This is a genomic window from Afipia sp. OHSU_II-C1, from assembly GCF_000497575.1.
Classification (GTDB): domain Bacteria; phylum Pseudomonadota; class Alphaproteobacteria; order Rhizobiales; family Xanthobacteraceae; genus Afipia.
Window position 1 is genome coordinate 57,672 of record NZ_APJI01000001.1, and the last position, 216,612, is coordinate 274,283.

Below are 216,612 nucleotides of genomic sequence, written 5' to 3' on the forward strand. Positions count from 1 at the left end.
GTCATCGATACCTCCCGTTGTATTTATCTTAGCCGCTGTTGCGTAGCCCCGCGGAAATTCCGTTGATGGTGAGCTGAATGCCGCGCAGCACCTGCTCATCCGTGCTTTGAGCCCGGTGCGCCTGAAGCAGTTCGACCTGCACATGGTTGAGCGGATCGAGGTAAGGGAAGCGATTGCGGATCGATCGTTCGAGCAAGGAATTTCCCTGCAACAGCCGGTCATGGCCCATGATGGTCAGCAGCGTTTCGATCGAGTCATGCCACTCGGAGCGGATACGGCCAAAGATGGTGGCGCGCAGCTTTTCATCCGGGACAAGGTCCGCGTAGCGCGAGGCGATGGCGATGCTGCTCTTGGACAGCACCATGTCCATGTTGGACAGCAGCGTCTGGAAGAACGGCCACTCGCGGTACAGTTCCTGGAGGAACGCGATGCCCTTGTCCGGATGCTGCTTGACCCAGGCATCGACAGCGCTGCCGAAGCCATACCAGCCCGGCAGCATCAGGCGGCATTGCGCCCAGCTGAACACCCAGGGAATAGCACGCAAGTCCTCGATTCTGCGCGTCTTTGTGCGCGAAGCCGGTCGGCTGCCTATGTTCAGCGTCGAGATTTCCGAGATCACCGTGGAAGCCCAGAAATAATCCTCGAAGCCTTCGGTTTCATAGACGAGGTTGCGATAGGCCGCATAGGCTAGGTTGGAGAGTTCCTCCATCGCCGCGATGTATTCATCGCGCGGCGCGGAATGTTTCGGCTGCAACAGGCTCGCTTCCAGCGTTGCCGCCGCGAGAATTTCGAGGTTGTGGCGGCCAACGTCGGCATTGGAGTATTTGCTGGAGATGATTTCTCCCTGCTCGGTGATGCGGATCTGCCCGTTCACCGCTCCGCCGGGCTGCGCCAGGATTGCGTCATAGCTCGGGCCGCCGCCGCGGCCGACCGAGCCGCCGCGCCCGTGAAACAGCCGCAGGCGCACGCCGTGGCGCTCGAACACTTCGACGAGACTGATCTCGGCCTTGTAGAGTTCCCAGCCCGAGGTGACGAAACCACCGTCCTTGTTGCTGTCCGAATAGCCGAGCATGACCTCCTGAAGGCCGCCCCGGCTGTCGACGAGGCGACGATATTCCGGCAACGAGAACAGGCTGTCCATGATCTGCGCGCACTGCCGCAGATCATCGATGGTCTCGAACAGCGGCACAATGTTGAGACGGCTGGTGCCGTCCGGCGAGACGAGACCCGCTTCCTTCAGCAGAACAGCGACCTCGAGCAGATCCGACACGCCCTCGGTCATCGAGATGATGCACTGGGGAATGACAGCGCCGCCAAATGTCGCATGGGCTTCCGCAGCCGCGCGCAGCACGGCGAGTTCCTTGATCGTCTCTTCGCCGTACGCGACGAACGGCGACGCCAGCGGACGCGCGGTACTCAATTCACCGGACAGCAGCGCGATACGCGCCTCTTCCGGCATCTCCTGATAATTGGTGCCCGGTGCAGCCGCTTCAAAGAGCTCAGCAATGGTCCGTTCATGCACGGAAGAGTTCTGCCGCATATCAAGCGCCGCAAGGTGGAAGCCGAAGCAGTCCACCGCACGGCGCAGATGCCGCAGCCGTCCCCGCGCGATCACCAGCGAGTTATTGGCGACCAGCGACGCATGCAGCACATCAAGATCGCGCGCAAGTTCATCCGGACCGGCATAGGCCGTCGCAGCGCCCACCGGCGGCCGGCTGGTTTCAATCTTCAGCTTCAAGGCGGTTGCCGCCAGCCGGGCGTAGATGCCGGAAACCGCAAGCCGATAGGGTTCGCCGCTGCGGTGGGGCGACGGGTCCGGGGACTGCCCTGCGAGAGCGCGCAATTCAGGCGACACGTCGGCAAGATGGGCCGCGAGTGAAAGCTCCGCGCCAAGTTCGTGCAATTCGGCAAGATAAAAACGAAGAATGCGCGTAGCGTGCAGGTTAAGAGCACCGCGCATGACCTCCGCCGTCACGAACGGGTTGCCGTCGCGGTCGCCGCCGATCCAGCTTCCCATTTTCAGGAATGTCGCAAGCTCCGGGACATCGTGTGCATCGACGGCCGTGCCGCCCTCTTCGGCCAGCCGGTCCTCAAGCGAACAGTGCAGCCGGGGCACTTCGCGCAGGAACGTATAGTCATAGAACGACAGGCCGTTGGAGACTTCGTCCAGCACCGTCAACTTGGTGCGCCTCAAAAGATTGGTCTGCCACAGCGTCACCACCGCACGGCGCAACTGCTCGTCACTCGCGGCGATCTCGTCGGCAGTCATCTGCGTGCGGTCGCGGATGTTGAGTACGGAGGCGATCTCCATCTCGCGGTCGATCGTACTCTTGCGGCGGACCTCGGTCGGATGCGCGGTGAGGACCGGGCTGACCTGCGCCTTGGCAAAGAATGCCCGCAACTCATCGGCATCGATGCCTGCTTCCTGCGCGCGCGCAAGCGCCCGCGTCAGGGTGCCAGGGCGCGCAGCGGTGCCTGCCATGTCCTGCGCGCGGCGCTGGCGGATATTGTTCTGGTCTTCCGCGATATTGGCCAGATGCGAGAAATAACTGAACGCGCGAACGATGCGGACGGTGTCGGCGATCGACATGCCATCCAGAATGGCCTCAAGCTCGCGGCGGGCCGGCTTGTCGTCATCGCGGTGGAAACGGATCGAGGTCTGCCGGATGCGTTCGACCAGATCGAAGACATCCGCTCCTTCCTGGTCACGGACGGTGTCCCCGAGAATTCGACCCAGCCGCCGGATATCGGCGCGCAACAGCGCATCGTCATCGGCAGCGGCCGGATCGGTCCCGCGAAGCTTCACGTCCCGAGTATCGGACTGTTTCGCTTCGTATGACATGACGCGATCCCGTGAGAGGTGTTCCCGTCCTCTCAAGTCGCAATTTTTGCGCACCGGCGCAAGCGCCGGATACCCGTCCTGCCTTCCGCGCAACGATCTTGCGTTCGGCTAATGATTTTTTCGTATTTTCTTCACGACAGGCGGGCCCCGGTTGAAAACGTCTAGATCCTGCGCCCGGCCCGCTCCCAGTAGGGATCGCGCAGCCGCCGTTTGAAGATCTTTCCCGAATCCTCGCGCGGCAAACCGGTCTGAATCTCGATGTGCTTGGGCACCTTGTAACCCGCCAGCGAAATCCTGAGTTGCTCACGGATCGCCGCGACGTCGAGCACGGCTCCGGGCTGCGGCTCCACCACCGCCATCAGCGCCTCGCCGAACTCGTCATCGGGAATGCCGAACACGGCGCAGTCGTGGACACCGGAAATTCCGTGCAGCACCGCTTCGATTTCCGCCGGATAGATATTGACGCCGCCCGAGATCACCATATCGCGTTTGCGATCGCAGATGAAAACGTAGCCGTCGGCATCGATGTATCCGACATCGCCGCTCGTGATGAAGCCGTCGCGGTCGATCTCAGAGCGCTTCTCGGGCCGGTTGTGATAGGTGAAGTCGGGGTTCGCGGCGATGCGCGAGTAAATCTCGCCGATCTCGCCCTGCGGCAATATCCGGCCATCCTCGCCGAGAAAGCGGAGTTCAGCTCCCGGTGAAATCTTGCCCACCGTGCCCGGTTTCTTCAACGCATCTTCCGAGCTCGCGAATGTCACCGCGCCGGATTCCGTGCTGCCGTAGAACTCAAAAATCACCGGACCGAACCATTCGATCATCGCCCGTTTCACATCCGCGGGGCACGGCGCAGCCGCGTGGATGACGTGACGCAGCGATGAGACGTCGTAGGACTTGCGGACGTGCTCCGGCAGCTTCAGCAGCCGGGTGAACATGGTCGGCACCATGAAGACGTTGTCGATCTTCTGTTGGTCGATGATGCGCAGAAACTCCTCGGCCTCGAAGCGCGGCATCAGGATCGTCACATCACCGAGCCGCCCCGCGCGCAGGCCGAATGCGTTCGGCGCAGAATGATACAGCGGGCCCGGCAGCAAGGCGCGCACGCCCGGCTTAAGTCCATAGATCAGCGCGCGCATCGCTTCCATCGACGCACTCTGCTCCGGCGTCGGTGCATAACGCTTGACGCCTTTGGGGTGCCCTGTGGTGCCGGACGTGTAAATCATGTTCTGCGGCTGCGGCAGTGCGGGTCCATTGTAGGGCGTCTGCTGCGCAAGCCATGTATCGAAATCGAGTGTTCCGCGCGCCGTCGCGCGCAACACCGCATCAATCCGGTATGTCGCAGCGATTTCTGGCGGCGGCGGCAAGCTGAGCATCGTGACGCCGACAGGAACGACGCCGTCGAGCCCGTGTAATAGATCAGCATGGCCGATCAGAACGCGCGCGCCGGAATCGCCCATGACGTAGGCGATCTCGTCCGGCCTGAAGTGCCAGTTGATCGGCACGGCGTAAGCGCCGAGCGTCATCACCGCATAGGCAGTCTCAAGAAACGCAATGTCGTTGCGCATCAGGATGCCGACGCTGTCACCTTGCCTGATGCCGAGCCGTTCGAGCCCGCCCGCGATCAGGCGTGCACGTTCATTCACCTCGTCACGGGACTTGCGGCGCTCGCCGCTGACGATGCCCGTCGCTAACCCCGACATGTCGCAGCCGTTCAATTCGAGCCGTCGGCAAACTTCGGCGCGCGCTTTTCGATATTGGCACGCACCGCCTCTGTCTGGTTGGGCGATCCCATCAGCTTCATCTGCTCGACGGATTCCGCCAGCAGCGCCGGGCCGGGATTGGCCGTGGAGAGATTGTTCAGCATCCGCTTGATGGCGCGGATGGCATCCGGACTCTTGCCGGCGATCTCGCGCGCGGTTTCCAGCGCGACCGAACGGGGATCGTCGCAAATCCGCGTGGCCAGACCGTAGCTCATCGCGTCCTGCGCGGAGAAAATCCGGCCAGTGAAAGTGAGGTCGCGCAGAATATCGTCGCGGACCAGACTGGCGAGAATCGGCGTTCCCGCCATGTCGGGCACCAGCCCCCATTTGATTTCCATGATCGACATGCGCGCGTCCGGCGCGAGAAACCGCATATCGGCGCCGAGCGCGAGCTGGAAGCCGCCGCCAAATGCAACGCCGTGCACAGCTGCAATCACTGGAACCGGCAGCTGCCGCCAGCCCCACACCGCCTGTTGCGAATGATTGGTCAGGCCGTGCGTCCGCTTGGCGAGATCCCGCAGATCGCTGGAGCCGTCGCCCATTGCGGCAAAACGCCCCATATCGAGCCCGGCGCAGAACGCCCGTCCCTCGCCGGACAGCACCACCGCGCGCAAGCCCTTCTCGGTCTTGAGCCGCGCCGCTGTATCCACCAGCGCATTGAACATCGCCGCGTCGAGCGCGTTCATCTTGTCCCCACGGACCAGACGGACGTCGGCGACCCCCTCCGACATCGAAACCGTGATGCGATCGTTTGCGGCAGTCATGGCGTTTCTCCTGTTGTTTTTGATCTCTTCTCTTTACAGGATTAGCGCATGCTGTTTTAATTAATCAACTAACTAATGAAGAAAAGCAATTCTGGGAGGATTGCACCATGTTCACAGATCGACTTCTCGCGGGCCGCAAGATTCTGGTGACCGGTGGCGGCACCGGCCTCGGTAAGGCTATGGCCGCCAGGTTCCTCAGCCTTGGCGCGGAAATCCACATTTGCGGACGCCGCAAAGGCGTTTGCGAGGAAACCGCCGCCGAACTGATGAAACTTCATGGCGGCAAGGTCACCGCTCACGGGGTGGACATTCGCGATGCCGCCGCCGTCGATGCGATGATCGAAAGCGCATTCAAGGACGGCCCGCTCACCGACCTGATCAACAATGCCGCGGGCAACTTCATTTCGCGCACCCAGGATCTGACGCCGCGCGGCTTCGACGCGGTCGCCAACATCGTGATGCACGGAACGTTCTACGTCACCCACGCTGTCGGCAAGCGCTGGATCGCCGGCGGCCATCGCGGCAATGTCGTGTCGATTACAGTGACATGGGTGCGCAACGGCAGCCCTTACGTCGTCCCCTCAGCCATGAGCAAATCCGCGATCCACGCCATGACCATGTCGCTGGCAACCGAATGGGGCCGCTACGGCATTCGCCTCAACACCATCGCACCGGGCGAAATCCCGACCGAAGGCATGAGCAAGCGCATCAAGCCCGGCGACGAAGCCGGTGCGCGAACCATCGCCATGAACCCGATGGGCCGCGTCGGAACCATGGAAGAATTGCAAAACCTCGCAACGTTCCTGATTTCCGGCGGCTGCGACTGGATCAACGGCGAGACCATCGCAATGGATGGCGCGCAGGCGCTGGCGATGGGCGGCAATTTCTACCAATTGCGCGACTGGAAGGATTCCGACTGGAGCGCAGCACGCGACGCCATCATGGCGCAGAACGAAAAGGACAAGGCGAAGCGCGCGTAGCGCCTTGCCCCGTCCACAAACAAAAAAACAAAACAGGGAGACCACTGAATGCGCTTGACGAAACCGCTATGCGCCGCCGTTGCCGCAGGATTTCTGGTTGCCGCCACCGGGAGTGCGATGGCCCAGAAAAAATACGATACCGGCGCGACCGATACCGAAATCAAGATCGGCAATATCATTCCCTACAGCGGTCCCGCCTCGGCCTATGGCGTCGTCGGCAAGGCGATGGAAGGCTACTTCAAGAAGATCAACGACGAGGGCGGCATCAACGGCCGCAAGGTCAACTTCATTTCATATGACGACGCCTACAGCCCGCCGAAAGCGGTGGAGCAGACCCGCAAGCTGGTCGAAAGCGACGAGGTGCTGCTGGTGTTCGGCGCACTCGGCACGCCGTCGAATTCTGCAATTCAGAAATACATGAATTCGAAGAAGGTGCCGCATCTGTTCCTCGCCACCGGCGCTACCAAATGGAATGATCCGAAGGCGTTTCCATGGACCATGGGCTGGCTGCCGAGCTACCAAAGCGAGGGTCGCATCTATGCGAAATTTCTCCTAAAGGAGAAGCCCGACGCCAAGATCGCCGTGCTCTACCAGAACGACGATTTCGGCAAGGACTACCTCAAGGGCATCCAGGATGGTCTCGGCGCCAAGAAGTCCATGATCGTTATCGAGGAGAGCTATGAACTGTCCGAACCGACCATCGACTCGCACATCGTCAAGATTAAATCCCTGAACCCGGACGTTCTCGTGATCTTCACCACGCCGAAGTTCGGCGCGCAGACGATCAAGAAGGTGGGCGAACTCGGCTGGAAACCGATGCAGATCATCACCAACGTCAGCGCCTCGACGGCAACCGTGATGAAGCCTGCCGGATTTGATAACGCGCAGGGTGTCATTTCCGCAGCCTACGCCAAGGATACATCGGACCCGCAGTGGAACGACGATCCCGGCATGAAAGAATACAAGGCCTTCCTCGCCAAGTATGTCCCGGAAGCAAACGTCGCGGACAGCTCCGCTCTTACAGGCTACAACATGGCGCAGACCATGGCCGCAGTGCTGAAGCAATGCGGCGACGATCTCACCCGCGCCAATGTCATGAAGCAGGCCGCCAGCATCAACGGCATCCAGCAAGGCGGCATGTTGCCCGGCGTCCTGATCAAGACCAGCGCGACGGACTTCTCGCCCATCGAGCAGTTGCAGTTGATGCGCTTCAAGGGCGAGCGCTGGGAGCTGTTCGGCGCTGTGATCGACGGCGAAGCCGGAGGCGAGCGGTAAGCCCGCGACCATGCGCACCGCGCTGACGTGACCTGAGTTGAGCGAGGCGGATATCGCCTAATTTCGCCTCGCCATTGCGATGCCTCCCGCTATATTGGCCACCCAAGAAGCCCATAAGCGGGAGGCGATTTCGTGGGATCCAGTGAAGAACTCGTGCGGGCGACGGCCTGCGACATCGTCGAACGGCTCCGCAAGAACGAGATTACGCCCCACGATCTGCTCGATGCGCTGGAAGCCAGAATTCGCAAAGTGGACGGCGGGGTCAACGCCCTCCCCATCCTCTGCTTCGACCGCGCCCGCGACCACGCCGACAAGCTGATGAAGAAGCCGGCCGGCGAGCGCGGCCTGCTTGCCGGTATGCCGGTGCCCATCAAGGACCTGACCGATGTCGCAGGTGTGCGGACCACGCAGGGATCGCCGATTTTCAAGGATGTCGTTGCGGCCAAGTCCAACATCGTGGTCGAGAGCCTCGAAACCAACGGCGCGATCGTCTACGCCAAATCCAACACCCCGGAATTCGGCGCCGGGGCGCAGACCTTCAACGAAGTGTTCGGCGCGACGCTCAACCCGTGGAATCTGTCCCGCTCCGCATCCGGCTCCTCGGGCGGTGCCGCGGCAGCACTTGCGAGCGGCACGGCTTGGCTCGCCCACGGCACCGACGTCGGCGGCTCGCTGCGCAATCCCGCCAGCTTCTGCGGCGTGGTCGGCATGCGCCCCAGCATCGGTCGAGTGGCGCATTCGCAAACCGCAAAGGTCGATCGCACGCTGAGCGCTGATGGTCCGATGGCGCGGAACGTTGAGGATTTGGCGCTGATGCTCGACGCCATGTCCGGCGAGCATCCGGGCGACGCGCTGTCCCTGCCTCGATTGCCGACATCGTTTCTCTCCGCAGCGCGATCCGGCGCGAAGCCGAGGCGCATTGCCTATTCCGCTACCCTTGGCATTTCGCCCGTCGACCCCGAGGTCGCCGAGATCACGCGCAAGGCCGCGCAGCGCTTTGAAGAGGCTGGCGTCATCGTCGAAGAGGCCCATCCGGATTTCAGCGAGGCGGTCGCCTGCGCCCATGTGCTGCGCGCCTACGATTATGTCCTGACCAAAGGCAAGCTGCTCAAGTCTCACCGCGACCAGTTGAAGCCGGAAGTAATCTGGAACATCGAGGAAGGTCTCAAACTGACGCTCGCGGACATCGAACGTGCCGAGGCCCAGCGCGTCACACTGATGAACCGTGCCCTCGCCTTTTTCGAGACCTACGATTTGCTGCTCTGCCCGACCACCATCGTCGCGCCGTTCCCGGTCGAGCAGCGCTATCTCGCCGAATGCAACGGCGTGAAGTTCGACAACTACGTCGGCTGGCTCGCCATCGTGTCCGCCATCACCATTGCCTGCTGCCCGGGTCTGTCGATTCCCTGCGGGTTCACCCGCGAGAACCTGCCGGTGGGATTGCAGATCGTCGCGCCACCTCGCGGCGAGGCCCGGGCGCTCGCAGGCGGCAAGCTGCTGGAAAATATCCTCGGGCTTGGCGCCATCACTCCGATCGATCCCCGGCCGGGCAAGTGATCCCGAAGCGGCCTTGCAATCGACCGCCCTGCGTGAAAGATACGGCACCCGGCAACCAGAGAAGATAAATGGCAGCGCCAAAACAACCTGCGTTCGATACGCTCAGCCTGCATGCGGGCCAGCATCCTGATCCGGTCACCGGCTCGCGCGCCGTGCCCATCTATCAGACGACGTCCTACGTCTTCCAGGATGCCGATCATGCTGCCGCGCTGTTCAACCTCGAACGCGCGGGCCACATCTATACCCGCATTTCCAACCCGACCATTGCGGTGCTGGAGGAACGGCTCGCGGCGCTTGAAAACGGCGTCGGCGCGGTCTGCACCGCCAGCGGCATGGCCGCGCTGCATCTGGCGATTGCGACCATTTTGAACGCGGGCGACCATATCGTTGCGTCCGCCTCGCTCTATGGCGGCACCATCAATCTCTTGACGCACACGCTGCCGCGCTTCGGCATCACCACGACCTTCGTGAAGCCGCGCGACCTCGATGGCATCCGCGCCGCGATCAAGCCGAATACCAAGCTCGTGATCGGCGAGACCATCGGCAATCCCGGCCTCGAAGTACTGGACATTCCTGCGGTCGCAAAGATCGCGCACGACGCGGGCATTCCGCTGCTGATCGACAACACGTTTGCGACGCCCTACCTCTCTCGCCCGATCGAGCTCGGCGCAGACATCGTGATGAACTCGATCACCAAGTGGATTGGCGGACACGGCATTGCCATCGGCGGCGTCATCGTTGACGGCGGCCATTTCGACTGGGAGAAGTCCGGCAAGTTCCCAACGCTGACCACGCCTTATGCTGGCTATCACGGCATCGTCTTTAGCGAGGAGTTTGGCCCGCAGGCATTCATCATGCGTGCCCGGGCCGAAGGCCTGCGCGATTTCGGCGCGTGCCTGTCGCCGACCAACGCATTCCAGATCCTGCAAGGCGTCGAGACCCTTCACGTCCGTATGCAGCGCCATGTGGAGAATGCCGTCGCCGTTCTGGAATTTCTTAAATCGAACAACGCCGTCGAGTGGGTGCTGCATCCGTCGCTCGACAACCATCCCGATCACGAGCTTGCCAAAAAACTGCTGCCGCGCGGAGCCGGCTCGATCATCACCTTCGGCATCAAGGGTGGGCGCGACGCAGGCCGCAAGTTCATCGAGGCGCTGAAACTCGCCAGCCATCTGGCAAACGTCGGCGACGCCAAGACGCTGGTTATTCATCCCGCCAGCACCACGCATCAGCAGATGAACGCCGAACAGTTGAAGGTCGCAGGAATCGGCGAAGAACTGATCCGCCTGTCCATCGGCATCGAAGCCGCCGAAGACATCATTGGCGACCTCGGCCAGGCACTGCGCTTTTCACAGAAGGCTTGAGACATGATTTTGACTGTGGACGGCGCCAAGGTTTTCGCGACAACGGGCGGCAAGTCTTTCAATCCGGAACTGCCGCTGGTGGTCTTTCTGCACGGCGCCGGTTTCGATCATTCGATGTGGGCGCTGTTCAGCCGGTGGTTTTCGCATCACGGTTACAGTGTGCTGGCGCCGGATCTTCCGGGACATGGACGCTCCGAGGGACACCTCATTTCGTCTATCGGCGGAATGGCGGACTGGACAATCAAGCTGATCGAAGCGGCCGGTGCGAAGAAGGCCGGTTTTGTCGGTCATTCGATGGGCTCGCTGATCGCGCTCGATGCCGCAGCACGCTACCCGGACAAGGTCTCCTCTCTCTCGCTGATCGGCGTCGGCGGTGCGATGCCGGTGTCCCCTGACCTGCTCAACGCAGCGAAGGACAACAACCACGATGCCATCGACATGGTGTCGATCTGGGGTTTCGGATTCGCGGCTGGTCTGGGCGGCTCACAGGCTCCGGGCCTCTGGATGATGGGCGGCGGACAGCGAGTGCTGGAGCGCGACGCACCCGGCGTGCTCCACAACGATCTCGCGGCCTGCAACGACTACAAGGCGGCAATGGAATCCGCGGCGAAGGTCACCGCCCCCACCACGCTCATTCTCGGCGAGCGCGATATGATGACGCCGCTCAAATCGGGCAAGCAACTCGCTGCCGCGATTGCGGGGTCGAACCCGGTCGTGTTGCCCGGCGCAGGTCATATGATGACGGCGGAGCGGCCTGACGATGTGCTGAAGGCGCTGATCGCGTCACATGCCTAGATAGATGCGCCGCACTTCCGGATTGGACTTGATTTCGGCCGCGGGGCCGCTCATCACCACCTTGCCGGTTTGCAACACATAAGCGCGGTCGGAGATTTCAAGACTCTCCGACAGCCGCTGCTCGACCAGCAGAACGGTGACGCCGTTATTGCGGATCTGCTGCACCGCCTGGAAAATCTCATCGACCAGTTTCGGCATGATGCCCTGCGATGGCTCATCGAGCATCAAGAGTCGCGGCCGCGTCATCAATGCGCGGGCAATCGCCAGCATCTGCTGCTCCCCGCCCGACAGCGTTGCCGCACGCTGCGACAGGCGCTCTTCCAGACGCGGAAACAGCTTGAACACGAATTCCAGCGGGCTGTCGCGATCCGGGCTGCCGCGATGCAGGTAGCTGCCAAGCCGCAGATTGTCCGCCACGCTGAGCCGCGGAAACAACCGCTTGTTTTCCGGAACGAAGGCCAGCCCCCGCGCGGTGATCAGATGCGCCGGAATGGTGTCGATCCGTTCGCCAACGAAATTGACCACCCCTGATTTCGGCTTCTCCATTCCGGCGATGGATTTCAGCAATGTGGACTTGCCAGCTCCGTTCGCTCCCGCAACCGTGACAATCTCGCCGGAATCGACGTTGATTGAAATATCCGAAATCGCGATCAGACCGCGATAGGCCGTAGTGAGGTTCGCGACATCAAGCAACACGATGACGATCCCCCAGATAGGCCGCGATCACCTTCTCGTCGCGCACGACTTCCTTCGGCAGTCCTTCTGCCAGAACCTTGCCGAGATGCAGCACCACGGCACGGTCCACCAGCGGCATCACCACTTCCATGACATGCTCGACCATCACCACCGTGACGCCGGTCTCCCGCACCTTGCGGATCAATTCGACGCCAGCCGCCGCCTCACTCGGCGTGAGGCCCGTCAAAACTTCATCGAGCAGCAACAGCTTCGGTTCGGTCGCCAGCGCGCGCGCAACTTCAAGCCGGCGCTTCTGCGGCGGCGTGAGATCCGCCGCGGAGGCATCGGCATGGGCCGCAAGACCGACATAGTCGAGCACATCGAGCGCCTTGGCGCGGGCCTGCAATACGCCCGGATAGCGCACAAACGCACCGACGGTGACATTCTCGACCACCGACATGGAATCGAACGAGCGCGGCACCTGATACGTGCGCGCAATGCCGAGATCGCAGCGGTCGGCCGCAGGCAGCGGTGTGATGTCCCGCCCGTCGAATTCGATCACGCCGAAGGACACCGGAAACGCGCCTGCGATCAGGTTGAACAGCGTCGACTTGCCTGCACCGTTCGGACCGATCAACCCAAGGATTTCCCCGCGCTTGACGTCAAGATCGATGGAGTCGTTAGCAACAAGGCCGTCGAAACGGCGTGTCACGCTGCGGCAAGTAATCAGCGGAGCCTCGCTCATGACGCCGCTCCGCGCGCAGCCGGCGGCTTGATGATGCTGAGAATGCCCTCGGGCCGCGTCAGCGAGACGATCATGACAAGCCCGCCGTAGATAACGAGATCGAGACCCGAGCCCGACCCGCCCAGATATGAGCGTGTCAGTTCGGCCAGCGGGATCAGGATCAGCGCGCCGATCGCCGGCCCCCATAGCGAACCGACGCCGCCGAGCACGGCGGGCAGCGCCATCAGCAGCGAAAAGCGGAAATGCATCACGCTGTCCGGATCGATGTAGGAAACGAACGCTGCGTAGAAGCCGCCGCCAACAGCGGTAAAGAAGGCCGAGATCGCCGCCGCCGCCATCTTGGAATGGAAGATCGTGACGCCAAGGCTTTCCGCCGCCTCCGCGTTGTCCTTTACGGCGCGCCACCAGTAACCCCACTTCGACTCGACGATGGCGAATGTCACCAGCCAGGTCACCGCGAACAATGCGAGGGCGAAATAGAAGTACGGCGCCTTGTCGCGCGCAAACTGCAAGGTCCACCATGAATCCGGCGTGAACGGCCACTGGATGCCGAGCGCGGCGCCTGCGTAATCCCAGTTATGAAACAGCAGCAGGCCGATCTCGGCGATGACGATGGTCGCAATCGAGAAATAGTGCCCCTTGAGCCGGAAGCACGGATAGCCGAGCGCCAGCGCGATCAGCGCGGCGATAATCCCGCCCGCGAGTAGTCCGCCCCACGGGGTGATGCCGAATTTCACATAAAGAATGCTGGTCGCGTAGGCACCTATCCCGAAATACAGCGCATGTCCGAGCGACACCTGACCGCAGTAACCGCCGAGCAAATTCCAGCTCTGAGATAGTGCTGCGAACAGCAGCGTCAGGATCAGCACGTTCATCATGTAGACATCGGTGACCAGACGCGGCACCAGCGCAATCATCGCGAACACGGCGAGCGCCGTCAGAAGTTGCCGCCGCCGGCCAGCGACAAATGACGACATCGAGGAGTTGGTGACAGTGTTCTGGGTCATCACAGCCTCCCGAACAGGCCGCTCGGCCTGACGAATAGGACCAGCAGATAGAGTGAGTAAACGCCGACCGATTTCAGTGATGCCGGAAGGATCAGCGTGGTCAGCGCCTCAACCAGCCCGACGATTACACCGGCCACGAGTGCGCCGAAGATGCTGCCGAAACCGCCGAGCGCAACCGTGACATAGGCGATCAGCGCAAAGGTGCCGCCGACCTGCGGATGGATGTAGTAGAAAATCGCCAGCACCGCGCCCGCAATTCCGACCAATGCGGCACCGAGCCCCCAGCCAAGCGCGAACACGCGGTTGCGGTCGATGCCGACCAGCGCCACCGCCCCCTGATCCTCGCGCGTGGCTTCAAGCGCCTTGCCAAAGTCGGTGCGCGTGATCAGCCAGTAAAGACCGGCGAACACCGCCAGCGAGACCGCCCCGCCGAATATCTGCGGCCAGGGCAGAAACACGCCGCCTAGATTAAGCGTCTTGCCGCCGAGCCAGGTGTTGGCGATGTTGCGGTAGTCTGGCGTGAAAAAGTACTGCGCCAGTCCCTGGATCAGCAGAGCGAGGCCGAAGGTCGCGAAAATCTGCACCATGCCGGGGTTTGCCTTGGCGCGCATCGCGTAGCGGATGATGCCAGCGTACACCGATACCCCGAGCACGAACATCAGCGCCACCACCAGCGGCGCCAGCACGACAGGATCGAGCGCGGTCATGAGCACCAGCCCGAAGGTCGCATACATAGCGAGCATCAGGAATTCGCCGTGCGCGAAGTTGACCACATCCATCAGACCGAAGATCAGCGACAGGCCGACCGCGATCAACGCGTAGATCAGCCCCATCAGAAGGCCGCTCGCGATCACTTGAAGAAAAGCCTGTGTCGTCACCGGAAGCAATCCATCGCGGAAAGGTGCAAGGCGGCCCCGCCGCCGGGAACTACGGATCGTAGCATTCAGGAAAAAGGCGCTGCCTTGAAGACAGCGCCTTGTCGCACCTCAGCCGTTCATCGGCCATTTCGGCTCGGCGATTGCCGCCTGCGCCGGATACACGGTGATGAATTTTCCGCCGAGATATTGCAGCAATACAGGGTCAGCGTCGTCGTTCTGGCCCTCAGCGGTGAACTTGATGCGCTTCCACGGCATGATGGTCTTCTCGCCCGGCGTATCGGTGGCCGCCAGTGCCGCGCGGATTTTCTCGCCGTCGGTGGACTTCGCCCGATCGATGGCATCCGCAACCACCAGCAACGCGGTCAACTGCCGCGAGGTGTTGTCGTTGAGGTCGCGGTTGGCGCGCGCCTTGAACATTTCATTGACCTTGCCGACCGACGGGCGCTTGGCGGCGAGATCGAGCGAGAAGCTGGCGCGCGAGATCATGCCGTTGAGCTTGTCCCCCACCGCGTCGAAGGTCGCCTTGTCGGAAAAGCCCGCAGCCTGCGCGAGAATGTTGTTCGGCTTGTAACCGAGTTCATCCATGGTCTTCATAAGAAGAATCGTGTCGGTGGTGTAACTCGACGGCAGCAGCACATCAGGATTGGCGCTCTTGATCTGCTGCACTTCGGCGGTCAGCGACGGCGAAGAGGCGCGATACTTGATGTCGACGGCTACCTTGTAACCCCGGTCTGCGGCGAGCTTGCGCTGCACGTTAGACGAGTCGGTGCCGAAAATCGTATCCTCGAAGAACAGACCGACGCTGTCGATCTTCTTGCCCTTCTTCTTGAGCGCATCCATGAACTCGAACATCGCGAGCGAGAACATTTCGTCGTGCGCGGCGGGGCGGAAGAAGAACTTCAGGCCACGGCGATGCAGGCTCGGCGATGAAGAGTCGGCGGCAACATAGGGAATGCCGTAGCGCTCGCAGGAGGCACTGACCGTTGCCGACACCGACGAATGGAAGGCGCCGCAGATGGCGACCACCTTGTCCTGTGTGATCAGGCGCTCGGCTTCGGCACGGCCCTTCTGCGGATCGCCCTGATGGTCGGCGAACACCAGCTTGATCTTGGCGCCGCCGAGACCCGCAAGGCCCGCATTCTTGGCCATCGGAAGATCGAGATCGTGCGACCCGTTGACGATGTCCACCGCGGTCTCCAGCGCGTGGCGCGCATCGGCGCCGATCTGGGCGGTCGGCCCCGTCAGCGGCCAGATGCAGCCGATCAGGACTTCGCTGCCTTGCGCGACGGCGCGCGTTCCGACAGCACCGGCCAAAGACAACGCAACACCGGACAACAACACTTCGCGACGATTCATCAACAATACTCCTGTGTGTGACGAAGCCTTATGTCAGGCAAAGGCTTGGCGGCTGGTTGAGCAAACTTCACTGAATCGAAAATTCCGAATTGCGAGCGTCCGTCACCAGCATATGGCCCGGCGCATGAGTGATCGCGAAGTCAGGCCGCGATTGCAGAATGACCGATTGCGGTGTCACTCCGCACGCCCAAAATACCGGCACTTCATCGGGCTGAATGCTTACTGCGTCACCATAGTCCGGCCTGGAAATATCCTTGATGCCGATCATCTCCGGCTTGTCGAAATGCACCGGCGCACCATGCACAGCCGGAAAACGAGTGGTGATCTGAATCGCCCGGATCGCTTCCGCAGGCTTGAACGGCCGCATCGACACCACCAGCGGCCCCGCGAACGGACCTGCGGACGCGCAGGCAACGTTGGTGCGGTACATCGGGACGTTCCGCTTCTCCTCGATGTGGCGAATCTTCAGTCCGTCCGCGATCAGCGCTTCCTCGAACGAGAACGAACAGCCGATGACGAAGGCGACGAGATCGTCGCGCCAGTGCGCCATGATGTCAGTCGGCTCTTCCACCAGCTTTCCATCGCGCCAGATCCGGTAACGCGGCAGATCGGTGCGCAGATCAAGATCGACGCCGAGCGCCGGAATGCGGGGATCGCCGACTTCCGACATACCGATGATCGGGCATGGCTTGGGATTGAGCTGGCAGAACCGGTGGAACGACGAAGCGAGTTTTTCCGGGAGGATGGCGAGATTGCCCTGAACGAAGCCCGGCGCGACGCCGGCGGTGACCCCCACCTTGCCGGACCGATAGGCCAGCCGCGCGTCCCGACTCGGGAGATCGACGCCAGAGCGCTGACCGGTTGGAGACATCTGTTGAGCCGCCGAAAGCATAAGACCACTCCATTTCTCGCAGAAAAGAGTGGATCATTGCCATTCGATAAAGTCTAGTCGTGTTTTCTTATAAGAAACGATAAGCTGGACTAATAGGCAGCTGGATAAACAGGCATGGTCGATTTCAAGTCAATCGAGACATTTCTCTGGGTGGTGACGCTCGGAAGCTTCGGCGGCGCTGCGAGAAAGCTCAACACGACACAGCCCGCGATCTCGCAACGCATCGCCCAGCTTGAAAGCGAGATCGGGGTGAAACTTCTGCAACGCGACAGCCGCACTGTCATGCCGACGCCGAGCGGACGACAGATGATGCAGTATGCCGAGAAGCTGATCGCGCTGCGGTCCGAGATGCTGGCCGCGGTGATGGATCGATCCGCGATGCGCGGCATCCTGCGTCTCGGCGTTTCCGAGACGATCGTTCACACTTGGTTGCCGCAACTGATCGAACGCGTTGCAAGCACACATCCAAATCTGTCGCTCGAAGTCGAAGTCGACATCACGCCGAATCTTCGCGCGCGGCTGCTGGCGCAGGAGATCGATCTCGCTTTTTGTCTCGGGCCGTTGTCGTTCTCGAACGTGCGCAACCGCGTGCTGTGCGATTATCCGATTTCGTTTGTCGCGAGCCCCATGCTTGGTCTCGGCGACCGCGTGCTGACGGTGCATGATCTGGCGCAGTTCGCGATCATTACATTCGCACGCAAGACGCAGCCATATGAAATCGTGAGATCCCTGTTCAATCGGCCCGATCTGCCTCACACAAGGCTGCACGCCAGCGCCTCACTGGGAACGGTGATCCGCATGGCGACCGATGGTTTGGGAGTCGCAGTGATCCCGACAGCGATCGTCGAGCGTGAACTGGCGGAAGGCCAGCTCTGTCTCTTGTCCACCGACCTGCATGTCCCGACACTGACATTCGCCGCGAGCTGGCTGGCATCACCCGACACGCTTGCCGCTGAACTGGTCGCCGATGTTGCCGCCAAGCTGGCGCAGGGCGAAGACGACCCTGCGGTGCCCCAGCGCGCTATCAGTGCCGCGACTGTGGCTCGTCCGGAATCTCGAGCGCTTCGCTGAACGGAAACTCGAGCACGATTTCGCCGGCTTCGTCGGTGACTTCGAGCGACGCCGACAGCAGGCCCGGCTCCTTGCCCTCTTCCTGAAGGATCTGCCGGATGGTCGCACGCGCGACCTCCCAGGCGTGATCCGGGTCGCGCAGTTCCTCGCCCTCGGGGTCCGGAATAAGCGTCTCGCCAATACGGGTGTTGAAGAAGTAGCGGGGCATGGCCGATATGTATTGTCGCCATGGCAAACCCACAAGGGCGTCCTGCATTCTGCGCGGCGATAGCAGTTGATCTGGACGGGCTTTTTGAGGCCTAAGTGAAAGCTATCTGACGGAATCATGACGTGCATACCATCATCACCGAGCCGTTGTTCTATTTCGTGGCGGTTCCGGCGGTGATCCTGCTGGGACTAGCCAAAGGCGGCTTTTCGGGGCTCGGCATCGCGTCGACCCCGCTGCTGGCACTTTATCTTCCGCCGCTGGAAGCCGCTGCGCTGATCCTGCCGATTTTGATTACGCAGGACGTGATCTCGATTTACGTCTACCGGCGCGATTGGGATGGATGGAATCTGAAAGTCATGCTGCCCGGCGCGATCGCCGGCATGGCGCTCGGCTGGTTGCTAGCCTCACATTTGTCCGACGCCCTTGTCCGCATCATCATCGGCATTATCGGGCTCGCCTTTGTCGCCAACACCTGGGTGCGCCGCGGGCGGATCGAGCCGCATCCGGCAACCGCGGTCAGCGGAGTATTCTGGGGCGGCGTCTCGGGGTTCACTTCGTTCATGACACAAGGCGGCGGGCCGCCGTTTCAGGTGCATGTTCTGCCGCAGCGGCTGCCGAAGCTGACGCTGGTGGGCACCACCACAATCTTTTTCGCGGTCGTCAATGTCCTGAAAATCGGGCCCTATTTCATGCTCGATCAGTTCACCACAAAGAATTTCGCGACCTCGCTGTTGTTGCTGCCGATCGCGGTGCTCGCAAACTTCGCGGGCATCTGGCTGGTCCGCAAGACGCCGACCGGACTGTTCTACAACATCGCCTATGTGCTGCTGTTCATCATCTCGTTGCTGCTGCTCTGGCAGGGCGTCGCAGCAATAATCTAGAGCATCGGCAGGCTGCGCGGTTCACGGCCGAGCGGAAACGCCTTGTCCAGCGCTGCCATGTCGCTTTCGGTCAAGGTGATGTCTCCCGCACCCGCATTTTCCGCCGCATGATCCGATGACGATGCCTTGGGAATCGCGAACACCGACGGCCATCGCGCCAGAAAACTCAGCGCCACCTGACGCGGCGTTGCATTGTACCTTGCAGCGATCTGATGCAGGACCTTGCCGCCAGTCGACTGCGGAGCCGGAAAATCATCGTGTCCGAACGGCGAATACGCCACCACCGCCACGCCATGCGCCTCGCACCACGGGATCACCGAATGTTCGATAGCGCGCTCGTTCAGATGATAGAGCACTTGATTGCAGGCGATACGTCCCTCGCCCGCAACATCGGCCAGCTCCGCAAGATCGCCCGCATCGAAATTGCTGACACCCCACGAGCCGATCTTTCCCGCACTGACCAGTTCTTCGAGGGCAGCGACCGTATCTTCCAGCGGATACGATCCGCGCCAATGCAGCAGGTAGCAATCCAGACGGTCGGTCTTGAGCCGCTTCAGCGAACGGTCGCACGCCTGGATCGTCCCCTTGCGCGAAGCATTGCTGGGCAGCACTTTTGAGACCAGAAACACATCGTCGCGCCGGCCGTTGATCGCCTCCGCGACCACAAGTTCGGCATCGCCGTACATCTCTGCGGTGTCGATATGGGTCATGCCGAGATCGAGGCCGCAGCGCAGCGCCGTCACCGCAGATTTGCGGTCACCATGATCGATGTACCAGGTGCCCTGCCCGATGACTGAGGTTTGCTGTCCCGTCTGGCCGAATGGCTTCTGCTTCATTCTGTGTTCTTTCTCAGTAACCCGTCATTTCAAGATAGCCGACACCTGCATGGCTGCCTTTGAAATTGATCGGGCCTTCCCAATAGGCGAAGCGCGTTCCCATCCAGCTTTTGGCATTGAGTGGCATGCTCTCGATCTTCAGTCCGCGATCCGCGATCGCAACGGTCCATGACGTCGGCAGCTTGCGGTTCTCGATGGTGGTAAACCCGGTCGGTGTCATGACGATCGAATCCGGCGGAAGCGGCACCGAGTGCCCGTCGCGCTCAATCCAGTTTCCGGCGAAATAGTTCCGTCCGTCTTTCTGACGCAGACGAAACAGCATGACTTTCTCGCCTGAATCGAGATGCAGCGAAAACCAGTCCCATCCGGTCTGGTCGGACGCCAGCGGCTGACTGCTCCATTCACGGTCCATCCAGGCGTCGCCGGTGGCGGCGATCTGCCTGTCACCCAGTATGATCGCGCCCGTGGCCTTGAAATACGGCTGACTGAAATAATACGACGCCTGACCACGTTCCGATTTCTTGCTGTAACCGCCCTCACCCTGAAGCACCAGCGGACGATCCGCAGTGAGATTCAGGGTGTAGCTGAAATCTGATCCCGATGCCGAGACGGCAAGCGGCGCGACGTTCCGCGCGTTGAAATCTTCAAGCCCGCGCATCTCCCATGAATCGATCCATGCATGAAACTGCGACGCCTCCGCGCCCGCCTGCTTCACACCTCCGCGCGCGAACTTCTCGGCATAGCGATGAACACTTGCGCTGGTGATGGCGGCATGTCCCATCCAGATCTGCTGATTGGCCCAGCCATCTCGTTGTGCGTCCGGCGCCGTCGCCTGCCGGAACAGTGTCCATTGCGCGCCCCACTGCGCGCCGTTTGTGTCCTTCAGATTCGCCGTGAGATACCACCACTCGATCCGGTAATCCGGATGCGGACCGTGTTCGCGCGGGAACTCCAGCACCTTGCCGGGCACGACGGCCGCAAAGCCTTCGCTCTCGCCGCCCAGTCCTGCAAAGCCCTGGGCGCGCGCCAGCGTACCACCGAGACTTGCGAGCAGGCTGCCGCCGAGGAACGAACGGCGGCTGGTGCGAAAATCAGCGCTCATTGGCGAATATCTTCGCAAGAGTTGCAGGTTGCAGACGCATCAGGCGCAGGATCGGCAGACATGTCGCGAGCAGTGCCGCCAGCATAGCCACGACAAGCAATTGCGCCAGTTGCGCCGGGAAGACATGGAACGGCAACCGCCATCCGAAGGCCTTGACGTTCACCACCGCCACCAGACACCACGCCACCAGCAAGCCGAGCGGCAGCGCCAGCAGCGCGGTGATGAATGCGACCGACATCGTTTTCAGAAGTTCAATCCCTGCAAGCCGCCGCCGCGTCAGTCCGAGCGCCCACAACGGCGCCAATTGCGGGAGCCGGCTGTTGCTCAGCGTCAGCAAACTCGTCAGCAGCGCGACCCCGGCGACACCGAGGGTGAATGCGTTCAGCGCGGTCGTGACCGAGAATGTACGATTGAAGATGCGCGTCGATTCAGCCTTGAGCGTCGCCTGATCCAGCAGACGGCTGGTGTCGAGACCGAATTTTTCGCGCAACGCCGTGACGAGTTCAGGCACTTTCGCGGGGGTCACACGCAGGCCGAACCGCGTCCGCGCGATGTCCGGCCAATGCGCCGCGAGCGCATCGATATCGATGCCGATCTGCCCCTTGGGATTGCCGTAGTCGGGATAAATCCCTGCAACCATGACGGACCATGGCCCCGTTACCGCTGGAAGCACAACGTGATCGCCGAGACCGGCTTTCAAGCGCCGCGCAAGCTGCTCGCTGACCAGCATACCCTTGCCCGCCCGCACCTTATCCCAAACGCCCGGCATGAATTCCAGCAGCGGCCAGCGCTCACGATAGGTCGCGTGATCTGCGAAGCCGAGAATCTCCACCGGCAACGTGTCCAACGTCACGTCGGTGCGCCAGGCTGGCAGGATTGCTTCGACTTCCGGGCGCTGGCGCAGCCACCGCACGATCTCCACGGCCTGCGCATCGCTGTTCGCGTTCAGATAGACCTCCGCCGCAAGCCGGTCGTCGAGCCAGGTGGTGAAGGTTCGCGAGAAGCTCTGCACCATGGTGCCGACGCCGACATTGACCGCGAGCGCAAGCAGCAAGGCCATCAGCGCCAGCGACAGTCCGGGAAGTTGCTGCCGGCTGTCGGCCCAGAACCATTTGACGACAGGCCGGACGGTGCCGCGCTGACCCAGACTTAACACCATGCCAAGCAGCACCGGCAACGCCAGCGCCGCCGCGAGCAGCATCCCCGCAAGCACCAAAAATCCCGATGTGAGCGAGTCACCGAAGTAAAGACAGGCCGCAGCGACGAAAGCGACCGCCACGGCCATGGCGCCCTGCCGCATCAGCCATCGGTGCTGCGCCTGCTGCCAGGCATAGGGCTGCGCCGCAGCAAGAACCGGCAGACGGTAGACGCGATAGAGCCCCGCCGCCGCCGCGAGCAGCGCGCCGAGCACACTCATGCCGAGGCCCGACAGCCACCAGCCTGGCCGCAGCGACAGATGTCCCGGAATCTGCGCGCCATACAATCCGCGCAGACTGACCGCGACATCCGGCAACAGAAAGGCCGCGACGACATAGCCGAAGATCAACCCGATAACACCGGACAGCAGTGCAAGCGACACCAGTTCGGTGATGAGCACAATGGTCAGCGCCCTCGCCGACACGCCGCAGGCGCGCATCGTGCGCAGCATCGGCAGCCGCTGCTCGAACGCGAGCCCGATCGCAGAATGAACGATGAACAGACCGACCACGAACGACAGCAGACCGAACGCTGTCAGATTGAGGTGAAAACTGCTGGTGAGGCGCTCGAGGTCGCTCGGTGCGCCTGCCTCCACCAGCAACAGTTTGCTGCCGGTGACCTGCGCAAGTGGAGGACGCTTGCCGCTGCGCATGTCGCCGACCAGAAGCCGCGAGATCTGGTCCGGCATTTTGAGAATGCGCTGCGCGACGCCGATGTCGACCACCAGCACGCCCGGCGCGAGATTGTCCTGCACCACGAGCGGCGGCAGTGACATGCCGTTTATCTGCGGCGATGCGCCCTCGTGCATTTTCAAATCCGCCAGCGTTTCCGGTGCGACCAGCGTTTGGCCAGGCGGCGCGATGAACTTCTGCAAGTCCGCCTGCCCGAGTTCGGGCGCTGACCCCGCCCCCGGAGGCAGCGAGACAGGCTCAATTCCTAATAACCGGGACGACCGGCCGCCCATTAGTACCCGGCCTTCGACCACCGGCGACACCGGCCAGTTGGCGCGGCGCAGATCAACAAACAACTGCTGCGGAAATGCAGGGCTGTCGCGCCCGACCAGCATTGCGGTGTTGCCGCCGCCGAATGTAGCTGCCGCGCGGTCGTAGCTATTGCGCGCCTGCTGGTTGAGCGCCTGTACTCCGCTCCATAACGCAGTCGCCGAAATCAATCCGACCAGCAAGGTCGCAAGCTGCATCCGGTGCCGCTTCCAGTGGCTCAAAAGGCCGACCAGAATCCAGAACGGACGCGTCATGTGATCCGCCCCGCGCTGAGATGCACCCGCCGGTCGAGCGTCGCGGCAAGCCGCTCGCTGTGCGTCACCATCAGAAAGCCGCAGCCGGTGCGCGCGACCAGATCGCGCGCCAACGCCAGCACATCGTCGGCGGTGGCTTCGTCGAGATTTCCGGTCGGCTCGTCGGCCAGCAGCACGAGCGGCTTGATCGCCAGTGCGCGCCCGATGGCGACACGCTGTTGCTGCCCGCCGGAGAGTTGCTCTGGATAGCGGTCGAGCAGCGTGCGAAGCCCGAGCCGCTGCACCAGTTCATCCTGCCACACCGGATCGTGGCGGCCGGCGATCCGCGCCTGGAACGCGAGATTGTCGGCGACCCGAAGACTGGGAATGAGGTTGAACTGCTGGAACACGAGACCCAGCCGGTCACGCCGCATCGCTGCCCGGTCGCTGTCGGACAGATCGGACACCAGCGCGCCGTCGAGCCAAACCTCGCCGCTGTCCGCTTTATCGAGGCCCGCGATCAGATGAAGAAGGGTGCTCTTGCCGCTGCCGGATTCACCGGTGAGCGCCACGCTCTCGCCCGCGGCCAGCGCAAGATCGACGCCGCGCAACACCGCAAGCTGCTCCTCCGACGTCCGATAGGATTTGGTGAGGTTGCGAACGGTCAGCATGGTTGCGGCGATCATACATAAAGCCGACTTCGCCGTACATCATGAAGCATCAATCGGTGCCAACGATGAAGGTTGAAACATCGTCATGGCCGGGGTTACCCCGGCCACCCACGTCTTAAACGGGCACCGATAAAGACGTGGATGCCCGGCACGCAGACAAATTTCGCGGTTTGCGACCGCTGCGGCCGGGCATGACGACGAGTCACAGCCTCAAGTCAGGCTGAGTTCGTATTTCTCGATATCCTTGGCCCGCTCGGTTTCAGCCGCAGCCCTGTGGTCAGTCGCAAGCACCGTATAAACCGCCGGCAAGACGAACAGCGTGAACAGCGTGCCGACCGACATGCCCGCGACGACCACAATGCCGATGGAGAAACGGCTTGCCGCGCCGGCGCCGCTCGCGGTGAGCAGCGGCAGCAGGCCGGCAACCATCGCGGCCGTCGTCATCAGGATCGGCCGCAGACGAACGCGCGCCGAGTGCTCGATGGCAGTACGCCGGTCCACACCTTCGTTGACCTGCATCTCGTTGGCGAATTCCACCATCAGGATGCCGTGCTTGCTGATCAGGCCGACCAGCGTCACCAGACCCACCTGCGTGTAGATGTTGATGGTGGCAAGGCCGAAGAACAGCGGGATCAACGCGCCCGAGATCGCCATCGGCACCGAGATCAGGATCACCAGCGGATCGCGCAGACTTTCAAACTGCGCGGCCAGCACAAGGTAGATGATGATGAGCGCGAATATGAAAGTAACCGTGAGCTGGTTTCCTTCCTGCACATACTGACGCGAGTCCGCGAGATAATCGCGGGAGAAGCCCGCAGGCAGTTGCTTCGCCTGCTGCTCGAGGAACTCCACCGCCTTGCCCATTGTTACGCCCGGCATCGCCACGGCCTGGAACGTTGCCGAGTTGAGCTGGTTGAAGTGGGTCAGCGCGTTCGGGTTGGTCATCGTCTCGATGGTAACGACGGTCGAGAGCGGTACCTGCCGGCCGGTATTGGTCGCAACGTAATAGTTGGCGATCGATTCCGGCGTCAGGCGCAGGTCACGCGGCACCTGCGGGATGACCTGATACGACCGGCCTTCCAGATTGAACCGGTTCACGTAGTTGCCGCCCAGCAGGGTCGACAGCGTATTGCCGAGGGCAGCCATGTTGATGCCGAGGTCGTTCGCCTTGGAACGATCGACAACGACGCGGACCACCGGCTGATTGAATGCCAGGTCGCTGTCAGCCACGATGAAGAGTCCGCTGGCGCGGGCCGCCTTCTTCAGGTTCTCCATCTGCTCGAATACGGCCTGGAAGCCGCTCGTGCTGCTGATGACCATCTGGATCGGCAGGCCGCCGGGGCCACCCGGCAGCGCAGGCAGATTGAAGGCAAACGCATTCACACCCTCGACCTTGCTCAACTCATTCTGCACCAGAGGCTTGAGCGCCAGCGAGGATCGCTTGCGCTCATCCCATGGCTTCAGGATCATGCCGGCAATGCCGTTGGCGGGGCCATTGGTGCCGTTGATGATGAAGCGCAGATCGGTTTCGGGGAAACCCGCAAAGACCTTGTCGAGCTTCTCGCCGTAGAACTTGCTGTAGTCGATGTTGGCGTATTGCGGCGCCTTGGTCACCGAGAACAGGATGCCCTGGTCTTCCTCTGGCGCCAGTTCCTTATTGGTGTTGACGAACATGAAGCCAACGAGAAACAGAATCGTCAGGGCGAAGAGGCCCGTGATGGGCCGATAATCCAGCGAACGGTCCAGCTTGCGGCCGTACCAGTCGGTCACCCGGGTAAACACCCGGTCCACAAGCTTGGCGAAACGCCCCTGTTCGTGACCGCCCTTGAGCAGCACCGAGCACATCATCGGCGACAGCGTTAGCGCGACCACACCCGAGATGATCACCGACCCCGCCAGCGTGAATGCGAACTCACGGAACAGGGCGCCGGTCAGGCCTCCGAGGAAGCCGATCGGGGCATACACCGCGGCCAACGTAATCGTCATGGAGATGACCGGGCCGACAATTTCTCGCGCGCCTATCAGCGATGCCTCAACGGGCGATTTGCCCTCCTCCAGATGCCGGTGGATGTTTTCGACCACCACAATGGCGTCGTCGACCACCAGTCCGATGGCAAGCACCATCGCCAGCAGCGTCAGCAGGTTGAGCGTAAAGCCCATCGCCAGCATGAGAATGCAGGCACCGACAAGCGACAGCGGAATGGTGACGACAGGAATGATCACCGAGCGGAACGACGCCAGGAACAGGAAGATCACGACGACCACGATCACCACCGCTTCAAGCAAGGTGTCACGCACCTCGTCGATCGAGGACTGGATGAACTTGGTCGAATCGTAAGCCACGCGCATCTTCAGCGACGGCGGCAGATTGCGCTCGATTTCCGGGAACAGGCCACGCACGCCCTTGACGATGTTCAGCGGGTTGCCCTGCGGCGTCGACTGAACGCCGATAAAGATGGCCTGCTGGCCGCTCATCGCAACGCTCGAGTCCGTGCTCTGGGCGCCGAGTTCGACCGTCGCGACGTCTTCAAGCCTGACGAAGCCGCCATCCTTGGCTTTCACCGTCATCCGCTTGAACTGCTCGATGCTGGTCAGGTCGGTATTGGTCGTCACGTTCGATACGGTGAAGTATCCCTTTGACTGACCTGCGGCGGCCTGGAAGTTGTTCGCCCTGATCGCCGCGGCGATGTCGTCGGGCGACACGTTGCGGCCGGCCATCCGCACCGGGTCCAGCCAGATGCGGGTTGCCAGCGTCTGCGCACCGAGAATATCGGCCGATGCGACGCCATCCACCGTCGAAAGAATCGGCTGCACCACGCGGGCCAGATAGTCCGAAATCTGCGGCCCGCTCAGCTCGTCGCTGGCGAAACCGAGATACATCACGGCCGTGGTCTGGCCGGTCGATTTGGTGATGACCGGGTCGTTCGATTCTCGCGGGATCAGGTATCTGACCGAACTGACTTTCGAACTGACTTCGGTCAGCGCGGAGTTCGGATCGACATTGAGCTTGATGTAGACCGAGATCGTGCTGGTACCCTGCACCGACGACGACGTGATGTAATCGACGCCTTCCGCCGACGCCACCGCCTGCTCGATCGGCTGGGTGATGAAGCCTTGCATCAGGTCGGGCGACGCGCCGGGATACGACGTCGTGACGGTGACCACAGTGTTCGACAGCTTCGGATACTGACGAATTCCAAGATGCGTCGCCGCCTGAAAACCGATCAGCAGGATCAGCAGACTGACGACAAGCGACAGCACGGGCCGCTTGATGAAGATATCGGTGAAGGCCATGAGTGGCGCTCCGTTCAAAAATCAGTAGCGCGGCGGCTGCGCGGGAATCTGCGGTGGCTGGTCCGGCGAGATCGTGACAGCCGAGCCGGATTGCAGCTTGAGCTGTCCGACTGCAACCACGCGATCCCCCGGCTTTATGCCGCTGGCGATGACGACACGGCCGTTGATGCGCTGTCCGGTCTTCACGAAGGTCCGGTCGGTTTTCAGCGACACCTTGCCGTCGGGGCCCTTGGTCTCGGTGATGAGCCAGACGGAATCGCCGTAGAGGGTATAGTCCACGGCAGTTTCCGGCACGGTAATCACCGCAGGCTTCGGCGGCAGCTCGACCGTGGTCGATGCGAACATGCCCGGCTGCAGGATGCGGTTCGGATTATCCAGCGTCGCCTGGACGCGCACGTTGCGCGTGTCGGCACTGATCTGCGGCTCGATGGTGGTGATCTTGCCTTCGAAGGTGCGGCCCGGATAGGCGTCAACCTTGATGCGGACGGTCTGGCCCACGTTCAGAACAGCACGGTCCTTTTCGGTCACCGTGAAGTTCAGATAGAGGCGCGACAGATCGGTAAGCGAGACGATCTGCGTTCCCGCGCTCAGATACTGACCGAGCTGGACCAGACGCACGCCGAGTACGCCGTTGAACGGCGCGGTGATGCGCTTCTGCGAAATGATGGCTTCGGTCTTCGCGACCGCGGCGGCACCCTGATCGTAAGCCGCCTGCGCCTGATCGACCGTCGCTTGCGGACCGAACGATCTGGCGAGCAGCGTCTTGGCGCGGTCGAGTGCGAGCTGCGCCGCCAGTGTCTGCGCCTTGAAGCTGGCGAGATCACTCTGCTCCGGCGCGTCATAGATCTGGAGCAACGGATCGCCTGCCTTCACTTCCGAGCCCGGCTGGAAGAGAATCTCGGTGACGCGTCCGTTGACGTCGGTGGTGACGTTGACCTGATTGATCGCGGCGAGATCGCCGACTGCCGTCAGGAGATTCGGCAGCACTTCGGACTTGGCTTCAGCCACGGCCACCACGGTCGGAGGCGGTTTGTTGTTCTTGAAGAACTCCGCGATCATGTGACTGCGGAAGGCGTTAAAACCCCAGATGATGCCGACCAGCAGCACAAGCGCGCCGCCGACGATGATCAGCCAGCGCCGCATGCGAATGGGCTTTTGCGGGGACTTCGCCGCAGGAGTTTGATGGGAAGGCGAGCTCTTGGCGTCCATGTTTATGCACTTTCCACAATCCGGACCGTCGCTGGCGAGAGCGACGGAACGGTATCCAAATAAGAAGCGATAGCGTGGCCGTTCATTCCGATTCCCCGAAGAATGAACTGGCAGATATGCCGTTCGAAGTCCGGCGCGCTTGGATAGTCGAGCGAGGGAGTCGCGGGAAGCCTTGTCAGGGCAATCATGTGAACAACTTGATGCGCGAACCAGAAGAGATTTAGCGATTCACCCTCAACCCGCTCCGCGTCACCCGCCGCGATGGCGCTTTCAAGCGAAGCATTGAAGATGGGGCCGATCAGCTCTCCGATTTTGTCATAGAGCAGCCTCGCGAATTCGCCGTCGGTAAGCTGGCTGGAGATCAGAAGTCTAACCCGCTGCGCGTCTTCCTGATCCGGTTCTTCGGTCGCGCGCATGAAGTGCGCGACCATTTCGCGGATAAGAATGACCAGTGTCTCCGTCGATGGCTTCAGCTCGCGCAGCCGAAGCAATTCCGGATCCGCCTCGCAGGCTTCCGCGAGTATTTCCGCATAGAGTGCGGCTTTAGTAGGGAAATGCTTGAACAGCAGTCCTTCCGAGATACCCGCAGCCTGCGCAACACTTCGCGTTGTCGTCCCCGCGAAACCGTACAGGGCGAAGCAACGTTTGGCCGCCTCCAGGATCTGCTCCCGGCGGAGATCGCTCGTGAGTCTGAGGGTGCTCATGCGGCGTGAGTAAGCACTCACTTAGCCTAAAGTCAACTGGAATTGCTGCAACGCAATGCGCATTTCAGCCACAATTAGGCATCCGGCGTCTCAGTGTCGGGAACTCTGTCAGGCACATTTGCGACTGGTGCCAGCAATCAGATCTTGCGGATCGAATTACCGCGAACCGTCCCGCGTCTTGAGTCATCAGCGCCCCACGCCACTCTGTCCGCTGTTGATCTCTCATCCAGCCCAGAACGAAGTCTTGCCTTAATCGGGCAAACCCGCCTCAATGGACACAACGAATGGCCCCCGCCCCGGCGGGAAGGCCGCTAAGGCCCGGAACAATCAGGGCCAGGGGGAGGCAGCATGACGACGGTAAATACACCGCCGGGCAATGACCCGACGGTCATTTCCGACGAGGCTTTGCGCAAGGCTGAGGAATTCATCGAGGCCGATGAAGGCGCGACCAACAGACTAGGCGGGCTGGCCGGTCAGGCTGTCACCAGCATCGCCATCGCGATGAGTCTGTTTCATCTCTACGCAGCCTACGCGATCGTCCCGACGCAGGAACTCCGTTACACCCACGTCGCCTTCACGCTGGTGCTGAGCTTCCTGCTGTTTCCACTGGCCGCGCGCTTTCGCAACCGGGTGCGCTGGTGGGATGTGATCCCTGGCATCCTTGCCGTCGCGACCATCGTCTATGCGCTGTGGGGCGGTGACGATTTCACCGACCGCGCCACCACGCCGGACCGCTGGGACGTTATCGTCGGCGTAATTTTCATCGTCCTCGTGCTTGAAGCAACACGCCGCACCACCGGCGCGATCATGCCGGTGGTTGCCATCCTGTTCATCGCCTACGCGATGCTCGGCCCGTACTTCCCTGCCCCCTGGACCCATCGTCCTTACGACCTGTCACGGCTTGTCGGACATCTCTTCATAACGCTCGAAGGCATCTTTGGCGTCGCAGTCGACGTGTCGGCGACGCTGATCATCCTGTTCACCATCTTCGGAGCGTTTCTCCAGCAATCGGGCGCCGGAAAATTCTTCATCGATTTCTCGCTGGCGATGATGGGCGGCAAGCCGAACAGCGCCGGGCGCACCGTGGTGCTGTCGTCGTTCCTGCTCGGCGGGCCGTCGGGCTCCGGCGTCGCCACCACCGTGATGATCGGCACCGTTGCATATCCGATTATGAAGAAAGCCGGCTTCGAGAAAAACGCCGCCGGCGGCCTGCTCGCCGCGGGCGGCCTTGGCGCCATCCTGTCGCCGCCGGTGCTTGGCGCCGCCGCATTCCTGATCGCCGAGTTTCTCAAGATCAGTTATCTCGACGTGATCTGGATGGCCACCATCCCCACCTGTCTCTATTACCTGTCGCTGCTGATCATGGTCGAACTCGACGCCAAGCGCTTCGGCGCGCGCGACGTCAACTTCACACCGGAAATGTCGCTCGGCGCGATGACCAGGCGCTACGGTTTCCACTTCATCTCGCTTGTCGCCGTCGTCGCCTTCATGGTGATCGGTTATTCCCCGGCCCTGTCGGTGTTCTATGCGATCATCACCACGTTCCTGCTCAGCTTCCTGCGCAAGGACACCGCTCTGATGCCGCCAAAGCTGAAACGCGCGCTGGCCGACGGCTCGATCGGTGCACTGAACGCCGCTACCACCTGCGCATGTGCGGGCATCGTGGTCGGCATCGTGACGCTCACCGGTCTCGGCCTGAAGTTCTCGTCGATCGTGATCGCCTACGCCGGCGGCAGCCTGCTGCTGACAGCGATCTACACGTCGCTGATCGTCTGGATCATCGGCCTCGCCGTCCCTGTCACCGCGTCCTACATCATCTGCGCAGTGATCGCGGCCCCTGCCCTGATCAAGCTCGGCGTGCCGGACTACGCCGCGCACATGTTCATCTTCTATTATGCGGTGCTCTCGGAGGTTTCCCCGCCGACCGCGCTCTCGCCATTCGCGGCAGCCGCCATCACCGGCGGCGATCCCTACAAGACCACGCTGCAATCCTGGAAGTACACGCTGCCGGCATTCCTGGTGCCGTTCGTGTTCGTGCTCGATCCGCAGGGCGTCGGCCTGCTGCTCAACATCCCGAAGGGCGGCTCATGGGTCGATATCTTTGAAATCACCCTCAAGACCACACTCGGCCTGATGGCGCTGGCGGCGGCGGCACAGGGCTGGGTCCTTCACCACACCACGCTGATCGAACGTGGGTTGCTGGTGCTGTCCGGGCTTCTGCTGGTGTTTCCGAGCCTGATCGAGGCCGTCATCGAAGCGGCGATTGGTCGCGATATTTCTTATACTTATGTACCCGGCGTCCTGATCGGATTGGGGGTATTGTTATGGCAGGCAAAAGGGCCGGCGGTTCAACGACCGGCCTGAAAACTCAAATGGGAGGATGATCGAGAATGAAGAAAACGACGAAAATGGCCGCGGTGCTGGCCCTCGCGCTGTCCGCCGGACTGATAACGGCCCACGCGCAACAAAAGACAATGGCGATCGGAACGGGCGGCACCGGTGGCGTATACTATCCGCTCGGCGGCGCTATCGCGAACGTGCTGTCGAAGAACCTGCCGAACGTGCAGGCCACCGCCGAGGTCACCGGCGGATCGGTCGACAACCTGAAACTGATCGGTACCGGGAAGAACGAACTCGGCTTTACCATGGCCGACGCTGCGCTCGACGCCTACAAGGGCGAAGACAAATTCAAGAGCGGAAAGATTCCGCTGCAAGCGTTGCTCGTGGTGTATCCGAACCGCATGCATGTCGTGACGGTCGAGAGCACCGGCATCAAGACGATGGCCGATCTCAAGGGCAAGCGCGTCTCCACCGGCTCGCCCGGCGGCGCGACCGAAGTCATGGCCTTCCGCGTGATCGAGGCCGCCGGTCTCGACAAGGACAAGGACATGAAGCGCGAACGCCTCGGCGTCGCCGAGTCGGTCAACGCCATCAAGGACGGCAAGATCGACGCATTCTTCTGGGTCGGCGGCATCCCGACCGCATCGGTTACCGACCTCGCCGCCACACCCGGCGTCAAGCTCAGGCTGATCGACCACGCCGATGTCGTCGACAAGATGAACGCCAAGTACGGCAAGCTCTACAGCGCGGGCGTCATCAAGGCCGGATCGTATCCGGGTTACGACGTCGACAACAAGATGGCCGAGGTCTGGAACATCATCGTCACCGGCGACAAGATGAGCAATGACGAGGCCTATAACATCGTCAAGACGCTGGTGGAGAAGAAGGCGGATATCGTCGCGGTCCACAAAGAGGCCGAGAGTTTCTCGCTCGACAACCAAGTGCAGGATCGCTCACCGGTGCCGTTCCATCCCGGCGCGTTGAAGTACTTCAAGGAAAAGGGCAAGGGCGGCTAGGCCCACCCTGGACTGCTTCGATGGACCCCGGCCTCGTGCCGGGGTTTTTCGTTGCGCTAGGCTGCGATTTCCGGCGCATCGCGGTCGATAGCGAAATCATCGAACCATGGCTGGTGATTGCCGGCAATCGACGCCGCGATCATGCGCGAGGCAAGATAGCTGTAGGTAATGCCGTTGCCGCCGTAGCCGTAGGCCGCGTGAATACGCGGGTGACCGGGCACGCGCCCGATCAGCGGCAGACCGTCGGTCGTCGTTCCGAACGCGCCGGACCACACAAACTCTGCGACAGGCTCGGCATGCGACCACAGCCCATTGAGTCTGTGCAGGAGGGCATCAGCCTTAGCAGGCATCAGACGGTCGCGCGCCTCGGGTTCGATCGCCTGATCATCGTCCTCACCGCCGATGATGATCCGGTTGTCGTTTGTTGTGCGTGCATAGCTGTAGTTCTCCGATGCCTCCCAGATCAGCGCGCCGTCGCGCCACAAGCCGTCGGCCGGCTGCGGCGGCGTCGCAATGGCCCAGCTCGATGAAATCTTGTGAAGGCTGGAGCTGATGAAATCCGGCATCACATAACCGGTGGCGAGAACGACCTGTTTCGCTTCGATCACATGACCGTTGTCGAGTCCGACGACGACCGCCTGCCCGCTGTTGTCGTAATTTTCCGCGCTTGCGTCGAACATCCTGACGCCTTCCGTTGCGGCTGCGGCCAGCAGCGCCTGACATAACAACAAGGGGTCAGCATCCGCGGAGCCGATCGAATGGATCGCCGCCTCCCTGTAGAGACCGAATTCCTCCAGCAGCGTCAGGTGATCGAGGTAGTCGCCGGGCAGCCCGGCCCGCATCCGCAGTTCATGCTCGGCCTTGAGTTCGCGTGCACCGATCTTGCCCGCTGCCAGATAGAGCGAGCGCTTGTGGCGCATGCCGCATGCCAGCCTGTGCGCATTTACCAGTTCGGCCAATCCGCTGACCGCGCGGAAGCTGCGGCGATAGATGTTGGCCGCGCGCTCAAATCCGTACATCGCCGTGAGATCGCTCAGCGAGCGGTCGATCTCCCATAACAGCATCGCGGTGCTCGCGATGGTGCTGCCGAGACCGGGACGCTGCCGGTCGATGACGCAAACCTCGTGCCCCTCGGCCACGAGATGCTCAGCTGCCAGCGAGCCTGTAACTCCCGCGCCGACCACCAGAACCTCGCAGCGGAAATCCCGATCGACCGAGGGCCGGCCGGGCTGCATGAGTCTCTGGCCCCAGGGCGACGTGCCGCCCCGCAAATCGCTCTGCCGAACTTTCTCAGGATCGAACATCATTCGCTTCAATCATGGCTGGAAACCGCCCCCGGTACCGCAACCATGATGACGCCAGAACGTGGCAAAAGTTCCGTTCGCTGATGTCTCCGTTCAGGCTCCCTCGTCCAGCGCGACCAGTTCGCGCTTCTTTCTGAGCGCCGGCAGTAGCGGCCCGATCAGCAGGATCGCCGCGATCACAAGACAGATCGCCGAGATCGGGCGCTGCACAAAAGTCATCAGGTCGCCCTGCGACAGGATCAGCGACTTGCGCAGATTGTTTTCCATCAGCGGTCCCAGCACGAAGGCAAGCACCAACGGCGCGGGCTCGTATCCGAACTTGCGCATCAGGTAGCCGATCACGCCGAACCCGACCATGACGTAGACATCGAAGACGTTATTGCTGCTGCAATAGACGCCGACGATGGTGAACAGCAGGATCAGCGGGAACAGCACGTTGTAAGGCAGCTTCAGCAACTGCACCCACATGCCGATCAGCGGCAGGTTCAGGATCAGCAGCATGATGTTGCCGATATACATGCTGGCGATGATGCCCCAGAACAGCCCGGGGTTCTGCGTGATCATCAGCGGTCCCGGTTGAAGGCCGTGGATGACAAATGCGCCCAACAAGAGCGCCATCACGACATTCGGCGGAATGCCGAGCGTCATCAGCGGAATGAACGCGCCGCCGGCGGCGGCGTTGTTGGCCGCTTCCGGTCCCGCCACACCTTCGATGGCGCCCTTGCCGAAACGCTCCGGCGTCTTGGACAGCCGTTTCTCCAGCGCATAGGACGCAAAGGATGCGACGACCGCGCCGCCGCCCGGCAAAATACCGAGAAAGAATCCGAGCAGCGTGCCGCGGCCGACAGGGCCGGCGCTCGCCTTCCAGTCGTCCTTGTTGGGCAGAAGCTGTGTGATCTTGGTTTCGATCACATCGCGCTTGATCACCTGCTCAATATTGATGAGGACTTCGGCGACACCGAATAAACCCATGACCACCGGCACGAGACCAATGCCGTCGATCAGCTCGAGGCGGCCGAACGTCAGCCGCGGCTGCGCCGTGATGCTGTCGAGGCCGATCAACCCGAGTACGACCCCGATGCACGCCATCAGCAGCGCCTTCGCCATCGAGCCCTGGGTCAGGAAGGTCAGCACCACGAGGCCGAGCACCATCAGGCTGAAGTATTCAGCCGGTCCGAACGCAACCGCGACGCTTGCGAGCGACGGCGCAATCAGCATCAGCGCGATCAGCGCGAAGGTGCCTGCGATGAAAGAACCGAGCGCGGAGATGCCGAGCGCCGGACCGGCTCGCCCCTGCTTCGCCATCTGGTGACCGTCGAGACATGTCACCACCGATGCCGCCTCGCCCGGAATGTTGACAAGGATCGACGTGGTCGAGCCGCCATACATCGAGCCGTAATAGATGCCCGCCATCATGATGATGCCGGACTCCGGCGTGCCGGACAGCGTCACCGGCAGCAGCAGCGACATCGCCGAGATCGGGCCGATGCCCGGCAGAACGCCGACCAGCGTGCCGATGAATACGCCGATGAAACAGTACAGCAGGTTGACCGGCTGAAGCGCGACGCCGAGACCATGCGAGACGTTGACGAGAACATCCATGAGCTTGCCCGATCAGCCGATGTTGAACATGCCCGCAGGCAACTGGATGAGCAGTGCACGTTTCAGCACCCACCAGACGCCGATCGGCGCCAGCACCGCAAGCGGGATCGCCAGCGTCCAGCGTACCGGATCGATCACCCGCAGCAGCAGCAACAGCAGCGGAATCGACGCCAGCAGAAAGCCGAGCGGCTGAAGCAGGAAGGAAAACGCAGCGAGGCACGCAATGACGACCAGCGGCTTGGTCCATCGCGTTCCGGCCCACAGCGATGCAACGCTCGGTCCGCCTTCCGTGATCGCCGCGACAACGATCGTGCCGGCGAAGAGGCACATCAGGATGCCCGTGTAGAACAGCACGAAGCCTGAGCCCGGATCGTTGATGCTACCGATCTTGAGCTTCTGGCCGGCCCAGATCACGAAGACGCCGAGGGCAAGGCCGACGAGCCCGCCCCACAGTTCGGAATTGCCCAGCAAACCTCGACGCACTTCCTGACGATCCATGATCGCAAGCCCTCCCCATCCTAGACATGAACGCGCGTGATCTTCCGCCACATCGCGATGCACGCTTTTACGTGCCTTAATTTTTCTTCTTGCCGAGACCAAGCGCCTCGACTGCCTTGGTCTCGGAGGCAATGGTCTCCGCGACGAACGTCCGATAGTCCTCGGTGTTCTTATAGTTCACCACCATGTCGTATTTCGCAAGCAAGGCAATCACACTGGGTGTGTCGATGGCCTTCTTGAAGGCATCGTGCAACCTTGCCACTATCTTCGGGTCCATGCCCTTGGGACCTGCGAGCCCCCAAGGGGAGTCGATGACCAACGGATAGCCAAGCTCTTTCAAGGTGGGGACATCCGGAAAACTGGGCGCACGCTGTTCAGTCCAAACCATCAGCAACCGCAGCTTGCCCGCCTCAACCAGCGGCTTCCAGCCCGATGCATCCACCTGCAGGACGGTGTGGTTGCCCAGCACCGCCGCACTGCTCTCGGCGGTGCCCTTGAAAGGAACTTGCGTCAGCTTTATTCCGGCGATGGCTGCAATCTGCTCCATACCGATATGAAGCGACGTTCCAGAGCCGGGCGTACCGTAGGTCAACTTTCCCGGATTCGCTTTGGCAAACTCAACCACATCTTTCCATGTCTTGAACTGCGACTCGGCATTCGTGGTCACGCCGAACGTATAGCCGGTCAGGTTCAGGATATAGGAAAAGTCCTTGCTGGCGTCCCACGACATGTCCTGCATCAAGGGAAGCCGAAACACCGGAATGGCTATCTGTGAAATTGTATAGCCGTCGGGCTTCGCCGACGCAGCCATGGTGGCAGGGCCGACAGTGCCGCCTCCTCCAGCCTTGTTATCGACGATAATGGGCTGACCAAGATCTTTAGCGGCCACTTCTGCCATTGCCCGCAAGACAATATCGGTCGATCCTCCCGCGGGCCAGGGCACGATCAGTGTAATCGGTTTTGTTGGATAGTCCTGCGCGACAGCGATCCCGCCCATCGCTGCGAGGGCAACGGACACCAGCACGGCCTTCAAGCCAGATCTGTGAATCATGATGATCCTCCCTTTCGTTCTCGAGGTGCCAAACCTGTTTTTGTTTTTGGCAGAGTGGTCTCCGCTATCGTTTGAAGAACTGCCTTGGCAATGCAGCGGTTCGCTGCATTGCATCATGCAGCGAGCTTGAGAATCGTCACAACGTCATCAGGCTTGCGAATCGGCTGCGGATTCGATCTGGTAAAAATCGACAGCATGGCGTTCTCTCCGATAAGACGGAACTGTTGCTCCGTTACACCGACCTCTGCGAGGCGGCGCGGAAGATCAAGCTCCGCGATGAAATTCGCGAAAGCATCGCTCGCTTCCAGGTCCGGAGCCCTCAAGGCTTCCGCCAGTAGCTTCTGGGCTTCGCCGGTGGCCGGTTTGTTGTAACGCAACACACTTGGCATCATCACAGCGGTGCAGAAGTAGTGAGGAACGTCACATGTTCCGCCAAGCACATGCCCGATGGCGTGACTGGCGCCCATCGGCACCCGCGCCTGAAGTCCGAACGCCGAAAGCCAAGAGCCATATTGGCACAGAGTGCGCGCTTCATCGTCCTCGGGATTTTGCTTCGAGCGCAAGAGACCGTCGTGCAGGAACCTGATTCCTCGCAGGCAAACGCTTTCCACAAGCGGATTGCCTCGCGGCGAACACACGGCCTCGATTCCGTGATCCATCGCGCGGGTCCCCGAGCCGAGCCACAGCTTTTCAGGGGTGTACTTGGTAATCGCCGGATCGAGGATAATAGATCGCGGCATCATTAAGGGGTGATGGAAGATCTGCTTGAGCTTGCGCTGGCTATCCGTCACCAGACTGCCCGCGTTGTACTCGCCGCCGGATAGCGTGGTCGGCACGGCGATCATGCGCACCTTCGGCTCCCGGAATGCCGCAAAGCGCCTGTCTGGCGTTGTTTCAAAGCCATCGAGCCCGGCCGGCTCAACAATCCCGTGCTCCATGCACATCAGGACAATCTTCGCGGCGTCCACGACGGACCCGCCACCGACTGCAACAATGAGGTCTGCCCGGGCTTCGAGCGCAAGACCCGCTGCCTTGACGACGACCTCACGGGTCGTGTGCTGGGGCACACTGTCATATGTCCCGGCGTAACGATCGCCCAAGGCCGTCCGGATTTTCTCGATTTCATCGGTGGTCGTATTGAGCGTGCGGCTGACGATCAAATAGACGCGTTGAGCGCCAAGACGCTCGGCCTCCTCACGGATAGCCGTCGCGGACGGCTTTCCGTAAATGACGAAATCCATCGGTGGATACTGATAACTCCCCGCTGCTTGCATGATATCCTCTGGGATAGTTGTTACTTATTCTCATATCTAAACCTGCGCTTTTTGATTATACGAACGAATAGTTTTGACCTTTGATGTGAGAATATCTAACATCTTGCACATGAACGCCTTGCCCTCTTTCGAAGCCCTCCGCGTGTTCGAAGTCGCAGCGCGCCACGGCAGCTTTTCGCGCGCCGCGGAAGAGCTTCACGTCACGCACGGTGCCGTGAGCCATCGGATCAAGTCTCTGGAGGATCAGTTGCAGGTGCGCCTGTTTGAGCGGCGCGGCAACAGCATGCTCCTCACCGCGGAAGGCCGGCAGCTTCTGGCGAGCGTTGATGTTGCAGTCGGTGAGATTACGCGCGGCATCGAACGCCTGCGGGGCACAGGTAAAGTCAGCCGCCTGACCGTGAGCCTGTTGCCGGTGATGGCCGCACGATGGCTCATCCCGCGGCTGTCGAGATTTTATGAACGCTTCCCGGATATCGAGATCAACATCAGGACCAGCCTCACACTGGTGACTTTCAAATCCGACGGCGTCGATCTGGCGATACGCTACGGCGCGGGCCAATGGCCGGGATTGAAAGCGGAGAAGTTTGCCGACGAAGAACTCTTTCCTGTTTGCAGCCCGAATTTCAACGGTGGGCATCTGCCACGCGAGCCGTCAGAACTTCTGGAACTGACTCTGTTGCATGACGCGAACTTGCCCTGGAAGCACTGGCTCCGTGGGGCCGGAATGAAAGCGGACGAAAACGTTCGCGGGACATCTTTCAGCGACGCCAATCTGCTGCTGGCCGCCGCGACGTCCGGACAGGGAGTCGCGCTGGCGCGAAGCTCGATCGTGACAGACGAAATTGCCGCGGGTACTCTCGTCAAACTGTTCGACTACAGCTACCGAACGCCCTACTCACATTTCATTGTTTACCCGGAGCGCTCTGACAGAATCCGGAAAGTCGCTGCTTTCCGCGACTGGTTGCTGGAAGAAAAGCCGCGACCGCTGGCGTCGTGATGCGTCAGGCTATCGAAGAACCCGCGAATGGTGAGCCGCGGGTCTCCAACGGACCTCAGTTGGTTTTCTTCGCCAGCCCCAGCGTATCGATTACCTTACGCTCGGACTCGGTGACCTCGGCGACGAATTTCTTGTAGTCCTCGGTGTTCTTGTAGTTCGCCACCATGTCGAACTTCGCCAGCGTCGCGATCACTGCCGGGTCCTCGATCGCCTTCTTGAAGGCGTCGTGAAGTTTGGTAACGATCTTGGGGTCCATGCCTTTCGGACCGGCAATGCCAAACGGCGAGTCATACACCATCGAATAGCCGAGTTCGTTGAGGGTCGGTACGTCGGGGAAGTTCGGCGAGCGCTTCGAGGTCCAGACCATCAGCAGGCGCAGCTTGCCGGCATCGACCAGCGGCCGCCATCCGGTGGAGTCCGCCTGAAGCATGGTATGATTGCCGAGCACAGCCGCATTGGTTTCGGCGCCGCCCTTGAACGGCACCTGCGTCAGCTTGATGCCGGCCTTGGCCGCGATCTGCTCCATCCCGATATGCAGCGAGGTGCCCGCGCCCGGCGTTGCGTAGGTCACCTTGCCCGGATTGGCCTTGGCGAAATCGACCACGTCTTTCCAGGTCTTGAACTGCGACTCCGCGTTGGTGGTCACACCGAAGGTGTAGCCCGTCAGGTGTACAATGTAGGTGAAATCCTTGTCGGCGTTCCAAGACACGTCCTGCATCAGCGGCAGACGAAACACCGTGATCGGTATCTGCGAAATCGTGTAGCCGTCGGGCTTCGCCGTCGCCGCCATGGTTGCCGGCCCGACGGTGCCGCCGCCGCCCGCCTTGTTATCCACGACAATGGGCTGGCCGAGCACCTTGGACGCGCTTTCGGCGATCGCGCGCATCGAGATATCGGTCGAGCCGCCCGCGGGCCACGGCACGATCAGCGTGATCGGTTTGGTCGGATAATCCTGCGCCATTGCAACACTGGACAACACGGCCAGCGCAGCCGCCGCGAAAACGGTTTTGAATCCGGATCGATAGGCCATTGAACATCTCTCCCTTGGCGGTCCGTGATGTGCGAACCTGTCTTGTTCTATTTTTATGGAGTGATGATCCTCGAAATCAGCGCGAAAGAAAAGCAAGGAGACGCGTGCGGGACGCAGTTATTGCGACGCATCCGGCAGATGCGTCATTAGGTCCCAAAATATCCTGTCCCACGGCGGCCTTGCGTTCGCCCTGCGAAACGGCAAGTTGTGAATGAACAAGCCCTGCCCATCGGGAAATCTGCCGGTTTTGAGCGCATCATCAGCCCAACAGTCCGGATGGATCGGTTATGCTCAGGGAACCATCAGCCGCGTCCGGAACGGAGCCCTTTCAATGCAGCGCGTGACCATCACTCTCGACGACGATCTCATGGCGGAACTGGACCGGATGATCGAGGAACACGGCTACCAGAACCGTTCCGAGGCGATCCGCGATTTCGCCCGCGCCGGAATGCAGCAGGCGGCGCAGGATGCCGGGAAAAACAGCGGTGATTGCGTCGCCGCTCTGGTCTATGTCTACGACCACGCGGCGCGCGATCTTTCCAGCCGCCTTGTCAACAATTTTCACGACCACCACGACCTGTCGCTGGCGACGCTCCATGTGCATCTCGACAACGACAACTGCATGGAGATCACCGCGCTGAAGGGCCGGACGGCGGACGTGCAGCATCTGGCGGACCACGTCATCGCCGAGCGCGGCGTGCGCTACGGCCGCGTGGTGATGATCCCCACCGAGGGCGGGGCCAAGCCTTCAGGTGCGCGGAAAAGGCACGTCCATCGGCACACCTGACCCTCCTTTTCCGGAGATGTTTCCGGCGCGAACCTGCGGTATCGATCCATCATGACAAAAGCCAGATCCAATCTTCAGATCGATTCCGCGCGCCTCTGGGGCGACATTCACAAAACCGCGAAATTCGGCGCAACGCCCAAGGGCGGCGTCAAGCGGCTGACGCTCGGGCCCGAGGACAAGCAGGTGCGCGACTGGTTCCGCACGGCCTGCGAAGCCGCCGGCTGCGAAGTCAGTGTCGATGCACTCGGCACCATGTTCGCGATCCGGCCCGGCCGCGACATGTCGAAGCCGCCGATCGGCATCGGCTCCCATCTCGACACCCAGCCGACCGGTGGCAAGTACGACGGTATTCTCGGCACCCTCGCCGCGCTCGAAGTCGTCCGCGCCATGAACGACGCTGGCATCGAAACCGAGTATCCCGTCTGCGTGTGCAACTGGACCAATGAAGAAGGCTCGCGCTACGCTCCGGCGATGATGGCGTCCGCGGCTTACGCCGGCGACTACACCACCGACGACATCCTGGGCCGCAAGGACGCCGATGGCATTACCGTTGCGCAAGCGCTCGACACCATCGGCTATCGCGGCACGGACGCAGTCGGACAGCAGAAGTTCAGCGCGTTCGTCGAACTGCACATCGAACAGGGCCCGTTGCTCGAGGCCGAGAACAAGACCATCGGCGTGGTCGATCGCGGCCAGGGCATCATGTGGTATGACGGCACGATCGCGGGTTTCGCCAGCCACGCCGGCACCACCCCGATGCCGCTGCGCAAGGATGCACTGGCAGCGTTCTCCGAAGTCGTACTTGCGGTGGAAAGGATCGCACGCGATCTCGGGCCGAATGCGGTCGGCACCATCGGCGAAATCAAGATCGACAATCCCTCGCGCAATGTCATCCCGGGCGACCTCACCTTCACCGTGGATATTCGGAGTTCAGAGTCGGCCACGCTGGACAAGTTGCACGACGCGCTGCAACGCGCGGTCGCAGAAATCATCGCACGCCGCAACGTCAAGATCACGATCGAGCAGATCTGGCGCAAGGAGCCGACGGTGTTCGACACAAAACTGGTCGATGCTGTCGAAACCGCGACCAAAGAGATGGGCTACAGCCATCGCCGGATCACGTCCGGCGCCGGGCATGACGCCTGTAACCTCGCAACCGTGATACCAGCGGCGATGATCTTCGTGCCCTGCAAGGACGGCGTCAGCCATAACGAACTGGAAGATGCGACGCAGGCCGACTGCACTGCCGGTGCAAACGTGCTGCTCCATACGGTTCTCTCGCTCGCTGGCGTTGCGACGGAGCCGAAGGTCGGCGGCTAGCCCCCGCGAAAGCGGGAGCCATGCCCTAGCCTGACAGTAAGGTACGTCATACATCCCACGTAATGTCTCGCGACGGAGTATGGGTCCCTGCCTTCGCGGTGACGATCCGGAATTTTCGTCGATTGAAAGCTCGTTCAGCATGACTTCAAAAGTTGCCAATCCTCCCGTCGCGCCGCGCCGCCCCCACAGCTTCACGCACCACGGCATCACCGTGACCGACGACTATGCGTGGCTGAAGGACGACAACTGGCAGGAAGTCCTGCGCGATCCGTCGGTGCTCAAGCCGGACATCCGCGCCTATCTCGAAGCCGAAAACGCTTATGCCGATACGGTGCTGGGCCACACCGAGCCGTTGCAGAAGAAGCTGGTCGCGGAAATGCGCGGCCGCATCAAGGAAGACGATTCCAGCGTCCCCTCGCCGGACGGACCGTTCGCCTATTTCCAGAAGTATAATGAGGGCGGCCAGCACGAGCAGATCGGACGAACAGCGCGCGACGGCAGCGGCGAGGCCCGTTTCATCATCGACGGCGATGAACTGGCGAAGCAGACCGTGTACTTCCGGTTCGGCGGCGCGCGTCACTCACCCGATCACAGGCTGGAGGCGTGGAGCGCGGACGTTCGTGGCTCGGAATATTTCACCATTCGCGTGCGCGGCTGGGAGAGCGGCAAGGATTCCGCCGATATTCTCGAGGAGACCGACGGCGGCATCGTCTGGGCAGCAGATTCGAAATCATTCTTTTACGTGAAGCTGGACGACAACCACCGTCCGATGCAGGTCTATCGCCACATTCTCGGCACCGCGCAGTCGGATGACGCGCTGGTCTACGAGGAACAGGACTCCGGCTGGTTCACGCATATTCATGAAAGCGCCAGCGGACGCTTTTGCGTGATCGCGGGCGGCGATCATGAAACGTCCGAACAGCGCCTGATCGATCTGAGCGCACCCGAGGCCCCGCCGCGCCTGATCGCGAAGCGCGAGGAAGGCGTGCAGTATTCGATTGCCGACCGCGGCGATCAGCTTTTCATCCTGACCAACGCTGATGACGCCATCGACTTCAAGATCGTCACTGCGCCGCTGGCCTCGCCCGCGCGCAAGAACTGGCGCGACCTGATTCCGCACCGCCCCGGCACCTACATTATCGATATCGAGCTTTACTCAGGTCATCTGGTGCGGATGGAGCGGGCCAATGCCCTGCCCTCCATCGTGATCCGCGATCTTGCGACCCTGCAGGAACATGCCATCGCGTTTGACGAGGCAGCCTATTCCCTCGGCACGCTCGGCGGTTACGAGTTCGACACCACGCAGATCCGGTTTTCCTATTCGTCGATGACCACGCCATCGGAAGTGTTCGACTACGACATGGTCAGCCGCGCGCGCGTTCTGCGCAAGCGCCAGGAAATTCCCTCCGGCCACAACCCTGCCGACTACGTCACCACCCGCATCATGGCAACGTCCCATGACGGCGCGCAGGTTCCGGTATCCATCGTCCATCGCAAGGATCTCAAGCGCGACGGCAGTGCGCCGCTGCTGCTGTATGGCTACGGCTCCTACGGCAGTTCGATGCCGGCATCGTTCTCCGCCAACCGGCTGTCGCTGGTCGATCGCGGCTTCGTCTATGCCATCGCGCATATCCGCGGCGGCGCGGACAAGGGCTGGGGCTGGTATCTCGACGGCAAGCGCGAGAAGAAGACCAACACCTTCGACGATTTCGCCGCCGCAGCCCGCGCACTGATCGACGCGAAATACACCTCGGCGAAAAAGATCGTCGGCCACGGCGGCAGCGCCGGCGGCATGCTGATGGGCGCGGTCGCGAACCGCTCGGGCGAGTTGTTCGCGGGCATTGTCGCCGAGGTGCCGTTCGTCGATGTGCTGAACACCATGCTCGACGACACGCTGCCGTTGACGCCGCCGGAGTGGCCCGAATGGGGCAACCCGATCGAAAGTGCGGCCGATTTCAAGACCATCCTGTCGTACTCGCCGTATGACAACGTCGCGGCGAAAGATTACCCCGCGATTCTGGCGATGGGCGGCCTCGCCGATCCGCGCGTCACTTACTGGGAGCCGGCGAAATGGATCGCGCGGCTCCGCCCCGTGATGACGGGCGGCGGGCCAGTGCTGTTGCGCACCAACATGGGCGCAGGTCACGGCGGCGCGTCCGGCCGCTTCAACCGGCTGGACGAGATCGCGATTGTTTACGCGTTTGCGTTGTGGGCGGTGGGGCTGGCTGACGGCGAAGGCTGAAAAGCTTTCTCCACTTACCTCAAAGGTAATTTAAGCACTGCCGTCAGCCATGCATGATGCACCTGCGGATTGCGTTGCAACGCGTCATGACGCGCCGCCGTTCTCCGCCCATACTCCAATGCCACTGACTCGCCTGTTGCCCGGAAGTCCCGCATGCGCCGCCTGCCCTTCTATTACGGCTGGATCATTGTCGCCGTAACCTTCATCACCATGGGTATCGGCGTGAATGCCCGCACCTCGTTCTCGCTGTTCTTCTCGCCGATCGTCGATGAGTTCGGCTGGGATCGCGGCGTCACCGCAGGTGCATTCTCCGTCGGCTTTCTGGTCTCGGCGCTGCTCAGCCCGCTGATGGGCAAGCTGATGGACCGCTCGGGCCCGCGCACGGTGATGGAGCTCGGCGTTCTGTTGATGGGCGCTGGCCTCCTGCTCGCGCCGCTGACCACGCAGCCTTGGCATCTTTACGTCACCATCGGCTGTCTTGTCGGCGCAGGCAGCATTTGTCTGGGCTATTCAGGCCAGTCGCTGTTCCTGCCGAACTGGTTCGTCAGACGCCGCGGGCTCGCGGTCGGCCTCGCCTTCGCCGGCGTCGGCATCGGCTCTATCATCATCCTGCCGTGGGTGCAGTTCCTGATCGACAGGAGCGGCTGGCGTGCCGCGAGCTGGGCGATGGGCATTCTCGTGCTCGTTGCGCTGATTCCGCTCAACCTGCTGCTGCGCAAGCGTCCGGAAGACATCGGACTGCTGCCGGATGGAGATGCAGCGCCGACCGCCACGACCGTCGCACCGCCCTCGAATATCGTCGATCCGGCATGGGCAGCGACCGACTGGACGCTCGGTCTCGCCGTTCGCACCGCGCGGTTCTGGTGGATCTCGCTCGGTTACTTCTGCGGCCTCTATGTCTGGTACGCCGTGCAGGTGCATCAGACCAAGTATCTCGTCGAAATCGGGTTCACGTCGAGCTCGGCGGCATGGGCGCTGGGCATGGTCAGCCTGATCGGCATTCCGGGACAGATTGCGCTCGGCTATCTCTCCGACCGCATCGGCCGCGAATGGATCTGGACGATTTCCTCACTGGGATTCGCGATCTGTTTCGCGGCGCTGATTGCGTTGCAATTCACACCGACGCTGCTGCTGGTTTACATCATGGTCGTCGTGCAGGGTTTCCTCGGCTACGGCTTCACCTCGATCATGGGCGCGGTGGTGGCCGAAATCTTCCAGGGCAAACACTTTGGCACGATCTTCGGCACCATCGGTTTCACCGCACTGGCCGGCGGCGCCGCAGGCCCATGGGTGACCGGAATCCTGCACGACATCTACGGAGACTACACGCTGGCCTTCATCATCGGCATAGCGGTCAGCGCACTGTCCGCCGCCTCGATCTGGCTTGCTTCGCCCGGCAAGGTCCGCGCCGTTGCGGGCCGCATGGACCGGATTGCGAAACCGGCCTAAAGCCCGATCTGCACCGGATAGCCTTCGCGCAATGCATTGACGATCGACGGTGGCGTTACGAGCCTTGCATCGGCGAGACTTGTCGATGCGCGGCTGTAACCCGCGAACGACCAGTGCCACGCTTCACCGTTTGCGATCAGATAACTCTCGCCGCCTCTCGTCACCATTACTCCATTCGGCAACCGGAGCGCTGCGGTGTACAGCGGGTGCAGCCGCTTCTCGCGGCCATCGAGCCGCTCGCCATGAAGCACGGCGTCCATGTCGGTCGCATATGGCTTTGCGCGGCCATTGCCCTTGGCCCACGCGTCGCGAAACGCCGTCGCATCATCCCGGCGGCAATAGAAGCAAGGCCTATGCCCCGCGGCGAACGATGTCGCCTCATCGAGGAAGAACAGCTCGGTCCAGCTTCTCCCGCCCATCACCTTGCGCCGGCGTCCGCGAAATTCGCAGACGCAGGTGATCCATGCCTTTGACGACCAGCGCCGGTTCAGTAGCGTCTTCGTCGCCGGATCGTGAATGATGCCGCGATTGCCGGTGAAGCGGCCGCGATGCGCGGTCGCAACGATCTCGCCGAACGGCGACACGCGGTTTTGCAGCGGCATAGGCTCATCCCTTTCCGTCATTGCGAGCGAAGCGAAGCAATCCACCGTAAGAAGAATGGATTGCTTCGTCGCTAGCGCAACTCGCAATGACGAACCACGGAATATCAAGCCACCCGGAAACCGATGAACCGCCGGAAGCGATCAGTTCCCTAGTTCAGCACGTCCTGATTGATGACATTCTCGCGGATCGGCTTGCCGTCCAGCGCGCTGAGAATGTTCTTGGCGGTTTGCAGGCCCATGCGGTCGAGCGCCTCGCGCGTCACGCCCGCCAGATGCGGCGCGGTGATGACATTGTCGAGCTTGAACAGCGGATGATCCGGTCGCGGCGGCTCCTGCGCGAACACGTCAACACCCGCGCCGGCGATCTTGCCCGAGGTGAGGGCCTCGTACAGCGCCGCTTCGTCCACAATGCCGCCGCGCGCGGTGTTGATGAGGTAGGCCGTCGGCTTCATCAACTGCAACTGCGCCGCGCCGAACATGTTGACCGTCTCCGGCGATTTCGGACAGTGAATCGACACGAAATCGGCGCGCGGCAGCGCCGTATTGAGATCGGTGACATATTCCGCCCCCGCCGCCTCGACCTCGGCGGCAGACTTGAACGGGTCGTAGACCAGAACGTTCATCTCCATCGCCACCAGCCGCTTCACCGTCCTCGTTCCGATGCGGCCGAAGCCGACCACCAAAGCGGTCTTTCCAAGCAGGTCATACGGGATCGCGCCGAGCCGCTTGGTCCAGTTACCGCTCTTGACGATGCTGTCGAGTTCGGTCGAACGCTTGGCCAGCCACAGCATCATGAACAGCGCGCATTCGGCGACCGACGGCGAATTGGCGATGCCGGTGGTCATCAGGGGAATTTTCTTGCCGCTCAGGGCTTTCACGTCCACCGCGTCGTAGCCGACGCCGATCCGCGCCACCACCATCATCTCGCCGGAAGACACGATCTCGTTGGCGCCGAAACCGGTGCCGCCGAGCGCCACGCCATTCACCGGCGCATGCTGCCGCAGCATTTCGTTGAAATCCGGCGCGGAGATCGTGTTGGGAAACTCGATGGCCTCGATGTCGCTGCGCTCCCGGAACAGGGCCCAGCCGCCCGGCGACATGGTCTCCACGATCAGCAGTTTCTTCTTGTTGGTCGCCATTTCATCCCCTGATGTTTGTTGATTTTCGTTCGGCCCGAGCGCCCATCATCGCCTCGTTTGACCTCTTCCCGCAAGCCGGGAAGAAGCCGAAGCTCGCTCTTGCCGCCGCGACGCTGCAAAGGCACACTCCCCGCGCCGCGTTCCAGCCAGCCTCAAACATCAACAACAGGAGATCAACCCGTGACCCAGTCCGCGCCCCACCCCGCATCCCTGCTCGAAACACTGGCGCGCTGGGACACACCAACCATCTGCAACGCGCTGGAAGTGGTCGCGCCGGAACGCCGTCTGATCGGGTACACGACAAAGCCACTGGTCTGCCCGTTCCCGGACCTGCCGCCGATGGTCGGCTATGCCCGCACCGCAACAATCCGCGCCACCTCGCCATCGAGCCTGTCGGCGGCGGATCAGCGCGCCCAACGCGTCGCCTATTACGAATATTGCGGGACGGGTCATGGCCCGCGCATCAGCATCATTCAGGATCTCGACGGCGCGAATATCGGCTTCGGTGCATTCTGGGGCGAGGTCAACAGCTCGGTTCACAAGGCGCTCGGCTGCCTCGGCGTCGTCACCGACGGATCGATCCGCGATATTCCCGCATGGGCGCCGGGATTCCAGGCGCTGGCCGGCAGCATCGGCCCGTCGCATGCGTTCGTTCATCTCGCGGGCTTCGGTGAAACAGTGTCCGTAGCCGGCATGACAGTGAGTTCGGACGATCTCATTCATGCAGACCGTCATGGTGCGGTCGTGATTCCGGCCAATGTCGCAGCGAAACTCCCCGATGCCGCGCGGCTGTGTGAACGCCGCGAGGAGCCGATCCTCGGCATCGCCCGCGATCCCGGTTTCACCGTGGAGAAGCTCAAGGAAGCGCTGGCGAAGGCCGCGGAGATTCACTAACGCGAGACGATGGCGCAAGCCTTCTCGCAACACGCAATCAACGGAAGGTTTGTGCCATGAAAGTCGCGCTCGGCGTCATCGTCGGATTGGTGATCGGATTCCTCGCTATGACCTGGTTCAAGACCGGTCATCTTCCGTTCTAGCCGTTCGTCCTCAGACCGCTTCGTAGGCGAACAACACTGCGATAACGGTGATGCCGAGCAGGCCGGCCAGAAACAGAACGTCCGCGATGCGCTCATAACGCTCGCTTGCGCGGCTCTGACCCGCATAGCGGATGGACAGATAGGACGCCGCCGCGCTGACGAGAAACAGAATCGCGGCGAGCGCGGCATACTCGTCGACATGGCTCGGTCCGCTTCTGCTTTCCACCACCTTGACGAGGCCGACCAGCGTCACGCAAACGCCGATCATCGTTGCGGAAGTAGGCAGAATGTGACGGGAGAGCTCCTTGCTGGCGCGCGGCTCTTTCTGCTGCCGGTCGGTCATGCTCGACTTTCTTTTTGAACCCGAACGCTGCGTGGTCCGTTATGCTCCACTCACCCGCCGCATAAATTATCCGAGTCCTGAATGCCTGTCTCATCCCATTACCGCGCCTCGACCAGCCACGCCGCGCTTGGTCCCGAGTTCTACGATGTGGTCGCGGCGGCCGCCTTCCCCGATCACATCCTGCGTTATCGCAATCAACGCGCCGCGAAGAGTGTCGGGCTCGATACGCTCAGCGACGAGGAATGGATCGCGCATTTCGGTCGGTTTCAGCCCTTGGCCGAAAATTTCAAGGAGCCGCTGGCGCTGCGCTACCACGGCCATCAGTTTCGCACCTATAATCCGGAGCTTGGCGACGGACGCGGCTTCCTGTTCGCGCAACTGTACGACGACAAGGGCCGCCTGCTCGATCTCGCCACCAAGGGCAGCGGCAAGACGCCCTGGTCGCGCACCGCAGACGGGCGCCTGACACTCAAGGGCGGCGTGCGCGAGGTGCTGGCGACCGCGATGCTGGAAGCCCTCGGCGTCGACACCTCGAAAACCTTCAGCCTGATCGAGACCGGCGAAGCGCTGGTGCGCGGCGACGAGCCATCGCCGACGCGATCCTCCGTGATGGTGCGGCTGAGCCACTCGCATATCCGGATCGGCTCATTCCAGCGCCAGGCGTTTCTCCGCAGCACAGAAAATATTCAGAAGCTGCTCGACTACACGATCAGGACGTACATGCCCGAGGTGTGGCGCGACGATGTAGCGGCGCGCGCCATCGCATTTCTCGAAGAGGTCTGCCGCCGCGTCGCGCGCGTGGGCGCACAGTGGATGGCCGCCGGATTTGTCCACGGCGTGCTCAACACCGACAACATCAATGTCACCGGCGAGAGTTTCGACTACGGTCCATGGCGGTTTCTTCCCGTGCTGGAGCCGGGCTTCACCGCCGCGTATTTCGACGAGACCGGGCTCTATGCCTACGGCCGACAGCCCGATGCGCTGTTCTGGAACGTCACGCGGCTGGCGGAATGCCTGCTCGGCCTTACCGATCAGCCAAGCCTTGAGAACGCGCTGGGCGTTTTCGAACCGGCCATTCGCAAGGAGTTCACCGATGCGATGCTAAGACGGCTCGGCGTCCAGCCGCGCGATGCCGTGAGCGACAATGAACTGGTGCGCGCACTCTGGATATTCCTGTCGGAGACGAAAGCACCATTCGAGCAGACCTTCTTCGACTGGTTTGGCGGCCTTGCGAGCGCCGAGCGCGCGGCGAATAGCCCGTCGAAGGATCACTATGTAAATACGGCGTTCGCTGCCGTCCGCAACGCATTGAAAGACTTCGTTCCGCGCGAAGGCGTTGATCTAAACCACCCGTACTTCAGCAAGCCGGCCGCATGTTCGATGCTGATCGAAGAAGTCGAAGCGATCTGGAAGCCGATCGCGGACAATGACGACTGGTCGGTGTTTCACGCCAAGCTTCAAGCCATCGACGAGATGCGCGAGGCGTATGGGCTTATTTGACTGTCATTCCGGACAGCCCGCGCAGCGGGCTGATCCGGAATCCAGTTAATTTCATCAAAGCCGATTCTGGATTCCGGGCTCGCCCGAAAGCGGGCGCCCCGGAATGACCCCTGAAATCAGGCGACCTTCTTGCGCGGCGTGGCGGCAACGTAGTTGCCGTCGAGGAAGCCGGCCAGCCGCTTACGGATAAGGTATTCCGCGTCGGCCATGATGCGATCGATCAGTTCCTTGACCGTCGGAATGTCATGGATCAGGCCGACCATCATGCCGCAGCTCCATGCACCGGCGTCCATGTTGCCGTCGATCATGACCTTCGGATAAACGCCCGCGACTTCCTCAAGAATATCCTCGATCTTGATGCTCTTGCCCTTTTCCTGCTCGATCTGGATCAGCTTTTCGACGCCCTTGTTGGTGAGAACGCGCTCGGTGTTGCGCAGGTTGCGCATCACGAGCCGGGTATCGAATTCTGTCGCCTTGAGCAGCGCCTGCTTCACGTTGTCATGCACCGGCGCTTCCTTGGTCGCGATGAAGCGCGTGCCCATGTTCATGCCCTGCGCGCCCATGGCGAGCGCAGCAACCAGGCTGCGCGCATCGGCCATGCCGCCGGAGGCGACGAACGGGATCGTCAGTTCTTCTTCTGCACGCGGCAGCAGGATCATGTTCGGCATGTCGTCTTCGCCGGGATGACCGCCACATTCGAAACCGTCGACGCTGACCGCGTCGCAGCCGATGGCCTCAGCCTTAAGGGAGTGACGAACCGAAGTGCACTTGTGAATCACCTTGATGCCGGCGGCCTTCAGCGCGGGCATGTACTGCTCGGGGCTGCGGCCCGCGGTCTCAACCGCCTTGATGCCGGCTTCCTTGATGGCCGCGATATATTCGGGATACGGAGGGGCCGAAAACGTTGGCAGGAAGGTCAGGTTCACGCCGAACGGCTTGTCGGTCATGTCCTTGCACTTGGCGATTTCCTTGGCGAGAAGCTCCGGCGTCTTCTGGGTCAGGCCGGTGATGATGCCAAGACCGCCTGCGTTCGACACGGCCGACGCAAGCTCCGCGAAGCCGACATAGTGCATACCGCCCTGGATGATCGGGTGCTGAATGCCGAACAGTTCCGTAATTGCCGTTTTCATGTGTTCCCTCTCCTGGTGTCTTCAATCGAAGTTCGTTGCGGCGCTTCCGCAAGCGGGCTGATCGGTTTACACCGTTAGCGCAACTGCTCGCGGCCCGACAATGGTTTGGCCGGGCAAGGCTGCCATGCCATCCGTTCCGAAAAGGAACGTATCAGGATGAACCATAGCGTCAACCTGCGATCCGGTTCTGACATTCGTATTATTTCTCAGCCGGCCACTGGTGGCCAAACCCCGAAGCAGCGTGTATCAGAGCGGCGATAACTCCATTATCCCGCAACGGAATTTCCGCTTGAGCCAGCCGCAGCCCACTAAGCCCTTTCTCGAAGTTCTCGCCGGAAGCCGCCAGAGCGTGCCGCCGGTATGGATGATGCGGCAGGCTGGCCGTTATCTGCCCGAATACCGGGAATTGCGTGCCAAGGCCGGCAGCTTTCTCGACCTCTGCTTCAATCCGGAGTGGGCCGCCGAAGTGACGCTGCAGCCAATCCGGCGGTTCGGCTTCGATGCGGCGATCATCTTTTCCGATATTCTGGTGATCCCGCACGCCCTCGGACGGTCCGTACGCTTCGAGACGGGCGAAGGACCTCGCCTCGACCCGCTCGACACACCGGAAAAGATCAACACGCTGGCGACGGCTGCTGACTTCACCAAACTCGAGCCCGTCTTTGAGGCGCTGCGCCGGGTTCGCGCCGAACTCGATCCAAAAATCGCGCTGATCGGTTTCTGCGGCGCGCCGTGGACGGTCGCGACTTACATGGTCGCCGGGCAAGGCACGCCGGATCAGGCACCCGCGCGGATGCTCGCCTACCGCGAGCCCGATGCCTTTGCGAAAATCATCGACGTACTGGTGGAAAATTCAATCCAGTATCTGCTGGGACAGCTCAAGGCGGGCGCCGATGCGCTGCAGATCTTCGACACATGGGCGGGCGTGCTGCCGCCACGCGAGTTCCAGCGCTGGTCGGTCGAGCCGACGCGGCGCATTGTCGAAGGCGTGCGCGCAAAAGCACCGCGCGCGAAGATCATCGGATTCCCGCGCGGCGCGGGCGCACAGTTGCCGCTGTATGTCGGGCGCACGGGCGTCGACGGCGTCAGCATCGACTGGGCGGCGGACCCGTCACTGATCCGCGAGCGCGTGCAGAACCATGTCGCCGTCCAGGGCAACCTCGATCCGCTGGCCTTGATCGCCGGCGGTGCCGCGCTGGATCGCGCGGTCGATGACGCGCTGGCGAACTATGCAGGCGGCCGATACATCTTCAATCTCGGCCACGGCATCCAGCCGGAAACCCCGATCGCGAATGTCGAACAGATGCTGAAGCGCGTGCGCGGGTATCAGGGCTAAGCCGGCCGCGACCGTTCGATGATCGCTGCTGCGCCTTTCGCCAGCAGATCGAACGCCACCGCGCGGCCAAGCTCACGCGGCTTGTCGGCGGGTCCGGTGCGCGTCGTCTCCAACAACTGATCGCCTTCAAGATCGAGCACCGACGCGGTCAGCGACATCTCGCGGCCATCGATCGTAGAGAATCCGGCGATCGGTGAATTGCAATGGCCGTTCAGCACCCAGAGCACCTCGCGCTCGGCGTCGGCGCACAGATGCGCGGCGGGATCATCGATCAGCGCAAGATACTGCCGCGTCCGCCAATCATTCGCGGCACATTCCACCGCGACAATGCCCTGCCCCGCGGCCGGAAGCATCTCCAGCGCTGTGAACTCATGGGCAATGCGACCGGAAAGCCCGACACGCTCCAGTCCGGACCGCGCCATGATCAGCGCATCGGCCGGGCCGACCTCGCCGCCGTCCGCGAGCTTTTGCATTTCGCCGTTGTCGAGCTTTCGCACCCGCGTATCGGCCGCGCCACGGAAATGAATCACTTCGATCTCGGGAAACAGCCGCCGCGCATATGCGGCACGCCGCACGGCATTGGTGCCGATCTTGAAGCCCTTGCCTTTGGTACGCTTCAGATCGTCGAACGTGACGTCCGCGCGCAGCACCAGCGCATCGGTCGGCGGATCGCGCGACAGCGTCGCGCCGATCACAAGGCCCGGCGTATCCTCGTTGCCCGGCATGTCCTTGAGCGAATGCATCGCCGCGTGCAGCTTTCCTGCGATCACGGCCTCGCGAATTTCGGCGACGAATGCGCCGCCCTTGCCTCCGTGCGGCAGCAGCAAACCGGTCTGATCCTGATCGCCGCGCGTCTCGAACTTGACGATCTCGACGTTCAGATCCCGCGCAGCAGCGGTGAGCTGGCGTGCGATTTCCTCGGTCTGCGCAAGCGCCATGGTACTTTTGCGCGTTCCGATACGCATGGAAATTGCTGCCACGTGTGCTCCATCTAGGGGCGAATTATTCGAGTACGATCCGGAAAAACGGAAACCGTTTCCGCTCCGATCATGGTCATATACAGGATGGCGCACAATACGGCGAGCGGTCCCCCGAATGCAACGCATGGGCATCGAAAATGACGGATAGCGATGCTTTCAGGCTCTGGACGCCGGACGCATCATTCGGTCTTGATGCGGGTATGATCCAGCGCGCCCCGTCATCCACCGGCGAGAAGCCGCGTGTCGTCATTATCGGCGGCGGGTTTTCCGGCGCTGTGCTGGCGTGGCATCTGCACCGCACCGCGCCCCACCGCCACGACATCATTATCATCGAGCCGCGCGATGAGATCGGCCGCGGCCTCGCCTACGACAGCAGCGATCCAGCGCACCGGATCAATGTGCCGGCGCTGAAAATGAACCTCGACTTCGACGAGGAAGGCCATTTCGAGCAATGGCTGATTGCATCGGGATATCCCGCGCGCGATCCCAAGTCAGTAATCGCCGATGTGCACCTGTTCCCGACACGCGCGGCCTTTGGCGATTATGTCAACGCCCATGTCCGCGAACTCGGCGAAGCTGTCTCGCACCACAAAACAAAAGCCCGCGCTGTCGTTCCACTTGAGAGTGGCTACCGCGTACCGTGCGAGAACGGCGAGGACATTCACGCCGATGCCGTGGTGCTGGCCGTGTGCCACACGCCGCCGCAAGTGCCGTCATCAATCGCGTCGCTGCGCCATCATCCGCGATTTGTCACCAACCCGTGGCAGACGGACGCGCTGCGCAGCATCGCGCCGAACGATCGCGTGCTGATTGTCGGCACCGGACTGACCATGGCCGATATCGTCGCCTCACTCGACCGCCAGGGTCATCGCGGCAAGATCACCGCGATCTCGCGGCGCGGTCTGCGCTCGCAAACCCATGCCGCGCAATTCGGCGATCCCGTTGGCGATTTCGTCAGCAATCCCTCACGCACCACACTTTCGCTGCTGCGCCGTATCAGGCGCGCCATCGCGGAAGCCGCGCGCGAAGGACAATCGTGGCATCCGGTGCTCGATCAGTTGCGGCTGCAAGGCTTCGACATCTGGCGTGCGCTGCCGCTGCGCGAACGTGCCCGGCTGATCCGCCATCTACGCCCGTTCTGGGACACCTCTCGGTTTCGGATCGCCCCTCAAGTGGATGATGTGATCGTGCGGCGGATCGCGGACGGCACTCTGACAATTCAGGCCGCGTCGGTGCGTGCGGGCAAGAGCGCGAGGCATGACATCGCCGTCGATCTACGCGCGCGGCGCAGCCAGACGTGGGAACCGGCATCGTTCGACGCCATCGTGATCGCAACCGGCCCCGCCCATGACACGGTGTTCGAGAGCAATCCGTTGCTCGGACAGATCGGCAGCGACGGCCTCGCCCGCCCTGATCCCCTCGGCCTCGGCATCGATGTCGATCTGCAAGGCCGCGCTATCGGCCGGGATGGACAAAGCGCCGAAAACCTGTACGTCGCAGGCCCGCTGGCGCGCGGCACATTCGGCGAACTCATGGGCGCGCCGGATCTCGCACGACATGCCCGCAACATCGCCGAAACCATCGCGCACGCGGATATCCGCGCGACGCGGTTGCCTCCGCATCCCCTCCAAGCTTAAAACAGGCTCTCTTATCGTGCGCATCTGCTCTCGGAGCAGCGCACCTGCCTGCCGGAGATGCCATGACGTCCGCCCTCGCGCGCATCGGTTTTCTTGCGCCCTTGTTCGTTCCCGCCACCCGTCCCGACCGCTATTTCAAGGCGGCGGCGTCCGGCGCGGACGGCGTCATCATCGATCTTGAGGATGCAGTCGCTGCAAACGAGAAGGACGCCGCGCGCGCGACGCTGGTTGCTGCGTCCCTGCCGCCCAATTCCATCGTCCGCGTCAATGCGTTCGGGACCCGCTGGCACGAGGCGGACGTCGTGGCGATGAAAGGTCTCGGCATCGCCGGGATCATGCTGCCGAAAGCAGAAACCGCCGGACATCTGGAGAGCGTGCGCGCGGTGCTCGGCGATCTGCCGGTGATTTCACTGATCGAATCCGCGCACGGCGTCGCGGGCGTCCGCGAGGTCGCCGCGCATTCCGACCGGCTCGCATTCGGCTATATCGATTTCAGCGCCGATGTCGGTTGCAGCATGGAGCGCGATGCGCTGCTGATGGCCCGCGCAGAGATCGTACTCGCATCAAGGCTGGCTGAACTGCTGCCACCGCTCGAAGGCGTGACGCCGTCGTTCGACGATCCCGCGCTGGTGGAAGATGACGCGCGCTATGCCGCGTCGATGGGTTTCGGCGGCAAGCTCTGCATTCATCCCAAGCAGATCGCGCCGACGCTGGCTGGATTCCGGCCGCCGCAAAAAGACATCGACTGGGCGACAAGGATCGCGAACTCCGGAGATGGCGCGGTCTCCGTCGACGGGATGATGGTCGATGCACCGGTTCGCCTGCGGGCACAGCTGATTCTCGCCGCGGCAAAGGCCTGCGACTCTGCGAGAGGCTAGGCCGCGACCGGAGGCCAGGTCATCAGAACCATCTCGACGATCTTCTTGAGTTCGTCGCGCTTGGCTCCCCCGACGGCCTGCACCGCAAGGCCCTGCGAAATCGTCGCGATGTAGCGCGCCAGCGCCGCGGGGTCCGCCGCGTCGGGGAGATCGCCTTCGGATTTCGCGCGCTCGAATCGCGCGCGCAGATCGCTCTCGAACTGGCTGCGGCGCACCCGCAGTTCCTGCTTGATTGATTCAGCCGCATCGCCGCCCGTCAATGCGCCGTTGATTGAGAGACAGCCTGCAGGGCATTCCGGATCGGTCACCGCGTCCACTTCGCTGTAGAGGAGGTTCTCGACAACGGCGCGTGCGGTCGGCAACAGCAACGCCCGCTTGGCGTAACCGGCCGGACCGTCGACATAGGAATCGAACGCTTTGCGGAAAAGTTCTTCCTTGTTGCCGAATGCGGCATAGAGCGATGGTTTAGTAATACCCATCGCTTCGGTCAGGTCCGCCATTGACGCGCCCTCGTATCCCTTCTCCCAAAACACGTGCAACGCGTTTTCCAGAGCCTGGTCGAGATCGAATTCACGGGGGCGTCCCATGGCCACAGTAAGAACCTTTCTGAATTTGTACCTTTCGTTAGATATGTCCCTTGACGGCGAAAGTCCAAGTCCCATTTATACCGAACGTTACAGTTGCAGTGCAGCAATAAAACACTGCGACTTCGGGGCAAATCGGAACTTTATTCTCTCGTCAGACGACGATCCCCCGCAACGTGTTGAAATAGCAGCGATTTGCGCTCGGAGCGCGAAGCGCAAAAGTGGGGTCGATAATGAAAAGCCTTTCAAAAAGAGCGAGCCTGATTGGAGCCGGCGTTGGTCTGGCTATTCTGGCGGCCGCAGGAACTTTGATCTCAACCACCTCGAACAACCGCGCCAAGGCTGACGCCGCCGCACCGCCGCCGGCAACGCCGGTTTCGGTCGCGGACGTCAAGGAGCGGGAAACCGCGATCTGGGACGAGTTCTCCGGGCGCCTCGAAGCCATCGAGCAGGTTGAAGTCCGTTCGCGCGTCGCGGGCGCCATCCAGGAAATCCGTTTCCGCGAAGGCGCGCTGGTTCAGAAGGACGACGTTCTTGTCGTGATCGATCCGGCGCTCTACGCCGCGGAAGTCGCCCGCGCGGAAGCTCAGGTCGCAGCTGCGCAGGCACGTCTCGTCTTCACCAAGAGTGACTACGAGCGCGGCCAGCAGCTGACCGGATCGCAGACCATCTCCCAGCGCGATCAGGACAACCGCATCAACGCCTATCGCGAGGCGGAAGCCAACCTCAAGGCCGCACAGGCCACTCTCAAGACCGCGCAGCTCAATCTCGGCTACACTGAAGTCCGCGCGCCCGTCACGGGCCGGGTCGGCAAGCGCGAGATCACCGTCGGCAACCTGATCGCCGCCGGTCCGGGGTCGCCGCTGCTGACCACCATCGTGTCGACCTCGCCGATCTACGCCAGCTTCAGCGCCGACGAGCAGGTCGTGCTCCGTGCGCTCGACGCGCTCGGCAAGGACGACGCCGCATCGAAGACCGGCCGCATCCCCGTCAAGATGGGCACCGCGACCAGCCATGGCCTGCCGTTCGAGGGCCAGATGCAGCTGATCGACAATCAGGTCGATGCACGCAGCGGCACGGTGCGGGTCCGCGCCATCTTCGACAACAAGGATGGCCGACTGATCCCCGGACAGTTCGTCCGCCTGCAGATGGGCCAGCCCAAGACCGAACGCGCCATGATGATCAACGAGCGCGCCGTCGGCACCGACCAGAACAAGAAGTACGTGATGGTCGTGACCAAGGAGAACAAGGCGGAGTATCGCGAAGTCTCCCTTGGCGTCGCTGTCGATGGTCTGCGCGTGGTCACGGCCGGCCTGAAGCCGGGCGAGCAGATCGTGGTCAAGGGAATGCAGCGCATTCGCCCCGGCGCACCTGTCGCGCCCGAAGTCATCGCGATGGACGCCAACTGACAAGGCACCCTCACCAACAACGTCCTTGCGAGCGAAGCGAAGCAATCCATCGCTGAGAAGAGAAAACTGGATTGCTTCGTCGCCGCGCCCTTCGCGATGACGCTACCGGACAGTCGACGCAACAAGACCAATAATGAGATGACGTCATGAATATCTCGAGATTTTTCATCGACCGGCCGATTTTCGCTGGTGTGCTGTCGGCGCTGATCCTGCTTGCGGGTCTGCTGTCGCTCCCTGCGCTGCCGATCTCCGAATATCCGGAAGTCGCCCCGCCGATCGTGACCGTGCGCGCGCTCTATCCCGGCGCCAACCCCAAGGTCATCATCGAATCGGTCGCGACGCCGCTCGAAGAGCAGATCAACGGCGTCGAGAACATGCTCTACATGAACAGCCAGGCGACGACCGACGGCGTGCTGACTCTCAACGTCACCTTCCGCCTCGGCACCAATCCCGACCTCGCGCAGCAGATGGTCCAGAACCGCGTCTCGCAGGCGGAATCACGCCTGCCTGCGGTGACACGCCAGCTCGGCATCACCACGGTGAAGAGCTCGCCGAACATCACGCTGGTGGTGCATCTGCTGTCGCCGAACGATCGCTACGACACCACCTATCTGCGCAACTTCGGCGTGCTCAATGTGAAAGACCGCCTCGCCCGCATCCGCGGTGTCGGTCAGGTGCAGATCTGGGGCGCCGGCGATTACGCAATGCGCGTCTGGCTCGATCCGCAGAAGGTCGCCGAGCTTGGTCTGTCACCCGGTGACATCACCCGCGAAATTCAGGCGCAGAACGTCGAGGCCGCGGCAGGCACGGTCGGCGGCTCGCCGAACTCTACGGACATCACCCTGCAGATGCCGCTCAATGCACAGGGTCGTCTGAGGGACGAACAGGAATTCGGCGATATCGTCATCAAGACCGGGCAGAATGGTGAAATCACCCGCCTGCGCGACGTTGCCCGGATCGAGCTCGGCGCTTCAGAGTATGCGCTGCGTTCTCAGATCGACAATAAATCCGCCGTCGGCATCGGCATCTTCCAGGCGCCCGGCGCCAACGCACTCGCGATCGCCGACGAAGTCCATGCGGCGATGAAGCAGATCAAGGCGAACATGCCGGAGGGCGTCGATTACCGGATCGCGTACGATCCGACGCGGTTCATCCGCGCATCGATCGAAGCCGTGATCCACACCCTGCTGGAGGCCATCGCGCTGGTGGTGCTGGTGGTCATCCTGTTCCTGCAGACCTGGCGCGCGTCGATCATTCCGCTGATCTCGGTGCCGGTCTCGATCATCGGCACGTTCGCGGTGTTGCTGCTGTTCGGCTATTCCATCAACGCGCTGAGTTTGTTTGGCCTGGTGCTCGCAATCGGCATCGTGGTCGACGACGCCATCGTCGTGGTGGAGAACGTCGAGCGCAACATCGAGGAAGGTTTGTCGCCGCGCGATGCGACCTATCGCGCCATGAACGAGGTTTCGGGACCGATTATCGCGATCGCGCTGGTGCTGGTCGCGGTGTTCGTGCCGCTCGGCTTCATCAGCGGCCTCACCGGCCAGTTCTACAAGCAGTTCGCCATGACCATCGCGATCTCGACAGTGATCTCCGCGATCAACTCGCTGACGCTGTCGCCGGCGCTCGCGGCTCTTCTGCTCAGGGGGCACGATCAGCCGAAGGATGCGCTCAGCCGCGGCATGGACAAAGTCCTCGGCGGCTTCTTCCGGCGGTTTAACAACTTCTTTCAGAAATCATCGGATTCCTACAGCGGAGGCGTCAAGCGGGTCATCTCGCGCAAAGCCGCCGTCATGGGCGTCTATCTGGTGTTGATCGGCATCACAGCAGTCCTGTTCAGGGTTGTCCCCGGCGGCTTCGTGCCGTTGCAGGACAAGCAGTATCTGATCGGCTTTGCCCAGCTTCAGGAAGGCGCCACACTCGACCGCACCGAGGAGGTGATGCGCCAGATGTCGGCGATCGCCATGCAGCAGCCCGGCGTTGAAAGCGCCGTGGCGTTTCCAGGCCTGTCGATCAATGGCTTCACCAACTCGTCGAGCGCCGGCATCGTGTTCTCGACGCTCAAGCCTTTCGGCGAGCGCAAGGATCCTTCGCTCAGCGCCACCGCCATCGCTGCGGAGCTGAACAAGAAGTACACGGTCATTCAGGACGCGTTCGTCGCCATGCTGCCGCCGCCGCCGGTCGACGGCCTCGGCACCACGGGCGGTTTCAAGCTCCAGCTCGAAGATCAGGTGGGGCTTGGCTATGAGGCGCTGGACGAAGCAAAGAAGGCCTTCCTCGCCAAGGCGATGCAAGCGCCGGAACTGACCGGATTGTTCTCGAGCTACAAGGTGGACGTCCCGCAGCTCTATGCGGACATCGACCGCACCCGTGCACGCCAGCTCAACGTGCCGATCACTAGCATCTTCGAGACGCTGCAGGTCTACCTCGGCTCGTACTACGTGAACGACTTCAACAAATTCGGCCGCGTCTACTCGGTGCGTGTGCAGGCCGACGGCAAGTTCCGCGCACGGCCTGAGGACGTCGGTCAGCTGAAGGTTCGCTCCACGACAGGCGAGATGATCCCGCTCTCGGTGCTGCTGAAGCTGCAATCCACCGCCGGGCCCGAAAGCGCGATGCGCTATAACGGCTTCCTTGCGGCGGACATCAACGGCAATAACGCGCCGGGCTATTCCACCGGCCAGGCGCAAGCCGCGGTCGCACGCATCGCCGACGAGACGCTGCCCAAGGGCATCGGCTTCGAGTGGACCGACCTGACCTATCAGGAGATCATCGCCGGCAACACCTCGCTCTATATCTTCCCGATCGTGATGCTGCTGGTGTTCCTGGTGCTCGCTGCGCAGTATGAAAGCCTGATGCTGCCGCTGGCGATCATCATGATCGTGCCGATGTCGCTGTTGGCCGCGATGTTCGGGGTCTGGATCACCGGCAACGACAACAACATCTTCACCCAGATCGGCCTGTTCGTTCTGGTGGGATTGTCGGCGAAGAACGCGATTCTGATCGTTGAGTTCGCGCGTGAACTTGAGTTTGCCGGGCGCTCTCCGATCGCCGCCGCGATCGAGGCCAGCCGTCTGCGGTTGCGGCCGATCCTGATGACGTCGATCGCCTTCATCATGGGCGTTGTGCCGCTGGTGACATCGGTCGGCGCCGGCGCGGAGATGCGTCACGCCATGGGCATTGCGGTGTTCTCCGGCATGATCGGCGTCACGGCGTTCGGCATCTTCTTCACGCCGGTGTTCTACGTGCTGCTGCGCGGCCTCACCGGCAACAAGCCGCTGGTCCAGCATGGCGCAAGCTCGATCGAGCCGGCGCCGGTCGGACATGCTCCCCATGCGCTGAAGGACGCGGCCGAATAACCCGCTGAATGCGGGTCACGAGATGGCGCACAGCTGCATTGCCCGTGACAGCGATGCGCCTGCGACGAAGCGATCCGGTCCTTGCCCCTCCAAGCCGGATCGCTTCAGTCGCAACTTCCGCAAAAGAAATGGCCGGGGATGACCCGGCCATTTTTTATTCAAGCTGTAAGTGGAATCAGCCCAGCGTCTTCGCCAAAGCGCGAAACTTCTCGAGCTGATCTGTCTTCAGCGCGCGATTCTCGTCGCGGCCGACGAACACCTTGAACATCACGCCGCCGTCGACGTTAAGAAACGCCGCAAAGGCCGACGGCTTGCCCATGAACGGGCGTTCGACGAAGGCAATGCCGCCGCAGCGCTCATGGCGCAGGTGGCCGTGCATGCCCTTCGGCTTCATGATGTTGTAGTAGCCGCGCCCAACCTCGCCGCCACCCACCGGCTCGGTGACTTCGAAGATGCCGTCTTCGGTGTGGATGATCAGCGTCACCTCGCCCCAAGTCGCGATGTCCTGCATCGCTGGCACGAAGGCCGAGCCCGGCACGAAGCTGCGCATTTCGTCCGGCAGCGCCTCGATCACGGCACGCGCCGTGACGTTCTTCTCCCGCGCGACGTCCTCAATGACGCCGCCCGGGTTCTCAGCCATGTGCTTCCTGAGATCGGCCAGATTGGGGTTCAGCATGGTTCAGGCCGCCGCGCTGGACTTGCGCTCGGTCTGGATGATCTCGAAGCCCTCGAACTTCGGATGTCCGAGATAAAGGCTCTCGCCGGTCTGGTTGTCCGCGCGGGCATGCGCCTTGCGGAATTGCTCAGACTTGGTCCAGGCCTCGAACGCCGCCTTGTCCGCCCACAACGTATGAGTTGAATACAGCGTGTGATCGTCAGCCTTCGGCCCGCGCAGCAGATTGAATTCGATGAAGCCCGCGAGTTCGCTCAGATAGGATTCGCGCGTCGCCCACACGGTCTCGAACGCCTGCTCGGAGCCGGTCTTCACCTGAAAACGGTTCATCGCAATAAACATTGGTCTTCTCCTGTTTGTCTCATTGTAAGGCCGAACGGCCGGTTATCAAAGTGTCGTTCATGAGAGCCTGCGCTGAAACGCAGCGAGCCGCGCAGAAAAGCTCTGCGCGGCAACCTCTTTTTGCTTTTCAAAAGCAGTGACTGATCGTTCTGCGTTCAGCTTCCTCCGAAGTGGTATTTGAGCCCGGCCTTGTAGACGATGCCCGCGCCCGCGCTGGCCCACAGCACGTCGTTCTGCGGAGACGTGAAGTCGGCGGCGCGCGGAATGGCATAAGGCCGGTAGTACTGGTTCAGAAGATTCTCGACCGAGAAGTTCAGCGCGAAATCCTTGGTCGGCTTCACTTGCAGGTAGAGGTTGACCAGATCGTAGGACGTGCCGGGCAGATACGTGACCGGGATGTCGGTATTGCTTTTCACCGACGTCCACATCGCCGACAGCACGACCTGATTGTCGAGGAAGCGCAGGCCCGCGGTCGTCGTCACCTTCTGCGGCTGGATGCTATACAGGCCGATGTTGGTCTGGGTGTTCTTGCCTTCCTGCAGCGTCACCGCCACGCCGACGAAGAAGTCGTTGGCATCGTACATCGTTTCAGCTTCGAAGCCCTGGATCCGGGCATGCGCGATGTTCTGATACTGGAGATACGTGGTCGGAAACACGCCCGGAATCGGCGGGAAGGAATTGAACGGAGGTCCGGTGAACTGGACGCTGTCGATATAGTCGTCGACGTCGTTGCGGAACACGTTGAACTTGCCGCGGAAGCTGTCGCCGGCTTTGAACAGACCGTTCTGCTTGATGTTGACGCCGACCTCCTTGGTCTTGCCGACTTCAGGACGCAGGTTGGGATTCGGCAGGAAGCAGAAGAAACCGCGCGTGCCATCGGGGCAGATCGAAAAGTCGCCTTGCCCGGCGCCGGTCGCGACGTGAGCGCCATTCACGAGCGTCTCGGTGATCGAAGGCGCGCGATATCCCTCGGCGTAGCTGATGTAAGGCGTCATCACGGCAGCGGGCATCAGCCCGATAGTAATTTTCGGCGAGAAGCGGTCGCCGCTGGCGGAGCCTGCAGACGAACTAAGCTGATAGTTGTCGTAGCGGACAGCGCCGACCATCTCCAGCAATGAGGTGTAGTTGGTCTTCCACTGGATAAACGCACCGGTGACCGTGCGCTCGCCGCCCGGTGTCGTCTTGTTGGAATTTCCGCTCCTGTCGGCGGTCGAAACGTCGTCGCGGAAACCGTCGCCGCCGTAGGTCACGGCATGACGCCAGTCGCCGGTCTCAAAGCGTGACGTGTTGTGAACGTCGAAACCGAAGGTGTCGATCAGATAACTGCGCTGGTCGCCGACGCAGCCGGTGATGCTGTTGCCCGGCTGGCCGCCGGTGCAATTGCCCGTGGCCAGTGCTGAATTGTGCAGCGTCTTGACCTGCTGGCTGTCGGTCCGATTCCAGTAGATCTTCGCGTCCCAATCGAAGATCTGATCGTCGGGCCGCGAGTACTTCCAGCCCAGCGTGGTCGTGTAGTTCTTCAAATTGGTCGCATAGACTGAGGTGCCGTTGCCCGCAGAGCCCGGCTGCGCGAAAGGCTGCCCCAGCGGACGGCGCGGCTGTCCGACATTGTAGATGTCTTCCTGGAAGATTCCGCCGAGCTTGATTTCGTGGCCATCCGCGGGACGGACAGTCAGCTTTGCAATGCCGCTTGAGAGCCGCTGTGCGGTGTTCTCCACGGGAATGCCGAGTCCGTCTTTGTAGTTGTCCTGCGTCGAATAGGTGCCGCCAGCGAACACATCAACGTTCGGATTGACGTGGACACCGCCGAAGATCGAGCCGAGTGCGCGGCCATGGTTGGTGCCGAAGATCGTATTGGTATCGACGCCCCAGCGCTCGCCGGGACGCACGACATCCTGGATGTCCTTGGTCCGGAACGACGCCACGCCGCCGATCGCGCCCGAGCCGTAGATGTTGGCTGTCGGGCCGCGCACGATATCGATGCCGCCGATCAGTTCGGGATTGAGGAAGAACGAACCGTTCGAGTTGTGGCCGGTGCGCTGATAGTTCTGGCGTGCGCCATCGACGACGACCGCAACGCGGCCGAAGTCCTGCAAGCCGCGAATGTTGATCGATGTCGATGGATCGTCGCCGCGATCCTGTATCCAGACACCTGGCATGGTGTAGACGAGATCGCCGATGCGCGTGGCTTGACGTCCCTGAATCTGCTCCAGCGTCATGACGCTGACCGGCGCCAGCGCATCGATCGCGCGCTCCTGGGTTTTGGACGCGGCAACCGTGATTTCATCCAGCGACTGATAGACGGGCTGCCCGATCTGCGCATTGGCGTTCATCGGGTCGCGCGGCACCGGCACTTCCGCCATCGGCGCGCCCGCGCGATTGCGCTTGATCGGCTTCGGTTTGACGGCTTGAACAGTCTGGCTGGATGTTTCAGCAGATTGCGCCTGCACCGGCGCAGCGGCGACCGCCGCTCCCAGCGAAACGACAGACACGGATAATAGCAGCGCGCACGCGCGCGCATTCAGCCCCGACATGACAGCCCCAAACCTTAACTTTGCTTTTGCGTGATGCGGCTGGCGGGCATCGCCCGAAGGCGGCTGGCTGGCTGTCATAGAATCCCGTTGGTCACTGCCAACGTGTTGCCACTTTTCGTAAAATGGTCGGGCTGGGTCAAGCCAATGAACGATCAGTTTAAACCTATTGTAAACTGGAGTGTTGGAATTCGCGCGCCGACAAACTTAAGAACAACGGGACTTTACAAACAGGACGCGCAAAACGGATGAATGCTGGCTCTCCTCACGACCCCGACGGCTCATCGGGCAAAGACGCCGGCGACAAATCTAGAACGGCTCTAATTGAGCGTTCGATCCCTTTGTCGGATAACCGCATCAACAGCCGCGACCTGTTCGTCTCCTCGCGTGAAATCATCATCACGCACGGCGATGACACCTATCGCCTGCGGCTGACTGCGCTGAACAAGCTGATCCTGACCAAATGAAAAGCAAAATCCCCGCTTCCCGAACGATCAGCGCGACGTTTGGCGTCACGCTCGCCCTCGCCGCGGGTCTTTACGTCAGTGCGGCCCCGCTCGCGGCAGCACGCGCCGAAGGTATCATTATCCACGACGCCCGCGGCCGCGACGTGACCATCGGCAACACGTCGCGCATCGTCTCGGTCGGCGGCGCGATCACCGAGATCCTCTATGCGCTCGGTCTTCAGGACAAGATCGTCGGCATCGACAGCACGAGTCTTTATCCGCCGAAGGCGCTCGGCGAAAAGCCGAACGTCGGATACATGCGACAACTCAGCGCAGAGGGCGTGCTCGGCCTCAACCCGCAACTGATCCTGGCGATCGAAGGCTCCGGCCCGAAGGAAACCCTCGACGTTATCGACGTCGCGAAAATTCCGTTCGTGTCTTTCCCGGAGACGCACACGGAGCAAGGCCTGCTCGACAAGATCAAGCTGGTTGCGCATGCGATGGATGCGGACGCACGCGGCGCATGCCTCACTGCAGCAGTCAGCAGCGATCTTGCTGAACTGAAGAAGCTCCGCGAAAGCGTCAAACATCCTGTGCGCGTGATGTTCGTGATGTCGTTCCTCAACGGCCGCGCCATGGTCGCCGGACAGAAGACGGCCGCGAACGAGATCATCAAGCTCGCCGGCGGCATCAATGCCGTCGAAGGCTTTGACGGCTACAAGCCGGTCAATGACGAGGCCATCGTCGCCGCCAAGCCGGACGTCATCCTTTCCATGCAGCGTGGCCGCGAGCAGCTCGACGCACAAACCGTGTTCGCCAATCCGTCGTTCGCGCTGACGCCCGCTGCCGCGAAGAAATCGTTTGTCGCGATGGACGGGCTGTATCTGCTGGGCTTCGGTCCGCGCACCGCCGCCGCCGCCCGCGATCTCGCACTGTCGCTTTATCCTGACCTCAATGAGAAGGCCGCGACGTGGAAGCCGGCGGCGCTTTCCGTCGACTGCCATAAATGACGGTGACAGAAGCGACGCCATTGGCTTCCGCCAAGGCTGGTGGATCGATGCGCCCCTCCGCAATCGCCGTATACGCCGCTTTGATTGCCGGAGTTGTGGCGGTCGCGCTGCTGGCGGTGACCGTCGGAGCGGCCGGCATTCCGCTGCCTCGTCTTGCTGCGGCACTGGGACTGAACATCGCCGGTGCCGATTCCGCGTTGCTCGCGCGTGACGAACTCGTGCTGTGGTCGATCCGGATTCCGCGCATCGCGATTGCCGGCATGATGGGAGGCCTGCTCGCACTGTCCGGCGCGATCATGCAGGGCCTGTTCCGCAATCCTCTTGCCGATCCGGCGCTGGTGGGCGTCTCGAGCGGCGGCGCGTTTGCCGCCGCATCTGCCATCGTGATCTCGGACAGTGCATGGGGCGCGAGCTTCCGCTTCATGCAACTGGAGCTGCTGCCGGTCGCGGCGTTCGCAGGCTCGCTGCTGACCACCACTATCCTCTACAAGATCGCCAGCCGCGAGGGCCGCACCTCGGTCGCGATCTTCCTGCTCGCGGGCCTTGCCATCGCGGCGATCGCCAATGCTGGCATCGGGCTTCTGGTGTTCGTCGCCGATGACCGTCAGTTGCGCGACATTACGTTCTGGCTGCTCGGCTCGCTCAGCGGCGCGACCTGGCCGAAGGCCGTAATGGTCGCACCCGTCGCCCTGCTTGCGGTGCTGGCGATCCCGCTGATCGCGCGCGGCCTCGATGTGCTGGTGCTAGGCGAAGCAGAAGCCTTTCACACCGGTATCGATGTCGAGCGGCTGAAAAAGATCTCGATCGTGATGATTTCGGCGATGACCGGCGTTGCCGTATCGATCTGCGGCGTGGTCGGCTTCGTCGGCATCGTGGTGCCGCACCTGTTGCGGATGGTGATCGGCCCCGGCCACCGGCTGCTGCTGCCCGCCTCGGTTTTCCTCGGAGCCATTCTTCTGATCTTGGCCGACACCATCGCGCGCGTGCTAGCGGCGCCCGCCGAAGTGCCGATCGGCATTCTCACCGCTGCGCTCGGCGCGCCGTTCTTCCTGTTCATCCTGCTGCGGCAACGAAAGCTGATCGCGTCGTGACATTCTCTCGCCCCGCGCTGATCGAAGCTGATGCGGTCTGCATGAAAGTCCGGCAGGCGACGCTGCTCGATCGCGTGAGCGCGCGGGTGCATGGCGGCGAAACCGTCGCCATCGTCGGGCCGAACGGCGCAGGAAAGTCGACATTGCTGCGGCTGTTGTCTGGCGATCTTCGCTGCACGGGCGGCGGTGTCCGTCTCAAGGGCCGCGACCTCGCGTCGTTCTCCTCACGCGATCTCGCCAACCATCGCGTCATGCTGTCCCAGCATGTCAACGTGTCCTTCCCGTTCTCTGTCGAAGAGATCGTCGCCATGGGCGCGCGTGATCGTCCGCGCGCTGTCGCCGCGCCGCTGGTGGACGCAGCCATTGCCGAACTGGACCTGTCACCGTTCCGCTACCGGGAACTGCCGACCCTGTCCGGCGGTGAACAGCAGCGCGCGCATTTCGCACGGGTTCTGGTTCAGTTGGCCTGCGGCGAAGCCGAGCATGGCCCCGGCGTTCTTCTGCTCGACGAGCCGACCTCGAGCCTCGACCTGCGCCACCAGATCAATCTGGTCGAAACCGCCAAGCGCAGGGCGCGCACCGGCACGGCCGTGGTCGCGGTGCTGCACGACCTCAATCTTGCGGTCCGCTTCGCAGACCGCATCATCGTTCTGCGCAAGGGAGCGGTCGCCGCCGACGGCAGCCCTGCCGAGACGATTACCAACAAGATGATCAGCGACGTCTTCGATGTGGAGACCAATATTGGCTCCGAGGACGGCCAGCCTTTCGTGCTGCTTCAGCGCATGCAGTAACAGCCACTGTGACGGCCAGGGCGGTTTAAGCCTTCGCGTTTTTCATATTCCGCACATCGAATTCAACGCGGCGGATACTGCGGCGCACGCGCAGCCGATTGCCGTTTCAGCCCGCTTCCGTTATGTCTGATCGAGGTTTACCTCCGGCCTCCTGCATTGCAGCAAGCTGCAACATCCGATGTTTAACATCGGATGATTGTCGCCGCGAGCGCCTGTGTGCTAGCTTTAGTGAATGAAGTCGCCAGCCAAATCCCGCCCGAAAGCCGCCAGCAAGCTCGTCAAACCCGGCCGCATTCAGGCCGTGTTGCGGACGCTCGGCAGCGAGATCGCGCAGGATCTGATTCCGGTCGGCTCGGCGCTGCCGCCGGAGCATGATCTCGAAAGCCGCTTCGGCGTCGGCCGCGGCGTGGTGCGCGAGGCAATCAAGACACTCGCGGCCAAGGGACTGGTCAGCGTCCGTCCGCGCCACGGCACGCATGTGCGTCCGCGCGGCGACTGGAGCCTGCTCGACCGCGACGTGCTGAGCTGGCTGATCAGCAAGGAAGAACCCAATCGCGATCTTCTGCTCGCGCTGCAGGAAGTGCGCCTGATCATCGAGCCAGCCGCCGCTGCCCTCGCCGCCGAGCGCGCGACGGCGAAGGATCGCAGGCGCATCATGACAGCGCTCGCAGCAATGGAAGCCTCGCACGACGTGCCGACCGCGATCATCGCGGACAAGGCGTTCCATCTCGCGATCATCGACGCCACGCACAATCCGGTGCTGCAAGGTTTTCGCGGCGCCATCGACACCATTCTGAGCGCCGTGTTCATGGTCGCCACCGGCAGCCCGGGCTGGTTCAACGAGAACCTGCCGAACCACGCCATCGCCGCGCGTGCCATTGATGAGGGCCATGCCGAGAAAGCCCGCGCCGCGATGCAGCAGGTGCTCGGCTACACGCAGTTCAAGCTGTCGACAAAGAGGAAATACGGACGCAACGCGAAAATCTCGCCGCGCAAATTGACGGTCAACGGCAAGCTCAGGAAGAAACGCGTCGCGTGACGCGGATTGCAATCTGTACCCGCGATCCGGTTCGCCATACGAACCGGCATATTGCGCTGCGTCCGCGAGGGATGCTTACCCTCACTGGCATCGATGCAAAACCTCTTGTGCAAATTCTGCAACGTCTGTTCGCACCAACGCCCATGCAAGCTTTCGTCGCACGCTTCAGGAACCGGGATCGTAGACGCGCGCCAAAAGCCCGCTTAAGCTGCCATCGAACCACTGACATCCGGCAAACGGATGCGGAAACAAGAACCGGCATGACCGGACAATTCGGGAGGAACAGCATGAAGCGCTTCACGCGAACATTTGGCTTATTGACGGCCTGCTCCGCCGCTGTACTGGCGTTTACCGGCCCGTCATCGGCACAGGAAAGCTTCAAGGTCGGCATTGTCACATTCCTGTCGGGTCCCGCAGCGGAAAGCTTCGGTGTCCCCGCCGGCAAGGCTGCGGAATTCGTCATCGGCGAACTGAACAAGGGCGCTGGACCGGCCCCCTATAATAAAGTCGGCTTCGGTGGCATGAAGATCGAGCCCATCGTCATCGACGAGAACGGCGGCGCGACCAAGCAGGTGCAGGAGCTGCGCAACCTCTATCAGCGCGACAATGTCGATGCCGTCATCGGCTATATCGGCTCCGGCGACTGCCTCGCCGTCGCACCTATCGCGGAAGAACTGAAGAAGCCGCTGTTCCTGTTCGACTGCGGAACGCCGCGCATCTTCGAGGAAGCCAAATACAACTACGTCTTCCGTACGGCGGCCCATGCCACCCAGGATAACGTCGGGCTGATCCGCTACATGAAGCTGAAGAACATCAAGATGGATACGTTCTCGGCCATCAACCAGGATTACGCCTGGGGCCAGGACAGCCGGGCCGACTTCGTCGCGGCTGCGGCCCAGCTTTATCCAAATGCGAAGCTCAATGCCGATCTGTTGCCGAAGTTCGGCGCGGGCCAGTACGGCACCGAGATCTCGGCGCTGGTGTCCGCCGGATCTGACGTCGTCTATTCCAGCCTTTGGGGCGGCGACTTGCAGGCCTTCATTCTGCAGTCGGTGCCACGCGGCCTCGCCAAGCGCAGCCAGCTCGTCCTCAGCGCCGCCGACCACGTCCTGCCGCCGCTCGGCGACAAGATGCCAGATGGCGTCATTATCGGCGCACGCGGTTCCTATGGTCTGATGTCGCCGAAGACCCCGCTCAACGAGTGGTTCTTCAACGGCTATGAAAAGGCTCACGGCACCTATCCCGTGCAGGCCGCCTATCGCGTCACGCAGTCGATCCTCGGCGTGAAGAGTGCGGTCGAGAAGGCGATGGCGAAGAACGGCGGCAAGAAGCCGAGCGCTGATGAATTGGTCGCTGCGATGACCGGCTCCGAGTGGCAGAGCCCGGGCGGCCTGATCCAGATGAAGAACGGCGACGGCCATCAGGCCATCCAGCCAATCTCGTTCAGCCGCACCAAGTACAACGCCGAAAAGAAGCGCGTCGATCTGGTGGATATCGTCAACTTCGAAGCCGAATGCGTCAACCCGCCTCCGGGCGTGAAGGCGATCGACTGGATCAAGGGCGGAATGAAGAACGACAAGTGCAAGTAATCCCCTGCGCTTGAGGCCACCGGGCGGCGCGACGATGTGAATCTCGCGCCGCCCCTCTCTTCGCTGCAACTCCGGCCTGATCACCTTCATGAATACGTTTCTCACGGTCATCCTCGACGGCCTGATCCAGGCATCGTGGCTCTTTGTTGTGGCGCTGGGCCTGACGCTCGTTTTCGGCGTGCTCAAGATCCTCAACATCGCGCACGGCGGCTTCTACGCGCTCGGCTGCTATCTCGCGGCGACCGCCGTCACAATGGCGGCGGCGCATAAAGTCCCCCCGGCGCTTGGGTTCGTACTGATGCTGGTATCGGTGGCCGCGATTGCCGCGGTCGTCGGCCTGCTGATGGAACGTGGACTGATCAAGCTGTTCTATGGCCGCGATGAAGTCGTGCTGCTGCTCGTGACCTATGCCGTATTCCTGATCTTCGAAGACGTGACCAAACTGATCTGGGGCGTCAACCCGATCTATGCGAACCAGCCCTACGAGCTGTTCGGCAATGCCGAGTTCGCCGGGTTGTTCTACGTCGGCTACGATCTCATGCTGATCCCGTTTTCGGCTGTGATCGGTTTCGCGGTGTGGTTCGCCCTTAACCGCACCACCACCGGAAAGATTGTCACCGCCGTGATCCACAACGCCGAAATGAGCGCCAGCATGGGCGTGAAGATCAACCGCGTCTACGCGCTCGCCTTTGCCTTCGGCGTGATGCTGGCCGCACTGGCCGGCGGACTTACCGCTCCGAAGATATCCGTGCAGCCCGGTTTGAGTTCGGAAATCATCATCCTGAGTTTCGCCATCGTGGTGATCGGCGGCCTCGGCAGCATCGAAGGCGCGGCCGTCGGCGCCATCCTCGTCGGTATGGCGCGCGCGGCATCGGTCCACCTGCTGCCGCAGGCTGAACTGTTCATGATCTATCTTATTATGGCAGCAGTCCTGATGTTCAGGCCCGAAGGCCTGTTCCGCCGTGAAGTCGCGAGGCGCATCTGATGAAGTACGCGACAAATCCCTTCGTTCTTCTCGGCCTCGTCGTACTGGCCGTTCTTTTCGGCCGCATCATTCCGGCATGGACGCTGTCGCTCGCCACCGTCGCCGCATCCAAGGCGCTCGTCGCGCTCGGTATTGTCGTGCTCGCGCGGACAGGCAACGTCTCTTTCGGACAGGGCCTTTTCTATGCCGGCGGCGGCTACGGCGTGGCGCTGATCGCGATCACGTTCGGCGTCACCGACGCCGTGGCACAGGTTATCATCGGCGCAGTGTTCGGCGGCCTCCTCGGCCTGATCATTGGCCCGCTGATTGCCCGCTACACCGGCATCTTCTTCGGCATGCTGACGCTGGCGCTGTCGATGGTGCTTTACGGTGCGCTGGTCAAGACGACCATCCTTGGCGGCTCGGACGGCTTCAATGTCGGCCGCCCCACCCTGTTCGGCGCAGTGTTCAACGATCCGCGCGAGGCGGACTTCATGCTCTATGCCGTATCCGTCGTCGCCACCGGCCTTGCGGGTATCTTCGCAACGATCCTGTTCCGCTCGCAGTTCGGACTGACGAGTCTTGCGGTGCGCGAGAACAACCTCCGCGTCGAGTATCTCGGCACCTCCGCGAACCGCATCGTCACCATCAACTTCGTGATCGCGGCGACATTCGCAGGCGCCAGCGGCGCGCTCGCGCTGATGGCGCAGCGGCACATCGATCCGGAATTCGCCTACTGGACGACCTCCGGTGAATTCGTTTTCATCGCGGTGCTCGCGGGCACGCAAAGCGTCGCTGCGGTGTTTATTTCCGCGCTTGTGCTTGAGCTGGTCCGCTCGTTCTCCAATCTCTATATGCCGAACACTTGGCAGCTCGTGCTCGGCGTGTTCCTGCTGGCGGTCATCCTGTTTCTGCCGCGGGGCATCGGTTCGCTCTGGAGCGGAAGAAAGCGCAGGACCTCGGAGGCAGTGCCGGAACCCGTCCCCGCTGGGAAAGGATCGGCATCATGAAGCCTGTCCTTTCCGTGCGCGGTCTCCAGAAGCGTTTCGGCGCGGTGGTCGCCGCCGACAATGTCAGCATCGACATTCCGGCGGGCCAAAAGCTCTGCCTGATCGGCGCGAATGGCGCCGGCAAGACCACGTTCGTCAACATGGTGACGGGCTACATGAAGCCCGACAGCGGTGCGATCGAACTCGACGGCTCGCCGATCGGCCGGCGCTCTCCGCGCGATGTCGCCAAGCTCGGAATCTCGCGCTCTTTCCAGATTCCGCAGCTGTTCATTGAACTCACCGCCGCCGAAAATCTGACCGTCGCCGTCTCCAGCGCGGAAGGCGGACGGCTGTCGCTGACGGTTCCGGCGGAAGCCGGAGAGCGGCATGACAAGGCGCTGGCATTGCTGGACCGCTTTGGTCTCAAGGGTCTTGCCGACCGGCCGGTGTCCGAGCTGGCCGGCGGCGTCCGCAAGCTGGTCGATATCGCCATGGCGCTGGCGCGGCGTCCCAAACTGTTGCTGCTGGACGAACCGACCTCCGGCGTCTCGGCGGAAGAGAAATTCGCCACCATGGACCGCGTCATTCATGCCGTCTCGGAAGAGGCCGCCACCATCGTCTTCGTCGAGCATGACATGGATATCGTCAGCAAATATGCCGACCGCGTCGTCGCCTTTTACAACGGCCGCATCCTGGCCGACGGCGAGCCGTCAACGGTGCTGAAAGACAATGAAGTCCGCCGTTATGTGACGGGAGGCGCAAAATGACCGCTTCCCGCTCCCTGCTCGAAATCGACAACCTCGCCGTCGAAATCCAGTCGATGCCGGCGCTGCGCGGCTTCACCATGCATCTCACCGAGGGCGGCATGGTCAGTCTGGTTGGCCGCAACGGCGCCGGCAAGACAACGTTGATGCGCTCGATCATGGGTCACCTCACGCCAAAGCGCGGCACGATCCGTTTCGGCGGCGAGGATCTGACGGCCCTGCCGCGTCACGCCCGCGCCGGTCTCGGTATCGGCTACATGCCGGAAGACCGCGGACTGGTGCCGCAACTGACGGTGGAAGAGAATATTCTGCTGCCGCTATGGGTCGCAAAGGACGTCGACCGCAAGGCGCGGCTGGACTTTGTCTACGAGGTGATCGGCGAACTCGTCGCCATGCGCGATCGCAAGGCACTATTACTTTCGGGCGGACAGCAGAAACTGGTCGCGCTGGGCCGCGCATTGGGCATTGGAACCCGGTGCCTGCTGCTCGACGAGCCATTCGAAGGGATCGCACCTGCCCTGTCCGAGAGAATCTCCGACGTGCTTGCCTCGCTCAAGGGCAAGGGGTTAACAGTGTTGATGTCGCAGTCCGATTTGAATCACTCGCATACTTTGTTTGATACAGAATTTGTGATCGAGCGCGGGGCCAATTTTTCAACCTGACGCAACGATCAGGATAGGTAGCTAGAATCCATGAACTGGTCGAAATACCCGATTCCTGCAATGCGGCTGGAAACCCGCTTCGGCGACCGTATCGTGCCCGCCTTCGAGACCCGCCCCGCGAACATCTGGGACATGGTCGCAGATGCCGCCGCACGCAACCCCGATGGCGAAGCGCTGGTCTGCGGCGATGAGCGGATGACATGGCGCGAGGTCGCGCAGAAATCCGCGCAGATCGCGGCCGGTTTCAAGGAAATCGGCCTGAAACCCGGCGACCGGATCGCGCTGCTGCTTGGCAACCGCATCGAGTTCGTGCTCGCGCTCTATGGCGCGGCGCATCTCGGTCTTGTCAGTGTGATGCTGAGCACGCGGCAGCAAAAGCCTGAGATCGCCTACGTTCTCGCCGACTGCGGCGCGGCGCTGATTATCCATGAAGACGGAATGGCGGACCGGCTGCCCGATCCCAACGAGATTCCGACCCTGCTTCATCGTGTCTCGATCGGCGTAACCGATGGCTCGCTGGCGTTTCAGGATCTGGTCGCGACCGAGACGTCGCAGGTGCCGGTCGCTGTCGATGAACAAGACACCGCCATGATCCTCTACACGTCGGGCACGACGGGTAAGCCGAAGGGCGCCATGCTCGCCCATTGCAACCTGACCCATTCGGCGATGATCTACGAGGTCTGCCTCGAACTGACAAAATCTGACCGCTCGATCGCCGCCGTTCCGCTCGCGCATGTCACCGGCATTGCCGCCAACATCATGGCGATGGCGCGCTGCGCCGGTGCGCTCATCATCGTCGCCGAGTTCAAGGCGGCGGAATACCTCAAGATCGCAGCAAGCGAGCGCGTCACGCAGACCGTGATGGTGCCTGCGATGTATAACCTCTGCCTGTTGCAGGCTGATTTCGATAATTTCGATCTTTCCGCCTGGCGGGTCGGCGGCTACGGCGGCGCGCCGATGCCGGTTGCGACCATCGAGAAGCTGGCGCAAAAACTTCCCGGGCTGAAACTGGTCAACGCCTACGGTTCGACCGAAACCTCGTCGCCATCGACCATCATGCCACCTGCGTTTACCGCCAGCCACAGTGACAGCGTCGGCCTGCCCTGTCCCGGTGCGGATATCATTGTTGTCGACTCATCCGGACGCGAACTGCCGCGCGGAGAGATCGGCGAAATCTGGATTCACGGCGGCTCGGTCATCAAGGGCTACTGGAATAACCCCCGCGCGACGGCGGAGAGTTTCACTGCCGGCTACTGGCATTCGGGCGATCTTGGATCGATCGACGCGGAGAATTTCGTTCGCGTGTTCGACCGGCAGAAAGACATGATCAACCGCGGCGGACTGAAAATCTATTCAGCGGAGGTCGAGTCGGTTCTGGCCAGTCATCCCGACGTCGTGGAAAGCGCCATCGTCGCACGGCCGTGTCCGGTGCTCGGTGAGCGCGTTCACGCCGTCGTGGTCGTGCGCTCGGACATCGACCAGCCGACCCTGCGCGCGTGGTGCGCCGAGCGTCTCTCCGACTATAAAGTCCCGGAGACCATCGCGATCGGCACCGACCCCTTGCCGCGCAACGCCAACGGCAAGGTCATGAAGAAGAACCTGCGCGACGCGCTTGTCGAGTCCTGAGCAAAACACGCAATACTTCTAGTGACTGATCATCCACGGCCGTGCAGTCGGAAATCCTTTGGCTCCGCTGCGGCTCTTGGTGACCAGCCGGGACGGTTTGGTCGAACAGCAGCCGCAGCCCGGCTGATGTGACGCCTTGTACTCGCCGAGCGTTTTCGGCGCGTTGGCGCTGCGCTCATTGATCGCATGCGACTTGCGTTTGTCCGCCGGCATGCATGAGAAGCGCGGCGCGGTCAGAATGACCCGCGGCGCGGCGATCGCGCAATGCGGGCAATCCTGCGGCGCATCGTATTCGGACATCGGCCGCATATCGGTGAATGGTCCGCAGTCGTTGCAAAGATACTCGTAAACCGGCACAGCCCGTCTCCCTCGGTTTGTCCTGTTATCGCGATCCCGGCGGATGCAGGGGCGGCAAGATACGCACCGCCCCTGCATCACCTCGCGGGTTACTTGTCCGGTGACAGCGGCATGTCGATGCCGCCCTTGATGTGCTTGATCGGCCCTGCCGACGACGGCATGACGTCGAAGTCGAAGATTTCCGTCGGCAGCCACAGCGTGGCGCAGGCGTTGGGTACGTCCACGACACCCGAGATGTGTCCCTGCACCGGGGCCGTTCCAAGAATGGAATAGGCCTGCGCGCCGGAATACCCGAACTTCTTCAGATACTCGATGGCATTCAAACACGCTTGACGATAGGCAACCGTCACATCCAGATAGTGCTGCTTGCCGGCTTCATCGACCGAGATACCTTCGAAGATCAGGAAGTCCTTGTAGTTCGGCGTCATCGGCGACGGCTTGAACACGGGATTCTTGATGCCGTATTTCGCCATGCCGTCCTTGATGACGTCGACCTTGATGTGCAGCCAGCCGGCCATCTCGATGGCACCGCAGAAGGTGATTTCGCCGTCGCCCTGGCTGAAGTGCAGATCGCCCATCGAAAGGCCTGCCCCCGGAACGTAAACTGGGAAATAGATCTTCGAACCGCGCGACAGATCCTTGATGTCGCAGTTGCCGCCATGCTCGCGCGGCGGAACGGTGCGCGCACCCTCTGCCGCGGCCTTCGCCTTGGCATCGCCCTTCAGGCGACCCATATGCGCGGTCGGACCGAACGGCGGATTGGCGAGACCCGGCACGCGCGTCGGGTTGGTTGCGATCAGCGCCGTCTCGCGCTCGTTCCACATCGACAGCATTTTCGGATCGGGCAGACAGCCGATGAGACCGGGATGAATGAGGCCCGCAAAATTGACGCCGGGAATGTGGCGCGACGACGTGTACATGCCCTTGAAGTCCCAGATCGACTTCTGCGCCAGCGGGAAATGGTCGGTCAGAAACCCGCCGCCATTCTGCTTGGAGAAGAAGCCATTGAACCCCCACAGGCTCTCCTTCATCGGGCCGACGTCGAGCAGATCGACCACCAGAAGATCGCCCGGCTCCGCGCCCTTGACGCCGATCGGCCCCGACAGAAAATGCACGATCGACAGGTCGATGTCGCGCACGTCGTCGGCCGAGTCGTTGTTCTTGATGAAACCGCCGGTCCAGTCGTAGGTCTCGATGATGAAATCGTCGCCCGGACTGACCCACTCCACCATCGGGATATCCGGATGCCAGCGATTGTGAACCTTGTCGTTGTCGTAGGCCGACTGATTGAGATCGACCTTGATCAGTGTATCTGGCATTTAGAATGCTCCCCTGGTTACAAACGGCTTCGTTAAACTGAAAGATATTTGGCGACCTGCGCGGCATCGATGCCGTCGCGCTTCTCGTCGCGGACGATCTCGCCATTCTCGATCACCAGAACGCGGTCGGCGACGTCGAGTGCGAAACTGAGAACCTGCTCGGAGACGATGATCGACAGGCCTTTCTCGTCTCGGATGCGCTTCAGCGTGCGCGCCATCTCGCGGATGATCGATGGCTGGATTCCCTCGGTCGGCTCATCGAGCAGCAGAACCTTCGGCTTGGTGGCAAGCGCGCGCGCAATCGCAAGCTGCTGCTGCTGGCCGCCGGAGAGATTGCCCCCGCGCCGGCTCTTCATCTCAAGCAGCACCGGGAACAGTTCATAGAGATCACCGGGCACTTCCTTCTCGCCCGACGCCACCAGTCCGGTCTCGATATTTTCCTTCACCGTCATGGTCGAAAAGATCATGCGGCCCTGGGGTACATAGGCGAGCCCCTTGGCGACGCGCTCGTAACTCTTGAGCTTGCTGAGTTCGCTGCCTTCCATCGTGACCGACCCGCTCTTGGTCGGAACGATTCCCATCAGCGACTTCATCAGCGTGGTCTTGCCCATGCCGTTGCGGCCCATGATCGCGACGATCTCGTTGGGCGCGACGGAAACGTTGAGACCGTGCAGGACTTCGCTCTGTCCGTATGCGACGTGAAGGTCCGAGATCGCGAGCATTGCGTGTTTCCTTAGTGGCCGAGATAGACTTCGATAACCTTCGGATCGTTCTGCACCGCTTCCATCGAACCTTCCGACAGGATTCTGCCCTGATGCAGCACGGTCACCTTGTGCGCGATATCCTCGACAAACTTCATGTCATGCTCGATCACCAGCACCGAGCGGTCCTTGATGATGCGGTTGAGCAATTCGGCGGTCTTGATCCGCTCGCTGACGCTCATGCCGGCCACCGGCTCGTCGAGCATCAGAAGGTCCGGGTCCTGGATCAGCAGCATGCCGATCTCGAGCCACTGTTTCTGGCCGTGGCTGAGCAGTTCGGCGCTCATGCCGAGGCGATCCTTCAGGAAGATCATCTCCGCGACTTCTTCGACCCGGTCGCGCACCGTCGCATCGCGCTGAAATGTCAGTGCGCCGAACACCGTCCGTCCGCGCGGATAGGAGATCTCGAGATTCTCGAACACCGTGAGGTCGTCATAGATCGACGGGGTCTGGAATTTTCGGCCGACGCCCGCCTGGACGATCTGGTTCTCCTTCATCTTGGTCAGTTCCTGATTACGGAACTGGATCGAACCGGATGTGGCCTTGGTCTTCCCGCAGATCAGATCGAGCACCGTGGTCTTGCCGGCACCGTTCGGGCCGATGATGACGCGGATCTCGTTTTCATCGACGTAGAACGACAGGTCGTTGACCGCCTTGAAGCCGTCGAACGACACCGTGAGCGCTTCGACCGCGAGCAGGAATTCCTTGGGCTGATGACCGACAAGCATGATGTGCTCCTATTCCGCGGGTGCGCCGTCGGCGACCGAGCCGCCGGTCCAGCCGTTCTTGCCGCCCGCCTTCGGCTTGCGGAGTGAGAGCAGGCGATCGATGTGGGACTGAATGTGATCGCGCCAGATCCCGGCAAGGCCATTCGGGAACGCCAGCACCACCGCGATGAACAGCCCGCCAAGGCCGAACAGCCACAACTCGGGGAAGGATTCCGACAGGCTGGTCTTGGCGAAGTTGACAAGGAGTGTGCCGTAGACCGCGCCCAGTATGGAGAGGCGCCCGCCGACAGCGGCATAGATCACCATTTCGATGGACGGCACGATGCCGACGAAGGACGGTGACATGAAGCCGATTTCGAGGGCGAACAGAGCGCCGCCGATGGAGGCGAACACCGCTGCCGCGCAGAACGCGAAGATCTTGAAGTTGGCGACGCTGTAGCCCGAGAACCGGACGCGATCTTCCTTTTCACGCATCGCGACCAGGATTCGCCCGAGCTTTGAGTGCCGGATGAAAAGGGCGACGCCGATGCAGCCGAACAGCAAGATCACTTCCACGAAGTAGAGAATGAACTTGGCGTTGTCTGTCCGGATATCCCAGCCCTTCAGCGTGCGCAGGTCGGTGATGCCGTTGACGCCGCCGGTGTAACCTTGCTGACCGATGATCAGGATGGTCAGGATCGCGGCGATCGCCTGGGTGATAATGGCGAAATACGTACCGCCGACCCGCCGCTTGAACATCGCGGCGCCGATAATGAAGGAGAAGATCGCCGGAACCGCGATGATTGCGAAGATCGTGAAAGTCAGGCTGTGGAACGGCTTCCAGAAGAAAGGGAGTTGCGTGAGCTGATTCCAGTCCATGAAGTCCGGGATGCCGGGCGTCGACTGGATCTTGGTGTTGGCGACGCTGGATGCTTCCAGCTTGAGAAACATCGCCATGCAGTAGCCGCCGAGGCCGAAGAATACGCCCTGCCCGAGGCTCAGAATGCCACCATATCCCCAACAGATGACGAGGCCGATCGCAACAAACGCGTAGGTCAGATATTTCGCGACCAGGTTGAGCCGGAAGATATCCAGGGTCAACGGCAGGACAACGACCAGCAGAACTGCAAGCGCCAGAATGCCGACAAGTTCGGAGCGGTTCGCGAAGCGCGGGTTGTCGTGGACGGCTTTGGCGACAACAGTTTGCTCGGAGCTTTTCTCTACGCTTTTCTTGGACATTTTCCTGGCCTTTTCACTTCCGGACCTTGAGGGCGAACAGGCCCTGCGGCCGCAGCATGAGGATGCCGACAATCGCGAGCAGCGTGAGAACCTTGGCCATCGAGCCCGACATGAAGAACTCCATGGTCGACTGGGCCTGCGAGATAGTGAATGCGGAGGCGATGGTGCCGAGCAGGCTGGCCGCGCCGCCGAAGACGACCACAAGGAACGTATCGACGATGTAGAGCTGGCCGGAGGTCGGGCCCGTTGAGCCGATCATCGTGAAGGCCGAGCCCGCGACGCCGGCGATGCCGCATCCGAGACCGAAGGTGTAACGGTCGACCTTCTCGGTGTTGATGCCGACCGCGCCGGCCATCACGCGATTCTGCACCACGGCACGGACCTGCCGGCCCCAGCGCGACCTGTACATGATGTAGGCGACGGCAATCGTGATCAGCACCGTCAGGCACATCACGAAGATGCCGTTGATGGGCACTTCGATGGTGTCGGTGACCTTGAGCGAGCCCAGCATCCACTGCGGCAGTTCAACGCCGACCTCACGGGCTCCGAATATCGAGCGATAGGCCTGCTGCAACATCAGGCTCAGGCCCCAGGTCGCGAGCAGCGTATCGAGCGGCCGCTTGTAGAGATGCCGTATCAGTGCCCATTCCACCAGCATGCCGAGCGCGCCGGACGCAATGAACGCAAGTATCATGGCGAGGAAGAAGTAGCCGCTGAACAGCGACGGCAGATAGGCCTGAAAGAAATTCGACGTCATCCAGGTGACATAGGCGCCGAGGATCATGAACTCGCCGTGCGCCATGTTGATGACGCCCATCTGGCCGAAGATGATCGCAAGTCCGAGCGCCATCAGAACGTAGACGGAGAACAGGATAAGGCCCGCAAATCCTTGCATCACAAAGATTGAACCGAGATCGCCAATCGAATAGTCGCCGAACATTTCAATTCTCCGCCGGGGAAGTCTCGCGCCGCAGACGAATCCGCGGCGCGAGGGCTGCGGGCGTGGACTGACGATCCACGCCAGGGAGCTGAGCTATCGGAGTGAGGCTTACTGGTAGCCCTTGGGGAACGGATCGGGCTCGACCAGATCGGCGGTCTCGTAAACAACCTTGAACTGTCCATCGAGGCCGGCGAGACCGACGCGGGTCTTTGACCAGAGATGGTGGTTCGGATGGATCTTCACGTAGCCTTCCGGCGCCTTGGTGAACTCGATGCCTGCGGATGCCGCCGCGATCTTGTCGACATCGAAGCTGCCCGCCTTCTCCACCGTCATCTTCCAGAGCCACGGGCCGAGATAGGCAGCCTGTGTGACGTCTCCGATCACGGTCTTTTCGCCCCACATCTTCTTGAACGCGGCAACGAATTCCTTGTTGTTCGCATTGTCGAGGGACTGGAAGTATTTCATGCAGGCGAACGCGCCCGCGATGTTCTCGCCGCCGATGCCGTCGATTTCGTCCTCGGTGACCGAGATGGTGAGCAGCGTTTGCTTCGACAGGTCGATGCCCGCCGCCTTGAGCTGCTTGTAGAACGCGACGTTCGAACCGCCGACAATGATGGCGTAGATCACGTCCGGCTTGGTCAGCTTGATCTTGTTGATGACGGAGTTGAACTGGGTATGGCCGAGCGGGAAGTATTCTTCGCCGACGACCTTCGCGCCGCCGAGATGACCCTCGATGTGCTTGCGCGCGATCTTGTTCGACGTACGCGGCCAAATGTAATCCGAACCGAGCAAGTAGAAAGTTTTCGCGCCCTTGGTCTTGTTCACCCAGTCGAGACCCGCGATAATCTGCTGGGTCGCTTCCTGGCCGGTGTAGATCACGTTCTTGGACTGCTCGAGGCCTTCATAGAAGGTCGGGTAGTAGAGCATGCCGTTGTACTGCTCGAACACCGGCAGCACCGCCTTGCGCGACGCCGACGTCCAGCAGCCCATCACCGATGCGCACTTGTCGTTGACCAGAAGCTTCTTCGCCTTCTCGGCGAAGGTCGGCCAGTCGGACGCGCCGTCCTCCTGGATGAACTTGATCTTGCGTCCGAGCACGCCGCCCGAGGCGTTGATCTGCTCGATCGCCAGCTTTTCGGCCTGAACCGATCCCGTCTCCGAAATCGCCATGGTGCCGGTCACGGAATGCAGGATTCCGACCGTCACTTCGGCGTCGGTGACCGCGAGACCCGTGGTGTTGACCGCCGACGTTGCCGGTCCGGCGCCGAACGATGGCTTCGAGACCAGTGACATGGCCGGCAGCGCCGCCATTCCCATCAGCATTTTTCGCCGGAACGCGGACTGTAAGCCCTGATTTTTGTCGTCTGACATGACCACCCCTTTTTGCTGGAAAACCGCCTTGATGGGGAAAAGATGGCCCGGATTGTGCAGCGCACAGATACGCGAAATCGCGCATACTGCACCGCAAAAGCGCGACGTAGATTTTTCAAAACCGGATCAGGACGCACAACGCGTGACGAGGGAGACCAAAGTGGCCGGGCGACAGCGGATAGACCGCGTCAGGCGCCAATATAATCAATGGGTTGCCAATCAGACCCTTGAAGACTACGCGCTTCGCTTCACGGCCAAGAGTGCCCGCCGGTGGTCGGCTGCGCGGGTGGCGAACACGGCGCTGGGTGCGATCTCGTTTCTGGCGCTGGAAGCCATCGGCGGCACCATCACGCTGAACTACGGGGTTACCAACGCCACCGCCGCCATTCTGGTGGTGAGCGCCATCATTTTCTGCTGCGGCCTGCCGATTGCCTATTACGCGGCCAGATACGGCGTCGATATCGATCTGCTCACCCGCGGCGCCGGATTCGGCTACATCGGCTCCACGATCACATCGCTGATCTACGCGTCCTTCACCTTCATCTTTTTCGCCATCGAGGCCGTCATTCTCGCGATGGCGCTGGAACTATGCTTCGGCATCCCCCGCCCGATCGGCTATCTCATCAGCGCGGTGGTCATCATCCCGCTGGTCACCCACGGCATCACACTGATCAGCCGCTTCCAGTTGTGGACACAGCCGTTCTGGATCCTGCTTCACATTCTTCCCTTCGCGGCCATCGCCATCAAAAGCCCCGGCTCGTTTGCGGAGTGGACAGCGTTTCCGGGCGAGCACGGCAATCCGTCGGGACATCTGGATCTGCTGCTGTTCGGAACCGCGGCTTCCGTGGTGTTCGCGCTGGTGGCGCAGATCGGCGAACAGGTCGACTTCCTGCGGTTTCTGCCGCGCGACCGGCGGACCTCGAAGCGCGCATGGTGGATGGCGATGGTCAGCGCCGGTCCCGGCTGGATCGTACCCGGCGCAATCAAGATGCTGGCCGGATCGTTCCTCGCGTTCTTCGCGATCAAGCACGGCGTGACGGCGGAATACGCCGCCGAACCCGCGCACATGTATCTCGAAGCATTTCGTTACGTGCTCGCGCAGCCCGATCTGGCGCTGGCGCTGACGGGCACGTTCGTGATCCTGTCGCAGCTCAAGATCAACGTGACCAACGCCTATGCAGGATCGATTGCATGGTCGAATTTCTTCTCGCGCCTGACCCACAGCCATCCGGGCCGCGTGGTGTGGCTGGTGTTCAACGTGCTGGTCGCGCTGCTGCTGATGGAGATCGGCGTCTACAAGGCGCTGGAACAGACGCTTGCACTTTACTCGAACGTCGCCATCGCATGGGTCGGGGCGCTGGTCGCCGATCTCATCGTCAACAAGCCGCTCGGCCTGCGACCGCAGCATATGGAATTCAAGCGCGCGCATCTCTACGACATCAACCCGGTCGGCGTCGGCGCGATGACGATCGCAACCATCGTTTCGATCAGCGCGTTCTACGGATTCTTCGGAACCACGGCGAAAGCGCTTGCGCCGTTCGTGGCATTGACCGTGGCGTTCCTGACCGCGCCGGTGATCGCATGGGGGACGGGCGGAAAATATTACATCGCGCGCAAGCCGAAGCGGAGCTGGCAGAATCTCGAATCGATCAAGTGCTGCATCTGTGAACATGCGTTCGAGCCGGAAGACATGGCTTCCTGCACCGCCTATGCGGGTCCGATCTGCTCGCTGTGCTGCTCGCTTGACGCCCGCTGCCATGATCTCTGCAAGCCGCATGCGCGGGTGCAGGCGCAGTTTTCCGAAACTCTCGGCAAGATGCTTCCGCAATTCATCTACGCGCGGATCAATTCGCAGCTCGGGCACTATCTCGGTGTGTTTGCGCTGTCGGCGGGACTGGTCGGGCTCACGCTCGCCCTGATTTACCTCCAGACCTCCACCGCGATCCGGTTCGATCAGATCCAGCTTTCCGACGTGCTGTGGAAAGTCTTCTTCGCGCTCTCGATCATTATCGGTGTGGTGGCCTGGCTGTTCGTGCTGGCGCGGCAAAGCCGCCAGGCGGCGGAAGCCGAGACCCGGCGCCAGACCACGCTTCTGATGCAGGAAATCGATGCCCACCGGCAGACCGACATGGAGCTTCAGCGCGCCAAGGAAGTCGCCGAATCCGCCAACCTCGCCAAGAGCCGCTATGTGGTCGGATTGAGTCACGAGCTGCGCTCGCCGCTCAACGCCATCAGCGGATACGCGCAACTGCTCGAACAGGATGCGACCATCCAGCCGAAACCCCGCGACCAGATTCGCGTCGTACGCCGCAGCGCCGATCATCTTTCGGGTCTGATCGATGGTCTGCTCGACATTTCCAAGATCGAGGCCGGACGGTTGCATCTGTCGCGCGACGAAGTGCGGCTTCATGCCTTCCTCGACCAGCTTGTCGGCATGTTCCGCCTGCAGGCCGCCGCGAAGAATGTGGAGTTCGTGTTTCAGCGGCCGGAGACCCTGCCCCCGGTCGTCTATGCGGATGAGAAGCGGCTGCGGCAGATTCTCATCAACCTGCTGTCGAATGCCATCAAGTTCACCCCGAGCGGCAGCGTGCATTTCATCGTGCATTATCGCAGCCCCGTCGCCGAATTTGAGGTGCGCGACACCGGCCCCGGCATTCACGCCGACGATCTGGAGCGCATCTTCGCCCCGTTCGAGCGCGGCGCGCTCGGCATTTCGCAGCCGCAGACCGGAACGGGTCTCGGCCTCACCATCAGCAAGCTGCTCGCGGGCGTGATGGGCGGCGACATCCGTGTCACCAGCACCGTTGGGCGCGGCAGCACATTCCAGGTCAAGATGCTGCTGTCGGAGGTCACCAACCCCACCCGCATCAAGGCGATCAACGCGCCTATCTACGGCTATCACGGCCCGCGCAAGACCATCCTTATCACCGACGACGATCCGACCCACCGCGATCTCCTGCGCGAAGTGCTCGCCCCGCTCGGCTTCATCATCCTGAGCGCACCGGACGGCGCGACATGTCTCAATCTCGCGCAACATTGTCAGCCGGATATGTTCCTGCTCGACATATCGATGGGCGAGACCGACGGCTGGTCGGTGGCGGAAAGCCTCCGCACCGCGGGCCATCACAATGCCCGCATCCTGATGATCTCGGCCAGTGCGCTCGAAGCCCACGGCGCTCCGCTAGCACAGCCGTTCCACGACGGCTACCTGATGAAGCCGATCGACGTGCCGCGCCTGCTGGAACTGATCGGCCAGTTGCTCAAGATCGAATGGTCTTACGAGCCCGGTCCGGTTCAGACGATTGAGACCGAAGCCTCTACATGGAGTGCGAACGACGATCCCGCTCCGCCGGTGCAGTATGTCGATGAGTTGATCGACCTCGGGCAAATCGGCTACGTCACAGCCATTCATCTCAAGCTCGACCAGATCGACAAGGACCATCCGGAGCACGCGGCTTTCGTGTCACAAATGCGCTCGCTGGTGGAACGGTTCGATCTCGGGCAATACATGGCAACCCTTCAGAATGTGCAGCGCCATGATCATTGAAGCCAAGTCACGCGACACCGTGCTGATCGTTGACGATTCGCCGGAAACCTTGCGCATGCTGACCGATGCGCTCGACGGCGCCGGCATGACCGTGATGGTCGCGCTCGACGGCGCGTCGGCCCTGCGCATCGGCGAGCAGATCGTGCCGGATATCATCCTGCTCGATGCCGTGATGCCGGGAATGGACGGGTTCGAGACCTGCCGCCGCCTCAAGCGCGAAACCAAGCTCGCCGGTGTCCCCGTCATCTTCATGACGGGCCTTGCCGAAAGCGAACATATCGTGCGCGGGCTGGAGGCCGGCGGCGTCGACTACGTGACCAAGCCGATTGTCATCGTCGAGATGCTGGCGCGGATCAAGGTTCACCTCGCCAATGCGCGGCTGACGCAAAGCGCCCGCGCTGCACTGGACGTCTCAGGACGTTACCTGTTCGCGGTGGATCATCGCGGACGCATCATCTGGGCAACCCCGCAGGCTGAGAAGCTGGCGCGCGCCAGAGGCGCCGACGAAAAATTTGAACTGCCGGAGCCGTGGCTCGACTGGCTCGACCAGATGCATCGGGGAATGGCTGAATCGAAATCGCCGCCCGCGATCTCCTTCCGCGACGAGAAGCTGCGCCTGCAATACATGGGCAGGCTCGGCGCGAACGAATTCCTGCTCCGGCTGGCGCGGGATAGCGGTTCGGATTCCCCGGCGGAATTCAGCAAGGAGCTGGGATTGACCAGTCGCGAGGGAGAAGTGCTGTCGTGGCTGAGCAAGGGCAAGACCAACCGCGACATCGCGCAGATCCTGGGTCTCAGCCCGCGCACCGTCGACAAGCATCTTGAGCAGATCTACGCCAAGCTCGGTGTCGAAAACCGGACGGCCGCGGCGGCGGTCGCGAGCAATGCGAGCCGCCAGCGCATGTAAGCGCATGATGAAAGTCGCCGCTGCGACGTCGTCATTCTACTTGCGCAACAAAAAAGCCGCCGGCATGGCCGGCGGCTTTATTTAAACGGATCGGTCTGTTCAGCGCTCAGCGAACGCCTTCTCGACCACGAAATCGGCCGGCTCGCCGTGGTTGCCTTCGACGAAGCCACGATCTTCCAGCAGCTTCTTGGTATCGACCAGCAGCGCCGGGCTGCCGCACATCATGACGCGATCCTTCGCGGCATCGAGCGGCGGCAATGCAATGTCCTCGAACAACTTGCCCGAGGTGATCAGGTCGGTGATGCGGCCACGGTTGCGGAACGGATCGCGCGTCACGGTCGGATAATAGATGAGCTGGTTGCTCACCATCTCGCCGATCATCTCGTCCTGCGGCAGCTTCTCGGTGATCAGTTCGCCGTAAGCCAGTTCGCGGACATGGCGGCAGCCGTGCAGCAGCACGACCTTCTCGAAACGCTCGTAGGTCTCAGGGTCCTTGATCACGCTGAGGAACGGCGCGAGGCCTGTGCCGGTGCCGATCAGATAGAGGTTGCGGCCGGCGGTCAGGTTGTCGATCACCAGCGTGCCGGTCGCCTTGCGGCTGACGATGATCTGGTCGCCTTCCTTCAGATGCTGAAGACGCGAGGTCAGCGGGCCGTCGGCGACCTTGATCGAGAAGAATTCGAGGTTCTCTTCGTAGTTCGCGCTCGCGACGCTGTAGGCGCGCAGCAGCGGCTTCTCGTTCACCTTCAATCCGATCATCGTGAACTCGCCGTTCCGGAACCGGAACGAGGAATCACGCGTGGTCGTGAAGCTGAAAAGGTTGTCGGTCCAGTGATGGACGCTGAGAACCGTTTCCTGATTGAAGTTGCTCATAACCGGACCCATGCTCTTGCAATCGGTGAGCGCACAATCGCCGGACTTGCGGGCGGTCACGCCTCACGCAGAACTTCTCGTCCATGAATTTTGCTGGATGGCCTGCCTTGCAGGCGAAGACGGCGGCAGCATTCACGACGCCGGTGAAATAGCCGAATTTCCGTTTTTGGTCAATTACATACCGCGCCTGCGTCATGCCCCGAAGGCAGACCGGCGTTGCATTCTAAGATCATGTTCCGCAGGAGAAATTTCCTCCCTCACGGAGCCCGCCGGGAGGAAATTTACACTCAATCTAAACCAACCCGGGAAGCATGGCCGGGCAACCGCCCGGCCATGGCGTCGGGGAAGCCGGCCTACTTCTTCACCATCGGACAGTTGCCCTCGGCGATCGGCCGGAACGCGTCCTTGGCCGGGATCGTCTCCACCAGCTTGTAGAAGTCCCATGGCGCCTTGGACTCGGCGGGAGTCTTCACCTGGAACAGATACATGTTGTGGATGTGACGGCCGTCCTCGCGGATCGTGCCTTCGCCGAACAATGGATCCTTCGACGGCATCTCCTTCATCTTGGCGACGACCTTTTGCCCATCGGTCGTGTTCGCCGCCGCTGCCGCGCGCAGATAATGCAGCGTACCGGCATAGACGCCAGCCTGAATCGCGGTCGGGCGCTTGCCGCCGCCCACCGCTGCCGTGAAGCGGTCGGAGAACTTGCGCGTGCCGTCGTTAGAGTCCCAATAGAAGCCCTCGGTCAGATAAAGGCCTTTCGCGCCCTGAAGGCCGATGGCGTTGACGTCAGTGACCTGCATCAGCAGCGCCGCCAGTTCCTGTCCGCCGGCCTGAATGCCGAACTCTGTTGCCTGCTTCACGGAATTGACGGTGTCATTCACGGCATTGGCGAGCGCGACGATCTTGGCCTTGCTGGCCTGCGCCTGCAGCAGGAACGACGAGAAGTCCGATGCGCCGGGCGGATGCCGCACGCTGCCGAGGATCTTGCCGTTTTCGGCCTTCACGACATCGGACGCGTCTTTCTCCAGCGAATGGCCGAAGGCGTAATCCGCCGTGACAAAGAACCATGTGTCCTTCTTGGCCTTCAACAGGGCCAATGCCGTGCCGTGCGCCAGCGCCCAGGTGTCGTAGGTCCAGTGCACGGTGTTCGGCGAACACTTCTCGCCGGTGAGCAGCGACGAGCCGGGACCGGATGCAATGAACGCGGTTTTCGATCCGCGCGTGGCTTCCTGCACGGCCAGCGCCACCGAGGAGAACGGCACGTCGAGAATCGCATCGATCTTGTCGATGTCCATCCAGCGCCGCGCAATCGCGCCGCCGATGTCCGGCTTGTTCTGGTGGTCCGCCTGAAGAAGTTCGACCTTGATATCCGGCTTCTCGGCCTTGAAATCCTCAATGGCGAGTTTCGCCGCAGCAACCGATCCTGCGCCCGTGGAGTCGGTGGCGATACCGGTGAGATCGGTCAGCACGCCAAGCTTGATCGTATTGTTGGCGATCTGTGCATGGGCCGGAGCCATCAGCGCCAGCAGCATCGCCGCTCCCGCCAGAAAAGCCGATTTCGATTTAATCATTCTTACCCTCCCGTTTGATTTTCTTATGTGGTTCTCCGGCTTCGCCGGAAATGCTTTAGCGTCGGATGATTTCCAATACCTCCTGCGCGACATCGATACGCACCGTCGCGCGTTCGACCAGCACCTTCGCAACAGCCTCGACCTCGTCGCCGACAGCACCGGCCATGATCGCGATGTTCTGTGCATGAAGCGCCATGTGACCGGACTGGATGCCTACGGTGGCGAGCGCCTTCAATGCCGAGAAATTCTGCGCCAGCCCGACGGCCGCGATGATGCGCGCCAGCCGCTCCGCTGTGGTCACGCCGAGAATTTTCAGGCACGCCTGCGCGGTCGGATGGATTTTGGTCGCACCACCGATCAGGCCAACCGCCAGTGGCAACTCGATCGAGCCTGACAGATCGCCGTCCTTGTTGATCTCGTAGCGCGTCAGGCTGGTGTAACGCCCGCTGCGCGCAGCAAAGGCGTGCGCACCGGCTTCGATGGCGCGCGTATCATTGCCGGTGGCAAGAATGACGGCGCTGATGCCGTTCATGATGCCTTTGTTATGCGTGGCCGCACGATAAGGATCGGCTTCCGCGAACTGATACGCGCTGATGATCCCGTCGCGCACACTTTCCCCGCCGATGTCGTCCAGTTTCCACACCGCATGCGCGCGCGCCAAGCGGCGATCTGCAAGATTGGACAGGATGCGCAGAAACACGCGCCCGCCACTCCAGGATGCGATATGAGGCGCGATCTTCTCGGCCATGGTGTTGACCGCGTTGGCGCCCATCGCGTCGCGGGTATCGACAATCAGATGGGTGATGACCATTGGCCCGCCGAGCGTATCGAGAATCCGCACCTCGACATCGCGGAAGCCACCGCCAAGTTTCACCAGCAGCGGATCGCAGGCGTCGCAGATCGCCTTGATCTCGTCGCGCTTCTCCAGAAGACGAAGCCGCGCCGCATAAGGATCGGGCACGTCAACGGCCTGCACCTGCGCGATCATCAGCGTGCCGGATACGGACGTGGTGAAGCCCGCATCATAGGTCTGGCGCGCGGCGTTGCAGACCGCGGCGACGACGGATGATTCTTCGGTCGCCATCGGAATCAGTACATCCTCGCCGTCGACCTTCACGTTGGTCGCGATGCCGATCGGCACATTCATGGTGGCGATGACGTTTTCAATCATCTTGTCCGCAAGCGGCGGCGGCAGGTTGCCCATGTCGGCGAGATGCGCCGTGGTCGCGGCATCGAGGCCGGCGAACGAAGCGACGAGATCGAGCCGCTCCTGCGGCGACTTGCGGTGAAACCCGGCGATCCGCGAACTGCGGTTTGCCCCGTGCCTTGCAACAGTCATTCTTCAGCGTCTCCCAGACCGATGGTCCTCTTGAGGGGATTTTCGGCTGCGGAAACTGTATGGTGATGGGGGTACACCACAAGGAACGCTTTGCACAATTTCAGGAAGGTCCGTACCATTCGCAGCATGGGTACAGTTCACCATATCGGCCGCAGAATCCCGCGATCGCGCATCGAGACCATTGCCGATGAGATCGTGGCGCGGATCGAACGCGGCGCGATCCGGCCCGGCGAACGCCTGCCATCGATCCGCAGCGCATCGGAATTGTTCGGGGCATCAAAGAATACCATCGTCGATGCCTATGAGCGGCTAGTGGCGTCGGGCCAGATCGAGAGCAAGCCGGGCTCCGGCTTTTATGTCTCGCTGCATCGCCCGAAGCGTGCAGAAACCGCTGAGCCGGCAAAGGTCGAAGCCGTCGACAGCGTCTGGCTGCTGCGCGAGCAACTGGAGAAGCGTTACGAGGTCCGTGTCGGCGACGGCCGCCCGCCCGCGGCCTGGATGGAAGGCTCGGAAGTCGGTCCTTATCTGCGGCCGGTCAGCCGGCCCGGCCAGCGCAATCTCCCGGAAAGCTACGGCAGTCCCTACGGCCTGTTGCCGCTGCGCCAGCGTATCGCCGGTCTTCTCGCCGAACGGTCGATCGGTGCGGAGCCGACTCAGGTTTTGCTGACGCAGGGCGCGAACGACGCGCTCGACATGATCGTCCGTCAGTTTGTCGAGCCCGGCGATCCGGTCCTTGTCGACAGTCCCGGCTATTATCCGCTGTTCGGCAAACTGCGGCTGGCCAAGGCGCGGCTCATCGGCGTGCGGCGAACCGTCGATGGGCCGGACCCGGACGATCTCGCCGCAAAGGCCGCTAGCACCGGCGCGCGGATGTTCTTCACGCAGTCGCTCGCGCACAATCCAACCGGCTGTTCGATCACGTTGCCGGTCGCCTATCGCCTGCTCCGCACGGCGACCGAGCACAATCTGCGGATTGTCGATTCCGATCCGTTCGCCGATGTGCTCTCGAACAACAGTCCCCGCCTCGCCGCGCTCGATCAGCTCGACCGCGTGATCTATGTCGGCACCTTCGCCAAGACGCTCTCTGCGAGCCTCCGGTCGGGATACATCGCCGCCAATGCCGATACCGTTGCGCGGCTCGCCGATCTCAAGATGATCACCCGCGCCAACAGCTCGGGTTACATCGAACAGATCATCTACGACCTGATCACCAGCGGACGCTATCGCGGACACCTCAAGCGGCTCAGCGGCCGCATCGAAGCCGCCACCCGTCAGGCGAACGATAGCCTGGCGCGGCTCGGCCTGCCGGTGTTCGGCCAGCCGCGCGGCGGATTTTACATGTGGTGCGCATTGCCGGAGCACATCGACGACACGCAGCTGTCGCGTGTCGCCGCCGAACGCAGCATCCTGCTGGCGCCTGGCTCGGCGTTCAATCCGGACGCAACGCCGACCGGCCCAGCGATGCGCGTCAATATCGCGCATGTCGGCGATCCGCGATTTGAAAGCTTCATGGCCGAGCATCGCGCGCCGTAGCTTTTGCATCGCCAGGGAGCCGCGGAAAAATCAAACAGATCGCGATGAATTCGTAGGCATCGCTAAATTTCGGCATCGCAACATTAACGCGCAGCAATAATGTTCCTGCTGCGCTGAAGCGAAATCCGTTTCAAACAGATCCACGCTGCAATCATCCGATCTTTGCTTGACTTGAACTTGTCCGGCCAGCAGTCTGTCGGCGCAAAGAAAAAGCATCGAACACGAATTCAGATGCATTTGGGAGAAACGCATGAAGTCATTTCTCAGCCTGCTCGCGACTGCGAGCATCGTCAGCGCCGGCGCCGTTCTCACTTCAGCTCCGGTCTCCGCCCAGCAAACCATCAAAATCGGCGTCCCGACCTCGGTCCAGCTTCAGGTCGGCCGCGATACGCAGAATGCCATCAAGATGGCAATTGAGGACATCAACAGCAAAGGCGGACTCGTCGGCCGCAAGCTGGAAATGGTGGTTGCGGACGAAACCGAAAATCCTGAACAGGGCATCGCCGCGATCAAGAAGCTCACAGCCGACGACAAGGTCGATGTGCTGATCGGCGGTTACACCAGCGGCGTCACACTCGCCCAGTTGCCGCACATTTCCAACGCGAAGACGATCTATCTCGGCGTCGGCGCGGCCTCTCCTGCCATCACCGCGAAGGTGAAGGCCGACTACGAAAACTACAAGTATATCTTCCGGGTCTCCCCGATCCATGCCGGCCATCAGGCGCGCGCGCTGGTGGACTTCATCAACGGCAAGCTCAAAGGCGAGATGGGCCTGAAGAAAATCGCCATCGTCGGCGAGAACGCCAAGTGGGTGCAGGACCTGGTGCCGATCCTGAAGAAGGGCGCGGTCGAGGGCGGCACCGAAGTGCCGATGGCCGAATTCTTCGACACCTCGACCTCCGACTTCTCTCCGCTGTTCGCGAAGGTGAAATCCAGCGGCGCGCAGTATCTGATCGTGATCCTGTCGCACGCCTCCTCGGACATCTTCGTCAAGCAGTGGCATGACGCGCAGGTGCCGATTCCGATCGGCGGCATCGACGTGAAGAGCCAGGACGCGGACTTCTTCACCCGCGTGAGCGGCAAGGCGCTCTCCGAGACCGTCGGCCTGTTCGCGACCCGTGCCGAACTGACGCCGAAGACGATCCCGTTCTGGGACGAATTCGTGAAGCGTTACGGCACCGCGCCTGTCTACACCGGTGTCGGCGCCTATGACGCGATCTACGTCTACGCGGATGCCGTGAAGCGCGCCAACTCGGTCGAGCCGAATGCGGTGATCAAGGAACTCGAGAAGACGGACTATGTCGGCATCGCCGGCAAGATCCAGTTCGACGAAGTCCATGACGTGAAGACCGGACCCGGCCTGCAGAACCTGCTGTTCGCGCAATGGCAGAAGGACGGCGCCCGCATCGTCGTGTGGCCGAAGGCCTCCGAAACGGGAAAGATGATCCCGCCGCCCTGGATGAACTAACTGCACTTGACGTCGTGAGAACGGCGGCCGGTAACGACCTTACCGGCCGCAGTCACCGGAGGCTCGCCTTCATCTTACGTTTACGTACAAGAACAGCAGGCGGTTATGCTCGAAATCCTGATTTACGGCGCTGTGTCCAGCGCAATCTATGCGTTGCTCGCAGTGGGGTTCACCCTCATCTTCGGTGTGGCCCGCATCCTCAATCTCGCCCACGGCTCGTTTTACGCACTCGGCGCTTACGCAGCCTACGTCTTCACCTCGCTGCTGAACTTCCCGCTGATCATCGCCGCGCCGCTGGCGGTCCTGCTGGTCGCAGGCTTCGGCGTGCTGATGGAGCGCTTTCTGGTCCGGCCGCTGCGCGCGTCGCAGCTCGCCGTGCTGATGATCACGCTGGCGGTCTCGCTCGCGGTGGAACAGGCGCTGTTCATCACCTTCGGCTCCGAATACCGCAATGTCCCCTCCTTCGTGGCCGACAAGATCTCGATCGGCGGCGTCGATATCGGCGGACAGCGGCTGCTCGCGCTGGTCATGAGCGTGCTGGTGCTGCTGCTGCTCTGGCTGTTCATTCAGCGCACGCGGCTTGGCGCAGCCATTCTCGCGGTGTCGCAGGACCCCGAGGCAGCGCAGTACATGGGCATCCCGACCAACCGCATTTTCTCCATCGTGATGGCGATTTCGGCGGGCACCGCCGCGTTCGCCGGCGTACTGGTCTCGCCGTTTCTCACGGTGCAGCCGACCATGGGCCTGCTGCCGATGGTGAAGGCGTTCGCCATCGTCATCGTCGGCGGCCTGGGCTCGATCCCCGGCAGCATCATCGCTTCGCTGATCCTCGGTTACTCGGAGACCATCGTGGCCTATCTGATCTCGACATCGTGGACCGAGCTGGTGTCGCTGGTCGCTGTCGTCATTACCCTCATGATCAGACCGTCCGGAATTCTCGGACGGCGGGCGGCGTTCTGACATGCGGCAAATTTCACCGATCGATATCGCCGGCGGGATTGCCGTCGTTGCCATTCTCGCCCTCGCGCCTGTGCTGATCTCCAGCAACTATCTCACCGGCGTCCTGACCGTCTGCGTCATCTACGGCATCTGGGCCTCGAGCTGGGACTTCATGTCGGGCCTCACGGGACGCGAAAACTTCGGCCACTCGCTGTTCATCGGCGCGGGCGCCTATACCGCGGGCTTCCTCGCAACTATCTGGTTTGCGAACCCATGGTACAGCCTGCCGGCGGCAGTCATTGTCGCGGTCGCCTTCAGCATCATCGTCGGCTTTCCGACACTGCGTCTGCGCGGTCCCTATTTTGCGCTGGCGATGCTGTCAGCCTCCGCGATCCTGCAGCGTCTGTGTCTGATCTTCTGGGAACAGACCGGCGGCGAGGAAGGTCTCTACGGCCTCGAACCGCTGATGCGCAATCCGCTGCACTACTACTGGCTGGTGCTGGCGATCCTTGTGGTCACCGTCATCGTGCTGGTGCTTCTGGCGCAATCGCACTGGGGCCTTCTGCTCCGCGCGATTCGCGGCGATGAGGCGACCTGTCAGGCCGCTGGCATCAACGTGACCTTCTACAAGATCGCATCGCTCGCCATCAGCGCGGCCTTCGCCGGGCTCGGCGGCGCGCTGTACGCGCATTACCAGCTACAGGTCTCCCCGCCGCTGTTCTCGGTCGTGGTGTCCATCACCGTCATCATCATGTGCTACGTCGGTGGAATCGGCTCGATCTACGGCGCGGCGATCGCCGCCATCCTGCTCACGCTGCTCACAGAGATGCTGCGCGGGTTCGGCGAGTATCGCCTGTGGATCTACACGCTCACGCTGATGCTGATCCTGTTCTTCCTTCCCAATGGCCTGGTCGCGCCGCTGTGGCGCCGGATGACGGAGCGCTTCCGATGACGGCGCTGCTCGAAGTCAATGACGTCACCAAGCGCTTTGGCGGCCTCACCGCCGTGAAGAACGCAACATTCAAACTGGAGAAGGGCGAGTTCACCGGAATCCTCGGTCCCAACGGTGCGGGCAAAACCACGCTGTTCAATATGCTCACCGGCTTTATGGCGCCCACATCCGGAGCTGTCACATTCAACGGTGAAGCGCTGCAAGGACTCGCGCCCTACAAGGTTGTCAACCGCGGCATGGCGCGGACCTTCCAGCTCTGCCGTCCTTTTGTGGGCATGAACCTGCTGGAGAATGTTCTCGTCGCCTGCATGTCGCCTCGTGCGCATCAGGATCACGACAAGGAAGAGCGGGCGCGCCATCTGCTCGAACAGGTCGGTCTCGGCGGACGCGGTTCCGAGCCGGTCGAAACGCTGCCCTACGGCGACTTGCGGCGACTCGAAATCGCGCGCGCGCTGGCGACCCGGCCCGGTCTCCTGTTGCTCGATGAACCCTTCGCGGGCCTCGGCAGCAGCGAGATCGAGCCGCTGGCACAACTGATCAAGCGGCTGCATCGGGAGGAAAACCTGACCATCCTTCTGATCGAACACAAGCTGCGCGAGTTCATGGCGCTGGTCTCGCGGGTGATCGTGATGAATTTCGGCGAGATCATCGCGGTCGGGCCACCCGAGGAGATCGTGAAGAATCCCAAAGTCATCGAGGCCTATATCGGCAAGACGGAGGATGCACATGCCTCTGCTTGAAGTCTCAGACCTGCGCGTCAGCTACGGCAAGGCGCTCGCCATCGAATCCGTGTCGATCAAGGTCGAAAAGGGCGAACTGGTCGGCGTGCTCGGCCCCAACGGCGCCGGCAAGACCACGCTGCTGAAGGCAATCTCGCGCTCCATCGGCTCGCAAGGCACGCTGAAATTCAAGGACCAGACGCTGGACGGCGTCGCGCCCTACGACGTGGTCGCGCGCGGCATCTGCCACTGCCCTGAAGGCCGCAAGCTGTTCTCGGAACTGTCGGTGCTAAAGAACCTCCAGCTCGGCGCTTATCTCCGCAGCAACAAGGCCGAGATCAACGCCGACCTCGAACGTGTGTTCACGCTGTTTCCAGTGCTGCGCGAACGGCAGTGGCAGCAGTCCAGCACACTGTCCGGCGGCGAACAGCAGATGGTGGCCATCGGCCGCGCGCTGATGGGGCGGCCGGAACTGCTGCTGCTCGACGAACCGTCGGTCGGCATCGCACCGCGGCTGAAAGGCCTGATCTTCGATTCGATCCAGCAGATCAGGAAAGACGGCACCGCTATCCTGATTGTCGAGCAGGACGCGACCTCGACGCTGAAGATCACCGACCGTGTGTATGTGCTTGAGCACGGCCGCACCGTCCGCGAGGGGACGGCCAAGGAGATCGCCGGCGACAAATATATCCAGCAGGTTTACCTGGGCGTGTGAGGATTAACCGCAGACCTCATCCAGTTCATTCAGCGAGCGCGATGCGCTCCCTCTCCCCGCTAGCGGGGAGAGGGTTGGGGTGAGGGGCAACCCATGTCGAACGCGAATTCTGCCCCTCACCCGACCGCTTCGCGGTCGACCTCTCCCCGTAAACGGGGAGAGGTGAAAAAGGTTACTTCTTCTCCAATGCGCCTTCGGCCTTGAGCACTTCATGCGCGGCCTTGAAGGCCTCGAGACCCGCGGGAATGCCGCTATACACGGTGGCGTGCAGCAGCACTTCCTTGATCTCATCCACGGTCACGCCATTGGTCAGCGCGCCTTTGACATGGAGCTTGATCTCGTTGGGCGCCTTCAGCGCCGTCAGCATGGCAAGGTTGAGCATGCTGCGGGTCTTTCGATCGAGACCCGGCCGGGTCCAGGCATAACCCCAGCACCACTCGGTGGTGATCTCCTGGAAGGCCATCATGAAGTCGTCGGCCTTGGCGATGCTGCCGTCGACGTAGTCCTTGCCCAGAACGTCGCGACGGACGGCCAGACCCTTTTTGAAATGTTCGCTTTCACCGCTCATGACGTCCTCCCGAGGTTGACCCTGCGATAGGCGAGATCCTACCAGCGCTCCTGTCATGACGGCATTCCACCGGCACGGCAACCGGGCACTGCAACAAGGCTCGCGCGCGCAATTGCATAGGCGTATTCGCAAACTGCCCCTGCTCCTGCGCCGCGAATTGCGGTTCATGGACTGATGACTCACGACACACTCTCCGGGCTCGCCCTGTGACGCCCGCCGCGCCGGATCAGAAACCGGGTATGAAGCCGGTGCATATCGCCCTCAATGTGCTGGCTCTGTGCTTCGCCCTGTCGGTGCTGGGACGCGGGCTCGGCGAAAGCTTCACCGTCTTCCTGCTGCCGATCTCCCAAAGCTTCGGCTGGGACCGGGCGGAAGTCATCTCGATCTATTCACTGGCGGCGCTGGCCGGCGGCCTTTCCGCCCCGGTGATCGGCCGCTTGTTCGACCGCTCCGGCCCCCGCGCGGTGTACTCGCTCGGGCTGGTGCTGCTGGGGGGCGCTTTCTTCACCGCCGCCTACGCGCAGCAGCTCTGGCAATTCCAGTTCAGCCTCGGGCTGTGTGTGGGCCTCGGCATCGCCTGCATCGGCAACGTGCCGAACTCGATCCTGCTCGGCCGCTGGTTCGGCCCGAAATTGCCGACCGCGATGGCGGTGGTCTATTCCGCCACCGGCGCCGGCGTTCTGATCCTGCTGCCGCTGTCGCAGGTCCTGATCGACCGGATGGGCTGGCGCGGCGCGTATCAGATCTTCGGCGCGACCGCGCTGATCCTCCTGCTGCCCCTGCTCCTTCTGCCATGGAAACTGTTTTCAGCGGGGTCCGCCACGCTCGCGAAGACCACGGCCGCCGCCGATCTGATCGATGAAGGCTGGACGCTGCTCAGCGCGGTGCGCCATCACGCATTCTGGGCGTTGTTCTCGACATTTTTCTTCACCGCAATCGGCATGTTTTCGCTGTCGGCGCAAATCGTCGCGTATCTGATCGATGCCGGCTTCCCGCCGTTGCAAGCCGCGACAGCATGGGGTTTCAGCGGCGTGGTGCTGCTGTTCGGCATGCTCGGCGTCACCTGGCTCGACGGAATCATCGGCCGGCGGCGCTCGGTGCTGTTCAGCTACGCGCTGTCGATCATCGGCATCGCCCTGCTCTGGCTGCTGAAATCCTATCCCAACATCTGGCTGCTCAGCGCCTTCGTCATCTGTTTCGGCAGCATGATTGGCTCCCGCGGCCCGCTGATCACCGCGACCGCAATGAAGATCTTCCGCGGCGAGCGCGTCGGCACGATCTACGGGACGATCTCCATCGGCAGCGGGCTGGGCGCGGCGTTCGGCTCATGGGCCGGCGGCCTGATCCATGACGTAACCGGCAGCTACGACGCATTGCTGCTGTTCGCCCTCATCAGCGTGATCCTCGGCATGATTCCGTTCCTCGTCGTGCCCGCACTGCGGCAGTAAATATGCTGGTTGCGCCGATGCCTCGCAGTTGCGATCATCACGACACGACGAAACCGGAGATGTTCTCATGAGCGCGCCTGTCGATACACCGGATTGGCGCAAGCTGACACAGGAGCAACTCGATCTCGGCTTCAACAACACGCTGCATGTGCCCGAGACCGCGACCATCGTCGCCGAATGGGATCGCCTCTCTGCGCAGATGCGCGCCCGGCATCCGCAATCCCTCGACCTTCGCTACGGGCCGCGCGAGCGCAACCGGATTGATTTTCTGAAAGCGAAGGACGGCGGACCCACGCTGGTCTTTATTCATGGCGGCTACTGGCAGACCCGTGCGAAGGAAAACTTCACCTTCTGTGCGGCGGGCCCCATGGCCCACGGCATCAACGTCGCCCTGATCGGCTATACGCTCGCGCCTGACGCCACTCTTGACCAGATCGTGGACGAAGTCCGCATCGGCATCGACTACCTTGTGACCGAGCTTCCAGCGCTCGGCGGCGACCCGGCGAAAATGATCGTGTCGGGCTGGTCGGCTGGCGGGCATCTGTCGTCGATGTCGCTCGGTCATCCGCACATCAAGGCCGGGCTTCTGATCAGCGGCATCTACGATCTCGAGCCGATCAGCCACAGCTATCTGAACGCCAAGCTCAACCTCCACGACGCAACGATCCAGCGCAATTCGCCAATGCGCAATCCCGGCGGCGTGAACAAGCCGCTCGTCATCGTCGCGGGCAGCGGCGAATTGCCATTGCTACGCAAGCAGTCCGCCGACTACGCCGCGCACCGCGCGGCGTATGGATTGCCGGTTATTTACGAAGAAATCCCGAAGGCGAACCATTTCACCATGATGGATGAACTGGCCTCGCCCTCAGGCCGCCTCACCACGCTGGTGCGGCAATTGTTCGAGCAACGCTGGATGCCTTAGAGATCGAGCACTACAGTCCCCGAAACGGCATCCGTGAGGCCGCGTCCGTCGCCCTGATCCTCGAGAAGAGACCTGAAGCTGTCGAGGGTCTTGATCATGGCGGGCCGCGCAGCAACCAGCGCTTCCTGACTGGACCACGCACCGATGAGGCAGAACGTTTGCTCGCCGGTCTGGATAATAAAGCCGCGCTCGAGGCCCGGCCATTTGGCCTTGCCGTTCCGGTGCGCATCAAGGAAGGCGGCCTGTTCGCCGGACTTCACCCTGAACTTGACGACATTGTAGACCTGCATGATGCGCTCCAATGTACTGGATGACGATCCCGGGGAGAATTTAGATTCGCTTTACGCCACCAACGGCATCCGCTGCTCGATGATACGCGAGAACAGGCTGGCGCCAACAGGCAGGATGCCGTCGTCCAGAACGAATCCCGGATTGTGCAGCGGCACCGACCCCTCGTGGCCGAGCCAGAAATAAGCGCCCGGCACCTTCTGCAGCATGTCGGCGAAATCCTCGCTGCCCATTTTCGGAGTCGGCGTGGTCAACACATTGTCTTTCCCGACAACGTCCCGCGCCACATCCGCCACGAAATGCGATTGCTCTTCGTGGTTGATCAGCACCGAGAAGATGTCGCGAATCTCGACCTTGATCTCGACCTGAAACGCCGCAGCCATGCCCGCCGCGATGGTGCGCATCCGGTCGCGGATCTGCAGCCTGATCTTTTCGGAGAAGGTGCGCACCGTCCCTGCCAGCGTCGCCTCGCCCGGAATGACGTTGTAGGCCGAGCCGGCGTGAATCTGCGTAATCGACAGCACCGCGGATTTCAGCGGATCGACATTGCGGCTGACGATGGTCTGCAGCGCCTGGCCGAGCGTCATCGCAATGACCACGGGATCGCGTGACATTTCCGGCATCGCGCCGTGGCTGCCGTAGCCGGTGATGGTGATGTCGAAGAAGTCCGCGCAGGCCATGCTCGGCCCCGGGAAGACCACGACCTGACCCGGATCAAGCTGTGGTGCATTGTGCAGCCCGTAGACTTCATCGAGCGGAAACTTCTCGAACAGACCATCCTTGATCATCGCGCGCGCGCCGCCCAGCCCCTCTTCCGCAGGCTGGAAGATGAAAGCCACCGTGCCATCGAAGTTGCGCGTCTCGGCAAGATAGCGCGCAGCGCCGAGCAGAATGGTGGTGTGGCCGTCGTGGCCGCAGCCATGGAAGCGATCGGGAATCGTAGAGCGCCAGCTCAGATTGGTCTTTTCCTCCATCGGCAGTGCGTCCATGTCCGCGCGCAGACCGATCCGCTTCTTGCCGTTGCCCTTGCCCTTCAGCAAACCGACAACGCCGGTGCCGCCGAGGCCGCGATGTACCTCGATGCCCCAGCCGGCGAGCTTTTCCGCGACAATGCCGGATGTACGATGTTCCTCGAAACCGATTTCGGGATGGGCATGAAGATCGCGGCGGATGGCAATGAGTTCGTCAGTATAACTTTCGATCAGTTCAATATTGGACATGCGGCGTCATCCCGTTTCGTAAGATCATTTATGACAAAGCCTGAACGCGCGGCCTCATCTTGGCAAATCATTGCAGGCTGGCCAAGAGACCGGCCATCAACCTTCCGCGCTCGACCAGGCTGTCGACTTCGATATGCTCGTTCAGCGTGTGGTAATCCGCGCCGCGAACCCCAAGGCCGTCGAGGGTCGGCAGGCCCATCGCCCCGGTAAAGTTTCCATCGGAACCGCCGCCAGAACTGCCCTGGATCAGATCAAGGCCGAGTTTCGCGCCCACCGCACGCGCCTGCTCATACAGCGCCATGGTGCCAGCGTTGGGTTCCCAGACCGGGCGTGTCACACCGCGCGTCACCTTGAATGTGACATCGTTCGCTGTGCCGTTCAGCGCGAGCATTCGCTCGACGCCTCGGTCGAGATCGGACTGTCGCTTCGCCATGCTCAGCGCCTCGCCGCGGCAGCTCGAGGCCACGCAGTTGACCCACTGCCCGCCATGCACGACGCCGACGCTGAAGGTGCAATCGTCGCCGGTCATGCCGTCGATGGCGATGATCTGCCGCGCCATCTCGCGGATGGCCGACCGTCCGGCGGCCAATGTTGCGCCCGCATGGCTCGGCTTCCCGGCGGCCTCCAGATTGAACCGGGCAATCGCGTAACGGCCGGTGATGACGCCGGCATTCCTGAACGCGGGCTCCGGCACCAGCACGTACTTGTTTCGCGCCGCCTCCGCCTCGATGATATCGCGCGTGCTCGGTGTGCCGACCTCCTCGTCGGGCGTGAACAAAACCGTCACCGGCAGCGGTATCGTGACCGACGCCTTGGCGAGTTGCCGGATCGCCTCGAGCGAGGCGTAGTTTCCGCCCTTCATGTCGAGAATGCCGGGGCCGTAACACTTGCTCCCCTCGCGCCGCCATGGAAGTTTTTCCAGCGTGCCGATCGGATGAACCGTATCCATGTGCCCGGCGATCAGGATGCCCGGCTGGCCCTGCTTCGGGTGCGGAAATCGCGCCCGGATGCAGCCGCCGAAGCCCTGCCGTCCGGCGATATACTCGATCGAGGCGCCACTGAGCGCCATATCGCGCGCGGCGAGTTCAAGCATGCGGTTGACCGCCGCGGCGTCCCAGGTCGGGCTCTCGCATTCAATCCACGGGCGCAGGCCCGCCAGCATGGTCTCGGTATCGAACGGCAATGAGGCGGGATCGATCAAGGCGTGTCCTCTCGTTTTGCTTGTTTTACGGCAGGAACTGGTGCCCCGCTCGCCCTGATCGTTGCAGGTTCAGCCACCGATTCACAATGCAAACTTGACGGGCCTGCTGCGAGTTTCGCGATGTTGCGGGCTCATAAGAGATTGCGTAAGCAGACCGTCCAACAAATCGGGGGCTTTAAGATGTCGATTTGCGGTGCAGCACGGAGGCGCGAGTGACGCAATCGGTCCTTGCGATGCAGCCTTCCAACACGAAGGCCGCCGGCTGGATGGCCGGCTGGCTCACCCTGATGCTGGTGCTGCTGGTCGCCGGGCGCGAAGCCACGCGCGAACTCGACGTGTTTCAGATCATGGAAATGCGGTCGGTCATCGGCCTGCTGATGCTGTATCCGCTGATCCACATGAGCGGCGGCCTTGCGGGCATGAAGACTGCGCGGCCGCTCACCCATATCGTCCGCAACATCGTCCACTACGCCGCCCAGTACGGCTGGTTTCTCGCGCTCACGCTGATTCCGCTCGCGCAGGTGGTCGCCATCGAATTCACCATGCCGATCTGGACCGCGCTGCTCGCCGTGAGTTTCATCGGCGAGCGCCTGAATGTCTGGAAAGTGCTGGCGATCGTGCTGGGGCTGATCGGCGTGATCGTCATTGTGCAGCCCGGCGTCGCGCAGATCAGTCCGGGCCAGTTGATCATGGTTCTGGCGGCGATGGGATTTGGCGCCGCCATTGTCATGGTGAAATCCCTCACCCGCACCGACTCCGTCACCGTGATCATCTTCTGGATGCTGGTGATCCAGTCGGCGATCGGACTGGTTCCGGCGGTGTATACCTGGCACTGGCCATCGGCTCACATCTGGCCGTGGATTCTGGTGATTGCGTTCTGCGGAACCTATTCGCACTACTGCTTCGCGCAGGCGATGCGCTATGCCGACGCCACTGTCGTCGTGCCAATGGATTTTCTGCGCGTGCCGCTCTCGGCGACGCTCGGCTGGCTGCTCTATTCCGAGCGGCTCGACGCCGCGACCGTGATCGGCGCAGCGCTGATCCTGACCGGCAACCTGCTCAACCTGAAGCGGTCGTAGACGAGACCTCTTGTCATTGCGAGGAGCGAAAGCGACGAAGCAATCCACTCTTCAATGGATTGCTTCGCTTCGCTCGCAATGACGTCGGAAATGTTTAAGCCGCGCTCTTCTTGTCCACCGACAGCACGCCGCGCCTGATCTGGTCTTCTTCAATGGACTCGAACAGCGCCTTGAAGTTGCCTTCGCCGAAACCGTCGTCGCCCTTGCGCTGTATGAACTCGAAGAAGATCGGGCCGATCGCGTTGGCCGAGAATATCTGCAGCAGCACCTTGGTATGCCCGCCATCGACCACGCCCTCGCCGTCGATCAGGATGCCGTTCTTCTGAAGCCGTGCGACGTCCTCGCCATGTTTCGGCAGCCGCGTATCGATCTTCTCGAAATAAGTATCCGGCGGCGGCGGCATGAACGGGAGGCCATCCGCGCGCAGCTTCTCGATGGTGTGATAGATGTCCTTCACACCGCAGGCGATGTGCTGGATGCCCTCGCCGCGATAGGTGGTGAGATATTCCTCGATCTGGCCGGAATCGCCCGCGTCCTCGTTGATCGGAATCCGGATCTTGCCATCCGGGCTGGTCAGCGCGCGCGAGAACAGGCCGGACGCCCGGCCTTCGATATCGAAGAAACGGATCTGCCGGAAATTGAACAGCTTTTCATAGAAGCCGGTCCAGACGTCCATGCGGCCGCGATGCACGTTGTGGGTCAGGTGGTCGATATAGAACAGCCCCGCGCCATCGGGGTGAATGTCCTTCAGCCCGAGCCAGTCGAACTCGGTGTCGTAAGCCGAGCCCTTCTTGCCATAGCGATCGACAAAATATAACAGGCTGCCGCCGATGCCCTTGATCGCGGGGACGTCCAGCGTCTTCTGTGTGGACGCCACATCCGCAGGCTCCGCGCCGAGCGCGAGCGCGCGCTCATAGGCGCGCCTGGCATCGACGACACGGAACGCCATCGACGGCGCGCAGGGGCCATGCGCGGCGACAAAATCATGACCATGGGTGCCGGGCTGCTCGTTGACGAGATAGTTCACATCGCCCTGACGATAGACCGTGATCGCCTTGGTCTTGTGGCGGGCGACCGCCGTGAAGCCCATCAGGCGGAACAGCGCATGAAGCTTTTCCGGCTCTGGATGCGCATACTCAACGAACTCGAAGCCGTCGGTGCCCATCGGGTTCTGTTCGGAAATGACGGCGGCCGGCGCGTCGTGCGGAAACGGACCCATGGCGATCTCCTCTTTGCCAGTGCGCTGGCGATTCCTGCTGATCTGAAAGAAGCATGAGCCGCTTTTCATGCAATGGGCGTGCAAAATCGGGCACATTTTGCTAATATCATGCACATATCGTGCATTTTTTAAGGATTATGCGCATGGTTTCGCTGGACGGTTTCGACCTCAAGATCCTTGCCGCGCTTCAGGACGACGGCCGCCTGACCAATCAGCAACTGGCTGATCTTGCGGGCCTGTCCGCCTCGCAGTGCTCGCGACGCCGTACGCGGCTGGAAGGCGAGAAGGTGATCGCCGGCTATCACGCCGACCTCGCCAGCGAAGCGCTCGGCTTCAACGTGCTGGCCTTCATCCAGATCACGCTGGCGACCCACTCGCCGAACAACGCCAAGCGCTTTCGCGACCTGATGCGCCGGGTTGACGAGATTCAGGAAGCCTATTCGCTGACCGGCGATGCCGACTATCTGCTGAAGGTGATACTGAGCGATCTCAAGAGCCTGTCCGACATCGTCAACAATGTGCTGATGCCGCACGAGAGCGTTGCGCATGTGCGCTCGTCCATCGTGCTCGACCGGCTGAAGACGACAAGGAAATTGCCGCTGAAGAAGCTGGGTTAAAGGGCAGGACGTTCCACATCCGCGATCGGTCCCCTCTCCCGTGGGGAGAGGGTTGGGGTGAGGGCGTAGAATCCATCGAGAGAGCGTACCCCCTCACCCGCCGCGCTTCGCGCGTCGACCTCTCCCCATGGGAGAGGTATAGACACGCTGCCGATAACGCCCTTGCAAACACCCCGGTATCAAACCGACGGCAAAATCGTCCCCTCGACCTCGCCAAAACCGATGCGATAGCCGTTGCCCTGACACCAGCCGCGCATCGTGAGCGAGTCGCCGTCCTCGAGGAACGAGCGCTGCACGCCGTTGCCGAGATCGAGCGGCTCGGCACCGCCCCAACTCAGCTCCAGCATGCTGCCGCGCTCGCTTTTCTCGGGGCCGCTGATGGTGCCGGACCCCAGAAGGTCTCCGACATTCATCGCGCAGCCGGATGACGCATGATGCACAAGCTGCTGCACCGAGGACCAGTACATGTATTTGAAGTTGGTGCGGCAGATACCCGCCGCCTCCTTCATCGTCTCGGTCTTGAGATCGACGGCAAGCTGAACGTCGTAATTCTGCGCGCCCTTCTGCTGCAGATACGGCAGCGGCGCCGGGTCCTGCGCCGGACCCTTGACACGGAACGGCTCCAGCGCCTCGCGCGCCACGACCCATGGGCTGATCGAGGTGCCGAACGCCTTTGCCTGAAACGGCCCGAGCGGCACATACTCCCACGCCTGAATGTCGCGCGCGCTCCAGTCATTCAGCAGCGTGAAGCCGAAAATCATCTCCTCGGCCTGCTGTTCGGTCAGCATCTCGCCCATCGCCGACGCCTGCCCGATCACGACACCCATCTCCAGCTCGAAATCCAGCCGCTTGCAGGGACCGAACACCGGATGCTCCGCCGTCGGCGGCTTGAGCTGCCCGCGCGGACGGCGGATCGGCGTGCCGCTGACAACAACAGTCGATGCGCGTCCGTTGTAACCGATCGGAATCGACAGCCAGTTCGGCATCAGGGCATTGTCCTTGCCGCGGAACATGATGCCCACGTTGGTGGCGTGTTCCTTCGACGAATAGAAATCGGTGAAGCCCTGCACGGCGATCGGCATATGCATGGCGGCGAAATTGCGCGGGACCAGCGCGCGCCGCCGCAGCTCCATGTTGTCGCGCAATTCCGGATGATCGTGACGCAACAGTTCGCTGATCCGCGCGCGTGTCTTGCGCCACACCTTCGGGCCAAGCGCCATGAAATCATTCAAGGAGGGCTTTGCGAAGACATTCGCCGCTCCATCGACACGCAACAGGCCCGCCGCTTCCAGGGCCGCAAGATCGAGCACGAAATCGCCGATGGCAACGCCGACCCGCAGGTCCGGCTGTTCCGGCGTGAAGAACACACCGTAAGGCAAATTCTGGATCGGGAAACCCGACGACGGATCGACCTCAATGAATGAGCGCAGCTTCGGATCGTTGGGGTGCATCGTATCCATCCATGTCTATTCCGCGTCGGGCTGACGGCCCGGTTCAGCCGCAGCAAAGGCTTCGAGCTTCGCGGCGGCGGCATCGAGCGCCACGATACGCTTGTAGGGTGCAAGATCCACACCGAAGCGGCGCGCGTTGAACACCTGCGGCACGAGACAGATGTCCGCCAGCGTTGGCTGGTCGCCGAGCGCGAACGGCCCCGACAGATGCGCCAGCCGCGCCTCCACTGCATCAAAGCCGGTCTCGATCCAGTGCTTCGACCATGACGCGCGCGTCGCCTCATCGACGCCCATGTCGATCAACCGGTTCAGCACCCGCAGGTTGCCGATGGGATGAATATCGGCAGCGACCACCAGCGCGATCTCGCGCGCAATCGCCCGCCCCTTCGCATCCGGCGGCAGCAGCGGCGGATGCGGATGGGTCTCGTCGAGATATTCGATGATCGCAATCGACTGCGCCAGTTCGAGATCGTCGTCGATCCAGTACGGCACAAGGCCCGCCGGATTGATCTTGCGGTAGTCCGGCTGCGTCTGCTCGCCCTTGCGCAGATGCACGAAACGGTGATCCGCGCTCAACCCTTTCAGATTGAGCGCGATGCGCACGCGATAGGCCGCGGTCGAGCGGAAGTAACCGTAGAGAACAGCGTCAGTCATATTGGTGTTCCGAATTCGATTTCAGCGGTCTGCCCACCTCTCCCGTGGGGAGAGGTCGGATCGCGCAAGCGATCCGGGTGAGGGCGTAGAATCTCTCGATGAATCTGGATCCCCTCACCCCAACCCTCTCCCCACAGGGGAGAGGGAGTGACATTGCTGCCGTTTCAATACCGCTCATCAATTCAACGACGTTAAGGCTTCGACGGGTCGAAGCGGCGCTCCAGCCCCTGCCAGCAATCGGCGTAGTCATCCTGCAGCGCGCTCGTGGTGGCTGCGAACTGCGTCACCCGCTGCGGAAACCGCGTCTCGAACATGAAGGCCATGGTGCCGGTCAGCTTCACAGGCTTCAGTTCGCCATTGCTGGCGTGATCGAACGCCTCGCGGTCCGGGCCATGCGGCAGCATCATGTTATGCAGGCTGATGCCGCCGGGCTCGAAGCCATGGGGCTTGGCATCATAGGCGCCATACAGCAGTCCCATGAATTCCGACATGATGTTCATGTGATACCACGGGGGACGGAAGGTGTTCTCCGCCACCATCCAGCGTTCCGGGAAGATCACAAAGTCGATATTCGCGGTGCCCGCCGTTTCCGACGGCGACGTCAGCACGGTGAAGATCGACGGATCGGGATGGTCGAAACCGATGGCGCCGATCGGTGAGAACGTCCGCAGATCGTATTTATAAGGCGCATAGTTGCCGTGCCATGCGACCACATCGATGGGCGAATACGGCAGTTTAGTCATGAACAGCGAGCCGCCCCACTTCACATAAAGCTCGGTCGGCGTTTCCTTGTCCTCATAGGCCGCCACCGGCGTCAGGAAGTCGCGCGAGTTGGCGAGGCAGTTGGCGCCGATCGGCCCGCGCTCCGGCAGCGTGAATGCGCCGCCATAGTTCTCGCAGAGATAGCCGCGCGCCGGACCATTGGGAATCTCGACGCGGAATTTGACACCGCGCGGGATCACCGCGATCTCGCCGGGCTCGATGTCGATAATGCCGAATTCAGTAACAAGGCGCAGATTGCCTTCCTGCGCGACGAACATCATCTCGCCGTCGGCATTGTAGAAATTCTGGTCCACCATCGACTTGGTGATGAGGTAGACATGCGCCGCCATGCCGGCCTGCGTGCCCGCGTCGCCCGCCGTGGTCATGGTGTAGACGCCCTGCAGGAAGGTCTGGCCCTCCTTCGGCAGCGGCAGCGGGTCCCAGCGCAGTTGCGCGATCGGCAGATCGTATTCGGTGCACGGCGCGGTGCGCCAGTATCCGGCATCGACCTTGGTGAAGCGGCCCGAATGCTTCACCGACGGACGAATGCGATACAGCCACGAGCGTTCGTTGGTGCCGCGCGGCGCGGTGAACGGCGAGCCCGATAACTGCTCGGCATAAAGCCCATAAGCGCAATTCTGCGGCGAGTTGCGCCCGATCGGCAGCGCGCCAGGCAACGCCTCGGTCTCGAAGCTGTTGCCGAAGCCGGACATGTAACCCGGCGTGACATTGACGGCGTTGCGATTCACAGCGCCAGGAGCGGTGTTGATGTTCATCGCACTATCCTCCTTGCAAAGCAGCCCACATTTCGCGGTCGCGCTTGTCGGTCCAGATCACCGGATCGTCGATCCCGGATGCTTCGTCGAAAGCGCGCGAGACATTGAACGGCAGACAGTGTTCGTAGATCGCGAAGGAGGAGAACTTCGGGTCCATCACCTCGCGGGTCGCGGCCATGGTCTCCTTGAGCGAACGTCCCTTCGCCACCGACAGTTCCGCAGCGCCGTACAACGTCGTGACGAAATCGCGCGTCATGGCGATGGCCTCGTTCACCGTCGCCTCGCCTTTCAGGGCGTCGCCGCGGCCCGGCGCAACGGCCTTCGGATTGAACTCGCGGATTTCATTCAGGGTCAGCGGCCATTCCCGCAGCAGCGCGTCGCCGCAATAGCAGGCCGAGTGATATTCGATCAGATCGCCGGAGCACATCACCTGCGCATCGGGCACCCAGGCCACGATGTCGCCGGAGGTATGGCCCGCGCCGAGATGCATCAGCTGCACCTCGCGCTTGCCGAGATAAAGCGTCATGCCGGTGTCGAAGGTGATCGTCGGCCATGTCAGGCCGGGAATGCTCTCGGCGTCGCGGAACAGGCGCGGAAACCGGCCATATTCGGAATCCCAGTCCTGCTGGCCGCGCTCCACGATCAGCCGCTGGGTCTCGGACGAGGCGACGATGCCTTGCGCCTTGTAGGCCGACGCGCCGAGCACGCGCACGGCGTGATAGTGCGACAGCACGACATATTTGATCGGCTTGTCGGTCACGGTCTTGACGCGTTCGATCACGCTGTTGGCCATCGCCGGCGTCGCCTGCGCATCGAACACGATGCAGCCATCATCGCCGACAATCACCGCCGTATTCGGATCACCCTCAGCGGTGAAGGCATAAATGTCCGGACCGATCTCGGAGAAGGTGATGGTCTTCTCCGCCATATCGCCGGTTGAGGCGAAACCCTTTGCGCTCATTTTGCGTCCTTTTCTGAATTGGTCTTGCCGCCGCCCTGCGCGAGCTGGCGCTTCGCCAGCGCAATCGCCTCACGCAGCACGTCAGCATCGCCGACATGATTGGCGAGGATCAGCACCAGCGCCGTATCCAGCGATGCGCTGTCTTCATCGCTGAGGCCGCGATGGGCCTCCACCACCAGCCGATAGGCGGTGTCGGGATCGCTGAAATTCGACGTGGTCGAGAGTGTCATCGCGCGGCTCTCCCGCTGGCGCGGGCCATGGCGGCTTCGACAGCCGCGGCCGTCGGCTTCCTGAAACGTGCCGCGACGTAACCATCCGGGCGGAGCAGATAGGCCGTACCTTCCGGCGCATCGTAGCGTTTGGCGAACAGCCCGGATGAATCGCGCAGCGGAGCTGTTTCGCCGATATGGATGGAATGACAGCCCGGTTGATCGCTGCCGTTGGCCCCCGCTTGCAGCAGGACGAAGCCGCCCCCGCCTCGTCGGAAGGCCTCGGTGAGATAAATCGGCTCGCCGTTCGCCGCCGCCAGTGGCGCGTCGATCATCTGCGCGCCCGGGCGCGGGCCCGCCGCCCAGAGATCGGTGTCCGGCGTCGACAGCGGCGTCTCATACACCGACGGCGTCGAGAGTCGCCCGCCGTTGACCATCCGCTTGGCGAATTCGGCTTCCTTCGCAAGCCGCAGTATCGCTTGCCGCATCCGCCGCTCCTGCGCCGAATGCGGCGCGATGAAATCAGTCGAGCGGGTCGACGCACGGATGTTCTCGTCGGCAGCCGCGCTGCGTTCGATTTCGTAGCTGTCGAGCAGCGCCATCGGTGCTTCGCCGCGCAGGATCAGCGAGAGTTTCCACGCAACGTTCTCCGCATCCTCAAGTCCGGAATTCGCACCCCGCGCGCCGAACGGCGAGACCTGATGTGCCGAGTCGCCGGCGAAGATCACGCGCTCATGCACAAAGCGCTGCATGCGGCGGCACTGGAACTTGTAGATCGAAATCCATTCGAAATCGAAATTGGCATGACCCAGCATGCGCTCGATCCGCGGCCGCACATTCTCCGGCAACCGCTCGACGGCGGGATCGGCATCCGGCCCGAGCTGCAGGTCGATACGCCAGACATCGTCGGGCTGACGATGCAGCAGCGCGGACTGGCCTGAATGGAACGGCGGATCGAACCAGAACCAGCGCTCGGTCGGAAACTCGGCGGTCATCTTGACGTCCGCGATCAGGAACTGATCCTCGAACACTTCGCCGGAAAATTCCGCACCGACAAAGCCGCGCAGCATTGAGCGCGCGCCGTCGCAGGCGACAACGTAATCCGCCTTGAGGTGATAGCGTCCGTCCGGCGTGTCGATCGCGAGCACAACATGATCGTTGCGCTGGTCGAGGCCGACGACCTTGTTGCGCCAGCGCAGATCGACCTGCGGCAGTTCGCTGGCGCGATCGACGAGAAAGGCCTCGGCGTAATATTGCTGGAGATTGATGAAGGCCGGCATCTTGTGGCCGTCTTCCGGCAGCAGGTCGAAGCGGTAGAGCATGTCATCGTTCAGGAAGATCTTGCCGACCTTCCACACGACGCCCTTCTCCACCATGCGTTCGCCGACCCCGAGACGGTCCCACAGTTCCAGCGAACGTTTGGAGAAACAGATCGCGCGCGAGCCGTCGCCGATCCGGTCGGCGTCATCCAGCAGGACGACACTGTGCCCGCGCTGCGCCAGATCGATCGCCAGCGTCAGGCCGACGGGGCCCGCGCCCACCACCACGACCGGGTGGCGCGCGGCATCCGCCGCCGTCCGGTCCTGATCGGAATGGCGGCGATAGCCGAACTGAATAATCCGTGATACCGGCACGTCTCGTCCCTGATTTGGCTGGTCCGTCCATTGCGGGCTTCTTGAACGAAGCTCTGGCGAAGAGCTTAGACCAAGGCTATTATCGTTGCAACTGCAACCAAATGGCCAGGCTCGCCGCCCGGCCAAACTGGACATTTTCTGTGACCAAGCTCGATCTCTTCAAATTCGTGCCGTTCCGCCTGAACCGGCTGGCTGCGGAAGTCAGCGCGGCGCTGTCCAGCGAGTACAGCGAGCGCTACGGCCTCGATATTCCGGAATGGCGGGTGCTGGCGACACTCGGTTTCCGTGATGACGCCTGCACGGCGCAATACATCGCCTATTGCACCCGCACACATAAATCGACCATCAGCCGGGCCGTCGCCCACCTGCTCGAGCAGCAACTGATCGAGCGCGTCGAGAATGTGGACGACCGCCGCGAACTGGCGCTGCAGATCACCCGCAAGGGCCGCGCTCTCTATGAGGAGCTTATTCCCCGCCTGCTCCGCAAGGAACAGGACATCCTGTCATGCCTGACGGCGGCGGAGCGGAAGGAGTTCGCAAACGCGCTCGGCAAGATCGAGCAGCAGCTCGGCCTCGTGCAGACCGCAAAAGACGCGCGCGCCAAGAAGGATGCGTATTAGGGCAACGCAGTCGTCATCACCGGGCTTGTTCCGGTGATCCACGTCTTTGTTGCGAGCTTTGAGGGAAGACGTGGATGGCCGGGACATAGGCAAGCGGAAGCGACGCCGTTCTTCGAACGGCTATGCCCGGCCATACGATTGATAACAGAGGATGACAACGCAGCGGCACAATCTGCTCCCTCTCCCGTGGGGAGAGGGTTGGGGTGAGAGCGTAGAATCTATTGTGAGAGCGTACCCCCTCACCCGATGCACTCCGTGCATCGACCTCTCCCCACGGGAGAGGTGAAGAGAAGGATCAGGCCGCGCGGATGTTCGCCATGAAGCGATCGAGCTCCTGACGCAGCCGGGTGCTTTCGACAGCCAGCGTCTGGGCCGAATTCAGCACCTCGCCCGACGCGGTTCCGGTCTCGCTCGCGCCGCGGTTGACCTCGGAGATTCCTTCCGCGATTTCCAGCGTGCCGCTGGCGGCGCTCTGGACGTTGCGGGCGATCTCGGTGGTCGCGTTGCTCTGCTGCTCGATGGCGGCTGCGATATTGCCGGCGATCTTCGAAATCTGGCCGATGGTCTGGCCGATTTCCTTAATGGCGGAAACCGATTCCTGCGTGGCGCTCTGCATTCCCGCGATATGGGACGAAATCTCGTCGGTCGCCTTCGCGGTCTGGCTCGCCAGCGATTTCACCTCCGATGCGACCACGGCAAAGCCGCGCCCCGCCTCGCCCGCCCGCGCCGCCTCGATGGTGGCGTTCAGCGCCAGCAGATTGGTCTGCTCGGCAATCGCCGTGATCAGCTTGACCACGTCGCCGATTTCCTGCGCCGCGCGCGACAACTTGGCGATACGCGCGTCGGTCGCTTCGGCCTGCGACACTGCCGCCGCAGCGATGCGGCTCGACTCCTGCACCTGCCGTCCGATCTCGTGAACGGATGCAGACAGCTCCTCCGTGGCCGCAGCCACGGACTGCACGTTGGCGGACGCCTCTTCCGACGCACCCGCAACCTTGCCGGACAGTTCCTGTGCCGTCTCGACCGTGCGCGTCAGGGTGGTAGCTGACGATTCAAGCTGGCTGGCCGACGCCGACACGCTCGACACGATCACGCCGACAGCGGTTTCGAAATTGTCGGCAAAGCGACGAAGCTCCGCGCTGCGTGCGGCGCTGGCGGACTTGCCCTGTTCCTCGCGCTCTGCCGCCTCGCTCTGCGCCTTGGCGACCGCCCTCATCTTGAATTCCTCGACAGCGCCAGCCATCTCGCCGATCTCGTCCTTGCGGCCAAGACCCGGCAGGACAACATCGAAATTGCCGCTCGCGAGTTCACGCATCGCCTTGCACATGCCGATCATCGGCCGCGAAATTCCGCGGCCCAGCATCCATGCGAGGAATGCGCCGAACGCGATGCCGCCGCCGCCGAGAATGGTCACGAACTTGCTGGTGCTGTGCGCAGCTTCGGCGGCTTCCTTCGCAAGCCGGGTCTGCTGTGCAAGCAAACCGTCCTTGATGGTCTTCGCTTCCTGCGTCACGCTCGAGGCCGCCTCGTTCATCTTGGTGGACAGCGCCGCGATCTTCGCGGTGTTCTCCACGAACTTCGTGAAGGCCACCTTGTAGGCATCGAGTTCCTGGGTGATTTCCGCAATCTTCGATGTCAGCTTCGCGTCGTCGGCGGTCAGCGTGCCGAAGCTGTTCTTCAGAAGCTGCATGCGCGCATTGACACTGTTGGCGACGGCGGCGTCGGGGCGCAGCACGTAGTTGCTGATGTTGGACGTGATGGACGCGGAGTGGGTCGCCAGTTCCTTCGCGTTCTGCTGGATCGACGTCAGACCGGCAAGGATCGCGGTATCCGCCAGATCGTCGAACTTGTAGCGGATGACGTTGCCCATCCGGAGCAACTGGTTCGACGCGATCGCGGCGTTGTCGGTCTTGAGCTTGATGACCTCGCCGAACAGCCCGGCGAACTCGCTGTAGCTGGCCGAAAGATTGAGAACGCTCTTCCGGTTGCCGGCAGTGGCAACCCTGGCCGCGCGCTCGATGGCCGCGCCAAGGGCAGTCTCCGCAGCGCGTGCAGCCTCTTCGTCGGCGGGAAGGCCGGTCGTCACATAATAACGCGCGAGAAGCTGATAGGCCGCGAGTTCGCGGTCGATGTCCCGCGCGCTGTCGGTCTCGGCGACAATGCCCTGATAGGACTGGACGCCCTCGACGATCCGCTCAAAGCCGAAATAGGCAACGCCCATATTGATGGCGGAGATGCCCAGCACCGTGACGAAGCCGAGCATGATCTTGGTTCGAAATCGCAGATTGGAAAGAAAGCTGACGCTCGTCTTCTGCTTTGCCGGAGTGCTTTTGAACCAGCCCATTTCCAACCCCCAAAAGTTCTTTTTGCATGTCAAACCGGCCGGTCTCCAACCGGCGCAAAGTGCCTCAAGGTAAACAAAATTGAATAACACCCCGTAAATTGCTACCTCATTCAGCAAAAAACGCCCGCATAGCGGGCGTTTCCTGCAAACATCATGCGCATTCGCCGCCATTGCACCGTATCTCGGCACCGCGCGGCGGCAAAGATTAACGATTTATTCCCAGCTCAGCGCGCCGCCGTTCTGGTATTCAATTACGCGAGTCTCGAAGAAGTTCTTCTCCTTCTTCAGGTCCATCGCCTCCGACATCCACGGAAACGGATTGTCGGTCTCGTCGAACACGCGGGTCAGCCCAAGCTGGGCGCAGCGGCGGTTGGCGATGAAGTGCATGTACTGTTCGCACAGCGCTGCGTTCAGGCCGAGGAACCCGCGCGGCATGGTATCGCGGCCATAGGCCGCTTCCAGTTCGGCCGCTTCGCGGATCATTCCGCGGACCTCCTCCTGGAATTCGGCGGTCCACAGATGCGGGTTCTCGATCTTGATCTGGTTGATCACGTCGATGCCGAAGTTCAGATGGATGCTCTCGTCGCGCAGGATGTACTGATACTGCTCGGCGATGCCGACCATCTTGTTGCGGCGGCCGAGCGACAGGATCTGCGCGAAGCCGGTATAGAACCACATGCCCTCGAAGCAGACATAGAAGGTGATCAGGTCGCGCAGCAGCGCCCGGTCGGCCTCCGGCGTGCCGGTCTTGAAGTCCGGGTCTTCCAGATTCTGGGTGTGCTTGAGCGCCCACGCCGCTTTGTCGGTGATCGAAGGCACCTCCCGGTACATGTTGAACAGCTCGCCCTCATCGAGGCCGAGGCTTTCCACGATGTACTGGAAGGTGTGGGTGTGGATCGCTTCCTCGAACGCCTGACGCAGCAGATACTGGCGACACTCCGGATTGGTCAGGTGGCGGTAGATCGCCAGTACAATGTTGTTGGCGACGAGGCTTTCGGAGGCCGCGAAGAATCCGAGGTTGCGCTTGATGGCGCGGCGCTCGTCGTCGGTGAGGCCGTCGCGCGATTTCCACAGCGCGATGTCAGCCTGCATCGACACTTCCGTCGGCATCCAGTGGTTGTTACAGCCGGCGAGATACTTCTCCCACGCCCATTTGTATTTCAGCGGCAGGAGCTGATTGACGTCGGCGCGGCAGTTGATCATCGCCTTGTCGTCGACAGAAACGCGGCCACCCTTGCGGTCGATGGTGCCGAGGCCGGTTGCATCGGCTTGCTCCGATACGACAGGCTTACCGGTCAGAATCGGCGGCAGGTTGGTAGCGGGTTTGGCAAGTGCGGGTTCGGACCAGTCGAGCATGAAGATCGTCTTTCTTGTCTAACGTCGGATGTTGCCAATTTCGTCATTGCGAGGAGGCGAATCCGACGAAGCAATCCCTGACTTTTCAAAGGTGGATCGCTTCGCTCGCAATGACGGCGGGGCTGCTTACTGGCAGGCTTCACAATCGGGATTGTCGATCGAACACGCCGCCACGTTCGACAGGTCGGGCGCGGTCTGCGGCACGATGATAGGCTTGTTCACCGGCATGGCCGCGAGCGGCGTTGACGACACGGCATTGAGCTTGCCGTCGGTACCCTTCAGCGTGGATTTCTCCACATGGGTGGCGCTGCGCGAGCGCAGGTAATAGGTGGTCTTCAGGCCGCGCGCCCACGCCAGCCGATACAACTGATCGAGCTTCTTGCCCGACGGATTGGCTATGTAGAGATTGAGCGACTGCGCCTGATCGATCCATTTCTGCCGCCGCGCCGCAGCCTCGATCAGCCACGCGCTGTCGATCTCGAACGCCGTGGCATAGAGCAGCTTCAGATCATCCGGTACGCGATCGATGGAGCCGACGCTGCCGTCGAAGTATTTCAGATCCGACACCATCACCTCGTCCCACAGGCCCCGCGCCTTCAGGTCGCGGACGAGGAACTCGTTCACCTCGGTGAAGTCGCCCGACATGTTCGATTTGACATAGAGGTTCTGGTAGGCGGGCTCGATCGACTGCGCCACACCGCAGATGTTGGAGATGGTCGCCGTCGGCGCAATCGCCATCACGTTGGAGTTGCGCATGCCGACCGACTGCACCCGCCCACGCAACGCTGTCCAGTCCAGCGTCGCGCTCCGATCCATGTCGAGGCCGTTGCGGGCGTCGGCGAGAATCTCAATGGAGTCGATCGGCAGAATGCCGCGGCTCCACAGCGAACCCTTGAACGACGGATACTGTCCGCGCTCTGCCGCGAGATCGACCGATGCCGTGATGGCATGGAACGAAATCGCTTCCATGCTGGTGTCGGCGAACGCGACGGCGGCGTCCGACGCCATCGGAATCCGCAGCGCATGCAGCGCATCCTGGAAGCCCATCAGGCCGAGGCCGACCGGGCGATGCTGCAGGTTCGAGCGGCGCGCTTCCGGGATGGTGTAGAAATTGATGTCGATGACATTGTCCAGCATCCGCATCGCGGTCGAGATCGTCCGCTTCAGCCGCGCATGATCGATGCCGCCCTCACCCACATGGTTGAGCAGATTGACCGACCCGAGATTGCAGACCGCAACCTCGTCGTCCGACGTATTCAGCGTGATCTCGGTGCAGAGATTGGATGAGTGAATCACGCCGACATGCTGCTGCGGCGAACGAAGATTGCACGGGTCCTTGAACGTGATCCACGGATGCCCGGTTTCGAACAGCATGGTCAGCATGCGGCGCCACAGATCCGTGGCGCGCAGCGTCTTGAACACGCGCATCTCGCCGCGCGCAGCCTTCGCTTCATAGAATGCGTAACGCTCGGCGAACGCCTTGCCGTAAAGGTCGTGCAGGTCCGGGGTCTCGTCGGGCGAGAACAGCGTCCATTCGCCATCCGCCTCGACGCGCTGCATGAACAGATCCGGCACCCAGTTCGCGGTGTTCATGTCGTGGGTGCGGCGGCGGTCGTCACCAGTGTTCTTGCGCAGGTCGAGGAATTCCTCGATGTCGACGTGCCAGGTCTCGAGATAGGCGCAGACCGCGCCCTTGCGCTTGCCGCCCTGATTGACCGCGATTGCCGTGTCGTTGGCAACTTTCAGGAACGGCACCACGCCCTGGCTTTCGCCGTTGGTGCCCTTGATGTGCGCGCCGAGGCCGCGCACGCGGGTCCAGTCGTTGCCGAGACCGCCGGAATATTTCGCCAGCAGCGCATTGTCCTTCACCGACTTGAAAATGCCGTCGAGATCATCGGCCACCGTGGTGAGGAAGCAGGAGGAGAGCTGCGGCCGCAGCGTGCCGGAGTTGAACAGCGTCGGCGTCGACGCCATGAAGTCGAACGACGACAGCAGGTTATAGAACTCGATGGCGCGCGCCTCGCGGTCGATCTCGCGGATCGCAAGCCCCATCGCGACGCGCATGAAGAACGCCTGCGGCAGCTCGATGCGGTTGCCGTCCTGATGCAGGAAATAGCGATCATACAGCGTCTGCAATCCGAGGAACTGGAACGACAGATCGCGCTCCGGCTTCAGCGCTGCCGCGATCCGTTTCAGGTCATAGCGCGCCAGTTCAGGATCGAGCAATTCGGCTTCGATGCCTTTTTTGACATAGACCGGGAAGTATTCCGCATAGCGCGCGGTCATATCAGCCTGCGACGCATTGATCTGCGCGGAATGAACGAACGACAGCACTTCGGTGCGCAGCTTGTCGAGCAGGAGGCGCGCGCTGACATAGGCGTAGTTCGGCTCCTGCTCCACCAGCGTGCGCGCGGCCATGATGCCGGCAAGCGCAAGTTCATCCTGGCTGATCCCGTCGTAGAGATTGCGCTTCGTTTCAGCCAGTACAGGTGCCGCGTCGACGCCGTCGAGATTGGCGCACGCTTCCTGAATAATCAGCATCAGGCGATCGGCGTCGAGCGGGACGCGCGCGCCGTTGCCCAGCGTGACATGCAGCTGCGGCTCGGACGGCGTTTTGACCGACCTGGCGGCGGCGGCTTCGGCGCGCTGGCGCTGACGTTCGTCGCGATAAAGCACGTAGGCACGGGCGACCTTGTGGTGCTCGCTGCGCATCAGCGCCAGTTCGACCTGATCCTGCACGTCCTCGATATGGAAGGTGCGCCCCTCGCCGATCCGGCGGGTCAGCGCGCCCACCACTTCGTTTGTGAGCTGCTCGATCACCTCGTGAATGCGGCGCGAGGCGGCTGCGGTGTGGCCTTCAACTGCAAGAAACGCCTTGGTCATCGCAATCGAGATCTTGCTGGCGTCGAACGGCGAAACCGTGCCGTTGCGGCGGATGATCTGGAGCGGCGGCTCTGCCGCAGGGATAGCCAGTGACTCGGAACGCAACTGAATGAGAGGAGCGGATTGGGCGGCTTCGCGTTCGATCAAGAGAGACATCGGCAGACCCCGTGCGTGTTGCAATTTTTGGGGGCTGAGGCCGAAAGGCGCGTCGTCGCGGTGCGCGAACGCACCGAAGCACGCGACCGCCGGACACCCCGCCCGTGGACGTTCTTTTGGTGTCGCGGCAGGTCTCCTGGCTCGCAGGTCGGCATTGAATCCGGTCTTCCCGATGCGAAAACGCACCAGTGACATCGGTCGGATTCAACTCACTGCTTACAGTTGCGGGGGCAGCGCCGGACTTGCTGCATCGGAGTGCAACTCACCGGCTTCCCATCTTCGCCACAAGGCCTTGCGGCTTTGTAGAACCGTGACGTCTACATCTGGTGACTTTCACGGTGCGATGTCAAGCGGCTCGCGGTGTGAATAACCGGGACAATCACGCAACAGCGCAGAATGCGCCGGAAAGCCGTCAAAGAAATTTTCCGCTGGCGTGAGGAAACGGCGCCTGGAGTTCAGGTCTGGCGATCACGCATCAAGAATCAGCTTGCATGATTCTCTTGCGCCGGCTGCCCACTCGCTCCCCGCGCGCGTCCGGCACAGCCGCGGTGGGAAGCTTTCCCTTTGACCGGGGGCAAGCCGCTTCACATAACTTGATCATCGCGGTTCTGCGGATCGGTGATCCGGAGCCAAGAGGGAATGCGGTGCGCGCGGCCCGAGAGGTTCGCGCAACTCCGAAGCTGCCCCCGCAACTGTAGACGGTGAGCCTCGTCCATCGGTGCCACTGAGGTGAAAGCCTCGGGAAGGCCGGACATCAGGCGTTGAGCCGTGAGCCAGGAGACCTGCCGCGATCACAGTACGTCCACGGGCGGGGTGCCCCGGTGTGTCGCTTGCGAAAGGACGCTCGCCGCCCTTCCCGTTCGCGCATGTCCGGCCCTGCCCCCACATCACGGGGTTTTGCAATGTCGGGTTCTTCTACTGCTTCCATTCCTGTCGCCACGCTGGGCGTACCGCGTATCGGTCCGCGCCGTGAACTGAAAATCGCGCTGGAGAAATTCTGGTCCGGCAAGATCAACGAAGGCGCGCTGCGCGAGGCTGCGGCGAAAATCCGCGCCGACAACTGGACGCGCCAGCGCGATCTCGGCGTCACCGTGATCCCCTCGAACGACTTCTCGCTCTACGATCAGGTGCTGGACACCAGCGCCATGGTCGGCGCGATTCCGACAATCTACGGCTGGACCGGCGGACCGGTGTCGCTGGAAACCTATTTCGCGATGGCGCGTGGCAGCCAGAAGGATGTGGGCCACGACGATGGCTGCGCCCATAACCATAGTCACGGCCACGGCGTGCCCGCGCAGGAAATGACCAAGTGGTTCGACACCAACTATCACTACATGGTGCCGGAATTCACGAGGGATCAAACCTTCACCCTCGCCTCAACCAAGGCAATCGACGAATACCGCGAAGCCAAGGCGCTCGGCATCCAGACCCGGCCGGTGCTGGTCGGCCCTGTGACATTCCTCAAGCTCGGCAAGGGCGAAAACCGGTTGGTGCTGCTGCCCAAACTGCTGCCGGTTTACATCGAAGTTCTCAACAGACTCGCCGCCGAAGGCGCGGACTGGGTGCAGATCGACGAGCCATGTCTCGTGCTCGACCTCGGTGCGGATGAAAAGGCCGTGCTGAAAGCCGCGTACAGCGAATTCGCGCTGAAGGTACCTGGCATCAGGATCATGCTGACGACCTATTTCGGCGAACTCGGCGACAACGCCGATCTCGTCACCAAACTACCCATCGCCGGCGTGCATCTCGATCTGGTGCGCGGCAAGGGCCAGATCGATACCGTCCTGAGCAAGCTGCCTGCGGATCGCGTGATTTCGCTCGGCGTGATCGACGGCCGCAACATCTGGCGCGCGGATCTTGCGAAGGTTCTCGACCTTGCCGCCAAGGCCATCGCGGCGCGCGGCGGCGCGGACCGCATCCAGATCGCGCCCTCGTGCTCGATGCTCCACGTGCCGATCGACCTCGATCAGGAGACCGATCTCGATGCGGACCTGAAAAGCTGGCTTGCGTTCTCGGTGCAGAAGATGGGCGAACTGGCGGCCCTCAGCCGCGGGTTATCGGCAGGACGAGAGGCCATCAAGAGTGAGCTTGCGGCTTCCGATCAGGCGGCAGCCACGCGCGTCTCGTCGGCGAAGATTCACAATCCCACTGTGAAATTGCGCGCCGCCGATACGTCGCCCAAGCTGTCGCAACGCAGGAGTCCGTTCGGCGCGCGGCAGAAACTCCAGAGCAAGGTGCTCCGCCTGCCCTCGTTTCCAACAACAACCATTGGATCATTTCCGCAGACCGAGCAGGTGCGCAAGGCGCGCGCCGAGCACGCCAAGGGCCAGCTCAGCGATGCCGATTACGAGGCGTTCCTGCGCACGGAAACCGAGAAGGCGGTACGCTGGCAGGAGGATATCGGCATCGATGTCCTCGTGCACGGCGAGTTCGAGCGCAACGACATGGTCCAGTATTTCGGCGAGCAACTGTCGGGCTATGCCTTCACCAAGCACGGCTGGGTGCAGAGCTACGGCTCCCGCTACGTCCGTCCGCCCATCATTTTCGGTGACGTCTCGCGGCCGAAGCCGATGACGGTCGGCTGGTCGTCCTATGCGCAGTCGCTCACCACGCTGCCGATGAAGGGCATGCTGACCGGCCCGGTCACCATGCTGCAATGGTCGTTCGTGCGCGACGATCTTCCGCGCGATCAGGTCTGCCGCCAGATCGCCTTCGCGCTGCGCGATGAGGTGACCGATCTCGAAACAGCCGGCATCGGCGTGATCCAGATCGACGAGCCGGCATTGCGCGAAGGCCTGCCGCTGCGCAAGGGCGACTGGAAGGCCTATCTCGACTGGGCGGTGGAATGCTTCAGGATTTCACAGGCCGGCGTGAAGGACGAAACCCAGATCCACACCCATATGTGCTACGCCGAATTCAACGACATCATCGACGCCATCGGGGCGATGGACGCCGACGTGATCTCGATCGAGACCTCGCGCTCGAAGATGGAGCTGCTCGACGCCTTCGTCACCTACAAGTACCCGAACGAGATCGGACCGGGCGTCTACGACATCCATTCGCCGCGCGTGCCGGAGGTTCCGGAGATGATGGAGCTGATCGGCAAGGCGCGGCGCAACCTGTCGCCGGAGCAGATCTGGATCAATCCGGATTGCGGCCTCAAGACGCGCGGCTGGCCCGAGGTCAGGTCTGCGCTGACCAACATGGTCGAAGCGGCCCGGCAGGCGCGTGGAGCGGTTTAGAGCCGTCATTCCGGACAGCCCCGTTTCGCGGGCTGATCCGGAATCCAGACATGATGATGACAACTGATGGTGATTCCGGGCTCGCGCAAAAGCGCGCCCCGGAATGACGAACTCTTACTTCTTCTTGCCGTCGGCGGCGAACTGCTTGAGGAACGCGGTGAGATCCTTGATCTCGTCTTCCTTCTTGATGCCGGCGAACGCCATCTTGGTGCCCGGAATCTTCGCCTTCGGGTCCTTGATGTATTCGGCAAACACCGCCTCATCCCAGGTGATGCCGGAATTCTTGTTGGCGTCGGAATAGTTGTAACCGGCAACGCTGCCGGACTTACGGCCGAACAATCCGTTCAGTTCGGGACCGACGGTGTTCTTGGCGGTCTCACCGACCTGATGACAGGCGCGGCACTTGTTGAAGGACTTCTCACCAGCGGCGACGTCCTGTGCATTGGCGGCACCGGCAAAGCTGACGGCGGAAAAAGCGAGTGCGGCGGCGAGCGAACGAGCAATCATCTGTTTGACCTTTGAAGCGGGCAGGAAGGCTGGCTGGTGGGGTGAGACGCAAGACTGGTGGGCGTAGCAGAAACCCGCCGCGCCGCGGCGGGTTCCGTCAACGATGTAACATGTCAGGCAAACATATCGGCTGTGATTCCGGCATACCAGCCCATGTTTTCCGCCTGCGTCTGCTTACGCAGTTCGGCATCCTCGCCGGTCTTCGAGACGAAGGTGGACGCCGCCGCGATCTTGCCGTCCTTCGGCTCATAGGCGCCGCCGATCTTCACCGTATCGTCGGTGTCGATCATGCTCCAGCAGGTATTGGTGTAGCGCGCCGGGAAGGTCCGCGCCGACACCAGTTCACCCCGGATCATCATGGCGGCGACCTTGGCCTGGCTGTTGGCGGAGAACGCGGACTTCGGCATGTCGCCCGCGATGCAGGCATCGCCGAGAATGTAGATATTGGAATCGGTAGCCGACTTCATGTTGGTCGGATCGATGGCGCAGTAGCCGGTTGCGTTGGCGAGGCCGGCATCGCGCGCGATGCTACCTGCCATTTGGGCGGGAATGACATTGACCAGCGCCGCGTTCTTGTAGGTCTCGAACCCCGTCACCACGGTGTTGGTCTTGGGATCGACCGATTTCAATCCGTCATGCACTTTGGGGCCGAGCCATTCGACCATGCCCTTGTAGTGCTTTTCCCAGCCCTCCTGAAAAAGTCCCTGCTTGGAGAAGGTATCCTTCGGATCGATGATGATGATCTTGCTGCGGTCCTTCTTCGCCTTTTTCAAAGCGTGCGCCATCATCGAGACGCGCTCATAGGGTCCCGGCGGGCAACGGTAGGGGTTGGGCGGCGCGATCATCACAATGACACCGCCATTGGGCACGGCATCAAGCCGCTTCTTCAAGAGCAGTGTCTGCGCGCCTGGCTTCCAGGCATGTGGCATCTTCTCTTCCGCGGCCTGCGACCAGCCCGGAACGGAATCGTATTTCAGATCGATGCCCGGCGAGACCACCAGGCGGTCGTAAGGCAGCTTCTTGCCGCTGGCGAGGATGACTTCCTTCTTGTCGCGGTCGATCTTCGTCGCGCGGTCGGCGACGATGGTGACGCCGTGCTTCTTCACCGCGCCGTAGCCGTGGGTAATGGAGGGATAATCCCGCACACCGCCGAGATAGAGATTGCTGTGGAAGCAGGTCTGATATTTCGCCAGCGGCTCCACCAGCGTGACGCTGATCGTGCCTGCACTGTCCTTGGCGATGTATTTTGCCGCAGTCACGCCGCCTGCGCCGCCGCCGATCACCACCACGCGCGGCTTGCCCTGCCCGAGCACCGCAGGCGCACCGAACATCATGACGCCCGCGAACGATGCCGATCCTGAAATCAACTGCCGACGACTGATGCTCATGTGTCCCTCCAATATGTCTTATTGAAAATCAGGCGGCTGCGGATCAGCCGACCTTGAGATACGCAAAGCCTTTCGATTGCAGCGCCGCGACAGTGGCAACCCCGGACGGCACGAAGCTGATAAACGGCGCATCCTTCACCTTGGCCTTGTCGAGCTTCAGCCGCTGGAAGGTGATTTCGCACAGATGCACCTTGAGGCCGTTCTTGGCGAGCGCGGTGACGCGCTCGAACAGCGCCGGATCGATGGTCTCATCCTTCCAGGGCGTGCCCTCAAGCGTAGAGAGGAAATACTTCACCGCGACGCTGTGGGCGATGATGACCAGTTGCAGACCGAACGGGTCCGCGCCGTAAGCCGAATAGTGATTGGAGATATTGTTCAGCGTCTGGGCGAAGCGCGCGTTGTCGCCGTAATCGCAGTGGTAGAGACAGGCGACATCGCCTTCCTTCTTCAGGTCCGCCATGGACAGGGCCTGAGGCGCAGCCTGCGCCGTTGCGGCCGCCAAGCCGCCGGCAGCGGCTCCGATGAGAAGACTGCGCCGTGTTGCCGAGCCATTCTGTTCTGTCATGACACCCTCCGAAATGTTGAACACTATTTCTGGGTTCTGAAATAAGCCGCCAGAGCGGCGATGTCACCTGCCTCCAGCCGTCCGGCTATGGTCTGCATCACCGGGTTGTCCCGCTGCTTGTTCTTGTAGGCGTTTATCACGGCGATGAACTGGTCTTCCGGCCATCCCGTGATTTTCGGAATACCCTGAGCCGCGCCCGAAGCACGGTGACAGGTTACACATTCCGCCGATAAATACTCTCCAAGTTCCCGGTCTCCCGCAGCAGCATTTTCCAGCGCAAGACCCGCCGCCAGAACGAAAAGCAACGCCCTCGCCGACGGCCGCTCCATCAATCGACCTTCGGGCCGGACTTGCTGTCGGGCGTCACATCCACCGAGATCGCCCGTCCGGTCACTTTCGGTGCGCTGCGGCAATCCTTCATGCACGGGTCTTTCTTCCAGAACTGCTTTTCGGACGTCTCGCGGTCGTCTTCGAAGAAGGCTGAGGCGTTCGGCATCTTGATCGAGGTGAAGTTCTTGTCGCTGAGTTCGAAGTTCTCGTCCTTCACGATGTCGTTCATCGACAGCAGATAGGCAACGATCGCGTAGACCTCATCGTCGGTCAGCGAACGTGCATTGCCGTATGGCATCGCGCGCTTGATGTAGTCGAACGCGGTGGACAGGTCTGGCCAGAACGAGCCGATGGTCTTGTCGGGCCGGTCCGCCTTGAGCGTCCCCGCGCCCCCGGCGAGCACCGGCCAGCGGCCCGCGCCTTCGCCGAATTCGCCATGACACGAAGCGCAGCGCTCCTGAAACAACGCATCCCCCTGCTTCACCGTGCCCTTGCCCGGCGGCAATCCCTTGCCATCCGGGCGGACATCGGTGTCCCACGCCTTGATTTCCTCGGGCAGCGCGGGACGTCCAAGTCCGAGCTTAGACGAGGTCTTCGCTGTCGCCTGTGTGGCAATTTGCTGCGCATGGCTTGAGCGCGGCGCAGCAAGAACGAGCGCCACGCCAGCAAGCACCACGAACGCCGTGGCCTTAACCGATTTCGACATTTTCAGTCTCCCCGGTTGAACGCACCAGCCAGGTCTGAATGCCGTTGTTGTGGTAGATCGAATTGACGCCGCGCACCTTGCGCAGTTCGTCCTTGGTCGGCTGCACATAACCGGTGGAATCCATCGCGCGGGACTGGATCATCAGCTCCTGCCCATTCCAGTCGAAATCGACATAGAAGCGCACCAGCGATTTCTCCAGCACTGGCCCGTCGATCCGCGCGGTCTGCCAGTTGCGGCCGCCGTCCATGGTGACGTCCACGCGCTTGATGGTGCCGCGGCCGGACCATGCGAGACCGCTCAGCACATTGCGGCCCTTGTGCTTCAGCGGCGCCTGCGGCGACGGATTGGTCACCACCGACTTGGCATCCATGATGAAGGTGTGCTTGCGCGAGCGGCCGTCGGCGAGGAGGTCGGTGTACTTCGATGTTTCCTCGCGGGTCTGCCACGGCTGATCGCCGGCTTCGATGCGGCGAATCCATTTCACCCAGAGATTGCCTTCCCAGCCGGGAATCACCGCACGCAGCGGGTAACCCTGTTCAGGCCGCAGCGCTTCGCCATTCATGCCGAAAGCGAGCAGGCAATCGTTCAGCGCCTTTTCGACCGGCAGCGAGCGGTTCATGGCGGCGGCGTCCGCGCCTTCCAGCATCAGCCATTTCGCGTTCGGCTTGAGGCCCGCTTCATCCAGCACTGTCTTCAGCGTCACGCCCGTGTACATCACGTTGTGAACCATGCCGTGAGTGAACTGGCAGCCGTTAAGCTGCGCGCCGCGCCACTCCATGCCGGAGTTCGCCGCGCATTCGAGGAAATGGATCTTGTTCACCCGCGGCATGCGCTTGATGTCGTCCATCGTGAACACCAAAGGCTTGTCCACGAGGCCGTTGATCATCAGGCGATGGTCGGCGGGATTGATCTCCGCGACACCCGAATGATGCCGCTCGAAGCAGAGGCCCGATGGCGTGATGATGCCATCGAGCTCATGCAGCGGCGTGAAGTTGACGGAGGACTCCGGCGATGCCGTCAGCCACGACACGTCGCGGCGGATCACGTTCTTCTCGAACTTCGAGGGCACGCCGTAAGGAGTCTTCTGCACGCCGTCGCCGAGGTAGCGATTCCAGTCCTGAACCTCGGTGATCAGCGGATCGGGCTTGGCGCCTTCCGCCATCGCAGGCTTGGCGCCGAGCGCAACACCCGCGCCCGCGAGGCTCGCTGCGCCGAGGAATTTGCGGCGGCTGAGAATATCCGCAGATGATGTGTCACTCATGCGGCATCCTTTCTATCTATCTCGATACGTGAATATGTTGAGCGCGACTTTGCATTGAAATGTCCCGCGTTACGCGCCTGAAACTTTGACAGCCGTGTTCGGCTCGACCTTCACAGTGCCACGCTTGCCGACATGCGCCGACACCACGTCCCAGATCGGCGGACCCTGCGTGCCTTCGTTGACGCTGGCCCAGCCCGCGACGCTGTAGCTCTTCGCCGCCTCGATCGGCTTGCCGGATCTCAGATGGGTGAGATCGGAAATGCGCGAGCCCATCGGCTTCGACACATCAATCGAATATCCCATGCCGCCGATGCGCACCATGTCGCCGCCGCCCTGGAAGTACGGATCGGGGTGGAAGATGTTGTCGGCGACGTCTTCGAGGATTTCCTTGAGCTGCGCGCCGGTCATCTGGTTACGATAGCAGTTCGGGTAGGTGATCGCGGTGGCGTTGGTGACATCTTCCCATGTGATCGGGCTGTCCGGCAGCAGCGTGCCGCCCCAGCGGAATCCCGGCGACAGCGCAATCTCGGCATCGCGCTCCGACAGCATCGCGTCGCAGATCAGATCGTCGAACGTGCCGTTGAAATTGCCGCGGCGATACAGCAGCGAATCCGTCTTGCCGATCACGCGCGCCAGATCCTTGGCGAACGGCGCCCTGACCTTCTCCACAAGCGCGGTCATGGCGCTGTCCGGTTTGATCGCATCGGTGAACACCGGCATGAGCTTGAAGCGGACGCCCGCAACCTTCTTGTCCTTCACGTCAATGTCCAGACGCGAGACAAACTTGCCATGTGAGCCGGTGGCGACCAGCACGGTATCGCCGACGCGCACCAAGCCCGGCATCGCATCATGCGTATGCGCGGTCAGGATCACGTCCAGACCCTTCACGCGGCCAGCGAGCTTGCGGTCGACGTCGAAGCCATCGTGCGACAGCAGCACGACGATCTGCGCACCCTCGGCGCGCGCTTCATCGACCTGCTTCTGCATGTCTTCTTCGCGGATGCCGAATTCCCATTTCGGGAACATCCAGCGCGGATTGGCGACGGCGGTGCGAGGCAATGCCTGTCCGATCACGGCGATCTTCGCGCCGCCCTTCTCGAACATCTTGCGCGCTTCGAACACCGGCTCCTGCCATTCGTTGTCGCGGATGTTCTGCGCAAGGAATGCGAACGGCGCCTTGTCGGCGATTTCCTTGACGCGGTCCGCGCCATAGGTGAACTCCCAGTGGCCGACCATGGCATCGACCTTGAGCGCCGACATGACATCGACCATGTCCTGCGCTTTGGTCTGCAACGAGGTCCAGCTTCCCTGCCAGGTGTCGCCGCCGTCGAGCAGCAGCACCTTGTCCTCGCCGCGTTCCGCACGCACCGCGTTGATCAGGGTCGCGACGCGGTCCATGCCGCCCATGCGGCCGTAGTTGCGCGCGAGCGATACGAAATCATCCGCCGTTAGCGCGTAGGCGTCGGCTGATCCTGCGGCGACGTTGAAATACTTCCGGAACGCGTCGTCGGTGAGATGCGGCGGCAGACCCTTGTCCGCGCCGACGCCGAGATTGACCGACGGCTCGCGGAAATACAGCGGCATCAACTGCGCATGATTGTCCGCCACATAGAGGATCGTCACCGTGCCGAGCGGATCAAACTTGAGAATGTCCGCCTGCGTCAGCTTCTGCTGCGCGGCCACGCGCCCGAGCGGCCCCAGTCCGCTGCCGATCGTCAGCGCAGACGCAGCCGCGCTCGCCTGCAGGAATTCCCGCCTCGATATCATCGCATCACCCTTGTCCCCTCAAGTCGAGGGAAACGATTTTCAGAAAGCCTGTGCTCGCGCGGGACTGAAAACCCGCGCGAAAGATCAGCCGACCGTCAGCTTGTTCTTGGCGGTGTATTCCGAACCGTCGTCATCCTTCCAGGTGAAGGTGAACTCGCCGGTCTCGGACGCCTTGTAGAAGAACGACTGGTACGGATTGGCCGAGATCGCCGGATTCCAGTCCGCCTCAAACACCGGCTTGCCGTTGAAGGTCGCGGTAAACTTGTTGATGATCTTGCGCGGCACGACCTTGCCGGACGAATCCTTGCGCTGGCCGGATTCCATTTCGTGCGAAATGAGGGTCTTGATCTCGATCAGTTCGCCCGCCTTCGCAGTGGCAGGAACGCGAACGCGCGGTGTGGGTGCATTGGCCATTGGAAAATTCCTCGCCTGAATCTTTTCTTGTTGAGCGATGTCCGATCAGCCGCCGCAGCCGCCGATGGTGACCTTCACGTTGGCTTTCGTCATGTAAAGGCTGCCGTTCGACATCTCTGCAACGCAAACGATGTTCTGCGTCTGCGCGAGGCGCATGCGGGTCGAGGCGGAAGCCTTGCCGCAAGCCGGAGTGAACTTGTAAGTGACGACACCCGGCAGCGGATTACCGTCGGCGAACACATGCACCGCCTTGACGTAATCCTGTTCGGTCATCGGGCTTTCGACCTCGACGTTGACCGGTACCACGAGGCCGTTCTCGGCGATCTCGGGCACGTCGAGCTTGATCTTGCCGCTGTCGAGCTTCTTGTCGCCGTACAGTTTCTTGATTTCGGCGGCGACGGCCGCTTCATCCGCGAACACCATTTTCGGCGCGAGCACGGCGGTCAAACCCGCAATCGCTGCAAGCGTCAGCGCGTCACGGCGCGTTGGTTCAGTGAACTTCATCTATGATTCCTCCTGCGGGAGTCTTTTGCTTCCCTTGACGATAGTATCGCTTGACGATGCCAAGCCTGATCTATCATGATCCGGGACACATCATTATATTCTTTTTCGTGAATGTAAAGATGTTCTAGTCTGGGTCTGTGAGTCCGCCTATTTCTACACGCCTTGTAAGGCGCTGCAAAATGAAGCGAACTTCGACACGAGGCTAAACCGGAAGCCGAAAGGGCCGCACAGACGGTCTGACGGAGGGGAGGACCAGGAATGAGACGGACCACGATTCGGTCGGCAATCGCTTTTGCCATTTTGATGTGCGCGTCGAGCGCCCCTGCTCTGGCGCAGGACGCCAGCGAAAAGGAAATCGAGCGTTACCGCGCGATGATTTCCGATCCGATGTCCAATCCCGGCTATCTCGCGGTCGACCGCGGCGAAGTGCTCTGGAAGCAGAAGCGCGGAACCAAGGACGTCTCGCTCGAAACCTGCGATCTCGGTCAGGGCCCGGGCAAGCTGGAAGGCGCATTCGCCAAGCTGCCGCGTTACTTTAAGGACTCCGACAAGGTGATGGACCTCGAGCAGCGCCTGCTCTGGTGCATGACCAACATTCAGGGCCTCGACACCAAGGATGTGATCGCGCGCCGCTTCTCCGGTCCCGGCAAGGCCTCCGACATGGAAGACCTTGTCGCCTACATCGCCAACAAGTCGAACGGCATGAAGATCGACATTCCTCTCAGCCATCCGAAAGAGCAGGAAATGGCGGCGGTCGGCGAAGCGCTGTTCTATCGTCGCGGCGGCGTGAACGATTTCTCCTGCTCGACCTGCCATGCCGAAGAAGGCAAGCGCATCCGCCTGCAGGGCCTGCCGGATCTGTCGAAGCCCGGCAAGCAGCCGCAGGAAACCATGGCCGGCTGGCCGACCTATCGCGTGTCGCAGGGTGCGCTCCGCACCATGCAGCACCGGTTGTGGGACTGTTATCGGCAGCAGCGCTGGCCGGTTCCTGAATACGCATCCGACGCGCTCACCGCGCTGACCGTGTTCCTGCAGAAGCAGGCGGCGGGCGCGGAAATCAACGTCCCGTCGATCAAGCGTTGAGAGAGGAGCGCATCATGACGAAGACAATGAATATCGCTGCGCTGGCTTTTGCCGCAGGCATCATCACGCTGCCCTTCTCCGCCGCCGCGCAGACCGCACCGAAGACCATCGACCCGGCTATTGTCGACGCCTACGTGAAGGCGACCTTCGGCAAGGCGCCGCCGGAATGGCAGGAGCGCATCGTTCCCGACGAGACGCTGAAGACCTGCAACGCCTTCCACAACAACGTGCCGTCGAAGGAAGCCGACGCGATTACCAAGCGCGAGCTGGCGAAGGTGGTCTATCCCGCCGACGGAAAATTCCTCGGTGACTGGAAGGAAGGCCGCAAGGTCGCCAACAACGGCCGCGGCGGACAGTTCTCCGATCCGCCGGACACCGTTGCGGGCGGCAACTGCTATGCCTGCCACCAGCTGGAGAAATCGGAGGTGTCCTTCGGCACACTCGGCCCGAGCCTCACCAACTACGGCAAGGACCGCAAATACGCGCCCGACGAGATCAAGAACGCCTTCACCAAGATCTACGATTCGCAGGCCGTGTTCGCATGCTCCAACATGCCGCGCTTCGGCGCGAACAAGGTGCTGAGCGAAAAACAGATCCAGGACCTCGTCGCGCTGCTGTTCGATCCGGAATCGCCGGTCAACAAGTAAGCGGCACGCGAAACGGAGAACGAGATGAAGATGCGATATCTGCTGGCGATGGCGGCTGTCTGCGCCCTCGCCTCGGCTCCGGTGCGCGCACAGGATGCGACTGTCGCCACCAAGTCGCTCACCCCCGAGATCGCGCTGGACGCAGCCAAGGCCGCGCTCGCCGAGTGCCGCAAACGTGGCTATCAGGTCGCGGTCGCGGTGGTCGACCGTTCAGGCACGCCGCAGGTGATGCTGCGTGATCGCTTCGCGGGTGCGCACACGCCACCCACGGCGACCGGCAAGGCGTGGACCGCGGTCAGCTTCAAGAGCAACACCACCGATCTTGTCGCCGCCACTCAGGCGCCTGCGATGCAGGGCCTGCGTCAGCTTCCCAATGTGGTGCTGATCGGCGGCGGTGTGGTGATCGAGGCCGGCGGCTCAATGCTGGGCGGCATCGGCGTGTCCGGCGCGCCGGGCGGCGATGCGGACGAGGCCTGCGCCAAGGCCGGCATCGCCGCGATCAGCGACAAGCTGGACTTCTAAAGCCGCGCGCCTCTTCTCCTGTCGATTCAGGCGGGCGCCTTGAGCTTCTTCAGCCGGAACGACAGCCCGATGAAAATCACCCCGGTGAGCACCGAGAACCAGGCGATCGTCCAGACCAGCGCCAGTGCGCCGGCACCGGGCCGGGCCAGAAGGAGAACGCCGAAGCCGATCGAAAGCAGGCCGCCGAGAATCAGCCACCATTCGCCTTCGATTTCCTTGCGCAATTGAATCGCGCCCCAGATCTCCAGCACGCCGATAACGATCGACCAGACTGCGATGAACGTCAGCAGTATCAGGGCAGTCGTGCCGGGCCAGAAGAACGCGAGCAAGCCCGCGATAATGCCGGCGATGCCGACGAGAGCGAGCCACCAGCGCGGTGCTATGGCGCCGCCTCTGCCTGATATTGCGCCCCACAAAGAAAACACTCCGTCGGCGAGCGCGAATGCGCCCCACATCAGCGTGAGAGTCAGCAGCGTCAGGCCCGGCCAGATAAACGCCAATATTCCGAAGAGAATGGCCGCGATGCCGCGCAACAGCACCAGCCACCAGTTTTGAGCGAGAGCTTCACGAAGCGCAAATGACCGGGGTAAGGTCGCCCGCGGTTGAACCGACGTGTCCGACATTGATCTCTCCGTTCTTTGACGTTGCACAATCGTCCCGTTGTTTTCCAACCGTCTCCGGGAGCGACCGATGGCACCGGCATGTTCGAACGCAGGAGCCGCCTTCAGCGCATCCTCGTGACGCCGGTCAGAATTCGCTTGTTGCAGGCCGGTGTCAACTTTTGAAACCTGCATGCGTGCGAAGTCCCTGTGCTCAGGTGCCATGACGCCTTGGTTAAAGAGATCTTCCGGAAGACGAAACAATACGCACGGACCGGCGAGCGCAGGATAAAGCAAGCATGCGCAGCCCGGATGCAGCGACTTCTAATCCCGGCATTCCGGGGCGCGCGTTTCCTGGCCCGTCATTCCGGGATGCGCCGCTTGGCGCAGGCCCGGAATCCATGATTGCGACTATCTTCTGAGTGGCTATGGATTCCGGGTTCGCGCGAAACCGCGCGCCCCGGAATGACGAGTGGGGAAATCCGACCTCGAAACATTTCGTGATGGGGATACGCGTCCCGTGCTCTGAAGCGCGCTTAAGTTCGCCATGTCCTGTTCGTGAGGGGCGCTTCTCGAGGGCGCTTTGAAGCGGAGCAGGATGCGGTGCCTGCGCACGTGTCTCGCACACACGCGCCCGGGAGGCTGGGGTCACCGTCCGGGCCAACTATGTGGCTCTGCCGTTCGCCGGCTGGACGCGGAGCGGACGAAGGCGGCGAAAGCCGTCCGGATCAGGGGTCGAGTACCTCCCCCGTCCGCACCCGGAAGTACGGTCCCCTCGCCCAAAATCGCCGCAATGGAGCGCCGCAAGGCGATGCGCTTTCGGAATCCCATCGCCTCGCAAGCGATGCCGGAAGCGAAACGAACACAAGGTGCGCCTCGCGGCGCTCCATGCCCCTCAAAGTTTGGGGCGCGAACGAGGCAGGCCTCGCGCGCGCTGTGAGGGGCAAAACTAAAAGCTCACCTCGCGCGATGCGCGAGAACGATGGCGCACGCCTTTCGTTGGCGCGAATGGGGCGAACCCCACACGCGCATGCTGTTTGAAAATTGAATCGGAATGCGATGTGACGTACGCAAGTGCAACACCCACGATTGTCATCACCGGGCTTGACCCGGTGATCCACGCCTTGCTTGCGAACCTCGAGATAGTCGTGGATGGCTGGGTCAAGCCCGGCCATGACGAATTGAGATGGTGCGGGATGTCCGCTGAACATCGAGTGCGATCGAAAAAAGTCACGCCTGCCGCTTGAGCCACTCCGGGAACGGCGCAGATTCGTAACCCTTCTCGCGCACATAGCGGAACATGGCGAGAAACTCCGCCGGCTCCAGCAGGCCCGGCATGCGCGCGACTTCCCGCGCCTGGCCGCTCCGTGCGGCAAGCTCGTCAGCCTTCTCGGGGAAGAACTGGATCGTGGGGGTGAAGCGGATGCCGTAGGCTTCGCCGAACGCCTTCTCGCTGCGCTTGCGCCCATCGAAGTCAGTCACTTCGCGCGCGCCGATATGATTGAGATGAAGGATTTCGAAATTGTCGCGGATGTAACCCTCGATCTTCGGGTCCATCATATGCACCTCATGCATCCGCTTGCAGGCCGGGCAGCCCTTGAGGCCCCACATGATCGCAAAGCGTTTGCCCTTCGCCGTCGCGCCGGTGAGATCTTCGGACACGTCGAGGAAGCTCTCAAGATACCAGTCCATATGATAGATGCCGTCGTCACCGAGCGTCGCTTTCGCCAACGATGGCGATGCGCGCAGGCTCAGAGCTCCCATGCCGAGCGCGGCGATGGCGTGCCGCCGGGTCAGATGGCTTTTGTTGTTGGGCAAGTGCGCCTCCCTCCGTCGCGTCAACCGAATGAACTGAATGCAGGAAATGTCTCCAGCAGCCAGCCCGCGATGCGCGGCATGCCGCCAGTCAAAAACAGCACACCGGTCAGCACAAGAGCGCCGCCGATCACCTTTTCGATAGTGCTCATGTGGCCGCGCAGCCGCGCCATCATCTGCACGAACGGACCGGAGAACAGCGAGGCCAGCATGAACGGAATGCCGATCCCGAGCGCATAGGCCCCAAGCAGCAGCGCGCCGCGCGCCGCCGATCCCTCGATCCCCGCAACCATCAAGATCGCAGCCAGCACCGGTCCGACACAGGGCGTCCAGCCGAATGCAAACGCAAGGCCGACGATATAGGCACCCAAAAATCCCGCGGGTTTCGAGACGTTCTGAAATCGCGCTTCGCGAAACAGGAGTCCGATCCGAAAGACCCCGAGAAAATGCAGACCGAGAATGATGATGATCACACCTGCAACAATGGCGAGGGTATCGAAATACGTGGTGACAGCCTTGCCGATCACCGACGCCGATGCGCCGAGCGCGACGAACACCGTGGCAAAGCCGAGCACGAAGGCGAACGACAGCGCAACCACGCGCCAGTCCGGCCGCCAGCCGCGCGCCTTGTGCTTGTGTGTCAGCTCATCAAGGCTGATCCCCGCCAGAAAACACAGATACGGCGGCACCAACGGCAAAACGCAGGGAGAGAGGAACGACAGCACCCCCGCCCCCAGCGCCCCAGCAAAAGAAATGGAAGAAACCACGGATTTCCCGGCTCTGGTAGATACATGCGAATTCGTGTATATGTATCACATGTTTGCAGGATTGCGCGCAAGAACCTCCGGTATGGCAGCTATCGCGTTCGCGGCGGGCGCACTCTGGCCCGCTTTGGCAGGCGCGGCCGAGCTTGTGATGTTCGAGCAGGCCGGCTGCGTCTACTGTCAGCGATGGGAGCGCGACGTTGGCGCGCTGTACGACCGGACCGACGAGGCCAAGGCGCTGCCGCTGCGGCGGGTCGATATCCAGAGCCAGAAAATGAGCGGCGTTACCCTCGCCTCGCCGGTTCGCTTCACGCCGACTTTCGTGGTGGTGGACAACGGCCGCGAGATCGGCCGCATCACCGGCTACAGCAACGACAATGCGTTCTGGGGATTGCTCGACGCGCTTGCGGCGAAGCTGCAGACCACGGCGCGCGAACCGAACCGAATCTGATCCACCGTTTGAAAGCCATGCCTATGACATCGATCCTTTCATCCGAACTGGAAACCGAACTTCGCGACGGCGCGGAATATTCGCCCGAGCTTGACCAGCTGATGCGCAAGGCGCGCAAGGCGAGCAACTTCCTCAAGGCGCTCTCGCACGAAAATCGCCTGCTGCTGCTGTGCCTGCTCGCCGAACGCGAACGCTCGGTCACCGAACTTGAGAACATTCTCTCGCTGCGCCAGTCCGCGGTGTCGCAACAGCTCGCGCGCCTGCGTTACGACGGCATGGTCGATACCCGCCGCGACGGCAAGACGATCTACTACAGCCTCGCCAACGAAGATGTCCGCCGGGTGATTTCGGTGGTCTACGATATTTTCTGCGCGCCGGTAGAGGCCGCGGACAAGAAATAAACCTGCCGCAACGGCAGGCGGATGCGACGCAGCCCGCAAGGCTTTACGCCGCACCGGTCCGGGAGAACGCCATGCAGAATATGTCTGCCTGGATGCAAGCAATCGTCGGTTTCGCCATCGGCGTGATCGCGGGCTTTGCCGTGCGCCATGCGCGGCTGTGCACCTTCGGCGCGATTGAAGACGCGCTGATGGGCGGCGACAGCCGGCGGCTGCGCGTGTTCGGGCTGGCGCTCGGCATTGCCATTCTCGGAACACAGGCGCTTGTTATCGGCGGCATTCTCGATCCCGCACTCGTGACATACACGCCCGCAGCCTTGCCGCTGGTGTCGATCCTGATCGGCGGCGTGATGTTCGGCGTCGGCATGGCGATGGTCGGCACCTGCGGCTTCGGCTCGCTGGTGCGGCTCGGCACCGGTGACCTGCGCAGCCTTGTGGTCGTTCTCGTATTGGGCGGCGCGGCTTACGCAACGCTGCGCGGAATATTCGCAACATTTCGGATCGAGTTTCTGGAATCACTGTCGCTACCCATGCCCGACGGCACGCGCGCCGACATCGCATCGCTGTCGTCGCAATTTCTCGGTATCGATACGCGAGCCATCCTCGCGGTATTGGCGGGAACGGCATTGTGCTGGCTCGCGCTGCGCGATCCCCGGCTTCGCCGCGCGCCGCGACTCCTGTCCGCAGGAGTCGTGCTCGGCATTCTGATTATCGCCGGCTGGATCGTGACCACGTGCGTGGTGGATGATTTCGCAGGCCCGGCGCGGCCGCAAAGCCTGACGTTCGTCTCAACCATCGGCAAGGCGCTCTATGCCGGCCTGCAAAACGTCACGAATTTCGCCGACTTCGGTGTCGGCAGTGTGTTCGGGGTCGTCGCCGGATCTTGGTTCGCCGCATGGCGTTCAGCCGAACTGCGCTGGGAGGCGTTCGACGACGATCACGAGATGCGGCGCCACCTCGGCGGCGGCTTGCTGATGGGCGCCGGCGGTATTCTTGCCGGCGGCTGCACCATTGGTCAGGGATTGACTGCGGGATCGATGCTGGCTCTGTCCGCGCCGCTCGCAATCGGCGGCATGGTCATCGGTGCGCGGCTTGGCATCGCCATTCTGGTCGATGGCTCCCCGCGCGACATGCTTCAGCGGCGCTGGGCGAATTTCCTCGGCAAAGGCGGTCCTGCTGAATAGCTTGCAGGAGGATTAGGGGCGAATAACGGTGTAGCCGCCTTCGCTCAGGGTCAGCAGGTGCCCGACGCCGACCTTCACTTCGATGGCATGCGGATTGATCTTCGGACGCTGGCCCGTTTCATGTTCGATGGTGTCGAGCGTATTGCCGCACACATCGAAGCGGACACCCTGGGTGACGAGGCTATCCACCAGTTGGCGGTTTTCGCTTTCGGCGCGAAGCAGATCAATGCCGGGACCGAACGCCACGACCTCGATGGCGATCTTGTCCTGTCCGTAAGCCTTCTGAAGATTGCTCGCCACACTCAATACCAGACGCTGCTTCTTCTGATCGGAATCGGAAATTTGCAGCGCGATGAAGTGTTCCGCGAAGGGCTTGTCCTCGGGAGGTTTCGCCTTCGTCTGCGCCAGCGCAGGATGCGAAATGGCCGACGTCAGCGCGAGGCTGGCAACGGCGAAAAAAAGTTCACGGCGATTCATGGTAGCCTGCCTCTTACAACAACGCGCCGGAGGATGCCGGAGCGCACTCAAGAGAACAAGCCACTTGCCGTGAACGTTCTGGTGAACGCTATCGTTAGCGCGTTGCGAGAGCGGGAACGAAAGCCGCGCCGCGGATGCCGAGCGCTGCACCGGACAGGATGCCCGCGACGGCAATGAACGACGGCATACCGAGCGTGGAGAGACCGGTCAGGCCCTGCCCGATCGAGCAGCCGTAAGCCATCGCACCGCCGATTCCCATCAGAGCTGCGCCGGAGATCGAGCGCACCATGTGGTTCGGCGAGGTGTAGCCTTCCAGCTTGAAACGTCCGGTCGCAATTGCCGTCACGAGGCTGCCGCTGAGAACACCGACAACAAGCGCGATACCGAAGCTCAGCGAAAGGCCTGTCGAGAGCATCGTGTACTGCAGGGTGTCCGCAATCGGAGAGACGAAGGTCAGTGACGTCACAGGAATCGGGTTGAAGTCATCGGCGCCGAGCCAGCCGGTTGCAAGCCAGCCGGCCGTGACCAGAAGGCCCATCGCAAGACCGGCTGCAATCTGGCCATAAGCATTACGAAACTGACGATCCGAAAACGCGAAAATCAGCAGCGAACCGCTCGCGATCAGCGTCAGCGCGATACGGGCGACAGACTCATCAAAGCCCATGGTGGCGAGCAGCGCGGGCGCGGAAACAGTGGTCGGCGTGATTTGCGTCGCCTGAAGGAATGCAAGGCGCGCAGGCGCGATCAGGCCCTTCAGCGTCATCTGCGCGGTGACACCGATAATGGCGATCACGACCAGCGAGCGGAGGTTGCCCTTGCCAAGCAGAACCAGCGCGCGCGAGGCGCAGCCGTTGGAGAGAACCATGCCGAAGCCGAACAGGAGCCCGCCGGCGAAAATGAGCGGCGCGGAGAACGAAGGCTGCAGGTAAAGCGACTTGGCGATATCGACGAGGCCAGCACCCGCGACAAACTGCGTACCGATGATCGCAACGGCCAGGGCGACGGCATAGCTGCGGACCTTGCGGCCGTCATTGGCGGTCCACCAGTCGCGCAGGCTACTCATCAGGCAGAAGCCGCTGAGGAGACCGACAACGCCAAAGGCGAGACCAATCGCGAAACCAGCGGAGACCGGGATACCGGGCATGACGGAGTGTCCTCAGCTACATTCAGTAAGATTTGGAGAACAATTATCTATTCGCCCGCCCGAAAACGGTCCATATCGCTGAAAAACTAACGATATTCTTGCCCTCACGGCTCAAAATGGAGAGAATCCTTCCCCTCCCAAGGGCGGCAGGCGGATATTCTTCTCCCGCCGTTCAGCAAAAAATCAGGCTGGCGATGGCTCTCTCTATATTGCTGCCCCATAGGCGATCTATTCTGGCTAAAAGAGACGAACGTTCCCTTCCCTCCGCCAATCCCCAGAGACGGCATGAACCCAGTTAAAGCTCTTACGACCCACGGCCAGGCCATCTGGCTCGATTTCCTCGCACGCGGATTCATCGCCAATGGCGAACTCAAGGCGCTGGTCGACAGCGACGGAGTGCGCGGCGTCACGTCCAATCCCTCGATCTTCGAGAAGGCGATCGGCGGCAGCAATGAATATGACGACGCCGTTTCTGCGCTGCTGAGCGAGCGCGACCGTTCGGCGAGTGATCTCTATGAAACGCTCGCGGTGGAAGACATCCAGCGCGCGGCGGATGCGCTGCATTCGGTCTATGACGATCTGAAAGGCGCGGACGGCTATGTCAGTCTCGAAGTCTCGCCCTATCTGGCGCGCGACACCGAAGGCACCATCGCCGAGGCGCAGCGGCTCTGGGCCAGCGTCGGGCGCAGTAACCTGATGGTGAAAGTCCCCGGCACCCCCGAGGGCGTTCCAGCGATTCGCGCCCTGATTTCGCAGGGCATCAGCATCAATGTCACGCTGCTGTTCTCGCAGAAGATGTATGCGGAAGTTCTCGAAGCCTATATCGCCGGGCTGGAGGACTTTGTCGCCGGTGGCGGCGATCCGAAGCGCATCGCCAGCGTGGCGAGTTTCTTCGTCAGCCGCATCGACACCTCGGTCGATACTCAACTCGACGGCAAGATCGCTGCCGCAAGTGGTGAGGAAAAGACGCAGCTCGAAGCACTCAAGGGCAAGGTGGCCATCGCCAATGCCAAGCTGGCCTATCAACACTATCTAAGAGTGATCGGAAGCGAGCGCTGGAAAAAGCTCGCGGCGAAGGGAGCACAGGTTCAGCGTCTGCTGTGGGCATCGACCGGTACCAAGAACAAGGCTTACAGCGACGTGCTCTATGTTGAGGAGTTGATCGGTCGCGACACGGTCAACACCGTTCCTCCTGCAACGCTCGATGCTTTCCGCGATCACGGCAAACCGCGCGACAGTCTTGAACAGAATATCCCGGACGCCGAGCGCGTTCTCGCGGATCTCGCAAAGGCGGGCATTTCACTCGATGCAATCACCGATGCGCTCGTCGACGATGGGGTCAAGCTGTTCGCCGAAGCTTTCGACAAGTTGCTTGGGGCAGTCGCGCAAAAGCGCGCCGCCATTCTCGGCTCACGCATCGACGCGCAAACAATCAAGCTGCCTGTGGAGATTGAGAAGGACGCCAAGACTCTCCTGGAGCAGTGGCGTGCCAGCGGCACCATTCGTGCGTTGTGGCAGCGCGATCCCAAGGTATGGACCGGCGGCGGCGAGGCCAAATGGCTTGGCTGGCTCGATGTCGTCGCGCGCGAGCAGAACGAGATCGAGCGCTACGTGGCTTTCTCGGGATGGGTGAAGAGCAAGAATTTCACCGACGTCATCGTGCTCGGAATGGGCGGTTCAAGTCTCGGACCGGAAGTGCTCGCCGAAACCTATGGCCAGATCGGCGGTTTCCCGAAACTGCGCATTCTGGACTCGACGGACCCGGCACAGGTTCGACGGACTGAAGCCACGATCAATCTCGACAAGACACTGTTTATCGTCTCGAGCAAATCCGGCGGCACCACAGAACCGAACGCGCTGATGGAGTATTTCTTCGTGCGCGCCGGGGCAAAGGCTGCCGAGCGCTTTGTCGCGGTCACCGATCCCGGCTCGTCGCTTGAAAAAGTAGCGACCGCGCGCGGTTTCGCGCAAATCTTTCACGGCGAGCCGACCATCGGCGGCCGCTACTCGGTGCTCTCACCGTTCGGACTTGTTCCGGCGGCTGCGGCAGGAATCGATATCGCGGAGTTTCTCGGCCTTGCTGCTGCAATGGTCCGTTCCTGCGGCCCCGACGTGCCGCCTGCGGAAAATCCTGGCGTTCAGTTCGGAGTGGCGCTCGCCGCTGCCGCCAGGCATGGCCGCGACAAGCTCACCCTGACCGGATCGACGCGCATCGCCAGCTTTGGCGCATGGGCCGAGCAGCTGATCGCCGAATCCACCGGCAAGAACGGCAAGGCGCTGATCCCGCTTGAAGGCGAACCGCTCGGCAAGCCGGAGATCTATGGCAACGACCGCGTGTTCATCGATCTTCGCCTGAAGGATGACAGCGACACTGCGCGCGAAGCGGCTCTTGCTGCGCTGGAGGCTGCGGGCCATCCCGTCATCCGCATTGTTGTGACGAGTCCGGCGCATATCGGGCAGGAGTTCTTCCGCTTCGAGATCGCAACGGCTGTTGCCGGTGCAGTGATAGGCGTCAATCCGTTCGATCAGCCGGATGTCGAAGCCGCGAAGATCAAGACGCGCGAATTGACGTCTGCATTTGAAAAATCCGGCGCATTGCCAGACGAAGTTGCCGTTGCCGCCGACGGGTCGATTGCCATCTATACCGATGCAGTAAATGCTGATGCCTTGCGAAAGTCCGGGGCCGATGGCGATCTGGCATCATGGCTCAAGGCTCACCTCGCGCGCATCAAGGCGGGTGATTATGTCGCCGCTCTCGCCTATCTCGACCGCAACGACGCCAACATCGCTGCGATACAGAATATCCGCATGACAATCCGCGACAGTAAACAGGCCGCGACATGTGTCGGTTTCGGGCCGCGCTTTCTGCATTCCACCGGACAGGCCTACAAAGGCGGGCCGAACAACGGCGTGTTCCTGCAGATCACTTCGGATAACTCGGACGATCTGGACGTACCCGGCCAGAAAACCAGCTTCGGCGTGATTGAGGCCGCGCAGGCGCGCGGCGATTTCGATGTGCTGGCGGAACGCGGACGGCGCGCGCTGCGGCTTCACATCACCGGAGACGTCACGAAGGGACTGGCGGCCATCGATGCGGCGGTTCAACGCGCCTTGAAATAAGCATCTGTGCGTCAGGGGTCCTGAATCGCTGACGCAATGAATCGATAGATGTCGGTGTGGTCGGCATTCTTGTCGAGCGCCGACTTGGCGTTCTCCCAAAATGCGGCGATGGTTTCCGCATTCGAGTTATCCAGCCCGACAAGCTTCGACAGATCGGCGGCAATGCGCAGGTCCTTGGCCATCAAGGCCAGGGAGAAGCCTGACGCGAAGGTCTCCGAGATCACGAACTGCTTCATCTTGACATCGGTGGAGTTGTTCCTGCCGGTCGAAGCATTCAGCACGTCGATGACCGTATCCGGTTCGAGACCGAAACGGCGGCCGACCAGCAATGCCTCACAGGCCGCGACAAGCCCGGCGGCTGAAACATAGTTGTTCAAAGCTTTCATCGCATGACCGGAGCCGAGAGGTCCCGTCGCGAAGACTGATTTAGCCATGGCCTGCAAGACTGGCTTCGCACGCTCGACAAGCGCTGCATCGCCTCCGGCCATAATGGACAGCGTACCGTCGACGGCACGCTTGACGCCGCCGGACACCGGCGCATCGATCAGCGCAATCCCGCGCGTCGCAAGGTCCTTGCCGAGCGACTGGGTATCGACCGGCACCGACGAACTCATGTCGATCACAAGCGCGTTTTTCGCCAGAACATCGGCGACGCCCTGCGCGCCAAGCACGGCGTCGCGCACAATCTTGCTGTCCGGCAGCATGGTGATCAGGAGCGACGCATCCTTTGCCGCTTCACGTCCGCTGGCGAAGGCTTCTCCACCCGCGGCGGCAAGCGCATCGCGCGCAGGCGTTGAAGGGTCGGCACCGCGAACCTTGAAGCCGGCTACGATGCAGCGCTTCGCCATGGGCAGACCCATCTGGCCGAGGCCGATAAACACAACAGTGCCGGATGTCGCCATGCTCATCGATCCATGCTGGCCTTGGAATAAACATGCCGGCGCGAGAGACCCGCGCCGGCACAGTCGTAAGGAACGATCTCAAGCCGCGTTGAAACCGGCGATCGCCTTCGCTTCGAGATATTCCTCGAGACCGAACTTGCCCCACTCGCGGCCGTTGCCCGACTGCTTGTAGCCGCCAAATGGCGCGGTGCGCTCATTCGGCACGCCGTTCAGATTGACGTTGCCCGCACGGAGCTGGCGGCCAACCTTGCGTGCGCGCTCAACGGTGCCAGCGGAGACATAGCCCGCAAGACCGTACGGCGTGTCGTTTCCGATCTTCACGGCTTCCGCCTCGTCCTTGGCGCCCATGATCACGAGAACCGGTCCGAAGATTTCTTCGTTGGCAATCGTCATGTCACTGGTGACATCCGAGAAGATTGTCGGACGGACATAGAAGCCCTTGTTGACGCCTTCCGGCAGACCAGGACCACCGGCGACCAGCGTGGCGCCTTCGTCGATGCCCTTCTGGATCAGGCCCTGAATCTTGTCCCACTGGATGCGGTTGACGACAGGACCGATCGTGGTGCCCTCGGCGCGCGGATCGCCCGCCTTGGTCTTGTCCGCCACAGCCTTGGCGATCGCCGCGATCTCCTTGATCTTCGCTTGCGGCACGATCATGCGCGAAGGCGCGTTGCAGGACTGGCCGGAGTTGTTGAACATGTGCGCTACGCCGCCGGTCACAGCCTTGGTGAAGTCCGCGTCGTCGAGAATGATGTTCGGCGACTTTCCGCCCAGTTCCTGGCTGACGCGCTTCACGGTGTTGGCGGCACGCTTCGCAACGTCGATTCCGGCACGGGTCGAACCGGTGAACGAAATCATGTCGATTCCCGGATGTTCACTCATGGCGACGCCGACATCGGGGCCGAGACCATTGACCAGGTTGAACACCCCCTTCGGCACGCCTGCTTCATGGAGGATTTCCGCGAAGATCAGCGCCGACGACGGCGTGTATTCCGACGGCTTCAGGATCATGGTGCAGCCAGCCGCGATCGCGGGCGCGACCTTGCAGGCGATCTGGTTGAGCGGCCAGTTCCATGGCGTGATCATGCCGACGACGCCGACCGGCTCTCGAACGACGACGGCGGAGCCGATCGGCTCTTCGAACTGGTAGTTCTTGAGAACCTCGAGCGTGGAGGCAAGATGACCGAGGCCAGCGCCGGCCTGCATCTTCTCGGCCATCGGCAGCGGCGCACCCATCTCGTCAGACACGGCAGCGCCGATATCCTTCATGCGGGTCTTGTAGACTGCGATGATCTTTTCGAGCAGCGCGACGCGCTCCTCGCGAGTGGTCTGCGAGAAGGTTTCGAATGCGCGGCGCGCTGCAGCAACCGCCTTGTCGACGTCGGCTTTCGATCCAACCGCAATCTCATACATCGCTTCTTCCGTCGCCGGATTGACGACAGGAATAGACTTTTTGACGACGGGATCGACCCAGCTTCCGTCGATATAGAACTGCATACGATTGGTCATGACGTTTCCCTTGACTGCCGCGTTCTTGCGTAAAGATGGATGGAATCGATCATACGATCGGTGAATTCATCTACCGGCCCTCGCCGGTATCCCTCAATCGTATCGTTGTTGTGGCGAGAGCGAAAGACCATCCTTGGCCGTTTACCGCCGCCCGCGAATGCAACGCATGCGAGGCATGCGTTCGCTCTCCCGGTTTGACAGCCTTGCGAGAGCCCTGCCCACCAAAGAGGGTTTGGTTTTTACGCCGTTTTTCATCCTTTTGACAATTGCTTGAGTTTATCCATTAATATCGGATTTTCTGATGCGAGAAAATGGCCATGGACACCGAACTGGCCCGGACTTTCCTCACCATCGTCGAAACCGGCAACTTCATCAGCGCCGCCGACCGGCTCCATGTCAGCCAGTCAACCGTCAGCACGCGCATCCATACGCTGGAAGAGCTTCTCGGCTGCGTTCTGTTTGTCCGCAACAAGGCCGGAACAACGCTGACGCCTGCCGGCCGTCAGTTTCAGCGGCACGCGACGGCACTGGTGCGAACGGTCGCCCAGGCACGTCATGATATCGGTATTCCTGACGGCTTCGGCGGAACACTCGTGATCGGCGGGCGGATCGGCTTGTGGGAAGAATTCCTGCTGGACTGGCTGCCGCTGATGCAAAAAGCAGCGCCTGCAATCTCCATCAGGGCCGAAAGCGGGCTCGAGCCGGAAATCATGCAAGGCCTCATCGAGGGCCGGATCGATATCGGCGTGATGTATACCCCGCAAAGCCGCCCCGGCCTGAAGGTCGAGCAACTGTTCGACGAGTGTCTTGTGATGGTATCGACGAGTGCGAAGAACGCGCCTGAACCACAAGCAGGATACATCTATGTCGACTGGGGTCCCGAATTCTACGCAAAGCACAGCGCATGCTTCCCGGGTTTCGGGGGGCCCGCGCTGACGGCCAACATCGGCTGGCTTGGATTGCAGCATCTCATGAAGAACGGTGGGTCCGGCTATTTTCCGATGCGGATCGTACGTCCGCATCTGGCATCGAAACGATTGCACATCGTGGCTGGCGCGCCCGAATTCTCCATGCCTGCCTATGCCGTTTATCCGATCGACAGCGGGCGCGACATCATCGCCGGCGCAATTGAGATCATGCACCGGCTGGCTGGCTCGGCGGCGAAAGGCAAGACTGCCACAAAGCCAGCCAAACGTGCCGCGCGTGCATCATCGCGCTGACCTTTGGTATTCAATGCAAGCCGATATATCTGTTTTTTCGATATGATCGGCCAGGATTTCTCGCTTGTCAGCAAGTGTGCCGCAACGAGGATAGCAGCTGTCTTACGACAAGCGATGGAGGAACGATGTATCAGACATCATCGGGCCAGGAGACTGAGCTCGCCGGCAAGATCCGGAAATGCATGGCCTCGCCATGCTGGTCACGTGATGCCGACACGGATCAGTCTTCGAGAGAAACTTTCAATAAGCCGGCACACGCGCCATCAGCACCAGACAAAACAATATGATTGCCGTTCCATCCGGTCTTGCCGACGCGTTACTGACATCCGCATCGGATGCCATCATCGCGACCGATCGTAACGGCACAGTCACGTTCTGGAATCCAGGCGCTGAGCGGATTTTCGGTTTCTCATCCGATGAAGCGATGGGACAGCCGCTCGATTTCATCATTCCCGAGAATCTCAGGGCGCGACACTGGGCTGGATACCGGCACACGATGGCGACGGGCGAGAGCCGCTATGGCGCAGGGGATCTGCTCTCGGTTCCAGCGCTTACCAAGAGCGGCCAACGCATCTCTGTCGAATTTACAATCGTCATGCTGCGCGATGCGCACGGCCTGCCCGACGGAACGGTCGCGGTTCTTCGCGATGTCACCCGGACCTTCACAGAGAAGCTCGCTTTGCGACGCGAGATTGCGGAGCTTCAGCGAGCGCCCCGGAGCGGGTGACCGGCCTCTGCTGCACTGTTTCTGAAAACCTGATCTGATTTGACACCGTTCGGAGCGAAAGGATACCGTTCCGGACGATGTCATTTCATCGCCAACAGCCGCTGGCTGGCATCCCAATCCGACGCTAGTTGCGTTGCAATAACAACGTCCCGGCCCAATGGCTGGGCAAATAAATGTGCAGGACGATGCTTGCTGACAATCAACGGCACCGGTTTTCAGAGCTGGTAAAAGGTATCTTAGCGTGACCGAAAACATTGTTGCGGAAACCGCCGAACGGATCTTTTCCGACCTCGCCGACGCCCAGAAAATCAACAACGCCATAAACGACAGCTGGAAAACACCGCTCTGGGTTGCACTCACCGACGCGGGACTGCCGCTGTCGTGGGTACCGGAAGACTGCGATGGTTCGGGTGCGAGCCTCGCCGATGGATTCAGTGTTGCGGGTTCGGCAGGCCGGTTTGCGGTTTCAATTCCGCTGGTCGAAACAATGCTCGCAGGTTGGCTGCTGGCTCAGGCCGGACTTCCCTCACCCGCCGGTAAAATGACCGTTGCCCCGGCGCGGCCGCAGGATCGCATCACAATCAACCCGGACGGCTCGCTCAGCGGACGGGTCCGCGCCGTGCCGTTCGCCTCCGAAGCGGCGCATATCGCGGTGACCGCGCAAGGCGCGAAGGGCTATTACATTGCAACGGTTGAAACCTCTGCCTGCCGGATCGAAGCTGGTGAGAGCCTCGGCAGCGACGCGTCGAACACCGTAACGTTCGATCACGTCAAACCGCTTTCGACAAGGCCCGCTCCGTCCGGTACGACGCCTGCGTCCTTGATGCTGATGGGCGCGACCGTGCGCAGCCTGCAAATCGCCGGTGCGCTGGAAACCATGCTCGACATCACGGTTCGCTATTCGAATGAGCGTATTGCATTCGAAAAGCAGATCTCGAAATTCCAGGCGGTGCAGCACAATCTCGCCCGACTTGCGGGCGAAGTCGCGGCCGCCGTCGCAGCGGCTGGATCGGCGGCCGACACCATTGCGAACAGTTCCTCCTTCGACGATGCCGTATTCCTCGAGGTCGCGTCTGCCAAGGTTCGCTGCGCGGAAGCCGCAGAGAAAGGCACAGCGATCGCGCATCAGGTGCACGGCGCTATCGGCTTCTCGATGGAGCATATCCTGCATCGCTACACGCTGCGTGCGCTGGGATGGCGCGACGATTTCGGCCACGAAAGTTACTGGGCAACTGAGCTCGGCAAGTTTGTCGCCGCGCGTGGCGCGGACGAATTGTGGCCGCTGGTCGCATCGCGCTGACAAGGGAAAACAAGGCACATGACCGCAGCGCTTCGTTTTGATCAAATTCGTCTGCCGGAAGAATGCGAAACACTCCGGCATGAGGTGCGCGCCTTTCTCGCCGAGGAAATCGCCGCTGGCACCTTCAATCCGCATGAGCCGCAACGCGAAGACACAGACGTACCAGAATTCAGTCGCCGGGTCGGTGAGCGCGGCTGGATCGGCATGACCTGGCCGAAAAAATATGGCGGCCACGAACGCACGTTCCTTGAGCGTTACGTCGTTACCGAAGAAATGCGTATTGCCAACGCGCCAACCCGCCGCTTCTTCGTAGCCGACCGCCAGAGCGGTCCGGTGTTGCTCAAATACGCCAACGAGCGAATCAAGATGGACATCGTGCCGCGCATCTGCCGCGGCGAAGTCTGTTTCGCCATCGGCATGAGCGAGCCCAACTCCGGCTCCGATCTGTTCGCGGCAAAGACGAAAGCCACCAAGACCGACGGCGGCTGGCTGATCAACGGGACGAAAATCTGGACCACTTCGGCGCACATGGCCGATTATATGCTGGCGATCTTTCGTACCTCGCCTCCCACGAAGGAGAACCGCCGCCACGGCCTGACGCAGTTCCTTGTCGATATGAAGACGCCCGGCATCACGGTCAATCCAATCGCACAGATCAGCGGGCTGAAGGAATTCAATGAGGTTGTATTTCAGGACGCCTTCATGCCGGACGATCACGTCCTCGGTGAAATCGATGGCGCATGGAAACAGGCAACCAGCGAGCTGGCGTATGAGCGCAGCGGGCCTGAACGGTTTCTTGAGACATATTATGTTCTGACCGAACTGGTGCGTGCGTTGGGGCCGAACCCCGACACGCGCGGTGCAGAAGGCATCGGCCGGCTTGTCGCGCAGCTTCACACCATGCGCCGCATGTCGGTCTCTGTTGCAGGTATGCTGCAGGCTGGGAAGGAACCGGTGGTCGAAGCGTCGATTGTCAAGGATATCGGCACGATCTGGGAGCAGCAGCTTCCGCATCGCGTGCGTGACCTGGCTGCCTTCATCGATACCGATGCGTCAAACCATCGGACCCTTGAAGATCAATTGGCCTTCGCCACCAAGATCGCTCCGAAATTGACCATCCAGGGCGGAACGACGGAAGTACTGCGCGGCATCATCGCGCGTGGACTTGGGTTGCGCTGAATCAGCAACGAATGAAAGAGGACTTTTCAATGAGCGGCTTTACCGACATCGGCGTGGAAAAACACGGACACGTTACGCTGATCGAGATTCGCCGGCCGCCGCTGAATTTCTTCGATTTGTCCCTGATACGCCAGATCGCCGATGCTATGGGGGAGATAGACAAGGATATGGACAGCCGCGCTGTTGTGCTTGCCTCGCAAGGCAAAGCTTTCTGCGCCGGCGCAAACTTCAACCGGCCAGCCGGATTTGACGGCGATGCCGCTTCAGGCGACGGGACGACCGGCGACCTTTATCTCGAGGCCGTTCGCATCTTCAGCAACAAGAAGCCGATCGTCGCCGCCGTCCAGGGCGCGGCTATCGGCGGCGGCTTGGGACTTGCCGTCTCGGCCGACTTCCGCGTCACCTGCCCCGAGGCACGTTTCGCTGCGAATTTCACCAAGCTTGGATTTCACCCCGGCTTCGGGCTGACTGTGACGCTGCCTGAGGTGATCGGGAAGAACAATGCGGCACTGATGTTCTATACCAGCCGCCGCGTGACCGGCGAAGAAGCGTTCAATATGGGACTCGCCAACGTACTGGTGCCGCAGGATCAGGTGCGTGCCGAAGCTTTCAAGCTCGCCAACGAGATCGCCGAGAACTCGCCGCTGGGATTGATGTCGACCCGCGCGACGATGCGCGCGGGGCTTGCGGACCGCGTCAAGGCACAGACCGACCACGAACTCGCCGAACAGACATGGCTGCGCGAAACCGAAGATTTCCAGGAAGGCATCAAGGCGACTGCCGAGCGGCGCGCGGGCAACTTCAAGGGGCGATAGCTAATAGTTGAAGGTGCTGCGCAGACCAAACACCGCGGCATCCTTGATGCGCTTTGTCTGTGTCGGGTCGTTGGGATCGACCACGCCTCCTCCTGGATGCAGGACGTACTGAAAAACCGGCTGGACCGTCCAGCCGGTTTGAATTTCCGCGACGTACGTCATCTCGAACACCGCTTCGAAATCACGAATCGGAAATGGCGCCCCGATGAATACCTGCACATCGCGATCAGCCGCACGCGCTGCATCGGAAATGCGGGCGTAAGTCATGCCGACGCCGAATTTGTCGTTGGGGCGCGCATCGCTAAAGCCAGTGAACTGGAATCCGCCATCGACGTAAAAATTGATCAGATTGCGGTCTGACGGGCTCATCGCCGTCCGGAGGAAAAAGCCGACTCCCTTGTCCGATCCCGGCGCTGCGCGCGAGAGCATTTGCTCGTAGACACCGAAAACTCCATGATTGCCGCGACGCTTCAGCGGAACACCCGAGCCCAGAGGGTCGGCTTGCAGAAAGCCGCCCATCGCGTATCGCATGTCGCCAAACTCGCCGAGGTGCTTCCAGGCACCGCCGGTCAGCGTGCCCGGCAGGCTATTTTCGCCAAGTTGAAACCCGTATTTGAGCTGTCCGATCATCCATGCCGGATCGGTGACGCGAAACAAAAGTCCGTGCGGATTTGCGATCTGTGGATCAACCAGCCTGTCGGGCGGCGCCGCATCGCCGTCGAAGATCGCCGCATAGGCCGTGATATTATCTGCCAGTTGGGCCTTGATGCGAACCCCCGGCACAGCCAGCGGGGGCGACGGCCCACCGCTTAGCAGATTGATGCCGGTGATCCCAGGCCACCCCAGCGCCGAGTTGGTGAAAATATCGTCGTACTTGCTGTCGATGAATTCGATATCGGATGCCTGCTGTCCGACACGAACCTGCACAGCACCGTTAAACAGTGACTGCTCGATCCATAACTCATACAGCCTCGTTGCGCGGAGTGCCTCGACGCCGCTGACCAGCATCAAGTTTCCGATATAGTCGCGCGACAGACCCTGACCATGAATCTGAAAGATGTTGGCGTGGAACTTGGCGCCGGTCCAGCCGACAGCTTTTTCGAGATCGATATCCGTGCCGAAATCGAAACGACCTGTATAAATCGAACCGCGCCGCATACCGCCGGATGCATTGCCGAACACCTCCGATATATAGGTCGCATTGAACTGGATTCCCCAGTCAGCCAGAATCTGGCGCGGGCTTTTCGCGACAGGCTCGTCTGGCGCTGCTTTCGGATCGGCCGCAGCAGCGCCTTGCAGCAATAACCCAAATATAATGCTGGCGGTTGCAATCGTCCGCAGCAGTGCGCAGGGGTACCGCACGGCGTTTCCAGTTATCTCAGAATACCAAGGCGCTTCATGATGAAGTATGCGAGCGCGGACGAAGAAATAATCAGGACACTGGCGGTTAAAAAACCGGTCTCAACGTCGGTTAATGGCAGTCCCTTGGTGTTCATCCCGAAAATGCCGGTGACCAGCGTCGGCGGCAGCAGCAGCGCTGTCAACACGGACAACAGGTGAATGCTTTTATTGGTCTGTTCCTCGATCTTGAGATGCAGTTCTTCCTGAAGAAGCCTGCTCCGCTCGCGCATTTCCACGACCACGTGGTCGAGCGCATCCAGCCGCTGCGCCAGCTTGCCGGCGCGCAGCCGCAATGCCGGTTTGAGTGCATCCGGCCCTTGCAGATCGAGACGTCGGAATATCAGGAGCAAGCCCGACAATTGACGATGCAGACGGACACAGGTTCGGCGCAAGCGACCCAAATCCCTGCGAAGGTCGGCCGTATCGTCGGAGAGTATCTTCTCCTCAATGCTGTCGAGGCTCGCGGCAACTCGTTCTGCAACACGCTCCATTGTCTCGGCTACATGTTCGACAATGGTTTCAAGCAGAGCAGCCGCGCTACCAATACGTTGCTGACCGCTTTCGAGGACCCGCCGTGTCGCATCGACGGCGCACAGTGCATGGTGACGACCGCTCAGCAGCAGCCGTTCCGTCATGACAAAATGAAGGTATCCGGTTTCCTCGGTGACGCGGTCGATGGCACGCACGAGATCGGAAAAGACACCGTAGATGCTGTCGTCAGCAGCATGGATCTGCTGAAAATTATCCCGCGACAGTAGCAGCGCCTTGCCGGCTTCGGGAACATCGAGATCAGCCGACGCCAGCCAGTGATGAGCACGCACATCGCCGAGATTGAAATGCAACCAGAGCAGCCCGTCACCGCGCAGATCGATTGGTTCGTCGACGTTCAGCGCTTCGGAATTTCCATCGGCATGAATCCGGAACGCCCACACCAGGCCTGGAATCTGTGCCGCATGCGGCGAATGCCCGACCGCGACACTCTCAGTCATCAACGCTTCTGCTTGCACAATGCGCCCCAACGCCCAAAACTTACGACGCCCCAGATGGTTGAAATTGAACCACCCGAATACCGATCCGATATGACGACAGGTTTGTTACAGGCGCATGTCAGCGCCGGTCATTCCGCCGCCTCGGCCAGATCGTCCGCTTCCTTGTTGTAGTCGTGTACGACACGCCCATAGGGCAGCGTCAGATCGGCCAGAAAGTGGTGTGCCCCGATCACGCGTCTGACCGGAAAATCGGCGACCGGTGCGTTGACATGCGGAATGAGATGCAGCCGTCCGGGCCCGATCCAGGAGCCCTTGACGTGGATGTCAGTCAGGTTGATCGCAACGAGCTGGCAGACTTCGGCGCGGCCATCGACACCGGGGATCAGCTTCAGATTGATCTGGGTCTTGGACAGCGCGGCGCGCGTGATCTCGCCGTTCCCCGCCATCGCCTCATGCTTGTACCCCATGGTGCCCATCGCCACCTGCTGACCGGAATACTCCAACGTACCGGTCAGCGTATCCTTCACGACCTCGAGCTTCGGATGCGCATATTTCTTCGGGAATCCCCAGATCTCGCGCCCCGCTGCAATCGGCGGATCGTCATCGAGATACATCTGCGAGACGAAGTTGACCTCTTCGCCGTTCAGACGCGCGGGAATGACCAGGCCAGACTCGGTGTAGCTGCCGAAGCCGGACGAGTCCGGCATCTTGATCCACTCATAGTGCACGATCGGACTGTCGATCGGCTCTAACGGTTCGGGAAGTCCGGCCCGGATCAGACCAGGATCGGTCTCATAGGTGATGACCAGAAATTCGCGGTCGACAAAGCGATATGGGCCGGCCGGATAACTCGGACCGGCGGCAGGCATCGAAGGCAATCTGAGAATCTCCGCTCTGCGCATGGAAGCGTTCCTTTTCAGTGCGCGGTCCAGCCGCCGTCAACAGCTAACGTCGGTCCTTGACATGATCGTGAGGAAATTCCTTCAGTCTGGTGACACCCCGCGTCTGCACGCCCATCCGCGGACAGCGGATTCCGCGATCAAAAGGACCACCTGTCACGACAGCGTCACCGCTCGTCTGAAATCTCCGTACCGGACTTCGAGACACGCATGGACAGGGAAAATCATGGACGCGCGAACACCAAAATCCGAAATTTCGGGATCGAAGAACTGGCGGCCCGATCGCTGCGATCGTGTGGCGCTCGTTCTTCAGGGTGGCGGCGCGCTCGGCGCTTATCAGGCCGGCGTGTATCAGGCCCTGCACGAAAGTGGCATGGAGCCAGACTGGGTTTGCGGCGTGTCGATCGGCGCGATCAATTCCGCCATTATTGCAGGTAACCCACCGGAGCGACGTCTCGAACGGCTGCGGATGTTTTGGGATCGCATCACCAGCCGCAAGGTCTGGCACTACACGCCGGACGGAGACATCTATCGCAAGGCCCGCAACCTGACGAGCTCGTTCCTGACGACGACCATGGGCCAGCCGGGCTTCTTCAAGCCGCACGACGTCAATCCATGGTTCAGCCCGACCGGGGCCAGGACAGCAACCAGCTATTATGACACTGCGCCGCTGCGGGCATCGCTGCTCGAACTCGTCGATTTCGACTTGATCAATTCACGCAAGATGCATTTCGCAGTCGGTGCGGTGAACGTCCTGACCGGAAATTTCTTGTACTTCGACAACAAGAAGGAAGTCATCGAACCTGAACACGTGATGGCCAGCGGCGCGTTGCCGCCTGCCCTGCCCATGGTGAAGATCGGCACCGATCACTTCTGGGATGGCGGCATCGTTTCAAATACGCCGCTGCAGCATCTGCTCGATCAGGAAGACAAGATGAACTCCCTGGTGTTCCAGGTTGACCTGTTCAATGCCCGTGGAGCCCTGCCGCGCGATATTCAGGAGGTCATGGCTAGGCACAAGGACATCATGTACTCGTCCCGCACGCGCTATAATACCGACGTCTACAAGCGCATGAACAATCTGAAGACCGACTTCTACAAGGCGCTGCTGAAGGTCCCCGAAGACAAGCTGACCGATCACGAGCGCGCACTGCGCGACCGCTTCGCGGACCTGCCCGAAATCACCATCCTGCAGATGATCTATCAGCAGAAGGCCTATGAGGGCGATTCCAAAGACCACGAATTCTCGGCCACCTCGATGCGCGAGCACTGGCTGAGCGGTCTGGAGGATACGCGCCGCACACTGAAGCGGCGCGAATGGCTGGCGATGCCGGAGGCCGGCATGGGCCTTGTCGTTCATGACGTGCACCGCGAGAAGGATTACTGAGCCTCCGCGCTCGCATCGCCGGACGGAAAAAAAAGCCCGCGCTCTTGCGCGGGCTTTTTATGTTGCCGCCGTTGCGGCAAGCTAATCAGAACAGGTGCGAGAACAGCACATAGAGACCAGCCGACAGGCAGATCGCCGCCGGCAGCGTCAGCACCCAGGCCATAAGCAGGTTGCGGATAGTGGCCATCTGCAAGCCCGAGCCGTTGGCCGCCATTGTTCCGGCGACGCCAGACGACAGCACGTGTGTCGTCGAGACGGGAAGGCCGAAAATGTCCGCCGCGCCGATCGTCCCCGCAGCAACGAGTTCAGCAGATGCACCCTGCGCGTAGGTCAGGTGCGTCTTGCCGATCTTCTCGCCGACGGTGATGACGATACGCTTCCAGCCGATCATGGTGCCGAGACCCAGCGCGATCGCGACCGCGATTTTCACCCAGGTCGGGATGAACTTCGTGGCGCTGTCGAGCGAGCCTTTATAGGCATTGAGGGTTGCGACCTCTTCCTTGTTGAGATCGTTTTCCTTGTCCTTCATCAGGAAGCGGATCGCCTCCGAAGTCAGGTACATGTCGTTGCGGGTGTTACCCACCGCCTCGGCAGGAACCTTGTTCAGCGTGCCGTACTTCTGCACCTGATCGCCGACGTCCTTCACGAGAACCGCCAGCGACGGATAGGTGCCTTCGTTGATCTTGTGCAGCGAAACATACTGAGTCACTACCGGGCGGGGATCGCCGATGATGCTATGACCGGCGCCCTTCGCAGCGATCACCTTTGACGCGGCTTCTGACGTCTGCTGAAACTTGATGACCTGCGATTCCGGCAAGGCGCGGTTCAGCGCGTAAGCGGTCGGCACAGTGCCGATCAGGATCAGCATGATCAGTCCCATGCCCTTCTGACCGTCGTTTGAGCCGTGCGCGAAGCTGACGCCGGTGCAGGTCGCGATGAGGATACCGCGAATCCACAGCGGCGGTGGCTTGTTGCCTTCCGGAGCAGCGTAAAGCGCCGGATTGCGAATAACGAACTTCAACACCAGCAACAGAAGTGCCGCCATGCAGAAGCCGAACAACGGCGAGAGCAACAGCGCGTAACCGATTTCCGTGGCCTTGGTCCAGTCGACACCCGAGGTACCATCGCGTCCACGCATGACCGCATTGGCGATACCAACACCGATGATCGAGCCGATCAGGGTGTGGGAGCTGGAAGCCGGAAGACCGAAGTACCAGGTGCCGAGATTCCAGACGATGGCCGCGATCAAGAGCGCGAACACCATGGCGAAACCGGCGCTGCTTCCGACCTGAAGAATGAGCTCAACCGGCAGCAGCGAGACGATGCCGAAAGCAACCGCTCCGCTCGACAGCAAAACGCCGAGAAAGTTGAAGAAGCCCGACCACATCACGGCAAATTCCGCCGGCAGCGAATGGGTGTAGATCACCGTTGCGACGGCGTTGGCGGTGTCGTGGAAGCCGTTGACGAATTCGAAGCCGAGCGCAATCAGCAGCGCAACAAATAGCAGAATGTAGGGAAGATAGGTCGTGACCTTGGTGCCGGTGGCGTCGATATCGACGTAAATGCTGTAGGCAACGAATATTGCACCCGCCGCGAGGATGCCAAAAAACAGGATCATTGTGAGTGGATTGAAGCCCTTGTCGAGATTGGGCCTGGAGGCCGGCTCGATGGGTTGCCCGTCGGCGATCCCGGAACTTAATGTAATGTCGCTCATCTCATACCCCTTATGAAACTCAGGGGTTCTTTTTGACCGGTTAGCTTGAAGGTTGGATGACACCTTTCATATCGGCACAGCGACGAGCGCAGATTTTCCGCAAATCGGCACATCTCCCTTGAATTTGCCAATGGCGTGCGACGAGACTTAGAGATCTTCCAGAAATAGTGGCTACCGCAGCGTAGCCGGTTCATTTTGCTTGTCCGCCAGTTCAAGCACCCAGGCCAGGCTTACGCCCAAACCCAGACCGAGCAGTACGCTGACGAATAGAACCCCGATGGGAAATATACGGCCTGACTCCGGAGATGCTGTTGCACGGCTCAATATCCGGGGGCTGGTGTTGTCCGGTCGCACCTGCTGAGATCTGGCCAGGATAGCCTGATACGCCGCACGGTTTGCTTCGACATCGCGCTCCAGCTCCTTGAGGCGTGCGCTCGCGTCGTGCGTTTTGCTCAGGTTTTGTTTTGACGCTTCGAGACGGTTCTTGAGTTGCGTCACCGTCGCGCGGGCACGTTCCAGATCGGCTGTGACGGACTGAGCCACGTCCTGAATTTCGCCTTCCAATAACCGCCTGGCTTCGGCTGCCTGCAGCCTCGCGATCACGCGGTCGGGATGGCGTGGCCCGAGCGTTTCGGACAGATCAATTTCCAGTCGTCTTGCCGCGACATAACGGCTTCTGAACGTCCCGATTGCCCCTCCCCTGATCGCATCCGGTATTCCGCCGCCATCCAGGATTTTCCGGGCACGCTGGAGCTGATTCACCGTCGAACGCAGACCGTTAACCTTGGCCTCAGCGGCAGCCACCTGCTCTGCAATCTGGCTCACCTGTTTCTCGGCGCCGGATTGCCCCGCAGCCACCATCGCCTGGCTATCATTGCGATATCTCTCATACCGCTGCTCGGCGTCTCGCAAGCGCGTCTGAAGTGTCTCCAGCCGTGCGCCGAGAGGCGCGACGTTGCCCGGCGTCGTTTCCACACCAACACGCCCCTGTGCCACATAGCTGTCCATCACTGCGTTGGCGATGCGCACTGAGGTTTCGCGATCCGGCGTAACGACCATGACGGTCACTGCATTCGAGTCTGGATTGCGGGCGGTGCTAACCGCACGATTCAACTGTCGCAATGCCATGGAATGCGGCTCAGCGGCGGGAACAACTCCAACACCGGCAAGAAGCGCGAAGAGAATCCCCTTCGACCTGCCGCCAAAAAGCGGATCGGTATCGAGCTTCTCTTTTGCGACAACCCTGTCGAGGACGCTGCGCGACGTCAGTGCGCTGATCTGGCTGTCCATGCCAACCCTGACAATGTCTGGGCTGACCGGCTGGCCGGCTGCAGCTTGCGCAGGCAGGTCGAGCAGAAGTTGCCCGGACGCAACATATTTGGGAGCCGATAGCAGTATCCAGGCAAGGCTGATCGCGGCACAAATGGCGGCTACCGCGCCGATAAACGCCGCCCTCCGGCGCAGCATCGTTGCGAAGCCGTGCACATCCAGGGCGGGGACCTGAATCCGGGACAGGTACGCATCGCGCCTGTCGTTTTCAGAAATCGCCATACAATGTCCCTACGCTACGCGTCTTGGGACGGGATAATCCGATAAATCAGCAGTCTTGGCGAGACCAATGCCCGTCTAAACGGCGCAAAAATGCCCCTCGTCAGCGCTCGACGAATGCCTTTTCGACGACAAATTCGCCGGGTTCGCCGTGATTGCCTTCGGCGAATCCCTTGGCGAGCAGTAACGTCCGCGTGTCCTGAAGCAGCGCTGGGCTGCCGCAGATCATGACACGGTCGTGTGCGGCCTCCAGCGGAGCGAGCCCGGCATCGCTGAACAACTTGCCCGACGTCATCAGATCGGTGATCCGGCCGCGATTGCGAAACGGATCGCGCGTCACCGTGGGATAGTAGATCAATTGGTTGCGAACCAGCTCGCCAATCAGATCGTCCTTGGGCAGCCGTTCGGTGATCATCTCGCCATATGCAAGCTCGGCGACACGGCGGCAGCCGTGCAGCAGCACCACCTTTTCGAAGCGATCGTAGGTTTCCGGGTCCTTGATGACGCTAAGGAACGGCGCAAGCCCCGTCCCGGTGCCAACCAGATAGAGATTCCGGCCACTCTTGAGATTGTCGATCACCAGCGTACCGGTGGCCTTGCGCCCAACAATAATCTGATCGCCTTCCTTCAGATGCTGAAGCCGCGAGGTCAGCGGACCGTCCGGCACCTTGATAGAAAAAAACTCCAGCCGGTCCTCGTAATTGGCGCTCGCAACGCTATAGGCGCGCAGCAGCGGCTTCTCACCGACCTTCAGGCCGATCATTGTGAATTCGCCGTTGCGGAATCGGAATGATGGATCGCGCGTCGTCGTGAAACTGAACAGCGTGTCGGTCCAGTGATGAACGCTGAGGACGCTTTCCTGATTGAAATTGCTCATCTCGCTTGATCCGGTGTACGGGGCAACGACGGGGAAAAATCAGAAACGCGGAGACAGATTGCCTCGCCAATTCATTTGTGTACTAATGAATAATCCAGCTTGATACCGCCGTCAAGCCGCGCTCAAGTTGGAGCCGACCCGCTGAAAAAGCATTGCACGGAAGGAAAAATCCATGGCCAACGATGCGCCCCAGGACACCACCGGCCCGATCAAACTGGTGATCAGGAATATCGGTCTGATCCTGAGCGGAGCCATGGAGCAGCCGATCCTGGACGCCGACACCATCGTCGCGGAGAACGGCAAGATTACCGCGATCGGGCGGGCCAAGGACATCGACGCCGAGGGCGCGACCACTGTCATCGACGCCAACGGAACGACGGTCACCCCCGGCCTGATCGACAGCCACGTCCACCCTGTCGCCGGCGACTGGACCCCGCGGCAGAACCAGATCGGCTGGATCGACAGCTTTCTGAACGGCGGCGTCACCACCATGATCTCGGCCGGCGAGGTGCACATGCCCGGCCGTCCGCGCGACGTGGTTGGCGTCAAGGCGATGGCGATCTTCGCTCAGCGTGCGTTCGACAATCTGCGCCCCGGCGGCGTCAAGGTTCATGCCGGGGCACCGGTGATCGAACCCGGGATGACAGAAGAGGATTTCAAGGAATTGGCGGCAGCCGGCGTCAGGCTGCTCGGAGAAGTCGGTCTCGGCGGCGTCAAGGATGGCCCGACCGCGCGCAAGATGGTGGCATGGGCACGCAAATACGGGATCCAAAGCACGATCCACACCGGCGGCCCGTCGATTCCCGGATCCGGCCTGATTGACGCAGACGTGGTGCTTGAAGCCGACACCGACGTTGTCGGCCACATCAACGGCGGCCATACAGCCCTCCCCGACAGCCAGATCCGATGCATCTGCGAAGGCTGCAAGCGGGGCCTTGAACTGGTTCATAATGGCAACGAACGCTCAGCCCTTTACACCCTGCGCATAGCCCGCGAGATGAAGGAGCTGAACCGTGTCATTCTCGGCACGGACGCTCCCGCAGGTTCAGGCGTGCAGCCACTCGGCATTCTGCGCATGGTATCGCTGCTGTCGTCACTTGGCGATGTACCGGCGGAAATCGCATTCTGTTTTGCCACCGGCAACACCGCGCGGATGCGCGCGCTCGACTGCGGCATGATTGAAGTTGGGCGCGCCGCAGACTTCGTTATCATGGACAAGGCCCAGCATTCCGCCGGCAAGAACATTCTGGACAGCGTTCAGCTTGGCGATCTGCCCGGCATCGGCATGACGATCATCGATGGCATTGTCCGCACGCATCGCAGCCGCAACACACCGCCTGCAACAAAAGTGCCGGAGATCGTCGCGCACTAGTCAGCGGGACATCATCGCAGCTTGTTCAGAAGCGCAACGAAGATTTCACGCTCCTTCGCATCGAGCGGCGCAAGGGTTTCCTTTGAGATCGCCAGTGCATTTGGAGCGGCTTTGTCTGCCAACGCCTGTCCCGCCCGCGTCAGGCTGACGAGAAGCCGGCGGCCATCCTGCGGGTCCGAGCTGGTTTCTGTTAGCCCACGGGCAGTCAGTCGATCGATCACGCCCTTGATAGTGGCAACGTCCATCGCGGTGAGGCGTCCAAGCTGGTTCTGTGAACATGGGCCGGTTTCGGTCAGCTTCGCCAAAGCCGCCCATTGCGTCGGCGTAAGGTTGATGCCGATTTCCCTTGCGAAGATCGCCGCGTGACGCTGCCAGACCTGACGCAAGACGAAGCCGATCTGATCCTCAAGCACATAGGGCTGCTTCTTCGGACTTCTCCTCGGAGGAGCACCCTTGGTCGGCGCGGCAATCTTGTTCTGAGCGGCCTTGGCCATTCCGTTCCCCTCATCCTGTCTTCATCCGGCAGATACTGATCGCAAGAATCACACCGCCAGATGGGCGTCACGTATGTCTGGACGCGCCTCAAGTTCGCTCATGGTGCCGCTGAAGCAAATTCGCCCGCGCTCGATGATATAGGCGCGGTCGGAAATCAGGTTGGCGAAATGAAGATTCTGTTCGGACACAACGATGCTGACGCCCTCTTTCTTCATCGCAAGAATGGCGCCTACCATCTGCTCGACGATCTTCGGCGACAATCCTTCCGAGGGCTCGTCAAGCAGGACCAGGGATGGATTTCCCATCAAAGTCCGGGCAATGGTCAGCATCTGCTGTTCGCCGCCGCTCATGCGTCCACCCATCCGGCCGCGCATCTCGCCGAGATTCGGAAACAGCGTGAACAGCTTTTCGCGGGTCCACTGCGGAGCATTCTGGCGCGGCGGTTGACGGCCAACCTCCAGATTCTCTTCCACCGTGAGATCGGTGAATATACGGCGCTCCTCCGGCACATAACCGAGCCCCCCACGCACAATGGCATGGGTCGGTTGAGCCGAAACATCCTTTCCCTCGAACACGATCTGACCTTCACGCTGTTCGACTAAGCCGACGATCGACCGGAACGTAGTCGACTTCCCCGCTCCGTTGCGGCCCAGAAGCGCCACGACCTCTCCATCGCCGACCTCAAGGGCGACATCGAACAGGATGTGAGCCGGGCCGTAGTAGCTGTTGAGTCTCTGAACCGAGAGCTTCATGCGGGCGTTCCCTCCCGGTGACGCGCATCGTAAACCAGCCCCTCGCCGAGATAGATCGCTCGGACTTGGGGATTTCGCCGAACTTCCTCTGGCGTCCCCTCCGCGATCAGTGAGCCCCGATTGAGTACAAGGATGCGATCGGCGTGCTCGAACACCACATCCATGTCGTGCTCGGTGAACAGAACACCGATCGATTTCTCGCGGGCGATGCGCGCGGTCAACCGCATCAGTTCGACGCGCTCGCGTGGCGCCATGCCGGCCGTCGGTTCATCCATCAAAAGGAGTTTGGGCTGATTGGCGAGTGCGATCGCGAGTTCGAGGCGCTTGAGGTCGCCATAGGCAAGTTCGCCGCACGGGCGCTCTGCGTAGCCGCTCATGCCAACAAGGTCGAGCAGCCGGTTTGCTTCGGCGCACTCAAAGCCTGGCGTGGAACGCCACATGTTGAAGAGCTGCGCGTTGTAAGAGATCAGCGGAACCTGGACGTTCTCGCGCACCGTCATGGTGGGGAACGTAGCGGTGATCTGGAATGTGCGGCCGACGCCAAGCCGCCAGATCGCACGCGGCTTCTTTCCAGTCGTGTCATTACCCAACAGATTGATCCGGCCACTGTCCGGAACATTCTGGCCATTGAGCATGTCAAAGCATGTGCTTTTGCCGGCTCCGTTGGGTCCGATCAGCGCAAGAATTTCGCCGGCCGCAAGGGAAAACGACACGCCGCGCACCGCATGAACGCCGCCATACGATTTGGTCAAGCCTTCGACTGACAGAAGTTTAGGTGCAGCACTCATTCGGCGCTCTCGATTCTTGACGCCAGAATGGCAGGTTTCGATGCACGTGAGTGACGCCGCGCTCGAACTGTTTCCAGCATACCGACGATACCCTTCGGAAACGCGACCACGATCAGCACAATGACCGCGCCAAGCACGAGCTTGGACCAATCCGTCTGACTGACCAGCCAGATGTTCAGTGCCTTGAAGACAATCGCACCCACCACTGCACCGGAGACCGTCTCGACACCGCCCAGGAGCACCATCACCAATGCATCGACCGACAGCGAGATGCCAAGGCTGTCGGGAAATACGCTACCCTTGAGGTATGCAAACAATGCACCTCCGATACCGGCGACGGTGCCTGCAATCACAAACGCAGTCCATTGAATACGCTTGCCGTCGATGCCGATGGCTTCGCTGCGCAAAGCGGAATCGCGGGTCGCACGCAACGCATAACCGAACGGCGAAAACACGATGATGCGAAGCAGCACCACCGCAAATGTCGCGATGCCGAGCGACAGCCAGTAAAAATGAACCGGCCCCGCCGCCCATGCATCAGGCCAGACGCCCAGAATTCCGTTATCTCCGCCTGTCACCCCAACCCACTGGAACGCGATCGACCAGACGATCTGGGCGAAGGCCAGCGTCAGCATCGCGAAATAGACGCCTGAAAGCTGAACTGCGAAAAATCCGAAAATGGCGGCTCCGATCAGTCCAAACAGAGGCCCCAGCAGCAGACACACGATCATCGGCAGGCCCACAGCCTTGGCGAAGAAGGCAATACCATAGGCTCCGAGACCGAAATACGCCGCATGCCCGAACGATGCGAGTCCGCCGACCGACATCAGGAAGTGCAGGCTCGCCGCGAAGATCACGTAGATCGCTATCTCCGCACCGACCGTAAGGGCGTAGTTGCCGCCGAACACCGGAAGCGCCGCCGCAACAATCAGTACGGCCAGCACCGCGAGACGTTCGTTCATGGTCAGCGGCCGCCATGGCCGAACGGTGAGGCCCGGCGTCTTCCGCGCGACTGCTTCGGGTTTGCCAAATAGACCCCAGGGCCGAACGATCAGGACCGCCGCCATCACGAGGAATACGAGAATAATCGAGATCTTCGGGAATATCAGAATGCCGAACGCATTGAGCTCGGAAACCAGCACGGCCGCGACGAATGCACCGGTGATGCTGCCGAGGCCACCAATCACGACCACGACGAAAACATCCACGATGATCCGCAGATCCATCGCATGATGAACGGCGTCGCGCGGAATTTGCAGCGCGCCGCCAAGCGCGGCCAGGAACACACCAAGCGCAAAGACGCTGGTGAACAACCACTTCTGATTGACGCCCAGCGCGGCCACCATGTCGCGATCCTGCGTCGCCGCGCGGACCAGAACGCCCCAGCGCGTGCGGCGGAACAGCAGCCACAGTGCACCCAGAACGGCGGGGCCGAGCCCGATCAGGAACAGATCATAGGAAGGGATATTCTGCCCGAAGAAGTCGACAGCGCCCCGGAAGCCGGGAGCGCGGCGGCCCACAAGGTCATCCGGGCCCCAGATCAGAACCACGATATCCTGGACCATCAATGTCAGGCCAAAGGTGGCAAGAAGCTGAAAGAGTTCCGGCGACTTATAGATCCGCCGCAGCAACACCATTTCGACCAGCACGCCTAGGACCGCAACGACCAGCGCCGCAACGACAATGCCACCCCAGAATCCGAGCGCGCCGGACAGCCGCTCTGTCAGGGTAAACGCGACATACGCGCCCAACATGTAGAATGCGCCGTGCGCAAAATTAACTATCCGGGTGACGCCGAAAATAATCGACAGTCCCGAGGCAACCAGAAACAGCGACGCCGCGCTCGCAAGGCCGGTCAGGAATTGAACAAAGTAGAAGCTCATATGCGATCCACGGCTGGAAAATGCCGCGGGCGCATCGCGCGCCCGCGGTCGCTAAACTCAGTCTTTCGGACGTAACTTCTCGACTTCTGCATCGCTCGGCAGGAAATCCTCGCCCTTGCGATAAGCGCTATCCACCATCACGCCCTTGCCGTCCTTGAGCGCTGTCTTGCCGACATAGGCGCCGAGGGTGGATTGATGATCGATCTTGCGGAAGGTGATCTGACCGAACGGAGACGGCATCGACAATCCTTCCGCCGCAGCGATCATCTTCTCAGGATCGGTCGAATTCGCCTTGATAAGAATTGCCGCCGCAGCCTTGATCGTCTGATAACCGACGATGGAGCCAAGTCTCGGATAATCGTTGAACTTACCCTGATACGCCTTCAGGAAGGCATCGTGCTCCGGCGTCTTGATGCTGTACCAGGGATAGCCGGTGACAATCCAACCTGACGGTGTTTCTTCCTTCAGCGGGTCGAGATATTCCGGCTCACCGGTAAGGAAACTCACCACCGCCCGGTCCTTGAACAGACCGCGCGTGTTGCCCTCGCGGACGAATTTGACGAGATCCGCGCCGAAAGTCACATTGAGGATGGCTTCAGGATTGGAATTCGCAAGCGCCTGAACGATCGGACCTGCATCGATCTTGCCCTGCGGCGGCCACTGTTCATCTACCCACTGAATGTCGGGCCGTTTCTCGGACAGCAGCTTCTTGAAGACCGCAACCGCCGACTGACCATACTCGTAGTTGGGTGCGATGGTCGCCCAGCGCTTGGCGGGCAACTTTGCCGCTTCCTCCACCAGCATCGCAGCCTGCATGTAGTTCGATGGGCGCAGGCGGAATGTGTAACGATTTCCCTTCGACCAGGTGATCGCGTCGGTCAGAGGTTCCGCCGCAAGGAAGAACACCTTTTTCTGCTTGGCGAAATCGCTCACCGCGAGACCAATGTTGGACAGGAACGTGCCAGTCAGCATCACCACGTTCTCATTCGAAACCAGTTCGTTGGCGGCAGTCTGAGCATCGGCCGGTTTGCCGCTATCGTCCTTGGAGACGACAACGAGCTTCTTGCCGTTGATACCGCCCGCGGCGTTGATTTCCTCGACAGCGAGCTGCCAGCCCTTGCGATAGGGCTCGGTGAAAGCAGGTAGCAGCGAGTAACTGTTGATTTCGCCGATCTTGATTTCGCCGCTCTGCGCCATGGCAGCTGTCGCCAGTGCCGAGCCAGCCAAACCGAGACTCGCGGCAAGCCCGAACCCGGACAGACTGCCGAAAAGACGTTTTCTTCGTTGCATCCCAACCTCCATTGTTGCCAGGACCCGCGTCCCGTTCACTTCCCGTCCGCTCCTTATCCCGGTGGAGCGGTTCGGCCTTTCTTTCGCATCAAGCGCAAACAGACCGCTAGCGCAATCCGTCCTCGCCCTTGACCTCTCCAATGGTCAGACCGCCGACTCGTGGCAACGGCCGCCCACTGTCGGTCACGGCAACTGCCACCATGATTTCGTTCGCCCGGGGTGCATCATTGATCTGCACTTCCATCCCGTCGAAATGACTCCGCACGAACGCCGCATCCTTGTGGCCAAGGGGAATGTCGAGCACTGTTCCCAATCCGCCGCGCTTTTTGGAGGATGGAATCAGCGCAGCCCCCTTGCCTAATACCTTGCGCACCGGCGCTCCCATCTTCGGATGCAAAATCGCTGCCGCGTGCTCCAGTTCGCCATTCTCGCCGACGGCCGCCGCCTTGCCGTAGCTTTGCGCTTTGCCACCTTCGATACCGAGCGCTGCAACCGCCTTTAAGGCGAGCAGTTCGCCAAGTTCCTCGCCAATTGAGATCAATGGCGACAGGTCATCGACAAACCTGCCAGCAAACGGATTGTCGATGACTGCGACAGCGGCAGCGCGACGGGTCGGCGGCGAGACATCGCGCCCGCCCTCCATCAGCGTCTCCTCGACCACCGTGACGATCTTGCGAATGACGGCGCTCATCGTAGCCCATCCTCTCCCTTGATCTCATTTGCCTTGAGACCGCCGACCCTGGCGTGAATGCGCGAGCCCGTGGTCATGACAAGCGCGAGAAGTAATTCGCCCGCGCGGGGCGCGTCCGGAATGCCGACCTCCATGGCGTCGAAATGCGAGCGTACATAAGACGCGCTGATATGCGTCACCGGAACATCGAGCCGCGCACCCGGACCGCCAACCTTCTTGGCAGACGGTACAATGGCCTTGGCCTCGCCAAGAATCTCGCGCATCGCGTAGCCGCCGGGCACATGCCACAATGCGCCATGCTCGAGTTCACCCAACGCACCAACAACCGCACCTTTGCCATAGCCTTGTATCGCGTTCGGGTCTCCGCCAAGCGCCTTGAGCAAGGAACTCGCCATTGCAACACCGAGCGGCGTCAAATCATCCATGAATCCTGCGATATCCTCGACATAACGTCCGGCGAACGGATTGCGGATCACACACAGGATAGCCCCACGGCGTAACGGCTGCGCCGCCGGCTTCCCGCCTTCGTGGAAAATCTCCTCAATCACGGTGGCGCGCTTACGGATCACGACCTCAGACATACGGCAAACTTTCAGTTCCGGTTCGGGCGGCTACATACGGCGGAGGTCGCCGCGCAACACCATCAATATTCTTCAGTGCAACAACGCGTGTTTCGCCTTGCAGATGCAACGCCGCGCCATCGATCAATCCGGCTTCCAAGAGTAAAAAGGCGGTATCGGCCCCAAAATCCAACGCTGCCGCAATGTCGTTCAATGAAAGTTCATCGACCTCGCGAGTGACCAAACGAGCACCGAGATCGCTATCGGGCTGAATTTCGTTTGCCGGACACCGGACGATGGCGGGATGTTCCGGCAAATCAACCGCATTGGCTATAATGGTTGCCGCAGCATCGGCCTGCGCGGCTGTTTGCGCCAGAACCGTCACTGCGTCGGCTATCCCGAGCGAAAAGCTGCGGCCACGCCATCCACTGGTCGCGATGCCGCGCATCTTATCATCCGCTGCAATCCGAGTTTTCCCGATCAAATTTGGTTTGTCAGGGCGGTCAACGAGGCCAATCGTGAAATGCTGGCCATTGCCGAGATGCAGCGCAATGTCACCGCCGTTGTTGACATAAGCACGATCGAGATCAGCGGCCTTCAACATCGCCCCGAGAATTTCCTCAGCGACGGCGCCGGCGACGGCGGCCATCGGCGTAACAAAATGATCGGCCGCGAATGGAGCAACCGCATCATACATCCGGCGCGCGACATCTCCCCTCAGCAAACTGGCTGGAGGCTGTGCCTGCTTACGCAGTTCCGATAATTCGCCACAGAGTTCGTCAAGAAGACCGGTGAAACGGTCTAGGGCAGCCTGGTACGCGGCACTGACGTTCGCCGCAGTTCCACGCGCCTCCACAATCAGATCGATCGGGCCGTCATGCAGGTGAATCCGCCTACGGTCCGCGAGCCATCCGATTTGTGGGAGGCGTTTCATTTGCGCGATCTCGGCTCGGAAAGTTGTTTCGGCAACTGGCGGACTTCCGTATTGTTCTTCAATGACGCCAATGGCCGCACATGATCCATGTGACCACCGAGTGCTGCGTAGTCCGACAATCGCAGGGTGAACTCGATCGGCGCGACCAGCGCGGGTGTCGGCACATAGCCGAAGGCTCCTTCCGGCATCAGCGTCACATCAACCATGAATGTGATGCCCCCACCTGGCCAAACATAGACCGGCGCGCCGCCACAGGTCACCGACGTCAACGCGTCCTTGACCGACCGTGTCAGCCGGACCGGGTTGTCCGTCACACCCGCCCGGAGCGAGCCGCCAGCGCCGCCCATGAACAGCACGGTGCACAGCGCGGGCTCACAATTCTCCTGAATCCGCTCGACGGACAGCTTGAGATCGGCAGGCATTTCCTTCTCGACCGGCTTCAGCGCCTCATCGAGCTCGAAATACGCAGCATGCTCGCCGGTCGTACTCACCATCATTATCCGCAGACCGGGTCGTGCGGTCTTGGGATCAAACGGACCGAGTACCGACAAGGGATCGGAAATATTCGTACCGCCCCAGCCAATACCGGGTTCAGCGACCTGAAAATAGCGTCCGGGCGTCGAGCGCCGCCCCTTCAGTTTGATCCCGGTCTCGGGAATATCGAGCAACTTGCCAGCCTGATGTTCCGACAGCACGCCGGTGATGTGATCGTCCACCACGACAACTTCATCGACCTTGCCGTGCCACTGCTTCGCGAACATCCCGATGGTCGCCGAACCGCAGCCAACCCTCATCCGCTCTTCCGGAACGCCATTGACGATTGGCGGGTAGCCGGCTTGCACCACTACAGTTGCACCACCGTCGATCGTCATCTCGACAGGCTTGCCGTTGGACAAATCCATCAGCGCGTCACAGGTAACCCGGCCTTCCTTCTTGGAACCGCCCGTCAGGTGGTGAACACCGCCGAGCGACAGCATCTGCGAACCGTACTCGCCGGTCGTGACATGCCCCACCGCCTCGCCCTGTACACGCACTGTCGCGGTTTCAGGGCCGAGATAACGGTCGGTGTCGATCTTCACCTTGACGCCGCAATAGCTGAAGATTCCCTCGGTCACCACCGTGACCATATCGACGCCATCGACCTCGGAAGAAACAATAAACGGCGCGGGCTTGTAGTCCGGATAGGTTGTGCCAGCGCCGATCGCCGTCACAAAGACACCCGGCTCGTGAACGATCTTGCCATCCCAATCGCCACCGGCCTGAAACGGAACAAGCCGCCCGCCATGGGACACCGTGCGTTCCAGCACCACATGCGGATCGACACGAACAAGTTCGCCATTGTTGTTGGCATACCGATCACACGCCCCTGCAGCGCCCGGCTTGATGTAGCACATCACCGGACATGCATCGCAGCGGATCTTGTCCGAACTGCCGGTAGTGACGGGGTTTGTTTCAGTCAGCATGACCAAACTCGAGTCCGAGCCAAACTGAACTGACGAGCGGCGCTGACGCCGCGAGGATAAAATTCCGTCCGTCCACATCCGGCATTTTGTTCGTATACGAACGATGGTGCGCGCAGACCAGAAACCTGTCAAGCGCCGCCGCGTGCGAAATCCCGGACTGCCGAATAAAAACTCAATTGCCTACCGTTGGTGTTCACAAATCGTGCAATGCATCATACCCACGAGACAGCGGCATTTTCTGTTCCCTCACTTGGCTTGCACGTTTGTATACAAACGGTATCGTTGTGGCACGCGTTGCCGGAGTTTGCAGCGCAACAGACCGGACCGTGACGATGAGCATGATGCAAACAACGATCCGCCTGAACGTCAACGGGAGCGTTCGAGATATCGAGGCGGCGCCGGACACTGCCCTTCTCTACGTGCTGCGTAACGACCTCGAACTGAACGGACCGAAATTCGGCTGCGGGCTTGGGGAATGCGGCGCGTGTACGGTTATCATTGATGGGGTGGCGGCACGCTCTTGCGTCATTCCCGTCAGCGGATGTGCGCAGCGAGACATCCTCACACTCGAGGGTCTTGGTTCGCGAGATAATCCTGATCCGGTACAGAAGGCGTTTATCGAGGAACAGGCCGCGCAGTGCGGCTACTGTCTCAACGGCATGATTATGGCGACGAAGGCTCTGCTTATGCAGAATCCGCATCCCTCCGAATCCGAAGTGCTGAATACATTGCAATACAACCTGTGCCGATGTGGTGCACACATCGAAATCCTGCGCGCTGTGATGCGCGCAGCCGGTCGTGCTGTCGAGGAACAACAATAATGGCGGTGGAATCCCCGATGGACCGTCACCCCTCACTCTCGGGAACGCTGTCCGTCGTGCGCCCGGCTTCTTCGGGCAGCAATGAAGCAGCTTTCGAGACTTTCATTAAGGTAACCGCAGAAGGGACTGTTACCGCATTCAATGGCCACGTCGACCTTGGGACCGGCATCCGTACCGCCCTCGGTCAAATCGTCGCGGAAGAGCTCGACGTCTCGTTCGCGCGCGTGGTCGTTATATTGGGTGATACGTCAGTTGTGCCTAACCAGGGCGCGACTATCGCGAGCGAGACCATCCAGATCACGGCCGTGCCGTTGCGCAAGGCTGCTGCGCAGGCCCGCCACTTTCTGCTGGCGCGCGCCGCAGAGAAGCTCGATCTGCCGGTCCACGATTTGTCGGTGGAGGATGGTCTGATCCGCGGCCACGACAACCGCAGCATCAGTTACGGCGAACTTATCGCCGGCGAAAGCTTCCGACTCGAACTCGCCGACGACGTCCCGGTCAAATCAGTCGATGCCTACAAGATCGTCGGGCAGTCGACACCGCGCGTCGACCTTCCTGCCAAAGCGACAGGTGAGCTGGTTTATGTACATGACGTGCGGGTCCCGGGCATGCTGCATGGCCGAGTGGTCCGCCCGCCGTATGCCGGGGTCGATGCGGGAAATTTTGTCGGCACCAGCCTGATAGCCGTTGATGAATCGTCGGTTCGCGATATCCCGGGAATTGTATCGGTGGTGCAGATCGGCGACTTCATCGGGATCGTCGCCGAGCGTGAAGAAAATGCGATCAAGGCAGCTACCCAGCTAAAAGTCACCTGGAAGCCGACGCCCACGCTGCCAAATCTCCAAGATATTGAAACCACGCTCCGCGCCAATCCAAGCGCGCCGCGCACGTTAGTCGATAAGGGCGATGTCGATGCTGCCATCGCGTCCGCGGACAAGCCGCTCAAACGAACCTATGTTTGGCCGTATCAGATGCATGGTTCGATTGGACCATCCTGCTCGGTTGCCGACATACAGGACGGCGTCGTGCGGGTCTGGTCCGGCACGCAAAATCCGCACATTCTGCGCACCGACCTTGCACTGCTTCTTGCACTGCCGGAATCCCAAATTGATGTGATCCGCATGGAGGCTGCGGGTTGCTATGGCCGCAACTGCGCTGACGACGTGTCCGCCGATGCTGTACTGCTATCGCGTGCAGTGGGCCGCCCGGTTCGCGTGCAACTGACACGCGAGCAGGAACACGCGTGGGAGCCGAAAGGCACAGCGCAACTGATGGAGGTCAACGGCGGACTGCACGCCGACGGCAGTGTCGCCGCCTACGACTTCACAACGCGGTACCCTTCGAACGGCGCGCCGACCCTGGCGCTGCTACTGACCGGAACTGTTCCTCCGGTGCCGGCAGTGTTCGAGATGGGCGATCGGACCGCGATTCCGCCCTATGACTACGACGCAATCCGCGTGGTCGCGCATGATATGCCGCCGATCGTGCGAGCATCCTGGTTTCGTGGCGTATCGGCGCTGCCGAATACATTCGCACACGAGTCCTACATCGATGAACTCGCGACCGAGGCCGGCGTCGATCCCATTGAATATCGATTGCGCTATCTGAAGGACCCCCGCGCCGTCGATCTTGTCAACGCTGTAGCTGAGCGCGCCGGGTGGACTCCCCGCACGGTCTGGCAAGAACCGAAAGCCGAAGGCGATGTTGTCCGCGGACGCGGCTTCGCTTACGCGCTTTACGTCCACAGCAAATTCCCCGGCTATGGTGCGGCGTGGTCGGCCTGGATCGCGGACGTGGCGGTCAACAAGTCAACCGGTGACGTGAGTGTGACGCGCGTGGTTGCGGGGCAAGATTCCGGGCTGATGATCAACCCGGATGGCGTGCGCCACCAGATCCACGGCAACGTCATCCAGTCGACCAGCCGGGCGCTGATGGAGGAAGTTTCGTTTGATCGGACTGCGGTGGCCAGCCGGGAATGGGGCACCTACCCGATCATCAAGTTTCCAGATGTACCCAAGATCGATGTGCTGATGCTGCCACGCCAAGATCAGCCGCCGCTTGGCGTCGGTGAATCCGCTTCTGTCCCCAGCGCGGCAGCCATAGCCAACGCCATCTTCGACGCAACCGGGGTGCGGTTTCGCGAGCCGCCGTTTACCCCGGAGCGCATCCTCGCCGGGCTGCGCGCCCAAGAGCCGATACCAGCCGCGTTGCCAAGACCAACGTCTAAACCGCAGGAACAGCCAACCCAAACTCACAGCGATCCGTTCCGCAAACGGCGTAATGTGGCTGCAGGCATCCTCGCAACATGTGCCGCGGTTCTCAGCGTCGCTGCAGCGGCGCTGCCGTGGCGATCAATTGCGCCAATTGCACCGCCGGATAAATCGACCTATTCGGCGGCGACCATTGCCCGGGGCCAGCAACTCGCCGCGCTCGGCAATTGCGCGGTGTGCCACACGGAGGCCAATGGTGTCGTCAATGCCGGTGGACGCGCGCTCGAAACACCATTCGGCATCATCTATAGCACCAACATCACTCCCGACACCGAAACTGGAATCGGCGCATGGTCCTATCCAGCCTTCGAACGATCAATGCGCGAGGGCATTCACCGCGATGGCCGACAGCTCTATCCCGCGTTTCCCTATAATCACTTCGCCAGAGCAACCGATGCCGACTTGCAGGCGCTCTACGCCTACCTGATGGCACAGGCGCCGGTCCGGGCCGTCAATCGGGAAAGCACGCTGGCGTTTCCCTTCAATCTCCGCCCTCTGCTGGCAGGTTGGAATGCACTGTTTCATAAGCCGGACGTCTTCGCGCCCGACCCTACCCGCTCGCCTGTGTGGAATCGCGGAGCCTATCTGGTCGAAAGCCTGGGTCACTGCGGCGCTTGCCACACGCCGCGCAACGCCTTGGGCGCGGAGAGAAATGCCAAAGCCTACCTGGCCGGCGGGGTTGCGGAAGGCTGGGAAGCACCACCGCTAACCAACCTGTCTCATGCGCCGATTCCCTGGAGCGAAGACGAATTCTTCGCTTATCTGCGAACAGGGATATCCCGTTTCCATGGTGTCGCCGCCGGACCGATGGCGCCCATCGTAAGAGATCTTGCGTCCGTGCCGGACACCGACATCCGCGCCATGGCGGTCTATCTCGCCTCCTTCAACAACACGACAATTTCTCCGTCGGCTCAGGATGCCTTGGCAAATCGGCTGGAAACGGCAACAAGCGTGAAAGCGGCTTCGGCGTCCGCGACAGGCTCACGAATCTATGACGGCGCCTGCGCTGTGTGCCATCAAGTTGGCGGCCCGGTTCTGTTCGGCAGCAGACCATCGCTGGCCCTGAACACCAACCTGCACAGCGACGCGCCCGATAACCTCATTCAGATCATTCTCCATGGCATCGACCAGCCGGTATCCAGCGATCTCGGCTACATGCCGGCATTCAAAAACAGCCTCAATGACCAACAGGTGATGGAGCTGGTTTCATACCTCAGGCAACAGTTCGCCCCAGACAAGGCGCCCTGGACCGACGTGGCCACGGCGATTAGCCGGGTTCGCCGTGGAGGCAAACCATAAAATAGCACCCAGTGGCTGGCTGCCCGCGAGGGAGCCGGATATGATCCCGGCATGGCCATTACAGATATCGCTTCGCGAACCTACAATCACGGCTGGCGGCTCGACCCGATCGTCCGCAGTCTGCTCGATACCGACTTCTACAAGCTGCTGATGCTCCAGATGATCCGGGAATTCTACCCGGACGAGCATGTGACGTTTTCGGTCATCAATCGCACCCACCACGTCCGGCTCGGTGAAGTGATCGACGAGGGCGAACTTCGCGCTCAACTGGATCACGCCCGCACGGTGCGCTTTACCAAGAAAGAGCTGATCTGGCTTGCAGGTAATACCTTCTACGGCAAGACGCAGATGTTCTCGCCGGGTTTCATCAGTTGGCTGGCGACATTCCAGCTGCCTGAATATGAACTCCATACGGTCGACGGCCAGTACGAACTGCACTTCCATGGACCGTGGACGCACACCACGATGTGGGAGATTCCCGCGCTCGCCATCATCAATGAATTACGCTCGCGGCAAGCCATGAAGGGCCAGGGGCGCTTCGTTCTCGATGTGCTTTACGCGCGCGCCAAGGCGAAACTCTGGACCAAGGTCGAGCGTCTGCGCAAACTGGATGGCCTGCGGCTGTCGGACTTCGGAACGCGGCGGCGGCATGGTTTCCTCTGGCAGCGCTGGTGCGTCGAAGCCGTCAAGGAAGGACTGGGACCAGCGTTCACCGGAACATCCAACGTGCTGCTGGCGATGGACAATGACCTCGAAGCCATCGGTACAAATGCGCACGAACTGCCGATGGTCGCGGCGGCTCTAGCGAAAGATGACGACGAACTGCGCTGGGCGCCCTATCTGATCCTCGATCAATGGCGCCATACCTACGACGGAAACCTTCTCATCGCCCTGCCCGATGCCTTTGGCACGAAAGCCTTTCTACGCGACGCTCCGGACTGGGTGGCAGACTGGACCGGCTTTCGTCCCGACAGTGCCCCACCCATCGCAGCGGGCGAGGAGATCATCAAATGGTGGAAGGAAAAAGGGCGCGACCCGAAAGAGAAGCTTCTCATCTTCTCGGACGGGATGGATGTCGGATCGATTGAGGAAACACATCGATACTTTGCCGGACGCGTCAGGACCAGTTTCGGGTGGGGCACAAATCTCACCAACGACTTTGTCGGTTGTGCGCCGGACGGCACCGCCGATCTCGATCCGATCTCACTTGTCTGCAAGGTGACAGCTGTTAACGGAAAGCCAGCGGTGAAGCTTTCGGATAACCCGGAAAAGGCGACCGGAAATCCATCCGAGATTGCCCGTTACTTGAGAGTTTTCGGAAACGCCGGCCGCGTCCGCAGCGCAGTTCACGTGTAACGGCGCGGTCAATTTCCATTTCGATATCTTCGCGTGTAGATTACGCGCAAGGCCGCGATCCAAATGACGTGGTCACCTGCCGGGGGATAGATTGATGAAAATCACGGTCAATATCGACTGCACGCCGCAGGAAGCCCGCGAATTCCTTGGACTTCCGAATATTCAGCCGATGCAGGAAAAAGCCATGAAGGAGGTCGAGGAAAAGCTGCTTGCCAGCGTTGGCAGCATGTCGCCCGACGCGATCCTTCGCAACTGGATGTCGTTCAATCCCGAACAGATCGGAGACATGTTCAAGATGTTCGGCGGACTGACGGGGGGCGGGACCAAAAAGTAGACTGCCGCGACGCGCGGATTTCAAATTCTACAGCGATACCGCGTAAACTTCGTATTCCTCACGAACAGTCTCAATGTGATCGCGCATCGCGTTCGCGGCCCCCGCCTTGTCGCCGCGTATGATAGCGACAACGACCCGGTCGTGCTCGACATAGGATTTCGCAAGGCGGCCAAGATTACGGAACTGCGCCCGCCTGAACGGCTGAACCCGAACACGCGTCGCCAAGGTCATCTCGGCGACATACCCATTCTGGGAGCCAGCATAGATTGCATTGTGAAATGCCTCGTTCGCTTCATGGAACAACTGCGGATTCCCATCGTAACTCAAAAGCCGCAGCCGCTCATGCAGCGCTTCCAGTTCATTACGCTGCGTAATCGGCATCCGCTCGGCGGCAAGCCCGGCGCACAATGCTTCTAGTTCAGCCATCGCCTCGAACATGCTGTTGAGCTGTTCGATGGTCGGTCTCGCCACCACCGCACCGCGGTGAGCGCGTGAATTGACAAGACCGCTGGCCACCAACTGCCGCAGTGCCTCGCGAACAGGTGTCCGCGAAACATTGAAACGTCTCGCGATCTCGGATTCGTCGAGCGCGGATCCAGGCTCCAGCGCACCCCGCACGATATCGTCGGCCAGTTGCAACCGCAACTCCTCGGCAAGAGTGCGCTTTCCTGCGGTTGCCGCTCCGCGTGTAAAAGGCGAGTTCGGCTCGCCAACTCCCGGCGCGTCACCACTCGAACCTTGCGGCATTTCCGCCTCAAAGATCATGACTTCTCATCCGGCGCATCGATCACACTCACATGGGCGGCGACAATCCGCCAGCCTTCTGCGAAACGCACCCATGTCTGCATCTGCCTCCCGACCTTGCCCGGTGCAGACGTGCGATGGAATAGCGTTGAAGCGACCGCAGTGTCGCGGCCATAGGTTGTGATGACGGTTTTTGACAGCTCGCGCATCAGCCCCGCCGGGTTTCGCGCCGCGCGAAACGCCGCAATCGCCGCAGAACCATAAAGGTTCTCACCGATACCGTAACGAATGGTACTGGTGTCCTTCCGGAACAAAGAATCGAGCATTGCGACATCGTTGGAGGTCAGCGCTTTCTCGTAACGTGCGAAAGCTTCTGTCACTTCGGCGACGACATCTGGCAAATTGACCTCAGTCGCCATCCTCAAAATTCCCCGGGGCGTGACGTCTGCACGACACCAGCCTGCTCCAGAGCATAGGCCACGCGCAGGGCGACATCCTCTCGCCACGGGGCAGCAATGATCTGAACGCCGATCGGCATCGGCTCAAGCGGAAGCGGTACCGCTACCACCGGCAGACCGATAAACGAAATAGGTTGTGTGTGAATTCCGATATTCGGCCGAGCCAGCATCTCGACTCCATCCAGGACGAAGGTTGTCTGACCGATCTTGGGCGCGACGCAAGGTGTCGACGGCGCCAGAATCACATCGACAGTCTTGAATAGTTCCATGACTTTCGCCCGGTACCAACGGCGAAATTTCTGTGCCCGGTCCACGTATACCGACGGTATCATTGCCCCGGCGAGGAGCCGGTCTCTCACCGCAGGATCGAAATCCTGCGGGCGGCTCCTCAGCCGGTCAAGATGCAACGATGCGCCCTCACTCGTCGTAATGACGTAGGCTGCAGCGCGTGCTCGCGCGGCTTCCGGAATTTCAATTTCCCCTGTAACGGACAAGGCCTTTGCGACCCGCGCCATTGCCTCCCGTGCCTCGGGCGTAAGGGACGTTTTGAAATAACCTCCCGCAACGGCAACGCGAAAATCGCCGATCCCCTGCGATAGCAGCGGCGTCACAGGTTCTACCGGGCGTTCCACGCACGCCGCGTCGTCGGGATCCGGCCCCTGCATCACATCGTAAGCAAGCGCCAGATCCCGGGTTGTTCGCGCAAATGGCCCCAGATGATCGAAGCTTGCAACAAACGGAAACGACCGCGCACGCGACAGCCTGCCGTAGGTCGGTTTCAGGCCGAAGATACCGCAGAATGACGAGGGCACGCGAATTGATCCATTGGTATCGGAGCCAAGCGCCAGCGGCACAAGTCCGCCCCCAACGGCGCTACCAGAGCCACCTGACGAGCCCCCAGATATCCGCGCCAGATCATGCGGATTCCGTGAAGGACCATCGTGGACATTCTCTCCGGTGAAGTCGTAGGCGTACTCGCCCATATTTAGTGCGCCAACCAGAACCGCGCCTGCGGCCTCCAGGCGCTCGATCAATGCCGCATCGCGGCTCGAGGGGGCACGATCACGATTGATCTTCGATCCAGCGCGAGTCGGAAGACCTTCAATATCGAAAAGATTCTTCACCGCAAACGGTACGCCCGCAAGCGGTCCAACCTGGCCTCCATCTGCAATCGCTTGGTCGATCTTGCTCGCCGTGGCACGCGCGCGGGCGGCAACCACATCGGTGAACGAATTCAGCTTCGCGTCACGCGCCGCAATGCGTGACAGCGCCCCATTGATGACTTCTATCGCCGATATTCTACGGGAGGAAACGGCCTCGGCAATCTCCGATGCCGATGCCCAGTCCATGTCAGCGATCAAAGCAGCGTCAGGCTTCATAAATGCTCGCTGGCTCGATTTCATCGGGCAGCGGAAACTCCTGAACTATGTGCGCCATCTTCAGCGAGACATCCAGGTTCGCGCGGACAACAGGTTTCCATGCAGCGTCGATCGGCAAACCAAGGAGCGTTGCAGCGGCATCCATGTAGGCATCCAATAAATCACTCGGTGACATGCATGTTTCCGCGATTTTCAATGTACAGGAAGAGGCGGATGCGGGATTGCCGACAACAGCTCGCGTGTATAGACGTCCTGCGGTGCGTCGAGCACCGTATCGGTCGCGCCCTGCTCGACAATTCGTCCGCTTCGCATCACGATGACGCGATCACACAAGAGCCGGACCACGTTTAAATCGTGAGACACGAACAGATAACTCATGCCCATCGACTGCTTGAGATCCTGCAGCAGGTTCAACACCACCGCCTGCACCGATACATCGAGCGCCGCTGTGGGTTCATCCAGAATAATGAGGTCCGGCTTCAGTGCAATGGCCCGCGCAATTCCGACACGCGCCTTCTGGCCACCAGACATCTGGTGTGGAAACCGATCCAGAAGCGACAGCGGTAAGCCCACCTGGCGTGCCAATTCCTCGCAGCGCGCGCGTAAAGCGGCTGCGCCCTTGATGTCCCCCAGTTGCATGATTGGATCGGCAATGGCCCGCGCTGCCGTGAACCGCGGATTGAGGCTGTCGGTTGGGTCCTGAAACACCATCTGAATCCGCTTACGTAGCGGCAGTCGCGCAAAGGCGTTAGGGAGAATTCCACCGATGTCTTCACCATCGAACACAATTCGTCCTGATGTCTGCCCAAGCAACCGCATCACCATCATCGACGTGGTGGATTTCCCGCAACCGGATTCCCCAACAAGACCGACGCTTTCACCGCGACTGACCGAAAAGCTGATGCCATCCACGGCCCGGAACTGCTCCGGTTCGACCGGCGGTTTGCGGCCAAACAGTGAAGACAATGTCTTCGACACACCCTGACGCGGATACTCCTTGACGAGTTTCTCAACAACCAGCAGCGGCGTTGTGTCTGCCTCCCCCGCAGACGCAGCATCTGCCGTCGCCGGCAAAGCCGCCCTTTCTTCGTCGGAAAGCAAATCCCGCAAAGAAACACCCAGCCTTGGCGTCGCTCGCATCAGTTTACGTGTATAGGGATGCTCCGGATTGGCGAAAATGTCCTTCGACAACGCGGTCTCGACCACGTTGCCCCTTTCCATCACCACCACGCGGTCGCAATAGGCCGCCGCAAGCCCCAGATCGTGCGTGATCAGAATGGTGGACATGCCCCGGCTCTTCGTCAATTCCACGATCAGGTCCATCACCGCCTTCTGGGTGGTAACATCAAGGCCTGTGGTCGGCTCGTCAGCGATCAGAAGCTGAGGATTGCATGCCAATGCAAGTGCGATGACGACGCGCTGACACATGCCGCCAGACAGCTCAAATGGATAGGCATGATAGCGCTCTCGGGGGCGTGCGATTTTCACCTGCTCCAGTGCCTCAATCGCCTTCTCTCCGCGGTCATTGGACGTCGACTGCACATGCTGACGCAGCACGTCTTCGATCTGATCGCCGACCTTCCGGATCGGATTGAGTGCAGCACGCGGATTCTGGAAAATCATCGACATTTCGCGACCACGCAGATCGCGCATTTCCGTCTCGGATGCGTTCTTGACGTCGATTCCGGAAAACATGATGGAGCCGTCCGCAATCTTTCCCGCGCGATCAAGAATGCGCATCACGGCGTAGGACGTCACCGACTTTCCCGAGCCGGACTCACCGACGATACCCAACGTCTCGCCCTTGGCGACGGTGACATTGACCTGCTGGATGGCACGGACAATTCCGCGTCGGGTCGCGAACTCCACGGTGAGATTGTTGACGTCGAGCAACGGCATCGCGGTCATCCGTCATGTCCTCCGCTGCGGATCGACGATGTCGCGGAGCCCGTCGCCGAGCAGATTGAAGCAAAACACCGCGATCATCAACGCCAGCCCGGGGAAGAAGGCGATCCACCATTCTCCCGAGACCATGAAGGTCGCCCCTTCCGCGACCATAATTCCCCACTCCGCCGTCGGCGGACGGACACCAAGACCAATGAACGAAAGGCCCGCCGCATTAAGGATCGCGTAGCCCATGGTCAGCGACATCTGCACGATCATGATCGGCATGATGTTGGGCAGGATATGCCCCAACAGAATGCGGTACTCGCTGTTGCCCGACAATCTGGCGGCCTGCACGAAACCGGCATCGCGCCGAACATTAGCCTCAGCACGCGCCACACGAACATAGAGCGGGAAATTCACGATGGCGGTGGCAATAATGATATTTTGTACAGTGTTGCCGAGCGCGGCGACGATACCCATCGCCAGCACGAACAACGGAAACGCCATAATCGTGTCCGCGATGCGTCCGACAATGCGGTCGGTCCAGCCGCCGAAGTAACCCGCAGCAATGCCGGCAATGCCACCCATAAAGAACACCAGCACGACCGAGGCGGCTGCAATGAAGAAGTCGAGCCGGGTCGCAACAATTACCCGGCTCAGGATGTCGCGCCCAAGTTGGTCGGTGCCGAACCAGTGTGCCGCCGAGGGCGGTTTCAACGCCTGGGCCGTATTGCTGGCCAGCGGATCGTAAGGCACGATCGAGGGACCGAACACCGCCGCAAAGACAATCAGAACAAGAAGTCCGAAGGCGAACGCCGTGACGAGGTTCTCACCCAGAATGTATCGCGCGTGCTGGAGCGTTGCCTTAAAACCTGAGGCCTGCGCTGTTGATGCAATTTCGGCAACGGGTGCGACAGTGCTCATCCTTCCAACCTCACACGCGGATCGATGACGCCATAGAGAATGTCGATAACCAGATTGAGCAGGACGTACATCACCGCCATCGTCAGCACGAATCCCTGCACCGGCGCGAAATCGGACGAGATCAGCGCTTCGACGGCATAGGAGCCGATGCCAGGCCACGCGAACACTTTCTCAACCAGCACATTCGCGCCGAGCAGAAACGAGAAAACCATGCTCAGCGTTGTAATGACCGGCAACATCGCGTTGCGGAACGCATAGGTGACGATGACCTTGGACGGCGACAATCCGCTTGCACGTGCGGTACGGACAAAGTCAGAAGCCAGAACCGCCAGCATCGAGGCGCGGGTCATACGCGCAATCGGCGCCAGCGAGAAAATCGCAAGCGTTGCCGCCGGCAGGATCAACTGGCTCAGCGCCGAACGGAACGTCTCAATGTTTTGCGCGAGCAAGCTGTCGATCAGGTAAAATCCGGTGACGGCAGGCGGAGCGCTTGCGAACACGTCCAGACGCCCGAGCGGCGCCGGCGACCAGCCAAGCTTGAAATAGAAGACGTAGACCAACACCAGCCCGGTAAAGAACACCGGCAGCGATACACCGGCGGTTGTCAGAACACGACAAAGATGGTCGATCCAGGAGCCTGGCCGCGTCGCAGCCAGAATACCCAGCGGAATCGCGATCGAAACAGCAATCAAAAGCCCGGTCAGCGTCAATTCGGCGGATGCCGGCAATCGATTGCGGATTTCCGTCGCAACCGGCTGACCGGTCGTCAGCGAATTACCGAAGTCACCCTTCGACAAATCGACGGTGTAGCGCACGAACTGCTCGATCAGCGGCTTGTCGAGGCCCAGCTTTTTACGAATCTGCTCGATGGCTTCTTTGGTTGCAGCAGGTCCCGCGAAGTAAGCCGCCGGATCTCCCGGCAATGCGCGAGTCAGAAGAAACGTGACAATCACGACCCCGATGAGGCTCGGGATCGCAAATGCCAGCCTTTTTCCAATCATACCGAGCATGGAAGCCCCCACCCCTGACCGTTACGCTTTTACAAGTGCGCGATAATCGAGACGGCGGTGGAACCAATACTGATAACCAGAGATATTCTTCTGCATCGCGACATTGACGTAGGGCTGATACAGCGGAATGCGCGGAATGTCCGCGTAGGCGAGATCGACGAAGCCCCTTACGTCCTTGTCGTAGGTGGGCGTGTCGCCGATCGCGGCGGCATCGACTGCGCCATTGATGTACTTGTCCATCTCCGGCGACTTGTAACTCATCGTATTGAAGATCGAATTCTTCCCGCTGTAGCACCAGATGAAGAAGTACTCGGGATAATCGAGCCAGCCGGAAAACACATTGGTGTAGAGCGGTAGCACCTTCTTGTTCAGTTCGGTGCGCCAGTTGGCGCCCGGAATCTTGTTGATGGTGGTCTTGATGCCGATCTGGCCGAGACTTTCCTGAACCAGAATGCAAAGCGGCTCGTTAACACCGGCAAAACCAAGATCGAACGACAGCGTGGTCTCAAAGCCATTCGGGTAACCAGCCTCCGCGAGGAGAGCTTTAGCCTTTGCGATGTCGGTGTTGAACTTGTGCGGCTGCGGCCATGCCACCTCGGTGCCGCCGGAGCCACCGAACATCGGCTTGGCGAGACCAAACAGCACTGCATCCATGATTTTCTGGTAAGGCAGCGCATAAGCGACGGCCTGACGCACTTTCGGATTGTCGAATGGCGGCTGCGTGACGTTCATGCCGATGTACTGGACGCCATTGGAGTATGGCGTCGAAACAATGTTGAGCTTGCCGGAATCTTTCAGTTCAACAAAATCCTTGTTGGGCAGATCGTACGAGATATCGGCATCGCCGCGCTCCAGCAGTGCGCGTCTGTTGCCGGCCTGCGGAACCATGCGCCAGATAACGCGCTTGATCTTCGGCATCGGGCCGCCGACCCAGTTTTCATTGCGCTCCATCACCACTTCGGTGCCGGCGGTCCAGCTTTTTACCTGATAAGCGCCGGAGCCCGCGGTATTCTGCTTGGTGTATTCGAGACCCCAAGGATCTTTCTCCGTCGCGCTTTTCTTCACCAACTCCGAATTCACGATGCAGGGGACGATCACAGCGAGATCGGGGATTGTCAGGCGATCCTTCTTGGCGAAATCCACGCGTACCGTGTTGTCGTCGACGATGACGAATTGCTCAGGCTTGGTGAGCGAGCCCGCGCTCATCTGGAAAGTCGGGAAACCGCCAACGCTAACGGCACGGTCGAGCGACCATTTCACATCCTTCGCCGTCACCGGCGTGCCGTCGTGAAACGTCGCCTTTTTCTTCAGTTTGAATGTAACCGACATGTCGCCGACATTCATGTCCTCGGCCAGTTCAGGCTTGAACTTGTCCCGGTCATAGTACGGAACGCCGTTGGCGCCGGTTTTCATTTCGTGGCTGATGAGGCGGTCGTAGCAATTCCAGGACACTTCGTATCCAGGCACGTTCGTGCCGACACCGTGGATATCCAGATTGTTGGGCCCGCTTTCGGAAACGATCAGCAGCGTTTCAGATCGTGCGTCCGCCTTGGCAGCGGACCAGATCGCCGGCCCCGGTATCGCCGCACCTGCCGCCGCTCCAGTGACCGTCTTCAGAAAATCGCGACGCTTCATGATGTTCTCCAACGCGTTGAGACTTCGCTGGAGACGACTTCGCAAGCTTCATGCCAGATCTTAAGAAGGTCTTAAAACACCGCTAAACTATTGAATCCGCGCTGGATTATAGGAAGAGCGGAGGAAGCCGCGCCAATTGCGCTGCAAGGCAATTGCATACAAAGATGATGATATGCATATTTTTTATGCTCGCATTTGGCAGTGCACAGATTTTATCCAGCTACGAATGCACGATCCATCACCGTCCAAACTGGGCGATTCCATTCAGCGGCCCTGACTCGAAAAGGCACCTGCTTAGCTGCGCAGATAGGTCAGGCGCCACCGGACGAGATCGTCCGCGCCAGGACCCGGTTGCGGCTGCAAGTCGTTCAGTTGAACGGTTTCGCCTGTGTCCTGATCAACCATCGCAAGCTTCACGGCCCCGCCGGTCTTTCGATTGGTAAACTTGAGCGGCGGCCCGACCCTCCCGGAGACACCCCACTTGTCCCCCACCTGAACCAGCGCCTGCGTCAGCAGGATCGTGTCCCTGCCCTTTCGAGTCAGAATGTATTCGTAGCGCTCGGGGTTCACCTGATAGCGGCGGCGCTCAATCAACGCGTTTTCTTCGAGGTGCTTGAGCCGGTCGGACAGCGTTGCGTTGGTCACTCCGGTCGAGCGGCGCAAATCCTCATACTTGCTCAGACCGAATGAGAGGTCGCGCAAAATCAGCACGGCCCATCGATCGCCGATCGCCGCCAATACGCCGGCGATCGAGCACACCATTCCCTCAAAGCCCTTTGACTTCATAAAAGTACTTGCCTCCTAGTAACTCTTATCATTAGAGTAACTGACCGTCCAGTCTTCTCGGGATCGGACTGAGACGGCGCGAAAACAACGACATCACAAAAACAGCGGTTTAGGGACGGCAACCATGAGCAAGCTTCGCGACCTTGTGATCGATGCACACGGAGGTATCGATCGTTGGAATAAAGTGAAGGCCATCGACGGCGATATGTCCATCACTGGCTTGCTCTGGGCAAGAAAGGGCTGGCCGGATGTCCTCAAGGACGTCCATGTCACCATCGATACCAAGTCGCAATCGACCAGCTATCGCCCGTTCACAGACCCGAACAAACGCAGCATCTATCGGCCAGATCATACAGCCGTTGAGACCCTCGACGGGCAAGTGCTGGAGGAACGACACGATCCACGCTCGGCGTTCGAAGGCCACAAGCCGGAAACACCCTGGGACGCCCTCCATCTCGCGTACTTCAGCGGCTACGCAATGTGGAATTATCTCTGCACGCCTTTCATGTTCGCATTACCGGGGTTCAAAACCGAAGAAATCGATCCTTGGAATGAAAATGGCGAAGTTCGCCGCAGACTCAAAGTGACTTTCCCCCATACCGTTGCCACCCACTGCTCCGAACAGATCTTTCATATCAATGGCGACGGCCTGGTCTGCCGGCTGGACTACGGAGCAGAGGTCACAAGCAACATTCCCACGGCTCACTATGTCGAGGACTACAAGACGTTCGACGGCATCAAGATCGCGACCAAGCGGCGCGCGCTGCGCCGCAACCCGGATGGCACTGCGGTCCCTTCACCTGTCGGCGTCGCTATCGATATAGCGAACATCAGCTTCTCCTGAGGCAGCGGCGGTATCCGCCCAATCAAACAGCCGTCGAACGGCTACGCGTATTTCGGAGGAACAAGTGCTAGAAGCCAACGAAAAACAACACACGGTGACGTTAACCGTCAACGGCATACGCCAGACCGCCTCGGTGGAGGCGCGCAAGCTGCTGGTCCATCTGCTGCGGGACGATCTGAATCTAACCGGCACACATGTCGGCTGCGATACCTCGCAATGCGGCGCATGCACCGTCGATATCGATGGACAAGCGGTCAAATCCTGCACCGTTCTCGCTGTGATGGCCGATGGGTCGTCCATCACGACGATCGAGGGCCTAGCACCGGCCGGCGGCGCACTGCATCCCATTCAAGCAGCGTTTCACGAACATCACGCCCTGCAATGCGGTTTCTGCACGCCGGGAATGATCATGAGCGTCCGCCAGTTGCTCAAGCAACACCCGAATCCCACGGAAGACGAAATCCGCCACAACCTCACCGGTAACATTTGCCGCTGCACCGGCTACCACAACATCGTGCGGGCAGTTGAATCGCTTGCAGCGGGAGCACATCATCATGACTGAAGCAGCCGCCATCAAGTACATGGGTCAGCCGCTTCGGCGACGCGAAGACTTCAAGTTCATTACCGGTAAGGGGCGCTATACGGACGACATGAAGTCGCCGGGCATGCTCCACATGGCGATTCTCCGCTCACCGCATGCCCATGCCATCATCAAGCATGTTGATCTGTCTACGGCTCAGAGCGCGCCAGGTGTTCATCTTGTTTTGTGCGGTGCCGACCTCGTCGGAAAAATGGGCTCGATAGAACCCAACTGGGTCATTCCGGGGACCAAAGTGCCAGATCGTCCGGTTGTTGCGGTGGATCGTGTCCGTTTCGTCGGTGAATGCGTTGCGGTCGTCGTCGCCGAAACGCAGGCCCTGGCTCACGACGCTGTCGGATTGATCGAAGTTGAATACGAGACGCTCCCTGCCGTCATCGATGAAGAGGCCGCGATCCGCGAGGGTGCGCCGCAGCTTCATGACAACGTACCGAAGAACATTACGACGCTCTACAAGATTGGCGGTGGTGACTACAAGAAGGCCGCCAGCGAAGCGGACCACGTAATCAAGCTTCGTGTGATCAACAACCGCCTGATACCCACCTGCATGGAGACGCGCTCGATCCTTGCGGAGCCGAACGTCGATGGAACACTGACCGTTAACATCCAGAGTCAGGTCCCTCACATGCACAGGCGCTGGATCGCCGATACTGTCCGCATTCCTGAGCACCAGCTCCGGATCGTCGCGCCCGACATCGGCGGCGGGTTCGGCGCAAAGATGCATCTTTATCCCGAGGAACTGCTCTGCCCTTATCTTGCGCGCCAGCTCCGCGTGCCTGTGAAATGGTGGGAGTCCCGCTCGGAGAGCCATCAATCCACCAACCACGGGCGTGCACATACCGAGACCATCGAGGTTGCATTCCGCAACGATGGAAAGATTCTCGGACTGAGAGTTGAAACGCTGGGCAACGTCGGCGCCTACCTGTCGAACATGGCGTCCGGCGGCCCGACCGTGAATACGGTCAACTTCGGCACGGGCACGTACAAGATCGACAACTACGAGGCATTCTCCCGGGTCGTTGTCACCAATACCGTTCCGGTCGATGCCTACCGCGGCTATGGCCGCCCCGAAGGCGGATACATCGCGGAGCGCGCCATCGACGCAGTCGCACGTCATCTGAAGCTCGATCAGGTCGAAGTGCGCAAACGGAATTTCATTCAGCGCGCCGACTTCCCTCATCGGCCTTATAACGGACCGGCTGTGATCTACGACAGCGGCAACTACCAAGGCTTGCTGGCAAAAGCTCTGGAGGCATTCAAATACGACGAGCGGATCGCCGAACGCGATCAGTTGCGCAGTGAAGGCCGTTATCGCGGCATCGGCGTCGCCGCTTACACTCATATGTGCGGCATGGCCCCATCGCGCCGCCTGTCACTGATGGGATTCAATCGCGGAGGCTGGGAAAGCGCCCGTGTAAGCATCGACTCGAGCGGGCGCGCTACGATCTTCTCCGGCTCCATGAGCCAGGGCCATGGCCACAACACGTCACTTGCCCAGATCGCGGCAGACGTTCTTCAGATTCCGATCGAAAGCATCGACATTGTGCAGGGCGATACGCGGCAGGTTCAGGCCGGCCACGGCACTTTCAATTCCCGCTCCATGGCAGTCGGCGGATCGAGCGTTCACGTCACATCACAACGGATCGTCGCCAAAGCCAAGAAGATCGCAGCAAGCATGCTAGAGGTGGATGAAAAGGACGTTTCGTACCGGGCCGGGGAATTCAGCGTGCCGGGTACAGATATCGCACCACTCAGCTTCGGCAAGATCGCCCGCATGGCCTATGTCGGCCACAAGTTGCCTGACGGCATGGAGCCGGGTCTTGACGAAACGACGTTTTACGATCCGGCTGGCATGGGGTCGCCTTCTGGAATCCATATGGCATATATCGAAGTCGATCCTGAAACCGGCATGGTCGATATCCTCGATTATGTCGCGGTGGACGATGTCGGTACGATCATCAATCCCCTGCTCGCAGCTGGACAAATTCACGGTGGCGTTGTGCAGGGCATCGCTCAGGCTCTGTACGAAGAGGTCAGTTACGATCCTGATACCGGGCAATTAATGACCGGTTCATTGCTCGATTATGCAGTTCCGCGCGCGGAACATGTTCCAAGTATCCGGACGTCCTTCCAGGAAACGCCGTCTCCCACCAATCCGATCGGTGTCAAAGGCGTCGGCGAAAGCGGATCCATTGCGGCACCACCATGCATGGTGCACGCAGTGCTCGACGCACTGTCGCCGTTCGAAATCCTACATCTGGATATGCCGATGACGCCGCCGCGTATCTGGTCCGCAGTTCAACGCGCACGCGCAGGAGTAAGCCAATGATCCCGGCCTCATTCGACTACGTTCGAGCGACTTCGCTTCGCGAAGCAGTTGACCTGCTGCAGCAAGACCCTGACAGCACCAAGCTCGTGGCTGGCGGCCATACACTGATCCCGACGCTGAAACTGCGCCTTGCATCACCTGCGTTGCTGGTCGATATCCGCAACCTCAAGGAATTGAAGGGGATAGAGATCGGAGACTGGGTCAGGATCGGAGCGCTGACCACACATGCTGAACTCCTCGCGTCCAATGAGCTGTACGACGTGCTGCCTATCTTCCGACAAGCCGCTGATATCATCGCCGATCCGCAAGTGCGCAATCGCGGAACCATCGGCGGATCGTTGGCGAATGCCGACCCGGCGGCCGACTGGCCGGCCGTTGTCACCGCTCTGAAGGCGGAATTGGAGATCATGGGTCCCAGCGGCTCCCGGCGCATCGGCGCGAGGGATTTCTTCCTCGACATCTTCACGACTGCTCTGGAAGTCGACGAAGTCCTGGTAGCGATCCATATCTCCCGTCCCGACGCCGGGACCCGGTTCAGGTATCGCAAAATCCGGCACCCTGCGAGCGGCTATGCCGTTGTCGGCGTAGCCGTCGGTGTATCTCTGGCGGATGGTGTCGTCTCGGAGGCTTCCATCGGTGTCACAGGTGCTGCCGGTCACGCTTTTGCGGCCGAAGCCGCGACTGGCTACCTGATCGGCAAGGCCCTCCTCCGCGAGACCATCGAAATGACGGCGCGGCTTGCAAGCGAGCAAGCACCATGTCTGTCCGATCATTATGCGTCAGCGGAATATCGCCAGCACCTCGTCAAAACAGAGGTTGCAAGAGCACTGACATCTCTGATCGCGGTGCCATGATCGCAGATCCAGGCGCTCAACCAGGTTGCAGTCTTATTTGCTCTTCCGTCTCGATGAGGATGCACGAGCCTTTGCACCTGCTTTGCCCCCGCCAATATCGGGGCGAATGGCGACCGCACCAAATCTCTTCCGGTTGAACGGCACGGCGCCGGAACCGGCAACAATCTCGATATCTTCAAGGCTGAGCGGTTTGCCCTGCGCAGTCAACAATTCGGGGTACTGGATTTCCTGCCCATTAGAACGGTCATGGAAAACGACCTGCGGCCCCGCAGGCTCAGCCAGCCAGTCATCCCCCCATTTTTTGAGCGCCAGATAGGTCGGAAAGAAATCCCGGCCCTTCTCCGTCAAGACATATTCATATCGGCCGGCGTGTTCAGGCAGAGGAACACGGGTCATGATCCCGGCATCCACGAGTTTCTTCAGGCGGGTACTGAGAATGTTTGGTGCTATGCCGACATAGTACTGGAATTCATCGAAACGCTTGACGCCATAATAGGCCTCGCGCAGCAGCAGGATCGACCACCTGTCTCCCAATGCTTCCATGGCGCGCGCCACCGAACATTCCCTGTTGGCAATTCGGCTTCGCTTCACATCAGCCATTTGCTGTCTTCCAATTCTCGAATCTTGCTCCTCACAATATGGAGCCCGCTATTCGCCTGTCCAGCGCCCTCCTGCCCGCTTTTAGTAGGGTTTGAACCCTGTGGTCCCAGCCATTGTCCGGTCAAGGGCCGGAAGCAGCATCTATAATCGTGCCGAACGGCTGCCAGCGCTCGCCCACCAGACGTCGAAGCTGCATGGATTTTATGGGGGCCAGATCATCCGGACTGGTGTTGACTCTGATCCCCGGCATCAGCATGTCGATCTCAAAATTCCGGATATTTGAAGCCTGACGCATAACATTGTCACGGGTGAGATCATCGCCCGCCTGTTTCAAGACCTGCACCATCGTCTGCGCCATGACATAACCTTGGGTGTTGCCTGTCGCGGTCACATCTGCCCCCGGATAGTATTTTTCCAGAAAGGCGAGATAGGCCTTGACGCCCGGATCTCCGGCCATCGCCGGATCCGTAGCGTCCTTGAGGAACCCGCCACTGACAATGCCTTGTGACACATCAAATCCCGCAGGTTTGATGACGCTGCCGATCGAAGCTGAAGGGATGTTGAGAATATGGACCGGCTTCCATCCCAGTTCCGCAATCTTCCGGATCGCTTGGGCTGCGAATTTCGGGCCGGTAAAGTTCATGAAGATATCGGCGCCACTGGCCTTTAGCGCGACGACCTGGGAATCGACCGTCGGGACCGAAACTTCATAGCTCGTCTCCGCCACGATCATCGAGGCTTTCGCGCCTAGACCCTGCTTCAGTCCGTTCAGGATGTCCTTGCCGTAATCGTCATTCTGGTAGAGGACCGCGATCTTTCCACCCGGGTGATTGGCCGCAACATATTGACCGTAAACCCTGCCCTCCGTCAGAAACGACGGCTGGAATCCGGTTGTCCATGGAAAGTTTTTTGGATCGTTCCATTTCGATCCGCCACCGCCGACAAAGAGATGGGGCACTTTCTTCGCATTGACATATTTATGGATGGCCGTGTTGGTCGGAACGCCGAACATGCTGAACAGCAGCAGAACCTCATCATTCTCGACCAGCCTGCGGGTTTGCTCCACCGTCTTGGGCGGGCTGTAAGCATCGTCATAACTAATAAATCTGATCTTGCGGCCGTTCACACCGCCCTCGGCATTCACCTTCTCGAAATATGCCGCCTCAGCCTTGCCCAGTAGACTCCAGGCAGAACCCTGCCCGCTGTAGGGCATGGTATTGCCAATCTTGATCTCGCTGTCAGTCGCGCCTGTATCATATTTCTTCTCGGCCGCGCTGGCGGTGCCCCAGGCCAATACTGCGGCCGCTGCAACATATGCCATGACTGTCATCATGCGCATTTCGACGTCCTCCAGACACAATTGTGCGCTTCAGCCGCGCGGACGCGCGGCCGACGATCGAGTTTCAAGACATTAATGATCAGGCCGCCTAGCCGGATTCCCCGGCTTTCACAGACGGCTCCGGCTGCGACGCCCGAGGGTGTGAAACAAGCACACCCGTCTCAGCCAGACGCTTCAACTCGGCTTCGGGAACTCCGAGCTCACTGAACACCGCGTAGTTATGCTCACCCTGAAAAGCAGGTGCTCCAATTGGCGTCAGCTCGTCGCCGGAGAAATGCCACGGCCGACCGGGTAAACGGTATTCGCCACCGCTGCGGTCCGGCACATGTTGAACAGCCCCCCAGTATTCACTCCACTCCGATTTGATGAGATCCTTGGTCGAGCGAATTTCTCCCATCGCGATTTTGGCTTCGTCAAACTGGGCATCAAGTGTCGCCATATCGGGAAAAGTCAGCATCCACGACTGAATGATCTGATGCAGCGCGCCGAAATTCAGGCGGCGAGCTGCCGCCGACGAGAAGCGAGGATCATCCATCAGATCAACACGGCGCATGGCACGCAGCCACGACGGAAACGTGCGGCTGCCGACAATGCTCGTTGCTACCGTGAAATGCTCACCGTTCGGACCCGTGAAGAACGAACAGTCAGTAGCACCCAGAATCGCCGGCTCCGCTCCGATGTCGTCATCCGACATATCAAGATGGGCTCGTTCATTAATCGCTAGCAGCGTCGCCGCCATAGCGACATCGATGTACTGACCTCGCCCGGTCTTCTGGCGGCTGTTGAGCGCGGCAAGAATCGCAATCACCGCCTGCAAACCAGTGTAAACGTCAGCATGCGACAGGCTGTCGGTCCGCGGTTCGGCGAGCGCTTCGCCGTAGTGGCGGACGCTGTTGTGGGTGAACCCTGCCTCGGCCTGCACTGTCGGTGCGTAAGCCATGCGGCTGCGCCACGGGCCGCTCTGGCCGTATCCCGTGATGGACGCGTAAATCAGCCGCGGATTACGTTTAGACAGCGTTTCATAATCGAGGCCGAAAAATCCGAGCGTCCCTGCGCGGAAATTCTCCACCACGATGTCCGCTGTGTCGCACAGTTTCAGTGCCAGTTCATAAGCGCCCGGCAAATTCAGATTGATACTGACGTTGCGCTTTCCGGCATTCTGCTGGGCGTAATACCCTGACATGCCGTCAGTCGACGGAAACGCAAAGCGCGACACGTCCGGGCTCGGCGGTTCGATCTTGATGACCTCGGCACCAAGGTCTTGCAATGTACGCGCGCACAGGGGGCCGGCCAGCACGCGGGAAAAGTCGACGATACGAATTCCGCTCAGAGGACCGCTCATGTCAGCGCCCCGCGAACTTGGCGAGACCCGGGCCGTTCTTACGGAACGAAGCGAGCCCGGTCTTGAGGTCTTCGGATGACCAGATCGGCGCCTGAATGCGCGCCATGGCCTCGTCAGCGGCATCAACACCTTCGTTGACCGCGATATGCACAAGCTGCTTGGTCGCCGCGTGAGCCAACGTCGGCCCCTGCGCGAATTCTTCCGCAACCGACATCGTCGCGCTCTCCAGCGACTCTTCCGGAACGGTGAGATTGATCAGTCCCCACTTTTCAAGGGTCGGGGCATCATACCGCCGCGCCAGCATTGACATTTCCTTGGCGCGCTGCGCGCCAATGCGCTGAACCTGGCGCTGGATACCACCCAGTAGCGGGTGAAGACCAAGCGTGGCTTCCACTGAACCGATCTTCGCCGACGATGCAGCAACGATGTAATCGCAGCTTAAGGCCAGCTCCAGTCCGCCGCCGAGGCAGACGCCATGTACGCTTGCGATCAGCGGGATGGGCAGCAATTCCATGAAGCGAAGGAATTCCACGCCAGTCAGGCGGCGGTTTTCGTTCGCCTGATCGCCGCTACCCTCCGCGACCCGCTTGTCGAAAATATCGAGATCGGCGCCGGCCGAGAAGTGCCGCAATCCGCTGCGGATCACAATCGCACGGCTTCCGTCTTTCTGCGCCTCCTCAACCTTCTCCACGATGGCATTGATGAGCTTGGGCCCCAAGAGATTATAAGGCCGGTAAACCATCGTCAGGATTGAGATATTGCCGCGCTGCTCGCGCGTAACCAGTGCATCCTCGGACAAAGTACGCCTCCCGTTCTGCAGGCGCATTCATTTCGCGCCAATATCGTTACGGGAGGAAGCCTAGCCTATGACTTGCAATTTGCAAGTCAAGATTCACGCAGATCAGCCATCTTGCCGCTCGACTCGGTTCTTGAGGACGCCGATCCTCTCGACTTCGAGCTCGATTTCGTCGCCATGCTCGAGAAACCAGCCAAGCTCCAGACCACACCCGTTGCCCACCGTACCGGAGCCGATGAATTCACCCGGCATCAGGGTTTCGTCCTGGGTAACGTGTTCGATGATTTCTTCAAAAGAGAATAGCATGCCGTCGCTTACACCGTTTGAACGCACCTCGCGATTGACGCGAACTTCCATGTTCAGCTTGTAGGGGTCACCGATTTCATCGGGGGTGACGATCCACGGCCCAAGCACATTGCCGCCGTCAAAGCTTTTACCTTTCGCTGGACCGAGCCGGCCTTCCATTTCGACGCGCTGAGCATCGCGCGCCGAGAAATCGTTGAAGATCGTATAGCCAAAAATGTGATCATGAGCTTTGGCAGCCGAGATATTGGCACCCTTGCCCTTGGTAATGATGCCGAATTCAAGCTCGTAATCCATGACCTTACTGTATCGCGGCCATTTGACAGTCGTATTGGTGCCCTTCACGCTGAAACGGTTGGTGATGTAATAGATTGGTTGCTTACGGTAGATTTCAGGAAGCTCAGGTAACGGCTCGGCCTCCAGGCGGGCTAGTTCGGCCTTATCGCCTTCTGCCCGCGCTTTCAGTTTCAGTTGGCCGCGAGGCGATTGACGGATATGCAGCGGAAACGACATACCATCCCGCATCTGACGCGGCTCGGGTAGAGGCGCGAGAATTTCTGCACCCGAAACAGCAGTCGACAAATCCATGTCGCTGCCATAGCGATCAAACAACGCTCTGGCCTGATCGAGCATAGCGTCACCACCATCGATCAACGCTATCATGGAGCTGAATGCAGGATTGGCATTCCCTGCGCGCGAGGAAGCTGTTGCAAGGTCAAATAGACTCGCGTCGCCATTATGGACGATCGCGACGCTCTCCTTGTCATTCAGACGGTATGTTGCGAGTTTCACCGACAGTTCCTCCGTTTGTCTCTTGATGCATCGGAGCCGGGATTTTCCGCTCCTTTCAGCTCAGGATAGATTATGACTTTCATTTTGCAAGTCATAAGGTTTGCAAACTGTGGCAGGCTGGAATCGTGCCCCTGCTTAACGACGGGGACTTTGAGGGATTTTACCGGCGAGAACCTTCATTTCCGTCCGTAAAGACACCATTCGCAAATCCTGCGCTGGGCTGCTATGCGCCTGCGATGAAGGCGGCTATCCCAAACTCTTGAGCCAATCGCCGACTTTGCGCAGCGCGTCATTTGCCTTGGGGAGCAGCTTGCCCATGGTGATGAAGCCATGGAATTGACCGGGATACATCCGGTGGACGACCGGCACGCCCGCCTCGCTGAGGCGTTTTGCGAACTGATCGCCTTCGTCGCGCAAGGGATCTGCGCCGGCCGTCAGGATAAAGGCAGGGGGCAAACCTGAGAGGTGCTTTACGCACGCCGGAGAAGCTCGCCAATCCTCACAGTCCGCCGCACTATTGAGATAGTGATCGCGAAACCAGCGGATGACGGAATGTGTGAGCAAGGCGTCCGTTTCGGGTTCGCTATGCGAGGGATGGCTCATTGAAAAATCGGTCGCAGGATAGATCAGCACCTGGCCTGCAATCCTTGGTCCCGCGTCCCTTGCATTGATCGATACGACTGCAGCGAGATTACCACCGGCGCTATCGCCTCCAACGATCAGCTGTGCATCATCTATCTTCAGATCGCGAGCGTTCTGTGAAATCCAGTCCGTCGCTGCGATGGCATCGTCCACGGCCGCCGGAAACTTATGCTCTGGCGCAAGCCGGTAATCGACCGAGATGACGATAAGCTGACCTTCATGGGCGAGCGTACGGCAAACGACGTCGTGAGAGTCGAGGTCGCCAATAACCCAGCCTCCGCCGTGGAAAAACACCAGACACGGCGATAAGCCGTCTGCCTGCCTCAGCGCCAAGGGCTTGTAGAGGCGTGCTGGGATCAATCCGGCCGGCCCCGGTATCATCATCGATTCCGCTGATGCTATTCGGGGCGGTTCGGGATTGGAAACAACACGACTGGCCAGATACATCTGGCGGGCTTCCTCCGGAGAAAGCGTTTCATACGGTGGACGGCGGGCTTCGCGAAAGGCAGCGAGAACAGCAGCGGCATCTGAATCAAGAACAACTGGCATACAACTCCCCATGGCCCAAGCAGACCTTTATTTGGGGAAATTGTTAACCGGCAGCGTGACCGCTGTCGACGCCATGCGCGCAATCAAGACCCGTACATAGACCTTGAAAGCGGATCGATCCGGGCCATCTATATCCCACCCATGCAAAGGTACTTGATTTCGAGATAGTCCTCGATGCCGTACTTCGAGCCCTCGCGGCCGTTGCCGCTTTCCTTGACGCCGCCGAACGGCGCGATCTCGGTCGAGATAATACCTTCATTGATGCCGACCATGCCGTATTCGAGCGCTTCCGCGACACGCCAAACCCGGCCAATGTCGCGGCCATAAAAATAGGCCGCAAGTCCGAATTCAGTATCATTGGCCAGACGGATGGCCTCTTCCTCGGTCTTGAAACGGAAGACCGGCGCGACGGGGCCGAACGTCTCCTCACGGAAGATCAGCATGTCCGGCGTGGTGCCTGTCAGTACTGTCGGCTCGTAAAACGTTCGGCCGAGAGCATGACGCTTGCCGCCGACCGCCACCTTGGCGCCTTTTCCGGTCGCATCAGCGATATGTTCTTCGACCTTCTCGACCGCAGCCATGTTGATCAGCGGCCCGATGGTGACGCCCTCGCCGAAGCCATCGCCGACTTTCAAGCCACGCACGGCCTGGGACAATTTCTCGACAAACGCGTCGTAGATTCCGTCCTGCGCGAATATGCGATTGACGCAGACACAGGTCTGTCCGGCATTGCGATACTTCGAAGCCATCGCCCCCTTTACGGCAGCGTCGATATCCGCATCATCGAATACAATGAATGGAGCGTTGCCACCAAGTTCCATCGACGTTCGCTTCACCGTTGAAGCGCTCTGCTCCATCAGTTTCTTGCCAATCTCGGTCGAGCCGGTGAAGGTGACCTTGCGCACGATCGGATTGGAAGTCATCTCGCCGCCGATCGCAGAAGCCGACCCCGTCACCACGGAGAACACGCCCTTCGGCACGCCGGCTCTCTCGGCCAGTACCGCCAGAGCCAGCGCGGAGAGCGGCGTCTGGCTGGCAGGTTTCACCACCATGGTACAGCCGGCGGCAAGCGCCGGTCCGGCCTTGCGGGTGATCATCGCGGCCGGGAAATTCCAGGGCGTAATCGCGGCGCATACCCCGATCGGCTGCTTCAGCACCACAATCCGGCGATCCGCCGTGAACGGCGGAATCGTGTCACCGTAAACGCGCTTTCCCTCCTCCGCGAACCATTCGATGAAACTCGCCGCGTAGGCGATCTCTCCACGGCTTTCGGCAAGGGGCTTGCCCTGCTCTGCGGTCATGATGGCCGCAAGGTCTTCCTGATGGGCGATCATCAGGTCGAACCATTTGCGCAAAATCGCGGAACGCTCCTTCGCCGTCTTCGCACGCCATGCCGGCAGCGCAGCGTTTGCAAATTTAATCGCCCGCCTCGTCTCTCCGGCACCCATATTGGGGACCGACCCGACCAGATCGCCGTTCGCCGGATTGTCGACCTTGATCGTCCCGCCGCTGTCAGCAGGAATCCACTCCCCGCCAACGAAGCAGGTGTCGCGCAAAAGAGAAGGGTCTTTCAGCGTCAGTTTCGAAGTCATGGTCAGGATGCCTTGTTAACCGGAGGAACGAGCGTTTCACGCAGCTTGAATCGGATAATCTTACCCGACCCTGTCCGCGGAATCTCATCTACGAAATGCACCGAAAGTGGAACCTTGTACGACGACAGATGTCCTCGGCAATGGTCGAGGATATCTTTTGTTCCTACATCCGTTCCGGAGCGGGCAACAACGAACAATGCCGGGACCTCGCCCAAATGCTCGTGAGGAATACCGACAACAGCGCTGTCGACCACATTTTCGATCGTATTGACCACTTCCTCGATTTCGGCAGGCGCAATGTTCTGGCCGCCACGAATGATCAACTCCTTCAGCCGCCCGGTGATGGTAAGAAACCCGTCGCGATCGCTTTTTGCAAGATCTCCGGTATGATACCAGCCTTTTCGCAACGCCGATGCGGTCTCCTGCGGCTTGTTGTGATAGCCAATCATGAGGTTGGGGCCGCGTACAATCAGCTCGCCTTCGTCGCCAATTGCGACATCCTCTCCGGTTGCCGGTGAAACAATTCGTACCGCGAGACCTGCGAGCGGCAAGCCGCAAGATCCCATCACCCGAGCTCCGGTCTGCCAGTTCATCGTTACCATGGTCGATGTTTCGGTAATTCCGTAACCATCCAGCAGCTTCACACCGAAACGGGATTCGAACTCCCGATTGAGCGTCGCAGGCATGATCGCCCCGGCCGACATGCTGAGCCGCAGGTTCGGAATCCTGAGATCCGGCTCCGCCTTGGTCGCCTCGAGGAAGTAATGAAACATCGTCGGCACGCCTGGAAACAGGGTAAATTCGCCTGTCTTCAACAGACGCACCGCTTCGGTGGTCGAGTACTTGTCCATGATGTACTCGGTTGCGCCGACCGCAAGAATGCTGAGAACCGACAGATTCAGCGCATACGAGTGGAACAACGGCAGCGGCGAAAGAACGACGTCTTTCTCGGAAAGGCCTGCGACCGGCGCCCAGCATGCCGCTGTCACCCACAGCATGCTGTGAACCGAAAGAACCACCCCCTTGGCTCTACCGGTCGTGCCGGACGTATAAATAATAAAGGCAGGTTGCTCGATTGTATCCGTATCTCGCGGTTTCGATTTTGGCGCTGAGCTCGCCAGTTCTTCGTAACGTAATCCATCACCACCCTTAGAATCACGATCAACAAGGATGCAAACTCTGAGAGCCGGGACCTGCTGCCGCAATCTCGCAATTAATCCAGCTTGCTGGTCCGTGGTGATGACTGCTGAGCAGTCCGAGTCCTGTAATCGATACAAGATCTCGGATTCGGTAGCGTCATAGCTGATCGGCACACTAATTGCGCCGGCGCGATTAATCGCGAAACAGCTCTCGATCCAGGCCACCGAGTTCGGCAGGAAAATCGCAACCTTGTCGCCAGCTCGAATCCCGTTGTCAGCAAAGTGCCCGGCAAGATTTCCGGTGCGCATTGCGAGTTCGGCATAAGTTACCTTCGACGAAGCATCACAATAGGCAATCTTTGACCCGCGCGCCGTCGCGTGGCGCTGAAGCAGCACCGCAACCGGTGCAATTAAATCGGTTTGCAGCATATCCGCTCTCCCGTATCGCTTCGTCAAACCATACTGAACCCGCCGCTGATGCTGACGGTCTGTCCGGTGATCCATCCGCCATGCTTCGACGACAACAGCGTCACCATCGGCGCGATGTCCGAGGGAAAGCCGAGACGGCGCAATGGATAAAGTTTGGTCAGCTTGTCACGATTGGCATTGACCCATTCGAGGTCATGAGGGGTTTCAATCAGGCCTAGGGAGATCGTGTTTGCAGTCGTCCCGAAGCGTCCGAATTCGCGAGCGAGCGACTTCATTAGCGCAATTACGCCCGCGCGAGCGGCGGCCACGATGGCGAGACCTGATTCTCCAACGCGGGACGAGTCGCCAACCAGAGCAATGATTCGGCCGTCGCCGGCCTTCTCAAGATGTGGCGCAGCAGCTTTTGAAACATGGATCGCTCCATACAGACAGATGTTGATCTGCTTTTGCCACTCCTCCGGAGTTGTTTCGACGAAACGATTTCGAAGCGCGACGCCAGCGTTGTTGACGACGATATTCAGCCCGCCGAAATCCGACGCGATCGAGGCGACCATGGCGCTGACCTCGTCGAAACTCGCGACATCGGCCTTGTATGCCTTGGCTCGTCCGCCGCGCCTCTCGATCTCGGCGACCACAGCTTCGGCGCCGCTGCGTGATCCATTATAATTTACTGCGACCGTAGCGCCTTCCGCAGCGAGACTGAGTGCGATCTCGCGCCCCACATCACGCGCGCCGCCGGTGACAAGCGCCACCTTCCCCTTCAACTGCATGTCCATTTTTCTTGCTCCTCAAGAGTTTGCTTTTGCATTTTCGATCAGGCGAAACAGCCTCTCCGGCGTCACCGGAAGTTCAAAGACATCGATACTGAGTGGAGCCAGCGCGTCCGAAACGGCATTGGCCACCGCCGCCGGCGCTCCAATCGTTCCGCCTTCGCCCATCCCGCGGAACCCGCCCAGCGTGGTTTTGGACTCAGCCTCGATATGAACGACAGTAATCGACGGAATTTCGCTGGCAGAGGGAACGACATAATCAACGAGACTGGCGGTTACATTCTGGCCTTCGTCGTTGTAGATCACTTCCTCATAAAGCGCCGCACCGATGCCCTGCGCGACGCCGCCATGCACCTGACCATCAACAATCATCGGGTTAATGAGTTTCCCGCAATCCTCAGCAACGAGGAATCGCTCCAGCTTCACCTGATAAGTCTCAGGATCGATTTCCAGCACAGCAATATGAGATGCCGTAGCGGCCGTCCCGAACACCGGGTCATAGGTTTTCGTGGACGACAATTCTTCGCGTTGATCGCTGGGAATACGTCCCATTTCTGAATAGACCGCGCGCGCCAACTCGCGAAATGTCATGGCCCGGTCGGTACCTGCAACGACAATCCTTCCGTCCTCGACCGTCAGGTCTGCTGCCGAGGTTTCCAGGAGATGCGATGCGGCGCGCAGCACCTTCTCCTTGACGTCCTGCGCTGCGAGCGTCGCGGCACCACCAGCAAGTACCGCACTACGGCTTGCATAAGAGCCTGTTGCATTCGGAACAGCGGCGCTGTCGCCTTGAACGACGCGAATATCCTGCAGCCGCGCTCCAAGGTGCTCAGCCACGACTTGGGCAAACGTCGTTTCATGCCCCTGCCCGTGAGCTGCCGTGCCAACAGCAACGGTCACAGCGCCGGTGGAATCGATCATTATCTTGGCTGTTTCAGTTCCCGTATTGATCGGCATGCCCGGCGCGACAGAAATACGCGAGCCAATGCCTGTCAATTCGGCGTAGCATGCCATACCGATGCCGAACCATCGGCCTTCGGCCCGCGCTTTAACCTGACGCGCACGCAACGCGGCGTAGCCGATCGTCTCGCAAGCTGCCTCAAGACACTCCGTAAAGCTGCATTGATCCCAGACAATACCAGAGCCGATCCTGTGCGGAAACTCGTCAGGCTGAATCATGTTCTTCAGCCGAAGGGATTTCGGATCAACGCCCAATTTGCGCGCGGCCATATCCATCAGGCGTTCGGTCACGAATGTCGATGCAGGACGGCCGACGCCGCGATATGGCCCCATCGGCGGCTTCGAGGTTGCCACTCCCCGCACACGGCCACGATAGTGCTGGATCTTGTATGGCCCAGGCAAGAAGCTCACCACCTGAACCGGCTCAAGCACAGCCGTCCATGGGTAAATCGAATACGCCCCGACATCGCCGATAACGTCAGCACGCAACGCAACCGCAAGGCCATCTTGGTCGAAGCCGAGCTCGGCCTCCATGATCTCATCGAAACCCTGACTTGTCGCAGCAAGATCTTCGAGACGATCGCTTGTCCATTTTACCGCGCAAGCTAGATGGCGCGCTGCGAAGGTGACGAAGAGCTCTTCAGGATAAAGCGATGCCTTACCGCCAAATCCGCCACCAACGTCCGGTGCAATAACGCGCAGCCGATTGCCTGGCATGTCGAGCGCTTCCGACAACGCATCCCGTATAATTCCTGGAATCTGCGTCGCCGAATAGAGAGTGATGGCGTCCTGCCCGGCCGAATACTCGGCGACGTACGAGCGATTTTCCATTGCGAGCGGTGTCTTTCGCCGCATCCGAAAGCGACCTGACACGCGAACAGCCGCTTTCTCCATCTCCGCATCGACATCGCCGCGCTTGAATTCACGAGAAAGCAAAACGTTCGTGCCGATACTTTCATGCAGCAGCGGCGCATCTGACTGAGCAGCAGATTCGGGGTCTATCACGATCGGAAGAGCCTCGAAATCGATCTCGACCAGCTCGATAGCATCCTCCGCGAGATACCTACTCTCGGCGACCACCGCGACGACAGGCTCCCCGACGTAGCGAACCTTTCCCTGAGCAAGCGCGACCAGCGGGGTGGCGTGATAATTCGCCATGCGGGATGTTGCGAGAAGCGGCTTGATCTTCCCCTCTAAGTCCGCACCGGTAAATACGGCAATCACGCCTGGCGACCGAAGCGCCGCCTCGCAGTCTATTGAGCGAATACGAGCGTGAGAATGATCGCTTCGCCGAAACGCGACGTGAAGCATTCCCGCCGACTGCCGGTCGTCGACGTAGCTACCATTCCCCGTCAGAAGACGCGGATCTTCCGTGCGCTTCACGCGTGCACCGACCATCTTCGGTCGCGCCGCAAGATCCTCGACGTCTCGCATGTCCTTTCTGGAGGTCCGAACCTTGTCAGTCATACGCGTCAGGTCCCTTGCGCAGTTGATTCCACTGCGCGCTATCGTGACTACATATGACGGTTGCGCCTCCGGATTCGATCTTGCGGACTTCGGCGAATGATCTCAAAAATAATTCGGGATTTTTGGTATTACGCGGGACGGCATCCGTATCGAGATTGGCGCGAATACTCACCGCATCCGAAGTCAACAGAAACTCGCCGCTCCGGTCGAGCTTGACCAATGCGCCGACCGTCCCTGGCGTATGTCCTGGCAGCGGAATCAAGGTGATCTTTCCGTCGCCAAAAATATCCGTTTGCTTGTCAATGACGTTCAGAGGGATCGGATGATCCCAGTCAATCGCAAGATAGCCGTTACTCACCGCATCCGGGGCCTTCGCCGCTTCAAGCTCAAGGGCGTGAACAAAGATCGTGGCTTTCTTGAAGAATTCATTGCAGCCGCAGTGGTCGGTATGAAAGTGCGAGCAAACCACAACATCGACATCGTCGGCCCCCAGCCCGACAGACTTAAGGCCACTGAGGACGTGTTCACCGGGCGGCATGACAGGTGTCATGAATTTCGCGAGCCCGCCCAGCCGCGCCACAGGGTTCTCAGCCACTTGCGGATGACATCCTGTATCAAATAGTACATTCCCCTGGACGTGCCGCATCAGCATGCAGGACACCGGCAGATCAATCATTTCGCTACGATCAGCATCCGGAAAATAGGTGCTCCTTTTCATTCGAAGACGACCACCAGACAAAACATGCATCTTCATGACGTCTTCTCCTTCAGCGCAACTGACGCCGAGCGCACAGCACGAACGATGTTCTCATAGCCGGTGCAACGGCAAAGATTTCCCGACAGGCCTTCGCGAATATCTTCCTCCGTCGCAAGAGGATGCTTGGCGATCAAATCCTTTGCCGTCATCAGCATACCCGGCGTACAAAAGCCGCACTGCAGGGCGTGATGCTCCTGAAATGCGTTTTGGATCGCACCCATGTTATGAATGGTCCCAAGGCCTTCGACGGTTTCGACCTCGCAACCATCCACCTGAACCGCCAGCAGGAGACATGATCGCACACTGTCGCCGTTCACAATGATTGTGCACGCACCGCAGACTCCATGTTCGCATCCGACATGGGTTCCGGTCAGTGCGAGCGTACTTCGCAAAAAATCCGCCAGCAGCAGGCGCGGCTCGACGCTCCTCTCGTGCACAACGCCGTTCACCGTCACCGTGATACTGCGAGAAATGGTCATGCAACCGCCCTCCCGGCGCGTTGCCATGCCGACAGAAGCGCGCGACGCGCCAGCACACCAACGAGATGACGCCGATAATCCGATGATGCGTGCAGGTCCGTGTTAGGTTCGACGGCCGCCCGGATCAAGGCCACGGCTTCGTCCAGCAATTCGTCGGACAATTTTTGGCCGGCAAGAAGACCCTCGGCATCGGACGCACGCATTGCTGTCTCACCAACCCCCATCATCCCGATCCGTACTTCTTCTACCGCATCATCGACCAGTGAAATCGTCGCTGCGACACAGGCGAGCGCGAAGTCGCCGGATCGCCGGGCCACTTCCTCGAATCCCCAGCCAGTTTTCCGCGGCAACTTCGGAAACTCGATGTCAGTCAAAAGATCATCGTCAGCCAAATTCGTAGTCAGCGCGCCGAGAAAGAAATCGACCGGATCGACGGTCCGTCGGCCGGTGCTCGATGTGATACCCAGCCTTGCATTGAGTAATAATGACATCATCGGCAACTCGGCGGCCGGATCTGCATGAGACAGGCTACCGCCAATCGTGCCACGATTGCGGATAGCGAGGTGAGCGACAAAGGTCATCGCCTCATGCAACACGGGAAAATGTTCGGCAACAATGGGCGATGTTTCGAGCGTGACGTGGCGTGTCAAGGCGCCGACTCTAATCGACCCCCCGCAATCCTCGACGCCTGCAAGACCGGGAATTCGATTGATATCGACCAGCACCGAAGGCCGAAGCAGACGGAAGTTGAGCATCGGCACAAGACTTTGACCGCCAGCGATAATCTTGCCGTCCCCGCCCGCAGCCGCAAGTGCAGACACTGCTACTTCCACACTATCGGCGACGACATAATCGAAGGCGGCGGGCTTCATCTGCTCAGCGCCCCTTGAATATCGCTGGACGTTTCTCAGCGAAGGCTCTGCGACCTTCCTCGTAGTCCTCGCTCGCGGAAACTCGATCGATAAAGCTTTGTGCAGCCTTCGTGTCCAGTGCGCCTTGCCCCATTGTCAGATCTGTCAGGATCAACTTCGCTCCGGCCACCGACAAAGGAGCCAACATGGCGATGCTGGCCGCAAAGACCTTGGCATCACGCATCGGGTTGTCCGATACGCGATCCGAGAAACCCATCTTCTCAGCTTCAGCCGCTCCAAACCGCTCGGCGCTGTAGAGAATGCGCTTCGCATTGGTGAGTCCGACCAGCGACAAGAGGCGCTGTGTACTGCGAATACCGTAAACGATCGACAGCTTTGCCGCCGGAATACCTATTGACGCATCAGAATGCGTAAATCGGAAGTCACACGCCATCGACAGGTGACATCCCCCGCCAAGACAATAACCTTCGATAACCGCGATCACCGGCTTTGGTACACCCGCGATAGCATCCGATGACGCATCGACGGCGACTTCATACGCGGCGCTGCTTTCGACGTTCGAACGAACTGCGGCGAACTCCGAGACGTCCGCGCCCACACTAAAGTTGCCGCCAGCCCCTGTAAGGACAATAGCTCGCACGGTTGGAGCGCGACCGAGTTCACTGAAAATTCGAGCCACGTCGCGCCACATCGCAAGCGTCATGGCATTGCGTTCAGCCGGCCTGTTCAGCCTGACCACGGCAACCGCGTCATCATTCGTGACCTCGATGTTTGCCAACGTCTCTCTCCTGCGGGCGATCTAGATTGCTGCCCGGCTTCCCTTGTTTGCTTCATTCCCGGACTCTTCCGGGGTGCTGCTAACCAGTTCCCCAAACCGATCGAAGAATTGTCCGGCAAGCTTCTTCGCTGTCGAATCAATCAGCCGCGCGCCAAGCTGCGCGATCTTGCCACCAACCTTTGCCTGGACTTCATAGTGAAGGACGGTATGGGTTGAATCCAGCGCTTCGAGTCTGACAGTGGCACCTCCCTCGGCAAAGCCGGCAATGCCACCCTGCCCCTGACCCTTGATGGTATAGCCTTCCAGCGGGATGATATCGGAGAGCGTGACGCGGCCGAGAAACTTGGCCTTGATTGGCCCCACCTTCAGGACAACCGATGCCGAGAAGTCCGTTTCCGACGTCATATCAAGCGCCTCGCAACCCGGGATGGCCTGCTTAAGAATACCGGGGTCGTTAAGCGCCGCCCAGACATCGGCCTGTGAAGCATTCAGAGTCGTTTGTCCCGACATTTCCATGCGATTACTCCTTCAACGCCCTCAGCTATTCGGCGGCCGCCGAATGCACGCCGGCAATGAGCAGCGGTGCAACCGCCAGCCTCACAGCCTCCGGCAAGGTGACAGGCCTGCTGCTCACACGATCGACATAGACATGCACGAAATGTCCTTGAGCAGATGCAACACTCTCGTCGTCCTTGAAGAGGCCGATTTCATAGCGAATACTACTGTTACCCTGATGCCCGACGCGCAGACCAGCATTGATCTTCGAAGGGAAAGCAATCGACTTGAAGAAACGGCAGGTGGTTTCAGCGACAAGGCCAATCACCGGACTCTTCTCGATATCGAGCGCTCCCCTTTCGATAAGATACTGGCAGACAAGCGTGTCGAAGAACGAATAGTACGTCGTGTTGTTCATGTGGCGATAGACATCGTTGTCCATCCAACGCGTCGTCATGACCTGAAAGTGAACATACCCGCTACGTAATTCAGGCCTGGCTCGCGCCGTCATAACGATGCCTCATAGATCGCGAGCGCATCAGCGTGGGTGACTTCGCGAGGGTTGTTGACCAGAAGGCGCGTCTGCTTCATCGCATCGTCGGCAAGCATTGCCACATCCGTCTGCGCGATTCCGACATCGCGCAGACGCGTGGGGAGCCCGAGTTCGACCGGAAGATTGGATAGCATTTTTACAAGCGCCCTTGTCCGATCGGGCGCGCCTCCGGTCGCCTGCGGCGTCAGAATAGCAGCGAGCTCGCCGTAGTAAGCCTCCGCGGAGCTCGCATTGAATTGGATAACCTGCGGCAACACCAAGGAGTTCGACAGCCCGTGCGGGACGTGGAATCGCGCACCAACCGGATAAGCCAACGCATGCACAGCCGCCACCGGCGCGTTCGCAAATGCCATTCCGGCGAGCATCGAGCCGAGGAGCATATTGTGGCGCGCATCGCGATTAGTCCCGTTATGGCAAACCTCATAGATATTTGCCCCAAGAAGCCTGAGGGCTTCGCGGGCCAATGCATCGGACAGCGGATTCTTCAGCCGCTTGCTGGTGTAGGCTTCGATAGCGTGAACCATCGCGTCAATGCCGGTAGCGGCTGTTACCGCTGGAGGCAATCCGAGCGTCAACTCCGCATCCAGGACCGCCCAATCGGGCAACAAGATGGGAGATACGACACCCTTCTTTTCCCCTTCACCGGTGGTCACGATTGAAATCGGCGTCACCTCCGAACCAGTGCCGGCCGTGGTGGGCGCGAGCACCAGAGGCAGACGCGGACCTTTCGCTATGCCGACACCGTAAATGTCCGCAAGTTTTTCCTGCCCTACCGCCAGCAATGCAACCAGCTTGGCGACGTCCATCGAACTACCGCCGCCGATTGAAACCACGCCGTCGACTTTCGCCTCCATCGCCAGCTTGACCGCAGCATTGATCACGTGAACCGGAGGATCCGCTTCCACATCGGTGAACAGCGTGACAGCAACGCCCTGCTGTTCCAGCCCATGCAATCCAGCCTGCAGCAATCCCGCCGATTTGACACCAGCATCAGTGACCAGAAGCACGGACTTGCATCCAAGGCCCTTGGCGAGTTCGCCGATACGCGACGAACTCCCCGGCTCGACCAGGATTGATTTTGTTGACTGAAAAACAAACCCTTGCACCGCAAGCTCCGTTTTACGTTCGCGAAGATCGCCGCTCTACCAGAGACCAGCTCGCAGAAATGACCGCTCCGAGTGGCGAGCCGTTATGGGGCTTCTTCATCTCAGGATAGTAACTTGCATAACTAGACTAATTTTCAGAGGTGATGTCAACTCGGTTGAATGCGTTTTCAGCATTCTCCTGCGGAACCCGGTTGATCTTCGCGGCTGCGAAAGCCGCATTGATTTCTCCAACGATCCCGCGCCGGAAAAGCATGACGCAGATCATGAAAATCAGTCCGATGACGATCGGGACTTTGCTCGAGAGGTCGACTGCAAGAGGTCCCACTTGAACCACACCGAGGCTGGCGAGCTTGCTTTCGAGGGTCACAACCAGGATCGCGCCGACGATAGGCCCAAGAGGCGTTCCCAATCCGCCGAGCAGACACATCAGGATGACGTTTCCAGACTGGGTCCAATGTGCATCAGGCAGCCCCGCAAACCCTAGGGTCAGGGCCTTCAGGCCGCCCGCAAGACCTGCGACCGCTGCGGACATCGTGAATGCCGATAGTTTATAACTCTGAACATCGTAGCCCAGTGAAATGGCCCGCGGCTCGTTATCGCGAATGGCAAGAAGCACCTGCCCGAAGGGTGCTTCCATGATCCGCTGAAATCCCCAGACTGCAAGAAGCATCACCACGAGTGAGAACGCATACATTGCGTGGTCATTTGAAAGATCGAACAGTCCGAACAGGGCGCGTCGCGGAATCCGCTGAAGACCATCTTCCGCACCGGTAAAAGGCGCCTGTACGCAAATGAAATAGATCATCTGCGCAAGCGCCAGCGTGATCATGGCAAAGTAGATCCCTTGCCTCCGGATGGCCATTCCGCCCATGACTGCACCGAGCACAACGCCAATGATAAGGCTAACTCCCAGCGCAAGCTCCGGCGTGAAGCCCCAGGATTTGGTTACGTAACCCGCCGCATACGCACCAAAGCCAAAGAAAGCGGCATGACCGATCGAGAGAAGCCCCACATTTCCCGTAAAGAAATTGAATGCCACCGCGAATAGCGCGAACGCCACGCACTTCATCAGAAACTGCGCATACAGGCCCGCAAATGGCGCAAGGATGCCGACAGCGGCCAGACCGAGGAACAGAATGGTCGACGATTTCATGTTCATGGTGCTCACGCTTCACGCCCAAACAGCCCGGCAGGCCTGACAAGCAGAACAAGCGCCATGACAATGAACACGATTGTCGATGACACTTCCGGATAGAATACCTTCGAGAGACCTTCGATCACGCCGAGCGCGAGGCCTGTCGCAATCGCACCGGCTGTCGATCCCAGCCCGCCAACGACCACCACCGCAAACGTGATGATCAGGATGTTCGACCCCATCAGCGGCTGGACTTGATAGATCGGCGCGGCCAGCACGCCGGCGAAAGCCGCCAACGCTGCGCCAAGCGCATAGACGAAAGTCACCATCAATGGGACGTTTATTCCGAGAGCCTGTACCAGCCGCGCATTCTCTGTGCCTGCGCGCAAATACGATCCAAGCCTCGTTTTCTCGATGAGGAACCAGATAACGAGGCAGACAAACAGAGAAACACCGACGATCCATATCCGATAGATCGGCATTCTCATAAAGCCGAGGTCGACCAGCCCGCGCAGCGCCTGAGGCGTTTGATAAGGAAGGCCCGCAGAGCCATAGATGTCGCGAAAAATCCCTTCAAGCACTAGCGCAAGTCCGAACGTAAACAACAGGCCGTAGAGATGATCGAGGCCAGCCAACCGACGCAGCAGAAGTCGCTCGATCAACACTCCAAATCCGCCAATTACAATTGGCACGAGAAACAATGACCACCAGTAGTTGATGCCAAACTTTTGCATAGCGAGATAGACGCCAAATGCGCCGAGCATATAGAGCGCGCCGTGAGCAAAGTTGATGATGTTGAGCAATCCAAAAATCAACGCGAGACCGAGGCTCAGAATCGCGTAGAAGCAGCCGTTCACGAGACCAATCGTGATCTGACCGAGCAGAACTTGTGCGGGAATGTCAAACATCGCGATTCTCAAACCCCCAGGCTTCGATCGACGAGCTCGGCCTTCGCTTCAAGCTCGGCCGCAGTTAACCGCATCGTGATGTCGCCGTGCTCCACGACCAGAAATCTGTCCGCGAGCGGCGCCGCGAAATACTTGTTCTGCTCAACGAGAAGGATCGTGTAACCGCGAGACTTCAGTTCGGTGATAAGATCGAAAAGGCGATCAACGATTACCGGGGCAAGCCCCTCGGATATCTCGTCGAGCAGCAATAGCCTGGCACCGGTGCGCAAGATTCGCGCGATCGCCAGCATCTGCTGCTCGCCCCCTGAAAGCCTTGTTCCAGGTATGCTCCGGCGTTCGGCAAGATTGGGAAGCAAAGAGTAGATTTCATCGAGGGCCATACCGCCCTCGGACTGCTTGGGCGGTAACAGCAAGTTTTCTTCACAAGACAGACTGGCGAAGATGCCGCGCTCTTCAGGACAGTAACCGACGCCCATGCGGGCAATCATGTGAGGCGCGAGACGAATGGTGTCCTTGCCGCCGATTCGGATTGATCCCTGCCGCTTGTCGATCAACCCGACGATTGCGCGTAGCGTTGTCGTGCGACCGCTCCCGTTGCGGCCGAGAAGTGCAACCACCTCGCCGCGCTGCAGGGAAAACGACATACCGTGAAGAACATGCGACTCGCCGTACCAGGCCTGTAGCTTGTCTATAGCAAGAATTTCGCCAGCAGCTGGTCCTTTCATGTCCCCACTCACGACGCTTTTCCCGCCGTACGCGAACGTGAGCCTAGGTAGGATTCGATCACCTGCGGATTGCTGGACACCTCGTGGTAAGGTCCTTCAGCAATGATTTCACCACGGCGCAGCACGCTGATCCGGTCGGCAATTCGTGCAACCATTTTCATGTTGTGCTCGACCATGACGACCGTGCGGCCAATCGCCGCTTGCTTGATGAGGTCCGTGACGCGCTCAACATCCTCATGTCCCAGTCCCTGAGTAGGCTCGTCGAGAAGCATGACCTTCGGTTCGGTCGCTAGCGTCGTCGCGAGTTCGAGCGCCCGCTTACGGCCGTAAGCCAGGTCTCCAGCGCGGGTTTGCGCGAACGCACTCAGATCAACTTGACCGAGCAGACCGCAAATGCGCTCGGACATGTCGTCGGGCCGGAGTCCGCCCCGCCAGAATTTCGAGGGCGATACAAACCTCTGCTGAAGTGCGATTGCGATGTTCTCGCTGACCGAAAGATGCGGAAAAACCGCTGATATCTGGAATGATCGTACAAGACCGAGGCGAGCAAGCGCAGCTGGCTGCTCCGTCGTCACATCGGCCCCTTCCAGCCGGATGCGGCCTGATGTTGGGACCAGAAACTTGGTCAGCAGATTAAAAACTGTCGTTTTACCTGCTCCGTTTGGACCAATCAGCGCGTGAATCGTGCCGCGACGAATGTCGAGGTCAACGCTGTTGACGGCAACATAACCGCGGAATTCCTTTCGCAGCCCGCGCGCTTCGAGAACCACATCGACATCCGCATGATGCGACGCTTCCTTCATCGGGACCATCTCCTCCGAAATTTTTGTGCGTCGCAATGACATTGAGCTTCGCGAGCCTGTTGACATCGTCATATCAAATTAGTCTAGTTATGCAAGCCTGTCGATCAGGTAAGTCTCGAACAAAAAGAGGGAGGAGCAACAATGAGCAAGGTGGCCATGACGCTTGCCGCAAGTATGAGTTTGGCAAGCCCGGCGTATGCACAGACTGCGAACGTCTCTGACGACGTCGTCAGAATCGGCGTGATGACCGACATGTCCGGCCAGTTTTCCCATGAGTCCGGGGAAGGATCGGTGACTGCCGTGAAGATGGCGGTCGAAGATTTTGGCGGAAAGGTTCTCGGCAAACCTATCGAGGTGGTCGTCGCCGATCACCAGAACCGCAATGAAGTGGCAATCGCGAAGGCTCGTGAATGGTACGACGTCGCCAAAGTCGACCTGATCGCAAACCTGATAAACTCATCGATTGCGCTTGCGGTGACTAACGTCGCACAAGAGAAAAATCGCATTGCGATCGTCAACGGGTCGGGTTCGTCACGGCTCACCAACGATTCCTGCACGCCGAACAGCATCCACTACGCGTATGACACCTACGCCCTGGCTCAGGGGACAGGAAAAGCACTTATCAAGGAAGGTCTGAATTCGTGGTACTTTCTGACGGCAGACTACGCGTTCGGCCATGCGCTTGAGGGCGACACATCGAATGTAGTGAAGGCAAACGGCGGCACGGTCGTTGGTTCGATCCGATATCCCATTGATACGGCCGACCACTCGTCATTTCTGCTTCAGGCGCAGGCTTCAAAGTCCAAGGTTGTTGCCGTTGCCGGCTCCGGAACAACGTTCATCAACGCGGTTAAATCGGCCAAGGATTTCGGTCTCACCGACGGCGGAAAGCAAACCATCGCGGGATTGCTAGTCTGGATTACCGATATCGATTCGATGGGCCTGACGACGGCACAGGGTCTCGTCCTGACCAATGCTTTCTATTGGGATCGCGATGAAGAAACCCGGGCATTCTCCAAACGCTTTTTCGCGAAGATGAAGCGCATGCCGCATATGGGTGACGCCGGCGACTACTCGTCGACGATGCATTACCTGAATGCAATCAAAGCTTCCGGTACCGACGACGCCAAGACAGTGATGGCCAAGATGCGCGAGATGCCGGTGAACGACTTTTTTGCGAAGAATGGTCGCGTTCGCGAGGATGGCCGCTTCCTGCACGACATGTACGTCTATGAAGTCAAGAAACCCTCTGAATCAAAATACGCATGGGACTACTACAAGCTCCGCGCCGTCGTTCCGGGGGAGGAAGCTTTTCGACCCCTCTCGGAAAGCAAGTGTCCGCTGATCAAGAAGTAAAACAAACCATCGCTCAGACGCGGCCGGGCACCGCCCGGCCGCTCTTCGTGCCGCCGAACTTGTCCGGATCGTAACGCATGCGATATTTCATCGATGTCGCATGAATTGGTTCTCCGCATCGATTGCAGATGACAGTCGGCGTAAAATCCTTGCCGCATTCCAGATGCTTGAGAATAAGCGGTGGCTTGCCATCGGCGCGCCACCGGTCGCCCCAAGCCATCATCATGATTAATGGGCCGTAAAGATCCATTCCCATCGGAGTCAGCAGATACTCAAATCTTTCCGGTAACGACTGGTACTTCCGTTTCTTGAAAACCCCGCGTTCAACGAGCCGCGCAAGACGGTCCGTGAGGATATTTGAGGCAATGTTCAGCTCTGTTTGGAGCTTGTCGAAGCGCCTGGCGCCGAAGAAAGCTTCACGAATAACAAGAAAACTCCAGCGATCGCCGATCACCTCAAGTGACCGGGACACCGAGCTCGGTCGCCCGCGCATAAAGTCGTCGGCCGCCCGGCGCGACCGTCGAGAAGGTTCGACCCGTGTCTTCCCCGCTCCCGGCCCGTCGCGATAGCTGACGCCCCGCGCGACAACACGTTGATGACAGCAAGAGCACGATACGAATGGCTTGCTGACGCAATTGCAACCTTCGTGAATAAGCTGAAGCGGCGCTCCTTTTGGATCGGCCAGCCATCGATCACCAAACTGCATGAGAGCCATGAAGGTGGGATAAAGGTCGATACCGGATTTCGTCAGCTTGTATTCGACGCGACTCGATGTCTCGGAATAGCTGATTTCCCGGAAAATCCCCTCACGTGTCAAACGCCGAAGACGGTCTGTCAGGGTTGCCCGGGAAATTTCGAGAGCTGAGCGAAATTCCTCGAACCGCCGGGCTCCGAAAAATGCCTCCCGGATTACAAGAAACGCCCAGGCATCCGAAAGAATACCGACCGTCCGGGCGACCGAACAGTTCCGTTCGGTCAATACCGGCTGCTTCTGAATGACCCGGGCGGGCGGTACGGCTTTAGCGACCTTGGGCCGCCTTCCCTGCTTTGTCGCAGTCGCCAGCCGCATAATTCCGTCCCGAACCTAAAACTTGATCGCTGGATACCGGCATAACCCATGCAAATGAGCCGCCACTCGCAAAGAGTTTGACGGTATCCGAGCGCGTTCGTCAAGGTCCGTAGTCCATCAACACAGGCTCACACTTCTATGATGCGCTCCACGTGCACACGTCGGCAGTCCATTTCATATTCGAGATCCTGCACCGGCGGCCGATTGAGATGCCATGTCAGGCCTTGTCTGAAAATTCCGCGCTTTCCGATCTCAGTTTCAATGAACGGAAAGATGTCGTGGACGGTGTAAAGCTGCGTCGCGGTTACCTGGCTCCAGTCTCCGCCAAACGCGCTCATGCGCCGCTCCATCTCACCCAGAACCCACTTCGCTTTCTCCAGCATCGCCGCTGGAGAAATATCGCCGAGCCGGACGGCATGATCGCGGTAATTTCCTTTACCCTCCGGCGCTTCTCCACTTCCAGCGACCACAAAAGATGTTGGCGCATTCACAGCAGGGACCGCATAGGTGAAGGCGTAAAAGCCCGGCTCCGACGGCGGGTCGATTTTCGGGCAGACATTGCTGCGCGCCACAGGATTTGCGGCACCATCCTGCATCACCCCCCAAGTCTTCAAGGTGCCTGTGTATTCTTCGTTGAACTTGACGAAACCGCTCTCCGTAAACGGCGCGGGCGAACGGAGCTCACAAGCAGCGAATGCACTCAAGGGGCGACCGGCATCTTTCAAAATCTGCGCGATGCGCTCAAATCCCTGACGCAGCGGCACCGGCTTGGTGAACCGTACGCGCTCGAGCGCAAAGCCGGGAAGCGCCGCAACACCAGCAGAATATTGGCTGACGCCCGGCATAAAACGATAGCCACCATTGGGCGCTTCGACAGTCTTGATCATGTTGCCTCTTCTTGCTTTTCCAAATGGAATTTGTCGGTTGACTGGAGCTATTCTTCAAGAACGCCGAGATAGGCGTCGCGAATGATCGGATCTGCCAGCAACTCCGCACCCGAACCCGATCTGACGATCCGGCCCATGTCCATGACGAAGGCCGCGTCGCACAAATCCAGTGCCGTCGTCACATCCTGCTCCACCAGCAGGATGGACATTCCCTCGGCGTTGAGGGTACGTAGCGCAGCAACAAGCTGCTCCACCAGCAATGGCGAGAGCCCTAACGACAGTTCGTCAATCATCAGCAGCTTCGGCGCGCTCATGAGACCGCGTCCAATTGCGCACATCTGCTGCTCGCCACCGGAGAGCGTCGCTGCCGCCTGATTGCGGCGCTCAGACAATTTCGGAAACGTTGTATAAACCCTGTCCATGTCGCGACTGATTTCAGCGCGCGAGGCTGTGCGCGAATATGCCCCCATCAGGAGATTGTCCTCGATGCTCATCGCACCAAATAATCGTCGCCCTTCCGGCACATGAACAATGCCGTGCGAGAGGATCGCCGCCGCCGTCGCGCCCGCCAGATTTTCGCCCTCCGATCGATATGAGCCCGACTGCACCGGAATAAGGCCTGACAGCGCTCGCATAAGGGTCGTCTTGCCCGCGCCATTTGAGCCGATCAGCGCCGTGATCTCCCCCCTGCGCACCGAAAGATCGATTCCCCAGAGCACCTGAACTTCGCCATAACCGGCACGAAGACCCTGCAATTCGAGAATGAGAGCCTGCTTAACCATGGGAAGCAGCCCTCTGGGCATACTGCTGGCCGAGATAGGCTTCGACCACCGCAGGGTTCTTGATCACATCGCGCGGTAGCCCGTCCGCAATGAGCTTCCCATTGTGCAGCACGACGATCCGCGTACAGACATTAAGCACAACCTTCATCAGGTGCTCGATCATCACAATCGTAATGCCGCTGGCTGCAAGTTCGTGGATCAGACGCGTTGCGCGTTCGACTTCCGCGCTGTTCAATCCGGCATTGACCTCATCCAGAAACAGCAGCTTTGGCTTCATCGCCAGCGCCTTTGCCAGTTCGAGGCGCTTGCGCATTGCCAGAGTCAAGGTCGCAGCCGGCTGACTGGATTGCGCTTCCAGGCCAACAAATGCCAGGCGCTCGCGGGCAGACTCGCGCGCAGACTTCAGGCTTTCGTTAGGTTGCGAAAACAGTGCCGCAGCAGCCACATTGTCAAGCGCGGAGAGCTCCGCGAAGGGTTGCACGATCTGAAAAGTGCGCGACAGTCCGAGACGTGCGGACTGATAGGTCTTTACACGCGTAATGTCCTGTCCTGCGAAAGTCACTGTCCCGGAGCTGGCCGGTGTTACACCAGTCACCACATTAACGAGTGTCGTCTTGCCGGCACCGTTCGGCCCGATCAGTCCGAGCACCTCGCCCTTTGCAATACCGAGCGACACATCGCTCAGCGCCTTGAGGCCGCTGAAATGACGCGAGACGGACTGCAATCTGAGTATTTCAGACACGCTTCGGCCTCCATGATAGCAACCGATCGCGCAGCGACATCAGTCCGTGCGGAAGGAACAGCAGCAGCGCCACGATCAGAACGCCAAGCACGCCGCTATGAATCTGGATGTAGTTACGCCAAACCACCTCCTCCAATCCGAGGTAGACCAGCGCACCAATAACGACCCCAAGCGGCGATCCGAGTCCTCCGATCAACGCCATCACAATCGGTTTTACCGAGTAAAGAATGTCGAACACATCGGAGGGATCGATGTAATGAACCCACGCAGCGTAGATGCCGCCGGCAGCGCTGACGAAACATGCTGACAGACCGAATGCGATACTCTTGTAGAGCGTGGCATTGAGTCCGATCATGTTGGCGGCGGTCTCATTCTGCCGGATGCAGACCAGCCCAAAACCGAGCTTTGATCCTGCAACGGCGATGACCATCAAGGCTGTCCCCAGCAACAATGCCCACATCGCATAGAAGAAGAACGTCGCATCCGACAGCACTCCAGCCGCAGACGTCAAAGGAATATTCAGGCCCATACCCCCGCCGGTGAGATCCGTGGCATTGTTGACAAGCTCGCGAAACACCTCGATCAGCGAGAGGCTGGCAATTGCAAAGTAGTGTCCACGCAAGCGCAGCAGCGCGGCTCCAAGCAGGCTCGCAACAACGAACGATGCGACCCATGCAGCGGCCACTGCAACACCAAGGGATACGCCGCGCGACATCAGGACACCCGTTGTGTAGGCGCCCAAACCGAAAAAAGCTGCAGTCGCAAACGATGGATAGCCTGCGAAACCACCGACGATGTTCCATGACAATGCAAGGATCGCGTACATGCAGGCGATCGTGCCAAGCCGCAGCGCATAAGCACCGCCGAAAATCGGCAGCGCAGCGATGCAGGCCACCAGCACAAGCAGAATCAGATTTGACCGGGTCATTCGAAGCCCTTCCGACCAAGCAGGCCCTGAGGGCGGACGATCAGGAAGATGATCAGCAAGACGAACGACAAGGTGGTTGCATGCGCCGGACCGATTGACCGGCCCCCACTGAGTGGTCCG

The 216,612-nt window shown here is 60.8% G+C and carries 192 protein-coding genes and 2 riboswitches (1 of these 194 cut by a window edge); of the genes, 69 read left to right on the forward strand and 123 right to left on the reverse strand.

From position 1 onward, the window contains the following. The 4 genes from I554_RS0100240 to I554_RS0100255 all read right to left on the reverse strand — a co-directional run. A protein-coding gene (locus tag I554_RS0100240; RefSeq protein WP_024573849.1) for a crotonase/enoyl-CoA hydratase family protein crosses the window boundary here: on the reverse strand, window positions 1–5 show its start. Its footprint begins 784 nt before the window's first position; only the first 5 of its 789 coding nucleotides appear in the window; the start codon lies at window positions 3–5; its stop codon lies beyond the left edge, outside the window. A gap of 23 nt (window positions 6–28) precedes the next feature. After that, a complete protein-coding gene (gene ppc / locus I554_RS0100245) occupies window positions 29–2,842 on the reverse strand; it encodes a phosphoenolpyruvate carboxylase (protein ID WP_024573848.1) in 2,814 nt (937 codons plus the stop codon). Window positions 2,843–3,003: 161 nt separating this feature from the next. Continuing rightward, a complete protein-coding gene (locus I554_RS0100250; RefSeq protein ID WP_024573847.1) occupies window positions 3,004–4,542 on the reverse strand; it encodes an acyl-CoA synthetase in 1,539 nt (512 codons plus the stop codon). 11 nt (window positions 4,543–4,553) lie between these two features. Continuing rightward, window positions 4,554–5,366 carry a crotonase/enoyl-CoA hydratase family protein gene (locus I554_RS0100255; RefSeq protein WP_024573846.1) on the reverse strand — a complete coding sequence of 271 codons (813 nt, stop codon included), beginning with the start codon at window positions 5,364–5,366 and terminating at the stop codon, window positions 4,554–4,556. A gap of 107 nt (window positions 5,367–5,473) precedes the next feature. Between I554_RS0100255 and I554_RS0100260 the strand changes: the two genes are divergently transcribed. The 5 genes from I554_RS0100260 (at window position 5,474) to I554_RS0100280 (ending at window position 11,337) form a co-directional block, all read left to right on the forward strand. Beyond that, window positions 5,474–6,346, forward strand: coding sequence for an SDR family oxidoreductase (locus I554_RS0100260; protein WP_024573845.1), 873 nt, complete (start codon window positions 5,474–5,476; stop codon window positions 6,344–6,346). A 48-nt stretch (window positions 6,347–6,394) separates the two neighbouring features. Beyond that, entirely contained in the window at window positions 6,395–7,621 is a 1,227-nt protein-coding gene (locus tag I554_RS0100265) for an ABC transporter substrate-binding protein (RefSeq protein ID WP_024573844.1), read from the forward strand. Between the two features lie 132 nt (window positions 7,622–7,753). After that, window positions 7,754–9,178, forward strand: coding sequence for an amidase family protein (locus tag I554_RS0100270; protein ID WP_024573843.1), 1,425 nt, complete (start codon window positions 7,754–7,756; stop codon window positions 9,176–9,178). Between the two features lie 68 nt (window positions 9,179–9,246). After that, window positions 9,247–10,542 (forward strand): O-acetylhomoserine aminocarboxypropyltransferase, encoded by a 1,296-nt coding sequence (locus I554_RS0100275; RefSeq protein WP_024573842.1) that lies wholly within the window; start codon window positions 9,247–9,249, stop codon window positions 10,540–10,542. Window positions 10,543–10,545: 3 nt separating this feature from the next. Next, window positions 10,546–11,337, forward strand: coding sequence for an alpha/beta hydrolase (locus I554_RS0100280; protein WP_024573841.1), 792 nt, complete (start codon window positions 10,546–10,548; stop codon window positions 11,335–11,337). On the opposite strand, the gene I554_RS0100285 is transcribed toward I554_RS0100280, so the two are convergent. The 6 genes from I554_RS0100285 to I554_RS0100310 form a co-directional block, all read right to left on the reverse strand. Further along, window positions 11,326–12,030, reverse strand: coding sequence for an ABC transporter ATP-binding protein (locus tag I554_RS0100285; protein WP_024573840.1), 705 nt, complete (start codon window positions 12,028–12,030; stop codon window positions 11,326–11,328). The genes I554_RS0100280 and I554_RS0100285 overlap by 12 nt on opposite strands. Next, a complete protein-coding gene (locus I554_RS0100290; RefSeq protein WP_024573839.1) occupies window positions 12,023–12,757 on the reverse strand; it encodes an ATP-binding cassette domain-containing protein in 735 nt (244 codons plus the stop codon). The genes I554_RS0100285 and I554_RS0100290 overlap by 8 nt, the downstream gene beginning before the upstream one ends. After that, the gene (locus I554_RS0100295; RefSeq protein WP_024573838.1) at window positions 12,754–13,764 is read right to left on the reverse strand and encodes a branched-chain amino acid ABC transporter permease; all 1,011 of its coding nucleotides are present in this window, start codon (window positions 13,762–13,764) and stop codon (window positions 12,754–12,756) included. Before I554_RS0100295 ends, I554_RS0100290 begins: the two co-directional genes overlap by 4 nt. After that, window positions 13,764–14,642 (reverse strand): branched-chain amino acid ABC transporter permease, encoded by an 879-nt coding sequence (locus I554_RS0100300; protein ID WP_024573837.1) that lies wholly within the window; start codon window positions 14,640–14,642, stop codon window positions 13,764–13,766. Before I554_RS0100300 ends, I554_RS0100295 begins: the two co-directional genes overlap by 1 nt. Before the next feature lie 108 nt (window positions 14,643–14,750). Further along, the gene (locus I554_RS0100305) at window positions 14,751–15,998 is read right to left on the reverse strand and encodes an ABC transporter substrate-binding protein (RefSeq protein WP_029659345.1); all 1,248 of its coding nucleotides are present in this window, start codon (window positions 15,996–15,998) and stop codon (window positions 14,751–14,753) included. Between the two features lie 67 nt (window positions 15,999–16,065). Further along, entirely contained in the window at window positions 16,066–16,869 is an 804-nt protein-coding gene (locus I554_RS0100310; RefSeq protein ID WP_029659346.1) for a putative hydro-lyase, read from the reverse strand. A 135-nt stretch (window positions 16,870–17,004) separates the two neighbouring features. Here I554_RS0100310 and I554_RS0100315 point away from each other — a divergent pair, with 135 nt between their 5' ends. Continuing rightward, window positions 17,005–17,961 (forward strand): LysR family transcriptional regulator, encoded by a 957-nt coding sequence (locus I554_RS0100315; protein ID WP_024573834.1) that lies wholly within the window; start codon window positions 17,005–17,007, stop codon window positions 17,959–17,961. Here the strand turns inward: I554_RS0100315 and I554_RS0100320 are convergent. Next, window positions 17,915–18,169 (reverse strand): hypothetical protein, encoded by a 255-nt coding sequence (locus I554_RS0100320; RefSeq protein ID WP_024573833.1) that lies wholly within the window; start codon window positions 18,167–18,169, stop codon window positions 17,915–17,917. The genes I554_RS0100315 and I554_RS0100320 overlap by 47 nt on opposite strands. A gap of 122 nt (window positions 18,170–18,291) precedes the next feature. On the opposite strand from I554_RS0100320, the gene I554_RS0100325 reads away from it, so the two are divergent. Next, window positions 18,292–19,050, forward strand: coding sequence for a sulfite exporter TauE/SafE family protein (locus tag I554_RS0100325; RefSeq protein WP_024573832.1), 759 nt, complete (start codon window positions 18,292–18,294; stop codon window positions 19,048–19,050). On the opposite strand, the gene I554_RS0100330 is transcribed toward I554_RS0100325, so the two are convergent. The 7 genes from I554_RS0100330 to I554_RS0100360 form a co-directional block, all read right to left on the reverse strand. Then, complete coding sequence (locus tag I554_RS0100330) at window positions 19,047–19,886, reverse strand: aldo/keto reductase (protein WP_024573831.1); 840 nt, start codon at window positions 19,884–19,886, stop codon at window positions 19,047–19,049. The genes I554_RS0100325 and I554_RS0100330 overlap by 4 nt on opposite strands. Before the next feature lie 13 nt (window positions 19,887–19,899). After that, window positions 19,900–20,988: a lipocalin-like domain-containing protein gene (locus tag I554_RS0100335; RefSeq protein ID WP_024573830.1), complete on the reverse strand. Its 1,089-nt coding sequence runs from the start codon at window positions 20,986–20,988 to the stop codon at window positions 19,900–19,902. Beyond that, window positions 20,978–23,440, reverse strand: a complete 2,463-nt coding sequence (locus tag I554_RS0100340) for an ABC transporter permease (RefSeq protein WP_024573829.1) — start codon at window positions 23,438–23,440, stop codon at window positions 20,978–20,980. Before I554_RS0100340 ends, I554_RS0100335 begins: the two co-directional genes overlap by 11 nt. Continuing rightward, the gene (locus tag I554_RS0100345) at window positions 23,437–24,105 is read right to left on the reverse strand and encodes an ABC transporter ATP-binding protein (protein ID WP_034462005.1); all 669 of its coding nucleotides are present in this window, start codon (window positions 24,103–24,105) and stop codon (window positions 23,437–23,439) included. The genes I554_RS0100340 and I554_RS0100345 overlap by 4 nt, the downstream gene beginning before the upstream one ends. A 195-nt stretch (window positions 24,106–24,300) precedes the next feature. Next, window positions 24,301–27,384: a MexW/MexI family multidrug efflux RND transporter permease subunit gene (locus tag I554_RS0100350; RefSeq protein WP_024573827.1), complete on the reverse strand. Its 3,084-nt coding sequence runs from the start codon at window positions 27,382–27,384 to the stop codon at window positions 24,301–24,303. A gap of 21 nt (window positions 27,385–27,405) precedes the next feature. Further along, a complete protein-coding gene (locus tag I554_RS0100355) occupies window positions 27,406–28,593 on the reverse strand; it encodes an efflux RND transporter periplasmic adaptor subunit (protein ID WP_051358697.1) in 1,188 nt (395 codons plus the stop codon). 2 nt (window positions 28,594–28,595) lie between these two features. Further along, window positions 28,596–29,297 carry a TetR/AcrR family transcriptional regulator gene (locus tag I554_RS0100360; RefSeq protein WP_024573825.1) on the reverse strand — a complete coding sequence of 234 codons (702 nt, stop codon included), beginning with the start codon at window positions 29,295–29,297 and terminating at the stop codon, window positions 28,596–28,598. Between the two features lie 348 nt (window positions 29,298–29,645). On the opposite strand from I554_RS0100360, the gene I554_RS0100365 reads away from it, so the two are divergent. Both I554_RS0100365 and I554_RS0100370 read left to right on the forward strand, forming a co-directional pair. Continuing rightward, a complete protein-coding gene (locus tag I554_RS0100365) occupies window positions 29,646–31,661 on the forward strand; it encodes a TRAP transporter fused permease subunit (RefSeq protein WP_024573824.1) in 2,016 nt (671 codons plus the stop codon). 26 nt (window positions 31,662–31,687) lie between these two features. Then, window positions 31,688–32,653, forward strand: coding sequence for a TAXI family TRAP transporter solute-binding subunit (locus I554_RS0100370; RefSeq protein ID WP_024573823.1), 966 nt, complete (start codon window positions 31,688–31,690; stop codon window positions 32,651–32,653). 56 nt (window positions 32,654–32,709) lie between these two features. Here I554_RS0100370 and I554_RS0100375 read toward each other — a convergent pair whose 3' ends face one another. From I554_RS0100375 to I554_RS0100395, 5 genes are all read right to left on the reverse strand, one after another. Then, window positions 32,710–33,960 carry an FAD-binding oxidoreductase gene (locus tag I554_RS0100375; protein WP_152527732.1) on the reverse strand — a complete coding sequence of 417 codons (1,251 nt, stop codon included), beginning with the start codon at window positions 33,958–33,960 and terminating at the stop codon, window positions 32,710–32,712. Window positions 33,961–34,050: 90 nt separating this feature from the next. Next, window positions 34,051–35,559, reverse strand: a complete 1,509-nt coding sequence (locus I554_RS0100380) for a tripartite tricarboxylate transporter permease (RefSeq protein WP_024573821.1) — start codon at window positions 35,557–35,559, stop codon at window positions 34,051–34,053. Window positions 35,560–35,571: 12 nt separating this feature from the next. Then, window positions 35,572–36,057 (reverse strand): tripartite tricarboxylate transporter TctB family protein, encoded by a 486-nt coding sequence (locus I554_RS0100385; RefSeq protein WP_024573820.1) that lies wholly within the window; start codon window positions 36,055–36,057, stop codon window positions 35,572–35,574. Window positions 36,058–36,133: 76 nt separating this feature from the next. Beyond that, a complete protein-coding gene (locus tag I554_RS0100390) occupies window positions 36,134–37,054 on the reverse strand; it encodes a tripartite tricarboxylate transporter substrate binding protein (protein WP_244432693.1) in 921 nt (306 codons plus the stop codon). A 167-nt stretch (window positions 37,055–37,221) separates the two neighbouring features. Further along, the gene (locus I554_RS0100395) at window positions 37,222–38,382 is read right to left on the reverse strand and encodes an iron-containing alcohol dehydrogenase (protein WP_024573818.1); all 1,161 of its coding nucleotides are present in this window, start codon (window positions 38,380–38,382) and stop codon (window positions 37,222–37,224) included. 109 nt (window positions 38,383–38,491) lie between these two features. Between I554_RS0100395 and gcvA the strand changes: the two genes are divergently transcribed. Next, the gene (gene gcvA / locus I554_RS0100400; protein WP_024573817.1) at window positions 38,492–39,379 is read left to right on the forward strand and encodes a transcriptional regulator GcvA; all 888 of its coding nucleotides are present in this window, start codon (window positions 38,492–38,494) and stop codon (window positions 39,377–39,379) included. A 55-nt stretch (window positions 39,380–39,434) separates the two neighbouring features. Here the strand turns inward: gcvA and I554_RS0100405 are convergent, their stop codons facing one another. Then, a complete protein-coding gene (locus I554_RS0100405; protein ID WP_024573816.1) occupies window positions 39,435–40,409 on the reverse strand; it encodes a tripartite tricarboxylate transporter substrate binding protein in 975 nt (324 codons plus the stop codon). 331 nt (window positions 40,410–40,740) lie between these two features. On the opposite strand from I554_RS0100405, the gene nikR reads away from it, so the two are divergent. The 4 genes from nikR (at window position 40,741) to I554_RS0100430 (ending at window position 46,207) form a co-directional block, all read left to right on the forward strand. Continuing rightward, window positions 40,741–41,196 carry a nickel-responsive transcriptional regulator NikR gene (gene nikR / locus I554_RS0100415; RefSeq protein ID WP_024573815.1) on the forward strand — a complete coding sequence of 152 codons (456 nt, stop codon included), beginning with the start codon at window positions 40,741–40,743 and terminating at the stop codon, window positions 41,194–41,196. A 51-nt stretch (window positions 41,197–41,247) separates the two neighbouring features. Next, entirely contained in the window at window positions 41,248–42,516 is a 1,269-nt protein-coding gene (locus tag I554_RS0100420; protein WP_024573814.1) for a Zn-dependent hydrolase, read from the forward strand. A 139-nt stretch (window positions 42,517–42,655) separates the two neighbouring features. Continuing rightward, window positions 42,656–44,758 carry a S9 family peptidase gene (locus I554_RS0100425; RefSeq protein WP_024573813.1) on the forward strand — a complete coding sequence of 701 codons (2,103 nt, stop codon included), beginning with the start codon at window positions 42,656–42,658 and terminating at the stop codon, window positions 44,756–44,758. Window positions 44,759–44,911: 153 nt separating this feature from the next. Continuing rightward, window positions 44,912–46,207, forward strand: a complete 1,296-nt coding sequence (locus tag I554_RS0100430; RefSeq protein ID WP_024573812.1) for an MFS transporter — start codon at window positions 44,912–44,914, stop codon at window positions 46,205–46,207. Here I554_RS0100430 and I554_RS0100435 read toward each other — a convergent pair. Together I554_RS0100435 and I554_RS0100440 are read right to left on the reverse strand one after the other, a co-directional pair. After that, entirely contained in the window at window positions 46,204–46,809 is a 606-nt protein-coding gene (locus I554_RS0100435) for a hypothetical protein (RefSeq protein WP_024573811.1), read from the reverse strand. The genes I554_RS0100430 and I554_RS0100435 overlap by 4 nt on opposite strands. Before the next feature lie 149 nt (window positions 46,810–46,958). After that, window positions 46,959–47,948: a hydroxyacid dehydrogenase gene (locus I554_RS0100440; RefSeq protein WP_024573810.1), complete on the reverse strand. Its 990-nt coding sequence runs from the start codon at window positions 47,946–47,948 to the stop codon at window positions 46,959–46,961. Window positions 47,949–48,128: 180 nt separating this feature from the next. On the opposite strand from I554_RS0100440, the gene I554_RS0100445 reads away from it, so the two are divergent. Continuing rightward, window positions 48,129–48,842, forward strand: a complete 714-nt coding sequence (locus I554_RS0100445; protein ID WP_024573809.1) for an RraA family protein — start codon at window positions 48,129–48,131, stop codon at window positions 48,840–48,842. A gap of 153 nt (window positions 48,843–48,995) precedes the next feature. Here the strand turns inward: I554_RS0100445 and I554_RS0100455 are convergent, their stop codons facing one another. Continuing rightward, window positions 48,996–49,328, reverse strand: a complete 333-nt coding sequence (locus tag I554_RS0100455; RefSeq protein ID WP_024573808.1) for a hypothetical protein — start codon at window positions 49,326–49,328, stop codon at window positions 48,996–48,998. Between the two features lie 81 nt (window positions 49,329–49,409). Between I554_RS0100455 and I554_RS0100460 the strand changes: the two genes are divergently transcribed. Next, complete coding sequence (locus I554_RS0100460; protein ID WP_024573807.1) at window positions 49,410–50,828, forward strand: YdiU family protein; 1,419 nt, start codon at window positions 49,410–49,412, stop codon at window positions 50,826–50,828. A 116-nt stretch (window positions 50,829–50,944) separates the two neighbouring features. Here I554_RS0100460 and I554_RS0100465 read toward each other — a convergent pair whose 3' ends face one another. Beyond that, on the reverse strand, window positions 50,945–51,958 hold the full coding sequence (locus tag I554_RS0100465; RefSeq protein ID WP_024573806.1) for a nitronate monooxygenase family protein: 1,014 nt from the start codon (window positions 51,956–51,958) through the stop codon (window positions 50,945–50,947). A gap of 289 nt (window positions 51,959–52,247) precedes the next feature. Here I554_RS0100465 and hemE point away from each other — a divergent pair, with 289 nt between their 5' ends. After that, window positions 52,248–53,294, forward strand: a complete 1,047-nt coding sequence (hemE, locus tag I554_RS0100470) for a uroporphyrinogen decarboxylase (RefSeq protein WP_024573805.1) — start codon at window positions 52,248–52,250, stop codon at window positions 53,292–53,294. On the opposite strand, the gene hemC is transcribed toward hemE, so the two are convergent. After that, window positions 53,291–54,259: a hydroxymethylbilane synthase gene (gene hemC, locus I554_RS0100475; protein ID WP_029659348.1), complete on the reverse strand. Its 969-nt coding sequence runs from the start codon at window positions 54,257–54,259 to the stop codon at window positions 53,291–53,293. The genes hemE and hemC overlap by 4 nt on opposite strands. 152 nt (window positions 54,260–54,411) lie before the next feature. Between hemC and I554_RS0100480 the strand changes: the two genes are divergently transcribed. Together I554_RS0100480 and I554_RS0100485 are read left to right on the forward strand one after the other, a co-directional pair. Beyond that, window positions 54,412–55,911: an FAD/NAD(P)-binding protein gene (locus I554_RS0100480; RefSeq protein WP_081710720.1), complete on the forward strand. Its 1,500-nt coding sequence runs from the start codon at window positions 54,412–54,414 to the stop codon at window positions 55,909–55,911. 62 nt (window positions 55,912–55,973) lie between these two features. Continuing rightward, complete coding sequence (locus I554_RS0100485) at window positions 55,974–56,789, forward strand: CoA ester lyase (RefSeq protein WP_024573802.1); 816 nt, start codon at window positions 55,974–55,976, stop codon at window positions 56,787–56,789. On the opposite strand, the gene I554_RS0100490 is transcribed toward I554_RS0100485, so the two are convergent. Further along, on the reverse strand, window positions 56,786–57,382 hold the full coding sequence (locus I554_RS0100490; protein ID WP_024573801.1) for a TetR/AcrR family transcriptional regulator: 597 nt from the start codon (window positions 57,380–57,382) through the stop codon (window positions 56,786–56,788). The two genes, I554_RS0100485 and I554_RS0100490, sit on opposite strands and share 4 nt — an antisense overlap. A gap of 224 nt (window positions 57,383–57,606) precedes the next feature. Between I554_RS0100490 and I554_RS0100495 the strand changes: the two genes are divergently transcribed. Next, entirely contained in the window at window positions 57,607–58,782 is a 1,176-nt protein-coding gene (locus I554_RS0100495; RefSeq protein WP_024573800.1) for an efflux RND transporter periplasmic adaptor subunit, read from the forward strand. A 146-nt stretch (window positions 58,783–58,928) separates the two neighbouring features. After that, the gene (locus I554_RS0100500; RefSeq protein ID WP_024573799.1) at window positions 58,929–62,141 is read left to right on the forward strand and encodes a multidrug efflux RND transporter permease subunit; all 3,213 of its coding nucleotides are present in this window, start codon (window positions 58,929–58,931) and stop codon (window positions 62,139–62,141) included. A gap of 175 nt (window positions 62,142–62,316) precedes the next feature. On the opposite strand, the gene hutX is transcribed toward I554_RS0100500, so the two are convergent. From hutX to I554_RS0100515, 3 genes are all read right to left on the reverse strand, one after another. Further along, window positions 62,317–62,817, reverse strand: a complete 501-nt coding sequence (gene hutX / locus I554_RS0100505) for a heme utilization cystosolic carrier protein HutX (RefSeq protein ID WP_024573798.1) — start codon at window positions 62,815–62,817, stop codon at window positions 62,317–62,319. A gap of 3 nt (window positions 62,818–62,820) precedes the next feature. Next, entirely contained in the window at window positions 62,821–63,156 is a 336-nt protein-coding gene (locus I554_RS0100510; RefSeq protein ID WP_024573797.1) for an antibiotic biosynthesis monooxygenase, read from the reverse strand. Between the two features lie 155 nt (window positions 63,157–63,311). Beyond that, a complete protein-coding gene (locus I554_RS0100515) occupies window positions 63,312–65,690 on the reverse strand; it encodes a TonB-dependent hemoglobin/transferrin/lactoferrin family receptor (RefSeq protein WP_024573796.1) in 2,379 nt (792 codons plus the stop codon). 245 nt (window positions 65,691–65,935) lie between these two features. On the opposite strand from I554_RS0100515, the gene I554_RS0100520 reads away from it, so the two are divergent. The 11 genes from I554_RS0100520 to I554_RS0100570 all read left to right on the forward strand — a co-directional run bounded on the left by I554_RS0100520 (window position 65,936) and on the right by I554_RS0100570 (window position 76,658). Next, entirely contained in the window at window positions 65,936–66,154 is a 219-nt protein-coding gene (locus tag I554_RS0100520) for a hemin uptake protein HemP (protein ID WP_024573795.1), read from the forward strand. Further along, window positions 66,151–67,143, forward strand: a complete 993-nt coding sequence (locus I554_RS0100525; RefSeq protein WP_024573794.1) for a hemin ABC transporter substrate-binding protein — start codon at window positions 66,151–66,153, stop codon at window positions 67,141–67,143. Before I554_RS0100520 ends, I554_RS0100525 begins: the two co-directional genes overlap by 4 nt. Continuing rightward, complete coding sequence (locus tag I554_RS0100530) at window positions 67,140–68,234, forward strand: iron chelate uptake ABC transporter family permease subunit (RefSeq protein WP_024573793.1); 1,095 nt, start codon at window positions 67,140–67,142, stop codon at window positions 68,232–68,234. The genes I554_RS0100525 and I554_RS0100530 overlap by 4 nt, the downstream gene beginning before the upstream one ends. Continuing rightward, window positions 68,231–69,025 (forward strand): heme ABC transporter ATP-binding protein, encoded by a 795-nt coding sequence (locus I554_RS0100535; protein WP_024573792.1) that lies wholly within the window; start codon window positions 68,231–68,233, stop codon window positions 69,023–69,025. Before I554_RS0100530 ends, I554_RS0100535 begins: the two co-directional genes overlap by 4 nt. A 232-nt stretch (window positions 69,026–69,257) precedes the next feature. Beyond that, window positions 69,258–70,064: a FadR/GntR family transcriptional regulator gene (locus I554_RS0100540; protein WP_024573791.1), complete on the forward strand. Its 807-nt coding sequence runs from the start codon at window positions 69,258–69,260 to the stop codon at window positions 70,062–70,064. 287 nt (window positions 70,065–70,351) lie between these two features. Next, complete coding sequence (locus I554_RS0100545; protein WP_024573790.1) at window positions 70,352–71,653, forward strand: ABC transporter substrate-binding protein; 1,302 nt, start codon at window positions 70,352–70,354, stop codon at window positions 71,651–71,653. A gap of 88 nt (window positions 71,654–71,741) precedes the next feature. After that, window positions 71,742–72,638 carry a branched-chain amino acid ABC transporter permease gene (locus I554_RS0100550; RefSeq protein ID WP_024573789.1) on the forward strand — a complete coding sequence of 299 codons (897 nt, stop codon included), beginning with the start codon at window positions 71,742–71,744 and terminating at the stop codon, window positions 72,636–72,638. After that, complete coding sequence (locus I554_RS0100555) at window positions 72,638–73,627, forward strand: branched-chain amino acid ABC transporter permease (RefSeq protein WP_024573788.1); 990 nt, start codon at window positions 72,638–72,640, stop codon at window positions 73,625–73,627. The genes I554_RS0100550 and I554_RS0100555 overlap by 1 nt, the downstream gene beginning before the upstream one ends. Beyond that, window positions 73,624–74,373 carry an ABC transporter ATP-binding protein gene (locus I554_RS0100560; protein ID WP_024573787.1) on the forward strand — a complete coding sequence of 250 codons (750 nt, stop codon included), beginning with the start codon at window positions 73,624–73,626 and terminating at the stop codon, window positions 74,371–74,373. The genes I554_RS0100555 and I554_RS0100560 overlap by 4 nt, the downstream gene beginning before the upstream one ends. Further along, window positions 74,370–75,032: an ATP-binding cassette domain-containing protein gene (locus I554_RS0100565; protein WP_024573786.1), complete on the forward strand. Its 663-nt coding sequence runs from the start codon at window positions 74,370–74,372 to the stop codon at window positions 75,030–75,032. Before I554_RS0100560 ends, I554_RS0100565 begins: the two co-directional genes overlap by 4 nt. 30 nt (window positions 75,033–75,062) lie before the next feature. Continuing rightward, complete coding sequence (locus I554_RS0100570; protein ID WP_024573785.1) at window positions 75,063–76,658, forward strand: class I adenylate-forming enzyme family protein; 1,596 nt, start codon at window positions 75,063–75,065, stop codon at window positions 76,656–76,658. Between the two features lie 18 nt (window positions 76,659–76,676). On the opposite strand, the gene I554_RS0100575 is transcribed toward I554_RS0100570, so the two are convergent. From I554_RS0100575 to urtA, 7 genes are all read right to left on the reverse strand, one after another. Then, on the reverse strand, window positions 76,677–77,015 hold the full coding sequence (locus I554_RS0100575) for a zinc ribbon domain-containing protein (RefSeq protein ID WP_024573784.1): 339 nt from the start codon (window positions 77,013–77,015) through the stop codon (window positions 76,677–76,679). A gap of 89 nt (window positions 77,016–77,104) precedes the next feature. Next, entirely contained in the window at window positions 77,105–78,334 is a 1,230-nt protein-coding gene (gene fmdA, locus I554_RS0100580) for a formamidase (protein ID WP_024573783.1), read from the reverse strand. Window positions 78,335–78,366: 32 nt separating this feature from the next. Continuing rightward, window positions 78,367–79,056, reverse strand: coding sequence for an urea ABC transporter ATP-binding subunit UrtE (gene urtE, locus I554_RS0100585; RefSeq protein WP_024573782.1), 690 nt, complete (start codon window positions 79,054–79,056; stop codon window positions 78,367–78,369). A gap of 11 nt (window positions 79,057–79,067) precedes the next feature. Beyond that, window positions 79,068–79,823 (reverse strand): urea ABC transporter ATP-binding protein UrtD, encoded by a 756-nt coding sequence (gene urtD / locus I554_RS0100590; RefSeq protein ID WP_024573781.1) that lies wholly within the window; start codon window positions 79,821–79,823, stop codon window positions 79,068–79,070. 9 nt (window positions 79,824–79,832) lie between these two features. Next, window positions 79,833–81,041, reverse strand: coding sequence for an urea ABC transporter permease subunit UrtC (urtC, locus tag I554_RS0100595; protein ID WP_024573780.1), 1,209 nt, complete (start codon window positions 81,039–81,041; stop codon window positions 79,833–79,835). Window positions 81,042–81,054: 13 nt separating this feature from the next. After that, window positions 81,055–81,981: an urea ABC transporter permease subunit UrtB gene (gene urtB, locus I554_RS0100600; RefSeq protein ID WP_024573779.1), complete on the reverse strand. Its 927-nt coding sequence runs from the start codon at window positions 81,979–81,981 to the stop codon at window positions 81,055–81,057. Window positions 81,982–82,089: 108 nt separating this feature from the next. Beyond that, window positions 82,090–83,352 carry an urea ABC transporter substrate-binding protein gene (urtA, locus tag I554_RS0100605; RefSeq protein WP_024573778.1) on the reverse strand — a complete coding sequence of 421 codons (1,263 nt, stop codon included), beginning with the start codon at window positions 83,350–83,352 and terminating at the stop codon, window positions 82,090–82,092. 160 nt (window positions 83,353–83,512) lie between these two features. Here urtA and I554_RS0100610 point away from each other — a divergent pair, with 160 nt between their 5' ends. Together I554_RS0100610 and I554_RS0100615 are read left to right on the forward strand one after the other, a co-directional pair. Beyond that, window positions 83,513–86,899 (forward strand): ATP-binding protein, encoded by a 3,387-nt coding sequence (locus I554_RS0100610; protein ID WP_024573777.1) that lies wholly within the window; start codon window positions 83,513–83,515, stop codon window positions 86,897–86,899. Continuing rightward, a complete protein-coding gene (locus I554_RS0100615; protein ID WP_024573776.1) occupies window positions 86,889–87,806 on the forward strand; it encodes a response regulator transcription factor in 918 nt (305 codons plus the stop codon). Before I554_RS0100610 ends, I554_RS0100615 begins: the two co-directional genes overlap by 11 nt. A 99-nt stretch (window positions 87,807–87,905) precedes the next feature. On the opposite strand, the gene I554_RS0100625 is transcribed toward I554_RS0100615, so the two are convergent. The 3 genes from I554_RS0100625 to I554_RS0100635 form a co-directional block, all read right to left on the reverse strand. Continuing rightward, window positions 87,906–88,679, reverse strand: coding sequence for a ferredoxin--NADP reductase (locus tag I554_RS0100625; protein WP_024573775.1), 774 nt, complete (start codon window positions 88,677–88,679; stop codon window positions 87,906–87,908). Between the two features lie 353 nt (window positions 88,680–89,032). Next, window positions 89,033–90,253, reverse strand: coding sequence for an ABC transporter substrate-binding protein (locus I554_RS0100630; RefSeq protein WP_024573774.1), 1,221 nt, complete (start codon window positions 90,251–90,253; stop codon window positions 89,033–89,035). Window positions 90,254–90,308: 55 nt separating this feature from the next. Next, window positions 90,309–91,592: a hydroxymethylglutaryl-CoA reductase, degradative gene (locus tag I554_RS0100635; RefSeq protein WP_024573773.1), complete on the reverse strand. Its 1,284-nt coding sequence runs from the start codon at window positions 91,590–91,592 to the stop codon at window positions 90,309–90,311. Window positions 91,593–91,718: 126 nt separating this feature from the next. Between I554_RS0100635 and I554_RS0100640 the strand changes: the two genes are divergently transcribed. The 6 genes from I554_RS0100640 (at window position 91,719) to I554_RS0100665 (ending at window position 97,918) form a co-directional block, all read left to right on the forward strand. Continuing rightward, the gene (locus tag I554_RS0100640; RefSeq protein WP_051358696.1) at window positions 91,719–93,125 is read left to right on the forward strand and encodes a PLP-dependent aminotransferase family protein; all 1,407 of its coding nucleotides are present in this window, start codon (window positions 91,719–91,721) and stop codon (window positions 93,123–93,125) included. A 250-nt stretch (window positions 93,126–93,375) separates the two neighbouring features. Beyond that, window positions 93,376–94,593: an ABC transporter substrate-binding protein gene (locus I554_RS0100645; RefSeq protein WP_024573771.1), complete on the forward strand. Its 1,218-nt coding sequence runs from the start codon at window positions 93,376–93,378 to the stop codon at window positions 94,591–94,593. Between the two features lie 105 nt (window positions 94,594–94,698). Further along, a complete protein-coding gene (locus tag I554_RS0100650) occupies window positions 94,699–95,553 on the forward strand; it encodes a branched-chain amino acid ABC transporter permease (RefSeq protein WP_006019625.1) in 855 nt (284 codons plus the stop codon). 1 nt (window position 95,554) lies between these two features. Next, window positions 95,555–96,484 (forward strand): branched-chain amino acid ABC transporter permease, encoded by a 930-nt coding sequence (locus tag I554_RS0100655; protein ID WP_024573770.1) that lies wholly within the window; start codon window positions 95,555–95,557, stop codon window positions 96,482–96,484. Beyond that, window positions 96,481–97,224 (forward strand): ABC transporter ATP-binding protein, encoded by a 744-nt coding sequence (locus tag I554_RS0100660; RefSeq protein ID WP_024573769.1) that lies wholly within the window; start codon window positions 96,481–96,483, stop codon window positions 97,222–97,224. The genes I554_RS0100655 and I554_RS0100660 overlap by 4 nt, the downstream gene beginning before the upstream one ends. Then, window positions 97,211–97,918: an ABC transporter ATP-binding protein gene (locus tag I554_RS0100665; RefSeq protein ID WP_024573768.1), complete on the forward strand. Its 708-nt coding sequence runs from the start codon at window positions 97,211–97,213 to the stop codon at window positions 97,916–97,918. Before I554_RS0100660 ends, I554_RS0100665 begins: the two co-directional genes overlap by 14 nt. Before the next feature lie 172 nt (window positions 97,919–98,090). Here I554_RS0100665 and I554_RS0100670 read toward each other — a convergent pair whose 3' ends face one another. Then, complete coding sequence (locus I554_RS0100670; RefSeq protein ID WP_024573767.1) at window positions 98,091–98,486, reverse strand: carboxymuconolactone decarboxylase family protein; 396 nt, start codon at window positions 98,484–98,486, stop codon at window positions 98,091–98,093. 239 nt (window positions 98,487–98,725) lie between these two features. Between I554_RS0100670 and I554_RS0100675 the strand changes: the two genes are divergently transcribed. Further along, window positions 98,726–99,934 carry an MFS transporter gene (locus I554_RS0100675; protein WP_192817760.1) on the forward strand — a complete coding sequence of 403 codons (1,209 nt, stop codon included), beginning with the start codon at window positions 98,726–98,728 and terminating at the stop codon, window positions 99,932–99,934. Between the two features lie 67 nt (window positions 99,935–100,001). After that, window positions 100,002–100,856: an alpha/beta hydrolase gene (locus tag I554_RS0100680; RefSeq protein ID WP_024573765.1), complete on the forward strand. Its 855-nt coding sequence runs from the start codon at window positions 100,002–100,004 to the stop codon at window positions 100,854–100,856. On the opposite strand, the gene I554_RS0100685 is transcribed toward I554_RS0100680, so the two are convergent. From I554_RS0100685 to I554_RS0100695, 3 genes are all read right to left on the reverse strand, one after another. Further along, a complete protein-coding gene (locus I554_RS0100685; RefSeq protein WP_024573764.1) occupies window positions 100,853–101,146 on the reverse strand; it encodes a hypothetical protein in 294 nt (97 codons plus the stop codon). The genes I554_RS0100680 and I554_RS0100685 overlap by 4 nt on opposite strands. A 51-nt stretch (window positions 101,147–101,197) precedes the next feature. Continuing rightward, the gene (locus I554_RS0100690) at window positions 101,198–102,364 is read right to left on the reverse strand and encodes a M20 aminoacylase family protein (RefSeq protein WP_024573763.1); all 1,167 of its coding nucleotides are present in this window, start codon (window positions 102,362–102,364) and stop codon (window positions 101,198–101,200) included. 67 nt (window positions 102,365–102,431) lie between these two features. Continuing rightward, window positions 102,432–103,562 carry a M20/M25/M40 family metallo-hydrolase gene (locus tag I554_RS0100695; protein ID WP_024573762.1) on the reverse strand — a complete coding sequence of 377 codons (1,131 nt, stop codon included), beginning with the start codon at window positions 103,560–103,562 and terminating at the stop codon, window positions 102,432–102,434. A 215-nt stretch (window positions 103,563–103,777) separates the two neighbouring features. On the opposite strand from I554_RS0100695, the gene I554_RS0100700 reads away from it, so the two are divergent. Next, window positions 103,778–104,644 carry a DMT family transporter gene (locus I554_RS0100700; protein ID WP_024573761.1) on the forward strand — a complete coding sequence of 289 codons (867 nt, stop codon included), beginning with the start codon at window positions 103,778–103,780 and terminating at the stop codon, window positions 104,642–104,644. Between the two features lie 94 nt (window positions 104,645–104,738). Here I554_RS0100700 and hppD read toward each other — a convergent pair whose 3' ends face one another. Further along, a complete protein-coding gene (hppD, locus tag I554_RS0100705) occupies window positions 104,739–105,863 on the reverse strand; it encodes a 4-hydroxyphenylpyruvate dioxygenase (RefSeq protein ID WP_024573760.1) in 1,125 nt (374 codons plus the stop codon). A 143-nt stretch (window positions 105,864–106,006) separates the two neighbouring features. Here hppD and I554_RS0100710 point away from each other — a divergent pair, with 143 nt between their 5' ends. Then, a complete protein-coding gene (locus I554_RS0100710) occupies window positions 106,007–106,480 on the forward strand; it encodes an Lrp/AsnC family transcriptional regulator (protein WP_024573759.1) in 474 nt (157 codons plus the stop codon). Between the two features lie 179 nt (window positions 106,481–106,659). Here I554_RS0100710 and fahA read toward each other — a convergent pair whose 3' ends face one another. The 6 genes from fahA to I554_RS0100740 all read right to left on the reverse strand — a co-directional run bounded on the left by fahA (window position 106,660) and on the right by I554_RS0100740 (window position 112,927). Next, window positions 106,660–107,940: a fumarylacetoacetase gene (gene fahA / locus I554_RS0100715; RefSeq protein ID WP_029659350.1), complete on the reverse strand. Its 1,281-nt coding sequence runs from the start codon at window positions 107,938–107,940 to the stop codon at window positions 106,660–106,662. A gap of 6 nt (window positions 107,941–107,946) precedes the next feature. Next, the gene (gene maiA / locus I554_RS0100720) at window positions 107,947–108,585 is read right to left on the reverse strand and encodes a maleylacetoacetate isomerase (protein ID WP_024573757.1); all 639 of its coding nucleotides are present in this window, start codon (window positions 108,583–108,585) and stop codon (window positions 107,947–107,949) included. A gap of 191 nt (window positions 108,586–108,776) precedes the next feature. Beyond that, on the reverse strand, window positions 108,777–110,123 hold the full coding sequence (gene hmgA / locus I554_RS0100725; RefSeq protein ID WP_024573756.1) for a homogentisate 1,2-dioxygenase: 1,347 nt from the start codon (window positions 110,121–110,123) through the stop codon (window positions 108,777–108,779). Between the two features lie 4 nt (window positions 110,124–110,127). Next, a complete protein-coding gene (locus tag I554_RS0100730; protein ID WP_024573755.1) occupies window positions 110,128–111,084 on the reverse strand; it encodes an MBL fold metallo-hydrolase in 957 nt (318 codons plus the stop codon). Next, window positions 111,081–111,314, reverse strand: a complete 234-nt coding sequence (locus tag I554_RS0100735) for a DUF2783 domain-containing protein (RefSeq protein WP_024573754.1) — start codon at window positions 111,312–111,314, stop codon at window positions 111,081–111,083. The genes I554_RS0100730 and I554_RS0100735 overlap by 4 nt, the downstream gene beginning before the upstream one ends. Continuing rightward, the gene (locus I554_RS0100740) at window positions 111,311–112,927 is read right to left on the reverse strand and encodes an FAD-dependent oxidoreductase (RefSeq protein WP_024573753.1); all 1,617 of its coding nucleotides are present in this window, start codon (window positions 112,925–112,927) and stop codon (window positions 111,311–111,313) included. The genes I554_RS0100735 and I554_RS0100740 overlap by 4 nt, the downstream gene beginning before the upstream one ends. Window positions 112,928–113,067: 140 nt before the next feature. On the opposite strand from I554_RS0100740, the gene I554_RS0100745 reads away from it, so the two are divergent. Then, a complete protein-coding gene (locus I554_RS0100745; protein ID WP_024573752.1) occupies window positions 113,068–113,547 on the forward strand; it encodes a MarR family transcriptional regulator in 480 nt (159 codons plus the stop codon). A 295-nt stretch (window positions 113,548–113,842) separates the two neighbouring features. Here I554_RS0100745 and I554_RS0100750 read toward each other — a convergent pair whose 3' ends face one another. The 3 genes from I554_RS0100750 to I554_RS0100760 form a co-directional block, all read right to left on the reverse strand. Further along, complete coding sequence (locus I554_RS0100750; protein ID WP_024573751.1) at window positions 113,843–115,891, reverse strand: HAMP domain-containing methyl-accepting chemotaxis protein; 2,049 nt, start codon at window positions 115,889–115,891, stop codon at window positions 113,843–113,845. A 213-nt stretch (window positions 115,892–116,104) separates the two neighbouring features. Continuing rightward, window positions 116,105–117,247 carry a ribonucleotide-diphosphate reductase subunit beta gene (locus I554_RS0100755; protein WP_024573750.1) on the reverse strand — a complete coding sequence of 381 codons (1,143 nt, stop codon included), beginning with the start codon at window positions 117,245–117,247 and terminating at the stop codon, window positions 116,105–116,107. A gap of 126 nt (window positions 117,248–117,373) precedes the next feature. After that, window positions 117,374–120,286 carry a ribonucleoside-diphosphate reductase subunit alpha gene (locus I554_RS0100760; RefSeq protein WP_024573749.1) on the reverse strand — a complete coding sequence of 971 codons (2,913 nt, stop codon included), beginning with the start codon at window positions 120,284–120,286 and terminating at the stop codon, window positions 117,374–117,376. A 108-nt stretch (window positions 120,287–120,394) separates the two neighbouring features. Next, a riboswitch (cobalamin riboswitch) is annotated at window positions 120,395–120,614 on the reverse strand. A gap of 258 nt (window positions 120,615–120,872) precedes the next feature. Continuing rightward, a riboswitch (cobalamin riboswitch) is annotated at window positions 120,873–121,091 on the forward strand. 97 nt (window positions 121,092–121,188) lie between these two features. Here I554_RS0100760 and metE point away from each other — a divergent pair. Beyond that, entirely contained in the window at window positions 121,189–123,528 is a 2,340-nt protein-coding gene (gene metE / locus I554_RS0100770) for a 5-methyltetrahydropteroyltriglutamate--homocysteine S-methyltransferase (RefSeq protein ID WP_024573748.1), read from the forward strand. A gap of 114 nt (window positions 123,529–123,642) precedes the next feature. Here the strand turns inward: metE and I554_RS0100775 are convergent, their stop codons facing one another. From I554_RS0100775 to soxY, 9 genes are all read right to left on the reverse strand, one after another. Then, window positions 123,643–124,035, reverse strand: a complete 393-nt coding sequence (locus I554_RS0100775; protein ID WP_024573747.1) for a cytochrome c family protein — start codon at window positions 124,033–124,035, stop codon at window positions 123,643–123,645. A gap of 113 nt (window positions 124,036–124,148) precedes the next feature. Further along, window positions 124,149–125,423 carry an NAD(P)/FAD-dependent oxidoreductase gene (locus tag I554_RS0100780; RefSeq protein WP_024573746.1) on the reverse strand — a complete coding sequence of 425 codons (1,275 nt, stop codon included), beginning with the start codon at window positions 125,421–125,423 and terminating at the stop codon, window positions 124,149–124,151. 43 nt (window positions 125,424–125,466) lie between these two features. Further along, the gene (locus I554_RS0100785; protein ID WP_024573745.1) at window positions 125,467–125,988 is read right to left on the reverse strand and encodes a DsrE family protein; all 522 of its coding nucleotides are present in this window, start codon (window positions 125,986–125,988) and stop codon (window positions 125,467–125,469) included. A gap of 23 nt (window positions 125,989–126,011) precedes the next feature. Next, a complete protein-coding gene (locus I554_RS0100790; protein WP_051389522.1) occupies window positions 126,012–126,293 on the reverse strand; it encodes a c-type cytochrome in 282 nt (93 codons plus the stop codon). Between the two features lie 23 nt (window positions 126,294–126,316). After that, window positions 126,317–127,024 carry a cytochrome c gene (locus I554_RS0100795; protein WP_024573743.1) on the reverse strand — a complete coding sequence of 236 codons (708 nt, stop codon included), beginning with the start codon at window positions 127,022–127,024 and terminating at the stop codon, window positions 126,317–126,319. After that, window positions 127,008–128,285, reverse strand: coding sequence for a sulfite dehydrogenase (gene soxC, locus I554_RS0100800; protein WP_024573742.1), 1,278 nt, complete (start codon window positions 128,283–128,285; stop codon window positions 127,008–127,010). The genes I554_RS0100795 and soxC overlap by 17 nt, the downstream gene beginning before the upstream one ends. Before the next feature lie 69 nt (window positions 128,286–128,354). After that, on the reverse strand, window positions 128,355–130,052 hold the full coding sequence (gene soxB, locus I554_RS0100805; protein WP_024573741.1) for a thiosulfohydrolase SoxB: 1,698 nt from the start codon (window positions 130,050–130,052) through the stop codon (window positions 128,355–128,357). An 84-nt stretch (window positions 130,053–130,136) separates the two neighbouring features. Continuing rightward, entirely contained in the window at window positions 130,137–130,466 is a 330-nt protein-coding gene (soxZ, locus tag I554_RS0100810; protein ID WP_002710965.1) for a thiosulfate oxidation carrier complex protein SoxZ, read from the reverse strand. A 45-nt stretch (window positions 130,467–130,511) separates the two neighbouring features. Beyond that, window positions 130,512–130,970 carry a thiosulfate oxidation carrier protein SoxY gene (soxY, locus tag I554_RS0100815; RefSeq protein WP_024573740.1) on the reverse strand — a complete coding sequence of 153 codons (459 nt, stop codon included), beginning with the start codon at window positions 130,968–130,970 and terminating at the stop codon, window positions 130,512–130,514. Between the two features lie 258 nt (window positions 130,971–131,228). On the opposite strand from soxY, the gene soxA reads away from it, so the two are divergent. The 3 genes from soxA to I554_RS0100830 are packed head-to-tail and all read left to right on the forward strand — an operon-like array spanning window position 131,229 to window position 133,222. Beyond that, window positions 131,229–132,053, forward strand: coding sequence for a sulfur oxidation c-type cytochrome SoxA (gene soxA, locus I554_RS0100820; protein WP_024573739.1), 825 nt, complete (start codon window positions 131,229–131,231; stop codon window positions 132,051–132,053). 14 nt (window positions 132,054–132,067) lie between these two features. Next, entirely contained in the window at window positions 132,068–132,700 is a 633-nt protein-coding gene (gene soxX / locus I554_RS0100825; protein ID WP_024573738.1) for a sulfur oxidation c-type cytochrome SoxX, read from the forward strand. Window positions 132,701–132,724: 24 nt separating this feature from the next. Beyond that, window positions 132,725–133,222 (forward strand): heme-binding protein, encoded by a 498-nt coding sequence (locus I554_RS0100830; RefSeq protein WP_024573737.1) that lies wholly within the window; start codon window positions 132,725–132,727, stop codon window positions 133,220–133,222. Window positions 133,223–133,248: 26 nt separating this feature from the next. Here the strand turns inward: I554_RS0100830 and I554_RS0100835 are convergent, their stop codons facing one another. The 3 genes from I554_RS0100835 to I554_RS0100845 form a co-directional block, all read right to left on the reverse strand. Continuing rightward, window positions 133,249–133,845, reverse strand: a complete 597-nt coding sequence (locus tag I554_RS0100835; protein ID WP_024573736.1) for an HdeD family acid-resistance protein — start codon at window positions 133,843–133,845, stop codon at window positions 133,249–133,251. A gap of 1,206 nt (window positions 133,846–135,051) precedes the next feature. Then, window positions 135,052–135,639 carry a thioredoxin family protein gene (locus I554_RS0100840; RefSeq protein WP_024573735.1) on the reverse strand — a complete coding sequence of 196 codons (588 nt, stop codon included), beginning with the start codon at window positions 135,637–135,639 and terminating at the stop codon, window positions 135,052–135,054. 20 nt (window positions 135,640–135,659) lie between these two features. Next, complete coding sequence (locus tag I554_RS0100845) at window positions 135,660–136,403, reverse strand: cytochrome c biogenesis protein CcdA (RefSeq protein WP_024573734.1); 744 nt, start codon at window positions 136,401–136,403, stop codon at window positions 135,660–135,662. On the opposite strand from I554_RS0100845, the gene I554_RS0100850 reads away from it, so the two are divergent. From I554_RS0100850 to I554_RS0100860, 3 genes are all read left to right on the forward strand, one after another. Beyond that, on the forward strand, window positions 136,390–136,851 hold the full coding sequence (locus I554_RS0100850; RefSeq protein ID WP_034461595.1) for a thioredoxin fold domain-containing protein: 462 nt from the start codon (window positions 136,390–136,392) through the stop codon (window positions 136,849–136,851). The two genes, I554_RS0100845 and I554_RS0100850, sit on opposite strands and share 14 nt — an antisense overlap. 23 nt (window positions 136,852–136,874) lie before the next feature. Then, complete coding sequence (locus I554_RS0100855) at window positions 136,875–137,252, forward strand: metalloregulator ArsR/SmtB family transcription factor (RefSeq protein WP_006019580.1); 378 nt, start codon at window positions 136,875–136,877, stop codon at window positions 137,250–137,252. Window positions 137,253–137,323: 71 nt separating this feature from the next. Then, window positions 137,324–138,433 carry a YeeE/YedE family protein gene (locus I554_RS0100860; protein WP_024573732.1) on the forward strand — a complete coding sequence of 370 codons (1,110 nt, stop codon included), beginning with the start codon at window positions 137,324–137,326 and terminating at the stop codon, window positions 138,431–138,433. 12 nt (window positions 138,434–138,445) lie between these two features. On the opposite strand, the gene I554_RS0100865 is transcribed toward I554_RS0100860, so the two are convergent. Both I554_RS0100865 and I554_RS0100870 read right to left on the reverse strand, forming a co-directional pair. Beyond that, window positions 138,446–138,910, reverse strand: coding sequence for a DsrE family protein (locus tag I554_RS0100865; RefSeq protein ID WP_024573731.1), 465 nt, complete (start codon window positions 138,908–138,910; stop codon window positions 138,446–138,448). A gap of 94 nt (window positions 138,911–139,004) precedes the next feature. Next, complete coding sequence (locus tag I554_RS0100870; RefSeq protein ID WP_024573730.1) at window positions 139,005–140,054, reverse strand: YeeE/YedE family protein; 1,050 nt, start codon at window positions 140,052–140,054, stop codon at window positions 139,005–139,007. Window positions 140,055–140,339: 285 nt separating this feature from the next. On the opposite strand from I554_RS0100870, the gene I554_RS0100875 reads away from it, so the two are divergent. Next, complete coding sequence (locus I554_RS0100875) at window positions 140,340–143,174, forward strand: bifunctional transaldolase/phosoglucose isomerase (protein WP_024573729.1); 2,835 nt, start codon at window positions 140,340–140,342, stop codon at window positions 143,172–143,174. Between the two features lie 11 nt (window positions 143,175–143,185). Here the strand turns inward: I554_RS0100875 and I554_RS0100880 are convergent, their stop codons facing one another. Together I554_RS0100880 and I554_RS0100885 are read right to left on the reverse strand one after the other, a co-directional pair. Then, window positions 143,186–144,082, reverse strand: coding sequence for an NAD(P)-dependent oxidoreductase (locus tag I554_RS0100880; RefSeq protein WP_024573728.1), 897 nt, complete (start codon window positions 144,080–144,082; stop codon window positions 143,186–143,188). Window positions 144,083–144,154: 72 nt separating this feature from the next. Further along, window positions 144,155–145,585: an aldehyde dehydrogenase family protein gene (locus I554_RS0100885; RefSeq protein ID WP_024573727.1), complete on the reverse strand. Its 1,431-nt coding sequence runs from the start codon at window positions 145,583–145,585 to the stop codon at window positions 144,155–144,157. 317 nt (window positions 145,586–145,902) lie between these two features. On the opposite strand from I554_RS0100885, the gene I554_RS0100890 reads away from it, so the two are divergent. The 5 genes from I554_RS0100890 (at window position 145,903) to I554_RS0100910 (ending at window position 150,826) form a co-directional block, all read left to right on the forward strand. Next, window positions 145,903–146,805 (forward strand): LysR family transcriptional regulator, encoded by a 903-nt coding sequence (locus I554_RS0100890; protein WP_024573726.1) that lies wholly within the window; start codon window positions 145,903–145,905, stop codon window positions 146,803–146,805. A gap of 283 nt (window positions 146,806–147,088) precedes the next feature. Further along, complete coding sequence (locus I554_RS0100895) at window positions 147,089–147,532, forward strand: PAS sensor domain-containing protein (protein ID WP_029659832.1); 444 nt, start codon at window positions 147,089–147,091, stop codon at window positions 147,530–147,532. Between the two features lie 241 nt (window positions 147,533–147,773). Further along, entirely contained in the window at window positions 147,774–148,832 is a 1,059-nt protein-coding gene (locus tag I554_RS0100900; protein ID WP_024573724.1) for an acyl-CoA dehydrogenase family protein, read from the forward strand. 18 nt (window positions 148,833–148,850) lie between these two features. Beyond that, a complete protein-coding gene (locus tag I554_RS0100905) occupies window positions 148,851–150,011 on the forward strand; it encodes an acyl-CoA dehydrogenase family protein (protein ID WP_024573723.1) in 1,161 nt (386 codons plus the stop codon). A gap of 29 nt (window positions 150,012–150,040) precedes the next feature. Beyond that, the gene (locus I554_RS0100910; protein ID WP_024573722.1) at window positions 150,041–150,826 is read left to right on the forward strand and encodes an enoyl-CoA hydratase/isomerase family protein; all 786 of its coding nucleotides are present in this window, start codon (window positions 150,041–150,043) and stop codon (window positions 150,824–150,826) included. On the opposite strand, the gene I554_RS0100915 is transcribed toward I554_RS0100910, so the two are convergent. From I554_RS0100915 to I554_RS0100925, 3 genes are all read right to left on the reverse strand, one after another. Next, window positions 150,827–152,188, reverse strand: coding sequence for a carbohydrate porin (locus tag I554_RS0100915; RefSeq protein WP_024573721.1), 1,362 nt, complete (start codon window positions 152,186–152,188; stop codon window positions 150,827–150,829). Window positions 152,189–152,199: 11 nt separating this feature from the next. Then, window positions 152,200–153,216, reverse strand: coding sequence for a CorA family divalent cation transporter (locus I554_RS0100920; RefSeq protein ID WP_051358653.1), 1,017 nt, complete (start codon window positions 153,214–153,216; stop codon window positions 152,200–152,202). Between the two features lie 128 nt (window positions 153,217–153,344). Then, window positions 153,345–154,118: an acetoacetate decarboxylase gene (locus I554_RS0100925; protein WP_024573719.1), complete on the reverse strand. Its 774-nt coding sequence runs from the start codon at window positions 154,116–154,118 to the stop codon at window positions 153,345–153,347. A 223-nt stretch (window positions 154,119–154,341) separates the two neighbouring features. On the opposite strand from I554_RS0100925, the gene I554_RS0100930 reads away from it, so the two are divergent. Further along, entirely contained in the window at window positions 154,342–155,502 is a 1,161-nt protein-coding gene (locus tag I554_RS0100930; protein WP_024573718.1) for a patatin-like phospholipase family protein, read from the forward strand. Window positions 155,503–155,587: 85 nt separating this feature from the next. Here the strand turns inward: I554_RS0100930 and I554_RS0100935 are convergent, their stop codons facing one another. From I554_RS0100935 to I554_RS0100945, 3 genes are all read right to left on the reverse strand, one after another. Then, window positions 155,588–157,216: an inorganic phosphate transporter gene (locus I554_RS0100935; protein ID WP_024573717.1), complete on the reverse strand. Its 1,629-nt coding sequence runs from the start codon at window positions 157,214–157,216 to the stop codon at window positions 155,588–155,590. A gap of 171 nt (window positions 157,217–157,387) precedes the next feature. Continuing rightward, window positions 157,388–158,767 carry a GumC family protein gene (locus tag I554_RS0100940; protein WP_024573716.1) on the reverse strand — a complete coding sequence of 460 codons (1,380 nt, stop codon included), beginning with the start codon at window positions 158,765–158,767 and terminating at the stop codon, window positions 157,388–157,390. A gap of 100 nt (window positions 158,768–158,867) precedes the next feature. After that, complete coding sequence (locus I554_RS0100945) at window positions 158,868–159,641, reverse strand: ferredoxin--NADP reductase (protein WP_024573715.1); 774 nt, start codon at window positions 159,639–159,641, stop codon at window positions 158,868–158,870. A gap of 172 nt (window positions 159,642–159,813) precedes the next feature. Between I554_RS0100945 and I554_RS0100950 the strand changes: the two genes are divergently transcribed. Further along, complete coding sequence (locus I554_RS0100950) at window positions 159,814–161,013, forward strand: amidohydrolase family protein (RefSeq protein ID WP_024573714.1); 1,200 nt, start codon at window positions 159,814–159,816, stop codon at window positions 161,011–161,013. Between the two features lie 11 nt (window positions 161,014–161,024). On the opposite strand, the gene I554_RS0100955 is transcribed toward I554_RS0100950, so the two are convergent. The 9 genes from I554_RS0100955 to I554_RS0100995 all read right to left on the reverse strand — a co-directional run bounded on the left by I554_RS0100955 (window position 161,025) and on the right by I554_RS0100995 (window position 169,869). Next, complete coding sequence (locus tag I554_RS0100955; protein WP_024573713.1) at window positions 161,025–161,507, reverse strand: MarR family winged helix-turn-helix transcriptional regulator; 483 nt, start codon at window positions 161,505–161,507, stop codon at window positions 161,025–161,027. Window positions 161,508–161,555: 48 nt separating this feature from the next. Beyond that, entirely contained in the window at window positions 161,556–162,260 is a 705-nt protein-coding gene (locus I554_RS0100960; protein WP_024573712.1) for an ABC transporter ATP-binding protein, read from the reverse strand. After that, the gene (locus tag I554_RS0100965; protein ID WP_024573711.1) at window positions 162,257–163,048 is read right to left on the reverse strand and encodes an ABC transporter ATP-binding protein; all 792 of its coding nucleotides are present in this window, start codon (window positions 163,046–163,048) and stop codon (window positions 162,257–162,259) included. Before I554_RS0100965 ends, I554_RS0100960 begins: the two co-directional genes overlap by 4 nt. Then, complete coding sequence (locus tag I554_RS0100970) at window positions 163,045–164,931, reverse strand: ABC transporter permease (RefSeq protein WP_024573710.1); 1,887 nt, start codon at window positions 164,929–164,931, stop codon at window positions 163,045–163,047. The genes I554_RS0100965 and I554_RS0100970 overlap by 4 nt, the downstream gene beginning before the upstream one ends. A 57-nt stretch (window positions 164,932–164,988) precedes the next feature. Beyond that, window positions 164,989–166,128 carry an ABC transporter substrate-binding protein gene (locus tag I554_RS0100975; protein WP_244432695.1) on the reverse strand — a complete coding sequence of 380 codons (1,140 nt, stop codon included), beginning with the start codon at window positions 166,126–166,128 and terminating at the stop codon, window positions 164,989–164,991. Window positions 166,129–166,327: 199 nt separating this feature from the next. Continuing rightward, on the reverse strand, window positions 166,328–166,912 hold the full coding sequence (locus tag I554_RS0100980; protein WP_024573708.1) for an amino acid synthesis family protein: 585 nt from the start codon (window positions 166,910–166,912) through the stop codon (window positions 166,328–166,330). Further along, on the reverse strand, window positions 166,909–167,493 hold the full coding sequence (locus tag I554_RS0100985; protein ID WP_024573707.1) for an amino acid synthesis family protein: 585 nt from the start codon (window positions 167,491–167,493) through the stop codon (window positions 166,909–166,911). Before I554_RS0100985 ends, I554_RS0100980 begins: the two co-directional genes overlap by 4 nt. Next, complete coding sequence (locus I554_RS0100990; RefSeq protein WP_024573706.1) at window positions 167,486–168,406, reverse strand: UPF0280 family protein; 921 nt, start codon at window positions 168,404–168,406, stop codon at window positions 167,486–167,488. The genes I554_RS0100985 and I554_RS0100990 overlap by 8 nt, the downstream gene beginning before the upstream one ends. Further along, window positions 168,403–169,869, reverse strand: a complete 1,467-nt coding sequence (locus I554_RS0100995; RefSeq protein ID WP_024573705.1) for a hypothetical protein — start codon at window positions 169,867–169,869, stop codon at window positions 168,403–168,405. The genes I554_RS0100990 and I554_RS0100995 overlap by 4 nt, the downstream gene beginning before the upstream one ends. Window positions 169,870–170,207: 338 nt before the next feature. On the opposite strand from I554_RS0100995, the gene I554_RS0101000 reads away from it, so the two are divergent. The 4 genes from I554_RS0101000 (at window position 170,208) to I554_RS0101015 (ending at window position 175,949) form a co-directional block, all read left to right on the forward strand. Further along, entirely contained in the window at window positions 170,208–170,690 is a 483-nt protein-coding gene (locus I554_RS0101000) for a (2Fe-2S)-binding protein (RefSeq protein ID WP_024573704.1), read from the forward strand. Beyond that, a complete protein-coding gene (locus tag I554_RS0101005) occupies window positions 170,690–174,259 on the forward strand; it encodes a molybdopterin cofactor-binding domain-containing protein (RefSeq protein ID WP_024573703.1) in 3,570 nt (1,189 codons plus the stop codon). The genes I554_RS0101000 and I554_RS0101005 overlap by 1 nt, the downstream gene beginning before the upstream one ends. Window positions 174,260–174,310: 51 nt before the next feature. Next, entirely contained in the window at window positions 174,311–175,615 is a 1,305-nt protein-coding gene (gene pncB, locus I554_RS0101010) for a nicotinate phosphoribosyltransferase (RefSeq protein ID WP_024573702.1), read from the forward strand. Window positions 175,616–175,709: 94 nt separating this feature from the next. Beyond that, window positions 175,710–175,949, forward strand: a complete 240-nt coding sequence (locus tag I554_RS0101015; protein WP_024573701.1) for a DUF6489 family protein — start codon at window positions 175,710–175,712, stop codon at window positions 175,947–175,949. A gap of 27 nt (window positions 175,950–175,976) precedes the next feature. On the opposite strand, the gene I554_RS0101020 is transcribed toward I554_RS0101015, so the two are convergent. From I554_RS0101020 to I554_RS0101060, 9 genes are all read right to left on the reverse strand, one after another. Continuing rightward, a complete protein-coding gene (locus I554_RS0101020) occupies window positions 175,977–176,714 on the reverse strand; it encodes a GntR family transcriptional regulator (RefSeq protein ID WP_024573700.1) in 738 nt (245 codons plus the stop codon). Continuing rightward, entirely contained in the window at window positions 176,711–177,112 is a 402-nt protein-coding gene (hpxZ, locus tag I554_RS0101025) for an oxalurate catabolism protein HpxZ (protein WP_024573699.1), read from the reverse strand. The genes I554_RS0101020 and hpxZ overlap by 4 nt, the downstream gene beginning before the upstream one ends. A gap of 2 nt (window positions 177,113–177,114) precedes the next feature. Further along, complete coding sequence (locus I554_RS0101030; protein WP_034461589.1) at window positions 177,115–178,530, reverse strand: AtzE family amidohydrolase; 1,416 nt, start codon at window positions 178,528–178,530, stop codon at window positions 177,115–177,117. Further along, complete coding sequence (locus tag I554_RS0101035) at window positions 178,520–178,705, reverse strand: DUF4089 domain-containing protein (RefSeq protein WP_024573697.1); 186 nt, start codon at window positions 178,703–178,705, stop codon at window positions 178,520–178,522. The genes I554_RS0101030 and I554_RS0101035 overlap by 11 nt, the downstream gene beginning before the upstream one ends. 17 nt (window positions 178,706–178,722) lie before the next feature. Further along, a complete protein-coding gene (locus I554_RS0101040) occupies window positions 178,723–180,438 on the reverse strand; it encodes an ABC transporter ATP-binding protein (RefSeq protein WP_024573696.1) in 1,716 nt (571 codons plus the stop codon). 3 nt (window positions 180,439–180,441) lie between these two features. Beyond that, window positions 180,442–181,341: an ABC transporter permease gene (locus I554_RS0101045; protein WP_024573695.1), complete on the reverse strand. Its 900-nt coding sequence runs from the start codon at window positions 181,339–181,341 to the stop codon at window positions 180,442–180,444. Beyond that, window positions 181,338–182,351 carry an ABC transporter permease gene (locus I554_RS0101050; RefSeq protein ID WP_024573694.1) on the reverse strand — a complete coding sequence of 338 codons (1,014 nt, stop codon included), beginning with the start codon at window positions 182,349–182,351 and terminating at the stop codon, window positions 181,338–181,340. The genes I554_RS0101045 and I554_RS0101050 overlap by 4 nt, the downstream gene beginning before the upstream one ends. 21 nt (window positions 182,352–182,372) lie before the next feature. Continuing rightward, entirely contained in the window at window positions 182,373–183,986 is a 1,614-nt protein-coding gene (locus I554_RS0101055) for an ABC transporter substrate-binding protein (protein WP_024573693.1), read from the reverse strand. A gap of 294 nt (window positions 183,987–184,280) precedes the next feature. Next, window positions 184,281–184,772 (reverse strand): helix-turn-helix domain-containing protein, encoded by a 492-nt coding sequence (locus I554_RS0101060; protein WP_024573692.1) that lies wholly within the window; start codon window positions 184,770–184,772, stop codon window positions 184,281–184,283. 124 nt (window positions 184,773–184,896) lie between these two features. Between I554_RS0101060 and I554_RS0101065 the strand changes: the two genes are divergently transcribed. The 4 genes from I554_RS0101065 to I554_RS0101080 all read left to right on the forward strand — a co-directional run bounded on the left by I554_RS0101065 (window position 184,897) and on the right by I554_RS0101080 (window position 189,397). Continuing rightward, a complete protein-coding gene (locus I554_RS0101065; protein ID WP_024573691.1) occupies window positions 184,897–185,616 on the forward strand; it encodes a hypothetical protein in 720 nt (239 codons plus the stop codon). Window positions 185,617–185,680: 64 nt separating this feature from the next. Further along, complete coding sequence (locus I554_RS0101070; RefSeq protein WP_024573690.1) at window positions 185,681–186,178, forward strand: (2Fe-2S)-binding protein; 498 nt, start codon at window positions 185,681–185,683, stop codon at window positions 186,176–186,178. Then, on the forward strand, window positions 186,171–188,543 hold the full coding sequence (locus I554_RS0101075) for a xanthine dehydrogenase family protein molybdopterin-binding subunit (protein ID WP_024573689.1): 2,373 nt from the start codon (window positions 186,171–186,173) through the stop codon (window positions 188,541–188,543). The genes I554_RS0101070 and I554_RS0101075 overlap by 8 nt, the downstream gene beginning before the upstream one ends. Continuing rightward, entirely contained in the window at window positions 188,540–189,397 is an 858-nt protein-coding gene (locus tag I554_RS0101080) for a xanthine dehydrogenase family protein subunit M (RefSeq protein ID WP_024573688.1), read from the forward strand. Before I554_RS0101075 ends, I554_RS0101080 begins: the two co-directional genes overlap by 4 nt. A 33-nt stretch (window positions 189,398–189,430) precedes the next feature. Here the strand turns inward: I554_RS0101080 and I554_RS0101085 are convergent, their stop codons facing one another. The 21 genes from I554_RS0101085 to I554_RS0101185 all read right to left on the reverse strand — a co-directional run bounded on the left by I554_RS0101085 (window position 189,431) and on the right by I554_RS0101185 (window position 210,728). Continuing rightward, window positions 189,431–189,997, reverse strand: coding sequence for a helix-turn-helix domain-containing protein (locus I554_RS0101085; RefSeq protein ID WP_024573687.1), 567 nt, complete (start codon window positions 189,995–189,997; stop codon window positions 189,431–189,433). 121 nt (window positions 189,998–190,118) lie between these two features. Continuing rightward, window positions 190,119–191,336, reverse strand: coding sequence for an ABC transporter substrate-binding protein (locus tag I554_RS0101090; RefSeq protein WP_024573686.1), 1,218 nt, complete (start codon window positions 191,334–191,336; stop codon window positions 190,119–190,121). Window positions 191,337–191,424: 88 nt separating this feature from the next. Then, on the reverse strand, window positions 191,425–192,678 hold the full coding sequence (locus I554_RS0101095; protein ID WP_024573685.1) for a CoA transferase: 1,254 nt from the start codon (window positions 192,676–192,678) through the stop codon (window positions 191,425–191,427). Between the two features lies 1 nt (window position 192,679). Beyond that, window positions 192,680–193,477 (reverse strand): enoyl-CoA hydratase/isomerase family protein, encoded by a 798-nt coding sequence (locus tag I554_RS0101100; RefSeq protein ID WP_024578255.1) that lies wholly within the window; start codon window positions 193,475–193,477, stop codon window positions 192,680–192,682. A gap of 102 nt (window positions 193,478–193,579) precedes the next feature. Beyond that, entirely contained in the window at window positions 193,580–194,569 is a 990-nt protein-coding gene (locus I554_RS0101105; RefSeq protein WP_024573683.1) for a fumarylacetoacetate hydrolase family protein, read from the reverse strand. A gap of 246 nt (window positions 194,570–194,815) precedes the next feature. Continuing rightward, the gene (locus I554_RS0101110; protein WP_024573682.1) at window positions 194,816–195,760 is read right to left on the reverse strand and encodes an alpha/beta hydrolase; all 945 of its coding nucleotides are present in this window, start codon (window positions 195,758–195,760) and stop codon (window positions 194,816–194,818) included. 128 nt (window positions 195,761–195,888) lie between these two features. Continuing rightward, entirely contained in the window at window positions 195,889–197,352 is a 1,464-nt protein-coding gene (gene gabD, locus I554_RS0101115) for an NADP-dependent succinate-semialdehyde dehydrogenase (protein WP_024573681.1), read from the reverse strand. 2 nt (window positions 197,353–197,354) lie between these two features. After that, window positions 197,355–198,920 (reverse strand): class I adenylate-forming enzyme family protein, encoded by a 1,566-nt coding sequence (locus I554_RS0101120; RefSeq protein WP_024573680.1) that lies wholly within the window; start codon window positions 198,918–198,920, stop codon window positions 197,355–197,357. A gap of 23 nt (window positions 198,921–198,943) precedes the next feature. Further along, window positions 198,944–199,696 carry an SDR family oxidoreductase gene (locus tag I554_RS0101125; protein WP_024573679.1) on the reverse strand — a complete coding sequence of 251 codons (753 nt, stop codon included), beginning with the start codon at window positions 199,694–199,696 and terminating at the stop codon, window positions 198,944–198,946. Window positions 199,697–199,708: 12 nt separating this feature from the next. Then, window positions 199,709–202,117, reverse strand: a complete 2,409-nt coding sequence (locus tag I554_RS0101130; protein WP_244432692.1) for a xanthine dehydrogenase family protein molybdopterin-binding subunit — start codon at window positions 202,115–202,117, stop codon at window positions 199,709–199,711. After that, window positions 202,110–202,871 carry an N-acyl homoserine lactonase family protein gene (locus I554_RS0101135; RefSeq protein ID WP_024573677.1) on the reverse strand — a complete coding sequence of 254 codons (762 nt, stop codon included), beginning with the start codon at window positions 202,869–202,871 and terminating at the stop codon, window positions 202,110–202,112. The genes I554_RS0101130 and I554_RS0101135 overlap by 8 nt, the downstream gene beginning before the upstream one ends. Then, on the reverse strand, window positions 202,868–203,353 hold the full coding sequence (locus I554_RS0101140) for a (2Fe-2S)-binding protein (protein ID WP_024573676.1): 486 nt from the start codon (window positions 203,351–203,353) through the stop codon (window positions 202,868–202,870). Before I554_RS0101140 ends, I554_RS0101135 begins: the two co-directional genes overlap by 4 nt. Further along, complete coding sequence (locus I554_RS0101145; protein WP_024573675.1) at window positions 203,350–204,225, reverse strand: xanthine dehydrogenase family protein subunit M; 876 nt, start codon at window positions 204,223–204,225, stop codon at window positions 203,350–203,352. Before I554_RS0101145 ends, I554_RS0101140 begins: the two co-directional genes overlap by 4 nt. Before the next feature lie 4 nt (window positions 204,226–204,229). Next, window positions 204,230–205,003: an enoyl-CoA hydratase-related protein gene (locus I554_RS0101150; protein WP_024573674.1), complete on the reverse strand. Its 774-nt coding sequence runs from the start codon at window positions 205,001–205,003 to the stop codon at window positions 204,230–204,232. Between the two features lie 21 nt (window positions 205,004–205,024). Further along, entirely contained in the window at window positions 205,025–205,519 is a 495-nt protein-coding gene (locus I554_RS0101155; RefSeq protein ID WP_024573673.1) for a carbon monoxide dehydrogenase subunit G, read from the reverse strand. Window positions 205,520–205,544: 25 nt separating this feature from the next. Beyond that, window positions 205,545–206,009 (reverse strand): acyl-CoA thioesterase, encoded by a 465-nt coding sequence (locus I554_RS0101160; protein ID WP_024573672.1) that lies wholly within the window; start codon window positions 206,007–206,009, stop codon window positions 205,545–205,547. After that, window positions 206,006–207,157 (reverse strand): iron-containing alcohol dehydrogenase, encoded by a 1,152-nt coding sequence (locus I554_RS0101165; protein WP_024573671.1) that lies wholly within the window; start codon window positions 207,155–207,157, stop codon window positions 206,006–206,008. The genes I554_RS0101160 and I554_RS0101165 overlap by 4 nt, the downstream gene beginning before the upstream one ends. A gap of 127 nt (window positions 207,158–207,284) precedes the next feature. After that, entirely contained in the window at window positions 207,285–208,310 is a 1,026-nt protein-coding gene (locus tag I554_RS0101170) for a branched-chain amino acid ABC transporter permease (RefSeq protein WP_024573670.1), read from the reverse strand. 11 nt (window positions 208,311–208,321) lie between these two features. Continuing rightward, window positions 208,322–209,200, reverse strand: coding sequence for a branched-chain amino acid ABC transporter permease (locus tag I554_RS0101175; protein ID WP_029659827.1), 879 nt, complete (start codon window positions 209,198–209,200; stop codon window positions 208,322–208,324). A gap of 8 nt (window positions 209,201–209,208) precedes the next feature. Continuing rightward, a complete protein-coding gene (locus tag I554_RS0101180) occupies window positions 209,209–209,925 on the reverse strand; it encodes an ABC transporter ATP-binding protein (RefSeq protein WP_024573668.1) in 717 nt (238 codons plus the stop codon). Window positions 209,926–209,933: 8 nt separating this feature from the next. Beyond that, entirely contained in the window at window positions 209,934–210,728 is a 795-nt protein-coding gene (locus I554_RS0101185; protein WP_024573667.1) for an ABC transporter ATP-binding protein, read from the reverse strand. A 141-nt stretch (window positions 210,729–210,869) separates the two neighbouring features. On the opposite strand from I554_RS0101185, the gene I554_RS0101190 reads away from it, so the two are divergent. After that, window positions 210,870–212,084, forward strand: a complete 1,215-nt coding sequence (locus I554_RS0101190; protein WP_024573666.1) for an ABC transporter substrate-binding protein — start codon at window positions 210,870–210,872, stop codon at window positions 212,082–212,084. 13 nt (window positions 212,085–212,097) lie between these two features. Here the strand turns inward: I554_RS0101190 and I554_RS0101195 are convergent, their stop codons facing one another. From I554_RS0101195 to I554_RS0101215, 5 genes are all read right to left on the reverse strand, one after another. Then, window positions 212,098–213,153: a helix-turn-helix domain-containing protein gene (locus tag I554_RS0101195; RefSeq protein ID WP_024573665.1), complete on the reverse strand. Its 1,056-nt coding sequence runs from the start codon at window positions 213,151–213,153 to the stop codon at window positions 212,098–212,100. A gap of 128 nt (window positions 213,154–213,281) precedes the next feature. Then, window positions 213,282–214,040: a hypothetical protein gene (locus tag I554_RS0101200; protein ID WP_024573664.1), complete on the reverse strand. Its 759-nt coding sequence runs from the start codon at window positions 214,038–214,040 to the stop codon at window positions 213,282–213,284. Window positions 214,041–214,087: 47 nt separating this feature from the next. Beyond that, the gene (locus tag I554_RS0101205) at window positions 214,088–214,822 is read right to left on the reverse strand and encodes an ABC transporter ATP-binding protein (protein WP_024573663.1); all 735 of its coding nucleotides are present in this window, start codon (window positions 214,820–214,822) and stop codon (window positions 214,088–214,090) included. Beyond that, the gene (locus I554_RS0101210) at window positions 214,815–215,564 is read right to left on the reverse strand and encodes an ABC transporter ATP-binding protein (protein WP_024573662.1); all 750 of its coding nucleotides are present in this window, start codon (window positions 215,562–215,564) and stop codon (window positions 214,815–214,817) included. The genes I554_RS0101205 and I554_RS0101210 overlap by 8 nt, the downstream gene beginning before the upstream one ends. After that, window positions 215,557–216,492 carry a branched-chain amino acid ABC transporter permease gene (locus I554_RS0101215; RefSeq protein ID WP_024573661.1) on the reverse strand — a complete coding sequence of 312 codons (936 nt, stop codon included), beginning with the start codon at window positions 216,490–216,492 and terminating at the stop codon, window positions 215,557–215,559. Before I554_RS0101215 ends, I554_RS0101210 begins: the two co-directional genes overlap by 8 nt. Between the last annotated feature and the right edge of the window lie 120 nt (window positions 216,493–216,612).

Bases quoted from the DNA above. Each gene is read 5' to 3' on its own strand.
- I554_RS0101190 (WP_024573666.1), top strand. From the start codon at position 210,870: ATGAGCAAGGTGGCCATGACGCTTGCCGCAAGTATGAGTTTGGCAAGC.
- I554_RS0101085 (WP_024573687.1), bottom strand. From the start codon at position 189,997: ATGGCTGATGTGAAGCGAAGCCGAATTGCCAACAGGGAATGTTCGGTG.
- soxX (WP_024573738.1), top strand. From the start codon at position 132,068: ATGACGAAGACAATGAATATCGCTGCGCTGGCTTTTGCCGCAGGCATC.
- I554_RS0100850 (WP_034461595.1), top strand. From the start codon at position 136,390: ATGGAAGAAACCACGGATTTCCCGGCTCTGGTAGATACATGCGAATTC.
- I554_RS0100865 (WP_024573731.1), bottom strand. From the start codon at position 138,910: ATGAATCGCCGTGAACTTTTTTTCGCCGTTGCCAGCCTCGCGCTGACG.
- I554_RS0100425 (WP_024573813.1), top strand. From the start codon at position 42,656: ATGACTTCAAAAGTTGCCAATCCTCCCGTCGCGCCGCGCCGCCCCCAC.
- I554_RS0100405 (WP_024573816.1), bottom strand. From the start codon at position 40,409: ATGGCCTATCGATCCGGATTCAAAACCGTTTTCGCGGCGGCTGCGCTG.
- I554_RS0100735 (WP_024573754.1), bottom strand. From the start codon at position 111,314: ATGACACTCTCGACCACGTCGAATTTCAGCGATCCCGACACCGCCTAT.
- I554_RS0100530 (WP_024573793.1), top strand. From the start codon at position 67,140: ATGACGGTGACAGAAGCGACGCCATTGGCTTCCGCCAAGGCTGGTGGA.
- I554_RS0100730 (WP_024573755.1), bottom strand. From the start codon at position 111,084: ATGAGCGCAAAGGGTTTCGCCTCAACCGGCGATATGGCGGAGAAGACC.
- I554_RS0100350 (WP_024573827.1), bottom strand. From the start codon at position 27,384: ATGGCCTTCACCGATATCTTCATCAAGCGGCCCGTGCTGTCGCTTGTC.
- hutX (WP_024573798.1), bottom strand. From the start codon at position 62,817: ATGCTGAACCCCAATCTGGCCGATCTCAGGAAGCACATGGCTGAGAAC.
- I554_RS0100795 (WP_024573743.1), bottom strand. From the start codon at position 127,024: ATGTCGAAATCGGTTAAGGCCACGGCGTTCGTGGTGCTTGCTGGCGTG.
- I554_RS0100760 (WP_024573749.1), bottom strand. From the start codon at position 120,286: ATGTCTCTCTTGATCGAACGCGAAGCCGCCCAATCCGCTCCTCTCATT.
- I554_RS0100615 (WP_024573776.1), top strand. From the start codon at position 86,889: ATGATCATTGAAGCCAAGTCACGCGACACCGTGCTGATCGTTGACGAT.
- I554_RS0100650 (WP_006019625.1), top strand. From the start codon at position 94,699: ATGCTCGAAATCCTGATTTACGGCGCTGTGTCCAGCGCAATCTATGCG.
- I554_RS0100885 (WP_024573727.1), bottom strand. From the start codon at position 145,585: ATGACCAATCGTATGCAGTTCTATATCGACGGAAGCTGGGTCGATCCC.
- I554_RS0100295 (WP_024573838.1), bottom strand. From the start codon at position 13,764: ATGACCCAGAACACTGTCACCAACTCCTCGATGTCGTCATTTGTCGCT.
- I554_RS0100330 (WP_024573831.1), bottom strand. From the start codon at position 19,886: ATGAAGCAGAAGCCATTCGGCCAGACGGGACAGCAAACCTCAGTCATC.
- I554_RS0101180 (WP_024573668.1), bottom strand. From the start codon at position 209,925: ATGAAAGGACCAGCTGCTGGCGAAATTCTTGCTATAGACAAGCTACAG.
- I554_RS0101215 (WP_024573661.1), bottom strand. From the start codon at position 216,492: ATGACCCGGTCAAATCTGATTCTGCTTGTGCTGGTGGCCTGCATCGCT.
- I554_RS0100940 (WP_024573716.1), bottom strand. From the start codon at position 158,767: ATGGCGATTTCTGAAAACGACAGGCGCGATGCGTACCTGTCCCGGATT.
- metE (WP_024573748.1), top strand. From the start codon at position 121,189: ATGTCGGGTTCTTCTACTGCTTCCATTCCTGTCGCCACGCTGGGCGTA.
- soxY (WP_024573740.1), bottom strand. From the start codon at position 130,970: ATGAAGTTCACTGAACCAACGCGCCGTGACGCGCTGACGCTTGCAGCG.
- urtC (WP_024573780.1), bottom strand. From the start codon at position 81,041: ATGTCCAAGAAAAGCGTAGAGAAAAGCTCCGAGCAAACTGTTGTCGCC.
- I554_RS0100385 (WP_024573820.1), bottom strand. From the start codon at position 36,057: ATGGATCGTCAGGAAGTGCGTCGAGGTTTGCTGGGCAATTCCGAACTG.
- I554_RS0101060 (WP_024573692.1), bottom strand. From the start codon at position 184,772: ATGAAGTCAAAGGGCTTTGAGGGAATGGTGTGCTCGATCGCCGGCGTA.
- ppc (WP_024573848.1), bottom strand. From the start codon at position 2,842: ATGTCATACGAAGCGAAACAGTCCGATACTCGGGACGTGAAGCTTCGC.
- I554_RS0101160 (WP_024573672.1), bottom strand. From the start codon at position 206,009: ATGACGGCGCGAGCCAGGCCTGAATTACGTAGCGGGTATGTTCACTTT.
- urtA (WP_024573778.1), bottom strand. From the start codon at position 83,352: ATGTCAGACGACAAAAATCAGGGCTTACAGTCCGCGTTCCGGCGAAAA.
- I554_RS0100830 (WP_024573737.1), top strand. From the start codon at position 132,725: ATGAAGATGCGATATCTGCTGGCGATGGCGGCTGTCTGCGCCCTCGCC.
- I554_RS0100315 (WP_024573834.1), top strand. From the start codon at position 17,005: ATGGTCGATTTCAAGTCAATCGAGACATTTCTCTGGGTGGTGACGCTC.
- I554_RS0100680 (WP_024573765.1), top strand. From the start codon at position 100,002: ATGAGCGCGCCTGTCGATACACCGGATTGGCGCAAGCTGACACAGGAG.
- fmdA (WP_024573783.1), bottom strand. From the start codon at position 78,334: ATGCCAGATACACTGATCAAGGTCGATCTCAATCAGTCGGCCTACGAC.
- I554_RS0100355 (WP_051358697.1), bottom strand. From the start codon at position 28,593: ATGGACGCCAAGAGCTCGCCTTCCCATCAAACTCCTGCGGCGAAGTCC.
- I554_RS0100500 (WP_024573799.1), top strand. From the start codon at position 58,929: ATGAATATCTCGAGATTTTTCATCGACCGGCCGATTTTCGCTGGTGTG.
- I554_RS0100435 (WP_024573811.1), bottom strand. From the start codon at position 46,809: ATGCCGCTGCAAAACCGCGTGTCGCCGTTCGGCGAGATCGTTGCGACC.
- I554_RS0100495 (WP_024573800.1), top strand. From the start codon at position 57,607: ATGAAAAGCCTTTCAAAAAGAGCGAGCCTGATTGGAGCCGGCGTTGGT.
- I554_RS0101200 (WP_024573664.1), bottom strand. From the start codon at position 214,040: ATGATCAAGACTGTCGAAGCGCCCAATGGTGGCTATCGTTTTATGCCG.
- I554_RS0100675 (WP_192817760.1), top strand. From the start codon at position 98,726: ATGAAGCCGGTGCATATCGCCCTCAATGTGCTGGCTCTGTGCTTCGCC.
- I554_RS0100630 (WP_024573774.1), bottom strand. From the start codon at position 90,253: ATGATTAAATCGAAATCGGCTTTTCTGGCGGGAGCGGCGATGCTGCTG.
- I554_RS0101155 (WP_024573673.1), bottom strand. From the start codon at position 205,519: ATGGAAATGTCGGGACAAACGACTCTGAATGCTTCACAGGCCGATGTC.
- I554_RS0100645 (WP_024573771.1), top strand. From the start codon at position 93,376: ATGAAGTCATTTCTCAGCCTGCTCGCGACTGCGAGCATCGTCAGCGCC.
- I554_RS0100910 (WP_024573722.1), top strand. From the start codon at position 150,041: ATGAGCGGCTTTACCGACATCGGCGTGGAAAAACACGGACACGTTACG.
- I554_RS0100665 (WP_024573768.1), top strand. From the start codon at position 97,211: ATGCCTCTGCTTGAAGTCTCAGACCTGCGCGTCAGCTACGGCAAGGCG.
- I554_RS0100710 (WP_024573759.1), top strand. From the start codon at position 106,007: ATGGTTTCGCTGGACGGTTTCGACCTCAAGATCCTTGCCGCGCTTCAG.
- nikR (WP_024573815.1), top strand. From the start codon at position 40,741: ATGCAGCGCGTGACCATCACTCTCGACGACGATCTCATGGCGGAACTG.
- I554_RS0100690 (WP_024573763.1), bottom strand. From the start codon at position 102,364: ATGTCCAATATTGAACTGATCGAAAGTTATACTGACGAACTCATTGCC.
- I554_RS0100260 (WP_024573845.1), top strand. From the start codon at position 5,474: ATGTTCACAGATCGACTTCTCGCGGGCCGCAAGATTCTGGTGACCGGT.
- I554_RS0100965 (WP_024573711.1), bottom strand. From the start codon at position 163,048: ATGAGTGCTGCACCTAAACTTCTGTCAGTCGAAGGCTTGACCAAATCG.
- I554_RS0100925 (WP_024573719.1), bottom strand. From the start codon at position 154,118: ATGCGCAGAGCGGAGATTCTCAGATTGCCTTCGATGCCTGCCGCCGGT.
- I554_RS0100320 (WP_024573833.1), bottom strand. From the start codon at position 18,169: ATGCCCCGCTACTTCTTCAACACCCGTATTGGCGAGACGCTTATTCCG.
- I554_RS0100540 (WP_024573791.1), top strand. From the start codon at position 69,258: ATGAAGTCGCCAGCCAAATCCCGCCCGAAAGCCGCCAGCAAGCTCGTC.
- I554_RS0100920 (WP_051358653.1), bottom strand. From the start codon at position 153,216: ATGACTGAGAGTGTCGCGGTCGGGCATTCGCCGCATGCGGCACAGATT.
- I554_RS0100545 (WP_024573790.1), top strand. From the start codon at position 70,352: ATGAAGCGCTTCACGCGAACATTTGGCTTATTGACGGCCTGCTCCGCC.
- I554_RS0100275 (WP_024573842.1), top strand. From the start codon at position 9,247: ATGGCAGCGCCAAAACAACCTGCGTTCGATACGCTCAGCCTGCATGCG.
- soxC (WP_024573742.1), bottom strand. From the start codon at position 128,285: ATGAGTGACACATCATCTGCGGATATTCTCAGCCGCCGCAAATTCCTC.
- I554_RS0100905 (WP_024573723.1), top strand. From the start codon at position 148,851: ATGACCGCAGCGCTTCGTTTTGATCAAATTCGTCTGCCGGAAGAATGC.
- I554_RS0100555 (WP_024573788.1), top strand. From the start codon at position 72,638: ATGAAGTACGCGACAAATCCCTTCGTTCTTCTCGGCCTCGTCGTACTG.
- maiA (WP_024573757.1), bottom strand. From the start codon at position 108,585: ATGACTGACGCTGTTCTCTACGGTTACTTCCGCTCGACCGCGGCCTAT.
- I554_RS0100640 (WP_051358696.1), top strand. From the start codon at position 91,719: ATGGGTACAGTTCACCATATCGGCCGCAGAATCCCGCGATCGCGCATC.
- I554_RS0100635 (WP_024573773.1), bottom strand. From the start codon at position 91,592: ATGACTGTTGCAAGGCACGGGGCAAACCGCAGTTCGCGGATCGCCGGG.
- I554_RS0100370 (WP_024573823.1), top strand. From the start codon at position 31,688: ATGAAGAAAACGACGAAAATGGCCGCGGTGCTGGCCCTCGCGCTGTCC.
- I554_RS0100565 (WP_024573786.1), top strand. From the start codon at position 74,370: ATGACCGCTTCCCGCTCCCTGCTCGAAATCGACAACCTCGCCGTCGAA.
- I554_RS0100835 (WP_024573736.1), bottom strand. From the start codon at position 133,845: ATGTCGGACACGTCGGTTCAACCGCGGGCGACCTTACCCCGGTCATTT.
- urtD (WP_024573781.1), bottom strand. From the start codon at position 79,823: ATGCTTGTCGGTCATCAGCCCAAGGAATTCCTGCTCGCGGTCGAAGCG.
- hemC (WP_029659348.1), bottom strand. From the start codon at position 54,259: ATGCGTATCGGAACGCGCAAAAGTACCATGGCGCTTGCGCAGACCGAG.
- I554_RS0100460 (WP_024573807.1), top strand. From the start codon at position 49,410: ATGCCTGTCTCATCCCATTACCGCGCCTCGACCAGCCACGCCGCGCTT.
- I554_RS0101195 (WP_024573665.1), bottom strand. From the start codon at position 213,153: ATGCGGCTGGCGACTGCGACAAAGCAGGGAAGGCGGCCCAAGGTCGCT.
- I554_RS0101040 (WP_024573696.1), bottom strand. From the start codon at position 180,438: ATGACCGCGATGCCGTTGCTCGACGTCAACAATCTCACCGTGGAGTTC.
- I554_RS0101135 (WP_024573677.1), bottom strand. From the start codon at position 202,871: ATGAAGATGCATGTTTTGTCTGGTGGTCGTCTTCGAATGAAAAGGAGC.
- I554_RS0100390 (WP_244432693.1), bottom strand. From the start codon at position 37,054: ATGGGCGGGATCGCTGTCGCGCAGGACTATCCAACAAAACCGATTACA.
- I554_RS0100930 (WP_024573718.1), top strand. From the start codon at position 154,342: ATGGACGCGCGAACACCAAAATCCGAAATTTCGGGATCGAAGAACTGG.
- I554_RS0100625 (WP_024573775.1), bottom strand. From the start codon at position 88,679: ATGAGCAACTTCAATCAGGAAACGGTTCTCAGCGTCCATCACTGGACC.
- I554_RS0100430 (WP_024573812.1), top strand. From the start codon at position 44,912: ATGCGCCGCCTGCCCTTCTATTACGGCTGGATCATTGTCGCCGTAACC.
- I554_RS0100360 (WP_024573825.1), bottom strand. From the start codon at position 29,297: ATGAGCACCCTCAGACTCACGAGCGATCTCCGCCGGGAGCAGATCCTG.
- I554_RS0100440 (WP_024573810.1), bottom strand. From the start codon at position 47,948: ATGGCGACCAACAAGAAGAAACTGCTGATCGTGGAGACCATGTCGCCG.
- I554_RS0100755 (WP_024573750.1), bottom strand. From the start codon at position 117,247: ATGCTCGACTGGTCCGAACCCGCACTTGCCAAACCCGCTACCAACCTG.
- I554_RS0100895 (WP_029659832.1), top strand. From the start codon at position 147,089: ATGATTGCCGTTCCATCCGGTCTTGCCGACGCGTTACTGACATCCGCA.
- I554_RS0100945 (WP_024573715.1), bottom strand. From the start codon at position 159,641: ATGAGCAATTTCAATCAGGAAAGCGTCCTCAGCGTTCATCACTGGACC.
- I554_RS0100365 (WP_024573824.1), top strand. From the start codon at position 29,646: ATGACGACGGTAAATACACCGCCGGGCAATGACCCGACGGTCATTTCC.
- I554_RS0101020 (WP_024573700.1), bottom strand. From the start codon at position 176,714: ATGATCTTTGAGGCGGAAATGCCGCAAGGTTCGAGTGGTGACGCGCCG.
- I554_RS0101095 (WP_024573685.1), bottom strand. From the start codon at position 192,678: ATGAGCGGTCCTCTGAGCGGAATTCGTATCGTCGACTTTTCCCGCGTG.
- I554_RS0101125 (WP_024573679.1), bottom strand. From the start codon at position 199,696: ATGGACATGCAGTTGAAGGGGAAGGTGGCGCTTGTCACCGGCGGCGCG.
- I554_RS0101185 (WP_024573667.1), bottom strand. From the start codon at position 210,728: ATGAAGGAAGCGTCGCATCATGCGGATGTCGATGTGGTTCTCGAAGCG.
- fahA (WP_029659350.1), bottom strand. From the start codon at position 107,940: ATGGATACGATGCACCCCAACGATCCGAAGCTGCGCTCATTCATTGAG.
- I554_RS0100335 (WP_024573830.1), bottom strand. From the start codon at position 20,988: ATGAGCGCTGATTTTCGCACCAGCCGCCGTTCGTTCCTCGGCGGCAGC.
- I554_RS0101170 (WP_024573670.1), bottom strand. From the start codon at position 208,310: ATGAAATCGTCGACCATTCTGTTCCTCGGTCTGGCCGCTGTCGGCATC.
- I554_RS0100655 (WP_024573770.1), top strand. From the start codon at position 95,555: ATGCGGCAAATTTCACCGATCGATATCGCCGGCGGGATTGCCGTCGTT.
- I554_RS0101075 (WP_024573689.1), top strand. From the start codon at position 186,171: ATGACTGAAGCAGCCGCCATCAAGTACATGGGTCAGCCGCTTCGGCGA.
- I554_RS0100855 (WP_006019580.1), top strand. From the start codon at position 136,875: ATGACATCGATCCTTTCATCCGAACTGGAAACCGAACTTCGCGACGGC.
- soxA (WP_024573739.1), top strand. From the start codon at position 131,229: ATGAGACGGACCACGATTCGGTCGGCAATCGCTTTTGCCATTTTGATG.
- I554_RS0100265 (WP_024573844.1), top strand. From the start codon at position 6,395: ATGCGCTTGACGAAACCGCTATGCGCCGCCGTTGCCGCAGGATTTCTG.
- I554_RS0100485 (WP_024573802.1), top strand. From the start codon at position 55,974: ATGACGTCCGCCCTCGCGCGCATCGGTTTTCTTGCGCCCTTGTTCGTT.
- I554_RS0100290 (WP_024573839.1), bottom strand. From the start codon at position 12,757: ATGAGCGAGGCTCCGCTGATTACTTGCCGCAGCGTGACACGCCGTTTC.
- I554_RS0100310 (WP_029659346.1), bottom strand. From the start codon at position 16,869: ATGTCTCCAACCGGTCAGCGCTCTGGCGTCGATCTCCCGAGTCGGGAC.
- I554_RS0100250 (WP_024573847.1), bottom strand. From the start codon at position 4,542: ATGTCGGGGTTAGCGACGGGCATCGTCAGCGGCGAGCGCCGCAAGTCC.
- I554_RS0100670 (WP_024573767.1), bottom strand. From the start codon at position 98,486: ATGAGCGGTGAAAGCGAACATTTCAAAAAGGGTCTGGCCGTCCGTCGC.
- I554_RS0101000 (WP_024573704.1), top strand. From the start codon at position 170,208: ATGATGCAAACAACGATCCGCCTGAACGTCAACGGGAGCGTTCGAGAT.
- I554_RS0100935 (WP_024573717.1), bottom strand. From the start codon at position 157,216: ATGAGCGACATTACATTAAGTTCCGGGATCGCCGACGGGCAACCCATC.
- I554_RS0100775 (WP_024573747.1), bottom strand. From the start codon at position 124,035: ATGATTGCTCGTTCGCTCGCCGCCGCACTCGCTTTTTCCGCCGTCAGC.
- I554_RS0100860 (WP_024573732.1), top strand. From the start codon at position 137,324: ATGCAGAATATGTCTGCCTGGATGCAAGCAATCGTCGGTTTCGCCATC.
- I554_RS0100420 (WP_024573814.1), top strand. From the start codon at position 41,248: ATGACAAAAGCCAGATCCAATCTTCAGATCGATTCCGCGCGCCTCTGG.
- hppD (WP_024573760.1), bottom strand. From the start codon at position 105,863: ATGGGTCCGTTTCCGCACGACGCGCCGGCCGCCGTCATTTCCGAACAG.
- I554_RS0100515 (WP_024573796.1), bottom strand. From the start codon at position 65,690: ATGTCGGGGCTGAATGCGCGCGCGTGCGCGCTGCTATTATCCGTGTCT.
- urtE (WP_024573782.1), bottom strand. From the start codon at position 79,056: ATGCTCGCGATCTCGGACCTTCACGTCGCATACGGACAGAGCGAAGTC.
- I554_RS0100950 (WP_024573714.1), top strand. From the start codon at position 159,814: ATGGCCAACGATGCGCCCCAGGACACCACCGGCCCGATCAAACTGGTG.
- I554_RS0100685 (WP_024573764.1), bottom strand. From the start codon at position 101,146: ATGCAGGTCTACAATGTCGTCAAGTTCAGGGTGAAGTCCGGCGAACAG.
- I554_RS0100525 (WP_024573794.1), top strand. From the start codon at position 66,151: ATGAAAAGCAAAATCCCCGCTTCCCGAACGATCAGCGCGACGTTTGGC.
- soxZ (WP_002710965.1), bottom strand. From the start codon at position 130,466: ATGGCCAATGCACCCACACCGCGCGTTCGCGTTCCTGCCACTGCGAAG.
- I554_RS0100970 (WP_024573710.1), bottom strand. From the start codon at position 164,931: ATGAGCTTCTACTTTGTTCAATTCCTGACCGGCCTTGCGAGCGCGGCG.
- I554_RS0100890 (WP_024573726.1), top strand. From the start codon at position 145,903: ATGGACACCGAACTGGCCCGGACTTTCCTCACCATCGTCGAAACCGGC.
- I554_RS0100255 (WP_024573846.1), bottom strand. From the start codon at position 5,366: ATGACTGCCGCAAACGATCGCATCACGGTTTCGATGTCGGAGGGGGTC.
- I554_RS0100465 (WP_024573806.1), bottom strand. From the start codon at position 51,958: ATGAAAACGGCAATTACGGAACTGTTCGGCATTCAGCACCCGATCATC.
- gabD (WP_024573681.1), bottom strand. From the start codon at position 197,352: ATGACTTCGAAACTGACGCTGAAAGACCCTTCTCTTTTGCGCGACACC.
- I554_RS0101110 (WP_024573682.1), bottom strand. From the start codon at position 195,760: ATGCCAGTTGTTCTTGATTCAGATGCCGCTGCTGTTCTCGCTGCCTTT.
- hpxZ (WP_024573699.1), bottom strand. From the start codon at position 177,112: ATGGCGACTGAGGTCAATTTGCCAGATGTCGTCGCCGAAGTGACAGAA.
- soxB (WP_024573741.1), bottom strand. From the start codon at position 130,052: ATGATATCGAGGCGGGAATTCCTGCAGGCGAGCGCGGCTGCGTCTGCG.
- I554_RS0101175 (WP_029659827.1), bottom strand. From the start codon at position 209,200: ATGTTTGACATTCCCGCACAAGTTCTGCTCGGTCAGATCACGATTGGT.
- I554_RS0100660 (WP_024573769.1), top strand. From the start codon at position 96,481: ATGACGGCGCTGCTCGAAGTCAATGACGTCACCAAGCGCTTTGGCGGC.
- I554_RS0101120 (WP_024573680.1), bottom strand. From the start codon at position 198,920: ATGCTGCAAACCGATTTAATTGCACCGGTTGCGGTGCTGCTTCAGCGC.
- I554_RS0101140 (WP_024573676.1), bottom strand. From the start codon at position 203,353: ATGACCATTTCTCGCAGTATCACGGTGACGGTGAACGGCGTTGTGCAC.
- I554_RS0101035 (WP_024573697.1), bottom strand. From the start codon at position 178,705: ATGTCACCGAGTGATTTATTGGATGCCTACATGGATGCCGCTGCAACG.
- I554_RS0100510 (WP_024573797.1), bottom strand. From the start codon at position 63,156: ATGTTTATTGCGATGAACCGTTTTCAGGTGAAGACCGGCTCCGAGCAG.
- I554_RS0100780 (WP_024573746.1), bottom strand. From the start codon at position 125,423: ATGAGCATCAGTCGTCGGCAGTTGATTTCAGGATCGGCATCGTTCGCG.
- I554_RS0100985 (WP_024573707.1), bottom strand. From the start codon at position 167,493: ATGTCTGAGGTCGTGATCCGTAAGCGCGCCACCGTGATTGAGGAGATT.
- gcvA (WP_024573817.1), top strand. From the start codon at position 38,492: ATGAACGCCTTGCCCTCTTTCGAAGCCCTCCGCGTGTTCGAAGTCGCA.
- I554_RS0101145 (WP_024573675.1), bottom strand. From the start codon at position 204,225: ATGAAGCCCGCCGCCTTCGATTATGTCGTCGCCGATAGTGTGGAAGTA.
- I554_RS0100960 (WP_024573712.1), bottom strand. From the start codon at position 162,260: ATGAAGCTCTCGGTTCAGAGACTCAACAGCTACTACGGCCCGGCTCAC.
- I554_RS0100550 (WP_024573789.1), top strand. From the start codon at position 71,742: ATGAATACGTTTCTCACGGTCATCCTCGACGGCCTGATCCAGGCATCG.
- I554_RS0100455 (WP_024573808.1), bottom strand. From the start codon at position 49,328: ATGACCGACCGGCAGCAGAAAGAGCCGCGCGCCAGCAAGGAGCTCTCC.
- hmgA (WP_024573756.1), bottom strand. From the start codon at position 110,123: ATGAACATCAACACCGCTCCTGGCGCTGTGAATCGCAACGCCGTCAAT.
- urtB (WP_024573779.1), bottom strand. From the start codon at position 81,981: ATGTTCGGCGACTATTCGATTGGCGATCTCGGTTCAATCTTTGTGATG.
- I554_RS0100480 (WP_081710720.1), top strand. From the start codon at position 54,412: ATGACGGATAGCGATGCTTTCAGGCTCTGGACGCCGGACGCATCATTC.
- I554_RS0101055 (WP_024573693.1), bottom strand. From the start codon at position 183,986: ATGAAGCGTCGCGATTTTCTGAAGACGGTCACTGGAGCGGCGGCAGGT.
- I554_RS0100570 (WP_024573785.1), top strand. From the start codon at position 75,063: ATGAACTGGTCGAAATACCCGATTCCTGCAATGCGGCTGGAAACCCGC.
- I554_RS0100785 (WP_024573745.1), bottom strand. From the start codon at position 125,988: ATGACAGAACAGAATGGCTCGGCAACACGGCGCAGTCTTCTCATCGGA.
- I554_RS0101090 (WP_024573686.1), bottom strand. From the start codon at position 191,336: ATGCGCATGATGACAGTCATGGCATATGTTGCAGCGGCCGCAGTATTG.
- I554_RS0100345 (WP_034462005.1), bottom strand. From the start codon at position 24,105: ATGATCGCCGCAACCATGCTGACCGTTCGCAACCTCACCAAATCCTAT.
- I554_RS0100520 (WP_024573795.1), top strand. From the start codon at position 65,936: ATGAATGCTGGCTCTCCTCACGACCCCGACGGCTCATCGGGCAAAGAC.
- I554_RS0101065 (WP_024573691.1), top strand. From the start codon at position 184,897: ATGAGCAAGCTTCGCGACCTTGTGATCGATGCACACGGAGGTATCGAT.
- I554_RS0100380 (WP_024573821.1), bottom strand. From the start codon at position 35,559: ATGGATGTTCTCGTCAACGTCTCGCATGGTCTCGGCGTCGCGCTTCAG.
- I554_RS0100995 (WP_024573705.1), bottom strand. From the start codon at position 169,869: ATGCTGACTGAAACAAACCCCGTCACTACCGGCAGTTCGGACAAGATC.
- pncB (WP_024573702.1), top strand. From the start codon at position 174,311: ATGGCCATTACAGATATCGCTTCGCGAACCTACAATCACGGCTGGCGG.
- I554_RS0100880 (WP_024573728.1), bottom strand. From the start codon at position 144,082: ATGAGCATGGCGACATCCGGCACTGTTGTGTTTATCGGCCTCGGCCAG.
- I554_RS0100395 (WP_024573818.1), bottom strand. From the start codon at position 38,382: ATGCAAGCAGCGGGGAGTTATCAGTATCCACCGATGGATTTCGTCATT.
- I554_RS0100280 (WP_024573841.1), top strand. From the start codon at position 10,546: ATGATTTTGACTGTGGACGGCGCCAAGGTTTTCGCGACAACGGGCGGC.
- I554_RS0100955 (WP_024573713.1), bottom strand. From the start codon at position 161,507: ATGGCCAAGGCCGCTCAGAACAAGATTGCCGCGCCGACCAAGGGTGCT.
- I554_RS0100975 (WP_244432695.1), bottom strand. From the start codon at position 166,128: ATGGCGCAGAGCGGCGAAATCAAGATCGGCGAAATCAACAGTTACTCG.
- I554_RS0100305 (WP_029659345.1), bottom strand. From the start codon at position 15,998: ATGAATCGTCGCGAAGTGTTGTTGTCCGGTGTTGCGTTGTCTTTGGCC.
- I554_RS0101080 (WP_024573688.1), top strand. From the start codon at position 188,540: ATGATCCCGGCCTCATTCGACTACGTTCGAGCGACTTCGCTTCGCGAA.
- I554_RS0100870 (WP_024573730.1), bottom strand. From the start codon at position 140,054: ATGCCCGGTATCCCGGTCTCCGCTGGTTTCGCGATTGGTCTCGCCTTT.
- I554_RS0100990 (WP_024573706.1), bottom strand. From the start codon at position 168,406: ATGAAACGCCTCCCACAAATCGGATGGCTCGCGGACCGTAGGCGGATT.
- I554_RS0101130 (WP_244432692.1), bottom strand. From the start codon at position 202,117: ATGACTGACAAGGTTCGGACCTCCAGAAAGGACATGCGAGACGTCGAG.
- I554_RS0100560 (WP_024573787.1), top strand. From the start codon at position 73,624: ATGAAGCCTGTCCTTTCCGTGCGCGGTCTCCAGAAGCGTTTCGGCGCG.
- I554_RS0100980 (WP_024573708.1), bottom strand. From the start codon at position 166,912: ATGAGCGCCGTCATTCGCAAGATCGTCACGGTGGTCGAGGAGACGCTG.
- I554_RS0100875 (WP_024573729.1), top strand. From the start codon at position 140,340: ATGAACCCAGTTAAAGCTCTTACGACCCACGGCCAGGCCATCTGGCTC.
- I554_RS0101205 (WP_024573663.1), bottom strand. From the start codon at position 214,822: ATGGTTAAGCAGGCTCTCATTCTCGAATTGCAGGGTCTTCGTGCCGGT.
- I554_RS0101005 (WP_024573703.1), top strand. From the start codon at position 170,690: ATGGCGGTGGAATCCCCGATGGACCGTCACCCCTCACTCTCGGGAACG.
- I554_RS0101015 (WP_024573701.1), top strand. From the start codon at position 175,710: ATGAAAATCACGGTCAATATCGACTGCACGCCGCAGGAAGCCCGCGAA.
- I554_RS0101045 (WP_024573695.1), bottom strand. From the start codon at position 181,341: ATGAGCACTGTCGCACCCGTTGCCGAAATTGCATCAACAGCGCAGGCC.
- I554_RS0100375 (WP_152527732.1), bottom strand. From the start codon at position 33,960: ATGATGTTCGATCCTGAGAAAGTTCGGCAGAGCGATTTGCGGGGCGGC.
- I554_RS0100750 (WP_024573751.1), bottom strand. From the start codon at position 115,891: ATGGGCTGGTTCAAAAGCACTCCGGCAAAGCAGAAGACGAGCGTCAGC.
- I554_RS0100340 (WP_024573829.1), bottom strand. From the start codon at position 23,440: ATGACGCGTCCGTTCTGGATTCTGGTCGGCCTTTTGAGCCACTGGAAG.
- I554_RS0101030 (WP_034461589.1), bottom strand. From the start codon at position 178,530: ATGAAGCCTGACGCTGCTTTGATCGCTGACATGGACTGGGCATCGGCA.
- I554_RS0101050 (WP_024573694.1), bottom strand. From the start codon at position 182,351: ATGCTCGGTATGATTGGAAAAAGGCTGGCATTTGCGATCCCGAGCCTC.